This is a genomic window from Streptomyces sp. NPDC033165 (assembly GCF_055577965.1).
The window spans coordinates 55940-282368 of the sequence record NZ_JBVIPK010000006.1; the positions used below are offsets into that span (position 1 = coordinate 55940).

Genomic DNA, 226429 nt, shown 5'->3' on the forward strand with positions numbered 1-226429 from the left:
GGCTGTGTCCTTCGTCACGGAATGGCGGACCAACACCGGCTGGGAGAACGAGGACCCGCTCCCGTTCGACTACCGCAAGGAACTGGTCGGCGGCCGCACCCCCTGCCTGCTCGGCCAGGACAATCTGCTGCCGACCGCGGGCAAACTGGGCTGGCGCTACGACGCCAGCTCGCCCGGCGGCCGCCAGACCTGGCCCGTGAAGCGCGGCGGGATCTGGGACCTCCCGCTCCAGGCGATGCCGTTCCCCGGGCACTCCTTCGAGGTGCTCTCGATGGACTACAACATCCTCGCCAACCAGTCGAAGAATTCGACGAAGGGCATGCCCTCGCGTTATCCCGGCTGGCGCACCCAGGCGACCGGGGCCTATCTCGCCGGTTTCCAGCGCGCGTACGAGTCGAATCGCGCGCCGTTCTTCATCGGCAACCACTTCGAGGAGTGGAACGGCGGAATCTATATGGACGCCGTCGAAGAAGTGATCAAGAAAGTCGCGGGCAAGGAGGACGTGCGCCTCGTCTCGTTCCGGCAGTTCGTCGACTGGCTCGACGTCCAGGACCCCGCCGTGCTCGCCAAGCTCCGCACGCTGGACGTCGGACAGTCGCCCGCCGGTGGCTGGAACTCCTTCTTTAAACAGGCTTGACAAGGGGCTTTACGGGCACTGAGGGGGGCGCGGGAGATCGCCGGAACTGCCATGCGAAACTTTTCACATGAGCTTTGGCCGCGCGTCCCGACGCCGCTTCACCCTGCTCGCCGCCACCGCCGTGGCCGGTGCCCTGACGCTGTCCGCGTGCGGGGACGGCAACAAGGCCGGGGGCGGCGGCAACACCAACTTCGTCACCGGCAGCGGGGGTATCTCCACCGTCGCCAGGAGCGAGCGGGTCGCGGCTCCGAAGCTGGCGGGCAACGGGCTGGACGGCAAGCCGCTCGACCTCGCCGACTACCGGGGCAAGGTCGTCGTCCTCAACGTCTGGGGCTCCTGGTGCGGCCCCTGCCGACTGGAGGCGAAGTACTTCGCCAAGGTCTCCGAGGAGACGAAGGACCAGGGCGTCCAGTTCGTGGGGATAAACACCCGGGACGCCCAGCGGGACGCCGCGGTGAACTTCGAGAAGGACTACGGGATCACCTACCCGAGCTTCTTCGACCCGATCGGCAAGCTCATCCTCCGCTTCCCCAAGGGCACCCTGAACCCGCAGGCCATCCCGTCCACCGTGGTCATCGACCGGGACGGGAAGATCGCGGCCCGCACGCTCCAGGCGCTCGACGCGGACGAGCTGCACAAGATGATCGACCCGATCATCGCGGAGAAGTGATCCGGTGACCACGCTCGCCGCGTACAACGACACCGTCCTGTCCGGGGCGCTGCTGATCGCCCTTCCTCTCGCCCTGTTGGCCGGTCTCGTCTCCTTCTTCTCGCCGTGCGTTCTGCCGCTCGTCCCCGGCTACCTCAGTTACGTCACCGGGGTCAGCGGCACCGACCTGGCCGAGGCCCGGCGCGGCCGGGTGGTGGCGGGCGCCTCGCTCTTCGTGCTCGGCTTCACCGTCGTTTTCGCCTCCACCGGCGCTCTCTTCGGCTATTTCGGCCAGGAGCTCCAGATGTACTCCGAGACGCTCAACAAGGTCCTCGGCGTCCTGATGATCCTCATGGGGGTCTTCTTCATGGGGCTCCTGCCGGGCGTGACGCAGCGCGAGTTCCGTATCCACAAGCGGCCAGTGACCGGACTGGCCGGCGCCCCGCTGCTCGGCGCTCTCTTCGGGATCGGCTGGACGCCGTGCATCGGCCCGACACTCGCTTCGGTGCTGGCACTGTCGGCCGAGAGCGCCACCGCCGGACGCGGCGCGATACTGACCGTCGCGTACTGTCTCGGACTCGGCGTCCCGTTCGTTCTGGCCGCGGTCGCCTTCCGTAAGGCGCTCGGCGCGTTCGGCTGGGTCAAGCGCCACTACGCCTGGGTCATGCGGATCGGCGGCGGCATGATGATCGTGACCGGAATCCTGCTGCTGACCGGGGCGTGGGCCACGCTCATGCAGCAGATGCAGAGCTGGTCCAGCGGCTTCGTTGTGGGGATCTGAGTTCATGAGCAACGCGAACAGCACCGACGAGCGGGAGCGCGCGGACGAGGGGGAGCAGGGGTCCGCCCACGGCGCGGCCGGCGACCGGCTCTCCACCGCACCCCGCGAGGAGCGGCCGGAGACCGACACCGGGGCCGGTGTGCCCGCGATGGGGGTGATCGGCTGGGCCCGCTGGTTCTGGCGCCAGCTCACCTCGATGCGGGTCGCGCTGATCCTGCTCTTCCTGCTCTCCCTCGGCGCGATTCCGGGATCGCTGATCCCGCAGACCAGCGTCGACGAGGTGAAGGTGCAGGCCTTCAAGGACCAGCACGCCACGCTCACCCCGATCTACGAGAAGCTCCAGCTCTTCGACGTCTACAGCTCGGTGTGGTTCTCCGCGATCTACATCCTGCTGTTCGTCTCGCTCATCGGCTGCATCGTGCCGCGCACCGGCCAGTTCGTCGGCCAGCTGCGCAGCCGCCCGCCGGGCGCCCCGAAGCGGCTGACCCGGCTGCCCGCCTACACCACCTGGCGCACCGAGGCGGAGCCCGAGGAGGTCCGCGAGGCGGCCCTCCTGGTCCTGCGCGGGCGGCGGTTCCGCTCGCACGAGGTGGGCGACGCGGTCGCCGCCGAGAAGGGCTACCTCCGCGAGGTCGGCAACCTGGTCTTCCACCTCGCCCTGATCGTGATGCTGATCGCCTTCGCCGCGGGCCAGCTCTTCAAGTCCGAGGGCGGCAAGCTGATCGTCGAGGGCGACGGGTTCTCCAACACGCTCACCCAGTACGACGACTTCAAGTCCGGCTCGCTGTACGACTCCGACTCGCTGGCCCCGTTCAGCTTCGTGCTCGACGAGTTCGTCGGTACGTACGAGGAGAGCGGCCCCCAGCGCGGCACCCCGCGGACCTTCGAGGCCCGGGTGACGTACACCGAGGGAGCCGAAGGCCCCGAGCGCAAGGCCGTCATCAAGGTCAACGAGCCGCTCGTCGTGGACGGCACCAAGGTCTATCTGATCGCCCACGGCTACGCGCCGGTCGTCACCGTCCGGAACCCCAAGGGCGAGGTCGTCTCGCGCAGCGCCGTGCCGCTGCTGCCGATCGACAACAACATCACCTCGACCGGCGCGATCAAGGTGATGGACGGCTACCGGGACAAGACCGGCGAGAAGACCCAGCTGGGCTTCAAGGCGTTCTTCGTGCCGACCTTCGCGGGGCACGGCAAGGGCCAGATGTTCTCGCAGTTCCCCGGCCTCCAGTTCCCGGTGCTGGCGCTCAGCGCCTACCACGGCTCCCTGGGCGTCGACTCCGGTCTCGCGCAGAACGTCTACCAGCTCGACACGTCCAAGATGAAGCAGTTCAAGGACGAGGACGGCGAACTGCTCAAGAAGATGCTGATGCCCGGCGAGAAGCTGGAACTGTCCGACGGCGCCGGATCGATCACCTTCGAGGGCGTCGAGGAGTGGGCCAGCTTCCAGATCTCGCAGCAGCCGGGCAACGGCTGGGCGCTCACCGGATCCGTCGCCGCCATCGCCGGACTCGCCGGATCGCTGTTCATCCAGCGCCGCCGGGTGTGGGTGCGGGCGGTCCGGGGCGCGGACGGCGTCACCGTCGTGGAGATGGCGGGCCTGGGCCGCAGCGAGTCCGCGCGGCTCCCCGAGGAACTGGGCGACCTCGCGGCCGCCCTGATCACGACGGCGCCGGTCGCCCAGGAGAAACCTGCCGCGCCCGACGCCACCCACGAGGCCGGGAGCCGGCCCGTAGACCCTGCCGAAGCACCTGCCGAAGGGGCTGAGAAGTGAATCTCGCCGCCGCGACCAACCAGAGCCTGGCGGATATCAGCAATGTGCTGATCTATTCGTCGATGGCCGTCTACACCCTGGCCTTCTTCGCGCACATCGCGGAGTGGGTCCTCGGCAGCCGCAGCAAGGTCGGCCGTACCGCCGCCGCACTGTCCGGCTCCGGAGCCGGTGCTTCCGCCGACGCTTCCCCCGTGAGCGCGCAGGCCGGCGGTACGGCCGTGCTGGAGCGGCCCAAGGTCGTCACCCGCGCGGTCTCCGGTACGCGGGACGTGCCCGACGGTCCGGGGGCGGCGGGCGGCACGTTCAAGGGCGACCTGTGGGGGCGGATCGCGGTCTCGCTGACCGTGGTGGCGTTCCTCGTCGAGGCGGGCGGCGTCCTCACCCGCGCCCTCTCCGTACAGCGGGCGCCCTGGGCCAACATGTACGAGTTCTCGATCACCTTCTCCACCGTGGCGGTCGGCTCCTACCTGGTGCTGCTCGCGCTGGGGAAGAACGTCCGCTGGATCGGCCTCCCGCTGGTCACCACGGTCCTGCTGGACCTCGGCCTCGCGACGACGGTCCTCTACACCGACAGCGACCAGCTGGTACCCGCGCTGGACTCGTTCTGGCTGTGGATCCACGTCTCGACCGCCATCATCTGCGGCGCCGTCTTCTACCTCGGCGCGGTCGGTACGGTCCTCTACCTCTTCCGCGACAGCTACGAGAACAAGCTCGCATCCGGCGGCACGCCCGGGAAGTTCGCCACCTCCGTCCTGGAGCGGCTGCCGTCGGCGTCCTCGCTGGACAAGTTCGCGTACCGGATCAATGCGGCGGTCTTCCCGCTGTGGACGTTCACGATCATCGCGGGCGCGATCTGGGCGGGCGACGCCTGGGGCCGGTACTGGGGCTGGGACCCCAAGGAGGTCTGGTCCTTCATCACCTGGGTCGCCTACGCCGCCTACCTGCACGCCCGCGCCACGGCCGGATGGAAGGGCCGCAAGGCCGCCTACCTGGCCCTCGTCGCCTTCGCCTGCTGGCTGTTCAACTACTACGGCGTGAACATCTTCGTCTCCGGCCTGCACTCCTACGCGGGGGTCTGAGGCCCGTCCCACCGCCACGGAGAACGGCCCCCGGGAGGACCTGCGTCCTCCCGGGGGCCGTTCCGCGTCTCCGGTGCCGTACCCGCCAGGTCAGGGCGCGGCGGGCGGGGCCGTGTCGTCGGGGCCCGTGCTGCGTTCGCGGCGGATGCGGTCCTTCTCGGCGTCGCTCTCCGCGTCCGGCCGGGGCGCCTCCGGCTGCGGAGTCTTCGGCTCGGCGGCATCCTTCCCGCCCCGGCCGCCGTCGTCCTTGCCGCTGTCGTCCTTCGGGCCGTCACCCTTGAGCGACTTCAGGAAGTCGGGGTTGTCGTCCGGGGCCACCCACTGCGTCCGCCTGCCGCGCTGCCACGAGGAGGGCGCGCCGACCCCGGCCGCGCCGTGCCGCACCTTTCCGGCCGCGAGCCAGCCGATCGAGCCGACGACCCAGAAGAGCAGGATGATGAAGACCCAGGCGATCTTCGGCAGGTGCTTCGTCTCCTCCTCGGGGGTGTTCAGGCAGTCGATGAAGGCGTAGATCATCAGAGCCATCGGCACGAGGATCATCAGGGCTCTCATGGTGCGTCCCCCAGGAAGTGGCGGTGGGGCCAGATGCGTCCCCGGTGTCGCGGCCAGGGTACCGGCTCCGCGCCGAGGATCCGGGGCCCGTCGGCGGGGAGCCCGGGCGGGGCGGCGCGGGCGGGGATGACAAACTGGACCGCATGGCTTACGACGATCTTCGCTCCCTGCTCCGGGCCCTCGAACGCGACGGTGATCTCAAGCGCATCAAGGTCGAGGTCGACCCCCACCTGGAAGTCGGTGAGATCGTCGACCGGGTCAACAAGGCCGGCGGCCCCGCCCTCTTGTTCGAGAACGTCAAGGGGTCCTCGATGCCCCTGGCCATGAACGTCTTCGGCACCGACCGGCGCCTGCTCAAGGCGCTCGGGCTGAAGTCGTACAGCGAGATCAGCGACAAGATCGGCGGGCTGCTCAAGCCGGAGCTGCCGCATGGCTTCGTCGGGGTGCGGGAGGCCTTCGGGAAGCTCGGCTCGATGGTGCACGTGCCGCCGAAGAAGGTGAAGTCCGGCGACGCGCCCGTCCAGGAAGTGGTGCTGACCGGCGACGACGTCGACCTGGACCGGCTGCCCGCGCTGTTCACCTGGCCCGAGGACGGCGGATCGTTCTTCAACCTGGGCCTGACCCACACCAAGCACCCCGAGAACGGCGTACGGAACCTGGGCCTCTACCGGCTCCAGCGCCACGACAAGCGCACCATCGGGATGCACTGGCAGATCCACAAGGACAGCGCCAACCACTACCAGGTCGCCGCCCGGCGCGGCGAGCGGCTGCCGGTCGCCATCGCGTTCGGCTGCCCGCCCGCCGTGACGTACGCCTCCACCGCCCCGCTGCCCGGGGACATCGACGAATACCTCTTCGCCGGGTTCATCCAGGGCAAGCGGATCGAGATGGTCGACTGCAAGACCGTGCCGCTCCAGGTCCCCGCGCAGGCGGAGGTCGTCATCGAGGGCTGGCTGGAGCCGGGCGAGATGCTCCCCGAGGGCCCGTTCGGGGACCACACCGGCTTCTACACCCCGCAGGAACCGTTCCCCGCGCTGACCATCGACTGCGTCACGATGCGCAAGCGGCCGCTGCTCCAGTCCATCGTGGTGGGCCGCCCGCCGACCGAGGACGGGCCGCTGGGCCGGGCCACGGAGCGGTTCTTCCTGCCGCTGCTGAAGATCGTCGTGCCGGACATCGTGGACTACCACCTGCCGGAGTCGGCGAGCTTCCACAACTGCGCGATCGTCTCGATCGACAAGAAGTACCCGAAGCACGCCCAGAAGGTGATGAGCGCGATCTGGGGCGCGCACATGATGTCGCTGACCAAGCTGATCGTGGTGGTGGACGCCGACTGCGACGTCCACGATCTGAACGAGGTCGCCTGGCGGGCGCTCGGCAACACCGACTACGCCCGTGACCTCACCGTCGTCGAAGGCCCGGTCGACCACCTGGACCACGCCTCGTACCAGCAGTTCTGGGGCGGCAAGGCGGGCATCGACGCCACCCGGAAGCTGCCCACGGAGGGCTACACCCGGGACGGGGGCTGGCCGGAGATGGTCGTCTCCGACCCGGAGACGGCGGCGAAGGTCGACCGCCGCTGGAAGGAGTACGGGCTGTGAGCAGCGCGGCGGAGGCGGCGTCCGTACCCGGTTCGGCGCCCTCGGGCAGCAAGGTCAAGTCGTTCCTCCGGCTCGTGATGATCGAGCACTCGGTCTTCGCGCTGCCCTTCGCCTACATCGCCGCGCTGACCGCGATGTTCCGGCTGGACGGCACCATCGGCTGGGGTGTCCTGCTGCTCGTCACGCTGGCGATGGTGGGGCTGCGAACCTTCGCGATGGCCGCCAACCGGATCATCGACCGGGAGATCGACGCCCGTAACCCGCGCACCGCGGGCCGGGAGCTGGTGACCGGTGCGGTGTCGGTGAAGTCCGCGTGGACCGGGGCGCTCGTCGCGCTCGCCGTCTTCCTCGGCGCCGCCGCCCTGCTCAACCCGCTCTGCCTGGCGCTCGCGCCGCTGGCCGTCGTGCCGATGGTGGTCTACCCGTACGGCAAGCGGTTCACGAACTTCCCGCACGCGATCCTGGGTCTCGCGCAGGCCATCGGGCCGGTCGGCGCGTGGCTCGCGGTGACCGGCAGCTGGTCGTGGGACGCGGTGATCCTCGGGCTCGCCGTGGGGATCTGGATCGGCGGCTTCGACCTGATCTTCGCCTGCCAGGACGTCCAGGCCGACCGGGCCCACGGGGTGCTGTCCTTCCCGGCCCGCTTCGGCATCCCGGCCGCGCTCTGGGGTGCGCGGGTCTGTCATGTGATCACGACCGGGCTGCTGGTCTGGTTCGGGCTGGCCACGGACGCCGAGTTCTTCTACTGGACGGGCATGGTGATCGTCGCGGTGGCGTTCGTCTACGAGCACCGCGTCGTGCGGCCGCACGATCTGTCCCGGCTGAACCGTGCGTTCTTCTCGGTGAACGGCTTCATCGGCATCGCGCTCTTCGCCTGCGCGCTGCTGGACCTGCTGGTGCGCGGCCTCACCCCGTGAGCCCTCACCGCAGGGCGTCACCCCGTGAGGCTTCTCAGACCGTGACCAGGTTGTCCCGGGGCCCGGGCGGGCGGCGGAAGAAGAAGGCCGCCGCCACCCCGCCGGCCAGGCCGAACAGGTGCCCCTGCCAGCTCACGCCCGAGTCGGTGGGCAGGACGCCCCACAGCAGGGAGCCGTAGACCACGGCGACGCCGATGCCTATGAGGACGTCCCAGGGGCGGCGGTCCACGAAGCCCCGGACCAGCAGATAGCCCAGCAGCCCGAAGACGACGCCGGACGCGCCGAGCGTCACCGTGTACGCCGGGGCGGTCAGCCAGACGCCGACGCCGCTGATCACGATGATCGTCGCGACGACGGCGGCGAACCGGCGCAGCCCGCCCAGGGCGGCTATGAAGCCGAGGACCAGCAGCGGGACGCTGTTGGAAGCGACATGCTCCCAGCCGCTGTGCAGGAAGGCGGCGGGCACCACATCGCGCAGCTCCGCGATCTCGCGGGGGCTGATGCCGTAGGTGTCCAGGGCGTGCCCGGTCATCACGTCTATGCCTTCGAGCAGCCAGAGCAGGGCCACCCAGCTCACCATCAGGATGCCGGCGGTCAGCGCGCGTGCACCGCCGGTCGTGGTGGAACTCGTGTCGCGGCCGGTGGTCCAGTAATCGCCCATGGTCTGCCCCTGCCCCTGGGTTGCCCGTCATCCGTTGAACGTCCGGGGCCGCCGCCCGGTTCCGGGTGCGGGGCTCCGGGGTGCGCCGGATAGGCTCGCAGTTGTGGAATCCGGGACATCAGTGACTCATCAGCAGCGGCGGCCTTGGATTGTCGGGGTGTCCGGCGCTTCGGGGACCCCGTTCGCGGCGGCCGTGCTGCGCGGGCTTCTCGCGGCCGGCGAGAGCGTCGATCTGGTGGTGAGCCGGGCCTCGCGGCTCACCCTGCTGGACGAGACCGCCATCGCTTTCCGGGACGGGCACTGGCGCGAGGACCTCGCGGCCTGGCTGGCGCGGGGCGCGGACGGGAAGCCGGACGCGTTCGCGGTGGGCGGCGCGGAGCTGGAGCGCGTACGCCACTGGACCGCCGGGGATCTGGCGGCCGGGCCGTCCTCCGGGTCGTACCCCGCGAAGGGGATGCTCATCGTGCCGGCCTCGACGGCCTGTGTGGCCGGAGTGGCGCTCGGTCTGTCGAAGGATCTGCTCCAGCGGGCCGCGAGCGTGACGCTCAAGGAGCGCCGCCCGCTCGTCGTCGCGGTGCGCGAGACCCCGCTGAGCGGCCAGACGCTGAAGCAGATGGTGGCCCTGGACGAGGCGGGCGCGGTCGTGCTGCCCGCCTCTCCGGCGTTCTACGCGGGCGCGACGCACATCCAGGACCTGGTGGACTTCGTCGCGGGGCGGGTGCTGGACGCGGCAGGCGTGCCGCACCGGCTGTACCGCCGCTGGGAAGGAGAGCTCGGTGGCGGCTCCCGCGGCGCTCAGGACCTGTAGGTCCGGGTCGGCCGGGTCGGCCGGGTCAGCGCTTCTTGGACGGGCGCGGGGCGCGGGTCTTGTCGACGCGGTGGGCGGCGGCGGGCTGGTGGGCACGCGAGCGGTTGGCCAGGTCCTGCAGCTCGCGCATCCGGGCGTAGGCCATCTCGATCGTGTACACGGTGAAGTTCACTCCTGAAGATTCGAAAGCGTTTCTTGGATGTTCTAGAAGATTTACAGGGCCGAAGCCCTGCATGCCTTAGATTCTACACGTAAACTCGCGGTACTGCTGAACAATGGAAGGTTTCAGGCATATGGACGCGGTGGACAGGCAGCTCATCCAGGCCCTCAGGGAGAACGGCAGGGCCTCGTACGCCGAGCTGGGGCGGCTCGTGGGGCTCTCCGGCCCCAGCGTCACCGACCGCATCAATCGGCTGGAAACCGCCGGTGTCATCACCGGTTACCGCGCCACCGTCGACTCCGCCTCGCTGGGGCTCGGAGTCACCGCGCTCATCGGGATCTCGCTCTCGGACGCCGCCGACCACGAGGACGTGGCGCGCCGGCTGAAGGACCTCGCGGAGATCGAGGACTGCTGGTTCATCGCGGGCGACGACTCGTACATGCTCAAGGTGCGCATCGGCGACGTGGACGGACTGGAGAAGACGATCCGCCGCCTGAGCGGGACGAAGGGCGTCTCCCGGACCCGTACCACGATCGTGCTCTCCACCAAGTGGGAGAACCGGGTCGGGGAACTCCCCGAGGAGTCGTAGGCGTACCGTTGGGCGGAGTCTGTTGTACGGAGATATGGGAGGCGCCCTAGTGGACGCGGGACTCAAGCGCGAGCTGGAGGAGAAGGTCCGGGCCGGCGAGCGGCTGACCCGCGAGGACGGGATCGCCCTCTACGAGTCCGACGACCTGGCGTGGCTGGGCGGGCTGGCGCACGAGGTGCGCACGCGCAAGAACGGCGACGTGGTGCACTTCAACGTCAACCGTCACCTCAACATGACCAACGTGTGCACCGCCTCGTGCGCGTACTGCTCGTTCCAGCGCAAGCCGGGCGAGAAGGACGCGTACACGATGCGCATCGAGGAAGCCGTCCGCCTCGCCAAGGCGATGGAGGGCGAGAACCTCACCGAGCTGCACATCGTCAACGGACTCCACCCCTCCCTGCCGTGGCGCTACTACCCGCGCTCGCTGAGCGCGCTGAAGGAAGCCCTGCCGAACGTGGCGCTGAAGGCGTTCACGGCGACGGAGATCCACCACTTCGAGACGATCTCCGGCCTCACCGCCTCCGAGATCCTCGACGAGCTGATCGAGGCCGGTCTCGAATCGCTGACCGGCGGCGGCGCGGAGATCTTCGACTGGGAGGTCCGCCAGCACATCGTCGACCACCGCACCCACTGGGAGGACTGGTCGCGCATCCACCGCCTCGCGCACGAGAAGGGGCTCAAGACCCCCTCGACGATGCTGTACGGGCACATCGAGGAGCCCCGGCACCGCGTCGACCACGTGCTGCGGCTGCGCGAGATGCAGGACGAGACCGGCGGCTTCCAGGTCTTCATCCCGCTGCGCTACCAGCACGACTTCGTCGACATGAAGGACGGCAAGGTCCGCAACAAGCTCCAGGCGCGGACGACGATGGCGACCGGCGCCGAGGCACTGAAGACCTTCGCGGTCTCCCGGCTGCTGTTCGACAACGTGCCGCACGTCAAGGTGTTCTGGGTGATGCACGGTGTGCAGACCGCCCAGCTCGCCCTCCAGCACGGCGCGGACGACATGGACGGCTCGGTCGTCGAGTACAAGATCACGCACGACGCCGACGACTTCGGCACGCCGAACAAGCTCGGCCGTGAGGACCTGCTGGACCTGATCCGCGACGCCGGTTTCCGGCCGGTGGAGCGGAACACCCGGTACGAGATCCTGCGCGAGTACCCGGGCCCCGACGCGGACCGGCGCGAGTCCCCGCAGCCGATGCGGGTCTGAGACGCACGCCCCCTGCTCTTCCCCGCAAGCCCCGGCCGCTGTCCTCGGCCGGGGCTTGTCCGCGTTCCCGGGCGCGTCCCTGTTCGCAGGGCGGACCGGGTTGAGATGTCGGTCGCGTAATGGTTAATCTTGCCTAATGGCACTTACCTTCGAGCTGGATCCCGCGTTCACGCCCGCCCTGCGCGACGGCATCACCGCCCTGTGGGCCGATGTCACCAACGCGGGCGGCGCCGTCGGCTTCGTAGCGCCCGTCACCCCCGAGGAGATCCGGCCCGACCTGCTCAAGCACCTCGCCGCCATCGAGAAGGGCCGCGTCCGGCTGCTCGTCGGCCGGGACGAGGACGGTGCCGTCGCCGCCACCGCCTTCCTCACCCTGAACGACCACCGGCTGCACCAGCACTGGCTGATGCTCTACACCGTGATGGTCCATCCCCGCCTCCAGGGCAAGGGGTACGGCCGCGACCTGATGGCGGCCGCCGCCGATGCCGCGCGCTCCATCGAGGGCATCGAAGCCATCCGGCTCACCTGTCGGGGCGGCACCGGGAACGACAGCTTCTACGCCGCCTGCGGCTACAAGGAGGTCGGCCGGGTTCCGGACGCGATCCGGCTCGCCCCCGGCGACGATCGCGACGACATCATCATGCTGCTGCCACTCGGCCCGGCAGCCCCCTGAACCGAGAGAATTCGGGCCATGCTTCACTGGACGGGCAGGACTGTGTCGAGAGAGTTGACGGGAAGAGAGGGCCAGCCGTGTCCGCTGCCAAGCCGAGCGCGATGATCCGGTACACCGCGTTGCGCCTGCTGATCTTCGTAGGCTGCTTCCTCGTCGCCGGTGTCGCCGTCCACTTCGGGCTGATCCCCTCCGGGCTCGGCGGCTCCAACATGGTCTGGGTGATCCTGCTCGGCCTCATCCTCTCCGCCCCCCTGAGCTATGTGCTGCTGCGCAAGCAGCGCGACGAGCTGTCCGAGCAGATCGTCTCCACGGTCGACCGGACCAAGGCGCGCCTCGACGCCAACCGCACCCGCGAGGACGCCGTTCAGTAAGGTTCCTCACACGCGCGCGCCGCGCGTCCCGCCTCTTCGCAGGGCCCCTGGCCGGAGCAGACCGCTCCGGCCAGGGGCCCTCGGCGTTCTCCGGACACCGTGCGGCGGAAAGGCACCGCCTCGGAGCCAAAGAGAAGCTTTGAGGTTCTCAAAGTTCAAGTGTTAACGTATTCGGCATGAAGACAGCAGTGCGCCTCCGTCATGCCGCGAGCATCCCGCTCGTGGCGCGCCTGCATGTCGATCTCTGCCGCTGTATGTCCGCGGTCTGTTGCCGCGAAGTCTGATCCGGCATCATGCAGCGGCGCCGCCCCTGACGAGGGCGCCGCGACCCCGTCCCCGTTCCACCGCACGACCGTACGGGTGTCCCCGTACGTCCCGATGCGTCCCCACTGGAGTGTGTCCGTGTCCGCGAACCCCGCGTCCGCCGCGCCCGAGGCCGAGCAGCCCACCGGCTCCGGCTCCGGTTTCCGTATACCCAAGGTCCCGTTCTGGGCCCAGATCGTCGCCGGTCTGGTCCTCGGCGTGCTGCTCGGCTGGCTGGCCCGCAGCCAGGACCTCGGCTGGCTCGTCACCACCCTCGACGAGGTCGGCTCGCTCTTCGTCCAGCTGCTGAAGCTGGCCGTCGCACCGCTGGTCTTCTTCGCGATCCTCGTGTCGATCACCAATCTGCGCCAGGTCAACAACGCCGCCCGGCTCGCGACCCGCACCCTGCTCTGGTTCATGATCACCTCGCTGATCGCGGTCGCCATCGGCCTCACGATCGGCCTGCTCACCAACCCCGGCTCCGGCACCGGCCTCACGCCGAAGGACGGCAAGCTCTCCGAGACCAAGGGCAGCTGGATCGACTTCCTGACCGGCATCGTCCCGGACAACGTGATCACGCCGTTCACCGAGCTGAACGTGCTCCAGATCGTGTTCATGGCCGCCGTCGCCGGTATCGCCGCCCTCAAGCTCGGCGAGAAGGCCAAGCCGATCCTCACCCTCAGCCAGTCGATCCTGGAGCTCCTTCAGAAGGCCCTGTGGTGGGTCATCCGCCTCGCCCCGATCGGTACCGTCGGCCTCATCGGCTACGCCATCGCCGACTACGGCTGGGACCTCATCGGCAAGTACGCGACGTTCACCGCCGACGTCTACATCGGCTGCGCCCTGGTGATGTTCGGCGTCTACCCGCTGCTCCTGGCCACGGTCGCCAAGGTCAACCCGCTCCAGTTCTTCAAGGGCGCCTGGCCCGCGATCCAGCTCGCCTTCGTCTCCCGCTCCTCGGTCGGCACCATGCCGGTCACCCAGCGCGTCACCGAGCGCCTCGGCGTTCCGAAGGAGTACACCTCCTTCGCCGTCCCGTTCGGGGCGACCACGAAGATGGACGGCTGCGCCGCGATCTACCCGGCGCTGGCGGCGATCTTCATCGCGCAGATCTTCGACGTGCAGCTGGGCATCGGCGACTACGTGCTCATCGCCTTCGTCTCGGTGATCGGTTCGGCGGCCACCGCCGGTCTCACCGGCGCGACGGTCATGCTGACCCTCACCCTGTCCACGCTGGGCCTCCCGCTGGAGGGCGTCGGCCTGCTGATGGCCATCGACCCGATCCTGGACATGGTCCGCACGGCCACCAACGTGGCCGGCCAGGCGGTCGTCCCGGTCATCGTCGCGGCCCGCGAGAAGATCCTCGACCACGACAAGTACAACTCGGCCTCGGGCTCCCCGATCGACTCCTTCGGCCAGGAGGACGACGTCCGGGACGCGGAGCAGACCGACCGGAAGGTCGCGGTCCCGGCGACCGCGTAAGCCGGTACCCCTGTGGGGCAGCGCCCCCGGTCCACGTATGCACGCAGATACGTGGACCGGGGGCGCCGTCGTGTTCCGTGCGGTGTGTTCCGTACGGTCAGGGCTGCTGGAAGAGGACTTCGGGGTTGGCCGGGGCCGGGCCGTTCAGCAGCGGGGCCGCCCGCCCGCGCAGGGTGCGGTCGAAGAAGGCGGCCACATAGCTCCGGGTGATCGTGGTCGAGCGGGCGGCGGAGAGCGGGGCCTCCGGGTCCTCCAGGCCGAGCTGCTCACCGATCTCCGGGGTGTCCGTGAACGTGAAGTGCCCCGCGTCGCGTACCGTCAGCCACCGCTTCCAGCCGGCCAGCCGGTCCCAGCCCTCGTCCCAGGACGTGTCGTCGCCGGGCCCGTGCCCGGGGTGGGTCCCCAGCATCAGGAACGGCCGCCCGCCGAGCCCGGTGGCGGGCACGGGGTCGAAGAACGTGCCGTCCATGTTGACCCCCGCGTCCACCCGGCGGTCGGCGGCCATGGTGGACGCGGCCGCGTTGCCCCCGATGGAGTGGCCCGCCATCCCCACCCGGTGCCGGTCGATCGTCCGGGCGTACCGCCAGGACGCGTGCGGGCCGGTCAGCCGGTCCAGCAGGAACGAGAAGTCGGCGGCCCGACCGCTGGAGACGGCGGCCAGCACCTTCCGCCGGCCGGCGTCGTCGGGCTGCGCGCTCACCCGGTCGCACGCGGCACAGGTGAGGACCCGCCCGTCGGGCAGCCGCGTACCGGTCGACTCGTACGGATGGTCCGCCGTCGCCACGACGTAACCACGGCTCGCCAGATCCTCGGCGAGCCCGGTCAGGGTGGCCCGGGGCGTCCCGAACCCGGGGGAGAGCAGGACCAGCGGGAACCGCCCCGGGACGGGCCGGGCGGCGGTACGGGCATGGGTGCGGGTGGCGCTGACGAGGGCGGGCGGCACGACGTCCTCCAGCCCGCGCTGCGCGAGCATGAGCCGCGCCTCCTCCTGCGCCATGTACGGGGCCGGGGCGCCGCCGCTGCCGGGCCGGGCCGGGTAGTGCAGCGACACCAGCAGCTGCCGCGCCCCCGCCGAGGGCACCCAGGGGTCGGGCCGCGTGTGGTCGGTGAGGAACAGGGTGTCGCGGCCGGTGGCGTACGGGCCGGTGGGGCGGGGGAGCGCGAGGGCGGAGGGGGTGCGGTCCCCGGGGGCAGGGGCTGAGGCGGAGGCCGCAGGAGGGGCTGCCGCCGTGGCCGGTCCGGTCGCGGAGGCGGGTGCGGCCGCGCCTAGCAGCGCGGTCAGTGCCGTCAGGACAGCCGCTGCGGCCGTGGTGACCGCCGCGGCCGGTCGTCGGTTGCGGAGGAAGATCGTCATGTCCGCAACGCTAGGCGGGCGTCCGGGGCGTGCGCATCGGACGCCGGGTGGATCGGTGTCGGACCACGGGAGGACCCGGCAGGCTTCTCCCGGCTCCCGGCAGGCTTCTCCCGGCTCCCGGCTCCCGGCTCCCGGCTCCCGGCTCCCGGCCGAAGCCAACCGGCCATCCCTCCCGCACCCGATCGCTCCGTACGGCGTCGGGCCCGGCAGCGCCGTACTCTTGCCGGGGAGCAGGAGCGGGGAAGCAGGGCCATGGGGTGGGGAGGAAGTCGGACGTGGGTGCTGTGAAGAGCAAACGGATGCCGCGCGCGGTGCGCGAGCAGCAGATGATGGACGCCGCGGTGCAGACCTTCGGGCAGCGCGGCTACCGGGCCGCCTCGATGGACGAGATCGCGGAGCTGGCGGGCGTCTCCAAGCCGTTGGTCTACCTGTACCTGAACTCGAAGGAAGAGCTGTTCTCGGCGTGCATCAGGCGCGAGGCGAAGTCCCTGGTGGAGGCGGTGCGGGCGGGCGTGGAGCCGGGGCTGCCCGCCGACCGCCAACTGTGGGCGGGGCTGCGGGCGTTCTTCACCCACACCGCGGAGAACCCGGACGGCTGGGCGGTGCTGCACCGCCAGGCGCGGTCGCACGGTGAGCCGTTCGTCAGCGAGGTCGTCGTGATGCGGGACGAGATCGTTGCGTTCGTGACGGGCCTGATCGGCGCCGCCGCCCGCGAGGCGCACAGTGACCCCGCCCTCGCGGACCGGGATGTGGCGGGGCTGGCGCAGGCCCTGGTGGGGGCGGCGGAGTCGCTGGCGGGCTGGGCCAACGACACCCCGGACGTCTCGGCGAAGGAGGCCGCGGCGACGCTGATGAACTTCGCCTGGGCGGGCCTGGAGAACCTGATGCACGCCCGCCCCTGGCAGCCCCCGGCCGCCTAAGGGCTGTCCCGGCTCAGCGTCCCCGCCAGGTGGACGCGCCCACCGTCCGCAGCCCGCAGCGCGAAGGCGGCACCGGAGGGGGCGGCCGCGTACGTCACGGTGGCGGGCAGCAGGACGGGTGCCCTGAACTCGGCCCGTACGGAACGGATTCCGGCCGGGTTCTCGGCCTCGGCCAGGCAGCGGGCCACCGTCCACATGCCGTGCGCGATGGCCCGGGGAAAGCCGAACAGGCGGGCGGTCAGCGGGTACAGGTGGATCGGGTTGCGGTCGCCGGAGACCGCTCCGTAGCGCCGCCCGAGATCACCGGGCAGCCGCCATTCGGCGACGGCGGGCAGGTCGCCCGCGGCCGGGGCGGAGCGCTCCGGAGCCGTGGTGACCGTCGTCCCGTGCCGCGACAGATACCCGCTGCGGGACTCCCACACCAGCTCTCCGCCCACCCGCGCCTCGGTCACCATCGTGACCTCGGTGCCTCGCCGGTGAGGCGTCAACCCGTCGGCGTACACGGCTAGTTCGAGCGCCTCGGTGGGCTGCGCGGCCCGGTGTTGCGCGATCTCGATCCAGGTGTGGACGAGCCCGGCGACGGGCAGCGGGAAGGACCTGGCGGTCATCAGCCGCATGGCGAGCGGGAAGGCCGGCACATGCGGGTAGGTGAGCGGCACAGGACCGGACTCGGCGAAGCCGCAGATCCTGCTGTACGCGGCGAGGGGGCCGGGGGCGAGGGGCGCGGCCGGGCGGGTGAGGCGGTCGGCGGGCAGGGTGGCGCCCGGCTGCCCGGCGCGTTTGAACGGCGAGGTGACGGCCCCGCGCAGCAGTGAGGCGTTGAGCGAGGTCATCGGTCTCACGCCCCCAGCAGGCTCTGGCCGCAGACGCGCAGCACCTGGCCGTTGACCGCGCCGGAGCCGGGCTGGGCGAACCAGGCGACGGCTTCGGCGACGTCGACCGGAAGGCCGCCCTGGGAGAGGGAGTTCATCCGGCGGCCCGCCTCGCGGATGAGGAACGGGACGGCGGCGGTCATCCTCGTCTCGATGAAGCCGGGGGCCACCGCGTTGACCGTGACGCCGTGCTCGGCGGCGGCGCGCGGCCCGAGCGAGCGGACGAGGCCGATGATCCCGGCCTTGGCGGCCGCGTAGTTGGTCTGGCCGTGGTTGCCCGCGATGCCCGCGATGGAGGCGGTGGCGACGATGCGGCCGCCCCGGTTCAGGGCGCCCGAGGCCAGGAGCTCGTCGGTGGTGCGCAGGACGCTGCCGAGGTTGACCTCGATGACCTGGGCCCAGCGGCCGGCCGGCATGTTGGCGAGGCGGCGGTCGCGGGTGATGCCCGCGTTGTGGACGAGGACGTCGAGCCCGTCCGGCGCGGCGGCGGCGATACGGGCGGCGGCGTCGGGCGCGGTGATGTCCAGCGGCAGCGCGGTGGCCCCGAGGCGGTCGGCGGTGCGTACGAGGCCGTCCTGGGCCTGGGGGACGTCCAGCACGACGACGTGCGCCCCGTCGCGGGCCAGCACGGAGGCGATGGACGCGCCGATGCCCCGGGCGGCCCCGGTGACCAGGGCGGTCCGGCCGGCGAGGGGAGCGGCCGGGTCGGGGGTGGGGCCGGGGGTGGCGGCGGTCAGCTCGATCACCTGGCCGCTGACGTACGCGGACCGGGGGGAGAGGAGGAAGCGGAGGGTGGACTCGGCGGCGGACACGAGGGCTTCGGGGGCCCCGTCGGCCGGCATCCGCAGGAGCTGCGCGGTGGTGCCGCGTCCGGCCTCCTTGCCCAGCGACCGGACGAAACCCTCCAACGCCTGCTGGGCGGCGGCCTGATGGTGGTCCTCGGAGGACGGCCGGCTGCCGAGGACGACGATCCGGCCGCCGGGAGCCTGCGACCGTACGACGGGGTGGAGGGCGGCGTGCACCTGGGCCAGGTCCGCGACGGCGCCGACCCCGGTGGCGTCCAGGACGATCCCGGCGGGCCGGGCCGCCTGCGGGTCGACGGTCAGCCCGGTCGCGGCCAGCGCCTTCGCCAGTTCGTCCGTGATCGACGAGGACCCGGCGGTCAGATGCAGCAGCGGCCCGTCCAGCCGGGGCGTCTGCGGGCTCCAGCGGCGCAGCGGTGCGGGCTGCGGCAGGCCGAGCCGACGAGTGAGGAAGCGGCCGGGTGCTGTGCCGGTGAGGTGCAGATAGCGATCGGCCATTGTCCTGACTCCCAGTGGGTCGTAGATTTACTCCTGAGTAAGGTTACTGAAGAGTCAGGAGCTGGTCGAGATGAACAATCCTGGACTGTCCGGGACGAGGCCGACCGGGGCGAGATGGTCACGGTGATGACGCCTCTCCCACAGCCGCGCCGCGTGGCGGTGATCGGCGGCAGCCGCACCCCGTTCGCACGCTCGGACGGCCCGTACGCGACCGCCTCCAACCAGGACCTGCTGACGGCCGCGCTCGACGGCCTGGTGGAGCGGTACGGGCCGGCCGGGGACCGGATCGGGGCGTTCGTCGCGGGCGCGGTCCTCAAGCACAGCCGGGACGTCAACCTGGCACGGGAGACTGTCCTCGGCTCCGCGCTCGACCCCCGCACTCCCGCGTACGACATCCAACAGGCCTGCGGCACGGGCCTCCAGGCGGTGATCGCCGCCGCCGACACGATCGCGCTCGGGGCCGCCGACTCGGCGATCGCGGGCGGCTCCCTGGCGGAACGGGACGGCCCGGGGCGGGGCCTGGTCTCGGTCTGCGCGGCGGGCGGGCAGGGGGTGACGGCGATCCTGGAACGCCCCTGACGCCTTTCCTTCTTCCTTGCCCGGCCTGTCTGCGCCCGACCTGTCCGCCTCTTCTGCCGGACGGACGACCCGGCGAACCGACCCGCCCGACCCCCGATCCCCGAACCGAGGAGCCGCACGTGTCAACGCCACTTTCCGCCCCCGCACCTTCCGCGTCCCAGCCGGTCCTGGTGGAACCGACGAAGAAGCGAGGCCCTGACGGCAGGGTCCAGGAGGTCTCCGTACCGAAGTTCGCGCCGGTCGTCGAGCGCGGCTCGCTGGCCGAGATCCCGTTCGACAACGCCAGGGAGGCCCCCTCGGACCCGGTCCTCAGCCGCAAGGACGACGAGGGCGTCTGGCGGGACGTGACGGCGACCGAGTTCGCGGCCGAGGTGCTGGCGGTCGCGAAGGGCCTGATGGCGGAGGGGCTGCGGGCGGGCGACCGGGTGGCGATCATGGCCCGGACGGCGTACGAGTGGACGCTCCTCGACTTCGCGTCCTGGGCGGCGGGCCTGGTCACGGTCCCCATCTACCCCACCTCCTCCGCCTTCCAGACCCGCTGGATACTCCAGAACTCGGGCGCGGTGGCGTGCGCGGTGGAGACGACGGAGCAGGGCCGCCTGATCAGCCAGGAACGCAAGCAGCTGGGCGATCTGGCGCACCTGTGGCAGTTCGACACGGGGGCGATCGGCCACCTGAAGTCCCTGGGCAAGGGCATCCCGGACGAGGCGGTCACGGCCCGCAGGTCGGCCCTGGCACCGGAGACCCCCGCCACCCTCATCTACACCTCGGGCACGACGGGCCGCCCGAAGGGCTGTGTCATCACGCACGGCAACTTCTTCGCCGAGGTCGACAACGCGATCGAACTCCTGCACCCGGTCTTCAAGTCGGTATCGAAGGACCCCGCCTCCACGCTCCTCTTCCTCCCCCTCTCGCACGTGTTCGGCCGGATGGTGGCGATCGGCTGCATGAGGGCGAGGGTCCGCCTCGGCCACGCCCCCTCGATCCGGACGGAAGACCTCCTGGCGGACCTCGCGGGCTTCCGCCCGACGTTCCTCCTCGCCATCCCGTACGTACTGGAGAAGGTCTACAACACAGGGAGGGCGACGGCGGAGAAGATGGGCCGGGCGTCGTCGTTCGACCGTGCGGCCCGCATCGCCCAGCGCTACGGCGAGGCGGTCGAGGCCGCCGAACACGGCACGGGCCCGGGGCCGGGCTTCGGCCTGCGCGCCGCCCGTGCCCTGTACGACCCGCTGGTCTACCGCCGCATCCGGGCGGCACTCGGCGGCAGGGTCCGGTACGTGATCTGCGGCGGTTCCCCGCTGGGCCGGCGGCTGGCCGCGTTCTACGAGGGCGCGGGCATCGGCGTCTTCGAGGGGTACGGCCTCACGGAGACCACCGCCGCCCACACGGTCACCCCACCCCTCAAGCCCCGCCTGGGCACGGTGGGCTGGCCGCTGCCCGGCACCTCGGTACGCATCGCGGACGACGGCGAGGTGCTCCTGAAGGGCGGCCAGGTGTTCCGGGGCTACTGGGACGCGGAACGGTCGGAGGTGGCCCCGGCGCTCCTGGACGACGCCTGGTTGCCCACGGGCGACCTGGGCGCCCTGGACGAGGACGGCTACCTCACGATCACGGGCCGCAAGAAGGACATCATCATCACCTCGGGCGGCAAGAACGTCACCCCGGCCCCCCTGGAGGACTGGCTGCGCGCCCACCCTCTGGTGGGCCAGTGCATGGTGGTCGGTGACAACCGTTCGTTCATCACCGCCCTGATCACCCTGGAGCCGGACGGCCTCCACCACTGGCGCCAGATGGCGAAGAAGCAGGACGTCCCGATGCGCGACCTGATCCACGACGAGGACCTGCGCACGTCGCTGCAACGCGCGGTGGACGAGGCCAACCGCTTGGTCTCGCGGGCGGAGTCGATCCGCAAGTTCGCGGTGCTGCCCGTGGACTTCACGGAGGAGAGCGGCCACTTGACGCCGTCGCTGAAGCTGAAACGGGACGCTATCGCACGGGACTTCTCGGCGGAGATCGAGGAGCTGTACCGGAGGTGAGGGGGAGGGGAGGCCGCCCTGGTGGCGAGTGCCCCCGTCACCGGTCCTCGGGCAGCAGCCGGAACGCTTTGTGCCCGGTGAGGGGCCGGACCATACGGAAGTGGCGGTCCGAGGTGAAGACGGCCTCGGTCCGGTACGCGGCGGCCAGGGCAACGTTCATCGCGTCCGTCAGCCCGATGCCCTTGCCGCCGTCCGCGTCCACGTAGCCCTCCGCGACGGCGATCGCCGCACTCAGGTGCGCGCTGGCCCCGGGCCCGTGCTACGGCAACGAGCGGGTGAGCCAGAAGACTTCACCGTTCTCTTCCGTGGAGACGCGATCCCGCTCGAACCCGAGCTTCTCCAGGACGCGGAGCGAGGGGGCGTTCCAGGTGCCGACGGTCGACCAGAGCCGCTTCCGGCCGGTCGCGACGGCCGCATCGAGCACCGCTGCGGCCGCCTCGGTGGCGTAGCCGCGCCCGTGCGCGTGCCGGAACAGCTCGTAGGCGATCTCCGGCTCCTCCAGGGTGGAGCGGCCGATGATCAGCCCGCAGTAGCCGATGAAGTCGCCTTCGTCGCGGCGTTGGACGGGCAGCAGGGCGATCCCGGTGGACGCGGTCGCGGCGAGCAGCTTCGCGATGTCCGTCCGGGTCTCCTCGACCGTGGGTGTCCCCTTGCCGCGTTCGGAGAGGAGGGCGGCGAACTCGGCCGCGTCGGAATCGGTCCACGGCCGTAGTACCAGCCGCTCGGTTTCCAGGTGGAACGGCATCGTGCTGTACGTGGGTACGGGCATGGGTCCCACCCTGTCACCGGCTCACGCCAAGGGGCGGCGCGGGGCGCGGCGGAAGCGCCCGTGCCAGGGGTGTGCGGCAGTCCCGCGTGGATCAGCGGGCGGCCAGCCGCTCCATCAGGGCGGCGCTGCGGGCCAGCACCTCCCGCTCCTCGCCGGTGAGCTCGTCCTCGATGGCCTGGGCGAGCCAGCCGGCCCGGCGCCCGCGTTCCGCTTCGAGCGCGGTCCGTCCGGCGGGGGAGAGGTCGACCAGGGTCTTGCGGCCGTCCGTGGGGTGCGCCTGGCGGACCACCAGACCCTGGTCCACGAGCAGCCCGACCGAGCGGGCCATGGACTGGGGGCGTACGCGCTGGTCCGCCGCGAGGTCGCTGGTGGTCATGGCCCCGTCGCGGTCGAGGGTGCCGAGCACGGAGACCTGGCCGTGCGGGATCCGGTCCTCGTGCTTCACGCGCCGCGTGAGCTTGCCCATCGCGATGCGTAGTTCCGCGGCGACGGCGGCGGGTTCCGGGTTGGGCATAGGGCACTTTAACCGGTGATGCCCGACGAGGCCGCCCGCCGTCCATGCACAGCAAAGCTAAACAGCAAAGCTAAACAGCAAAACTGATCAGCAGAACTGAACAGCATTGCTGTAGAGTCGTTGATGTCGCGGCACGCGCCAGCGTTGTCGCAGCAGGGTCGCGGCGCGCCTCAACGTGAAGGGCCTCCCATGGTTTCCCGGGCAGTCGAGTCCACAGGTATTCAGTCCGTCACCGCCGTTCAGTCCGTCACCGCCCGCCGAGTCCTCGACAGCCGGGGCAATCCCACGGTCGAGGCCGACGTCCTCCTCGCCGACGGGTCCCTGGGCCGGGCCGCCGTCCCCTCCGGTGCCTCGACCGGCGCACGCGAAGCCGTGGAACTGCGTGACGAGGACCCCGCTCGCTGGCACGGCAAGGGCGTCGACCGCGCGGTGGCCCACGTCAACGGTGAGATCGCGGCAGCGGTCGTGGGGCGCGACGCCGACGATCAGGCGGGCCTGGATGCCGCGCTCGTCGCGCTCGACGGCACCGCGGACAAGTCCCGCCTCGGCGCCAACGCGCTCCTCGGCGTCTCCCTCGCCACCGCCAAAGCCGCCGCGGCCGCCCACCGCCAGCCCCTCTACCGCTACCTCGGCGGTGTCGACGCCCGCCTTCTCCCGCTGCCGATGATGAACATCGTCAACGGGGGCGCCCACGCCGACAACCCGCTGGACTTCCAGGAGTTCATGATTGCCCCGGTGGGCGCGGAGACCTTCGCGGAAGCCGTCCGCATGGGTTCCGAGGTCTTCCACACCCTCCGGCGCGACCTGCTGTCCGCCGGGCACTCCACGGGCGTCGGCGACGAGGGCGGCTTCGCGCCCGCGCTGCGCACGGCCGAGGAAGCGCTCGACTTCGTCATGGCGGCCATCGACCGCACCGGATACCGGCCCGGCACGGACATCGGCCTGGTGATGGACCCCGCCTCGTCGGAGTTCTTCCGGGACGGTACGTACGTCTACGCGGGCGAGGGCGTGCGCCGCACCCCCTCCGAGCACGCCGCGTACCTGACCAAGCTCGTCGACGCGTACCCGGTCGTCTCCATCGAGGACCCCATGGCCGAGGACGACCTCGACGGCTGGCGGGAGCTCACCGCCCTCGTCGGCGGTCGCTGCCAGCTCACCGGCGACGACGTCTTCTGCACGGATGAGGCTCTGCTGCGCGAGGGCATCCGCACCGGCGTCGGCAACTCCGTCCTGGTCAAGGTCAACCAGATCGGCACCCTGACGGAAGCCCTCGACACGGTCGCCACCGCGCACCGGGCGGGCTGGACCGCTGTCATGTCGCACCGCTCAGGCGAGACGGAGGACACGACCATCGCGGACCTGGCGGTCGCGACGGGCTGCGGCCAGATCAAGACCGGATCGCTGTCCCGCTCCGACCGTACGGCCAAGTACAACCAACTCATTCGGATCGAGGAGGAGTTGGGCAAGTCGGCGCGGTATGCGGGCGGAGCGGTGCTGCGTCGTTCCTGCTCCTGACGGCGCTCGGTGCTCCAGGGGGCGGGGTTGCAGGCCCTTCGGGCGTGATCGCGCCGCCCTGAGAGCCACCGGTCGACGGGATGCCGGCGTGTGCTCTGTCAGCGACCCTCGCGGCCCTGTGCGCGGTGGTGGCACGTTCCGGTGAACACACGGCCGAGTTGGTCGTCCAGGGCGGCGAGGACGGCCGATTCCGGTGTGCCGTCGGGGTCGATGTGCGTGTGCAGGGCGAGCCCTTCGGTGAACGCGACGATCCGCAGGGCCTGTTCGGCGGCATCGATGCCCTCGGCGACCTCGCCGCACACCGTGCCGTTGCCGATGGCCCGGGCGACGCGTGAGCGGACCCCCGCGAGGGTCTCCCGCTGCACGGCGGCGAGGCGGGCGCTGTGGGCGGCCTGGTCCGCGAAGGCGAGACGGACCAGGAACTCGGCGCGGCGGGCGTCGTCGAGCGGGACCAGCTCGGCCAGCGCCTGCCGCAGCATGTCGGCGATGGTGCGGCCCTCGGCCTCGCCCCGGTTCACCGACGCGTCCACGCGCGCGGTGAACCGCTCGTTGACGCGGGTGAACGTGGCAAGCAGCATCTCGTCCTTCGCCGTGAAGTAGTGCTGCACCAGGCCCACGGAGATGCCCGCTTCGGCGGCGGTCCGCGCGACGGTCACGGAGCTGAGGCCGTCCCGCGCGATCAGGCGCTGAACGGCGTCACTGATCTGCCCGTGGCGGGCGTCATGGTCGGCGACTCTCGGCATGCGAAGACGGTATCGCGTGCTATAACCATATGCGCATACTGTTATGGGAAGGGAGCCTCCGATGATCCGACGACGCTCAACCCGCCTGTTAGGCATGACACTTGTCCTGGCGCTGTCGCTGTCCCCCGGCGTGGCAGCCGCAGGCGCGCCCACGGACCGAGGCGCGGCCACGGGCCCAGGGGCGCCCAAGGGCCCAGCGGCGTCCGACGGTCGTCGCGACCGGGCCCTGCAAGCCCTGGTCGACCAGGTCGTGGCCGACCCGAACCCCAACCCCGGCGCCTTCCTCCTCGCCCGCGAGGGCTCGAAGGTCCGCTTCGGCGCGGCCGGTGTCGCCGACCGGTCCACGGGTGCGCCGATGAGGCCGGACCTGAAGTTCCGCGCCGGAAGCATCACCAAGACCTTCACCGCGACGGTCGTCCTGCAACTTGTCGCCGAGCACCGGCTGCGCCTCGACGACACCGTGAACAGCCTGCTGCCCGACCAGGTCCGCACCGGCAACGCCCTGTCCGGCGAGCCCATCACCGTCCGCCATCTGCTCAACCACACGAGCGGGCTGTACGACTACCTCGACGGGCTGCTTCCGCACTTCCGCAGCGTCGACCAGTACTGGCCCCGCGACCAGCTGATCGGTATCGGCCTGGCCCAACCCCGGTACTTCCCCGCTCCCGGCACCCGGTTCCGGTACTCCAACACCAACTACCTGCTGCTCGACCTGATCGTCGAACGGATCACCGACCGGGACCTGCGCACCAACCTCGAACGCCGCATCCTCGTACCGCTCGGGCTGCGTGACACCTCGTACCCGCTGGCGAAGAACACGATCGACGGACCTCACGCGCGCGGCTACACGGACATCTCGTTCCTGCTGCCGGACGCACCGGACGCCACCCGGTTCGACATCACCGCGCTCAGTCCGTCCGAGGCCGGGGCGTCGGGCGCCATCGTCACCACGGCGGCGGACATCGCCCGCTTCTACCGAGCGCTGCTGCGAGGGCGTCTGCTGCCGCCGGGCCTCCTGCGCTCCATGCTCACCGACACGGTCCCCACGACCGGCAGCGCCGCCCCGCCCGCCGTCGGCTACGGCCTGGGGGTGTACGTCTACGCCACTGACTGCGGTCCCGCGTACGGCCACGGTGGCACCTCGCCCGGCTATCTGACCTACGCCCTCAACAGCCGCGACGGGCGCGGGCAACTCGTCGCCCACACCAACTGGAGCGCGCTCGCCGACATGGGGATCGACAAGGACTTCTGGACTGCCTTCCAGCGGGGGTACTGCGCCCGACGCTGACGGCCGGGGACCGGCCACCGGGCAGGCCGCGACGACGGCGCAGCGAGGGCCGGCACGGCATGGTCCTCACGGTGCCGGGGTCCGGCCGTTCGGTGGCCGGGAGCACCGCGCCCGGCGGCCGGGCCCGGTCATGCTCCGCCGGCCGGAAAGTCATCGGTGCCCGCCAGGAATTCCCGCCTGAATCCCTCCGCGCTCAGCGCCGCCCGCACCGCCGCCCCCACCCGGTCCACGTCCCCCCGCTCGGCCTCGGGCAGCGGGGCCCCCGTTGCCGCGCGGGCCCGGTGCGCCGCACCCAGCAGGCGGGCCGCCCGCACCGGATCGCCCGCCAGGGCGTGGGCTCCCGCCAGGCCCTCCTGAGCGAGGGCTACCGCCCGGGGGTCGCCGCTCTCCCGGGCGGCGGCGAGGCCCTCGTGGTGCATCGACAGGGCCGCCTCCGCGTCACCCCGCTGCTCGGCGAGGAAGCCGAGCTCGACCAGGAGCAGCGCCGGGCCGGGGCCGAAGGAGACCTCGCGGTGCCAGGCCAGGGTCTTGCGGAGCAGCTTCTCGGCCAGTTCGGGGTCGCTTGCGCGCCGCGCTCCGAGGGCGAGCCCGATCTCTGCGTGCACCTCGCCCGCCGCGTAACCGTGCTCGGCGGACAGTGCGACCGCCCGCTCGTGCAGCGCGGCGGCCTCCGCGAAGTCCCCGGTCAGCAGGGCGACCCGGCCGAGCCCGGTCAGCCGGTCCGCGGCGTCCGGCCACAGGCCCAGGTGCTCGGCGCTCGCCAGGCCGTCGCGGTGCAGCTCCTCTGCCCGGGTGTAGTCGCCGGTGATCGCGGACAGGGCGGCCCGTACGTACCCGCTCTGCAACCGGCCCCATCCGTCGCCCAGTTCCCGGAACATCGCGTGGGACTCCGTCGCGTCCCGCCGCGCTCCGGCCAGGTCGCCCCGGAGCAGTGCCACCGTGGAGAGGGTCGCCAGCGCCGCCGCTGTGCCCCAGGCGTCGCCCGCCGCACTGGCCCCCGTCAGGGCCCGGTTCGCCAGGGCCTCGCTCCGGGGGAGGTCCTCTCCCGCCGTGACCGCCGCGTGCGCCAGAAACCATGTGGGGCGGGCCAGTTGGGGGGAAACTGAGGGCCAGGCTCCCCGAGTGGGGGCGGTGCCCGGGTGGGGGGCGCCGCCCTGGCCGGGGGTGCCGCCCTGGCCGGGGGTGCCGCCCTGGCCGGGGGTGCCCTCGGGGTCAGGGACGCCGTTCGGGCCAGGAGCGCCGCCTTCCCCCGCCAGCACCGCGAAGCCCTCCTGCCAGAGAGCTGCTCGGGCCCGGACCTCAGCCCTCGCGTCGCCCGGCACGGCCGGGCCGCCCAATGCCGCTCCGAGCGCCCTCCGCGCCTCGCTCCAGCGGCCCCGCAGGAACCAGTACCAGGTCGCCGCGAGCGCCAGCCGCAGCGCACCCTCGGCGTCCCCGCGCTCCACCGAACGGGCCAGTGCCACACGGAGGTTGGCGCTCTCCTGGTCAAGCCGTTCCAGCCACGCCCGCTGTCCGGGGCCGTGCAGCTCCTGCGCCGCCCTCTCCAGCAGGGCGGTGCAGTACGCGTGATGGAGCTTCTCGTGGCCGCTCACCTCGCCCGCCTCCGCCAGACGCTCCCGCGCATAGGCGGCCACCGACTCCGGCAGCCGGTAGCGGGGGTCGCCGGAGGGCCCGTCCGTCACCGTCAGCAGGGAGCGGTCCACCAGACGGATCAGCGGTTCCAATGCATCGAGGTCAGCACCGCACACCGCCTCGGCCGCCTCCAGCGAGCAGCCGTCGGCGAAGACGGCCAGCCTGCGCAGGACCGTACGCTCCTGCTCGTCCAGCAGCTCCCAGCTCCAGTCGATCACCGCCCGCAGCGTGCGGTGACGGCCCGGGACGTCCCGGCGGCCGCCCGCCAGGAGCCGGAACCGGTCGTCCAGCCGCGTGGCCAGCCCCCGTGCGCCCAGGGCGCGCACCCGGGTGGCGGCCAGTTCCAGGGCCAGCGGCAGCCGGTCGAGGCGGCGGCAGATCTCCGCGACCGCCGACGCGTTCTCCCCGGCTGCCGTGAACCCGGGCGCGGAGGCCGCCGCGCGCCGGGCGAACAGCGATTCCGCGTCGGCCTGCGACAGCGGCGGCACCACCCACACCGACTCGGCGGCCAGCCCCAGCGGCTCCCTGCTGGTCGCCAGGATCCGCAGCCCCGGGGCCGCCGCCAGTATGCGGCGCACGGTCTCGGCGGCGGCGTCCACCACGTGCTCGCAGTTGTCCAGCAGGAGCAGGGAACGGCGGGAACGCAGTGCCTCCTCCAGGTTCGCCCCCGCGTCCTCGCGCAGGCCGAGCGCCGTGGCGATCTGCTCCTCCACCCCTCCGGCCGCCGCCAGCGGAACCATCCGTACGCCGTCGGGGAAGGCCTCGGCCGTGCGGCGGCCCACCTCCTCGGCCAGCCGGGTCTTGCCGACTCCGCCCGGGCCGGTCAGCGTCACCAGTCGTTCGCGCCCCAGGAGTTCGGTCAGTGCGGTCACCGCATCCGCGCGGCCGATCAGTTCGGTGAGCGGCGCGGGCAGGGTCACCGGGCGGCGCGGAGCGGGCTGTGGCGGCTGAACCGGTGCCAGCGAGGCATCGTGCCGCAGCACCGAGCGGTGCAGGGCGACCAGTTCGGGCCCCGGGTCGACCCCCAGCTCCTCGGTCAGCAGGTCGCGCACCTCGGTGTAAGCGGCCAGCGCCTCGGACTGCCGACCTGCCCGGTAGAGCGCCTGGATATGCACGGCACGCAGCCGTTCGCGCAGCGGGTGGGCGGCGGTCAGCTCACCCAGCTCATCCGCAACGGCGTGGTGTTCGCCCAGGGACATGCGTGCCTCGGCCAGCGCCTCCACGGCGGTGAGACGTTGCTCCTCCAGCCGGTCCGCCGCCACGCGCACCGCCTCCCCGTCTCCCGCGTCCGCGAAGGCGACCCCTTGCCACAGCGCCAGCGCCTCCGTCAGCAGCTCCGCCTTCGCCCGGGGCTCCCCGGTGGCATACGCCCGCGCTGTCCGCTCGGTGAACCCCAGGGCGTCCACCTCGGCCGCCCCCGCCCGGAGCAGATAGCCCGGCGGCCGGGACTCCACCAGGGCCTCGGCACCCGGCTCGGCCTCGGCCAGCGCCCTGCGTAGCCGGGACACCTTCGTCTGGAGCGCCCCGGCCGGGTTGCGGGGCAGCCGGTCGCCCCACAGAGCCTCCACCAGCCGGTCCGCCGGTACCGCACGTCCGGCGTCGAGGAGCAGGGCGGACAGCAGCGCCCGCACCTTCGCCTCCGGGACGCTCACCGGGGCTCCGTCCGATGTCGTCACGGTGAGCGGGCCGAGCACGGAGAAGCGCATGGCTGAACGGTAGCCCGACGGCCCTGACGGCCCCGACGGCCCTGGCCGCCGGTGGACCGACAGCAGGCCGACAGCGGACCGACAGAGCCGGTCGGCACGGTGGTTCCACCCGGGGGCAGCCCCCGGGAGCGCACCAGAAGACCTGAGGACTTACCGAGAGCGGAGTGACGCATGTCCGTACAGCAGGAGCAGAAAGCAGTCATCGAGGGCTTCGGGAGCGCCGAGAGCCCGGACGCCCACGGCGTCGACACGACCACCGCCACCGCCACCGCCACCGTCTCCGTCATCGGCCTGGGGCAGCTGGGTACCCGCCTCGCCCAGGCCTTTCTCGCCGCCGGGCACCCGACGACCGTGTGGAACCGCACCCCCGCGAAGGCCGATGCGCTCGTCGCCCAGGGCGCGGCCCGCGCCGCTGGTCCGGAGGCCGCGGTGGCCGCGAGTCCGCTGGTCGTCGTGTGCCTGCCGGACTACGCGACCGTACGCGGCCTGGTCGAGCCGGTGGCCGGGGCGCTGCGCGGCCGGGTGCTGGTGAACCTCACCTCCGGTACGCCCCAGGACGCGACGGAGACCGCACGCTGGGCGGCCGGACACGGCATCGGCTACCTCGACGGGGCGGCCATGAGCGGCACCCGGCTCGTCGGGCGCCCGGACGCGCTGTTCGTCTTCGGTGGTCCGGGCGGGGTCTTCGCGGCGCACCGGGAGGTGCTGGCCGCCCTCGGCAACTCCGTCCACGTGGGCGACGATCCCGCGCAGGCCCCGGTCTACGACACGGCTCTCTTCGGCGCGGCCTGGGGCGCCTTGGCCGGGTTCTACCACTCGATCGCCCTCGCCGGGGCCGCAGGCGCCGACCTCCGCACGTACGCGGAGGTCGTGACCGGCCACATGGGCTTCGTGACCTCGTTGATGGCCGACCACGCCCGCCAGATCGAGGAGGGCCGCTACCCCTCGGACGACGGCACGGTGGAGGTGCACCGGGCCGCCATGGACCACCTCGTCCACACCAGCCGCGCGGGCGGGGTCGGCACCGAGGTGCCGGAACTGTTCGGGGCCCTGCTGGCGGGGGCGGAGGGCGCCGGGCACGGCGGGAGCGGCATCGCCAGCGTCGTCGAGGCGATGCGGGCCGCGCCCAGAACGGCGACGGCCACCCCGGCCCCGGCCCCGGCCGTGAAGGGCCGGCGCCATGTCTGACGGCACTGAGCGGCGCACCACTGCCCCGCACATCACCCTCGTCGGGCTCGGCCGCATGGGTGCGGCCATCGCCGCCGCCTTTCTCGACGCCGGGTATGCAGTGACTGTGTGGAACCGCTCTCCGGGAAAGGACGGCGCGCTCGTGGAGCGGGGCGCGGTCCGGTCCACCAGCCTGGCCCGGGCAGTGGCGGCCGGGCCGGTGGTCCTCGCCGCGCTCGTCGACAGCGCGTCCGTACGGGAGGTGTTCGGGCCGGTCGGCGAGGTGCTGCGCGGCCGGACCCTCGTCAACCTGGCCAACAGCAGCCCGGACCAGGCCCGGGAGCTGGCCGACTGGGCCGTCCGCCACGGTATCGACTACCTCGACGGCGCCATGATGGCGCTCCCCGAGACCGTCGGCACTGACGACGCGTTCTTCCTCTACAGCGGATCCGAGCGCGCATTCACCACCTACCGGGGGGAGTTGGAGGTGATGGCGTCGGCCCACTACTTCGGGGCCGACCCCGGAGCCGCCGAGGTCCACGATCTCGCCGTCCTCTCCACCGGATACGCGGCGCTCACCGGATTCCTCCACGCCCTCGCGCTGCTGGAACCGTCGGGCACGGACCCTGAGGCCTTCGCCCCGCTCGCCGCCCGCTGGCTGCGCGGCATGGCCGCGTTCCTGCCGGAGCTGGCCCGGGAGGCGGGGGCGCGTTCGTACGGGGACGGGGTCTCCACCGTCGACCTGAACCGGGCCGCGGTCCACAGCCTGCTCCGCCTCGGCGCCGACCACGGCGTGGCCGGTGACGTCCATGAGCCGCTGCGGGCGCTGCTGGACCGGCGGGCCGCCGAGGGGCACGGCGGCGACAGCTTCTCCAGTGTGCTGGAGCTGATGCGGCCCGCACCCCTTGTCTGATGCACCGTCAGGTATGACGATGGCGGCCGTCGCCCGGGGCGTGACCGTCCCGGGCCGGAGGGGAAGGAGGCTGCCGTGCCGATACCGCTGCCGTCGTCCGACGGGCCGCTGTCGTACGGAATGCAGCTGCCGGTCCAGTCGCAGAGCGCCATCTACGCGGAACCCTGGGAGGCGGCGGCGACCCCCGCCGACCTCGCCCGGATCGCCCGCGCCGCCGATCGCGGTGGCTTCGCCTACATTGCGAGCTGCGACCATGTCGCCATCCCGCGACGGCTCGCCGAGGGGATGGGCACCGTCTGGTACGACCCGGTCGCCACGCTCTCGTTCCTCGCCGGGGTCACGAGGCGCGTCCTGCTGATGAGCCATGTCGCCGTCGTCGGGCTGCGCCACCCGCTGGTCACCGCCAAGCAGTACGCCACCCTCGACCACCTCAGCGGCGGGAGGCTGATCCTCGGGGTCGGGGCCGGGCACGTGCGGGAGGAGTTCGAGGCGGTCGGGGCGGACTTCGACGGGCGCGGCGGTGTCCTCGACGAGACGATCGACGCGCTGCGGGCCGCGCTCGGGCCCGAGGAGTACCCGGAGTTCTCGGGCGAGCGGTTCTCGTTCGGCGGGCTCGGGCAGCTGCCCCGGCCCGCGCAGGAGCGGGTGCCCCTCTGGGTGGGCGGCTCCTCGCCCGCCGCCGTGCGCCGGGCCGCCGTACGGGGGGACGGGTGGCTCCCGCAGGGCGACCCCCGCGACCGGCTGCCCGCACAGATCGCCCGGGTGCACGCCCTGCGGGGGGAGGCGGGCGTCGACGCCCCGATCGTCATCGGCGCGATCACCGAACCGCTGTACGTCGGTGAGCCCGGGTGGCCGGTGGGGCGGCGGACGCTCGCCGGGAAGCCGGAGGAGCTGGCCGCGTCGCTGCGGGAGTACGCGGCGATCGGCGTGCACCAGATCCAGGTGCGTTTCCGCAGCCGGAGCGTGGACGAACTGACCGATCAGATGGCGGCGTTCGATACGGACGTGGCCCCGCATCTCAACACGTAGGGGAGAGCGTCATGGGCAAGCTGGACGGGCGGGTCGTCCTCGTCACCGGCGCGGCGCGCGGACAGGGCGAGCAGGAGGCGCGGCTCTTCGCGGCCGAGGGCGCGCGGGTCGTCGTCGCCGATGTGCTGGTCGACCAAGGGGAGTCGCTGGCAAAGGAGTTGGGGGAGGAGTTCGGTGAGGGGGCGGCCCGGTTCGTGACGCTGGACGTCGGGCGCGAGGAGGACTGGACCGCCGCCGTCGCCGTGGCCAAGGACGCCTTCGGGAAGATCGACGGGCTTGTCAACAACGCGGGCATCCTGCGCTTCAATGAGCTGGTCAACACCCCCCTGGCGGAGTTCGAGCAGGTGGTGCGGGTCAACCTCACGGGCGCGTTCCTCGGGATGCGTGCCGTCGCGCCGGAGATCGAGGCCGCGGGCGGCGGGACGATCGTCAACACGTCCTCGTACACCGGTCTGACCGGGATGCCCCTGGTCGGCGCGTACGCCGCGACCAAGCACGCGGTGCTGGGGCTCACCAGGGTCGCCGCCATGGAGCTGGCGGGAAAGGGGGTCCGGGTCAACGCCGTCTGCCCGGGGGCCGTCGACACGGCCATGAGCAACCCGGCCCTGCTGGACCCGGACGCCGACCTGACGACGTCGAGCGCCGCCCTGGACGCGTACTACCGCAAGCTCGTCCCGATGGGCCGGATCGGGCGGCCCGAGGAGGTCGCCGCGCTGGTGCTGTTCCTGACCTCCGAGGACTCCTCGTACATCACCGGACAGCCGTTCGTCGTCGACGGGGGGTGGCTGGCCGGCGTCAGCCCCTTCTGAAGCATCTTGCCTGACGCGGCGTCAGGTATTGACGGGTCGCGGTGGCGGTGGAACAGTCGGTCGCATCACAATCTGACGGTACGTCAGGAAACTGCCGGGGAGACCTGGGCAGGAAGACTTGAGGACGGTGAACCTCCGTGGAATTCGGGCTCTTTGTTCAGGGGTACGTGCCCGCCGCGCGTGCCAGGGTGGACCCCGAGGCAGAGCACAAGGCGCTGATCGAGGAGACCGAGTACGTCATCCAGGCGGACAAGTCCGGCTTCAAGTACGCCTGGGCCTCCGAACACCACTTCCTGGAGGAGTACTCGCACCTCTCCGCCAACGACGTGTACCTCGGCTACCTCGCGCACGCCACCGACCGCATCCACCTCGGATCGGGCATCTTCAACCCGCTCGCCCCCGTCAACCACCCGGTGAAGGTGGCCGAGAAGGTCGCCATGCTCGACCATCTCTCCGAGGGGCGCTTCGAGTTCGGCACCGGGCGCGGGGCTGGCAGCCACGAGATCCTCGGGTTCATGCCGGGCATCACCGACATGAACCACACGAAGGAGCTGTGGGAGGAGACGATCGCCGAGTTCCCCAAGATGTGGCTCCAGGACGAGTACGTCGGCTTCCAGGGCAAGCACTGGTCGCTCCCGCCGCGCAAGATCCTGCCGAAGCCGTACGGGGCCGCTCACCCGGCCATGTGGTACGCGGCCGGGTCGCCGTCCTCGTACGCCATGGCGGGGAAGAAGGGGCTCGGGGTACTGGGGTTCAGCGTGCAGAAGGTCTCCGACATGGAGTGGGTCGTCGAGTCCTACAAGAACGCGGTCAAGGACGCCGATCCGGTGGGGGCGTTCGTCAACGACAACGTGATGGTCACGTCCACCGCGATCTGCGCCGAGACGCACGCCAGGGCGGTGGAGATCGCGGTGGGCGGCGGACTCCACTATCTCCAGTCGCTGCTGTTCCGCTACCACGACACCTTCCCCCGGCCGGAGGGCATCCCGGAGTGGCCCGCGCTGCTGCCGGAGTACACGGAGGAGATCGTCGAGCTGCTCATCGCGGAGGAGCTGATGATCTGCGGCGACCCGGACGAGGTGCTGAAGCAGTGCCGTCGGTGGGACCGGGCGGGGGCGGACCAGCTGAGCTTCGGGCTGCCGATCGGGATCAGTCCCGAGGACACGATGAACACGATCAAGCTGATCGGGGAGCACGTGATCCCGAAGATCGATACGGATCCGGTGCATCGGACCTCGCGGTTCCGGGGCTCGGCGGGCTGAGGCTGCCCGCCTGCCCCGGGCCGACGTCGGGGCTCCGCCCCGAGCCCCGCGCCTCAAACGCCGGCGGGGCTGGACAAGCCGGGCGGCGTCTTCCCGGATCGTCGCCCTGATGAGCCGGGGTACGTACCGCGGCCGAAAGCGTGCGTACCCCGGCTGTCCCAACCGAACCGAAGAAGGGACACCGTCATGCTCGACCACCTCATTCGCCACGCGACCGTCGTGGACGGCACCGGCGGTCCCGCCTACACGGCCGACGTCGGAATCCGCGGGGGCAGGATCGCGGTCATCGCGGAGCCGGGGGCGGTCTCCGAGGAGGCCCTCACCAGCGAGGACGCCGACGGGCTCGTCCTCGCACCCGGGTTCGTCGACCCGCACACGCACTACGACGCCCAGCTCTTCTGGGACCCCTACGCCACCCCCTCCATGAACCACGGCGTCACCACCGTCGCCGGAGGGAACTGCGGGTTCACCCTCGCGCCGCTGAACCCCGACCGGCCCGAGGACGCCGACTACACCCGCCGGATGATGTCCCGGGTCGAAGGCATGGCGCTCGCGGCCCTGGAGGAAGGCGTCGACTGGACCTGGTCCACCTTCCGCGAATACCTCGACGCCCTCGAAGGGCGCATCGCCGTCAACGCCGGGTTCATGGTCGGCCACTGCGCCCTGCGCCGGCACGTCATGGGGCCGGACGCGGTCGGTGGCCGGCCGACCCCCGCGCAACTGGACGCCATGCTCGCCCTGTTCCACGACGCGATGGACGCCGGGGCCTGGGGTCTGTCCACCACCCAGTCCGCCACGCACTCCGACGGCGACGGCGAGCCCGTCGCCTCCCGGCACGCCCGGCCCGAGGAGCTGCTCGCCCTGTCCCGCGCGGTCGGGGAGCACGAGGGGACCCAGCTGGAGGCGATCGTCGCCGGGTGCCTGGACCAGTTCTCGGACGAGGAGGTCGACCTCCTCGTCGACATGACGGCCGCCGCCGGGCGCCCGCTCAACTGGAACGTCCTCACCATCGACGCCGCCGTCCCCGAACGCGTACCGCGCCAGCTGATCCCCAGCGAACGCGCCCGCCGCGCGGGCGGCCGGATCGTCGCGCTGACCATGCCGATCCTCACACCGATGAACATGTCGCTCGGCACGTTCTGCGCCCTCAACCTCATCCCCGGCTGGGGCGAGATCCTGGCCCTCCCCGTGCCCGAGCGGATCGAACGCCTCCGGGACCCCGCCATCCGCGCCGAGATGCTGCGCCGCGCCGACAGCAAGGAGGCCGGGGTCTTCCGGCGGCTCGCGAACTTCGGCCGGTACGTCATCGGGGACACCTACAGCACCGCCAACGAAGGCCTCGGCGGACGTGTCGTCAACGACATCGCGGCCGAACGCGGACAGGACCCCTTCCACTGCCTGGTCGAGATCTGCGCCGCCGACGACCTGCGTACGGTCCTGTGGCCGATGCCCAGCGACAACGATCCGGACTCCTGGGCGCTGCGGCAGCGCACCTGGGAGCACGAGGACGTCATGCTCGGCGGTTCCGACGCGGGCGCGCACCTGGACCGGATGTGCGGGGCCCCCTACACCACCCGCTTCCTCGGCGACTGCCTGCGCGGGCGCAGGCTGGTCCCGCTGACGGCCGCCGTCAAGATGCTCACCGACGACCCGGCCCGGCTCTTCGGGCTGCGCGAACGCGGCCGGATCGAGGAGGGCTTCCACGCCGACCTCGTCCTCTTCGACCCCGAGCGGATCGACGCCGGACCCGCAACGCTCGTCCACGACCTGCCCGGGGACAGCCCGCGCCTGGACTCCAAGGCCATCGGGATCGTCTCCGTACGCGTCAACGGCATCGAGACCCTGCGCGACGACAAGGTCACGGGGGCGGTGCCGGGGACGGTGCTGCGCTCGGGCCGCGACACCCGGACGGTGAGCACGGCGTGAGCCCCGAACCGCAGCGGCTGTTCATCGGCGGTGGGTGGGCCGAGCCCGCCGACGGCCACTACGAAGTGATCGACCCCGCCACCGAGGAGGTCGTCGGCCTCGCCCCCGAGGCGAGCCGCGCCCAGGTGTACGAGGCAGCCACGGCCGCCAAGGAAGCCTTCGGCCCCTGGTCGCGGACCCGCCCCGAGGAGCGCGCCGCGATCCTGGACCGGGCGGCGGACATCATCCAGCGCGACTTCCCCGCCCACGCCGACCTCGCCCGCGCGGAGAGCGGAGCGACCGCCTCCACCGCCCGGGGCATGCAGGTCGCGGTGGGCGCCGCCCGCTTCCGGCGGTACGCACGCGGCGCCCTGGAGCCCGTCGAGGAGGCCATCGCACCGCAGATCAACGAGGCCGGGCCGATGGGGCGGGCCGGGGTCTTCGGGGCGCTGGCGGTCCGCCAGCCGGTCGGTGTGGTCACCTGCATCACCTCGTACAACAACCCCTGGGCCAACCCGGCGGGCAAGGTCGCGCCCGCGCTCGCGATGGGCAACACGGTCGTCGTGAAGCCCGCCCCGCAGGACCCGCTCTCCGTCTACCGGATGGCGGCCGCCCTCGCGGAGGCAGGTGTTCCGCCGGGTGTGGTGAACGTCGTCACCGGGTCGGGCGCGGAGGCGGGGGAGGCCGCCGTCGACTCCCCGGACGTCGACATGGTCAGCTTCACCGGCTCCACGGCCGTCGGGCAGCGCATCGCGGAGGTGTGCGGGCGGGGGATGAAGCGGCAGCTGATGGAGCTGGGCGGCAAGGGGGCGGCGATCGTCCTCGAAGACGCTGATCTCAGCTCCGCGGTCGCGGGGATCGGGACGACGTTCTCGTTCTACAGCGGACAGATCTGTACGGCTCCGACCCGCGTCCTGGTCCACCGGTCCCGCCAGGACGAGCTGATCGCCGGGCTGGCCGCGTACGCGAACCGCCTCGCCGTCGGGCACCCCGCCGACCGGGCCACCGTGGTCGGCCCGGTCATCTCCGCGGCCCACCGCGAACGCGTCGAGGCGTACGTGGAGCTGGGCCGCAAGGAGGGGGCGCGGGTCGTCACGGGCGGCGCCCGGCCCGCCCACCTGGACCGGGGCTTCTACGTGGCCCCCACCCTGCTGGCCGACTGCACCAACGACATGCGGGTCGTCCGCGAGGAGATCTTCGGCCCGGTCGTCGTGGTCGTCCCGTTCGACGAGGACGAGGAGGCTGTGGTGCTCGCCAACGACAGCGACTACGGCCTCATCGACTACGTCTGGTCCGGCGATGTGGCCCGTGCCTTCCGTCTCGCCCGGCGGCTGCGCGCGGGCGGCGTGGGCGTCAACACGGTCGGGCGGAACATGGAGGCCCCGTTCGGCGGGTTCAAGAAGAGCGGGGTGGGACGGGACGTGGGCTCGTACGCGCTGCACGCCTACAGCGAGACGCAGGCGATCGTCTGGCCGGGCTGAGGCGGCTTCCCGGAACCCGACGCAGAGGCCGCGGGAAAATTTTGAATCGGCACAAAATGGACAGTGCTGCGATTACCGTACGTCGTCACGTCCGGCCGACCGTCATGCATTGCAAGGTTTCATGTGAATGTGACCTTGAATTGATGAGGCATTCACGGGTGGTTGGCCGGTGTACCTAAGGGTGAGACGTTGGAGTCTCACGCTCCGGATGTGGATATCGCAGCGCATAGCGTCCCTCTCATGACTCAGCTGGACGCGCGGCCACGGGCCGGAGACACGGTACGGGGAAGCGCCCCGGCCGAGGGCGGTGTACGCGACAAGGGCCTCGGCGGGAACTCCGTCGGCCTGATGGGCAGCGCCGTCATCGGTGTCTCCACCGTCGCCCCCGTCTACTGCCTGACCTCCACTCTCGGCGCCACCGCCGGTGAGGTCGGCGTGCAGATGCCCGCCGTCTTCCTGGCCGGGTTCCTGCCGATGCTGCTGGTGGCCTTCGCCTACCGCGAGCTGAACCGGGCGATGCCGGACTGCGGCACCTCCTTCACCTGGACGGTGAAGGCGTTCGGCCCGCGCGTCGGCTGGATGTGCGGCTGGGGCCTGGTCATCGCGACGATCATCGTCCTGTCCAACCTGGCGGGTGTCGCCACCTCGTTCTTCTGGCTGCTGGCGGGTGAGGTCACGGGCAGCCCCTCGGTCGCCGCCCTGGACGACAACAGGCTTGTCCACATCGGCACCTGCCTCGCCCTCATCGCCGTCGCCACCGCCATCAGCTACCGGGGGATGACCGCCACCAAGGGCATCCAGTACACCCTGGTCGGGCTGCAACTGGCAGTGCTCGCCCTGTTCGTGGCGATGGCCCTGAACAAGGCGGGCAGTGGCGGCGCGGACTTCGCCACCTCGCTCGACTTCTCCTGGTCCTGGCTGAACCCGTTCGCCGTCCAGTCCTTCGCGGCCTTCACGGCCGGTCTCTCCCTCTCCATCTTCATGTTCTGGGGCTGGGACGCCTGCCTGACCACCAATGAGGAGACGACCGGCAGCGAGAAGACCCCGGGGCGCGCCGCCCTCATCGCGATGGTCGTTCTGGTCGGCGCCTACCTGGCCACCGCCGTCGCCGCCCAGATGGCCGTCGGCTCCGGCACCTCCGGGCTCGGCCTCGCCAACCCGGAGACCGGCGAGAACGTCTTCGCCGCCCTCGCCGGCCCGGTCATGGGTCCCGGGCTCGGCGTGCTGCTCTTCGTCGCCGTCCTCGCCTCGGCCGCCGCCAGCCTCCAGACCACGTTCATCCCGGTGGCCCGCACGGTCCTCGCGATGTCGACGTACGAGGCGATGCCGGCCTCGTACGCCAAGGTCCACCCCCGCTTCAGGACGCCCGGCCGGGCGACGGTCACGGCGGGCATCGGCACCGGCGTCTTCTACACCGTGATGACCCTGGTCAGCGAGCACGTCCTGCTCGACACCATCTACGCGCTCGGGCTCATGATCTGCTTCTACTACGCGCTGACCGCCTTCGCTTGCGCCTGGTACTTCCGCGCCGAACTGACCCGCTCCGGCCGCGACCTGGTCTTCAAGGGCCTCTTCCCGGTCGTCGGCGGCATCCTGCTCGCCGCCGTCTTCGCCAAGACCCTCCACGACATGTGGGACCCGGCGTACGGCTCCGGCTCCTCGGTGTTCGGCGTCGGCTCGGTGTTCGTCATCGGGGTGGGGCTGCTGCTGCTCGGCCTGGTGCTGATGGCCGCGATGGAGCGCCGCAGTCCGGCGTTCTTCCGGGGCCGGGTACTGACGAAGGAGACCCCGGCCCTGGTGGTCGAGGACTGAGGTCTCCGGTGCGGTGTTCCCTCCGGCTGCCCTGACCGGACCGGCCGGGGAGCGCCGAAACGGCCCGCCGAGGAAACGACGGGCCGTCACGAGGCGGCGGGGCTAGCCTTCTCCATCGTGCATCTCGCGGGTCTCTGTCCGCCCCGGTACCTCAACCTGCCTCCACGGGCGTTGGGTGCCCGTTACGAAGGGGGCGGCCCGGTACACGTCCCGCCGCCAGATCGTGGCCCCTTCTCCGTAGCCGGGGAGCGCATCGACGGCTTCTTCCAGGCTGTCGAAAATGTACTCCTTGCCTTTGGCCGTTCGGATCTTCCACTCAGGCATCGGCATACCTGCGAGGCCGATTCCGGACATAGTCTCTCTCCCATCATTCGGATCATTCTTCCGGCCGTTGCTGCGAACGTTTCTCAGGTTGCGGTGAGTGCCGCGAGGGCCCTATCCATCGAGTCTCGCACCGAATCTCCGCACCCGAATGACCGGGCCTGGTCGTAGTAGGCCACACCCGCCGCGTAATCGCCTGACGAGAGCGACACCAGGGCTTGGAGCTCTCGAATCTTCCCCAGCGCCATAGCTGCATCGGGGGTCGCCGAATCTGCTACCTCCTCCAGCCTGGAAGGGATGCGGTTCAGCACAGTCATGGCGCTCCCGAAATCCACCACCGCGGTGTAGTAGGCAGCCTCCACCGGGCGTCCCAGGCTGGACAGGGACGAGGCGTGGAGAGCTATTTCCTCACGCCCTCCGAAGCGGAGCGCCAGGTCACAGAGGAGGATAGTGGCGTCGATCAGCTGATCTGCTTCGTAGTCGCGGATCCCAGGCCGTCCGTACCACGGCAGAGACGAGCGAAGGTGGTCATACGCTGCCTTTGCGTCTTCCGGGGAGCGTGCGGCCGGCAGCAGAACGTCCCGGGTTTCGTAGTGGACCCATTTGGGGTTCTGCGGTTCCGCCGTGCGGCATGACCCGATCATCGTCTTCGACCGTACGGCCTTCTCTTTGGCCGTCACCACCTCAGGCAGATACCCGGTGTGCTCCATCCCGAAGTCCAGCTCGATCCAGGGAGGGCTAGTCCCGTCCCGGAAGTAGGGACGCTCATGGATGTCTCCCATGAAGCGGAACGGAGAGCTCTTGCGGAATATCTTGCGTGTGTTCGTTGCCACATCACCGCTACCGCGGTCGGCCAGCCAAGGGGACACGAGGAAGTCCTGCCCGGGGAGCAGGAAGTCCAGCACCCGTAGGGCTGGGCGAAGTGCTCCCCGGTCCGCCGTACGGATGTACTCATCGGCGTCGATGAAGAATAGCCAGCCATCGTCGACCAGGGTGAGGGCGTGGTTCCGTTGCTCGGAAAAGCTGTCGGTCCATGAGCGGGACGCGATCGTCACCGGTTCGGGGAACGAGCGCGCGATCTCCAGAGTGCCGTCCGTGGACCCCGAGTCCAGGACCACGATGCCGGTGCAGTCCCGTACCGCGGAACTGACGCACCGCCCGATGGAAACCTCCTCGTTCATGGTGAGAACGAGCCCGGTGACCAGAGGGTTTGACTCAGCGCACTCGTAAGCGGCGACCAGCGACATGTAGTCACCGTTCCAGACGTCGAGCCCGCTCAGTGCGTTGTCGACCGCGACGACTCGGCCCAGATCCATCGAGAGGCGGGACGGTGAGGGGCCGCACTCGGAGGCCGCGGCTGTCAGCACGTCGTGCAGTTTCATACTCGGCTCCCGACTGTGTGGGCCGCGCCCGTCGCGACGGTCCCTCGCCCGGCCGGGTCGAGACACAGTGCCGAGTCGGTGTCGAACGCATGGTTGTGGGAAACGGAGACCAGCGTCTTTCCCAGCATCGAGAGGTTCTCCCATATCTTCTGCGCTGTGTTCGGGTCTATGCCGCTCATTGACTCGTCAAGAAGCAGCACGGGGGCGCCGTTGAGGACGGACCGGGCGATCGCCATGCGCTGGTGCTCGCCATGTGACATGGCCGATCTGTCTTCTCGGAGCAGGGTGTCGAGGCCAGAGGGCAACCGCTGGACGACAGTGTCGAAGCAAGCTGTCCGGCAGGCCTCCCACACCTCGTCCTCCGAGAAATCACGATCCAGTCGTAGATTTTCCAGCAAGGTCCCTGATATCACCATGGGTGTATCGGGAACATAGAGGACCGTATTCCTGACCTTGCGTTCCGGTATCTCCGTCAGCTCGGTTCCGCCGAGCATGATTGTTCCGGAGTAGTCCGAGTAAAATCCGGCGATGATTTTGAGCAGCGTACTCTTTCCCGTTCCGTTCGCCCCGTGCACCGAGACCCGGGATCCTGATTCCATCGTAAAGGCCAGGGAGTTGATGCAGGGCAGGGATCGCTGAGGGTGCGTGTAGGTCAGGGCGCGTGCCACTATGTCGTCGTGGCTTTTCGGTGGGGCATCGGACGGAGGTTCTTCGAGAGAAAATCTGGCGTCTTCCTCCTGCAAGATTACGTCCCGGTACCGTCCGAGGGCGGCGGATGTGCTCTGGACCAGCACTTGTAGTTCGGCGATGCTCTGGATCGATGCCAGAAAATAGCCTGCCATCGTGTAGAAGGCGAATACCTCTCCAAGAGAAACGGCTCCTGACCTCAACTGAATCAGTCCCACCCACGCGGCTGCGATCGAGAACGCACCGACCAAGGCGTTCCGTGCGACCGAGCTGCCGTTGTGCAGGTTCCCGAGCCGGCACTGGGAAGAGATCCGACGGTCCAGAGCAGCGGCCAGTCTCTCCGAGACCATGGGCCTCAAGGAGTACGAAACCACACTGTCGAAACTGGACAGAAGGTTCACGGCGGCGGCCTTGAGGGTGGAGTCGTGTTGGAGCGATTCCTCCGCCGCCTCACGGATCGACTTGAAGGAAATGAAGGCGATGAGTGCACTGGCCCCGGCTGCCACGACGAGCATGGAGAACATGAGCACGTTCATCGTCGCCAGATAGGCTCCCACTACGAAGATGACGCCGAGGTCCACACAGACGCCGATGGTGGCCCCGGTCGCCAGCGCCTGAATCTGCTGAATATCGTCCAGCCTGCTCACGAGATCGCCGATTCGGCGGGTGTTGAAGAACCGGACGGGTAGACCGACGAGCTTGCTGATGTATGAGGATGACAGTTCTTTCTGTATGCGCTGTCCGAGCGCGACGACCAGGCGTCCCTGCACGAATTGGAGCAGGCTGCCGAAGAGGGTGACGCATATGAAGCCCAGAGCGAACAGCGTCAGCGGTCGTCCTGATTCCTCGCCCAGGTATCTGTCCACTGCGAACTGCAGGAAGAGGGATGTCGAGATAGCTATCACCGCGACGAGCACAGAAAGGCCAGAAACGGCAACTATCCGGGATCGGTAGGCAGAGATCAGCCCGAAGAGGGAGCTCGCCCTCGGTGAATTATTACGCCGTCGGTTCGCTGGCGCGGAAGGGACCTCAGTGAGGAGCACCTTGCCGGTGAATTCTGTGCCAAAGTCTGAGACTGAGACGGTGTACATGTTGGAGAACGAAGGGTCGCTCACCAGGAGCTTCCCGGTCCGGTCCATTCCGTGGATCACCACGAAGTGGTCAGTGAATTCACGTTCCAGATGTGCTACGGCGGGGCCCGTGACCTCCAGTGCATCCGCCAATTTCGTGGGGGGAATCTCATAGGATGCGGCAGGGACTCCATACGATGCGAGGCCTTCACGCAGCCTCAGCAGGCTGCAGCCTGCCTGCCCGAGACCCACCGAATCGCGCAAGGTCGGTATGTCTATGGATATGCCGTGCCTCTTGAGCACCATCCATGCGGCGGCAGGACCACAATCGGTCTCCCCTTCTTGCTGCATGTGGTACTTCCGGGTCTTTTTCGTCAGCATTGCTACCTCCTGTGGGGCGAGGCCGCGGGTTGCGGTGCCTCCCCTGCCACCCGTGCAACCCGCGCCTCGCCCAGGGGAGGAATGTGTGGCCTCCGGAGCGTTTCAGCCTGGGTGGGCTACTTCTTCTTGCAGTACTTGTTGTAGAGGTTGACGTAGTTCTGATGGCCGGCGGACAGCCAGGCCCCACCAGTTGCGATCATGAAGGCCCACTGGGTGCACTGCGCCTTGGTAGCGCCACCCATAACGTTCTCCTCCTGCTCGGGCGACAGGTCGACGAAGCCCATTTCTCGGATGTCGGTAAGGCTCATCTTCATCTCCTTGCTCTCGTGCGATGGCCCGCTGGTGAGCGGGTCGGAAAATGAAGTTACAAGATCTGCGACCTCCCGCAAAAAGGCCCGCCGGTTCCGCTTTGCCCCTAATTTACTTTCCTTTTAAACAATTTCTGTGCAGTGATTTTGAAGGTTGAGGCTGCGTCAAGTCGACTTCCTGTGGGTCGATCGGCAGCCGGTTCTCTGGCCGAGTGTCGCCAAGGTCGTTGATTGTGGGCGGACTTCATGCGCCCGGAAGTTTCCTGATTCAGCTAGTCCCGGAATTCGAGGTGAGGTTGATGCGCCGTCATTGTTCGGCGTCCGGATCACTTCGGAATTCAGTGCCGATCCGGTCCGGGTTCAAGTGGAGGTGAATTGGCTGATGGGGGGAATGTCACGGAACCCGTGGGGGTGATTGTGTATCCGGCCGAACGTTCTGAGTCGACGTGATCGCACGGGGTTCGGTTGCCTCTCCGCGCGGCGTGAACGGAAGAGACCTCAGTCCTGGTGGTCGAGGACTGAGGTCTCCGGTGCGGTGTTCTTCGGCGAGGGGCTACGGCCGCCAGTAGCCCAGCGCGTTCACCCGGTCCTTGGGCAGGCCCAGCTCCTTGCGGAGGTATGCCGACAGGGTCCGGGTGGTCGACGTGTCGCAGGCGACCCAGACGTACGCGTCCGAGTGGTCCTCGCCCAGCAGTCCCGGCAGGGCGGCCTTCACCTCGGAGACCAGATGCGCGCCCGCCTCGCGGCGCTCCACGTGGTGCAGGGTGTGGTGGGCCTCGTCGAGGCGGAACGGCAGTTTCCGGTCGTCCTCGTCCGAGGTCTCGAACCAGATGGTCGCCGGGGTGCCCGGGATCGCGTCCAGCAGTGAGTTGATCGCGGGCAGCGCGGCCGGGTCGCCGATCACGAAGAGCCGGGAGGGCGCCGGGTCGGGCAGGGTGAAGCCGGTGCCCTGGAGCGTCGCGTCGATCGTGTCGCCGGGCCGGGCGGCCCGCGCCCAGTCGCAGGCGGGGCCCTCGTGGAGGGCGAATTCGAGGCTGAAAGTCCCGGCCTCGGGGTCCGGGTCGACCAGGGTGTAGGCGCGCTGGTGCGGCTTGCCGGCCTGCTCGAACCAGAGCCGCACCCACATCGTCGGATGCGCGCCGCCGGTCGCCGCGAGCAGCCCGCCGTCGCTCAAGTGCACCCGGCGGAAGCGGTCGGTGACCTGCTCCGCGCCGGTCACCGTGAACGTGAAGTCACGCCCCCGGAGCAGTTTGAGAACGACGCCTTCCCAGCCATGTCCCACGGTGTCTCCTGCCTCGCCCTGGCGCCCCGGCCCACTGCCAAAGAGTCGCTTTAGGTTAGGCTAACCTAAATCTTGAGGGCTGGGGAGTGGCTGAAAACCACCGGAGCAGGGGATGGGCAGAGCGATGACCGCTGGCACCGGCAGCGAGAGACCCGACGCCGGACCGGACCGGGGTGCCGGTGGCCGCTTCGAGGTGTTCCGGGATGACTGGGGGATACCCCACCTGCGGGCCGCCGACGCCCTCGGCCTGGCCCGCGCCCAGGGTCACAACGCCGCCCTGGACCGGGCCTGGCAGCTGGAGACCGAGCGCCACCGGGTACTCGGCACGACCGCCGCGTACCTCGGCGCGGAGGCCCTCGACTGGGACCGGTTCGTCCGGCGGGCCCGGCTCGCCGACACCGCCCGCCGCTGCTACGAGGGGCTCGCGCCCGAGACCGCCGCCTGGGTGGGCGCGTACGTCGACGGAGTCAACGAGGGTCTCGCCGAAGGGGCCGCCCTGGCCCCCGAGTTCGCCGCGGCCCCGCTCGCCCCCGGCCGCTGGGAGCCCTGGACCCCGCTCGGCGTCTGGCTTTCCACGCACATCCTGTTCGCGGGGTTCCCCACCAAACTCTGGCGCGAAGAGGTCGCCCGCCGGCTCGGCGAGGACCACATGACCCTCTTCGCCACCGACGGCCCCGGCACCGCGGGCAGCAACGGCTGGCTCCTCACCGGCGACCGCACCACCACCGGCGCCCCCCTCGTCGCGGGCGACCCGCACCGCTTCATCGAGGCCCCGGGCGTCTACCAGCAGATCCGGCTCGCCTGCCCCGAGTTCGACGTCGTCGGCCTCGCGGTCCCGGGTATCCCCGGTATCGCCCACTTCGGACACACGGGGGGCGTCGCCTGGGCGATCACCAACGCCATGGCGGACTACCAGGACCTGTACCGTGAGCGGTTGCGCCGCACTCCGGACGGCGGGGTGGAGGCGCTGGGCCCGGACGGCTGGTACCGGGCCCACGCCCACACGGAGACCATCGAGGTGGCCGGGGGAGAGCCGGAGACGGTCGAGGTGGTGGAGACGGACCGGGGGCCGGTGATCATCGGGGACGTGCACGACGCTCCGAGCCCCGACGCGCCCTTCATCAGCCTCCGCCACCCGCCCCGCGTCACCGGGGAGCTCGGCTTCGACGTGCTGCCCGCGCTGCTCCGCGCCCGTACGGTCGCCGACCTCGACGCCGCCCTCGACCGCTGGGTCGAGCCGGTCAACGTGGTCCTGGCCGCCGACACCGCCGGGGCCACCCTGCACCGGACCGCCGGACACGTCCCGGCGCGCCCGTACGCCAACCGGCTGCGCGTTGTTCCGGCCGAGGACCCCGCGTACGCCTGGCGCGGGGGCGAGACCGTCCCTCTGCCCCGCACCGAGGTCGACCCCGCCACCGGGATCGCCGTGATGGCCAACGAACGTGGCCTCGCCGCCCCGCTGGGCGTGGAGTTCGCGCCCCCGCACCGGGCCCGCCGGATACGGGAGCTGCTCGACGCGGACGCAGACCACTCGCCCGTCGGCATGGCCGCCGTCCACACCGACACCCACCTCGCCTCGGCCCGCCCGCTGCTGTCCCTGCTCGCCGGGGCCCCGGCCCTGGGCCCCGCCGCCGAACGCCTCCGGGACCGGCTGCTGCGCTGGGACCGCCACATGGACGCGGACAGCACCGACGCGACCCTCTACGCGCGGCTGCGCACGGACGTCGTCCACCGCCTGGCCGCCCACCCGGCCCTGAAGGCCCTCACGGCCGCGGACGATCCGTGGCGCTCGCCCGCGTACCCGCCGCTCTTCCGCCCCTGGCTCGCCGCAGTCCCCCGGATCGGCTACGCCCTGGAGACCCTGCTGACCGTGGGGTTCCTGCCGTACGAGGACCGGCTGGCGGTGGTCGCGGCCTCGGCCGAGGCGGTCGCGGCGGCGGCCGAGGAGGCCCCGCCCGGCCCGTGGGGCGAGCTGCACCGGCTGTCCCCCTGGCAGGCGCTCCCGGACGCGGTCCCCGACGAGGCCGCCCGGCCGGGGCTCGCGGGCGACCACGACTGCGTGCTGTCCACCTCCAGCGTGCCCGGCGTCACCGACCTGTTCGCCCGGGGCCCGGCCGCCCGTTACGTCTGGGACCTGGCCCGCCGCGAGGACAGCAGGTGGGTGGTGCCCTTCGGCGCGTCCGGCGTCCCCGGGTCCGCGCACCACCGCGACCAGACACCCCTGTGGGCACGGGGCGACCTCGCCCCGGTCGTCACCGACTGGAACCTGCTGCACCGCACGACACACTCCGAGACGCCCTGTCCCGAGGGCGCCGAGAACGACGAGGACAAGGCCCCCATGACCGTCACCGAACCCACCGCGCCCGCCCTCCGCCCGGCCGTGCACGAGCAGAAGGTCGAGGGCTTCGGCACCGTCCGCCTGGTTCCGGTCGACCCGGCGGCCGACGCCGACCTGCTGCACGGCTGGGTCACCCAGGAACGCGCCCGCTTCTGGGGCATGGCCGGTCACACCGCCGAACAGGTCCGGGAGATCTACGAGTACGTCGACTCGCTTTCCACCCACCACGCCTACCTGGCGCTGCGCGACGGCGTCCCGGCCGCGCTGTTCCAGACGTACGAACCGGACGCCGACCCGGTCGGCGAGTGCTACGACGTCCAGCCCGGGGACTTCGGTATCCACCTGCTGATCGCGCCCGCCGAGGGCGAGGGCGCGGTGAAGGGGTACACCGACGCCCTGCTCACCGCGTTCATCGGTTACGTCTTCAGTGACCCGGCCCACCTGCGGGTCGTCGTCGAGCCGGACGCCCGCAACGAGAAGGCGCTCGCCCGGATGGTCCGGGTCGGCTTCGAGCTGGGCCCGGAGATCCAGAAGCCGGAGAAGACGGCCCGGCTGGCGTTTCTGAGCCGGGCGGCGCTGGGCCTGCCCGAGGGGTGACCAGGGCCCGAGGGGTGACCAGGGGGAGATCCTGACGGACCGGGCCCGGCTACAGCGGGCTCGTCCCGTCCGGGTTCAGCTCGCCGCCCGCCCGGAAGAGCCGCCTGGCGACGGCGTGACCGCGCCCGGCGGCCATCCGGAACCACGGCTCCGCCGCCGCGAGGCCCTCGCGCGCCTCGACCAGCCGGCCCAGCTCCCACATCGACTCCACGTCACCGGCCTTCACGGCCTGCCGCAGCAGCCGCTCGGCCGTGTCGGGGCGTCCTTCGGCCCGTGCGGTCAGGGCGAGCGTCCGCAGCCCCCGTACCGCCCTCGCATCCCCGGCGGCGGCCGCCGCCGCGAGCTTCTGCGTGTCGACCGGGCGGCGGGAACGGTTCCGGAACAGCAGCAGGATCCCGAGCACCCACATGATCCAGCTCAGGCTGATCAGCGTGCCGTTGCCGGTGATCACTCCGGTCAGACTCAGCGCGCCGCCCGCGGGCAGCAGGAAGTACCCCAGCCCCAGCCCCGGCCCAGTCCCCATCGCAGCAGCTCCTCTCCACCGGCTTCCGGCCCGTACCCCGAACCGTTCCGCTGCCCATCGTCCCTTCCCCCTCCCTTCTCCTTCTCCCCCTTGGCCTTCCTGCTTCTCACCCCTGCGTACCGGCCTCCGCATCGAGGAAGACCGGGTTGGTGAGCGCCGCGAACGCGCCCGGCAGCCCCGGTACGGCCGGGGCGTGGCGGACCTCGGCCCGGACGTAGGCGGCGTGGGAGGGAGTCGTGCGCCACTCCACCACGCCCGCGCCCGACGCGGGCAGCGGGGTGGTCAGCAGGGTGCCCTGATCGGTGACCAGGTGCGCGGTGCAGCCGGGAGCCCCCGCCACCTCAAGTCGTACGGTGACGGGGGCGTCCGCCGCGGCCCGCAGCCGCTCGCCGATCCCCGCGTGCCCGCCCCGCCCGTCCGTCGCGCCGAAGGAGAGGGACAGGGCGGAGGACTCGGCGAGGTAGGAGCGCCCGGCCCGGATGCCCGCGAGGACCGCCCGCCGCGAGAGCGTCTCGGCCAGGACGACGGTCTGCGGGTGACCGACGAGGTCGGGCTCGCGGTGCGCGTCGCTGCCGCCCATCGCGGGAACCCACGGCCCGGGCCGGTGGCCGGTCCCGCGGTCCGTGCCCCGTACGGACGCCCCCAGCGCGTTGTCCCACTCCGCGAGGGCGATCTCGTCGTCCGGGGTCCAGGGCCCGTTCCACACCTCGACCGCGTCCGCGTCCGCGAGGCCGAACTTCCAGCGGCAGCCGATGCAGGGGGCGTGCGGGTGGGCGGGCACGACGAGCCCGCCGGCCCGGCGCACCTGCTCCGCACAGCGGCCGAAGCGCTGGTCGCGGGCCCGGTAGCGCCAGTCGACGAAGACGCCCGGGTCGGTGCCGACCGCCAGCACGTGCCCGTTGCGGGTGGTGATCTCCTCGCCGGTCAGGATCAGCAGGTCCTCACCCCACAGCCCCTCCCACGCGGCGTGTGCGGACACGGTGTTGTGCTCGCTGCTGTTGATGAAGTCGAGCCCGGCGGCCCGGGCGGCCGCGGCGACCTCGGCCGGGGTGCGGCGCCCGTCGGAGTGCACGGAGTGGAGATGGCAGTCGCCCCGGTACCAGGCGAGGCCGCGCCCCTCGGCCCGCTCGGGCGGGTACACCGGCACGGGGGTCGGGGCAGGCTCCCCGGACCGCAGGGTGACGGTGACCTCGTACGGAAGTCCCTCGGGCGCCACGGTGTAGGGGGCCAGCACGATGTGCCAGGTCCCCGCGCGTACCGGGCCGGGGAGGTAGCCGGGGGTCGCCGTGTCGCCCCGGACGAAGAACGAGGCGCGCGCCCCGCCGGACCAGCCGCGGAAGCCGCGCCCGCCGGGCCCGGTGCCGCGCTCGTCGAAGAGGCCGATGTCGAGCGCGTTTCCCTGGACGCCGGGCGGGACGGGCGGTCTGCCGTACGTGTACGAGACGGCGAACTCGGTGACCCCGCGCTCCACTTCGACGGGCAGATAGACGTAATCGGGTGATCCGGCGGGCAGCGTCCCGCGCAGGGTCCGGGTGCGTACGGATTCCGACATACGGGCCTTCCTGGGACTCGGATTTCGTTCTCGTACGGCATACCTTGGCCCTTCGCGCGCACGACGTGCTGAAGGCTGGACGACGGCTGACGGACAACCGACGGAAACCGGCGGAAACCCACGGACGACGGAGGTGTTCTCGATGACGGAGGTGTTCCCGATGCGGATCTCCACAACGATCTTCCTCACCGACGAGACGGTGACACCGGTCAGGCTCGCCCGCGAGCTGGAGCAGCGGGGGTTCGCCGGGCTGTACCTGCCCGAGCACACCCACATCCCGGTGAGCCGGAGCACGCCGTATCCGGCGGGCGGTGATCTCCCCCGCGAGTACGGCCGCACCCTGGACCCCTTCGTCGCCCTCGGCCAGGCCGCCGCGGTCACCGAACGCCTCGCGCTCGGCACCAGCATCACGCTGATCGCCCAGCACGACCCGATCGGCCTGGCCAAGCAGGTGGCTACCCTGGACCACCTCTCCGGCGGCCGGTTCACGCTCGGCATCGGCTACGGCTGGAACGTGGAGGAGGCCGCCGACCACGGGGTGCGGTGGTCGACCCGCCGGGACCTGGGCCGGGACCGGATGGCGCTGATGCGGGCCCTGTGGGCGGACGAACCGACGGCGTACGAGGGCGAGTTCGGGTCCGTACGGGCGAGCGAGGCGCACCCCAAGCCGGTCCAGCGGCCGCGCGGCCCGGTCAACGGCCCGCGCACCCTGATCGGCGGCGGAGCGGGACCGAAGCTGTTCGCGCACATCGCGGAGTACGCGGACGGCTGGCTGCCCATCGGCGGCCGGGGCCTCACCGAGTCCCTCCCGAAGCTGCGAGCGGTCTGGGAGGCGGCCGGGCGCGACCCGAAGGGCCTCCAGGTGGTGCCGCACGCGGTCCTGCCGAGCCCGGGGAAGCTCGCCCACTACGCGGATCTGGGGATCGAGGAGGTCGTGCTCCAGCTGCCCCCGGCCGACGAGCCGGAGGTGCTGCGGGCGCTGGACTCCTACGCCGCGTACCTGTAGGCCCGCGGGGGGCCCGTGCAACCGGGTACGGCCGCAGGGCATCCTTACTCTCCGGGGATCGCGAACGCGGGCCCGGTCCGCGGACGCGTACGAGCGCGTCCGTGCGCGTCCCGCGCCGGACCGGGTGCCCGCCCGAGTGGGGAGTGGAATGAACAGGCCGTTGCGGCACATAGCCATCTTCTGCGGGCTGCTGGTGCTGGCCCTGCTGCTGCGGGCGAACTGGCTCCAGCACGTGGACCGCGAGGAGCTGGCCCAGCACGAGAGGAACGCCCGGGTGCGGTTCGAGCGGTTCGCCTCCCCGCGCGGCGACATCATCGTCGGCGGCAAGGCGATCACCGGCTCGAAGGAGACCGGGAGCACGGACTACCAGTTCCGGCGGACCTTCAAGGACGGGCCGATGTACGCGCCCGTCACCGGTTACGCCTCCCAGGCCCAGGGCACCTCGCTGCTGGAGCGGACGTACGACAGCATCCTCAGCGGCCAGGACGACCGCTTCGCCTTCCGGCACGCCAAGGACGTCCTGATGGGGGAGCCCCGGCGCGGCGGCGACGTGATCACCACGATCGACGCGAAGGCGCAGAAGGCCGCCTACAAGGGGCTGACGGACCTGGGAGCCCGGGGCGCGGTCGTCGCCCTCGACCCGCGTACCGGCAAGGTCCTGTCCCTGGTGTCCACGCCCTCCTACGACCCCGGGGTCTTCGCCGGGATCTCGTTCAAGGAGAGCGACCGCTTCAAGGCGCTCCTCGACGACAAGAGCAAGCCGCTGGCCAACCGCCCGCTGCGCGAGACCTTCCCGCCCGGCTCCACCTTCAAGATCCTCACGGCGGCGGCCGCGCTGGAGCACGGCGTGGTCACGGACGTGGACGCCCGGACGGACGCGGTGTCGCCGTATCCGCTGCCGCTCTCCACGAACAAGATCGGCAGCGAGGCGGGGGACGCGGTCTGCGACAAGGCGTCCATGAAGACCGCCATGCAGCACTCCTGCAACAACGTCTTCCTCGACGCGGCCGCCGAGCTGGGCGAGGACCGGATGCGCGAGACCGCGGAGAAGTTCGGGTTCAACGAGGACGTCTACTCGGACGAGTTCGGCGACATGCTCGCCACGAAGAGCCTCTACCCCGAGAAGCTCGACAAGCCCGGCACGGCGCTCACCGGCATGGGCCAGGGCAGCCTGACGAGCACCCCGATGCAGATGGCGATGGTGACGGCGGCCCTCGCCAACGACGGCAAGCTGATGCAGCCCTACATCGTGGAGGAGCTGCGCGGCCCGGACCTCTCCACGCTGGAGAAGAACGAGCCGAAGGAGATGAGCCAGGCCGTCTCGGCGGAGACGGCGAAGAAGGTCCAGGAAATGATGGAGCACACGGCGAAGGAGGGCAGCGCCCAGCGCGCCCTGATCGACGGTGTGACGGTCGGCGGCAAGACGGGCACCGCCCAGCGCGGTGTGGACGTCCGCGACGAGGTCCCGTACGGCTGGTTCGTCAGCTACGGCAAGAAGGACGACGGCCGCTCGGTCGCGGTCGCCGTGTTCATCGACCCGACGGACATGGACATCTCCCGCTCCGACATCTCCGGCGGCCGCCTCGGCGCCCCGATCGCGAAGAGCGTGATGCAGGCGGTGCTGGGGGACTGAGCGCTGTCCCCGTCATCCCTGGCGGGCGCACGACGACAGCTACGCCAGGGCCTTTCGTTCGGATCGCGCCGGGCTCGGGGGCAGGCCCGTCCCTACCGGACCGACCGCAGCGCCCCCCGCCGCACCACCTTCGGCTTCTCGTCCGGCACCGCGTCGGGCGGCGCCGTCGGCCCGACCGAGTCCGTCAGCCCCACCAGCTCCGTCAGCGCGCCGATGCGGAAGTCCGCCGTCTCCACCACGTCCGGGTGGTCCGCCCACCAGTGCCCGTACGGCCCGCGCCGCAGATGGGCCGTCTGCAGGCCCGCCGCGGCTGCGGGAAACAGGTCCTCGGCCGGGTGGTCGCCCACGTACAGCGTCGCCTCCGGGGCCGCACCCGCCGCCTCCGTCACCCGCGCGAAGAACTCCGGGTCCGGCTTCCGCACACCCCACTCGGCCGAGGTGACCACCAGGTCGGCGGGCAGGTCCAGCGCCCGCAGCAGCTCTCCGGCGCGGGCCGTGCCGTTCCCCGCCACCACCACGCGGACGCCCGCGGCCCGCAGTTCGCCCAGCGCGGGCCGCACGTCCTGATAGAGGTCCGACTCGTCGAGGTGCTCGCCGCGTCCGGCGGCCACGCGGGCGGAGTAGGCCTCCTCGACGTCCATGCCGGGCCGCAGGACGAGCAGCGCGTCCGTGGCGTCGCGGCCCTGGGCGACGGCCGCGCCCACCAGCGCACTGAGCGTGTGCGGCGGTACGCCGAGCCAGTTGGCCCAGGACGCCCAGTGCCGGTCGTCGCGTACGAGGGTTTCGCCGATGTCGAGGACGATCGTTTCCATCACCGTTCCGACAGTAGGCGTGAGGACACCGTCGGCGGGCTCTCATCCGAACGAGTCGGCCCGCACGAGTGACCACGGTCATGTCGCGGGCGGCGAATCCCGGGCCGAGGCCCTGGTCCGGTGCGTGTACCTCGCTCGTATGCTCGGTTCATGACCGATGCTCAGAGCGGACGCCCGACCTCCAACGCCATGCGGCGCGCGCTCAAACGCGCCCGCGACGGTGTCGCCCTCGATGTGACCGAGGCCGCCGTGCTGCTCCAGGCGCGCGGCGACGATCTGACGGACCTCGCGGCGTCCGCCGCCCGGGTACGGAACGCGGGCCTGGAAGCCGCGGGCCGGCCGGGCGTGATCACGTACTCGCGCAAGGTCTTCATCCCGCTCACCCGTCTCTGCCGTGACCGGTGCCACTACTGCACCTTCGTCACCGTCCCGGGCAAGCTCCGCCGGGCGGGCCACGGGATGTTCCTCTCGCCCGACGAGGTGCTGAAGATCGCCCGCGAGGGCGCGGCGATGGGCTGCAAGGAAGCGCTGTTCACGCTCGGGGACCGCCCGGAGGACCGCTGGCCGGAGGCGCGGGAGTGGCTGGAGGCGGAGGGGTACGACGACACCCTCGCGTACGTACGCGCCATGGCGATCCGCGTCCTGGAGGAGACGGGCCTGCTGCCCCACCTCAACCCGGGCGTGATGACCTGGACCGACCTCCAGCGCCTCAAGCCGGTCGCCCCCTCTATGGGGATGATGCTGGAGACCACGGCGACCCGCCTGTGGTCCGAGCCGGGCGGCCCGCACCACGGTTCCCCGGACAAGGAACCGGCCGTACGGCTGCGTGTGCTGGAGGACGCGGGCCGCTCCAACGTCCCCTTCACGACCGGCATCCTGATCGGGATCGGCGAGTCGTACGAGGAACGCGCCGACTCCCTCTTCGAGCTGCGCAAGACGGCCCGCGCCTACCACGGCATCCAGGAAGTCATCGTGCAGAACTTCCGCGCCAAGCCGGACACGGCGATGCGCAAGATGCCCGACGCGGAGCTGGAGGAGCTGGCCGCGGCCATCGCCGTCGCCCGGCACATCCTCGGCCCGTCCGCGCGCATCCAGGCCCCGCCGAACCTGGTGGACGCGGAGTACGCGCTGCTCATCGGCGCGGGCATCGACGACTGGGGCGGGGTCTCACCCCTCACGCCCGACCACGTGAACCCCGAGCGCCCCTGGCCGCACATCGACGAACTGGCGGAGCGAACAGCCGAGTCGGGCTTCACGCTCCGCGAACGTCTCACCATCTACCCCGAGTTCATCCAGCGCGGCGAGCCGTGGCTGGACCCCCGCCTCCTCCCGCACGTCCGCGCCCTGGCCGACCCGGAGACGGGCCTCGCCCGCGAGGACGCGGTCCCCGTCGGCCTGCCCTGGCAGGAGCCGGACGAGGGCTTCACCTCCACCGGCCGCACCGACCTGCACGCCACCATCGACACCGAGGGCCGCACCGGCGACCGCCGCGACGACTTCGACGAGGTCTACGGGGACTGGGAGGCGCTCCGCGAGGCGGCGGCCCCCGGCATGGTCCCGTCCCGCATCGACGCCGACGTACGCCAGGCGCTCAGCCAGGCCGCCGACGACCCGACGAAGCTCACCGACGACGAGGCCCTCGCCCTGCTCCACGCGGACGGCCCGGCACTGGACGAGCTGTGCCGGATCGCGGACGCGCTGCGCCGGGACGTGGTCGGCGAGGACGTCACGTACATCGTCACGCGGAACATCAACTTCACCAACGTCTGCTACACCGGCTGCCGCTTCTGCGCCTTCGCCCAGCGCCGTACGGACGCCGACGCGTACACGCTCTCGCTCGACCAGGTCGCGGACCGGGCTGCGCAGGCGTGGGACGTGGGCGCGGTCGAGGTCTGCATGCAGGGCGGCATCCACCCGGACCTGCCCGGGACGGCGTACTTCGACATCGCGCGAGCGGTGAAGGAGCGGACCCCCGGCATGCACGTGCACGCGTTCTCCCCCATGGAGGTCGTCAACGGTGCGACCCGCACCGGCCTGTCGATCCGCGACTGGCTGACGGCCGCCAAGGAGGCCGGGCTCGACTCGATCCCCGGAACGGCGGCGGAGATCCTGGACGACGAGGTCCGCTGGGTCCTCACCAAGGGCAAACTGCCCACGGCCACCTGGCTGGAGGTCATCAGGACGGCCCACGAGGTGGGTCTGCGCTCGTCCTCGACGATGATGTACGGCCATGTCGACCAGCCCCGCCACTGGCTGGGCCACTTCCGTACGCTGTCCCGACTCCAGCAGGAGACAGGCGGGTTGACGGAGTTCGTCACCCTCCCCTTCATCCACACCAACGCCCCTGTCTACCTGGCGGGCATCGCCCGCCCCGGCCCGACCGACCGCGACAACCGCGCGGTCACCGCGATGGCCCGGCTCCTCCTCCACCCCCACATCACCAACATCCAGACGAGCTGGGTGAAGCTCGGCGCGGAGGGCGCGGCGGAAATGCTCCGCTCGGGCGCGAACGACCTGGGCGGCACGCTGATGGAGGAGACGATCTCCCGTATGGCCGGGTCGAGTTACGGCTCGTACCGCTCCATCGAGGACCTCACCGCCATCGCCGAACTGGCGGGCCGCCCGGCCCGCCCGCGCACGACGCTGTACGGGGAGGTCCCGGCGGAACGGATCGCGGCGGCAGCGGCCTCGGACGGTCACCTGCCGGAACTGCTGCCGGTGCTGCCGAGCTGAGGGCGGGGGGGAGAGGCGGGGCGGGGATCGGCCACCGGGCCGCCCCGCACCGCTCCTGCGTCCCCGCCCCGTGTCCGCCGGCCCGTGTCCGATCACCTGTTCTTGGCGGGGGCGCGCAGAGCGCGGGCCGCGATGCGGTCTCGCTCGCCTCCCAGAGGACCCGCTTGACCCGACGTTCCGCGACGGAGAGTTCCTCGTTGCTGGGGTTGTGGATGTCCCTGGTGCCACCTGCGGCACCCCGCGCGGCACCCCGCGAGGCCCGCTAGGCGGACTCCCGCTACCGGAGCGGGATGTCGGCCCCGTGCTCGGCGGCGGGCCGAGGGCCGTGGATGCGTCGGTCGGCCTCGGCGATGGCGACATCGTTGATGCTCGCCTCGCGTCGCCGCATCAGGCCGCGCTCGTCGAACTCCCACAGCTCGTTGCCGTAGCTGCGCCAGCACCGGTCGTCCGCGTCGCGCCATTCGTACTGGAAGCGGACGGCGATGCGGTCCCCGTCGAATCCCCAAAGGCTCTTGCGCAGCGCGTAGTCCAGCTCGCGCTCCCACTTGCGGGTCAGAAAGGCGACGATCTCCTCGCGGCCGTTGACGAACACGTCCCGGTTCCGCCAGGCCGAGTCCGGCGTGTAGGCGAGGGCCACCCGCCGGGGATCGCGAGTGTTCCACGCGTCCTCGGCCGCCTGGACCTTCTGCCGGGCGGTCTCCCGGGTGAACGGCGGGTAGGGCGGGCGGTCTTCCTGCACAGCGGCCTCCTGGTGTCGAGAACGAACGTTCTCCATCTGGCGGGGTCTAAGGTAGGGAACGATCGTTCTCAACGTCAAGGAGCCCCCGATGCCGGCCCCGATCACCGAGGAACAGAACCGCCTGGACCGCGAGGCGCTGCTCGACGCGGCGGAGCGGCTCTTCTACGAGCGGGGCATCCGGGCGGTCGGGATGGACGCGGTCCGCGAGGCGTCCGGTCTGCCGCTGAAGCGGATCTACCGGTTCTTCGCGGCGAAGGAGGACCTCGTGGTGGCGGTGCTCCGGCGGCGCGACCAGCGGTGGAGGGGGGGCCTGGCCGTCTGCGTGGAGCGGGTCGAGGACCCCCGCGAACGCGTGCTCACGGTCTTCGACTGGCTCGCCGGGTGGTTCGCGGAGCCGGGCTTCCGCGGCTGTGCCTGGATCAACGCCCACGGTGAGCTCGGCGCGTCGTCCGGGCCGGTCCTGGCCGAAGTCCGGTCGCACAAGAAGGCGTTCCACGACCAGCTCGCGACGTGGGTCCGTGCGGCCGGGGCGCCGACGTCCGTCGAGCCGGTCTTCCTGCTCGCCGAAGGGGCCATCGTGGCGGCCGGTGTCAGCGGTGACGCGGCCCCGGCCCGCCATGCGCGCGAAGCCGTGGCGAGGCTGCTCGACGGGCGGTGACGGCCTGGGTGCGTGCGGCCCCAAGCGGTGACCGGCCGGGTGTGTACGGCCCGGGTCGCCACCGCCCGGTGGCGCGCGGCCCGGGTCGCCGCCGCCCGCTGGTGCGCGGCCAGAGTGGTGACCGCCCGGGGCGCGCGGCCGTCGGGTGCGATGTCGTCGTGGCGTCAGGAAAAGTAGTGACCGTGTACGGACAATCGCAGGGTTCTTCCTCCAGACTGCGACAGGCGCCCCGCGCCGAGGCGACCAGCCGCCTCGGCCGCCAGTCCCGCGAGGAGAACCAGCCAGCATGCGCAATCCGCCTTCTCCGGCCACCCCCGCCGGGGCCCCGGCCGCCCGGGGCCTGGCCTTCCGCGCCGCCGCCGTCCTGGCCGCCGCGGCCCTGTTCGTCCTGATGCCCGCCTCCACCGCCCACGCGGACCCGCCGCAGAACCTCCCGCAGAACGCCGGAGGTTACGAGCAGTCCTTCTCGCCCGCCTTCGACTACGACGGGGACGGCTGCTACGCCACGCCCGCCATCGGTCCCGACGGCACCCTCGCGACGGGGCTGAAGACGACCGGTGCGGTCAACGGCAGCTGCCGGGACAGGTGGGACCTGGACAACTCCCAGACCTACGCCCGGTCGAAGTGCAACAACGGCTGGTGCGCCATCGTCTACGCGAGCTACTTCGAGAAGGACCAGGCCGTCCACGGCAGCGGGCTCGGCGGGCACCGGCACGACTTCGAGCATGTGATCTCCTGGGTCAACCAGGGCTCCAACCAGGTGGACTACGTCTCGACGACGCAACACAGCACCGTCAGGACCTACCCGCGCTCGCAGGTGCGTTTCGACGGCTCACACCCCAAGGTCGTCTACCACAAGGACGGTTGGAGCACGCACTTCTTCCGCCTCGCCAACGGCAACGACGAGCCGCCGGAGAACCACTACGGCAACTGGCGCTATCCCCCGGTCGTCGACTGGAACGGCTTCCCCAGCACCGAGTTGCGCGAGCGGCTCATGAACGCCGACTTCGGGGCCGCGACCATCAAGGTCACCGACAAGGACGACCGCTTCCGTAACCTGCTCGACAACTCCCGGCCCGCCGGAATCCCCTTCGACCCCTGGGCCTGACCGGCTACGCGGGCCTGCTCATCGCCCGCCCCGCCGACCACTGCATCACCCTCTCGCCTCCCTGGACCGCCCCGCTTTCCGGGCTGCCCCGGAACACTGACTGGCAGTGGGACGGCACCGTACGCTGACGTCCATCGACTCCGGCCGGCCGCACCGGCCGCTGTGGTCAGCCCAGAGCGAGCCGAAAGTCAGGGGGGGGGGGCGGCTGAGTAGTCGCGGGGTGCTCAGCAGGCGAGGGGGTGGGGCCGGCCGGATTCGAACCGGCGTCCTCCCACATGCGGTGAAGGCGCGACAACCGCTGCGCTACGAGCCCCATCCCTCTGGGGAGCATACGGCGGCGATGCCCGCGCCGGAACGCGATTTCCCGGGCCGTCCCGTGGAGGCCCGAGGGCCCGCGCTCCGCAGGGAGAGGGCGAAGGGCGGGCCCTGCGGTGTACGGCAGCGGGTTCAGTGACCGGCCGCGAAGTCCACGAAGGCCGACCAGGCTGGCGCGGCGATCATGAGCGCGGGGCCGGTGGGGGTCTTGCTGTCGCGTACGGGGACGAGGCCGGGGTAGCCGTCGGCGACCTCGATGCAGTTGTTCGCGCCGCCGTCGCTGTAGCTCGACTTGCGCCAGGTCGCGGTGGAGAGGTCGGGCGTGCGCTTCATGATCCTCTGAACTCCTTCAGGACGCCCCTGATGAACGCGATGGAGTCGGGCGGGGGCAACGCTCGATCCCGTGCCCGATCGTAGGACAGCCGGGCGCGCGTGACGTCTGCGGGATCTTCCAGCAACTCGGAGCACTGGTTGCCTTCCATGTAGGCAACGGCACTCCCGTCCTCCTGCCACATCAGCGTAAGGGAGCCGTCCATCAGGTGGTGGGCCCCGGCTGTGAACGGCAACACCTGAAGAGTGACCATCGGCAGCTCCGCGATCCTGATCAGATGCTCCAACTGGGCTTCCCACACCTCCGCGTCGCCCACCGGACGACGCAACCCGTACTCGTCCATGATGATCCGGACGGTGGGGGCCGGATTGCGGAAGAGCAACTGCTGGCGGCCCAGGCGCGCAATGACCTGTTCCTCGACCGACTCCGCCTCGCTCTCCGTTTCCTGGTCGCCGGACAACAGTGCACGCGCCACATCCTCGGTCTGGAGCAGCCCCGGAATACCGAGCGTGAACAGGTGCATGATGCGGGCCCCGAACTCCAGCCGCATGAACTCCTTGTACTTGTCCTTGAAGACCTCCCGCCGCGCCACCTTCCACAGCTCGACCAGCAGCCCGCCCGTGTCGTAGAACCGGTCCAGGTCCTCCATCACCGCCTGCTTGGACAGCCGTTTCCCCGCCTCAAGGCGTGACAGGTAGCTCTTGTCGTAGCGCGTCTTCTCGGCGAGCTGGCCGAGCGACAGCCCCGCCTTCTGCCGTAAGTACCGCAGGGCGCTCCCCAGTGCCGCGCGCCCCGACTCCGCTTCGGCTTCCGCTTCCGCGACTTCGGTCATCCCCGACTCTCCGACCCCTCGCCGTTGTCCTGTTCGCAGGCAATCGCGTGCCTCTGTCGAGCGTAGGGCGGCGGCCGTGACGATGGAGGCACGAACGGTAATCAGCACCCGTCAGGGTCACGCACCCCCACGCGCTAAGGAACGGAACGACATGAACGACACCTCGCGGCTCCGCCTCCTCCCCTGGAGGTCCGCTGAAGGCAAGCCCTGCCACCTGAGCACCGACAATCCGAACAGCAGGCTTTCCCGGCTCGCCGACGAGATGGAGGAGGAGCAGATCGAGTGCGGGAAGGTCGTTGTGGAGGGCGCGCACGAAGTGCTCGCGGACGAGGCGGCCGGTGAGGTCGCCGTACGGTTCGCGCTGACGCAGGCCGTCCTGTCCCTGCGGGAGGTGCTGGTCGTCGCGCACAGCCGGGGGCAGCGGCTCCCGGACGTCCCGGTCCGCTGACAGACTGGCCCCATGTCGCCGCCCAGTCCCCGCCGTCTCTCTCTCCAGCAGATCGTCGAAGGGCAACGCCGTGCCGCCTTCGTCGGGCGCGAGGCCGAACTTGACCTGTTCCGCGCCAACTTGGCGCTGCCGCCCGAGGACCCGCGGCACCGGTTCGTCTTCCATGTGCGGGGCAACGCCGGGGTGGGTAAGACCTCGCTCGTACGGGAATGGCGCGAGGTGGCAGGGGAGTTCGGGGCGCTGACCGCTTCGGTCGACGAGAGCGCCGATTCCGTGCCGGACGTACTCGCCGCCATCGCCGCGCAGTTCGCCGAGCAGGGGCATCCGCTCAAGGCGCTGGACCGGCTGCTCGCCGTATACCGGCGTGCGCTGCACGACGCGGCCGGGCGGCTCGTGGCCGACAACGAGAGCTCGGCCGGGGGCCCGTCGCCCGGAGCGCTCGCCGCCGCGCAGGCCGGGCTGATCGCGGCCGGGGCGATACCGGTCGTCGGGGCGCTGGCCGGGGGCATCGACCCGGCGGTCGTGGCGCGGGGCGCGGGCGGGCTGCGGGCGGTTTTCGGGGGGCGGGCCCGGCAGCAGGAGGAGGCCCGGCTGCTGGCGGAACCGGTACGGGTCCTCACGCCGGCGTTCGTCGCCGAGATCGAACGGGTCGCGGACGCCGTGCCCTGGGTCGCCCTGTTCCTGGACACCTACGAGCGCACCGCGCCCCTGCTGGACCGGTGGCTGGCGGACATGCTGACGGCGGGGCGGTACGGGGAGCTGCCCGCGAACCTCGTGCTGACCCTGGCCGGACAGCGCCGCCTGGACCCCACGCGCTGGGGCGACCGGGGACGCCTGGTCGCCGACGTACCGCTGGGGCCTTTCACGGAGGAGGAGTCGCGCCAACTCCTGTACGGACGCGGTGTGGTGGCGGAGCCCGCCGTACGGGAGGTGCTGCGGCTCTCCGGCGGGCTGCCGGTCCTGGTGTCGACGCTCGCCGCCAACCCCGGGGCGGCCGGTGAGGCGAACGCCACCGCCGTCGAACGCTTCCTGGCCGGGGAGAGCGACCCCGTCCGCCGGGCGGCCGCGCTCGCCTGCGCGCTGCCCCGCCGGTTCGACGAGGACCTGGTGGCCGTGGCCGTACCGCACGGGTCGCATGCCGTGCCCGGGCTCTACGACTGGCTGCACGAGCTGCCGTTCGTCGCAGAGCCGTACACCGGACGATCCCGCTATCACGCCGTCGTCCGGGCCCCGATGCTCCGCCTCCAGCGCACCGGTTCGCCGCAGCGGTGGCAGGCGGCGCACGACCGGCTGGCCGACGCCTTCGCCGCCCGCCGGGACGCCGCCGCCGAGGGCCTCGACCCGGAACGCCTCTGGGCCTCCCAGCCGTGGCGCCGGGCGGCCCTGGACGTGCTCTACCACCGGCTCTGCGCCCGCCCCCGCACCGCGCTCCCCGAGGCCCTGCGCGCCGGGATCGCACTGTGCGACCAGCGGCCGTCCCGCGCCCGCCACTGGGCCCAGACCCTCGCGGAGGCGGGCGAGGACGCCGACGACGCCGTACTGCGGGAGTGGGGCCGGGATCTGCTCGCCGCCGTAACCGACCACGGCCCCCGCCCCACCGCCGCCCTCGGCCTCCTCCTCACCCGCGCCGAGCTGACCGACAAGGACCGGGCCGCCGCCCTCGTGGCGCGGGCCTGGGACCGCCTCCGGGCCGGGGACCCGGCCGCCGCCCTGTCCGACCACGGGCGGGCCGTCGCGGTGGACCCGCGCTGCGAACGGGCCTACCAGGGGAGGGCGGTGGTGCTGCGGACGCTCGGCCGGTACGAGGACGCGCTCGCCGACCTGGACCGGGCCGAGGAGATCGCGCCAGCCTGGGCCTGGGCGGTGCGCGAGCGGGGTGAGACCTACCGGCGGATGGGGCGCCTGGAGGAGGCCCTGGCAGTCCTGGACCGGGCCCACGCCCTGGACCCGTCGGACGCCGTGCCGCTCGGCAGCCGGGGCCTGGTCCGCCACCGCCTCGGCCGCCACGAGGAGGCGCTGGGCGACTTCGACCGGGCGATCGCCCTGTGGCCGGAGTACGCGTGGGCGCTGGTGCGGCGGGCCCGGGTGCGGATGGCGCTCGGCGACCCGGTGGGCGCCCTCGCCGACCTGGACCGCGCCGAGGAGCTGACCCCCGGCCTCGCCGGGACCGAGGGGGAGCGGGGCGAGGTGTACCGGGCGACGGGGCGGTACGAGGAGGCCGTCGGCTGCTACGGGCGGGCGCTGGCCTTGGACCCGGAGTACGCCTGGGCGCACGGCAGCAGGGCCCTGGCGCTGGAGGCCCTGGGGCGGCTCCCGGAGGCGCTGGCGGACCTGGACCGGGCGCTGGAGCTGGACCCGGACTACGCGTGGGCGCGGGCGCAGCGGGAACGGCTGGGGGCGGTGTGACGGAGAGACTGCGCGCCTGGTACATGTTCTGTACCAGCGCCGTATGGCGCTGAAACGGACGAATGTGTACGCGGACGACGCGGACCTCGCCCTGATCAAGGAAGCGGCCGGACGCCTGGGAGTGCCCGAGGCGGAGCTGATCCGGGAGGGCATCCACCGGATCGCGCTCGCCCGGCGCGTGTGGGACGAGCTTTTCGTCACCGATGAGGAGACCTTCGACCTGGGCGGGCCCATCACGCGCGACGACGTGGGTGAGGCGGTGAACGAGGCGTACGGCAGCGGAGAGCCCCGGGGCCGGGGGCATGCTGCGTGATCGTCATCGCTGACACGTCAGGGTTGCTCGCGCTCTACAACAGCTCCGACCCGGCCCACCTCGCCGCACGCAAGACCGTCGACCGGTGTGGTCTGTTGGTCGCGAGCCCTTTCGCGCTCACCGAGATTCATCACGTGGCGACGGTTCGGGCAGGCCGCAGGGTGGCTGATCACATCCTGCGCTCGATCACGGAGCGGGTCAGGGAGATGCGGCTCGTCCTCGCGCCTCCGACCGCGGAACTCCTGGACGCCGCACTCGCCGTGCGGGCCCGGTACGCGAGGCTCAACCTCGATCTGGTGGACGCGGTCAGTGTCGCGCTGGCGGCCGAATACGACACGGATGCCGTGCTGACCCGGGATATCCGGGACTTCCGAGCCCTGCGGCCGCTCGCGGGCCGGTACGCGCACTTCCGGATCGTGCCCGATGATCTCTGACCGGCTGCCGTGCCCACGGGCAAGAGACGATCTGCGGGACACCGGCCAAAAACGACCTGCGGGACGTGCGTCGACATACCCGTACGTACCCCGGCCGCCCCCTCTGCCGCCCGTTCCCGTTCGATTACAGTGCTTGCGCGGTCGCCCGCAGGGGCCCGCGCGGGCTTGTACGCGGTGTCCGGGGATACGCGGCGTCGGGAGGGGGCGGGGTGAGCACAGGGACCACGGCTGTCTGGGGCCGGGCCGAGCAGCAGGACTTCCGCAGCCGGGTCCGCGGGGCCCTGCTCGGCGGGGCCGTCGGGGACGCGCTCGGGGCCGGGGTCAGCGGGCTCGGACTGGAGGAGATCCGGGCGGCCCACGGGGCCGAAGGGGTCACCGACTACGTCGTCGCGCACGGCAGACGCGGGGCCGTCACCGCGCTCACCCAGCTCACCCTGTTCACCGTCGACGGGCTCATCCGCGCCCAGGTCCGCCGCGACACCGGCGCCTGGCACCCGCCCACCGATGTGCACCGGGCCCACCTGCGCTGGGCCGCCACCCAGCACGACTGGGGGCCCGACGAGCGCCGCGAGGACAACGGCTGGCTGGCCGCCGAGGAGTGGCTCTACGCCCGCCGCGGCCCCGCCCGGGAAGCCCTGACCGGCTTCGGCGACACCGTCATGGGGACCCTCGACCAGCCCAAGAACCCCACCGCCCGGGACGCGGGCGCGCTCACCCGGTCCGCGCCTTTCGGGCTGCTCGTCGGCTGGGAGCCGGGCCTCGTGCTCCAGCTGGCCGTCGAGTGCGCCGCCCAGTCCCACGGCCACCCCGCGGCCCAACTGGCCGCCGGAGCCTTCGCCGTACTCGTGCACGGGCTGGCCCGGGGGGAGACCCTGGAAGGTTCCGCGCAGAACGCCCTGGCCCTGCTCGTCGAACGCCCCGGTCACCAACCGGTCGCCGAGGCGTTGCAGAAGGCCCTCGGCTCGGTGCGGCAGGGCGTCCCGGGCCCGGCCCTGATCGAGGCGCTGGGCGCGAGCGACGCCGCCGAGGAGGTCCTCGCCGTCGCCGTGTACTGCGCGCTGGTCAGCGAGGACATCCGGCACGGGCTGCGGCTCGCCGTGAACCACAGCGGCCCCTCCAGCGCCACCGCCTCCGCCTGCGGCGCGCTGCTCGGCGCGCTGCACGGGGAGACCGCCCTGCCACCCGCCTGGCTCGTGGAGCTGGAGGGGCGCTCCACCGTCCTCGAACTGGCCGACGACTTCGCGATGGAGATGACCCAGGGGCCGGCCCTGCACAGCCCGTCCGCCGCCGCCCCGGGCTGGCTGGCCCGCTACCCGCGCGGGTAGCGGGCTCCTGGACCGGGTGCCTCGGATCGGACCGTCATCGCATCAGTTCGCCCGCGTTGACCAGCAGCGACTGGCCCGTGATCGCCCGCGCCCGGTCGGAGGCCAGGAAGGCGACGGCCTCCGCCACATCCCCGTCCGTGGCCAGCTCCGGCAGCGCCATCCGCTCGGTGAGCCGGGCCAGCACCTCCGCCTCCGGTACGCCCTCGGTGTGCGCGGTGAACTGGACGTACGCCTGCACCGGCGGTCCCCACATCCAGCCCGGAAGCACCGTGTTGACCCGGATGCGGTCCGGGCCCAGCTCCCGCGCCAGGGAGTACATCGCCGAGGTGAGCGCCCCCTTGGACGCCGCGTACGCCGCCTGCCGCACCTGGGAGGGGGCGGCCACCGCGGACTGCGTCCCGATCACCACCACCGAGCCGCCCCGCTCCTTGAGGGCGGGCAGACAGGCCCGGGTCATCCGCAGCGTACCGAGCAGGTTCACGTCGATGACCGACTGCCAGGTGGCGAAGTCCGCGTCCTGGAGTCCCCCGAAGTAGCTGTCCCAGGCGGCGACATGCACCACCGCGTCGATCCCGCCGAACCGCTCGACCGCCAGCGCCGCCAACGCCTCGCACTGAGCCTCGTCCGTGATGTCGGTGGCGAGGTGGGCGGTGTGCAGGCCCCCGGGGTCGATCTCCGCCGCGCTCTTCGCCAGGTTCGCCGCCGTACGCGCCCCGAGCACCGTGCGCCCTCCGTCCCGTACGACGGTCTCCGCGACCCGGTGCCCGAGCCCCGGCCCGACACCCGAGACGATGACCGTCTTCCCCGTGAGCAACATCGGCGCCTCCCGGCCCTGGCAGTACATCTGACGAACCGTCAGAGTAGGGGGATGCGGGATCTGGCGGAAGGGGAAGGGAGACATGGTGGGCGACGACGCGACACGCAGCGAGAGGTATGCCGAGCTGGCCGCGGTGGGGCCGTACGGGGTGCGCCCCGGGCACGCCCTGATCACCATGGTCGAACCGCACCCGGGCCATGAGTACGCGTACAACCGCTGGTACGAGGACGACCACTACTACGCGGGCGCGACGGCGATGCCGTGGATGTTCGCCGGGCGCCGCTGGGTGGCCACCAAGGACCTCCAGGAGCTGCGCTATCCGGAGAAGTCGGCCGTCGCCGAGCCCGTCGGCGCGGGGTGCTATCTGTCGACGTACTGGGTGACCGAGGGGCGCTACGGCGACCACATGAAGTGGACCGTCGCCATCAACAAGCGGCTCAACCGGGACGGCCGGGTCTACCAGGACCGGACCCATGTCTTCACGGCCTTCCAGGATCACGAGGCCACCGTCTACCGCGACGGTGCCGCAGGGCCCCGGGACTTCCACGCGCTGGATCACCCGTACGCGGGGCTCGTGCTCCAGGTCGTCGATGCCGAAGGGCCGGAGCGGCGGGCGGAGTTGCTGGAGTGGCTGCGTTCGCGCCATCTTCCGAAGCGGCTGAGGGGCTCACCCGCGGCCATGGTCACGGTCTTCCGGCCGACCCCGCTGCCCGGCGACCGGATGACGTACGTGAAGCAGGTCGAGGGCGTCGACACCCGGCTGACGCTGCTGTGGTTCCTCCAGGAGGATCCGCGAAGCTGCTGGGAGGAGCACTTCACCGGTCTGGACGCGGCGGTCGCGGAGACGGGGCTGGGGCGGGTGGAGCTGGTCGCGCCGTTCATTCCCACCGTGCCGGGGACCGACCGGTACGTCGACCGGCTGAGGTGAGGGGCGGGAAGCGAGGGGTGGGAAGTGAGGGGTGGGAAGTGAGGGGTGGGGGCGAGGCGAGAGGCCCCTCGCTCTGAGCCGGCTCTGAGCCGGCACTGAACTCGCTCTGATCTCGCTCCGTGGCGAGCCCCTGGGCTCGGAGTGAGCCCCCTCGGCCAGGACGGCGACCGGTCGAGAGGGCCCTGTCAGGTGGTGCGTGGTGACCGGCCAACCGCCGGTCGTGCCTGGCCGGTCGGGGTCAGACGTCGGCCCGGCCCGCCGCGACGTCACGCACGAACGCGTTCCACGCACCGGGGACGAAGGTGAGCGAGGGCCCCTCGGGAGCCTTCGAGTCGCGGACGGCGATGGACAGAGCGACCGGGGACTTGACCTCGACGCACGCGCCGTTGCCCCCGGAGTACGACGACTTCGTCCACGCGTCCGTAGCACCCTGAAGAATTGCCATGTTCACTCCGGTTCAGAGAGTTGGGTGAGTCGCACCAACCTGATTCCGATTGGCGTGATCGACGCTACTCGCCAAGCCTGTTCCATGAGATGGCCGTTCACTCGACCGGGTGATCTTCCTTGGTCAGATCTTCCGTAGTGAGCTGGCGGCGGTGTACTGTGCCGCCGCCACTCACTCGATGGGTCGGTGGCAGGTGCCGAGCCCCGAAAACGGTCAGTTTGTGATCGGTCAGCTGGTGTACGACTTGGCGATCTTGCTGATGAACTCCCGCGTCTGCTCCACGTTCAGAGCCTGGGCCCGCAGGTGTTCGTACATCACGCTGTAGCGCTGCACGTCGTGCGCCTTCTCCAGGTAGAGATCGCTCGTGACGCCCTCGATGTACACCACGCTGGAGTCGGCCGCGTCCGGGAACTCCAGAATCGCGTACTGCCCGTTGATCCCCGGGTGCGCTCCCATGTCGAACGGCAGCACCTGCACGGTCACATGCGGCAGATGCGACTGCTCGACGAGGTGTTCCAGCTGGTCGATCATCACCTGGTTGTCACCGACCCGACGGCGCAGGGCCGACTCGTCGATCACCGCCCACAGCCGCAGCGGATTCTCCGGCGCGTTCACCCGGTCCTGGCGCCGGGAGCGTACGTTGACCCGCTTCTCGATGTCCGTCGGCGGGGCCTCGGGCAGCGCGCCGCTGATCAGTGCCTCGGCGTACGCCCGGGTCTGGAGCAGGCCCGGCACCATCTGGGGCTCGTACACCCGCAGCGACTCCGCGTCCGTCTCCAGACCGATGTAGACGCTGTACGGGATATCGCCGAAGGCGTGCCACCAGCCCTGCTGGCGCGAGTCCTTGGCCATCTGCATGAGCGAGTCGACGATGCGGTGGTCCTCGACCTCGTACACCCCGCAGAGGTCGCGCACATCGCGCTGGCTGATCGAGCGGCGGCCGTTCTCCAGTCGGCTGATCTTCGACTGCGAGACCAGCAGTCGTTCCGCCACTTCCTCGGCCGTCATGCCTTTGAGTTCGCGCAGGCGGCGCAGTTCCTGGCCCAGCCTGCGTCGCCTGACTGTGGGATTGACGTTGGACGGCACGGAAAGTGCACCTCCGGCTATGTAGCTGTGCGTATCTACTGCTCAGCAGATTGCCACCCCTTGCCCCGGCCGCGCTGGGAAACGGCCACACGCGGACTGCGGGGGGCGTACGCACCGGTGCGCGGGAGGGCGCGCAAGCGCACGGGGCAGCCGGTGATGGTGAATACCGGCTGCCCCGTGCGTGGTGCGGCTCCCGGACCGGGTCCTGTGACGACGGTACGGCGGTGTGCTGTTGTCGCGTACTGCTGTTCTGTGCTCGGGTCCGGACGGTCAGCTTGCGGCGGTGTGCGCCATGCTGCCGCGACGGGCCTGTGCTTGCGGCTGCAACGGAAGGCCCGCTGACTGCTGCGTACGGCGTGGCTGGACGGCCACCCCGTTCTGGACGTCCATCACGGCGTGCGCCACGAGTCCGCCCATCGGGTCGTGCCTGATCAGGTCCCGGAGCCGGGAGCGCGATGAACGCCCCTCGTTCCCGGGGTACAGGTGCTTGCCGAGTCCGACCGCGTGGGCCAGTGCGGCGAGCGCGGCGGTCCGCGGGTCCGGCGGTACGCCGGTGCGGATCGCGCTGTCCAGCCGGGCCCTGATGTCCCGGCTGATTGCCGTGTCCGTCGCCTGGTAGCGAGTCGTCGGCAGTACACCGCACATCTGGCCCGCCACGGCATGGACCATGCCGCACCGCTCCAGATGCGCGAGATAGATCTGGCGCAGCCCCAGCCGGGGTCCGCCGATCCAGTGGACGGCCCGAACCGGGCTGCCGCGACGGCGCAGCAGTTCCAGTGCGGAGTCCAGAGTCGGATCTCCTGTCGGCCGTGGCATCACCACGGCGATACGATCCCCGTCAGGGGCTATCCGTCCTGCCAGAGCCAGCTCCACTAGCTGTGCCCCGGCCAGGCCGAGGTCGAGCGACTGCGGCTGCGCTGTGGTACCCGTGGTCGGGTCCAGAGCGAGCAGCAGAAGCTCCTCCGGAATTGTTCTGCGGCTCCTGCCCATCCATGCCTCCCCGCGTGGATGTCTGACAGGGTGACCCCTCTCACATTCATCTGTCGAGAGCGCCTGACTGCTTTGTACGGGAACCAGTAGCTATGTCGTTCTCGTCTAGCAGCTCGGCCAGGGGTTCACACAGGACACTGGTAGATGGTTCGGACTGCGCGGGGTGGCCCCGCAGGGTATGAGGAGGCATCGGTGGCGGGCGAGTCCCCCGACAAAACGGAGCAGCAGAAGTCGTCGGGGACGGCTGCGGAGGAACGCGACCCGCGCTTCGCCGTGTTCCGTGACCCCGGAGCGGACGTGGATGCGGAAGCGGAAGCAGACGCGGATGCCGGCGCGGGTGGGGCTTCCGGTGTGACGTCCGATACGGCGACCGCGGTCTTCCGCCCCCGGCTTCCTGAGGACGCCGCCGTGAGCGAGCCCGCGGCGAAGCCCGAGCCGCAGGCGGCCGTCACGGCCTCTGGGGAGGCTTCCGAACCTCCGGAGGGCCAGGAAGGCCCGAAGGGCCCGAAGGGCCGGGAGGCCGCCGGGGGTGAGCCTGGGAGCGGTGCCAAGAGCGAGTCCGAGGCGGAGGGCGAGTCCGAGGCCGAGTCCGGGGGCGAGTCCGGGGGCGGTTCCGGGGGCGGTTCCGAGGCCGGGGATGTGCGGCTGCGCGCCGCAGTGGCCGCGTGGGTCGATGCCGCTGCGGAGGACAAGCCTGCGGAGGACGCGGATGCGGATGCGGGTGCTGAGGGGGAAAAGGAGCCCGAGGCCAAGCCGACCGCCGAGGCGGAGCCCAAGAACGAGCCGAAGCGGAAGGCTGAGGACGAATCCACAGGTGACGCAGCCCCCGACACCGGCTCCGACCTGCGAGGAATCGATCAGCCCACTGCCGTCTTCAAGGCGGTCAAGGCGGCTGACCGGGTCGACCAGGCGACGACCGCGCTGAAGCTTCCCCCGAGCGAAAGCACGGCGGACGGCAAGCCTGCGGACGGCAAGCCCGAGAGCGCCGCCGAGCGCACGAGCACCTTCGTGCCGCTGCGCTCCGACGATGTACGTTCCGCTCCCGCGCCTCGCAAGCCGGAGCCCGAGGCATCCGGGACGTCCGGGGCATCCGTGACCTCAGGCGCGTCCGCCAGTGCCCCCGAGGCGGGCCCGTCGGCCGCCGGCGCGCCCGCCGCGCCGTCCTGGGCCACGGCCGAGCGGACCCGGCAGCAGCCGCTGCCGCCGAAGCCGCCGCTCGACCTGCTCGCCGAGCTGACGAACACCCCGCCGCCCCCGGAGACCCCGGCGCGCAACGCGGTCCGCCGGGTCAAGATCTGGACCCCGCTGGCCCTCCTCCTGCTGATCGTCTTTGCGATCGCGCAGGTGATGCGCCCGATGCCGGAGCCCGAGCTGAAGCTGACGGCGAAGCCGACGTACACCTTCGAGGGCGGCGCGACGGAGCTGTCCTGGCCGGGCCAGGGGCAGTCGGCCGTGATGGTGGACGGCGTGGGATCGCTCGGTTCCGAGGGGGCGCAGAAGTCGGCCCCGATCGCCAGTGTCGCGAAGGTCATGACCGCCTACGTGATCCTCAAGGAGCACCCGCTCAAGGGTGACGAGGAGGGCGAGACGATCACCGTCGACCAGCAGGCGGAGGACGAGTCCAAGCGCTCCGACGAGTCGACGGCCCCGCTGACCAAGGGGCAGCAACTCACCCAGCGGCAGATGCTCCAGCTGCTGATGATCCCCTCGGGGAACAACGCGGCACGGTTGCTCGCCCGCTGGGACGCCGGTTCCGAGGACGCGTTCATCGACAAGATGAACGACGCGGCCAAGGAGCTCGGGATGACCGGGTCGACGTACACGGACCCGAGCGGGCTGGAGGAGACCACCGTCTCCACCCCCGGCGACCAGCTGAAGCTGGCGCAGGCGGTCATGCGCAACGACGTCTTCCGTGAGGTCGTGGACATGCCGCAGGTCGAGATCGAGGGCATAGACGGCAAGATCTACAACAACAACACGCTCCTGCTGGAGCCGGGCGTGAGCGGCATCAAGACCGGGTCCTCCACTCCGGCGGGCGGCAACCTCCTCTGGTCGGCGAACACCGTGGTCGACGGCAAGACGCTGTGGATCTACGGTGCGGTCATGGGCCAGCAGGCCGGTACCGGACGGCTCTACGACAGCCTGACGCTGTCCCTGACCAACAGCCTGAAGCTGATCCAGAGCGCGCAGGAGGCGCCCACCTCCGCCACGGTGGTGAAGAAGGGCGACGTCGTCGGGTACGTGGACAACGGCTACGGCGGGCAGACCCCGGTGGTCGCCACCAAGAACCTGAAGGCGGTCGGCTGGTCCGGGCTGAAGGTCGAGCTGAAGGTCAACGGCAACGGCAAGGGCATCGACCACGGGGCGAAGGCCGGGAGCGAGGTCGGCATGGTGACCGTCGGTACGGGCACCGGAAAGGTCACGGCGCCGGTGGCGCTCAGCAGCGACCTGCCCGAGCCGGCCTTCGGCGACAAGCTGACCAGGATCGGCTGAAACCCCCGGGTGGGAAACACCCGGGTGGGGAGGGGTGGGCGGCGCCCGGTTCGGCGGTGTCCGCCCCTCCGCTCCTATGACAGGGATACGTGCCTATGACAGGGATACGTGTCGGAGGTACGTGTTAGCGTCCCCGGACAACTCAAGGACGCCGGGACGCGTCTTTGGTGAGGTACGGGGCCGGCGGAGACGGGGAGAGCCGTAGTGACCACCGCGGAGCCGAGACCCGGCCGTGAGGCGGGCGACACCACTGGGTACGGCACCACCGGTGCCGGGGCCGGTGACAGTGCCGGGTCCGGTACCAGTGCCGGGGACGAGGCTGCCCGGCACGTCCGCGTGCCGTCCCCCCGTGCCCCGGAGACCTCGGGCCCCCGGGAGTCCTCACCTGGCGGGCATGCCGGGCCTGCCGAATCCCCGGCGGAACCCGACGCCCCCGCCGTACCCGTGGCCCCCGACCGGTTGCCGTCCGACCGGGCGCGGCGGCTGCTGCGGCACCCTGTCACCGTCGCGACGGCGGTGGCCGCGGTCGCGCACCTCCTCTGGTTCTTCTTCTTCGCCAACACCGGCGGCGACATCGCGGCGCAGGACGCCTGGGCCGAGTTCGTCGGACGGCACCCCGGGACCGCGTACAACCTCGCCTGGTACGGGGGCATGCACCCCGTCTCGTACAGCGTGGTCTCGCCCTACGTGATGTCCCTTCTCGGCGTCCGTACGACGATGATGATCGTCGGTACGGTCTCCTGCGCGCTGACCGCGCTGATCCTGGTCCGGGTCCCTGCGGTCCGCAATCCGCTGGTCTGCTCGCTCGCCGGGGTCTTCGCCTTCCTGTGCAACGCGCTGTCGGGCCGCGTGACGTTCGGGCTCGGCATGATGTTCGCGGTCGGCGCGGTGGCGGCGGTGTTCTGCTGGCCGTACCGGTGGCGCTACAAGCGGTGGGCCAAGGCCGCCGTCGCCGCCCCGCTCGCCGGACTCGCGACCGCGTCCAGCCCCGTCGCCGGACTGTTCCTCGGGGTCGTGGCGGCGGCGCTGTTCCTGCACAGACGGCGCCCGGGGGCGTACGCGATCGGGCTCGCCCCGGTCGCCGTGGTCGGCCTGTCGGCCTTGCTGTTCCCGTTCTCCGGTACGCAGCCGATGTCGCTCGGGACGGTTTCGCTGCCGTTGGTCTTCGCGGTCCTCGTCTTCGTCCTCGTCCCGCGCGACTGGAGCACGGTCCGCACCGCCGCCGCCGTCTACGGGCTGGGCACGGTGCTCACGTACTTCATCGACTCGCAGATCGGGTCGAACATCACCCGCATGGCGATGCTGTTCGCCGGGGTGGCGCTGCTCGCCGCCCTGCCGTACACGGTGCCGCGCAGCCGCCGCTGGTACGCCCTGGTCCTGGCGTTCGCCGGGCTCAACTTCTGGATCGGCTTCAAGAGCGTCGACGACATCGTCCGTACCGCCCCCGCCGCGTCCTGGAACCGCGAACTGGCCCCGCTGATCAACCAGCTCCAGCAGGTGAAGGCCGAGCGCGGCCGGGTCGAGGTCGTGCCCGCGAGCAGCCACCGCGAGGCCTCGGCGCTCGCCCCGTACGTCAACCTGGCGCGCGGCTGGAACCGCCAGGCGGACATGAAGCGCAACCCGCTCTTCTACGACGACACCCTGGACCCGGTGAACTACCGGGAGTGGCTGGACCGCTGGGCCGTGCACTACGTGGTGCTGCCCGAGGACCGGCCGGACGGCACGGGGGCCGTTCAGGAGGCGGAGCTGATCGAGCAGGGGCAGCCCTACCTGCGCCAGATCTGGGGCGACGCGAACTGGAAGCTCTTCCGGGTCCTGGACCCGGTGCCGCTCGCCGACCCGCCCGCGACGGTGGAGCGGGCGGGCGCGGGCGAGCTGACGATCACCGTGAAGTCGGCGGGCCGGGTGCTGATCCGTATCCCGTACACGCGCTGGCTCGCCCTCGTCGACGAGGACGGCAAGAGTGTGGAGCGCCCGCAGGAGACCGAGGAGTCGAAGGAACGGTCGCAGGCGGACGAGACCGCGCCGAAGACCTATCTCAACACCCACGGCTGCCTGAACAAGGTCGAGGAAGGCCCCTACGGCGACGAGTGGACGGAGCTGCTCGCGCCGCGGCCGGGCGTGTACCGGCTGGCGGCCCCGTACCAGCTCCAGCCGGGCACACCCTGCCCGGAAGAGCTGAGCTGACCGAACGCCGGCCTGCGCGTGTAGGGGGCATCGTGCGCGAGCCCTCCCTCTGCGGGCGGCGGCCTGGCAAGGTGTCCTGCCATGAAGGCGACAAGGTGCCCGTACTGCGGTGGTGGACAACGGGGCGCGTTGCCCGGAATGGCCTGTCCCGACTGCGGAGCGGGAGCGCCCCGGTCGACGGCCGAGGAGGGCTCCTGGATCGCCAGGGAGACCCTGGCCGGCCGCCTCTCCACCCTGCCGCGGCGGCGTAAGGCCCTGCTGGCGGCGGGGATCGTGGTGGCCGCCGGGGGGCTGGTCGCCGGCGTTTCCCTGCTGGCGCCCTGGGCCGCGCGGGGCGGCGGCGACGACAGCGACAGCCGTACGGACGCGGCGGGCCGGGCGGGCGCGCTGCCCGGCCGGGTCGGCGGCGCGGCCCCGACCCGGATCGGCGCGGGAGCGGATGACACGGGAGCGGTCCCCGCACCCGACCCGGCGGACGGCCACCGCTTCTCGCAGTGGGCGGGGCCCGGCTGTACGACCGGTACGTACCGGGAGCACGGCCGCTTCGAGAAGGGGGACGCGGGCTGGTACACGGTCGAGGCGGGCGGTTTCACCGGTGACGGGTGCGACGGCCGGTTCAGCGCCGTCCCCATGTCGGGCACCCCGACCGAGGACGCGGGCTCCACGGCGACCTGGTCCTGGCGGCCGGGCGAGGGGTTCCGGACCTGCGCGCTGACCGTCTTCGTCCCCGACAGCGGCCGCGCCCGGGACGCCGCCGGGGCCCCGACCGTCTACCGCGTGCTCTCCGACCCGGACGACCCGGACTCCGCGTACACCGGTTTCACGGTGCTCCAGACCGAGCACCGGGGAATCGCGGTCCCGGTGGGCGACTACCCGGTCAAGGGGGACGTCTTCGCCGTACAGCTCATCGACCGGGGCCGGGACTGGGGCGACGCGGACCGGGTCGGGGCGCACCACGGGTCGGCGCAGATGAGGGCCGCCTGCCGCTGAGCCGGGCTGGGCTGTGCTGGGCTGGGCTGCTGAGCGTGCCCTATCGCGTTTCGGCTCGTACGAAGGCGAGGTCGTGCGGCGAGAGGGCTGAGGCGGGTCCGGCCGCCCGCAGTACGGTGTCCAGGGCGCGGTCGCGGTCGGCGTCGTAACATCCGCTGGCCCAGGCCGCGTTGGCCTCGACCACGGCCCACCTGCCCTCGTCGTCCCGGCCGACGTCGACGACGACGGCTGAGGGCAGGGAACCCCCGGCGGCCGCGAGGACGTCCCGCCCGAAGGCGAGCGCGTCGGCGTCGGCAGGCCCGAGCCGCAGCCTGCCGCCCTCGGCGTACTGACCGGCCGTGTGGACGGCCCCGTCGAGCAGGTGGAGCCGGTACTCGGCGGCGAACGCCAGCACGTCGCTCACCAGCACCACGGTCGCCGGGTCCACGGCATCGGGTCCGGGCAGCCGGCTCCCGTCCGCGTAAACGAGCGCCGAAATGCTTTTGTCGTTGGGTGACTTGACGAACGCGGGGCGCCGCAACCGGTACGCCTCGCGGATGGGTACCGCCCGGATCTCGCGCAGGGTCAGCGCACGGGGGAGCCGGGCGAGCCAGTCGGCGGGGGCTTCGAGGAGGGCGATCCCGAGCGCGGGGGCCATGGCGTCGGCGAAGGAGGGCCCGGCGTGCAGATGGACGGCACGCTCTGTCCCCTGTCCCGTCCCCTGCCCGGTTTCCTGTCCCGTCCCCTGTCCCGTCCCCTGTCCCGTTTCCGGTTGCCCCGCCAGCTCCTCGGGGGCCGCGAACCGGGGGCACTCCAGGACCCGCAGCCCGCGCCGGAGCGCCGTGTCTCGCAATGCCCGTGCGGAGGCGGTGAGTCGGGGCGGAAGGACGAGGGTACGCGGTAGGTCGGTCACGGTCGCCGATCCTCCCGTACGGATAGGGGAGTGGCCCACCGGGTTTCCGGCGGACCGGGTTCTCGGGTTCCCCGGGCGCGGACCGAAACGTGTTGTGCGCGCCCGGAGCGCTTGGTTTCATCAACCGATGAGCCACACCACCACCGCGCCGTCGCTCGTGCGAGGCCTGATCGCCGCCCAGTTCCCGCAGTGGGCGGACCTGCCCGTGGAGGCAGTCGACGCGAGCGGCACCGCGAACGCGATCTACCGACTGGGCGCCGACAAGTCCGTACGGCTGCCCCGTACCGAAGGCAGCGCGGCCGACGTGGCGACGGAGCACCGCTGGCTGCCCCGGCTGGCCCCGCACCTGCCCTTCCCCGTTCCGGTCCCGCTCGCCCAGGGGGCCCCGGGCGAGGGATTCCCCCGGGCGTGGTCGGTGTGCAGCTGGCTGGAGGGCGCCACCGCGCGCCCAGGGGACGGCTCTTCGGCCTCGGAGCTGCTCGCGGCGGACCTGGCGGAGTTCGTGCGCGCCCTGCGCCGGATCGACACCGCGGACGCCCCGCCCGCTCACCGCAGCGAAGCCCTGGCCTCCCGTGACGCTGAGACCCGCGAGGCGCTCGCGGCCCTGGACGGTGTCCTGGACGCGAAGGCCGTCGCCGCGGCCTGGGAAGAGGCGCTGGCCGCCCCCGCTTTCACGGACCGGCCCGTCTGGGTGCACGGGGACCTCCAGCCCGGCAACGTCCTGATCGCGGACGGCCGCCTCACCGCGGTCATCGACTTCGGTTGCCTGGGCCTGGCCGACCCGGCCGTCGACCTGATCGCGGCCTGGTACCTGCTGACCGCGGGCGCCAGGGAGACGTTCCGTACGGCGGTGGGCGCCGACGAGGCGACCTGGGCGCGGGGGCGCGGCTGGGCCCTGTCCATCGCGCTGGTGGAGCTCGCGCATTACCGGACGACGAACCCGGTGATGGCGGGGATCGCGGCGCACGTGATCGATGAGGTGCTTGCCGCGGGGCGCGGGGACCGCCGGGGGTGAGTCACAGTGACCGGAGGTACTGCTCACCGGTCAGCACCGCGCGGCATGACCGGCCATCCGGCTCAAGACGGCTCCTGCTACGCCGTCCGCTCACGCGCCACGCACGCATGTCGCCCGCGCCGCCGGTGGGATCGGGGCGACTCCGCTACAGCGGTCGCTGGGAATCCTCGCGGACAAGCGGGTGATCGCGGCGGAGCTTCCCGTGTCCACGCGGCCTTCGAAGGATCGTCGCTACCGGGTCGCGGATCCCTGCCTCCGCTTCTGGCTGAAGCTCCTGGGTCCGGCGGTGGAGAAGATCGAGCGGGGCCGGGGTGACCTGACGCTGCGGCGCATCCGCGAGAGCCGGACCAGCTGGCGTAGCAGGGCCGTTGAGCCTTTGGCGCGTGAGGCGCTGGCACGTCTGCTGCCCGACGCGAACCTCCACGCCGCCCCGCCATCGGCGGTTACTGGACCCGTACCAACGATGTGGAGATCGACGTCGTGGGAGCGGACCGCGCGCCAGTCGCCGAGGAGTTGTTGTTCGTCGGCTCGGTGAAGTGGCTGGAGAACTCCCCATTCGACCGGCACGATCGCGCCGCGCCGCGCCGCACCGGCACCGCGCCGCGCTCACGCCTGCTCCCGTGCCTGTGATCGCTGTCTCGCGCAGCGGGACCGACTGCGCGGGGCTCGACGCCGCGTACAGCCCGGCGGAACTCCTCGCGGCGTGGTCCTCCTGAGCGCGCCGGGATGCACGCTGGTGTCGGGGCGTACGGACTGTCGGCCGAACTCGGGTCGGCCGAGCCTCTCGCCCCGATACGCGATCCTGCCTTGCTAAGTCCGCCTGGACGCAACAGGGGACTGGACGCAACGGAGAAGCCGAGGTGCACCAGGATGTCGGTCGCCCTGCGCGGGCCGAGCCGCCTCGACCAGGTCCACCGCGACCTCGGCACCGTGCCGACAACCTCGATGAGGGCGTCCTTCCGCTTACGCAAACGGCCCCGGACGACGAGTCCGAGGCCGAGTAGGGCCCCTCCCTGGGGAAGAAACCCCAGGTCAGAGCGGCAACATGTTGTGCCCCCGGCAGGATTCGAACCTGCGACACCCGCTTTAGGAGTGGGATCGAATCCTTGCTGGGGGGTGACTGGCCGTTCTGCGTGGTGCTGTTCTGCCTGTTCAGGCACTTGTTGCCTTCTCTGACGTGATAGCGGGATCTAGCCTATGCTGACCCGTCCGCTCACGCATCGCTCACGCACCACCAGCCCGAGTGTCAGCGCTTCCGCAGGTTCTCGGGAGGCACGAGAAGGGCGCTGTCTGTCGCCCACTTCGTTCTACACACGTGGCAGATCCATGCCAGTCGTCGCCCGGTGCGCTCTTGTCCATGTACCCATGCTGACCAGGGCGGTTCGGCGGCGGTTATCCAGCCTGGGAAGGGCTCAGGAGACGGTTTGGGCAAGAGCGCCGGTCAAGGCGGCCGCAAGCGTGAGTGTGGCAGCGAACGTGGTGGCGGCCCGCGTGAAAGCAGCGGGATAAGTGGCTCCATCCAGCCGAGCGAGCAAGCCTGCAGCGGCGGCAGCCAGCAGGGCGAACATGACGACCAGCGTAGTGACGAGGAGGACAATGACGAGGCGGCTCACGGCAGGCTCCCTGTAGAGGCGAGGCGTTGACGTGACGAAGGTCGCGGAAACGATGTTCGCCGGGGCTCGGCTGGACAATGATGAACACCGGCGAACACATCGAGCCGGGATGGGACGAATGCACGACGAACGCAGCGAGCTGGCGGCGCTTATCGAGCTGCGCAAGAGGCTCGCCGACGGCCTGGCGCGTGCCGGGCTGAACAAGACTCAGCTTGCCGCGCGAGCGGAACTGGGCCGCACCACCGTGCAGGAGGCGTTCCAGGCGGGCAAACCTGCCCCATCGGCCGAGACGGTTGTCGCGCTGGCTCGCGTGCTACGTCTGCCAGACCAGCAACTGCTAGATCTGCGTCGCGTTGCCGCCCGAGAGGTCGACCTTGCCCTTGGAAAGGAACACGGCTTGGGCAAGCCGATCGCGGAGTGGGACCCTCACGACTTGGAGGTCCACCCCGCCGGGGTCGGTTCTGGGGCCGTGCCACAGCGGGTGCTGCCCGGCTACGTCCCGCGTGGCCATGACCGGATCCTCACCGACGCGGCGCTGGAGGCCGAACAGGGCAACAGCCAGATGCTGGTCTTGGTCGGCACGTCATCAACCGGCAAGACAAGAGCCTGCTGGGAGGCCATTCAACCGCTCGCCCCCCGAGGGTGGCGGCTGTGGCACCCGTTCGACCCGACGCGAGCCGATGCTGCCCTTGACGACCTCGAACGGGTCGGGCCTCGCACAGTGGTGTGGCTCAACGAAGCCCAGCACTACCTAGGCAACCCTCAGCTTGGCGAGCGCATCGCAGCCGCAGTCCATACCCTCCTCACCCATCCCGGGCGCCGACCGGTACTTGTTTTGGGCAGCCTCTGGCCCGAGTACGCCGACCAGTACACAGCCCTGCCCCCCGCTGGCTCCCGGGATCCGCACAGCCGGGTCCGAGAATTGCTCGCTGGACGCACCCTCACCATCCCCGACACCTTCGGCCAGGACGCACTGCGGACCGCAGCTGTCCTAGCGCAAGATGGCGACCAGCTGCTCGCTGACGCTCTCACCCGAGCGCATGCCCACGGACACATCACCCAGGACCTCGCTGGCGCCCCCGAACTTTTGCGCCGCTACGAGCACAGCACGCCGACCGTCAAGGCCGTACTGCAGGCGGCTATGGATGCACGCCGACTTGGCGTGGGCCTCCACCTTCCGCAAGCCTTCCTCACCGATGCCGCGATCGACTACCTCAGTGACCGGGACTACGACGAACTCACAGATGACTGGGCAGAGGCGGCCTTCGCCGACCTCGCCCGCCCCGTGCACGGCAAGCAGGCACCCCTGCGCCGCACAGGAGCCCGGCCAAGGCGCCGTCCGCCCGGCGGCCCGGTATCGGCACCCACGCCTTCCACAGTGACGGGGCCAGCGTTTCGGCTTGCCGACTACCTCGAACAGCACGGCCGCACCACTCGGTTGAGGCTGTGCCCACCCGCATCGTTCTGGGCCGCCGCTCACGCCCACATCAGCCGCCCCGACGACCTCGGCAACCTTGCGATCGCCGCTGAACAGAAGCACCGCCTGCAATGGGCACACCACCTCCGGCTTCGCGCCGCCGACGCAGGCCACCCCTACTCCCTCAACTACCTGGCCCGGATGTGGGAGGCGGCTGGGGACACGGAAGGCGCTGAAACCCTCTACCAGCGAGCCGCAGACGCTGGCGGCCCCAGCGGTCTGACTGACCTGGCGGAGCGAAGGAGAGAGGCGGGGGATCCGGAGGGCGCTGAAGCGCTCTATCTGCGGGCCGCCGAAGCTGGCGACGAAGACGCCTTGTTCATCGTGGCGAGCCGCCGGAAGGCAGCGGGAGACCGTGAGGGCGCCGAAGCCTTTTACCAGCGTGCCGTTGACGCTGGCCGGCCTGACGCCCTTGTCGACCTAGTGGAGCTGAAGGAGGAGGCCGGGGATTGGGAGGGTGTCAGGGCGCTCTACGAACGGGCCGCCGACTCTGGCGACACCTACGCCATTGCCCGCTTGGCAGACATGAGGGCGGAGGCCGGGGACCAGGAAGGTGCCGAAGCCTTCTACCAGCAGGTCGCCGATGCCGACGACACCGATGCCCTGATCTTCCTGGCCGAGTTGAAAGAGGATGCTGGAGACTTCGACGGCGCCGAAGCCCTTTATCAACGGGCCGCCGAAGCTGGCGACGCCAGTGCCTTGGTTTACCTAGCCCAGATGAAGGAGGAGGCCGGGGACTGGGAGAGTGTCAACGCCCTCTACCAACGGGCCGCCGATGCCGGCGACACCGGTGCTCTGACATACCTGGCCCAGCTGAGGGAGGAACATGGAGATTTCGACGGCGCCCAAGCTCTCTACCAGCAGGTTGCTGACACCGGCGATACCTACGCCGTGGTCCACTTGGCCCAGCTGAAGGAGAAAGCCGGAGACGTCGAGGGTGCCGAGACTCTCTACCAACAGACCGCTACCAACCCAGGCGCACTGACAGTCCTGGCGCGGACGTGGGAGCAGGCCGGGGACTGGGAGGGCGCCAAAGCCGTCTACCAGCGAGCTGCAGACGCGGGCCACGCTGGCGCCTTGGTCCGCCTGGCGGAGCTGCGAGAGTGGGCCGGGGACCAGAAGGGCGCCGAGACCTTCTACCAGCAGGCCGCCGCTACCGGAGACCCCGATACCCTGATCGGCCTAGCACGAATGCGAGACGAGGCAGGGGACCGGGAGGGTGCTGAGACCTTCTACCGGCAAGCCGCCGATACCGGTGAACTCTCCGATGACGAGGCCAAGATGAGGTGGCCGTTCGGACTAGACCCGGACGGCTCGCCTTCGCCCCCCTGGTCGTGACCTACAACCACCGACAACCCAGCCACGGCAGTTGACAGCTACTTCTCGTATGCCCAGGCACTGCCCGTCTGCCGGTACTCCTCCACAGGGATCGGCTCGACCCCGGTGTGCATGCGGGCGGTGTAGAGCAGGCCGTCGAGGTGGTCGATCTCGTGGTGGATGAGGCGGGCGAGGCCGCGTTCGTACACGGTGGTGACGGTCTCGCCGGTCAGGGCCGTGGTCTCGACGGTGATCTTCAGGGGGCGGGGGACGAGGCCGCGGACGTCGAAGAAGCTGAGGCAGCCCTCGTACTGCTCGTCCAGCTCGTCGGAGCGGTCGGTGATCTTCGGGTTGAGCAGGATGATGGCGGGTGCGTCGCCGGGCGGCTGGACGACGGCTGCGGAGCGGCCGATGCCGATCTGCGGGGCGGCGATGCCCATGCCCTTGGCGAAGGGGTGGACCTGGCCGATCCGTTCCATCGCGGCGAACAGCTCGTCGGTGATGCGCTCGGCTTCGTCGCGTTCGGCGGGCAGGGTGAAGGTGCGGGCCGGTTCGGCCAGGATGCCGGCGCCGTGCTGGACGACTCCGAGGTCGCGCATCTGCTGGCTTGGCCGCACGTCAATCACCTGAAGTCTCCTTGTTCCGTGTTGTGTTCGGGCCGTGCCCGGAACCTCCACTCAAGACGGTACCGAGCGTGGAGTGCGGGCGTGGTCGTGATCCAGGTGAATTGCCTCAGTTCACCGTCGTCGCTGCGGACGGGTGGGGTCCGCAGGGGTGAGGCTTCGGCGGTCATGGAGGTCTCGGTGCCCCACACGACGGGGTCGAGGGCGGCGGGGAAGGCGAGCTGGACTTCGAGTTGTTCGGTGGGTAGACGGACGGCCCGCTGGAACCAGTTGCCCCATTTGTCGTCGCCGACGGTGTAGGCGTACTCGATCCATACGGATTCGCCGGGGTAGAGCGGGAAGCGGCCGTGTTCGTTGTCGAACAGCAGCCAGACTTCCTTGAAGGCGTCGCGGTCGTGCTTGGCCTGCCAGCGCATCGTCTCGCCGCGGCAGGTGGCGGTGAGGTCGAGTTCGTCCCAGGTCAGCGGGTGGACTCGGTAGTGGGCGTTGGACTGCTCGGGGTCCCCTGGGTAGCGGTCGACGGAGATGCGGATCAGGTAGCGGGTCACCGGTTCGTCGCCGGTGTTCCGCAGCAAACGCCCCATGGTGAGTCGGTATGAGTGGCCGTCGTACTGGAGGCGGGCGGCGTCGTGCTCGACGACGAGGGCGGACCCGGTGGCGTACGGCTGCTCGGGCCTGCGCTGGACCGGTGGGGCTGTCGTCTGGCGCCGTGATCTCGTCCGGGCCTGCTCGTAGTCGCACCAGCGCCGCCAAATCGCCTTCCCGGCGTTCAGGTGCTCGTCGGCGAGCCGGGCGAACTCCTCGGTGGGCTTGTGGCGGCCGGACTCGACGTGGCTGACGTAGGACGGGTCGAAGCCCATGGCCAGCGCTAATGCCCGCTTGGACATGCCTCGTACTTCCCGCCATCTGGCTACCTCGGCCGCGAAGTCCTCGGCCGCCTGCTCGACGGTGATCTCTTCGCTGTGCGCGTCCATCGAAAGACCTGCCCCGCGTCATGGTCAGTGAGCATGAATGAACCGTGAGTGATCCAAGTTCATCATCCCGTCACGGTGTGCGTCGCCGTTTTCCTTCCCTCAGTGGCCCGGATCGACCCCCGGGCGCATGAGGGAGGCGAAGCAACCATGCGCGTGCTGTACCTGCTCAACATCTCCAACCCCGACCGGTTGTCGGCGGACTCGGGGTGGATCTTCGCGGATCTGCTGGCCCCGTCCCTGACCGACGCCGGGGCGGAAGTGACCGTCGCGGCCCCGGCTGCGGCCGGGGATGCCCGCTGCGGTTTCCGCCGGACGAAGGTGCCGGGGACGAAGTACCGGGCCCGGTTCTCGGCGGACATCGACGAGTTGGTGGCCCTTATCGGTTCGGAGAAGCCGGATGTGGTGGTGGCCAACCAGATCGAGGAGGCCCCGGCCATCCGCACGGCTCTGCTGGAGGCCCGGTCGGATGCGCTGCTGGCCGGGTACTGCCACTACCTGCCGTTCTCGTTCGCGGGCGGCGGGCAGATGCTGCTCGACCCGTCGCTGGACGACGCGGGGCTCGGGCGGCCGGTGCTGCTGGCGTTCGCCGCGGGCCTGGCCGCGTGCGACCGGGTGATGGTCCACTCCGCCACGGCCGCCTCGTGGGTGTCGGCTGCCGCTGCCCGGATGACGGTGGACCTGGGCGACCGGCTGCGGGTGGTGCCCGCACCGCGTGACGAGCGCCTGGTCCGCGACCCTGCCACGGTCCGGGCTGCCTCCGGCACGGGCGGCGCGATCGGTGTCTACAACCACCGGCTGTACGCGCACTATGGCACCGAGCAGTTCGTCGACCTGGCCCGCCGGCTCAGCGACTTCAGTGCCGTGCGGCTGCGGGTCATGGACCTGTTCGGGCAGCGCCGGGCCGAGCGCAAGGGCCTGGACGACAGCCCCGAGAAGATGCACGAGCAGCTCGCCGCGCTGCCGCACGTACAGGTCGTCTCCGACCGAGGCGACCGCGTCCGCTACAAGAACCTCCTGGCCGGCGCCCGCTTCGGCATCGCCCCGTTCCGGCCCGGCTGCCCCTGGTCGATGAGCGTCATCGACTGCCAGGGCATGGGCCTGCCGGTCATCTCGCCCCGCCTCGGCTGGCTCGCCGAACACATCGACCCCGAGCTGTGTTTCACCACCCCGGACGAAGCCGTCGCCCTGGCCGAACGCCTCGCCACGGACGACGAATTCCACGCAGTCCACGCCAAGCGGGCACACGCCTCCACCGCCGACTTCACCCCCGCCCTGGTTGCCGCCCGCTACCTGGAGGCCATCTCGTGACCGGCTTCGACGCCGTCTTCCTCTCCTACGACGAGCCGATGGCCAACTCCCTGTACTCCCGGCTCCAGCGGACGCTCGGCGGCACGGTCAAGCGCCTGCACGGGGTCCACGGGATGCGCCGGGCCTACCGGCTGTGCGCCGAGGTCGTCGAGCGCGAGCAGTTCTTCCTCGCCGACGGAGACTTCGCCATCGACACCGACTTCGATCCGGCCACCGTCGCACCGCTGGACGAAGGCGTCTCAATGCGGGTGTGGCGGGCGGTCAACCCGGTCAACGGCCTGACCTACGGCTACGGCGGCCTGAAGCTCATCCGCCGCAGTGCTCTGCGGGAGATGGGCGACGCCGTGGACGTACTCGCCGCCCTGCCCGGCCGGATCGAATTCGCCGAGCACACTGCCGGGATCACGCGGTTCAACCAAAGCCCCTTCCACGCCTGGAAGGCCGGTTTCCGCGAGTGCGCGATGCTCGCGCGCGGCAGCGAGTACGGCATGGCCGACGACGACGTTCACCAGCGCGTCGATGCCTGGATGCTCAGCCGCAGCGGCGAGTTCGCCGCCTACGCCGCCGCCGGGGCTGCCGAGGGCGTCTCCTTCGCCCGCAAGGCCGCACGTGCTCCGCAGCAGTTCGACCACCTCAACGACCCAACCTGGCTGCGGGAGAGGTTCACCGCCGCCCACGGGGACCAGGCGGTGTCCGGATGACCGGCCCGCTCGTGCTCATCGAGCCGTACGCGAACCGCCTGGGCGGGCACCACCAGCGCACGCTGGTGGCCCTCGCCCAGGCCCGGCCCGGCAGCCTCGTCATCGCCCCGCACGGGATCGCCACCGAGGCAGTACGTGCCTTGCGCGAGGCGGATGCCCGGCTGGTGACCGCACCGGCCGGGCTGGCGGCAACCGTGCTGGGGGCCGTCTCCCGGCTGGCGGCCGGGCTCTCCTCGGCCGGACAGCGTGTGTTCCGCTCGCGCCGCTGGCCCCGCTGTCTGCGGAGGGTGCCGCACCAGATCACCCTCATCGCCCGCTGCCTGGCCGAGGCGTCCGCGCTGCGGTCCGCTCGCCGGTTGGAGTCCGGCGCCGACGCGGTGGTGATCCTGACCGCGAGCGAGGCCCTGCACGGGGCCGTCGCCCTCCTCGGCGGCCAGCCGCACCTGCGGTTCGTCCACGAGGCGGTCACGGCCGAGGACGCCGTCGTGCGGCTGCTGGGCCGGCTCGCCCGCCGGGGCGAGAAACAGGTTGTCGCCGTGTACCCGACGCAGGTTGTCGGCGATCAGTTCGCCACGGTCTTCGCCGACCTGCCCGCGGTGGTGGGTGCCTTCGCGGTCGACGACGGCCGCCGCCTGAGCGACGCCGAGCGTGACGGAGGCCGGGCCGCGTTCGACACCCCCGCCTCTGAGGCCGTGGTGTGCCTGGTCGGCGGCTGGTGGCCCTACAAGGACATCGCCGTCGTCGACGCTGCCCTGGACCGGCTCAAGGAGCCCCTGCACCTGGTGGTCACCGGTTCCCCGCTCGACGAGGCCGTCCTTGAGCGGTGGCGGTCCCTGCCTGATCTGCGGGTGCACACCGTGCCCGGGTCGGTCAGCGAGTCGGTGCTGCGGCTCGTGTACGCCGCCGCCGACGCCGCTCTCGTCGCCCGCCGCCCCGGGACCGGCAAGGAATCCGGACTCGTCATGGACGCCGCCCGCCTCGGCGTCCCCCTCGTCGTCTCCGAACACGACGACGCCCTCACCGCCCGCCTGCACGGCCAGCCCTGGGCCCTGACGTTCCCCGCCGGCGACCCGGACGCCCTCACGGACGTCCTGCACACCGTCATCCGCCAGCCACCCGACTACCCCGGACCCGAGGCTCCGGGACTGCTCGGGATGCGGTCGGCCGCCGAGCAGGCCGACTTCCTCACCCGCACCTTCGCCCCCTTGCGCACGAAGGAGTCCTGAATGCCGAGCACGCCTCCCGCGCTGATCGCCGTCGTCGGACCCGTCGGGCCGCCGCTGCTGGCCGCCTGGGCCCGCCACTACCGGTGGCTGGGCGTCGAGCGGTTCCTGATCGCCTTCCACTTCCCCGACCACGTACCCGACCGGCAACGACACGAACTCCAGGCCGCGTGCCGGGAGCTAGGCATCATCCCCACCGGCACCAGCACCGGCCCCTGGCACGAACACACCAACACCCAGCTCCGCGACGCCCTGCGGCACCGGGCCGGTGCCGGCTGGCACCTGCTCGCCGACGCCGACGAGTTCCAGCAGTACCCCGCCCCGCTGAACGAGGTGATCGCCCAGGCCGAGAAGTCCGGAAACCGGGTGGTGGGCGGTCTGATGCTCGACCGCGTCGCCGCGAGCGGACGCCTGACCCGCTGGCGGCCCGAAGGCGGCCTCGATCTCGCCTATCCCCTCGGCGGCCACCTCACCCACCGGCTTCTGCACGGTGACCCGAGGAAGATCGTGCTCGCCCGCCACGACGTCACCGTCTCCTCCGGCAATCACCGAGCTCCGGGCCACCGGCCGGACGCGGACCGCATCTGCGCGGTTCATCATTTCAAGTGGCGCTCGGGCGTCCTGGACGACCTGCGCCGCCGGGTCCAGCACTTCGCCTCCGGCACCTGGCAGGAACACACCCCGGCCGTCCGCGACGAGGCCGGACGCCTGCTGGCCCACGTCGGCCAGCACGGCGGCGTGATCAACACCAGCGATCCGCGGTTCGCCTTCCGCCGGGTGAGCCTGGACCGGATGCCCTTCAGCTGGCCCTCGGAGGCCCACAGCATCTTCACTACCTGGCGTCCGCACCCCCACAGCGGCCAGGATTGACACACGACGCTCTCACGAGCGGACAGCATGTCGCGGAAGGATGACCCCGTGCCCCTCGCCGTACTCCTGGCCGGCCTCACCGGCTCCGGGAAGACCACCGTCGCCCAGGCCCTGGCCGACCACGGATACCTCCGGCTGTCCGTGGACGAGGAGGTCCACCGCCTGCATGGCCGGTACGGGGTGGACTACCCCGAGTACACCTACTTCGAGCGTGAACGGCCCGTGGTCGAAGCGACCCGGGACCGGTTCATCAAGGAGATCGAGGCCGGCAACGACGTCGTCCTGGACCACGGCCTGTGGCGCCGCTCCGAGCGCAACGCCTGGCGGCAAGCCGCCCACGATGCAGGCGGCCTGCCCGTGGTCGTCTACCTCCCCGCCGACCGCGACGAACTGCTGCGACGCCTGGCCGAGCGCAACGAACGCGAGGACGCCAACGCGCTGACCGTCACCCCCGAGGCCCTGGACGACTTCTTCGCCCGCTTCGACCCCCCGGCCGATGACGAAGACGTGATCGTCTACAACGGTGACCTGGACGTACTGGTGGGGGCACTCACCGAGGCCCGGGGGCGGTAACGCCGCCCCCAGGGTCTTGGTCCGAGAGGCCGTCAGCGGCACGACCCGTACGAGGCCGTGCCGCTGCAAGCGCCGGGCAGGCGGCGGACGTACTCAGCGCCGCACGTGGAGTCGAAGCCGCATGGCACCGACTCCACGCGCGGCTCGCGGTGGGTGCGTCAGCGTCGCCGCGCCTGGGGCGACTGTGGTTGAGCGGCCGGAGCAGCCATTGGTGATGGCACCGGCGTGGTCGAACGCCGTGCCGGACTCTGCGCCTGTGCCGCACGTGCGCGGGCGCTGGGCGCCGACCTCGTACTGAGGCGTTCGACGCGCCACGTCAGCACTCGCGCGGGCCGGCGGGCATCATCGAGCGCACGCTGGTCGGCGGCCTGCTGGAGGAGCTGCTTCGGGTCGTGCCCGGCCTTCTCTGCGTCCGTGAGCACGGCAGCGAGTGCGTCGAAGGCCGGATCCTGCAACACCTGTTCCGCGTGATCGGGCACTGTCTGCCGGATGAGGAGGATCTGCCGCCCCACTACCTGCGTAGGTGGCCTGCGCTGGGCGAGCACGGTCAGTGGCGCGACGGCAGTTTGTTCGTAGGCGGCCTGGAGGTGGACCAGGGTCTGGTGGGCCGCGGCCACCTGTTGGTCGTGGTGGCGGAGCTGGTGCCAGCGGGCGGCGGCGATGACGACGAGGATCGCAGCGTCGAGGAACATGGCCAGCAGGGTGCCGTCCTTGGGGGAGGGTTCGCGGACTATGGCTCGCACGGCGCCGCGCAGGGCGCGGGCGTGCTGGTGCTCGGCCTGGATGCGGGAGCGGGTGGCGCGCTCGAACGCCACAGCCGCTTGACGGAGTTGGGGCTGAATTGCCTGAGGTGCGCGAAGGGGCAGAGCGTCGAGCGCTTCACCGAAGGCGGCAAGGTGGGCTTGGGCCGCTGTGTCTTCACCGTGTTCGAGGCGGTGGGGGATGCGTTCTGCGGCGGCGGTGGCCTGATGCCAAGGGTTGGTCCTGCGGGGACCTTGTTGCGGTTCGGTGGCGTCGAGGCGCTTACGGATTTTGGGGAACGACAGGTCGGGGGAGAGTTCGGAGCCCGAGTACCAGACCGGTTCCTGCGCGGCGTTGACGTCGCCTTCGAGGGCGACGGTGTAGCCGCGTACGTCTCCGGATGGGAAGTGCTTGACGTCGGCGAGGATGCCGTCGGCGTGCTCCGGCAGGTAGACGAACTCCTCGGTGCTGGTGGCGGCGGCCACGGCGGTGCGCACCGTGGTGCGCAGCCGTTCGCGGGCGGTGCGGGCCTGGCCGACGCGCTTGGCCTTTTCCTGTTCGGCGCGGGTGGGTCGTTTGGCTGCGGTGCGGTCCCCGCGCACGACCTGGAAGAGGCCGTACTCCTTCTCGATGGCGACCAGTTCGCGGTCGGCAGTCAGGTAGTCGTTCCAGTGGCGGGCGGTGCGCAGGTCGGCGCGGACGGTGGTGGCGGCGATGTGGATGTGGTCGGGTGCGTGGCGTACGGCGACCCAGCGGCAGCCATCCGGATCACCGGTGGGGGCGATGCCGGTGGCGGCGACGACGCGGCGGGCGATGTCGGCCCATTCGTCGTCGTTCAGGATGCGGTCGGTCTTGGCAGCGCGGATCGAGCAGTGCCACACGTGTTTGTCGGGGGCGCGGCCGAGGCGCTCGGCCTGTTTGACGTGCAGGTCGAGGTCGGCGACGAGGCGCTTCTTGGTGGCGTCGAAGTCGGCTGTGCGGCCGGGGTCGGGGGCGAAGCCGTCCCAGGAGGCGACCAGGTGGGGGTCGGTGTGGTCCTTGGCCTTCTTGGTGTCGTACAGGTAGCGGATCAGGCCAGTGGTGCTTTTGCCGCTGCTGATTTTCGCGATCATCGGGTGGCCTTGTGGCTGACGGCCTGGTTCGCGGCGGTGGCGATGTGGCGTACGGCTGTACCGACCGTGTCCAGGGTGCGGTCGGTCTGGGCGAGGAGGGTGCTGTCCCGGGGGTGTGGGTGGCCGCCGGAGTTGAGTTTCTTGGCGATCTGGTTGACGTTGCGGCCGATCGCGGCGATCTCCTGGCGCAGGGCGTTGAGCTCGTCGATGTAGTCGTCGAGTGGGGTGCGCTGGCCGGGCACGGTGAGATCGCCGTGGACGTGGGCGAGGGTGACGGCGGCGACGTAGTGGGCGCCGCTGAGGTTCAGCGACGCGGCCTTGGCGTGGATGACGGCCTGCTCCTCGACGCTGTAGCGGGCATCGACCCGCTTCTTGCGCCGGCCGCCCGGATCAGGCTTGCGACGTTGGGCGACGCGGTGCAGAGCGGCGACGTCGGCAGCACGGGGCAATGGCACAGCAGCGGCAGCGCCATCATCGGCGGTGTCGGCGCCGGCGGGCTGTTCCTCCTCGGGCGCCCCCTGGTGCCCGTCTGCCTTCGCCACCCCCGGGGCGGAGGCTTCCCCGTGGGGCCGGCCTGTGGACGGTCCAGTGGGATACCTTGCTGACGCGGTCGTGGGTGGAGTGTTCATAGTCATCTCCGGGTGTGTGGTGGGCAGTTCGTGCTGTGGTGCGGGCATGGGTGTCCTACTCGGTGGTGCGCAGTGGGGTGTGCGGTGGAGTCGGATCGACTCGGTGCCGAAGGGAGACTCGTCCCCGCGCCGTTCTGCGCGGGGACGAGGCATGCCTGACGCGGCCGGCAGGGGAAGGCGGTCAGGAAGCGATCGCCGCTGAGTCGGCCTCGCCCGCTTCGGCTGCGGCGGCTTCGTCGAGCTCGGCCTGGAGCATGTCCTTCACGCGCTCGGCCTCGTCCTTGCCGATCGGGCGGCCGGTGCTGCGAACCGTGTCCTCGATGTGGCGGCGCGAGGCTTTGCCTCCTCGCCCGCGTGGCGCACGGCGGGCAAGGGCGAGCAGCTCGGGATCGATAGCGTCCACGTCCACGTCGGGATCTGCTGTGGAGGTGGCGCTGGACTCCGCCATATCGCCTGCGGCTTCCGCCACGTCTTCCGGGCTGCCCGCCACCTTGAGCTGCGCGGGCAGGTGGATGCCGGGCGTGGCGGCGACCGTCTTGGCGGGCTGGGCCGGCTTCGGGTGGTGGTGCAGGGCCTTGGCCACGAGGTCCGATCCGAAGTAGATCGATCCGACCGGGAGCGAGGTCGCCAGCAGCACCAGCACGTAGTTCACCGGGTCCCAGTCGGCCAGCCGGCCCCATCGGGCCGCCTCGGTGTGCAGGGCCGGTATGAGGCCGTGGATGTAGTTCAGCAGCAGGCTGGCGAGCGTGTAGGCCGCCAGGACCCGCAGAGCGAACGTCCTGTCCGGTCCGGTCAGTACGAGCGTGGAGATGAGCGCGAGGGCCATCAGCCCGTCGATCACGATCGGGTAGAGCAGGGCGGCGGTGGAATCGGCGCCGATGGCCCGGGCCACGTCGGACAGGGCGTTCCACGAGACCCGGAAGGCCATGAGCACGATGGCCGCCAGGCCGAGGACAAGGGCGGTGCGCGTGTGTGTCCGCAGGGCAGCTCCGGGAGCGGCAGCAGGTTGACGCCGACGTGACGTGATCCGGCGGAACCTCGTGGTGAGGGCGGTGATGCGGGCGAACAAGCGGGGTACTCCAGGTGGGCTTGGCGGCGGCCTTGGCGCAGGGCAGGGGCTGGGGCTGGGCGTGGCCGCCGTGGGGTGCTGGGACTCGTACCACTCGTCGCGTGCCTGGTCAGCACAGGTACGGGTGGCGTGGTGATGCCGGGACGACTCGTCGCGGGCTGTTCACTCGTCCCCGCGCTGACCTGCGTGGGGACGAGTGATGCGAGTGGATACGGGTCAGGCCGCGGTGCCCGGCAGCGGGCCTTCGCCTGACGAGGCGTGCGCGTCGGCTGCCTTCGGGTCGGGGCAGTAGCGCGCCCACGTGTCGAGGAACTGGTTGCGCGCGAAGCCCTTGGCCTGGGTTCCGTCGGGGAAACGGCGGTTGGCCGAGCTGACGCCGTAGGGCTTGAGCAACAGTTGTAGGCCGCGCGGGGTCAGGCCGCTGGTCCCGTACTCCGCCCAGGGTGCTTCCTTGTCCGCGTTGAGTGCCTCCAGCAGGTGCCTCGTGCTCAGCACGGCGGGCTCGCCCATGGCGGTGAAGGCGCGGCGGATGCCGACCAGGAGGCGGGTGCGCAGGCCGCCCTCCTCGTCCTGGCCGGCCTCGTAGTCGGCCATGGCGCGGCACGCGGTGCGGGCCAGCATCGGCCAGTCGCCTCCGGCGAGGTCGGCGATGATGACCAGCGGTTCCCAGGTGTCGGCCGCGCGGTCCTCGACCGGCATCGGCGGCTCCAGTTCCATGGCCGACTCGTACAGCGGCTGCAGCCAGGAGTGGAGGCGGTCGCGGATCGCGTTCAGGGCGGGGGTGTCCCGGCCGGTGCGGAAGTGCGCGACCCTCTCCCCGGCCGCGCGGCGCCGCATGCGGATGACCACAGCCCGGTCCATGATCGTGTCGGGCAGGTCGCCGATCCCGGCGAGCGCGGCCATGGCGAAGGTGGGAAACTCCTGCACCTGGTGCTCCGGCCCCGACACCCGCAGCGTCGGCCGGCCACGCTGATGCCCCGCGTTGATGAGGCCGCGGACCTCCTCGTTCTTCTCCGCGGTCCTCGGGCTGTTGAACATGGTGTCGGCCTCGTCGACCAGGAGGGTCGGCGGGTCATCCCCGTCGATCGACCGGAAGATCGCTGCCGCACTGGCGTTGACCGTGATCAGCCGGTGGTGCACCGTCTCGATCACCACATCCAGCAGCCTGGACTTCCCGCACCGCTTCTCCGGAGCCACGATCGCCAGACGCGGCGCGTGCTGCCACGCACGCTGCAGATGCGTCGCCGCAATCCACAACGCCACCGCCGTGACTGCCTCCTCGCTCGGCATCGCCACAAACCGCTTGATCTGCGCCCGCAGATCGGACAGGATCCCGGCGCCCTCGGCCGGCTCGTTGGTGCCTTCCTCGGTGCGCTCACCGGGGTCGAGGGCGTCGGGTTGGCCGGGTATGGCCCCTGCGGGCGAGGTCGCCTGCGCAGGACGGGAATAGGGCTCGGGGTTGTCGGGTTGCACTCGGCGACTCCTCGTCTGGCGGTTGCGGGCTCGTACGCCCTGGCCGCCGGGTCGGTTCTCATGGGATTGCTGGGGAGTCATCGGGCCTTCGGCGTTGCACCGCCGGAGGCTCTCCCCCTTCTCGCGGGTATTTCGGTACCGCGAGGGACCACGGACCGTACGTCCACGCCGGGCAACAGTCCAGCGTTTCTGTGTCAGCTCAGCGCAGAAGCGTCTGCTGCGAACCCGGCCTCTCATGCGGCCAGCCCCAGCAGGGCCAGCAGGTCGGCGGTCACCACCCGGTAGGCGTTGCCCAGCCGCAGCACCTTGCACGGGTACAGGCCACGCTTCGCCAGCTCGTACCCCTTGCTCCTGCCGAGCCCCAGTGCCCGGTTGCCCGTCTCCAGGTCAACAGCGGCGGGAAGCTCCAACAGCTCCTCGCGGCTCATCCCCTTCGCCCGGCCGGCCAGCTCCTCGTTCTCCCGCATACGCGCTCCATCCATGACAGCCCTCGGCGAACACGACGATCGCGCTCGTCTCCCGGCCACGGAATCAACGCTAAGCAAGCTACTGTGTCGTCATGACACAACGCCGTTCCGATCATGGATACGAGAAGGACGACGAGGACGACGTCCTCGAGTGGGCCGACCAGGTCATGGCCACCGTGGCCGGCGAGGTCCGCAGACGACGGAAGGAACTGGGTTGGAGCGCACAGGACTTGGCCGACAAGTGCGAGGAGATCGGACACCCGATCCCCCGCAACGTGATCGCCAACATGGAGTCCGGGCGCCGGGCCAACCTCCCGCTGGTGGACGTCATGGTCCTGGCCGCCGCGCTGGAGACATACCCGGTCTGCCTGATCTTCCCGGTCGGCTACGTCGAGCAGACCCAGGAACTCCCCTTCCAGGACCTCATCCCCACCTGGGATGCCCTACGGCGCTTCACCGGCGAACAGGAGGTGGACATCTACGACGCGGGCCTCGTCCCCGACTTCGAGCACCACGCCAGCCTCGTACGCACGGCCTTGGCCGCGCTCGACGAGGAAGAACAGGCGCGGTTCACAGCCAAGACGGCGACCACCCGCGCCCGGCAGGAAGAGGCCGAGCGCAGGGGAGCCAAGTACGCCGACCAGGCCATCTCCGCCAAGTACACGCTCCGCCAGCTCCGTCGTGAACTTCGCGAGGAGGGTGCCACCCCACCTGGCCTGCCACCTGCCCTGGGCGACGTGGACCCGCCCGAATTCGAAGCCGACACCACCCAGGAGGAACGCCTTTGAAGGGCTCCACCCACCGCCGCTGCTACTGCCGCGACCCCAAGACCGGCAAGCCGCTCGGCAAGAAGTGCCCCAAGCTCTCCAGTCGCAAGCACGGCTCGTACTCCATACGCCAGGAGCTCCCGCCCCGCGAAGACGGCACCCGACGCTCCTTCAGCCGCGCCGGGTACGACTTCCTCAAGGCCGCCCAGACGGACCTCGACCACGTACGCACGCTCGTCGGCCTCGCGGACGCCGACGACGCGGAGGGCCTGGCCCAGATAGCCGAGCTGCTGGAGAAGGTGGCCGAGGAGAAGGCCCCGCTGCCGAACATCGAGGCGACCCGTAGGCGCCTCAGCCACGGCCTGGACCTGACGAGCCGACTCACTGTCGGCGAGTGGCTGGACATGTGGCTGGCGGGCAAGAAGGGGCGGCAGAGCGCCATCAGCCGCGACGAGAGCAACATCCGGGTGCACCTCAAACCACGGATCGGGCACTACCGGCTCGACCGTCTCCGGGTCGCTCACCTATCAGAGATGTTCGAGGCCATAGCCGAGGCCAACGTCGAGATCGCCGAAGGCAACGCGGCCCGCCGCAAGGCGTTCGACGATCTCGCACAGATCCCCTGGAAGGGCCGCCAACCCCGCGCCCGCCGCAAGGCGATGAAGGCAGCAATCGCCGAGATGGACCCCTACCGCCGCGTTGTCGGCCCGGCCACACTCCAGCGCGTCCGCTCCACGCTGCGGGCCGCGTTGAACGCGGCGATCGCCCAGCAGCTCATCACCTTCAACCCGGCGGCCCACGTCGAGCTGGAGGCGGGCAAGCGGCCCAAGGCCCTCGTATGGACCGAGGAGCGCATCCTCCACTGGAAGCGCACCGGCGAGAAGCCGTCGTCGGTGATGGTCTGGACACCCGAGCACACCGGGCTCTTCCTCGACCACGTTGCGGAGGACCGTCTGTACGCGCTGTTTCACCTGATCGCGTTCCGTGGGCTGCGGCGGGGCGAGGCGTGCGGGCAGAAGTGGACTGACACCAACCTGGACGCCGGTCTCATCACGGTCGCCAAACAACTCGTCGTGGACGGCTGGGAGGTGTACGAGGACGACCCCAAGACCGACGCCGGCGCACGGACCATCGCGCTCGACTCCGACACCGTCCAGGCCCTCAAGCGGCACCGCGCCCAGCAGGACAAGGATCGTAAGGAGTGGGAGAACGCCTGGGTGGAGACTGGACGCGTCTTCACCCGCGAGAACGGCGAGTTGCTCCACCCCGCCAACGTCACGCGACGGTTCATCGAGCTGTACGAGGAGATCGGCCTCCCGCCGGTCCGGCTCCACGACCTACGCCACGGCGCCGCGACCCTCGCCCACGCGGCCGGGGCCGACCTGAAGGACATTCAGGAGATGCTCGGCCACTCCTCGATCACCATCACGGCCGACACGTATACGAGCCTGCTCCCCGAAGCGGATCTGGCGATCGCCGAGGCCGCAGCCCGGCTCGTCCCGCGCGCCCGCGCCACCTCCGAGAACACCGCCCCCGAAGCGGAGGCCGAGCCCGACGGCACGGAGCGTCCCGGCCCGGAGTCCGTGCCGAACGGTGCTGATCCGTTGGGAGGAATTTCGGAGATCAACTCTCCGTCCGCTCACGCACCGCTCACGCAAACGGCCCCGGACGAGGAGTCCGAGGCCGAATAGAGCCCCTCCCTGGGGGAGAAACCCCAGGTCAGAGCGGTAACGCATGGTGCCCCCGGCAGGATTCGAACCTGCGACACCCGCTTTAGGAGAGCGGTGCTCTATCCCCTGAGCTACGAAGGCGGGGGCTTGCCGAAAACTTCGCCGGAAACCCCAGGGGGGAATGCCGGGCGGAGTGAGGCAAACGCCCTGGTCATGCGACCCCGTGGCGGTGCTGCGGTAGGGGTCCGGAAGGACACTTTCCCGAGCAGGTGCACTGGAGGTGGACTGACCGCTGACAGCCTAGCGGATAGGGATTGCGGAGGTCGCCCCCGTTGCCGCTGTGCGCCGCAACACCTTCGTGCCGCGGCACGACACGGTCCCCGGGATTCGGGCCCGGCCTCCGAACGCCCGAGGGCGGCACCCCTCCCGGGATGCCGCCCTTCGATGCGTACGGTCGCGCGGGGCGCGTCCGCGTCAGAGCGAGCCGACCGGCGTCCGCTCCTGCAGTGTGGCGTCCTGGTCCGACGTGCCCCAGCACTCCACATCGCCGCGCAGGCCCGGGACCTGGTCCTTGCGGAAGACCGGGTCGAGGCCTTGGCGGCGCTGGGTCAGGTAGTCGTCGAGGAGGCGGAAGGCGACCGCACTGAGGGGGATGATCACGATCAGGTTGACCAGGGCCATCGCGCCCATCGTGACGTCCGCGAGGCTCCAGACCAGCGGGACGGAGCCGATCGCGCCGAGGACGGCGCAGGCGATGACCAGCGCACGGTACGAGCTCATCACGCCCTTGCTGCGGGTGATGAACTGGATGTTGGACTCGCCGTAGTAGTAGTTACCGATCATGGAGCTGAAGGCGACCATGAAGACCACCAGGGTCAGCAGGTGACCGGCCCAGTCGCCGAGCTCGCTGGTGAAGGCGGCCTGCGTGACGTCCGCGCCGCCGCGCTCACCGAGGGTCGGGTTGGCGGAGAGGATCACGAGGGCGGTCATGGTGCAGATGACCAGGGTGTCGAAGTAGACGCCGAGGGTCTGGACCAGGCCCTGCTTGACCGGGTGCGTGGTCTCCGCGGCCGCGGCGGCGTTCGGGGCGGAACCCATGCCCGCCTCGTTGGAGAACATGCCGCGCCGCACGCCCTGGAGGATCGCCGTACCCACGGCGCCGCCCGCGACCTCGCGGAAGCCGAAGGCGCCGCCGATGATGTCGCCGAGTATGCCCGGCACGTTGCCGAGGTTGAGGAGCACGATGACCAGTCCGGCCAGCAGGTAGATCCCGGCCATCACCGGGATGATGACCTTGGTGACGGCCGTCAGGCGCTTCACGCCGAAGAACACCGCGAGCGCGAGCAGCCCGGCGAGCACGACGCCGAGGACGGGATTGAACCAGGAGGCGTCCGAGCCGAAGGAGCCCTTCGTGGCCACCGTGATCGTGTTGGACTGCACCGCGGTCAGCACGAACCCGAACGTCAGCGTGATCAGAACGGCGAAGACCACTCCGAGCCAGCGCATTCCGAGCGCCTTCTGTATGTAGTAGGCCGGGCCGCCTCGGTACGTACCGGGCTCGGTGTCGCGCACCTTGTACAGCTGGGCCAGGACCGACTCGACGAACGCCGAGGCACCGCCCACCAGGGCCATCATCCACATCCAGAAGACGGCTCCGGGGCCGCCCATGGTGATCGCGGTGGCCACACCGGCGATGTTGCCGGTGCCGATCCGCGCGGCGGCGGAGATGGTGAAGGCGCCGAAGGGGCTGACGCCGGACTGCGGCTTGTCCCCGAAGACCCGGAACATCTCCGGGATCAGGCGGATCTGCACGCCCTTGGAGCGCAGCGTGAACCAGACGCCGGCGACGGCGACCAGCGGAATCAGCAGGTATGTCCAGAAGACGTCGTTGAACTCGACGACCCAGTTTTCCAACGTGCCCATGCGGATGTTCCCGGTTCCTTGTGAGTCGGGGAATCGGCCCGGTCTCCGCGTGCGCGTACAGGTCGTGTACGGAGCGGAGGGTTGAGCCGGACGGCGCGGAGCCGAATACTCCGCAAACGACAGGACTCTAGGCCGGTGTGACCGCCCCTGCCTATGGCCCCCGGAAGTGGCCTATCTCATATAAGCCCGATATGTGCGGGAAACCCCTGACCGCGGGCGTCGTCAGAGCTGGTCGCCGACACCCGTTCCGCGGGTACGGGCATGGTGTGGCGGGTGAGTCAGGCACTCCATGTCTTCCGCGCACTTCCGTGTGCCTCCGCGCACTTCGGGGCGGCTGAGGCGAGGACGCCCACGCGCCGGGACATTGTCGCGGTCGCGTCACTGGCTTCCCCCTACGCGCTGACTTCCCCTACGCGCTCGCCGCGGACCCGGCAGGCTCCCCCGTGAGGGGCACCGCGGTCCGTGGACGGGCGCCGTCGAGTCCGGCGCGAAGGGCGGCAGCGGCCGTTGCGGCTCCACCTCGGCCTTGGCGCTCCGGCGCCGTACGCATAGCGTCACGGGTACCAGCCAGCAAGCGCCAGTGCGAGAGAGGCCGCCCGTGCCGCACACCCGCCCGTCCCCGGAACCAGGCCCCGAAGACGCCGCAGCCGGCGCGGAACGCGCCGAGCGCGCCGCCCGAGCCGCGCGCGTCGCTGCCGCCCTCACCGCGCCCGGCGCGCCCTTCGCCGTGGTGCGGAGTGAGCGGGGGGTGCTGGAGTACGCCGACGGGCCCCGCACGCTCCGGGAGTTCGTGGAGGCGGCCTGGGCCTTCGGGGACACGCCGTTCCTGATCGCGGGGGAGCGGACGTACACGTACGGGGAGTTCTTCGCCGCCGCCTCGGCCCTGGCCGTCCGGCTGCACGAGCGGTACGGGCTGCGACCCGGTGACCGCGCCGTCGTCGCGATGCGGAACCACCCCGAGTGGCAGATCGCCTTCTGGGCCGCCCAGCTGGCCGGTCTCGTCGCCGTACCGCTCAACGCCTGGTGGACCGAGGGCGAGTTCACCCACGCCCTCGACGACTGCGGGCCCGGGGTGCTCCTCGTGGACGGGGAGCGGCTCGGCCGGGTGGCGGGCTGGGCGCGGCGGACCGGGACGCGTGTCGTTCTCTTCCACGGCTCCCACGAGGAGGGGAGTGCGGAGGGGAGGGAGGCCGATGGGCTGCGCGTCGAGCGGTACGAGGACTTCCCCGCCCCCGATCCGCTGGCCGCACCGCCCGACGTGGTGCCCCGGCCCGAGGACGACGCCACGGTCCTCTACACCTCCGGCACCACCGGCCGCCCCAAGGGCGCTGTGGCCACCCATCTCGCCCAGGCAGGGGCCGCGCTCAACTCCCGCTACCAGGCGGCGGCCTCCGCACTGGCGAGGGGCGTCATCCCCGGGCAGGGGGCGGCCCCGGTCTCCCTGATGACGTTCCCCTTCTTCCACGTCGCCGCGTTCACCGGGTTCTACGGGGTGATGGCCGCGGGCGGCACCCTCGTCCTGATGCACCGGTGGGACGCGGACGAGGCGCTGCGCCTGATCCGTAAGCACCGCGTCACGCACTTCTCCGGTGTCCCCACCACCGGGCTCCAACTGCTGGAGGCCGCGGAGCGGACGGGGGCGGGCGACGAGTTGGAGAGCCTCACCCTGTTCAGCACCGGAGGCGCCGCCGCCCCGCCCGCCCTGGTCGCCCGGCTCACCGCCCGGTACGGCGAGCGCGTCGAGCCCCGTACCGGTTACGGCCTGACCGAGACCAGCGGCGGGGTCCTCGCGCACAACGGGGCCGACTACCGCGCCGAGCCCGGTGGCGCGGGCCGCCCGACCCCGGTCACCGAGACGCGGGTCGCCGGTCCTTCGGGCGAGGAGCTGCCCGACGGGGCGCCGGGCGAGCTGTGGCTGCGCGGCCAGTCGCTGTTCCGCGGCTACTGGCGCGACGCGGAGGCGACCGAGGAGGCCTTCGCCGACGGCGGCTGGTTCCGTACGGGGGATCTCGCCGTACGGGACGAGGGGCGCGTCAGCGTCGTCGACCGGATCAAGGACGTGGTGATCCGGGGCGGCGAGAACGTGTACGGCGCCGAGGTCGAGGGCGTCCTGCACGACCATCCCGACGTCTGCGAAGCGGCCGTCCTCGGCATCCCGCACCCGGTGCTGGGGGAGGAGGTGGCCGCCGTCGTCCGCCCGCGCACCGGGTCCCGGGTCACCGGCGAGGCCCTGCGGGCGCACGTCGGGCGCTCGCTCGCCGCGTTCAAGGTGCCTACGCGGGTGCTGCTCACCGACGAGCCGCTCCCGCGCAACGCCACCGGCAAACTCCTCAAGCACGAGCTCCGGGGCCGATTCGCGGCACCTGGCTCCGGGGAGCGGCTCACGGGGCCTGGCTCCGGGGGAGGGCTCGCGGGGCCTGGCTCCGGGGGAGGGCTCGCGGGGCCTGGCTCCGGGGAAGCGTTCGCGGGGCCGGGTGCCGGTTCCGCCCCTGGCACCGACCCCGCCCGCCGCGCCGACTCCGGCCCTGGCCGCGGTCTCGCCCCCGACCAGGTGGTCCCCGACCCCGCCCCCGAACAGGTCCCCGCGCCGCTCACGGACGTGTGACCCGCACCCGGTAGTTCCCGTGGTCGTCCTCGCTGAGCACGGATATCCGTACGCCGTTGGCCCGGTCGGTGAACGTCTGGCCGGGGCGGAACGGTGCGTCCGACAGTTCGGCGTGGACGTTCGGCCGCCGGGTGCAGCCGCCGCTGTCCTCGGTGGCGTCGGCGACGGAGACCGGCCCCTGGCCTGTGTCCACATCGGAGCTCACCTTGTAGATCAGCACCCCGGGACGGCAGACCGCGTCGTCGTTGCCGCCTGCCGTGCGTACCTCCACCGCGTATCCGGACTGGGCGCTCAGCGGGACGAAGGCGAGCTTGGTGCCGCCCTCGGTGGCCAGCGGGCCGAGCGTGTGCTCGCTGACGCCGGGCTGCGAGGCACAGCTGATCTGTTCGTTGTCGAGCCAGCCCAGCTTCCACTTGTGCCAGGCCAGGAAGTCGTTGTTGGCGCCCCAGTCCTCGGACATGATGTCCCAGTGTCCGACCGAGCCCCCGCCCTCCATCGTGTAGAGGTCGGGCAGCCCGAGGACATGGCCGTTCTCGTGCGGCAGGACGCGGTAGCCGGTCTCGGCGTACGAGCCCGATCCGTCGTCCTGGCGGCTGTAGACGAAGGACGTGTTGGAGAGCGGGACACCGTCGGCGGTCGGGGCGTCGTCGTTGCCGGAGAAGGTCACCGAGAGCACGGTGTCCAGCGCGGAGGGCCCGGCGTTCGGGGTGACCAGGATGTTCACCAGGTCGTACGCGGAGAAGTCGACCTCCGGGTCGGCGGCCGCGACGATGTCCTTGACCAGCTGGCGGTAGCCCGGCTCGAACGGTGAGCCGCGCTCTATCCCGTACTCCGTGAACGGCAGCGGCATCCGCAGCCAGTCCTTGAGGGGGGCCTCGGGGTGGTAGACGAGGCGGCCGTAGGAGCTGGTCGCGAACCAGTCGGAGGTCTGCGGGAAGAACTCCGCGAACCGGTCCATCGCCGGTTCGGCGGCCTCCGCGTCCGGGAAGTCGATCATCAGGTTGAGCGCCCGGACGTCGCCGGTCGACCGGGCGTATCCGGGCGGGGTCGGCATGCCCTCGGACATCTGCACCCCCATGACCGCGGAGATCCGGCAGGGCGCGAGAGCGGAGTCCGGGGACGTGGCCGCCGGACCCGCCGAGGCGCGACCGCCCGTCGGGAGGGTGGTGCTCGCCGATGCCATGGCCGCTATGACCAGGGCGGTCGCCCCGGCCAGGGCGACCGGGCGGCGGTGTCTGCGTATCCGGTGGCGGGGCTGCTGCATAGAGGCGCCTTCGGGGTCCGCGGCAGTCGGCCGAACCTGACTGCGCTCTGGCGATCAGCCTGTGCCGGGCGGTCCGGGGGCGCTCGCTGGGTGCGCCGATCGGAGGTTTTTCCTCGTCAGGTCATGTGACTCAGGTCACATGCAATGAGGGAAATAAGTGGGGAGCCTCTCCCCGTTTGCCTATGTGTCCCCGCTAACCGGGGAATCGGTCCCCGGTTGCGTGAGGGGGTCGACCGGCTGCACAGGCAGTGGAGCCGCTGGTAACGGGAAGTAAAGGGAGGGCTGTCGTCGTGAACTGCGTCGCCGAGAACGTCGCCGAGGGCGCCGCCGAGGGCGCCGCTGAGAACACCGCACCGGCGGCACAGTGCCGTTCGTCCCGCCCGCGGGCCGACGCGCTGCGCAACCGCGAGCGGATCGTGAGCGCCGCGCGCGAGCTCTTCGTCGAGTTCGGGCCCGAGGTGCCGCTCGACGACGTCGCCCGGCGGGCCGGCGTCGGCAACGCCACGCTCTACCGCAACTTCCCCGACCGGTCCGCCCTCGTCCACGAGGTCGTCCTCGCGGTCACCTCCCGTACCACCCGCCGGGCCGAAGAGGCCGTCGCCGCCGAGGCCGACCCGTTCGCCGCGCTCAGCCGTTTCGTGCACGCGGCCGCCGACGAACGGATCGGCGCCCTGTGCCCGATGCTCTCCGGCGTCTTCGACCAGGACCACCCCGACCTGCTCGCCGAGCGCCGACGCCTCGAAGAGGCCGTCGGGGGGCTCGTGAGGCGCGCCATGTCCGCGGGGCGGCTGCGTGCCGACATCGGCGTCGGTGACGTGTTCGTCGTCCTCTCCCAGCTCACCCGGCCGCTCCCCGGCATCGCCTGCCAGGGCATCGACCGGTTCACCCATCGTCATCTGCAGCTTTTCCTGGACGGACTGGAAGCCCCGGCCCGCTCCGAACTGCCCGGATCGGCCGCCACTTTGGAGGATCTGCGGCGCCGCCCCTGACGCCCGCCCCGAACTCGACCTTCCGGACTGAACCTTCCGGTCCCGCTTCTCCTCGCCTGAACACAGCCTCGTACGTCCACGTCCACGTCACCATCCACGTCCACGTCACGTACCGGCAGCCCACGTAACCGTCGCGTGTACGGCACAGCCCGTACCGACGACGCTCGCCTCACGACGCCCTCGGCGCCTCTACACGTCCTTAGGTGGCTACACCCATGTCGAAAACGGCCGACACCGAACTTCCCGATCCCAGCCGCTGGAAGGCGCTGGCCTTCATCGCGCTCGCCCAGCTGATGGTCGTCCTCGACGCCACCATCGTGAACATAGCGCTGCCCTCCGCCCAGGCCGACCTGGGCATCTCCGACGGCAACAAGCAGTGGGTCATCACGGCCTACGCCCTCGCCTTCGGCGGGCTCCTCCTCTTCGGCGGCCGGATCGCCGACCTCTGGGGCCGCAGGCGCACCTTCGTCGTCGGACTGATCGGCTTCGCGCTGGCCTCCGCGCTCGGCGGGGCGGCCCAGAACGAGGCGATGATGTTCGGCTCCCGGGCCCTCCAGGGTGTCTTCGGCGCCCTGCTCGCCCCGGCCGCCCTCTCCCTGCTCGCCGTGATGTTCACCGACGCCAAGGAGCGAGCCAAGGCCTTCGGTATCTACGGGGCCATCGCTGGTGGCGGTGGCGCGGTCGGGCTGATCCTCGGCGGCTTCCTCACCGAGTACCTGAACTGGCGCTGGACGTTCTTCGTCAACATCCCGTTCGCCGTCGTCGCCGCCGCGGGCGCGTACTTCGTCATCCGCGAGCCGTCCGGCACCCGCAACCGCGCGTCGCTCGACATCCCCGGCGTCGTCCTCTCCACGCTCGGCCTGGTCGCCCTGGTCTACGGCTTCACCCGCGCCGAGTCGGCCGGCTGGTCGGACGGGCTGACCGTCACCATGTTCATCGCCTCCGCCGTCCTGCTGATCGCCTTCGTCGTGACGGAGGCGTTGGTGAAGTCCCCGCTGCTGCCGCTGCGCGTGCTCACCGAGCGCAACCGGGGCGGGGTCTACCTCTCGCTGGGTCTCGCGATCATCGCGATGTTCGGGCTGTTCCTCTTCCTGACCTACTACCTCCAGGTCGTGAAGGGCTACTCCCCGGTCACGACCGGCTTCGCGTTCCTCCCGATGATCGCGGGCATGATCATCGGTTCCACCCAGATCGGTACCCGGCTGATGACCCGGGTTCCGCCGCGCCTGCTGATGGGCCCCGGCTTCCTGGTCGCCGCGACCGGCATGCTGCTGCTGACCCAGCTGGACCTGAACACCAGCTACGCGGCGGTCATCCTGCCCGGCCAGCTGCTGCTCGGCCTCGGTATGGGTACGGCGTTCATGCCCGCCATGTCCCTGGCCACGCACGGCATCGAGCCGCGTGACGCTGGGGTGGCCTCCGCGATGGTCAACACCTCGCAGCAGGTCGGCGGCGCCATCGGCACCGCTCTGCTGAACACCATCGCCGCCAGCGCCACCACCGCGTACGTCGCCGACCACGCGGCCCGCGCCACGGACCCGGAGCTCCTGGAGCTCCAGGCCATGGTCAGCGGCTTCTCCGCCGCGATCTGGTGGGCGGTCGGCATCCTGGTCGCCGCCTCCGCCATCGCGGCCGCCCTGATCAACACCGGCCGCCCGGGAGCGGGTCCTGGCGGTGCGTCCGGCGGCAACGCCGAGGGTGCCGACGGTGTCGAGGACGAGTTCAAGATCCCGGTCGTCGCCCACTGACGCCGTACGGCACCGGGAGCGTCACCGGTCTGCCCTGGTTCCGCCGCTCAGCGGAGCCAGGGCAGATCCGCGTCCGGACCCTCCGGTTCCAGGCCGGTGGCGAGCACCCGCATGATCTCCCCGAGGCTGCGCACCTGCTCGGGCGTGAGCCGGTCGAACATCGCCTGCCGTACGGCGTCGACATGGCCCGGCGCCGAGCGTCGGAGCATCGCGTACCCGTCGTCCGTGAGGACCGCGTTCTGGCCCCGCTTGTCGGAGGGGCAGTCCTCGCGGCGCACCCAGCCGTTCTTCTCCAGCCGGGCGATGGCGTGCGAGAGCCGGGAGCGGGTGATCTTGGCGTTCCGGGCGAGCTCCGTCATCCGCATGCGGCGCCGGGGCGCCTGGGAGAGCTGGACGAGCAGTCCGTAGTAGATGTGCGGCATGCCGGCGTCGCGCTGGAGCTGGCGATCGAGGTGATCCTCCAGCAGCGTGGTGGCATGCAGATAGGCGCGCCAGACGCGCTGCTCCTCGTCGGTGAGCCAGCGCGTCGCGCTGGTGGATGCCGTGGTCATGGACTCCACTGTACGACCTTTTCTTGAAAGTTTAACTAGATAGGGCTAAGGTCTCCGGAGGTGGGAACTTGAAGTTTCAAGATCCTGGGGATGTCTGAGGGATTCCTGTCGGAGAAGGAATCCCGCGGGACTCCGGCGGAGTTCCGCAGGGCCCCTGGACAACGATCCCCCGGATGACCTAGGGAAACCACGCTCGGACGAACCCGTCCCGAGTTCTGTGGATGGGAGTGAGTGCCATGACAGCCACCGCGGAGCGCATGCCCGCCCTCTATCTCTCGCACGGCGCCCCGCCGCTGGCCGACGACCCCGTCTGGCCCGGCCAGCTCGCCGCCTGGTCCGCCGCCCTGCCCCGCCCGCGCGCGATCCTCATCGTCTCCGCGCACTGGGAGGAGGCGCCGCTCGCGCTCGGGGCCACCGAGACCGTGCCGCTCGTGTACGACTTCTGGGGCTTCCCCGAGCACTACTACCGGGTGCGGTACGGAGCCCCCGGCGCCCCGCAGCTCGCCGACAGCGTCCGGGGGCTCCTGTGCGGCGCCGGTACGCCGGTCCAGGACATTCCGGACCGCGGACTCGACCACGGGGCCTACGTGCCGCTGGTGGAGATGTTCCCGGACGCCGACATCCCCGTACTCCAGATCTCCCTGCCGACGCTCGACCCGCAGAAGCTGATGGACGTCGGGCGCAAGCTCGCCCCGCTGCGCGACGAGGGCGTGCTCATCGTGGGCAGCGGCTTCTTCACCCACAACCTGGCCGCGCTGCGGCACACGGGCGGCGGCGTTCCCGGCTGGTCGGCGGAGTTCGACGACTGGGGCGACCGCGCACTGCGGGCGCAGGACATCGACGCGCTGCTCGACTTCGAGCACACGTCACCCGCCGGGAAGCTGGCCCACCCCCGCACCGAGCACTTCGCCCCGCTGTTCGTGACGCTCGGCGCGGCCGAGGACGAGCTGGACCGGGGGCAGAGCGTCATCGACGGCTTCTGGATGGGACTGGCGAAGCGCTCGGTGCAGTTCGGCTGATCCGGTGCGGGTCCGGCTGCCCCGTGCGGTGAGGGGCGTTCCGGCGCGGTGCGGTGCGGCTGAGGGGTCGGGGGAGCTGCGGGTCCTAGAACGCCGGTGTGTTCAGCTCGATCGAGCGCAGGGCGGCGGCGAACGCGGCCCTGTCGCCGACATCCAGCGCCGTGTCGACGAACTTGATGGTGTGGTCGTCCCCGTGCGCCGCCGCCCGGGCGAACAGCTCCTCCGCGTCCGTAGCGCCCTCGGCCCCGGGAGTGCGAGCGGGGGCATCGGGGGAAGCTTCGCGGAGAGGGGGCGCGTAGGCGGCGGTAACCGCCGCGCTCGCCGCCCAGGCCGCCCCCAGACTCGGCCCCCACAGGGCCCGGGGGAGCGCGGGCAGGGTCCGGAGCACCGCGTTGGGCGCGGTCGCCGCGTGGACCAGCATCACCGGCTCACCGTGCCCGTGGGTGGCGTACCGGTGGGTGGCGGCCCGCACCAGCTCGCGGAGTGCGGAGCGGGCCTCCTCCGGCCCGGCGGGCTCCTGCCCCGGCCACTGGGGGAACCCGGTCAGCTGCGCGAACCGGGCCCGGATGCCGCCGCTCGGATCGGGCACCAGCGGAACCCGGTCCAGGGCAGCCGCCGCGCTCGGGGCCGGGCCGAGGAGTCCCGGGGCGGGCAGCGGCTGGTGCCGGGCGGCCCAGTAGCCGAGCCCGTGGGCCAGCTCCCGCACGCGCGGCGCGGTCTCCTCGCCCGCCAGCAGGGTCCGTACGGAGTGGCCCACCCGGATCACCGGATGCGTGGCGCCCGCCGCGATGCCGGGCAGCAGCCGGGGCCACCACTCCGCCAGGACATCACGCCAGGGGCGGTCGGCCGTCTCCCGTTCGAAGTGCACCGTCCAGTCGGCGACGCGACGGGGGTCGCCCAGCGCCTCGCGCCAGTTCCGCGCGGTCACCGGGGCGGCGCTGCCCGGCATCTCCTCCAGCTTGGGGCCGTAGCGGTCCAGCCATCGCTGCACCACCGGTGCCTGACCGTGCCGCACCAGGGCCTCCACGGCCATCGGCGCGTGATTGCTCAGCCAGCCGTCGCGCTCCGGCCCCGAGGTGTGGAGGCGCTCCAGAGCTTCGTCGAGGGTGCCCGTGGTGTCGTCGTCCATGCCGATCACGCTCCCGTGGTGTCGTCCGTGCGGGCCACTGTGTGCGGGCCGCACGGTGCGGGTCACTCCACGCGGACCACTTCCTGCCCGTCACTCCACGCGGACCACTTCCTGCCCGTCACTCCACGCGGACCACTTCCTGCCCGTCACTCCGTGCGGGGCACTCCCTGCCCGTCACTCCGTGCGGGGCACTCCCTGCCCGTCACGTCTCGCCCGTCACGCCGTGCCTGTTGCTTCGTGTTACTTCGTGGCGGTCACGCTAGGGCGGCGCGGGGCCCGACGGAACGGTCCGGGGCCCTAGGACTTCGGGCCGATCTGCTGCCCGCACCAGGGTGTCGACGCTCGCCTCGATGGAGGCGCCGTAGGCCGCCCTGGGGCGGAAGGGGCTGCTCGTGGCGTACCCCGGCACGCGGCGGCCGTGGGCATCGCGGGCAACCAGAAGGCGGCGCGGTCCGTCTTCCGGGTGGGAGCGCAGCCACGGGAGCCGCTGCTCCGGAGTGAAGGGGGCCGTGTCGAATGTGAGCGCGGTCTCATGGACGGAGCGGTTGCAGATCTCGGTCCAGGGCGCCGGATCTGTTTCAGAACCGGTTCTGACCTGCACGTCCATGCGTATCTCCGGCGTGCCGCCTCCTGGCGGGGCCGAACAGGGTACTGCATGATCGCGAAAATGAATGCGTGGCATGGGAATTCTGTCCGGATTCCAGTCGTTGTTTCCATCGGATGCAGGGCACCCGAGAGGGTGTCGCGACCTACTCAGCAAGGGAGCACGCATGGCAACCCGTGCCGTCGCCCGTCGTACGTCCGCCACTTCTGGTGGGACCGACCGGGCAAGCAGTGTTCGCGCCGTGGGCGGGGAAATCGCCGATCGCGACCTGGTCGGCATGTACCTGGACGAGATCGCCCGCACACCGCTGCTCGACGCAGCCAAGGAAGTCGACCTCTCCCAGACCATCGAGGCGGGCGTCTACGCCCAGCAGATCCTCGACGGCGAGGTGGAGAGCGACGCCGGCGGGGCGAAGCGCGAAGAGCTGGAGGCGCTGGTCGCCGAGGGCGAGCGCGCCAAGGACATATTCATCCGTTCCAACCTCCGACTCGTCGTCGCCGTGGCCCGCCGCTACCCGCGCGCGGGGCTCCCCCTGCTCGACCTGATCCAGGAGGGCAACGCCGGCCTGGTCCGCGCGGTCGAGAAGTTCGACTACGCCAAGGGTTTCAAGTTCTCGACGTATGCCACCTGGTGGATCCGGCAGGCCATCACCCGGTCCATCGCCGACCAGTCCCGCACGATCCGGCTCCCCGTCCACCTGGTGGAGGAGCTCGGCCGGATCCGCCGGGTCCAGCGCGAGTTCAACCGCGAGCACGGGCGCGACCCGGAGCACGCGGAGATAGCCGCCGAGCTCGACTCCAACGCCGAGCGCGTCGGCAACGTCCTGGACTGGGCCCGCGACCCGGTCAGCCTCAACATGTCCGTGGACGACGACGGGGACACCCAGTTCGGCGACCTGCTGGAGGACACCTCCGCCGTCTCGCCCGAGCAGTCCGTGATGACCCTGCTCCGCAGCGAGGAGCTGGAGGACCTGATCGGCAAGCTCGACAACAGGACGGCCTCGATCATCAAGATGAGGTACGGCATCGAGGACGGCCGCGAGCGGACCCTGACCGAAGTGGGCAAGCAGCACGGCCTCACACGGGAGCGGATCCGCCAGATCGAGAAGCACGCACTCCTCGAATTGAAGCGAATGGCTCACGACACGGGCTTTGACGCTGCGGCGTGAGCCAATAACCCGTAATCTCCCCATCAAGCCGGTTCGCACCGGCCGACCGACCGGGTCTTTCCGGTCACCCGACCGGTTTTCCCCGGTCCCCGAGCTGAGCCCCGGCGCCCACCCCCCCCCGGCGCCGGGGCTCATCCCTGTTCCGGGGCGTCGCTCTGTTCCGGGGCGTCGCTCCGTTCCGGGGTGTCGCTCCGCATCGGGTGCGCGGGCGGGTGCCTGGCGGCGCGGGTCAGCCGGGCGCCCAGGTTCTCCAGGTACGCCGCCAGCTGCGGCGGCCCCGCCACGGAGAACTCGCAGTCCACCAGCGCCAGCCGCAGCGCCACCCACTCCAGCGAATCGGTGCACGAGGCCCGCAGCCGGCACCCGCCCTCCCCGTCCGGCTCCGGCGCGCCGAGCGTCGCGGGCAGCCGCGCCGCCACGAACTCCGCCGGAGCGCCGAACCGCACGTCCAGGCGCAGCTCCGGCTGCATCCGCCGCATCGACCGGGCCAGGAACCTCGCCGCGTCCCCCTCGCCGTTCGGCTCCTTGCCCTGGCTGCCGTCCGCCCGGCCACCACCACCGCCGCCACCGTCCGTGCCGCCCTCCACCGGCAGCGGCCGCGGGGCGAACCTGGCACCCGTCGCGAACGGCTCGCCGACCCGGTCCACCCGGAACGTCCGCCAGTCCTCCCGGCCCAGGTCGTACGCCACCAGATACCAGCGCTGACCGGTGCTCACCAGCCGGTACGGCTCGACCTGCCGCTTCGTCCGGGTGCCGTCCCCGCTGCGGTACGCGAACCTCAGCCGTTCCCGCCCGGTCGCCGCCGAGGCCAGCGTCGTCAGGGTCCGCGGGTCGATGGTGGAACCGTCGCCCCTGGTCAGCGGCACCGTGGCGGTCTGGAGTGCGGAGACCCGGTGCCGCAGCCGCGAGGGCAGCACCTGCTCCAGCTTCGCCAGCGCCCGTACGGAGGCCTCGTCGACGCCCTCGATGGCGTGCCCCGCCCCAGCCCGCAGGCCCACCGCGATGGCCACCGCCTCCTCGTCGTCCAGCAGCAGAGGCGGCATGGCGGCGCCCGCGACCAGGCGATAGCCGCCCACCGAACCGCGCGAGGCCTCGACCGGGTAGCCCAGATCCCGCAGCCGGTCGATATCGCGGCGGATCGTGCGCGGACTGACGTCGAGGCGGTCGGCCAGCTCCCCGCCCGGCCACTCGCGCGGGGTCTGGAGGAGCGACAGCAACTTCAGCAGGCGTGCCGGGGTGTCGGACATGACCCCAGGGTGCCGGACCATCAGGTCATGACCTGACCTAATGGGTACTTATGTTCTTCCCATGCCTTCTTCCGCACCCCCGCCGTCCGCGGCGTCGCCCCTCGCGCCATCCACCGCACCCGCACCGCCCGCACCTCCCGCACCGGTGGAAACAGCGGTCGCACCCGCGCCCGCCCCCGCCGACCGGCGGCGCTGGTTCGCGCTCGCCATCGTGATGACCGCGGCCTTCATGGACCTGGTCGACGTCACGATCGTCAACATCGCGATCCCCAGCATCACGCGCGACACCGGGGCCTCCGTCTCCGCGATCCAGTGGATCACCGCCGGATACGCCCTCGCGTTCGCGGCCGGGCTGATCACGGGCGGCCGACTCGGCGACATCTACGGGCGCAAGCGGCTCTTCCTCATCGGTATCGGCGGATTCACCGTGGCCTCGGCCCTGTGCGGTTTCGCGGGCAGCCCGGAGATACTCGTCGCCGCCCGCATCCTTCAGGGCGGCACGGCCGCGCTGATGGTGCCGCAGGTGCTGTCGATCGTGCACGCCACCTTCCCGGCGCATGAACGCGGCAAGGTCTTCGGCCTCTTCGGCGCGGTCGTCGGGCTCGGGGCGGTCTCCGGGCCGCTGCTGGGCGCACTGCTCACCGAGTGGGACCTGTTCGGGCTCGGCTGGCGGCCGATCTTCCTGATCAACCTGCCCGTCGGCATCGCCGGACTGGTCCTCGGCGCGAAGTTCATCACCGAGTCCAAGGCCCCCAAGGCGGTCCGCCTGGACCTGGTGGGCGTCGTCCTGGTCACGCTGGCCATGCTGATGCTCATCTACCCGCTCACCCGGGGCCACGAGCTGGACTGGCCGGTGTGGGGCCATGTGTCGATGGTGGGCAGCCTGCTCGTCTTCGGGGCCCTCGTCGTGCACCAGCGGCAGAAGACGCTGACCGACGGCTCGCCGCTGATCGAGCTGTCCCTGTTCCGGGTCAAGAGCTTCGCCGCGGGGATCGCCGTGCAGCTCACCTTCGGCATCGGCCTCGGCATCTTCTTCCTGGTCTGGACCCTCTACATGCAGATGGGCCTCGGCTGGAGCGTGCTGCGCGCGGGCACGACGGGCATCCCGTTCTCCATCGCCGTCTCGGTGGCCGCCGGGATCTCCGTACAGAAGCTCGTACCCCGCTTCGGCCGCAAGGTCCTCCAGGCCGGCGCGCTCCTCATGATCGCCGGGCTGCTGATCTACCTTTGGGAGGCCGAGCACTACGGCATGGCCATCACCTCCTGGCAGATGGCGGTGCCGCTGGTCGTCATGGGCGTCGGGATGGGCCTGATCGTGGCGCCGCTGACCGACGCGATCCTCTCCGAAGTGCCCAAGGAACACGCCGGTTCGGCATCCGGGCTGATCAACACCGTGCAGCAGATGGGGACGGCGCTCGGCCTCGGCCTCGTGTCCGTCGTGTTCTTCGGCGCGATCGGAGACCGCCTGGCCCCCGAGGCGATCGGCCCGGCCTTCGTCGACGCTTTCCAGCAGTCGCTGTGGTGGGTCGCCGGAGTACTCGCGGTGATCTTCCTGGTGATGTTCGCGCTGCCCGCCCGGCCGCGCGCCCATGTGGAGGCGGACGCGAACTGAGGGTAGGGGCGAACTGACGGCGGGGGCCGACGCGGACTGCCCGGTGAAGGCCGACGCGAACCGCCCCGCGCGGACGGCGGTCCCGGCCCCGGTCCCGGCGACGACTCGCCGGGACCGGGACAGGCACAGGGACCGTAGCCGGGGCCGGATCTGCTGACCGGGGCCGACGAATCGTCGCCGGGATCAGCAGATCCGCGTGCGGCTCTCCATCGCCGAACGGGCGGTGTCCTCGTCCTCGTACACCTCGCACATATGGCGGCCGTCGGGCGTCGCCGTGTGCTCGACCTCCCACAGACTCGTCTCACTGCCGTCGAGCAGCAGGAACGCGTGCTCGTAGAGCGTGAATCCGGCTTCCTGGCCGTCGACCCGGCACTGGCGCCCGAAGATCTGGGTGATGTGGTGGGCGAACGCGGCCCGCAGCAGCGAGGCCTTCCGCTCGCCCGGCCGGTCGGCGTTCTCCGCGCGGCGCAGCACCCGGCGGGCGTGGTCCGCGGAATTGTCGGGGGCGTACGTCCGGGGGAGCGGGGCCGGTGGGGCGGACATCAGGACCGACAGCATCTCCATCTCCCCCTGCCCGCCCTCCTCGCCGAAAACCGGGGTGTCGGAACAGCTCCCGGCCAGGCGGGACGCGGCGATGCGGGCGTCGCCCTCCACGTCGTACAACTCGTGCCGACGCGGGGCCCGGACGTCCCGGCCGCCGCTGTGCACCAGCTCCCACAGAGTCAGGGCGGAGCCGTCGGCGAGGAGATACGTGTGGCGGTAGGTCTCGCGGTGCAGTACGGAGCTGTGGTGCGACGAATGCAGCGAACTGCTGTGCGCCAGCGCCGAACCGAGGCGGTCGACCGTGCTGTCGGGAAGGTCGAAAGAGTTGAGGGCGCGTCGCAGGAGTCGGTCGAGGTGTTGCTCGGTTGTCTCGTACGGATCGCTCAAGGTGCTGTCTCCAGGCCGTCGCCGCGTGTTACTTGATGCGTGCTCAACGTAGTCCCTGAGTCTGACATCGTGACCGGGGTTCGTAAAAACGTAGGGCGCACGCAGAAAGTTCCCCCGGTGTTCCCGGCGCATTTCGGGCGGTTGGGATGAACTCCCTTGCACAGGTGCCAAGTCGGCAGCCCGCGGGCCCCTCGCCCGCGCCGCACGCCCCCTCCCGCCCGGCGGGGGTGGGCTAGCCGTCGTACAGCTCCGTGTACGAGAGGAACGTCCCGCCCGGCCCCGTGACCGTGCGGGCCGCTCGCACCGCCTTCACGATGGCGCGGGCCAGCACATCCGCGCCCGCCGCCAGGATCTCGTTGACCGCGACCGGGTCCTGCGAGGGCACCGGCACCCGCCCCGTGGCGAGCGTGAACACCGTGTCCCCGTCGGTCAGCATATGGACCGGGCGCACCGCTCGGGCCAGCCCGTCGTGGGCGGTGCCCGCCAGCTTCTGGGCCTGAGCCCGGACCAGATCCGCGTCCGTGGCGACCACCGCGATCGTCGTGTTGAACGGCGGCGCCCCGCCCCCGGCCGCCTCCGCCGCCTCCCGCTCCCGCGCCAGCCGCCGCAGCGCCTCCGCGTGGACCTCGGCCGGGGGGTACGCGGGCGGCTCCCCCGGCCGGGGATGCGTGGGCGACTCCGACCCGGCCCCGTACTCCCCGAACAGCACCCCGGTCCGGGGATCGACCACCGAACCCGCCGCGTTCACCGCGACCAGGGCCGCCACCGTCACGCCCGACGCCAGGCGTACGCTCGCCGTGCCGATCCCGCCCTTGAGCTGCCCGGCCACCGCCCCCGTACCCGCCCCCACACCGCCCTCGGCGACCGGCTCCCCGGGGCCCGTGGCGGCGGCCGCCTCCACCGCCGCGCGCCCGGTCGACGCGTCGGGCCGGGCCCGCCAGTCACCGCCCCGGCCGAGGTCGAAGAGAGCGGCGGCCGGAACGACCGGCACCACCTGGGCGCGGTCCGCGCCGACCTGGACGCCCCGGCCCCGCTCCTCCAGCCACGCCATCACGCCGGACGCGGCGTCGAGACCGTACGCACTGCCGCCCGTGAGGACGACCGCGTCGACCCGCTGCACCAGATTGCGCGGGTCCAGCGCGTCCGTCTCCCGCGTCCCCGGCCCGCCGCCCCGCACGTCCACCGCTGCCACCGCACCCCCTTCGGGCGCCAGGACGACGGTCGTACCGCTCAACGCGCCCGCACCGGCGACCTCGGCATGCCCGACGCGGATACCGGCCACGTCCGTCAACGCGTCGAGCAGCGGCGGGTTGCCGGGAGCCCGGTTCTCGGAAGCCCGGTTCTCAGGGGTCTGGTCCTCGCGGGGCATCGGGCGGCTCCTCACGTCGGTGCGGGGGTGTGCGTCGAACGTACCGGCGGGCGGGGCGCTATGAGGACGGTCCCGCGTGTCCAGGATTTCGTGAAGGCATTCACAACCGCACAAGGATTCAGGGTTCGGGGGCCCGTACGAAACCACAGTTCAGCGGTGCTGGGAGGAGTACGGTCTGGTTCCTGCCCGCCACGAACTCAAGGCGATGGCACAGTCTCCCGGTGACGACATCTCCGGCCCCGCCCGCACCGGCGCGAAGCCGTGCAGTGGTTGTGCTTCGGCTGCCTCGCCGCCGTGATCGACGAGTGGATGGAGGGCAACACCGGTACGGCCTGGTGGGGGGCCGGATTTCTCGGTCTTTCCCTTCTCGCCGTGCTCGCCCTGCTTAGCGTGCTCGCCTTGTGGCTGCTCGCCCGAAGGACCGCTGACGGCCGCCGCCCGGTCCCACGGCGGCTCACGTCTCCCCGTGAGCCGCCGTACCCTGGAAGCATGAGCGCCGCCCCCGCCCCCCGCCCGCGCGATGCGAAGCAGCAGCAGCCATCGGGGCAGCTGCCTGAGGAACCGAAGCCCAAGCCGGTTCTGGTCTTCGACGATCCGCTGGACCGGCAGTCCGCGGACGATACGGACCAGGGGTGGGGTGAGCGGCCTCTTGCCGGTGGCAGCGCCGCCGACCTCGCCCGTTTTCTGGACGAGAAGCCGCCCCACCACATCTGAGCCGGTGCGCGGCGGGCTACCGGTCCCCGCCCGGGAAGCCGCCCGTCCCCGCCCCACCGGAGCCGTCCGGCGCACCGCCGGTGCGCTGCGCGAGCAGGGCGTCGCGGATCTCCTTCAACACCTCCAGCTCGCTGACCTCCAGCGTCTCCTGCACACCCTCCTTGGCAGCCTGCATCGCCGCCCGCCTGGCCAGATACTTGGCCATCGGCAGCACCACCAGGAAGTACACGACGGCGGCGGTGATCAGGAAGCTGAGGGTGGCGCTGAGCACCGAGCCCCACAGCATTCTGATCCCTTCCATCTCCCCGGTCTGCGGGTTCGTGGTGCAGGGGCCCCGGAGGCAGGAGCTGTAGCTGTCCAGGTCCTGCGTGCCGAACGCGCCGACCAGCGGATTGATGATGCCCTTGACGAACGCGTTCACGATGTTGGTGAACGCCGCGCCGATGACGACAGCCACCGCGAGGTCGACCACATTGCCGCGCGTCAGGAAGGCCTTGAAGCCCTCCAGCAGACTGACCTTCTTCTCGCTCACAGGTGAGCCTTCCTTCGCATGTGCGGTGACGGGAGCAAACTGCTCCGTCACCTAAGGCGGCAGAAGGCGACACTGTCCAATCCGCTAATTCGCACGGGTGACTTGATGGCGTGTCAGTTCGCATCGGAAACCGCCACGGCCAGTCGGCCCGACGCGCCCGCGCCCAGCAGCGCCGTGGCCGTCGACCGCTCCACGGACAGCACCACCAGGGCCCCTGGGCCCCCCGCCGCCGGCCCGTGAGCACTGTCGTCCGGCACCTTCGCCACGCGCGCACCCCGTGCCACGACGTGTGCGTCGTCGCCCGTGTCACCGACCGCGATCACATCGACCCGGTCTCCCGGCCGCAGCAGGCGTACCGTCTCCGCGTCCGCGATGCGCACCGGCGCGGAGACCAGCCGCACCGACGGCCGCCCGGCGCCCGCCGGGGCATCCGACGCCGCTGCCTCCCCGTCGGCCGCGCCGCCCAGGCCGCCGGTGGCCAGCGCGGCACCCGCCAGGGCGAGCCCCGCGGCCGCCGCCCGCCGCTGCCTGCGCAGCATGCGCCGCAGCCGGTCCGCACCGCCGCCCCGCACACGCAGCGGAGTGAACGGCCCCACCCGGCAGGGCGCGGGCACTGGTGCCGGGGGCCCGGGCGGCGGTTTCACCCGGCCCGCAGAGGTTCCCGCAGAGGTTTGGGCGTGGGGGCAGGTGTGGGTGTGGTGTCCGGAGCGCGTGGGCGCGGACGTGGACGTGGACGTGGGCATGGGAACGGACGTAGACGCGGGCATGGACGTGACGGACGCCGACGCGGGCAGGGGCGCGGACGTGGACGCGGGCAGGGACGCGGACGTGGATGTGAATGTGGACATGGCACCACCTGGAATCGGGTGAACGAACGCAAAGGAGAGGGGGAGTCCGGCCCGGGTGATCCGGCCGGACTCCCCTCACTTTCCCCCGTCCGCGCAGATCCCGCTGACCCCTGTGGACAGCGCCCGCACTGTGGACAACTCCGTCACCTGTCAGGGAAGCGCGATGCCTGTGTCGATCCCGTCCAGCGCGTGGGCGCAGGTGCAGTTGCGGATCTCCGTCTTCGGCAGCCCGGCCACCGCGTCGAACAGCACCGTGCGCAGCCGGTCCACATTGGCCGCGAATACCCGGAGGACCTCCTCGTGCGAGACGCCCTCACCGGCTTCGGCCCCCGCGTCCAGGTCGGTGACCAGGGTCATCGTCGTGTAGCAGAGGCCCAGTTCGCGGGCGAGCACCGCTTCGGGGTGCCCGGTCATGCCCACGACCGACCAGCCCATCGCCGCGTGCCAGCGCGATTCCGCGCGGGTCGAGAAGCGGGGGCCTTCGACGACCACCAGGGTGCCGCCGTCCACCGGGTCCCAGCCGTGTCCGCGCGCCGCGGCGAGCGCGGCCTTGCGGCCCTCGGGGCAGTAGGGGTCGGCGAAGCCCAGGTGGACGACGTTCGGCACGGTCCCGTCGGCCCGGGTCTCACCGTCGTAATACGTCTGCACTCGGGTCTTGGTGCGGTCCACCAGCTGGTCCGGGACGAGAAGGGTGCCCGGCCCGAACTCCGGCCGCAGTCCGCCGACCGCGCACGGTCCCAGTACCTGGCGGACCCCGACGGAACGCAGGGCCCAGAGGTTGGCCCGGTAGTTGATGCGGTGCGGGGGCAGGTGGTGGCCGCGTCCGTGGCGGGGCAGGAAGGCCACCCTGCGGCCGCCGATCTCGCCGAGGAACACCGAGTCGCTGGGCTTCCCGTAAGGGGTGTCCACGGCGACCTCGGTGACGTCGTCCATGAAGGAGTAGAAGCCCGAGCCGCCGATGACACCGATCTCCGCGGCCGCCTCGGAACCGGATGCGCCCGCCGTACCCGCGGTGCCTGCCGTGCCCGTGTCCGTGCCGGAGCTCGTACTCGTATCCGTATGTGCGTTCACCATGCGGTCACCGTATCCGGGGGCCGTGTGCGGGGAAGTGCCGCCCGGGGAAAGCGCTCGGACCCCGCCGAGTGGATCGGCGGGGTCCGGTGAAGCGTGTGTGGGGCGTACGCGGGCTCAGGCGGCCGACGTACCGCTCGACGAGGCCGACGCGGGGGCCGACGACGAGGAGGAGGGCGACGACGAAGCGCTCGCCTTGGTCTCCGAACCCGACTTCGCGGACGAAGCGGAGTCGGCCGGCTTCGAGGACGACGACGCCGGTGTGCTGCTCGACGACGAGCCGCGGCTGTCGTTCCGGTAGAAACCGGAACCCTTGAAGACGATGCCGACCGCAGAGAACACCTTCTTCAGGCGTCCGTCGCAGCTCGGGCATACGGTCAGGGCGTCATCGGTGAACTTCTGCACCGCCTCAAGGCCCTCGCCGCACTCGGTGCACTGGTACTGATAGGTCGGCACTTGCTCCTCCTGGCACTCTCACTCAATGAGTGCTAACGACGCTCCATACTGACGTATTCCTTTGAATCAGTCCACTGTGACGGGCTCGCGGTGACCGATCCCACGTGCCACGGTGCGTCCCGGGGACCTCGGTGTCAGCCGCGAGCGCAGGGCCAGCAGCGTCATCAGGGCGAGTGCGGTACCGGCCAGCGGCACCAGGAATCCGGTGCTCGCGCCGTGGCCGTCGGCGAGCTGTCCGGCCACGGTCACGGCTGCCGCCTGGCCGAGCGCCACAGCGCCCGTCAGCCAGGTGAAGGCCTCCGTGCGGGCGGTGGCGGGAACCAGCGCCTCGACGAGGGTGTAGCCGCTGATCAGCGCCGGAGCGATGCACAGGCCCACCAGCAGGCCGAGCCCGGCCAGCAGCGGCACCGAGTGCACGGCCCACAGGCCGGACGCGGTCAGGGTCAGCGCCACGTACCCGATGATCAGCCGACGCCGCGGGCTGCTCTTCCAGGCGATCGCGCCGCAGGCGAGGCCGGCCAGCATGTTGCCCGCCGCGAAGATCCCGTAGAGCAGGCCGTTCACCCCGGGGTGGCCGATCTCCTCGGAGAACGCGGTCAGGGAGACCTGCATCCCGCCGAAGACCGCGCCGATGCCCAGGAAGGAGATCGCCAGGACGCGCACGCCCGGTACGGAGAGTGCCGAGGCGTGCGGTTCGGCCGCGGTCGCGGCGGCGCGGGGTGCGGGCTGGGTGGCCCGCTGAGCGGCGAAGAACAGGCCGCCGATCAGGGTGAGGGCCGCCTCGGCGACCAGGCCCGCGGCGGGGTGTACGCCGGTGCACAGCGCGGTGGCGATGACCGGGCCCAGGACGAACGTGAACTCGTCCGTCACCGACTCGAACGCGGCCGCGGTGGACATCAGGGGAGAGGCGGGGCGGTCGGGGGTCGCGCCCAGCATCGCCGCCCAGCGGGCCCGCACCATCGGGCCGATCTGCGGGATCGAGGCGCCCGTCGGCACGGCGGCGGCGAACAGCGCCCACAGGGGGGCGTCCGCCAGCGCCAGCACGGTCAGGGTGCTCACGGAGACGGCGTGGAGGAGGACCCCGGGCAGCAGCACGGAGCGCTGGCCGAAACGGTCGGCGAGCTTGCCGCTCTGCGGGGCGAACAGCGCCATGGAGACGCCGGAGACGGCCGCCACGGCGCCCGCGCTGCCGTAGGAGCCGGTGGTGTGCTGCACGAGGAGCACGATGCTGATGGTGAGCATCGCGAAGGGCTGCCGTGCGGCGAAGCCCGGGAGGAGGAAGGTCCACGCACCGGGGGTGCGCAGCAGCTGCCCGTATCCGGGGCGGTCGGAGACCGTGGGTGCCACGGTCCTTGCCTTTCTGCCGCCTGGTAGCCCTGCTTCCCGGCGCCCTTGTGGGGCGGGCCGGACGGAAGCGGCCGAGAGCTGTCCTCTTCGCGCGGAACTGCGGTAGATGCCGGGCGGCTCGCTGCCATCGGCGGAGAAGCGCCGGGCCAAGAGACACCACGACCGCCATACGGTCGCGCCAGCTCTGCTTCAGACAGAGTTGGTCGATCAGGGTTGGTCGATCATGCTTGCCTTTATGGTACAGGCAGGAAGCCTTGTGCGCCTGTGATTGCGTACAGGGCTACGGGTATCGGCCTGTGATCTGCGACGCGTCCGCAGTGAATCACCTGCGGTGTCACCTTATGGATCGCGCCGCCCGTGACTCAGGGGCGTGTCTTCGTGTCGCTGCCGCCGCCGAGCCTCTTGGTCAGCTTCATCGCCTGGGGGATGCCGGATTCGCCCTGGGGGCCCGGAGCGGCGGACGCCCGCGACGTACCGGAGCTGCCCGCTCCGCCCGTGCCCAGCCAGCCCGCCAGCTTGCCGCCCTCGCCGACCGCGCGCAGTCGGGCCTCCGCCGTGTCGCGCACCGGGTCGGTGGCCACCACCAGCAGTTCGTCCCCGCGTCGCAGGACGGTCGTCGGTGAGGGGACGAAGCTCTTGCCGTCCCGGACCACCAGGGTGACGGCCGCGCCCGCCGGGAGCCGCAGCTCGCCGACCTCGACGCCGTGCATCTTCGAGTGCGGAGGGACGGCGACCGACAGCAGATGCCCGCGCAGTCGCTCCAGCGGGGCGGACTCGACGCCCAGGTCGTCGGGCTCGGCCTGGTCATCGGCGATCTTCAGCTTGGCCGCGACCCAGGGCAGCGTCGGGCCCTGTACCAGGGTGTAGACGATGACCAGGACGAAGACGATGTTGAAGATCCGGGTGCTGCCCTCCACCCCGGACACCATCGGAATGGTCGCCAGGACGATGGGCACCGCCCCGCGCAGCCCCGCCCAGGACATGAGCGCCTTCTCGCGGGCCGGCAGCCGGAACGGCGCGAGGCTCAGGAAGACCGACAGCGGCCGCGCCACCATGGTCAGCACGAGGCCCACGACGACGGCGGGCCAGAAGTCGTCGACCAGGTCGTGCGGGGTGACCAGCAGGCCGAGCAGCACGAACATGCCGATCTGGGCCAGCCAGCCGAGCCCGTCGGCGAAACCGCGGGTGGCGGGCCAGTGCGGCAGCTTGGAGTTGCCGAGGATCATCGCGGCCAGGTAGACGGCGAGGAAGCCGCTGCCGTGGGCCATGGCGCCCGCGGCGTACGCGGAGACGGCGATGGCCATCACGGCGATCGGGTAGAGGCCGGAGGCGGGCAGCGCCACGTGCCGCAGTCCGAGCGACCCCAGCCAGCCCACGGTGACGCCGATGGCGGCGCCGATGGCCAGCTCCAGGGCGATCTCGCCGACCAGGACGTACCAGTGCTCGACCGGTCCGACCGCGGAGAACGCGACGACCAGGATGACGACGGGGGCGTCGTTGAAGCCGGACTCGGCCTCCAGGACACCGGTGACCCGGGGCGGCAGCGGCACTCTGCGCAGGACGGAGAAGACGGCCGCCGCGTCGGTCGAGGAGACGACCGCGCCGATGATCAGGGCCTGACGCCAGTCGAGACCCACGAGGTAGTGCGCGGCGGAGGCGGTGACAGCCACGCTGATGGCGACGCCGAGGGTGGAGACCACCGCGGCCGCGGGCAGGACGGGACGGACCTCTTTCCACTTCGCACCGAGTCCGCCCTCGGCCAGGATGACGACCAGCGCGGCATAGCCGATCACCTGTGTCAGCTCGGCGTTGTCGAACTTGACGTCGAAGATGCCGTCCTGCCCCAGGGCGATCCCGATGCCGAGATACAGCAGCAGACTGGGCAGCCCGCTGCGCGAGGAGATCCGTACCGCCACCACGGCGACGAGCAGGACGAGCGAGCAGACGAGCAGGAGTTCGTTGAGCGCGTGGACAGTCAGGGTCCGTTCCTTCCCTGCGTGCGCCTGCCGGATCGTCCTCCGGCAGCCCGGTACTTCGTTACCTTACCTAATCTTTAACGCTTCCTTGACGGCTTCGAGCGTTCGTACGAGGAAGACGCAAATGGATGCATCCCTATACCGCGTCCGAGTGGCTTCTCCGCTGCGCCTATGGTTGCTCCTGCACTCCCAGGACCACCCTGCCCCTCGAAGGACAGCGATGCCCGCCAATACAACCGCCTCTTCCGGCCCTTCCGACGAGAAGAAGCCCGGCAGGAAGAAGGGGCGACGCGCCCGCCTGATCGTGCTCGTCCTGGTGCTGGCGCTCGTCGCGGGTGTCGGTTTCGGGGCGTACTGGTCCGTGTCCACCGTGCGGGCCTCGTACCCGCAGACCACCGGGTCGATCACGCTCGACGGCCTTGGCGGTGACGTCGAAGTCAAACGTGACGCGTACGGAATTCCGCAGATCTACGCGGACACCGATGCCGACCTCTTCCGCGCCCAGGGCTTCGTACAGGCTCAGGACCGTTTCTGGGAAATGGACGTCCGGCGGCACATGACGTCCGGCCGGCTCTCCGAGATGTTCGGTTCCGGACAGGTGGAGACCGATTCCTTCCTGCGCACGCTCGGCTGGCGGCAGGTGGCGCAGAAGGAGTACGACGAGGTCCTGGACGAGAGCACCAAGAAGAACCTCCAGTCCTACGCGGAGGGCGTCAACGCGTATCTGAAGGGCAAGGAAGGCCGGGACATCTCGGTCGAGTACGCGGCTCTGGGGCTGACCAACGACTACAAGCCCGGCAAGTGGACCCCGGTGGACTCGGTCGCCTGGCTCAAGGCGATGGCCTGGGACCTGCGCGGCAACATGCAGGACGAGATCGACCGTTCGCTGCTGACCAGCCGTCTCGACAAGGACCAGATCGAGGACCTGTACCCCGGCTACCCGTACAGGAAGCACAAGCCGATCGTGAGGCAGGGTGCGGTCTCCCCGGTCACCGGGAAGTTCGACCCCGAGGCGACTCCGTCGGACAACATCGGGTCGGCGACCGCCCAGGGCGCGACCGAAGGCCTGAGCACCCAGCTCGCCGCCCTCTCCGACACCCTCGACGAGATCCCGGCGCTGCTCGGCCCGAACGGCAACGGCATCGGGTCCAACTCCTGGGTGGTCTCCGGTGAGTACACGACGACCGGCAAGCCGCTGCTGGCCAACGACCCGCACCTGGCGCCGATGCTGCCCTCCCTCTGGTACCAGATGGGCCTGCACTGCCGGGAGCTGTCCAAGACCTGCCAGTACGACACCGCGGGCTACACGTTCTCCGGGATGCCCGGTGTGATCATCGGTCACAACCAGGACATCGCCTGGGGCCTCACCAACCTGGGCGCCGACGTCACCGACCTCTTCCTGGAGAAGGTCTCCGGCGACGGCTACCTGTACGACGGCGAGGTCAAGCCGTTCAAGATCCGCGAGGAGACCATCAAGGTCGCCGGCGGCCGGGACCGGAAGATCACCGTCCGTGAGACGGACAACGGTCCGCTCGTCTCCGACCGCAGCAAGGAGCTGGAGAAGGTCGGCCAGAAAGCGCCCGTCACCAACGTCGCCCCGGACCGCGCCGACGGCTACGCGGTCGCGCTGAAGTGGACGGCGCTCCAGCCCGGCAGGTCCATGGACGCGGTCTTCGCGCTCAACCGGGCCAAGGACTTCACCACGTTCCGGGCGGCCGCCGAGCACTTCGAGGTCCCCTCGCAGAACCTCATCTACGCCGACACCGAGGGCAACATCGGCTATCAGGCCCCGGGCACCATCCCGGTCCGCCTCAAGGGCGACGGCACGCTGCCGAGCCCCGGCTGGAGCTCGGAGTACGGCTGGGAGAAGGAGCCCGTCCCCTTCGACGAGCTCCCCTACGAGTACAACCCGAAGCGCGGCTACATCGTCACCGCCAACCAGGCCGTCATCGACGAGGGCAAGTACCCCCACCTCCTGACCAAGGACTGGGGCTACGGCGCCCGCAGCCAGCGGATCGACGACCTCATCGCCCAGAAGGTCAAGGGCGGTGAGAAGATCTCGACCGACGACATGCAGAAGATGCAGATGGACAACTTCAGCGAGATCGCCGCGCTGCTGGTGCCCGAACTGCAGAAGATCAACATCTCCGACCCGAGCGTGCGCGAGGCGCAGAAGCTGCTGGACGGCTGGGACTACACCCAGGAACCCGACTCGGCGGCCGCCGCGTACTTCAACGGCGTCTGGCGCAACATCCTCAAGCTCGCCTTCGGCAACAAGCTCCCCAAGGAGCTGCGGGTCAAGGGCGACTGCATCAACGTGCCCCCGGCCAAGAACAGCGGTCCCCTCGACGAGCAGAAGAAGCTCGTCCGCGAATGCGGCCAGCGCGACGGCGACTCGGCGCAGCCGGACGGCGGCGACCGCTGGTTCCAGGTGGTCCGCGACATCGTGGACGACCAGGACAACGAGTGGTGGAAGGCGCCCGCCCGGGGCCGCGAGGGCGCGCTGGAGAGCCGCGACGACCTCTTCGCCCAGGCGATGGAGGACGCGCGCTGGGAGCTGACCGCCAAGCTCGGCAAGGACATCTCCACCTGGAGCTGGGGCCGGCTGCACCGCCTGATGCTGAAGAACCAGACCCTCGGCACCGAGGGGCCCGGCCTGCTCCAGCGGGCGCTCAACCGGGGCCCCTGGAACCTCGGCGGCGGCGAGGCGGCGGTCAACGCCACCGGCTGGAACGCGGCAAGCGGCTACGAGGTCATCTGGGTGCCGTCGATGCGGATGGTCGTCAACGTGGGGGACTGGGACAAGTCTCGCTGGATCAACCTCACCGGCGCCTCCGGGCACGCGTTCAACACGCACTACACCGACCAGACCGACAAGTGGGTCGACGGTGAACTGCTCGACTGGTCCTTCGGGCCGAACGCGGTGAGCGAGGCCGCCGTGGACACGCTGACGCTGAAACCGTAGGGAATCAGCAGCATCCTCTGGGGCCAGCAGCCCCTTTATGGCTCACGCGTGAGCCATAAAGGGGCGCGCTCGAACGACAGGACGGGCGCGCTTGAGCGACAAGAGGGGCGTTTGAACGACAAGAGGGCGCGGCCGAAGCGGCTCAGCGGCCGAAGCGCCGCGCTCCGGCCGGAGTGACCACGGCGTCCACGGGGTGGTCATGCGGTTCCGAGGGGACCCGCGCGACCACCTCGTCGTCGTACAGGAGAACGACGAGCGCCGGGTGCGCCCCGGCGGCCGTCAGCCGGGCCAGCACCCGGTCGTAGCTGCCGCCGCCCCGCCCCAGCCGCATCCCGGCCCCGTCCACGGCCAGGCCGGGCAGCAGCACCGCGTCGGCGTCCAGCACGGCGTCCGGTCCCAGGCGGCGGCCGTCCGGCTCCAGGAGCCCCCGTCCGGCGGGCAGCAGGTGCTCCGCGCCCTCGTAGGCCGCCCAGTCCAGGTCGTTGTCGGCCAGGAGCACGGGCAGCAGCACCCGTACGCCGCGCTCGCGCAGCGCGTCCAGCAGGGCGCGGGTGCCCGGTTCGCGTCCCACGGAGACGTACGCGGCGACCGTCCGGGCGTCGGCCAGTTGGGGCAGGTCCAGGGCACAGGCGGCGAGAACCGCGGCGGCCCGGGCGACGTCCTCCTTCGTCAGGAGGGCCCGCGCGGCGAGCAGTTCGCGCCGCAGGGTGGCCTTCGCCGACGTCTTTCCGGGTTTGTCGGTGTTCAATGGAGACTCGCACGATTCTCGTATGGGCATATTTAAGGGCAAAGTTAACCGGAAGATCAGCTTCTGGCCGGGTGCAGCCGTTAAGGTCTGCACATGAATCAGTCGCCCTCCAGGATCAGCAAGGCCGTCATCCCGGCAGCAGGTCTCGGTACCCGGTTCCTGCCCGCCACGAAGGCCACTCCCAAAGAGATGCTGCCTGTCGTCGACAAGCCGGCCATCCAGTATGTCGTCGAGGAGGCCGTCGCGGCGGGTCTCTCCGACGTCCTGATGATCACCGGCCGTAACAAGCGCCCTCTTGAGGACCACTTCGACCGCAACTACGAGCTGGAGTCCGCGCTCACCCGCAAGGGAGACGCCGAACGCCTCGCCAAGGTCCAGGAGTCCAGCGACCTGGCCACCATGCACTACGTGCGTCAGGGCGACCCGCGCGGCCTGGGCCACGCCGTGCTCTGCGCGGCCCCGCACGTGGGCGACCAGCCCTTCGCGGTGCTCCTCGGCGACGACCTGATCGACCCGCGCGACGCACTCCTCGCCCGGATGGTGGAGGTCCAGGAGCGTGAGGGCGGCAGTGTCGTGGCGCTGATGGAGGTCGATCCCGCGCAGATCCATCTGTACGGCTGCGCGGCCGCGGACGCCACCGTCGACGGCGACGTCGTCCGCGTCACCGGCCTGGTCGAGAAGCCCGACCCGGCCGACGCCCCCAGCAACCTCGCCATCATCGGCCGGTACGTCCTGGACCCCGCGGTCTTCGACATACTGCGACACACCGAGCCGGGCCGCGGCGGCGAGATCCAGCTCACCGACGCCCTCCAGCTGCTCGCCGCGGACGAGGAGATCGGCGGCCCCGTGCACGGCGTCGTCTTCAAGGGCCGCCGCTATGACACCGGCGACCGCAGTGACTACTTGCGCGCCATTGTCAGACTGGCGTGCGAACGTGAAGACCTGGGGCCGGACTTCCGGACCTGGCTGCGCAAGTACGTCACCGAGGAGATGTAACCCCGTGAGCAGCACGATCTGGTCGGTCGACGAGCATCTGGACGACATCCTCGCCTCGGTGAGGCCGCTCGAACCCATCGAGCTCCAGCTGCCCGACGCCCAGGGCTGCGTCCTGGTGAAGGACGTCGTGGTGGAGGTGGCCCTGCCGCCCTTCGACAACAGCTCCATGGACGGCTACGCGGTCCGGATCGCCGATGTCGAGGGCGCCAGCGAGGAGTTCCCCGCGGTGCTCACCGTCATCGGTGACGTGGCCGCGGGCAGCGCCGGGCTCGCCGACGACCAGGTCGTGGGACCGGGACAGGCCGCCCGCATCATGACGGGCGCCCCGCTGCCCGCCGGTGCGGAGGCCGTGGTCCCGGTCGAGTGGACGGACGGGGGTACGGGCGAGGGCCCTGCCGCCGCCATGCGCGCCCACTCCGACGCCCCGGAGGGCGCCACCGGCGAGGTCCGCGTCCACCGCCCCGTCACGGCGGGCGCCCATGTCCGCGAGCGCGGCAGCGACGTCCGTCCGGGCGATCTGGCCCTGCGCGCCGGGTCGGTCGTCGGCCCGCCGCAGATCGGGCTGCTCGCGGCGATCGGCTGCTCCACCGTGGTCGTACGGCCCCGCCCGCGCGTGGTCGTGCTCTCCACCGGCAGCGAACTGGTCCAGCCCGGCGAGGAGCTGACGAGCGGCCAGATCTACGACTCCAACAGCTTCGCGCTGACCGCCGCCGCCCGGGACGCCGGGGCCATCGCCTACCGGGTCGGCGCGGTGGCCGACGACGCCGAGACGCTGCGCGCCACCATCGAGGACCAGCTGATCCGTGCGGACATCGTCGTCACCACGGGCGGTGTCAGCGTCGGTGCGTACGACGTGGTCAAGGAGGCGCTGTCCTCCGTCGGGGACGAGGACGAGGCGGGCGGCGGGGTCGAGTTCCGCAAGCTGGCCATGCAGCCGGGCAAGCCCCAGGGCTTCGGCTCGATCGGCCCGGACCACACCCCGCTGCTGGCCCTGCCGGGCAACCCGGTCTCCAGCTACGTCTCCTTCGAGCTGTTCGTCCGCCCCGCCATCCGGGCCCTGATGGGTCTGCCCGACGTGCACCGCCCCACGGCCCGCGCGGTGCTGAGCGCCGAGAAGGCACTCACCTCCCCGGACGGCCGCCGCCAGTTCCTGCGCGGTACGTACGACGCGGAGGCGGGCACGGTCACCCCCGTGGGCGGTTCCGGATCGCATCTGATCGCCGCGCTCGCCCAGGCGGACGCGCTGATCGTGGTGCCCGAGAGCATCACCTCGGTGGAGCCCGGCACGGAGACGGACGTGATCCTGCTCCGCTGACCGCCGCGCGGTGGCGGTACGGTATCTGCCGCTGTGCCTTCCGGGGGACCCCCTCCGGTTCCCCGAGGCCCACCGGCGCCCCTACCGCAAGGCGGAGTGAGTTGAGTACGCAGAACAGGCTGACGCACATCGACGAGGCGGGCGCGGCCCGCATGGTCGACGTGTCGGAGAAGGACGTCACCACCCGCGTCGCCCGGGCCGGCGGCCGGGTGCTCGTGTCCCCGCGCGTGATCGAGCTGCTGCGCGGCGAGGGAGTCCCCAAGGGCGACGCCCTCGCCACCGCGCGGATCGCCGGGATCATGGGCGCCAAGCGCACCCCGGATCTGATCCCGCTCTGCCATCCCCTGGCCGTCTCCGGCGTGAAGGTCGACCTGAGCGTGGCCGACGACGCGGTGGAGATCACGGCCACCGTGAAGACGACGGACCGCACGGGCGTCGAGATGGAGGCCCTGACCGCGGTGTCGGTGGCGGCCCTGACGGTGGTCGACATGATCAAGGCCGTCGACAAGAGCGCGGTCATCACCGACGTACGGGTCGAGGAGAAGTCGGGCGGAAAGTCCGGCGACTACCGGCGCACCGAACCGGAGGGAACGGCCCCGTGACGCCACCGGAGCCCACCGCTGCCGCTCCGGCCGCAGCCGCAGCCGCTTACCGCGCGCTCGTCGTCACCGCCTCCAACCGGGCCTCGGCCGGGGTGTACGCGGACAAGGGCGGCCCGCTCATCGCCGAAGCGCTCACCGGGCTCGGCTTCACGGTCGACGGGCCGCAGGTCGTCCCCGACGGCGATCCGGTCGAGGCGGCCCTGCGTGCCGGGGTGGCCGCCGGGTACGACGTGATCGTCACCACCGGCGGTACGGGCATCTCGCCCACCGACGCGACGCCCGAGGCCACCCGCCGCGTCCTCGACCACGAGATTCCCGGCATCCCCGAGGCGATCCGGGCCGAGGGGCTGGCCAAGGTCCCGACCGCCGCCCTCTCCCGGGGCCTCGCTGGCGTCGCGGGACGCACCCTGGTCGTCAACCTGCCCGGCTCCACCGGCGGGGTGAAGGACGGGCTCGCGGTCCTCGGCAGGCTCCTGGTGCACGCCGTCGACCAGCTGCGCGGCGGCGACCACCCCCGACCGGGGAGCCCGAGCTGAACATCGCGACCTGGCCGGTGACGCTGACCGACGGCGAGATCGTCCTGCGCCCGATAAAGATGCGTGACCAGCGGGTGTGGCGTGAGGTCAACCGGCGCAACCGCGACTGGCTGCGCCCCTGGGAGGCGACCGTTCCGCCGCCCGCCCCCGGCGGCCCGGTCGCGCAGCGCCCCACATACCGGCAGATGGTCCGCCATCTGCGGGCCGAGGCGAACGCGGGGCGGATGCTGCCGTTCGCCATCGAATACGAGGGCCGGCTGGTCGGCCAGCTCACCATCGCCGGGATCACCTGGGGCTCGATGTGCTCGGGTCACATCGGCTACTGGGTCGACCAGAGCGTCGCGGGCCGCGGGGTCATGCCGACGGCCGTGGCTCTCGCGGTGGACCACTGCTTCCGCACGGTCGGCCTGCACCGCATCGAGGTCTGCATTCGCCCGGAGAACGCGCCCAGCCGCAGGGTCGTGGAGAAACTCGGATTCCGTTCGGAGGGCGTGCGCCCGCGCTATCTGCACATCGACGGGGCCTGGCGGGATCATCTGATCTTCGCCCTCACCGCCGAGGAAGTGCCCGAGGGCATGCTCCGGCGCTGGCGCCGGTCGCGGCCGGTGACGCGTCGGGCCCCGGATCCTCCGACGAAATGAAATAGGTGTTCGAATTTGATCGCGGGATGACGGCAATGGGCCACACTTTCGACATCTGCTGATCCGATCAATCACAAAAAAAGTCCGTGATATCAGCCGGATCGTGCGACACACCGGGCCAATTGGCGGATCCTCCCGTGCAAACCCCTCTACGGTGTGAGCGTGAGCAGCAGCGGCCTCATCTACGCAGTCATCGTCGGGGCCTGGGCCGCCTACCTGGTGCCGATGTGGCTCCGCAGGCAGGACGAGCTCAACGAGGCTCGTCCGACGGAACGCTTCAGTACGGCCATCCGGTTGCTGTCCGGACGGGCGGCGATGGAGCGCCGGTACGCCAAGGAGCTGCGGGAGCGCACCGCCGAGGAGGCGGGGCCCGACGTCGACCCGGACCGGGAAACGGACCGTATGGAATCCGTGGACGTCCGGGCCTTTGCCGCGCCTCCGGCGCATACGGAAGCCAGGTTGCACGACCCGGTGCACGCGCCCGAGCGCGCCCCGGGCCGCCAGGCTCCCGGCCGCCCGGCGCACGACCACAGGGACCGGGCGGCGGACCACCAGCCGCCGGACCGTCAGGCGCCCGAGCGCCGACCGGGCGAGCGGTCCGGGGCCCAGGAGCCCGGCTCCCCGCCCCGTCCTCGCTCCGGCGCGGCCGACGCCGAGCGCGCCCGGCGCGCCCAGCGTTCCCAGGTCCTGGCACGGCGCAGGCGGACCACCGTCGTCCTCTTCCTCGCCTTCACCCTCGGCGCGATCGTCGCGGCGGTCGGCGGGCTCGGCTTCCTGTGGGCACCCGCGGTCCCCGCCGTGCTGCTGAGCACGTACATCGTGCATCTGCGCGCCCAGGAGCGACGGCGGTTCGCCTTCACCATGGACCGGCGCCGGGCCGAGGTCGCGGCGCAGCGGCTGCGCGAGAACCGTCCCCGAAGGCACCAGCCCGCGGTCCCCGCCCCCGCCGAGCCCGACGACGACGCCGAGGCCCACCACGCGGAGCCGGACCCCACCCCCACGGTCTCCCCCCAGGAGGCGGGCCGCCGCGCCCTCGTCGAGCAGACGGACCACGCGGAGTGGGTGGACCAGCAGCGCGAGCGCGGCCGCGTCCAGGGCGACAGCTGGGAGCCCGTCCCCGTACCGCTGCCCACCTACGTCACCGCACCCGTCGCCCCCCGGGCCACCGGCGGCGTGGAGGTCGGCGACCCGGAGACCTGGAGCGCGGCCCGCTCCAGCACCGCCGAGCCCACCCACCAGACCGGCACGTCGCACCCGGCCACCCCCATGGTCGACCCCGCACCGCGCCAGCGCACCAACCAGTCCCGCCGCTCCCGCGACCGCGGCAGGACCCCGCTCTTCGACCAGTACGACGACGGGGACCGGCCGCGTGCGGCCAATGAGTGAGCCCGGGGCCCCGGAGATCGGCGACTCGCTGACCAGCGGAGGAACGGATTTCCAAGCACCCCCATGAGGGTGCTAGAGTTTCACACGTCGCAAGGGCCTGTGGCGCAGTCTGGTAGCGCACCTCGTTCGCATCGAGGGGGTCTGGGGTTCAAATCCCCACAGGTCCACAGACGACTGTTCCTGAGTCAGATCAGGAACGGTGACGAGATCCCGTCCGGTCGGAAGATCGGGCGGGATCTTCGTCGTTTCAGGGGGCGTTCGATGCCTGCCCGGGGTGGTGGACGGCGGTGGGCGGCCCTGCCCGGTCGGCCCCTGCCTCTACTGTCATCGCATGATGACGGACACGAACAACCTGCTCCGGCTCGCGACCGACCCGAGCGGCCGGGCTCTGGGCCTTGACCTTCCTGCGGGGAGGCTGCTGAGCGAGACGTATCAGGGGACCTGGATGGAGCCGCTGATGTGGCTGGCCGACGCGCGCGCGGTGCCCGGGCAGTGGTCCGCGCAGGGGGCCGCGCGCCGGGCGGCGGGCCTCGTGCCGGTGCTGGTGGACGTCGGCGGCCCGTCGGGCGACCCGGAGAGCTGGGATCTGTTGTGCGGAAACCTGTCCTATCCAGAGGACTTGGGCGCCGACGAGATGCTGGCCCTCCTCTGGGAGGAGGTCCGGGAGAGGCGGGCCGACGGGGCGGCGGCCCCCTTCGACGCGCCGTGGCCGGGGCTCGCCGGGGCGGTGCCGCCCGACGCCGATCCCGACGCACAGGCGGCCGGGATCGCCGACGCCCTGACGGACAGCGGCTCCTGGCTGAAAGAGCCCCGCCTCGCCCTGGTGCCCGCGGACCGCAACGCCGACATACCCGCGGCCATTGGCTGGTCCGGCTCGCTGAACCACTCGGACGACCCCGGTGTCCTCAGCGCCATTCTGCGCAGTTGGGAGGAGCGATTCGGTACCCGGGTCGTGGCGCTCACCGCGGACCGGCTCGTCCTCTCGGTCGCCGCGCCGCCCACCACCGCGGACCAGGCGCTGGCCGTGGCCGCCGAGCACGCCGCTTTCTGTCCGGACGGCCTCGCCCGGAGCCGGCACCGTGCGCTGGAGGACTATGCCGCCCATGAAGTCCTCGGGCGGCGAACCTGGGTCCACCACTGGGACTGACGGCCGGGCGCGGCGGAAGCAGGGAGCCGCCGCGAAGCCGGTACGTGGAGGTCCGCGGCTGTGACGGACGCTCCCCGCTCAGCGGTGGAACCCGGGGCCGCGAACCGGAACGCTCGCATGCGGACCCTGGCGTCCGGCCGTCGCCGAGGCTTGCGAACCGGCCCCGGTCGCCCGGAGTCGCCGGTCACGCCCCTCGCCGCCGTCACCGTCCCGGAGCCCGATGACGTCCCGCTGCCCCTCGGCCACCGTTGGATTTCCCGCACTGGCCAGGCGGCCGAACGTCATCTAACGTGCTGACGGCCCCCTTCGTGCGGGGCGGGGGAACGGGGCACGGGGGGCGACTCGGAGACGAGGCTCCTACCCGGTGCGCCGAGGGAATGGGGTAGTGGTGATCAGCTACGGCGCGACCGTCGACGATATGGCGAGAGTCCGTTTCTCGGTCTCGCCGCTCGGAGAGACCGTCTACAGCTTCCGGATGCTGGCCACGCCCGAGCGCAGAAGACAGCACCAGCCGTGGGTCGATGCCGTTCGCCTCAGGCTCAGGAGCGTCGACCTCCGGCCCTTGCGGGCCGTGATCCCTCCCACCGGATACGTTCCGGACTTCCTCACCCCAGCGCCCACCGCCACACCCTCCGGCATCGACAGCGAGCTGGAGGCGGTGCGCGCCACCTCACCCGAGCACTTCGTCGACGAGGTGGCCTGGATGGCCGGGGACCAGGGCACCCCGGCCGCGTGGCGCCAGGAGGCGGCGCACCTGCACCGCCACATGCTGGACCACCCGGAGAAGGCCATCGCGCAGCTCACAGAACTGCTGCGCACCTACTGGAAGTTGGCTGTGGAGCCGCACTGGCGCAGGATGCACGGCGGTCTCCAGTCCGACATACGGGCCAGGATGCGGGTGGTGGAGTCCGCCGGGTCGGCGTCCGTCTTCTCCTCCCTGCACGAACGCATCGGATGGCAGGACGACCAGCTCACCGTCCGCAGCGCCTACACCTTCCACGAGCCACTCGGCGGGCAGGGCATCGTCCTGGTGCCCAGCATCTTCTGCGGCCCGGAAGTGCTGACCATGCTGCCGCCGCTCCAGCCGATGATCGTGTACCCGAGGCCCGGCGTCGCCGACGTGTGGCGGAACCACGGTCAGAGCCTCACCAGCCCCCTCGCCGCTCTCCTCGGCAGCGTCCGCGCGGCGGTCCTCATGGCGCTCGCCGTGCCCGCCTCCACCAGTGAACTCGCCGCCGAGATCGATGTGACGCCGGGAGCCATCAGCCAGCACATCGCCGTGCTGCGCGGTTGCGGCCTCGTCACGAGCCAGCGGGTCGGCCGCCGGGTCATCCACTCGCTCACCGGGACGGGCGAAGAGCTCGTCCGCGGAGCCGAGTACTCCCTCGGCCGGGCCGCCTGACCCTTCCGCAACGGCGCTGTTTTAGACCCAGCTAAAAGCTTTGGGGCGGCCTCCACCTGTGTGTTTGGCTGAACAGGCCACGGTGACAGAGCGCGGGCCCGGCGCCCGCCGTCCGCACCGAGCGGTCCTTATGACTTCACCTCCCCGGAAGGGAAATTTCTGGTGCCCGCAACCACATCCGAGGACCACCGAGCCCACGACGTCGTCGTAGTCGGAAACGGCTCCCTCGGCCTGTCACTCGGCCTCACGCTGGCCCGGCGCGGAATACGCGTGGCAGTGCTCGGCCGACCCCACCGCCCCTGGGCCGCGTCCTCTGCGGCCGGCGCGATGATCGGCACGTTCGGCGAGGTCACGACCACCCTCCTCAAGAGCGAGTACGGCCGCACGAAGCTCGACTGGGCCTACCAGGCGAGCAAGCTGTGGCCGGAGTGGCTTGCCCAGCTGTCGCCCGACTCCGACGGCACCGACCTGCTGACCGCGGACGGCACGGTTGTCATGCTGAACGCCGTCGGCCTGCCCGAGATCGATACCCACAACTACAAGGCGATCCGCAGCACCCTCATCGAGTACGGCGAGAAGTTCGAGGACGTCGACGCCGAGGACATCGAGTGGATCGACGCCGAGCCCACCGGCCGGCCGCTGCAGGCGATGTTCCTGCCCAACGAGCACGCGGTGAACGCCCACGAGCTCCTGGCCCGCCTGGAGAAGGCGTTCGTCGCCGCCGGAGGCACGCTCGTTTCCGAGCAGGCCACGCGCGTCGAGCACAGCGGGGGCAGGGTCACCGGCGTCGCGCTGGAGTCCGGCACGGTGCTCGCCACAGAGCAGCTCGTACTGGCCGCCGGCTCCGCCTCCCAGACCGTCCTCGACACGGTCCCCGACCAGGCTGCCCGTATCCCGCGCCTGATCAGCGGCTACGGCGTCTCCGCCCTCGTCGACACCCAGGACGGCACCGGTCCCTCCAGCGTCATCCGGACGCCCAACCGGGCCTTCGCCTGTGGCCTGCACGTCGTCCCACGGGGCAACGGTCAGGTCTACGTCGGCGCGACCAACATCATCTCGCCCGAGCCGCGCGAGACACCGCTCATCTCCGACGTGCTGTTCCTGCTCAACTGCGCCAACCGGCAGGTCCGCCGCGACCTCGGCGAGAGCGGGCTGCGCACTCTCCAGGTCGGCAACCGGCCCGTCGCCCTCGACGGCATGCCGCTGCTCGGGGAGACGGAGCTCGGCGGCCTGTGGATGATGACCGGCACCTACCGGGACGGTCTCACCCTCTCTCCGCTGCTCGCCCGGGAGATGACCGCGCTGCTGCTCGGCGAGGAGCCCACGATCGACCTCGGGATGTTCCGCCCGGTACGGGCCCCGATCCAGCCGGTCAGCCGCGAGGAGGTCGTGGAGACCACGGTCACCCACATGCTCGCCACCGGTTACGAGTCGAACTGGAACGTCCCCGTCGAGTGGCCGTTCACCATCGAGCACTACCTGCGCACGGCCTACACCCGGATCGCGGACGAGTTCGACCCGACCTTCACGCCGCCGCCGGAGCTGCTCGCCTCCTCCCGTATCCACCCGTCCATCGCCAAGGCACTGCGGGGCTACTACGCGGCGAGCCACGCCGCCGCCCAGGGCTGACCCGAAAGGACGACGAAGGTGGTCGACCAGCCACTCGAAGAACTGCTCAGGGACGCCGAGCGCGTCCTCGCCGACTCGGGGGTATGGAGCCCGCGAGAGGATGCCGAGACCCTGGCGGCCCACGTCCTGGGCCTGGGGGAGAGCACCCTGGAGCCCGGCCTCCCGGTACCGGCGGCGGCGGCGGGCGAACTGCGCGCGCTTGTCGCCCGGCGGGCCGGCCGGATCCCGCTCGGTCATCTGACCGGGCGGGCCCGCCTCGGCGGCATCGACGTCACGGTGAACGAGCACGTCTTCGTCCCGCGCTTCCCGACCGAACTTCTGTTGGCCTGGGGGCTCTCCGCGGTGGAGAAGACCGAGGCTCCCCTGGTCGTCGACCTGTGCACGGGTTCGGGTGCGGTCGCCCTCGCGGTCGGCCACGCCCGGCCCGACGCCGCCGTCCACGCGGTCGACCTGGACGAGGCCGCCCTCGCCTGTGCCCGCGGCAACGCGGCGGCACGGGAGAGGGCCGGAGACACGCCGGTCACCGTGCACCGGGGGGATGTCACGGACCCGGCGCTGCTCGCCGGCCTGGACGGCCGTGTGGACCTGGTGCTCGCCAACCCGCCGTACGTGCCCCTGGGTACGAGGCTCCTGCCCGAATGGGGCGAGCACCACCCGCGGACGGCCGTCTTCGGCGGGGCCGACGGGCTCGATGTGATCCGTGCCGTCGTGGACTGCGCGGCGCGGCTGCTGCGGCCTGGCGGCGCTCTGGCGATCGAGCACGGAGACGCACAGATCGACGTGGTACCCGGGCTGCTCCACGCCACCGGAGAGTTCTCCGGCACCGAGGGGCACCACGACCAGGAGAACCGCCCCCGTTACACCACGACATTCAGAAAGGCACAGGCATGACGACGACCTCGAACGCCGAGGCCGGTCTGGCAGGGATGCGCGCCGAACTCGACCTCACCGACGCGCAACTGCTCGACATCCTGAAGACCCGGATCGACATCTGCGTGCGTATCGCGGAGTTCAAGCGGGAGCACGACGTCCCGATGATGCAGCCGCACCGGATCGGCATCGTGCAGGAACGCGCGGCCCGCTTCGGGGCCGAACACGGAGTCGACGGCTCGTTCCTGCGCCGCTTGTACGACCTGATCATCGAGGAGACCTGCCGGGTCGAAGACCTGGTCATCGACGGACCGGCGAGGGACGACGCCTCATGAACGGCCACGTCCGCACCCTCCTTGTCGACAACTACGACTCCTTCACCTACAACCTCTACCAGTTCCTGGGAGAGGTGAACGGGCAGCCGCCCGTCGTCGTCCGCAACGACGTCGACTGGGCCGCTCTGCACCTGGGGGACTACGACAACATCGTCATCTCCCCCGGCCCCGGACGCCCTGACCGCGATCGTGACTTCGGCGTGAGCAGCCAGGCGATCCTCGGCTCCGGGCTGCCCGTCCTCGGCGTCTGCCTCGGCCATCAGGGCATCGCCGCCCTGTTCGGCGGCACCGTCGAGCACGCCGCCGAGCCGATGCACGGCCGGCTCTCCCGGATCCGGCACAACGGCGAGGACCTCTTCGCCGGTCTGCCGGCGCGGTTCGACGTGGTGCGCTACCACTCGCTCGCCGTCACCGCGCTCTCCGACGACCTTGAGGCCGTCGCCTGGACCGAGGACGGCGTCGTCATGGGGCTGCGCCACCGGAGCCGGCCCCTGTGGGGCGTCCAGTTCCACCCCGAGTCGATCTCCAGCGAGTACGGCCGTGAGCTGCTCGCCAACTTCCGCGACCTGACCCTGGCGCGTCGGGAGCCGACCACGGCGCCCCCGTCGGCGTACCACCTGAACGTCCGCGCTCTCGACCTGGCGCCCGACACGGAGGCGGTGTACGCCGAGCTGTTCGGCGACCGTCCGCACGGCTTCTGGCTCGACAGCGGCTCCCACGCCGACGGCGACTCCCGCTTCTCCATTCTCGGTGACGGAAGCGGCCCGCTCGCCGAGTACGTCACCTACCGGGTGGCCACCCGCACGGTGCGCGTCGAGCGCGCGGGCCGTCCCGACGAACTCGTGGCCCGGGGGTTCTTCGACTACCTCGACGCCGAACTGCGGCGGCGCGCGCTGCCCGTCGACGCCCGGCTGCCGTTCTCCTTCAACCTCGGCTACGTCGGCTATCTCGGTTACGAGCTGAAGGCCGAGTCCGGGGCCACGGCCGCGCACACCGCCGCCACCCCGGACGCGGCGCTGCTCTTCGCCGACCGGGCCGTCGTCGTCGACCACGCCGAGCGCCGCACGTACCTGCTCTGCCTCAGCACCGAGGCGGCCGACCCCGAAGCCACCAAGTGGCTCGACGCCACGGCGGTCCGGCTCGCGCTGCTGCCCTCCGAGACGGTCCGGGAACGCCGGCCGCTCACCGGGGCGACTCCGCTCGCCGCGGCCTCGCTGGTGCAGCGGCACAGCGAGGAGGAGTACCTGGCGCGGATCGGCGAGTGCCTGGAGGAGATCCACAACGGCGAGTCCTACGAGATCTGTCTGACCAACATGGTCTCCACGACCGCCACCCTCGACCCGCTGGGCACCTACCGGTCGATGCGGGCGATCAGCCCCGTCCCGTACGGCGCGCTGCTCTCCTTCCCCGACGTCGCCGTTCTCAGCGCTTCCCCGGAGCGGTTCCTGACCATCGGCACGGACCGGGTCGCTGAATCGAAGCCGATCAAGGGCACCCGGCCGCGCGCCGCCGACCCCGAGGAGGACCGGGCGCTGCGCGAGGGACTGCTGGCCAGCGAGAAGGACCGCGCCGAGAACCTGATGATCGTGGACCTGCTCCGCAACGACCTCAATACCGTGTGCGAGGTCGGCTCGGTCCACGTGCCCAAGCTCTTCGACGTGGAGACGTACGCCCCCGTGCACCAGCTCGTCAGCACCGTACGGGGCACGCTGCGCGACGGCGTCTCGGCGGTGGACTGCGTGCGGGCCTCCTTCCCCGGGGGCTCGATGACCGGCGCGCCCAAACTGCGCACCATGGAGATCATCGACCGTCTCGAAGAAGGGCCGCGCGGGGTGTACTCGGGCGCTCTCGGCTGGTTCTCGCTCGGCGGCGCCGCCGACCTCAGCATCGTCATACGGACGATCGTGGCCACCGGCGACGGCGCGTCGTTCGGCGTCGGCGGAGCGGTCATCGCGCTGTCCGACCCTGCCGACGAGTTCGAGGAGACCCTGGTCAAGTCGCGGATCATGACCGCGGCCATCGTCGCCGGCCGAGTGCCGGTCCGGGCCGGGGCGGTGAACGCGTGAGCGCCGCCGAGCGATCCGACGCGGCGGTCCGGCGGTGCGTCGTGGCGGGCGGCTCGGGGGCCGTGGGAAGGCTGTTCACGGCCCTGCTCGCCGACGGCGGCCGCGACGTCTGCGTGGTCGACCCCGAACCGTTCACCGCGGGCATACCCGGCGTCCGCCGCATCAAGGGCGACATCACCGCTCCCGACCGAGCCCTGAGCGACGAACTGGCAGCCGCCGACCTGCTGTTGCTCGCGGTGCCCGAGCCGGTGGCACTCGCCGCGATGCCGGTGCTCGCCGACGTCCTGCCGTCGCACGCGCTGCTCGCGGACACGCTCTCGGTGAAGTCCCGGATCGCCGCCGCCGTCGCCGAACACGCCCCCGGCCTCCAGTCGGTCGGGCTCAACCCGATGTTCGCGCCGTCGCTGGGCGTCCCCGGCCGGCCCGTGGCCTGCGTCGTGTTGCACGGCGGCCCCCTCGTCGAAGAACTCCTCGGCCTGGTCGCCGCGGCGGGTGGCCGGATCGTCAGGATGGACGCCGAGCGGCACGACCGGCTGGCCGCCGCCTCCCAGGCCCTCACCCACGCCACCGTGCTCGCCTTCGGCCAGGCCCTGTCCGAACTCGACGTCGGCATCGAGGAACTGGCCGCCGTCGCACCGCCACCGCACGCGACCCTGCTCGCGCTGCTCGCCCGGATCGCCTCCGGCACCCCCGAGGTGTACTGGGACGTCCAGTTCGCCAACCCGCTCGCCGACCGCGCCCGCGACGCGCTCGCCCGGGGCGTCGACCGGATGCGCGACCTCGCCCGGGAAGGCGACGAGGGGGAGTTCGCCCACCACCTGGACGCCCTGTCAGGCGTCCTCGGCGACCGGCTCCCGCACTTCCGGGACGCCTGCGCCGACCTCTTCACCCATCTGCCCGGCGCCCTGACCGCCACTCCCGAGGAGACCGTATGACCAGCCGAGGACAGCGCGCCGACCAGCACGCCAACTGGGTCTCAGCCCGTATGGACAAGACCACCGACTCCCTGGACCGGGCTTTCGACGAGGGCCTGACCGGCCATGTCATCACCGGCCGCGAGGGCAAGACGGTGGAACTGGCGGACGGCGGTGGGGCCGTCGAGTTCGTCTCCTGTTCGTACCTGGGCCTGGAGCAGCACCCGGCGCTCGTCGCGGCGGCACAGGACGCCCTCCTCCGCTTCGGCGTCCACTTCTCGTCCTCGCGCAACCGGATGCGTCCGATGTACCTCGGCCGGCTTGAGGAACTTCTCGGCGAGATATACGGCGGCCGGCTCGTCGTCCCCTTCACCTCCGTCAGCAATGTCCACCTCGGCGTGCTGCCTCTGCTCGGCAACGGCGCCCTGCCCGGATATCCCGTCGCCGAGCGGGGTCCGCTGTTCCTCGTCGAGAAGACCGCCCACGCCTCGATGCAGGTGCTGCGCGGGGTCATGGAGCAGATCGGCCCCGTCCGCCGGTTCGACCTGACGGACCCGGACAGTCTCGCCGGGCGCCTGGCCGAGGCGGTCGCCGACGGCCGCACGCCCATCGCGCTCGTCGACGGCGTCGGCTCCATGGGCGGGCTCGTCGACGTGGCCGGGCTCGCCGACGCGCTGCGCAGCGCGGGCGGGCTGCTGTACGTGGACGACGCGCACGGTGTCTCCATCGACGGGGCGCAGGGCGCGGGATACGCGTACGAGGCGTTCGAGGGCGGACTGCCCGACAACGTGATGCTGGTCGGTTCGCTGTCCAAGGCGTTCGGTGGCGCGGGCGGCTTCGTCGTCCTGCCCACGCAGGACGACGTACGCGTCCTGCGCAAGTTCGCCAACCCGCTGGTCTTCGGGCACTCGATCATGCTGCCGCTGCTCGCCGCCGACGTCGCCGCCGCCGAACTGCACCTGAACGGTGAGGTGGCGCGGCTCCAGGAGCGGCTGTGGTCCAACGCCGAGCACTTCGACAAGCTGACGGGGGGCCGGCTCGTCAGCGCCGGTCAGCGCTCGCCGATCCGCGGCGCCCACTTCAGCACCGAGGCCGCCGCGTTCGAGGCCGCGCGCCGGCTGCGTACCGCCGGAATCCTCGTTCTGCCCGCCTTCTTCCCGACCGTCGCCAGGGGCACCGGACTCATCCGTTTCGCGCTCTCCGCGACGCACGAGGTCGCGCACCTGGAGACCGCGGTGGAAGCGCTCGGCCCGATCGAGTACACCGCCTAGGGGCGTCACGACCCACTCGCACCTGCCCGACCGCCCGGCCGCTGCCCGGCGGGCCACCGGAGGAACCACATGCAGAAGAGCTTCGTCCCCCCGCCGGGACCACCCCGCACCCTGGCCGTCGCCCAGCTGATCAGCAGGACCGGCGACGGCGCGTACTACGTCACCGCCGCCCTGTTCTTCACCACGGTCGCCGGGCTCTCCCCGGCCCAGCTCGGCCTGGGGCTGACCATCGCCTGGACGGTGGCGCTGGTGGTCGGCGTGCCGCTCGGACATCTCGCGGACCGGACGGGAGTACGCCGGAGCGCTGTCATCCTCTTCGCCTGTGCGGCCCTCGCCGTCGGCTCGTACCTGTTCGTCCGGTCCTTCCCGCTGTTCGTGCTGTCGGCGAGTCTGTACGCGGTCGCCCAGCGCAGCGGCTCCGCCGCCCAGCAGGCCCTGCTCGCGGGAGTGGTGCCGAAGGAGCAGTTCACCAAGGTCCGTGCAGTCCTTCAGGCCAGCTACAACGCGGGCCTGTCGGTGGGCGCCGCACTCGGCGGCATCGTGCTGCTGTTCGACTCACGGGAGGCCTATCTCGCGGCCTTCGCACTGAACTCGGGGGCCTTCGCGGTGGCGGCCTTCGTCCTGTCGCGCGTGCCGTCGGTTCCGCCGTCGCCCGCGCCCGCCAAGGGCGAGAAGCCGCAGCCGGTCCACAAGGACCGTCCGTACGTCGCCATCAGCCTGCTCAACCTCGTTCTGGTGCTGCACGTGCCGCTCATCGACGTGGCGCTGCCGCTGTGGATCGTCGGACACACCGAGGCCCCGCCGTGGGTCCTGTCAGTGATGTTCATCATCAACACCGTCGCCGTGGTGTTCTTCCAGGTACGGGTGGCACGCGGCGTCACCGACCTGACGAGCGCCGCCCGGTACGTGGTGCGCGGCGCCCTGCTGCTCGGCGCGAGCTGTGTCGTCTTCGCCTTCTCCGGCAGTGGCGGCTCCGCCTGGTCGGCGGTGCTGATCCTGGTCGCCGCCGCGGCGGTGCAGACGATGGGCGAGATGGTGCAGATGGCCGGCTCCTGGGAGATCAGTTTCGGCCTCGCGCCGGACGGCAAGCACGGCCAGTACCAGGCCTTCTTCGGGTCCGGTCTCACCGTCGCCGAGATCGTCGGACCGCTCATGCTGACCGGGCTGCTCGTCTACTGGGGCGCACCCGGCTGGATCCTGCTCGGCGCTCTGTTCGTCGCCGCGGGCCTCGCGACCGTGCCGGTCGTGCGCTGGGGCGAGCGCGCCCTCGCCGCGCGGAACGACGCGGCCGGGACCGGGCCGCTCGGCATGTCCGACGACGCGCTGGTGAAGGACTGAGGAGGAACGGATGACCGAGGACAGCCGCACCCTGCTGGTGATCGGCGGCCGGGTGGAGACCGTGCGCAAGGCCCGTGACCTGGGCCTGCGCGTGGTCAACGTGCAGCGCCCCGAGGAGTACCGGCCCGAGCACGCCGCCCTGGTCGAGGCCGCCCTGCTGGTCGACTACACCGACTGGTCCGTGCTGCGCCCGCTGGTGACGGCTGCCCACGAGGTGTACGGATTCGACGGTGTCGCCACCATCACCGAACCCGGCGTCGAACCGGTCGGACTGATCGCCGAGACGCTCGGACTGCGGGGTGTCAGCCACCACTGCGCCCGGCTGATGCGGGACAAGGAGTCGATGCGCGCGCAGCTCGCCGGACGGCCGGGCGCGGTGGCGGCCGCGCCGGTCGAAGGGCTCGACAGCCTGGGTGAGTTCGGGCAGCGGCACGGGTACCCGTTCGTCGTGAAGCCGGTCGACGCGGCGGCCAGCTTCGGCGTGCGGCTCGTGCGCGGGCCGGACGAGATCGACGACGCCTGGCGGGACGTCCTGCGGCTGCGCGCCAGTACGGACCATAAGTTCGCGAACTACTTCCCCATGGGGCGGTTCCTCATGGAGGAGTACCTGGACGGCCGGGAGTTCAGTGTGGAGTCGCTGAGCTTCGACGGCCGGCATGTTCCGCTCGCGGTGACCGAGAAGGCCACCCACGGCAACTTCGTCGAGTCCGGGCACGCGTTGCCCGCCCGGCTCGCCGAGCCGGAGAGGGCGGCCCTCCTCGCCTGCGTGACGGATTTCCTGGACGCGGTGGACCTGCGGCACGGTCCCGCGCACACCGAGGTGAAGCTGACCGCTCGCGGGCCGCGGGTGATCGAGTCCCACGCCCGGCCCGGCGGGGACCGGATCATGGAGCTCGTCGAGGCCGCGTACGGCGTCGACATCGAGGCGTACACGGTCGGCTGGGCCACGGGCGTGCTGCCCGCCCTGGAAGCACCGCCGGAGCCGCGCGCCGCCGCCGCGACTCGCTTCCTCACCGCCGAGCCCGGGCGGGTCACGGGCGTCCAGGGCGTCGAGGAGGTCCGGGCGCACGAGGGGGTCCTCGGGGTGGACGTGGCGGTGTCCGTCGGCGACACCACAGGTCCGCTGGAGGCCAGTTGGGACCGGACCGGCCAGATCCTGGTCACCGCCGCCGACACCGGGGCCGCCGTCGCCCTCGCGGAACAGCTGGCCGGAAAGATCACCGTGACCACGGATCCGACGTGACCGCGGGTCCGCCCATCCCACCGACAGAGAGCATCACCATGTCAGAACACGTCCTGGTCTTCGGCAACGGATACGACATCCCCGGCCGGATGCGCGCCCACGGCGACGCGCTCGGCCGTACCGTCACCACCAGCGTCCTGTGCCGGCCGGAACACCTGGCCAAGCTGGAGGAGCCCCTCGGGCACGCCCGTATCCTCGCGGTCGGCGCGAACGCGCCCGTAGCGGAGTGGATCGAACTCGCCCGCACCGTGCATGCCCTTGAACCGGTCACGCGGATCGGAACCTTCGGCGACCAGTGCCAGGAGGCCGCCGCCGAGGTGGGCCGGGCACTGGGCGTGCCCACGCACGATCCGGAGACCGTCCGGGTGGTCTTCGACAAGTACGCCATGCGCGGGCGGCTGGCCTCGGCCGGCGTGGAGACCGTGCCGTCCGCCGAGGTGCGGACTCCGGAGGAGCTGCGCGCCTTCGCCGCCGCCCACGGCTACCCGTGTGTCGTCAAACCCCGCCGGGGCACGTCCAGCACGGGCGTCTCGGTGATCGGCACCGCCCAGGAGGCGGCGGCGGCCTTCGACCGGGCGCGCGGCACGGACGAGCCCGTCGAGGTCGTGGCGGAGCAGTTCCTCACCGGCGACCAGTACAGCGTGGAGGCGTTCTCCGAGCTGGGCGAGCACGTGGTGGTCGTGGTCACCCGCAAGTACTCCGACCCCGTGAGCCTGGTGGAGGTCGGCCACGTCATGCCCGCCCCGCTGGAGCCGGAGCAGCGGATGGAGATCCAGGCCTACGTCACCGCGGCGCTGGACGCACTCGGCGTGCAGTCCGGGCCGACGCACACCGAGATCGTGCTCACCGAGTCCGGGCCTCGGATCATCGAGACCCACCTGCGGGTCGGCGGCGACGAGATCTGGAACATGGTCACCGACACGACGGGCGTGGACCTGGTCGAGTACCAACTGCGCCAGTGCGTCGGCGAGAAGGTGCTGCCGGACGTACGGGCGGCGCTCTCCGACCCGGCGCGCGCCCCGCGCGCCGAGGCGATCTGGTTCGCGGGCGCGCCCGCGACCGGCACGCTCGTCGAGATCACCGGCGCCGAGGGACCGCAGGCCGAGGGCGTTCAGCTGGAGCTGTCGGGGACGGCAGGGAGCACGCTGGGCGGCCTGCAGAGCTCCGACTCCCGACTGGCGCATGCCCGGGCCCACGCCGACACCGCGGAGCGGGCGCTGGCCCTGGCCCGGGAGGCGATCGGCCGGCTCGCGTTCGTCACCAAGGTCCGCGCCGACCCCCTGGACCTGCTGTGACCGCACTTGTGGCACGACGGGGGGCAGCCGCCCCGGCGCACACCGGCGGACGGGAGCTCCGGGCGCGGCTCGACGACCTCGACGGCCAGATCATCTCCATGGTGCTGCGCCGGGCGGAGCTCGCCCGGTACGAGCAGTCGGCGCGGCGGAGGTCTGGGCTGCCGGCCTCAGAACTGGCCCGGGAGAACGGGGTCCTGGGCCGATACGCCGAGGAGCTCGGCCGGCAGGGGGTCGACATCGGCCGGGCCGTGCTGGTGCTCTCGCAGCTGACGCACGGGTCGGAAGTCCCAGTCCGGTGAGACGGAAGTGACGCCGTGAGTTTCGCGGTGCGGGTTCGTGGCGTGTGACCGGCCGTGGTTGTGCGGGCATGGCGAAGCGGCCGCAGGACTCGGGTGGCCCTGCGGCGCGCTGGTGGCTGTGCGGTTGTGGCCCCTGTCTCGCCGATGCGGCTTCTACGGTCCGGGCGGCGGGGCGGAGCTACCCCCCTGTCTCGTCGTCCTCATGCCTGCCGCACGGCCACCAGGCCGGCCCGCACGCGATCACGTAAACAGGGGCATGTCCAGGTGTCGCACGGGCACCGGGTGCCCAGGGCCGGGCGTCCCGTACCGTTGCTGAGCTTGAGCGGACTCCCAGGGCGGTCGGCGCACCATGCCTTCCGCCGGGGATCGCCACTAGGATGTGCGAAACGCGCCGTCACGGGCGCTGGTGTGCCGGGAAGTCTGGTCGGCGGCGGGGGCAGCCGTCCCTCCGTCCGCCGCGACCCCGGAAGGCTGCCCGCCGTGTACGAACGACCGCCCCACCGCACGGGATCCCCGGATCTGTTCTCCGGGAGGAGGCTCCGGTGTGCCGGTCGCCGATGACGCCGTCCCCGGGCCGTCGGCAGGTGCTGGGCACCGCGGCGGCCCGACCTCGACAGCGGAGCCGCTCCCGGGGCTTGTGAGGCCCTTCGCCGGGCCGGAGCCGACAGAGTCCGTCACCCACGCCGACGACCGCCCCGCCTGAGCCGGAGCGTCGAGCCCGAAGGCATCGGCGGCCCCGCGGCCGTACAGGCGGAACCCTGAGACAGGACTACGGGATGCAGACGTGCACCGGATACGAAACCCTGCTGGCCTCGGCTGCGGTGGCGGGGCGGGAACCCGACGAGGCCGAGTTGGAGGGCCTGCGGGTCTTCGGGGAACAGGCGGCCGCCGACGGCATCACGCTGCGCGCCCTGGTCGTGCACCACCTCGCACGGGCCCGTGCCGCCTGGCCCACCGGGACCGCTGGCGCGGACCGTGTGCTCGCCACGGTGCAGATCGCCGTCGAGGCACTCTGCGAGGGCTACGAGAGGGCCCAGCAACTCGCCTTCCGCCAGGAGGAGTTGCGGCGCCGCGAGTTCATCGACGACCTGCTGTACGGGCGTGGCGACCTGGGGCGCCTGGTGGAGCGTGCGGAGCAGTTCGGGCTGCGGCTCTCCCACGCCCATGCCGTCGCCGTCGCCGAAGGCCCCGACCCCTACCTCGAAGGCGAGGCCGTGCCTCGCCTCGTGGAGCGGGCCGTGACCGGACGCTTCGGCGACCGCAGCGTCCTGCTCACCACCAAGGACGGCCGGATGATCTGTATCGCCCCCGGCGACCAGCGAGACGTCCTCGTCCACTTCGCCAAGCAGGCCCACGCCGCGACCGACGGCGGGAGGGCCGCCGTCGGACGCCCGCACCCGGGTGCGGGCGGCGTGGTCCACTCCTACGAGGAGGCCCTTCAGGCCCTGGACCTGGCGGTCCGGCTGGAACTCGATGATCCGGTGCTGCACGCGGCGGAACTTCTCGTGTATCCGGTGCTGACCCGCGACCGGCAGGCCATGGCCGACCTCGTCCGAACCACGCTCGGCCCGCTGCTCGCCACCCGTAGCGGCCCGCAGCCCCATCTGGACACCCTCACCGCCTATTTCGACGCGGGGTGCGTCACCACCCACGCGGCCCGGAACCTCTCCCTGAGCGTCCGCGCACTCACCTACCGGCTGGAGCGCATCCACCAGCTCACCGGATCCGACCCGACCAACCCCCGGCACCGATACGCCCTTCAGACCGCGGTCATCGGAGCCCGCATCCTCAACTGGCCCGATCAGAAGCTCTGACCCTGCCGCCGCTCATCCGCCGACGCCGATCACGAAGGACGGGTACGTGCCCTCTGTCTACAGAAGTACCGCGGCTCAGCGGGAGGTCCGGCACTGGTGCCTGAGCCGGCTGGACGCGTGGCACGTGGCGCATGTCCGCCGCGAGGTGGCGACATCGGCCGGGCCCGCCAGCGTCGTGACCCTGGGCCCCGAACCGCGCGGCGGAGCCCCGGCCGTCGTTCTGCTGCCGGGTACGAACATGAACGCCGCCCTGTGCCCGGCCGTCGCCGAAGCGCTGGCCCGCGAACACCGTGTGGTGATCCTGGACCTGCCCGGCCAGCCGGGGCTCAGCTCGGGTCGGCGGCCCCGCGCCGGGCGCACGGCTTGGTACGGGAGGTGGCTGAGCGAGGTCCTGCCTCTGGTGGTACGGGAGCCGGCCGTGGTGGTGGGGCATTCCCTGGGCGGCGCGGTGGCGCTCGCCGGCGACTCCCCTCTCATCGCCGGTCGGGTGCTGCTCTCCAGTGCCGGCGTCACGCGCCTGCGGGTCCCCGTTCCGCTGGTGGCCGCCACCGTCCCCTGGCTCCTGCGCCCTTCGGCGCCACGAGCGGAGGAGTTGCTGCGCCGCATGTCCGCGCCGGGGCGCGCGGTACCCGGACACCTGAGCGCATGGATGGATCTGGTCGCGCGCTGCTGCCGCACCAGCCTCGCCCCGGCGCCGCTGCCGCCCGCCCTGCTGGAACGGTCCCGGGCCGCCCCGGTGCTGGTCGCTACGGGGCGGTTCGACCTCTTCCTGCCGCCGGGAGCCCTGGGCCGGCCGCGCGGCGTCGTTTGGGGGTGGAGCTCAGGGTGGTCGAAGGCGCGGGGCACCTGCTCCTGGACGAGGCGCCCGAGGAGGTCCGCGGGGTGGTGGAGGAGTTCCTCAGGGCTCATGGGGTGCGGTGACACCTGGGCGGTGTGCCGGACAGCTGGTGCGTGCCGCCGGAGGAGCAGGGCCCGCGCCCCTGTCGCGTCCCGTCCCGAGGGCAGGCCCGCTCACCCGCCCGCTATTTCGTCTCCAGGTCCCGGCGGCGGAAGCCCGCCAGCCCCAGCAGGATCAGACCGGCTGCGAGGGCGGTGAGGACGAGGACAGGGGTCCAGTCCATCCGGGCGGCGGGCAGCCGGGGAGCGTGGCCGAAGGGCGAGAGGTTGTTCATCCAGTCGGGGAACCGGAGAATCGCGCCGAGGTACCCGACGAGGAACGCGTACACGGGCACGATCCAGGCCGCCGACGCGGCGCGCGGGTACCAGCCGAAGAGTACGACCGCCACGCCCCCGGTCACCCACAGCGCGGGCGCGTACACGGCCGCGGCCCCGAGCAACTCCCCTACGAGGGCGGCGTCCCCGGTGGACGCGGCGCCCGCGACGCCGAATCCCAGCCCGGCCGCGAGCAGCAGCGCCGTGCCGCCGGCCAGCGCGACGGCGACATGGCTGCCGAGCCAGCGGTGGCGTGAGAGGCCGGTGGCCAACAGCGGTTCGGCGCGGCCCGCGCTCTCCTCGGCCCGCGGTCGCAGGCCGGCCATCACCACGTACACAGCGGCGACGACCGCGATGACGACCATCACCATCGACGCGAACGACTCGGCGACGGAGCTGCCGCCGATCTCCGCCAGTGCCTCCCGGACCTGTTCGATGTCCTTCACCATGTCGGCGGCGTCGCCGAGGATGGAGCCGTACATGACGCCCATCAGGAACAGTCCGGCGCCGAAGCCCAGCAGGGTCGCCCGGTGCAGCCGCAGGGCGAAGCCGAAGGGCCGGGTGAGGGCTTCGGACGCGGTACGGCGGCCGGGCCGGGCCGGTCGGAGACCGGCGCCGACGTCGCGTCGGGTGCTCAGCAGGAAGCCGGTGGCGGCGGTGAGCGCGGCCGACGCCAGGCAGAGCAGCAGGGGCCACCAGCGGTTGTCGACGAAGACGTAGGTGCGCTGGATCCAGCCGATCGGGGTGAGCCAGGACAGAGCGTCGTTGCCGACGTCGCCGGAGGCGCGGAGCACGTAGGCGACACCGATCAGCGCGAGTGCCATGCCGGCAGCACCTCGGGCATGGGCGGTCACCTGCGCGGTGACGGCGGCGATGCCGGCGAAGACGAGGCCGATCACGGTGTGCGTGAGCCCGTACAGCAGTGCCTCGCCGGTGCCGATGCCGTCGATGCGCGACGAGACAAGGGCCAGGGCCACGAGGACGGCGAGGGCCACGTTGGCGGCGGCGGCGACCGCCAGCGCGGAGGCCAGTTGGGCGTGGTGTCCGACGACGGTGGAGCGCACCAGCTCGGCCCGGCCGGTCTCCTCCTCGTTCCGCGTGTGCCGGATGACGGTCAGGACGCTCATCAGGCCGACCAGGACCGCCATGAACCCGAGCAGTTGGTGACCGAGCATCGCACCGATGCCGTAGTCGGAGAGGTAGTGGCGCGGGCCGGTCATGGCGAGCGCGGCAGGGCTGTCCATGGTGGCGGCGACCCCGGCTCGTTCCTCCGCGGTGGCGTACAGGGTCGCGTATTCGCTCGCTGTGGAGAGCGTGCCCAGGGCGAGCGCGAGCAGCCAGACCGATAGGCGGACCCGGTCCCTGCGCAGGGCGAACCGGATGAGGGTCGCGGTACCGGCGAAGGCACCTGCGCCGGGTCCGGCGGAGCTGTGGGTCTCGGGCGCTGCCGCGGTGGCGGTCATCGGGCCGTCCCCTCGCCACCGTGGACCGGAGTGACCGCGCCGGGGTCCGTACCCCCTGGGCCTGCGGAGTCGTCGGTACGCCCGGGGCCGCCGTTGGCGGCGAGCTCGTCGCCGTAGTGACGCAGCATCAACTCCTCCAGTGTGGGCGGATGGCTGATCAGACTGCGGATACCGAACTCGCCGAGCCTGCGGATGACGGCGTCGAGGTGTGCGCCGTCGACGGCGAAACTCACCCGGTGGTTCTCCGCTCGAACCCCGTGGACGCCGGGCAGGGTGTCGAGTCCGGTGGCCGGGTGCTCGGTCTCGGCCTCCACCGTCGTGCGTGTCAGGTGGCGCATCTCGCTCAGGGTGCCCGACTGCACGTTGCGGCCCTGCCGGATGATGCTCACGCGGTCACAGAGCTTCTCGACCTGGGCCAGGATGTGGCTGGAGAGCAGCACGGTCCTGCCCGCGGCCTTCGCCTGAAGGATGACGTCCTGGAAGACGACCTCCATCAAGGGGTCGAGGCCCGCCGTGGGCTCGTCCAGGAGTAGCAGTTCGGCGTCGGAGGCGAGGGCGGCGACGATGGCGACCTTCTGCCGGTTGCCCTTGGAGTAGGCGCGGCCCTTCTTGGTCGGGTCGAGGTCGAACCGCTCGACGAGCTCGTCGAGCCGCTGCCGGTCGAGGCCGCCGCGCAGCTTGGAGAGCAGGTCGATGGCTTCCCCGCCGGTGAGATTGGGCCACAGCTCGACGTCGCCGGGTACGTAGGCGAGTCGCCGGTGCAGCTCGACGGCGTCCTTCCACGGGTCCTTGCCCAGGAGCTGCGCGGAGCCGGAGTCGCCGCGCAACAGCCCGAGCAGGACCCGGATGGTGGTGGACTTGCCTGCTCCGTTGGGGCCGAGGAAGCCGTGCACCTCGCCGGTGTCGACGGAGAGGTCCATGCCGTCGAGGGCGTGCGTCCGGCCGAACGATTTGTGCAGTCCGGCCACATTGATTGCCTTCGTCATGGTGCCGAACGTACGCTTTCTTCAGAAGTATGTGAAGTTAAGGAACCGTATGAATCACTCGGTAGACTTCCGCCGGGCGTCGGGGGCGTCGGGGGCGTCGGGGCGCTGGGGGCATCAGGGCGCCGAATCGCAAGGACTGGGGTCAGGGCATGAGTGAGCGGCGGCGAGAAGACGGCCGTGTGGACGGCGGCCGTTCGAACGACAGTCGTTGTAGCGATGGCCGGGAGGCCGCCGCCGACGACGAGGCCGCCGCCTCACGGTTCGTCGAGCGCTTCGCCGCCCAGCTCGTCGAAGCCGGGATGGCCCGTATGCCGGCCAGGGTCTTCGCCGCGTTGCTCTCCTCCGAGCGGGGGGACCTGACCTCCGCCGAACTGGGGGAGCGGCTCAAGATCAGTCCGGCAGCCGTATCAGGAGCCGTTCGCTATCTCGCCCAGGTCAACATGGTCAGCCGTGAGAGGGAGCCGGGTTCGCGGCGTGAGCGTTACCGGGTGCAGGGCGATCAGTGGTACAGCGCTCTGATGGAGCGCGACGCCATGCTGAGGAACTGGCAGGCGACATTGCGGGAGGGCGTGAGCCACTTCGGGCTCGAAACCCCCCAGGGGCGCAGGATCAACGACACGCTGGAGTTCTTCCAGTTCCTGGATAAGGAGTTGGGGTCGCTGATGGAGCGCTGGGCCGCGCACAAAGCCCAGCATCTCGGCCGCTGACCACGGGATTTGCCCCGGGGGGCGAGGCCGTCGCGGACGATGACGGCGTCGGCCGTTTCCAGGGCGAGGTCGGAACAGGGCGAGCTCGGAACGCCGGGCCGGGAGCGGGTCAGGGCGCAGGGGACGGGTGAGCGGGTCACGGCACCCAGGGCGAGGGACGGGCCGGGGCGCGGCTGCGGGCGCGTGCCCCATCAGCGGATGAGCGCGGCGAAAGCGGGCTACTGGAAGGCGGCGGCCGGGGTGGTGGGGGCGGCGCAGCAGCCGTCGCTCTCGGTCTGGTCCGCCTCGGGCTCGTCGAAAAGGCCGGCTCCGCCGCAGACGCCCGTCTCGGGCAGGGTGAGTTCGACCCGCTCGGCGGCTTCCTGGTCGCCGGCGATGGCGGCGGCCACGGAGCGGACCTGCTCGTAGCCGGTCATGGCGAGGAAGGTGGGTGCCCGGCCGTAGGACTTCAAGCCGACGAGGTGGACGTCCTTCTCGGGGTGGGAGAGCTCCCTGACTCCGTGCGGGTAGACGGTGCCGCAGGAGTGCTGGTTCGGGTCGATGAGCGGGGCGAGCCCGACCGGGGCCTGGAGGCGCTCGTCGAGGCCGAGGCGGAGTTCGGAGAGGAAGGACAGGTCCGGGCGCAGGCCGGTGAGGACGATGACCTCGTCCACGGGGTCGAGACGGCGGCCGTCCTCGGCAACGAGGATCACCTGGTCGCCCGCCCTTTCGAACGCCCCCGTACGGAAGCCTGTGACCGCGTCGGCGTGGCCCTCGTCGACGGCGGCCTTCGCGGCGAGGCCGAGTGCGCCGCGGGCGGGCAGCTGGTCGGCGGTGCCGCCGCCGAAGGTGGAGCCCGAGATGCCGCGGCGCAGGACCCAGGTGGCGTGCGTGCCGGAGCCGGTGCCCGCGCCTGCCCCCGTTCCCGCGCCGGTTCCAGTGCCCGTCCTCGTTCCCGTGCCCGCGCTGGTGCCTGTCCCTGTGCCTGCACCCGCGCCTGCACCCGCGCCGGTGCCTGTCCCCGCACCCGTTCCCGCGCCCGTCCCCGTGTCGGCCTCGGACCTCGCGAGGTCGGCCAGGGAGGCGAGCGCCGTGAAGGCGGAGGCGCCGGAGCCGATGACGGCCGTGCGCCTGCCTGCGTAACGGGCCCGTACGGCGGGGTCCTTGAGGTCGGGGACGCGGTAGGAGATCCGGTCGGCCGCCGCGCGCTCGCCCGGGGCCGACAGCCCGTCCCCGCCGGCCGGACCGGGGGTGGCCCAGGTGCCGGAAGCGTCGATCACCGAGCGGGCGAGGATCTTCTCCTCGCGGCCGTCGGTGTAGGTGACATGGACGGAGAAGGGCTGGGTCTCGCGGTCGGCGTCGACGATCCGGTCACGGCCGACGCGGGAGACGCCGGTGACCCGGGCGCCGAGGCGTACCCGCTCGCCGAGGGCGTCGGAGAGCGGCTGAAGGTACCGTTCCGCCCAGTCGCCGCCGGTCGGGTAGGTCCCGGTGTCGGGCTTGGCCCAGCCGGTGGGGGCGAGGAGCTTCTCGGCGGCCGGGTCGGTGAGCTCGCCCCAGGTGGAGAAGAGCCGTACGTGCGACCACTCGCGCACCGCCGCACCCGCCCGGGAGCCCGCTTCCAGGACCAGCGGCTGAAGGCCCCGGTCGACGAGATGGGCGGCGGCGGCCAGACCTACGGGACCGGCCCCGACGACCACGACGGGCAGCTGTTCGGCGGCGGTGGCGCTCATGGCGATTCCCCTTTGTTTCGACATCTGTCGATCTCTTGAGATCCCAGCATGGCACTTGCATCGATGGATATCAACATAGACGTTTATCGAACTTGCGACTGGTCCCGGGGTGCGTCGATGTGGCCGTCAATGGCGCCGGGCGGTCCGGTCCGGTCGCACTTGGTTCGACGTGTGTCAACATAGATGTATGTCGAATGCGAAGGTGCTGCCTCTGCTGGAGCCCACCGTCGAGCCCTGCTGTCCGCCGCTGGACGAACGGCCGCTGACGGCGGAGGAGGCCGAGCGGAGCGCCAGGATGTTCAAGGCGCTGGGAGATCCGGTCCGGCTGCGGTTGTTCTCCGCCGTCGCCTCGCACGAGGGCGGCGAGGCATGCGTCTGCGACATCTCTGACGTCGGCGTCTCCCAGCCCACGGTGTCCCACCACCTCAAGAAGCTCAAGGAGGCCGGGCTGCTCTCCTCCGAGCGGCGCGGCACCTGGGTCTACTACCGCGTCGAACCGGCCGTCCTCGCGGCCATGGGGCAGCTGCTCACGAAGGCCTCCGGCGCGTGACCGCCTCCGTCCTCGTCGTTCCGCAGAGTGCCGAGCACGCCGACGAGGTCGTCGCCATCTGCCAGGCCGTCATCGACGAGGGCAACGCCGCGTTCGAGACCACCGCACCGACCTGGGAGGAGTTCGACACCGGCAAGCTGCCCGAGCACCGCTTCGCCGCGCTCGACGAGAGCGGGCGGGTCCTGGGCTGGGTCGCCGCCACCCGGGTCTCCGACCGCTGCGCGTACGCGGGCGTCGTCGAGCACTCCGTCTGCGTGCGTCCCGGCTCCCGGGGCCAAGGAGTCGCCTCGGCGCCGCTGAAGGCGCTGGTCGACTCCACCGAGGCGGCCGGGATCTGGACCGTCCAAGCGGGCATCCTCCCGGAGAACGCGGCCGGCCTCGCCGTCCATGAGCGGGCCGGATTCCGGGTCATCGGCACCCGCGAGCGCATCGGCCGCCACCAAGGCCGCCGGCGCGACACCGTCCTCGTCGAACGCCGCAGCGCCCAGGTGTGAGCGCGGCCGCTTCAGGGTGGTGTCCACCGCGACGCCGGGCTGTGCCGAGGCGGTCGCGTGCTGCCCGCCGCCGCACGGCCCCTCTTCGGCACGGCTGCCCCACCGCGTAGGGCGGGGCAGCCGAACGATGCTTCGCGGCGGCCTACTTCACCGGCGCCGCGGTGAACTTCTTGCGCCAGGCGAGCGAGACGTACACCAGCGCCACCAGCACCGGAACCTCGATCAGCGGACCGACGACCCCGGAGAGGGCCTGGCCGGAAGTGACGCCGAAGGTGGCGATGGCGACCGCGATGGCGAGCTCGAAGTTGTTCCCGGCGGCCGTGAAGGCGAGCGTGGCGGTGCGGTCGTAGTTCAGGCCGATGGCCTTGCCGAGCAGGAACGTGCCGAACCACATCACCGCGAAGTAGACCAGGAGCGGCAGCGCGATGCGGACGACGTCCAGCGGCTGCGAGGTGATGGTCTTCCCCTGGAGGGCGAAGAGGACGACGATCGTGAAGAGCAGGCCGTAGAGGGCCCACGGGCCGATCTTCGGCAGGAACTTCCGCTCGTAGGACTCGCGGCCCATCTTCTTCTCGCCGATGCGGCGGGTCAGGAAGCCCGCGACCAGGGGGACCCCGAGGAAGATGACGACGTTCAACGCGATCTTCCACATGGAGATGTCGAGGTGCTCACCGTCGCCGAGGCCGAGCCATCCGGGCAGCAGGTCGAGGTAGAACCAGCCCAGGACGCCGAAGGCGATGACCTGGAAGACGGAGTTCAGGGCGACGAGGACGGCGGCGGCCTCGCGGTCGCCGCAGGCGAGGTCGTTCCAGATGATGACCATGGCGATGCAGCGGGCCAGGCCGACGATGATCAGGCCGGTGCGGTACTCGGGCAGGTCCGGCAGGAAGATCCAGGCCAGCGCGAACATGAGCGCCGGGCCGAGGACCCAGTTGACGACCAGCGAGGAGGCCATCAGCTTGCGGTCGCCGGTGACGGCGTCGAGCTTGTCGTAACGGACCTTGGCGAGAACCGGGTACATCATGATCAGCAGGCCGGCGGCGATCGGGAGCGAGATGCCGCCGATCTCGACCTTGGCCAGCGCGTCGTTCAGCCCGGGGATGAGCCGGCCCAGACCCAGCCCCAGGCCCATGGCCAGGAGGATCCAGACGGCGAGGAAGCGATCGAGGGTGGAAAGCTTCGCGACCACCGAGGGCTCGTCGGTGGTCGCGGGCGCTTGGGTGGGGGTCACGGGCAGGCCCTCTTGTTGTCGGCGGCGGTACGCGCGGACTCGGCCAGGTCGGCGAACTGGCCGGCGAGCTGGGCGATGACGTCCGGCCGGAGCTTGTAGTAGGTGAAGCGGCCGCAGGGCTCGGTCTCCACGATTCCGGCCTCGCGCAGCACTCTCAGATGGTTGGAGAGATTGGTCTGCCGGGCACCGGTCTCCTCGACGAGGTGAGTGGTGCACAGGGTCTCGCGGGCGAGCAGGGTCACGATCCGCAGGCGCAGGGGATCACCCAGGACCCGGATTAGTTCAGTGTCGACTGACGTCATCATGGGCTGATACTCTCACATCAGTGGTCGCTGACACCACCGGGTGCTGATGTCCTTCGTGCCTGACTTCGCCGTGAGACAAGTGAGACCAGTCGTGTCCGAGAAGCCTTCCGTCCTGTTCGTCTGCGTCCACAACGCCGGCCGTTCCCAGATGGCCGCCGCGTGGCTGTCGCATCTGGCCGGGGACCGCGTCGAGGTCCGCTCCGCCGGTTCCGCCCCCGCCGACCAGGTCAACCCCGCCGCCGTCGAGGCCATGCGCGAGGTCGGTATCGACATCGCCGCCGAGACCCCCAAGATCCTCACCGTCGACGCGGTCAAGGCCTCCGACGTCTGCATCACCATGGGCTGCGGCGACACCTGCCCCGTCTTCCCCGGCAAGCGCTATCTCGACTGGACGCTTGAGGACCCGGCGGGCCAGGGCGTCGAGGCCGTCCGCCCGATCCGCGACGAGATCAAGAAGCTCGTCGAGAACCTGATCGAGGAGATCGCCCCGGTGGACCCGGAGCGGACCGCATGAGCGAGATCCGCGAGGTCGTCGTCATCGGATCCGGCCCCGCCGGGTACGCCGCCGCCCTCTACGCCGCCCGCGCCCAGCTGAAGCCCCTGCTGTTCGGCAGCTCGATCTTCGTGGGCGGCTCGCTGACCACGACGACCGAGGTCGAGAACTTCCCCGGCTTCCCGGACGGTGTCCACGGGCCGGTCCTCATGGAGAACATGCGGGCCCAGGCCGAGAAGTTCGGCGCCGAGATGATCGACGACGACATCGTCTCCGTCGACCTCGCCCGCGAGACCAAGGAACTCACGGACTCCGAGGGCACGGTCCACCGCGCCAGGGCGGTGATCATCGCCACCGGATCCGGCTGCCGCAAGCTCGGCCTCCCGAACGAGGAGAAGCTGTCCGGCCGCGGGGTCTCCTGGTGCGCCACCTGTGACGGATTCTTCTTCCGCGACCGCGACATCGTCGTGGTCGGCGGCGGCGACACCGCCATGGAAGAGGCCACCTTCCTCACCCGCTTCGCCCGCTCCGTCACCGTCGTCCACCGCCGCTCCACCCTGCGCGCCTCCCAGGTCATGCGGAACCGTGCCTTCGCCGACGACAACATCTCCTTCGCATTCGACAGCGAGATCGTCGAGATCAAGGAGGAGAACGGCATGCTCGGCGGAGTGGCCCTGCGCGACACGCTTACGGGCCGTACCCGCGAACTGGCGGCCACGGGCCTCTTCATCGCCATCGGCCACGACCCCCGCACCGAACTCTTCACCGACCAGGTCGACCTCGACGACGAGGGCTATATCAGGGTGGAGTCCCCTTCCACCCGCACGAGCCTCCCCGGCGTCTTCGCCGCCGGTGACGTCGTCGACCACACCTACCGCCAGGCCATCACCGCCGCCGGAACCGGCGCCGCGGCAGGGCTCGACGCAGAGCGCTACCTCGCCGCCCTGGCGGACAAGCCCCCGGCCATGGCCACGGCCACGGTCTGACCCGGACCGGACGGCGCCCGGCCCGTACGCATCAGGGAGGTGCGCGGTGGACGAGCCGGCTCATCTCGGGCGGCCGATACCGCCCTTGCGGGACACGAGCACCCTGCTCGGCCGCATCACCCGCCGCTTGGCGGCGCGCCACCGGACGTCGTTCTCGTACGAGACGGTCGAGCGGTACGTGACCGAGTGCGCCGGTCTGCTGGGCGGCCGGGCCCGGGTGGGCACGCACCTCCCGGTGCTCGTCGAGCGCTTCGCGGATCAGCGGCTCGGCGCCCTGGCGCGCGGGTCGGGCATCCGTCCCAAGTGCGTTCCCGAGGTCCTTTTCGTGTGCACGGAGAACGCCGGGCGCTCCCAGCTGGCCGCCGCCCTGATGAGGCGGCGCGCGGCGGGCGCGGTCCTCGTCATGACGGCGGGCTCCGCCCCCGCCTCCGATATCGCCCCGGTGGTGCGCCGGCTCCTCGCGGAGCAGGGAATGGAGGCGGCCGATGATTTCCCCAAACCGCTGACGGCGGAGGTGGTGGCGGCAGCGGACGTGGTCGTCACGCTCGGCTGCGGCGACGCGTGCCCCGTACGGCCGGGGCGCCGCTACATCGACTGGGGCCTGCCGGACCTGAGCGGCCTGGACATCGAGAGCGCTCGGGCCGTACGGGACACCCTGGAGGTCCGGGTGGGCAAGCTCGTCGGCGAACTCCTGGGGGCGCCGGCGTCACCGGCTTGATCCGGCGCGCCCCCGGGGTGCCGGGCTTTGATGAGTGTTTGAGTGCCTTGGGCCGTATCAGCCCGCATCAGCCCGTATCAGCCCGCATCGGCACACGCCCCTTGGTGTGCGCCGACCGGCGCGGGTTTCCGGTCGGGCGCGGGCTTGATGGTTCCTCAGGCGGGTCGGTGAATCCCTGGTGACGTCCTCGGCTGATTCGCGGAGGAACTGCTCCCGCCTTCATCGGATTTGGAGGAACTGTTCCACTGCCCGCCGTCCCCGCGCCGCCCCCTTGCATTCATCTTGTGCGGTGCCTTCGTTGACGTCCGCGTTCGCGTAATCGCTTGAGGCCGCGGGGTCGCGAGGGCGATGGGCGTGGAGCGGCGGGCTGCGCCCCGTGCCGGTCTGACCACGTGTTTCGGGCGGTCTCTCTACAGTTCTCGGCCAGTTCTGTAGAAAAGAGCCCCATCTCCGCTCCTTGTCCCGGCAGTTGCGGCTGCGCCAGAGTTCGGGGCGCGGCGACAGGAACATGTCATCGCCGCCGGGCAGTGTCCATGGAACACATCGCGCGTCCCCAAGCGCGGTGTGGCCACCCCCCCATTGTCTGGACGCTCGCCCGTGTAGCGGAAGGATTCCCGTGAAGCACGGAAAGAAGAACGCGCGCAGGTACATCGTGGCCGCCTCCATCGGAGCCCTCCTGTCGGCCGGAGTCGCCACAGGGGCCTACGCCGGTACGGCGGCGGAACCCTCGGCGCCGGCGTATCAGCCGGAGATGGTGCAGGCCCTCGCCGAGACGCTGGGTGTCAGTGAGAAGGCCGCCGTCGAGCGGCTGGACCGGGAGGCCCGGGAGCGGGACCGGTTCGCGGAGCTGAGGAAGGACCGGGTCGACACGCTCGGGGCCTTCTTCACCGCCGACGGTTCCCTGGTCGTCAACGCCGCCGACGCAGGGGCGGCCAAGGAGGTCAGGGCGGCGGGTCTCAAGGCCCGGGTCCCCGAACGCGGGGAGGATGAGCTCGACCGCATCAAGGCCCAGCTGGACGCCAAGGCCCTCAAGAGCGCCCCGGCAGGGGTGTCGGCGTGGTCCGTCGACCTCGCGTCCGACACCGTGACCGTCGAGGTCAACGGGGCATCGGACGCCGCCACCCGCAGCTTCCTCAAGGCGGCGAAGAGCAACGGCGACGCCGTACGTGTCATCAAGGGGCAGGAGAAGCTGGAGACCCAGGCCGTCGTTCCGCCCGGCAGCCGGATGACCTTCAACGGCTACCTCTGCTCCGTCGGTTACGGCGCCAAGGACCGCAGCGGCAGGCAGGTGCTCGTGACCGCCGGGCACTGCATCGAGGACCTGCCCGCACTGGCCTACAACGGCACCCGGTTCGCCAAGGGCACCCACACCCGGTTCGCGCTGGGCACCCGCAGCGTCGACATGGGCATCGCGACCGTCGACGCCGGCCACTCGATCGGCCTCGACATCACCACCTACGGCAGGGCGGGCACCGTCCCGGTCAAGGGCAGCAAGCGGGCCCCCTCCGGAGCGGCGCTGTGCAAGTCCGGCCAGACCACCGGCTGGACCTGCGGCAAGGTCGGCTCGTACAACGTCAGCGTCACCTACACCGACCAGAACGGCGGCCCGGACACCGTGGTGACCGGACTGGCCAGCTCCAGCGTCTGCACGCAGGGCGGGGACAGCGGTGGCGCGTACGTCTCCGGGGACCAGGCCCAGGGCCTCACCTCCGGCGGACCGATGAACCAGCGCTGCACCGGCCAGGTCAACTCGCCCGGCTCCTCCTACTTCCAGCCGCTCAACGACGCCCTCGCGTACTACGGGCTGACCCTCAACACCAAGTAGTCCCGACCGGCCAAGGCCACCCCCCGAACGCGGGAGACCGTCCACTCATCCTGGGCGGTCTCCCGTTCCAGTCGTTCCCGTTCCTGTTCCCGTTCCCGTTGTTCCCGCTCCGGGGCCGCAGTCCCACGCCACCCCGTGGACGCCGGGCTTGCACCGCGAGGTCAGTACATGGACGTTGTGCGTGTCGTTCAGCGGGATGCGCCGCTTGGCCCGGGGCGGGTCCCCGACCTTCTCCCGGACGTAGCGGTGGCAGTCCGCCGGCAGGGCGCCGGGGTGGAAGAAGACCTGTTGGAGGTATTCGTGGAGGTTCGTCCGCGTCCAGCGCTCGTAGTGCGTGGCCGGTGTCTCGGACGGACTCACCTCGACCGCGTAACTCACGACCGTCGTGTCCAGTTTGGCCAGTTCGCGGCCGAAGTGGATCTCCAGGACCAGGGACTTGAGCCCCTTCAGGTACGTGGCTTCCACCAGGCGTCCGCAGGTGACCCGGATGTCGACGGGCTCGGCGGCCTCGTCATCGAAGCTGTGTACGAACACCGCGCGGTCGGCCCCGGCCCGGCTCGCCCGCAGCACGTTGGTGGTGGCGATTCCGCTCAGCGTGCCGCTCTCGCCGACCGTCACGACGTCGTGGACCATCAGCGCCCCCGTCTCCTGGTTGAAGTGGCGGAACCGCGCGCCGAGCGCCTTCTCCACGACCGAGTCCTCGCCGAGGATCTGGAGCGTGGTGCCCTCACTGCCGGCCGGTGTGATCCGGCCACGGGGGCGGCGCGGGCCGAGCAGCGAGCGCAGGGCCCCGGAGGGCAGCTCCAGGATCTCCTCCAGCACGTCCACCGCCCGCAGCGAACGCGCCCGTTCGGGCTGGCTACGGCCGCGCTGCCAGCTGCTGAGGGTGGCCTGGCTGATGGTGATGCCGCGCACCCTGAGCCGTTCGCTCACCCGCTCCAGCGAAAGGCCGCGGCGGTTCAGCGCCTCCCGCAGGGCCCCGGGGAAGGTGTCGGCGCCCATGGCCGCCGCGTGCAGGTCCGAGGCGGTGATGACCTCGCCCGTGCGGGCCGCGGTGGTGTGGGCCTCGGCGGCATCCAGGGCCTGGGAGGACTGCGGGACCTCAGCGCCCCGCGGGATCTGAGGGATCTGCGGGGCTCGGGCGACTTGCGCGGCCTGTGGGGCCTTGGCGGCCTGCGGGGCCTCGGTCGCCTGCGGGGCCCCGGCCGCACGGGATGCGGCGTCGGGGGCGGTCCCGGACGTGCCGCCGCCCGCCGCCTCCGGCAGTCCGAAGTCGGTGTCCGTTCCGCTCGACATGGCCCTCCCCGTTCCGGTGCTCTCCCTGCGGGTCCGCTTGCGTGTCCCCGCATACTGGTTGACCACCGGACGGGGGACGGATAACAAATCCCCCAGGGGTGACCTGTCCCACACTCCGGTGGCGAATTGAACGAAGGGCGTGAACGGCGTGGACAGCACCGCTCTGGTCGTCGCGGCGAGGAACGGCGACCGGGCCGCCGGGGAACGCCTGGCCGCCCAGTACCTGCCGCTCGTCTACAACGTCGTCGGTCGCGCGCTGAACGGCCATCCGGACGTGGACGACGTCGTGCAGGAGACCATGCTCCGGGCGCTGTCCGGCCTTTCCTCCCTGCGCGATCCGGCCCGCTTCCGCTCCTGGCTCGTCGCCATCGCCATGAACCAGGTCCGCACCCGCTGGTCCGGTCTGGGCCACCGGCCCGCCCCGCTGGAGGCGACCGAGGACCCCGCCGACCCGGCCGCCGACTTCGTCGACCTGACCATCTGGCGCCTCGAACTCTCCGGCCAGCGACGCGAGACGGCCGAGGCGACCCGCTGGCTGGACGACTCCGAGCGCGATGTGCTGTCCCTGTGGTGGCTGGAAACGACCGGCGAGCTGACCCGGGCCGAGCTGGCCGAGGCGCTCGGCCTCACCCCGCAGCACGCCGCCGTACGCGTCCAGCGGGTGAAGAACCAGCTCGACGTCGGCCGCGCCGTCGTCCGGGCCCTGGCGGCCGACCCCCGCTGCCCGGCCCTGGCGGAGCTGCTGGGCGACTGGGACGGTACGCCGACGCCCCTGTGGCGCAAGCGGATCGCCCGCCATGTACGGGGCTGCGCCTCCTGCTCCGACGGCAGCGCGGGCCTGGTCCCGCCGGAGGGCCTGCTCTCCGGTCTCGCGCTGGTGCTGCCGATCTACGACACCGGACAGCAGGCGGCGGTGGCCGTCACCCAGGCGGTCCCGGCGGCGGCCGTGTCCTCCGCCGCGCCTGCCGCTCCCGCCGCCTCGGCCGGGGCTTCCGCCTCCTCCGGCGTGTTCGCGGCCGGGAAAGCGGCGGGGCTCATAGCCGCCGCGGCAGCCGTGACCTCCCTCGCCGTCTTCTTCTGGCCCTCCGCGCCCGCTCCGCCCGTGCCCCGGGCCGAGGGAGCCACGCACAGCCCCGCGCCCCTGCCGCCCCCGGCCGCCGCCCCCGCCGAGCCGGTCCCCACGCCGACCACCGCCTCACCCACCCCGAGTCCCACCGCCTCTGCCTCCGTCTCCCGGACACCGCCCCCCGCCGCCCCGAAGCAGGCCGCCTCGCCCACGCCACCGGAGCCGCGCCCCGCCCCGGAGGCGCGGGTGGTCACCCAGGTCAACACCCTGCGCGCCGAGAACGGCTGTCCGGACCTGCGTACCGATCCCCGGCTCACCGAGGTCGCCCAGCGGCACTCCGAGGACATGGCCGCACAGAACTACTTCGGCCACACCGACTCCTCGGGCCGGGGCGCGGGCGACCGGGTGACGACCGTGGGCTACGAGTGGTCGGCCGTCGGCGAGACCATAGCCACCGGCATGAGCGACCCGGCGGCGGCGGTCGAGCAGTGGCGCAACAGCCCGGGCCGCGACAACGACATCTTCAACTGCGACTTCGTCCACGTGGGCGTGGGTATCGCCGACTCCCCGCGCGGCCCCTACTGGACCCAGGTGCTGGCCACCCCGCGGTGAGCATCGGTGGGCATCCGGGCCGGTTGTCAGTGCCGGGTGCCAGACTCGGCCGGTATGGAGACCACCGTGCGGCTCAGGGATGTCGAGCAGGCCGATCTGGAAGCGTTCCTCGCGTACGAGCATGATCCGGAGGCGGTCCGGAGATCGCGGTTCCCTCCCCGGGAGAGGGAGGCCTTCATGGCGCACTGGGCGACGAAGGTCCTGGGGGACCCCACGGTCTTCGTGCAGACGGTCGTCGTGGACGGCGAGCCCGCCGGGAACGTCGTGGCCTGGTGGGAGGGGGACCGCCGCTTCATCGGTTACTGGTTCGGCCGCTCGTACTGGGGGCGGGGCATCGGCACCGAGGCCCTGGCCGCGTTCCTGGAGCGGGAGAAGGCCCGACCCTTGTACGCGGACCCCGCCGCCGGGAACACCGGCTCGGTCCGGCTGCTGGAGAAGTGCGGATTCCAGGCGACCGGCACGGTCCGACACGGCGGGAACGAGCACGTGGTCCTGGTGCTCGACGCGGACGGAGGGCCCCCGGCGGACACCGGGCCGGCGGGCGCGTGAACAGCGGGCGCGTGAGCAGCCGTCGGCCGCCCTGTCGTGCTCAGGGCCGCTGGAGCGGCTTGGCCATGCAGATGCTGCTGTCGTACGTCCGGTAGTGGCCGAACTTCACCTCGCAGACGGTGTAGCCGCACGAGGTGTACAGCGCGACGGCCTCGGGCTGCTGGTCGCCGGTCTCCAGGACCATCCTGGTCCGGCCCGCGGCCCGGGCGTCCTCCTCCAGGGCGGCCAGCATCCGTCGGGCCAGGCCCCGGCCGCGGCCCTCGGGGATCACGAACATCCGCTTTATCTCGGCGTCCCCGTCCTCGTAACCCTCGGAGTTGCGGTTCTGGGTCCGCCAGCCGCCGGTCGCCACCGGGCGGTCCCGCTCGTCGTAGGCGAGCAGATACAGACCGTGCGGCGGCAGGAACATCGAGGGGTCGAGCGGTGTGACGTCGCCCTCGTCGCCGTAGCGCTCGGCGTATTCGAGCTGCACCTGGTCGTTGAGTTTGACGGCGTCGGGGTGGTCGAACGGCCGAGGGTGTATAAGCATGCTAAGCATCGTACATCTATGCGTAGGGGTGGAGTGGGTACTGTTTCGGGATGCTCACAGTGACCTCCGTGAATGTTAATGGGCTCCGCGCCGCCGCCAAGAAGGGTTTCGTCGAGTGGCTGGCGGGGACCGATGCCGACGTGGTCTGCCTCCAGGAAGTGCGGGCCGAGCTCGCCCAGCTGCCCGAAGGGGTGGGCACCCCCGAGGGCTGGCACACCGTGCACGCGCCCGCCGCCGCCAAGGGGCGCGCCGGGGTCTCCCTCTACTCCCGGCAGGCGCCGGAGCGGGTCCAGATCGGCTTCGGCGGATTCGGGGCCCCGGGGGCCGAGGAGTTCGACGCGAGCGGCCGGTACGCGGAGATCGACCTTCCCGGCGTGACCGTCGCGAGCCTGTACCTGCCCTCCGGCGAGGTCGGCACCGAGCGGCAGGACGAGAAGGAGCGCTTCATGGCCGCCTTCCTGCCCTACCTTCAGGGGCTGAAGGAGCGGGCGGCGGCGGACGGTCGCGAGGTCGTGGTCTGCGGTGACTGGAACATCGCCCACCAGGAGGCCGACCTGAAGAACTGGAAGGCCAACCGCAAGAGCTCCGGCTTCCTGCCCGAGGAGCGCGCCTGGCTCACCCGGGTCCTGGAGGAGGCCGCGTACGTGGACGTCGTACGGCAGCTGCACCCGGACGTCGCCGGGCCGTACAGCTGGTGGTCCTACCGGGGGCGCGCCTTCGACAACGACTCCGGCTGGCGCATCGACTATCAGATGGCGACCCCGGGGCTCGCCGAGCGCGCGGTCAAGGCGTGGGTCGAGCGGGCCGCCACACACGACGAGCGGTGGAGCGACCATGCGCCGGTGACCGTCGTCTACGAGCGGTAGCGCCTGCGGCTCGGCTCAGTCCGACTTCGGCGGTCGGGTGCCGTCCTCGCGGCGCAGCCTGCGGTCCAGGGCCATGGACAGCTCCGCGTCCACCACCGCCCGGGCCAGCGGGCGCAGCTGGGCGGGTTCGGTCTCCGCGGTGTGGGCATGCAGTACGCGTACGAAGATCTCGGCGAGCGCCTCCGCGTGCTCGCGGACGCGCCGGCCCGAGGAGAGCACCGTGGCGAGCGGCACCCCTTCCCGTACGAGCTCCGCCGAGACCTCCAGGAGGCGGCGGCTGATGTGGACGATCTCGTCGCCGTCGGTGGCGAGATAGCCCAGGTCCAGCGCGGCGGCCAGGTTCTCCGGGGTGACCTCGCCCTCGAAGTAGTCGGCGAGCTGTTCGGGGGTGAGGCGGACCGGGGTCTCCTCGGTCGGCTCGCCCAGGCCCAGTACCTCGGCGACGTTCCGGCCGCTCTCGAAGGTGGCGGCCAGGTCCGCGATGCCGTTGAGGGTGTGGCCGCGCTCCAGCAGGCCCGCGATGGTCCGCAGCCGGGCCAGATGGTGGTCGTCGTACCAGGCGATCCGGCCCTCGCGGCGGGGTGGCGGGATCAGGCCGCGCTCCCGGTAGAAGCGCAGGGTCCGCACGGTGATACCGGCCGCCTCGGCCAGCTCCTCCATGCGGTATTCGCGGTGCTCGCGTCCTTCAGCCACAGGGGCACCCTATGTTGTACCGCCAGTAACTTTCCTCGGTCCGACCTCTACCCATCAGTACGACCCTGCTCTACTCTCCGAACAATGCCAGTGATTGCTGGCAGAGTCGTGTGACGTACCGCGGGAGGCGGCAGCATGGCCCAGCAGGAACACGTACGTGTGGCGGTGATCGGTACCGGATTCGGGGGCCTGGGGGCCGCCGTCCGGCTGCGCCGCGAAGGCATCACCGATTTCGTCGTCCTGGAGCGGGCCGACTCGGTGGGCGGCACCTGGCGCGACAACAGCTATCCAGGCTGCGCCTGCGACGTACCGTCCCACCTCTACTCCTTCTCCTTCGCGCCCAACCCCGACTGGCCGCGTACCTTCTCCGGCCAGGAGCACATCCGGGCCTATCTGGAGCGGGTCGCCGACACCTTCGGGCTGCGCCCGCACATCCGGCTGAACCACGAGGTGAAGCTGATGAGCTGGGACAAGGAGAACCTGTACTGGGTGATCGAGTCGGCCAACGGCACCACCCTGCGCGCGGATGTCGTCGTCTCCGCCACCGGGCCGCTCTCCGACCCCAAGATGCCGGACATACCCGGGCTCGACTCCTTCCCCGGCAAGGTCTTCCACTCCGCGCGCTGGGACCACGACTACGACCTGACCGGCAAGCGCGTCGCGATGGTCGGAACGGGCGCCTCCGCCATCCAGATCGTCCCGGCGATCCAGCCGAAGACCGCGAGGCTCACGCTCTTCCAGCGCACCCCGCCCTGGGTCATGCCCCGCATGGACCGCACCATCAGCAAGGCCGAGCGCGCCCTGCACCGGGCCGTCCCCGCCACCGGCACAGCGCGCCGTGGACTGCTGTGGGGCATAAGGGAGTTGCAGGTCAGCGCCTTCACCAAGCACCCCGACCAGCTCGGCCTGGTGGAGAAGATAGCCAAGTCCAACATGGCGCGGGCCATCAAGGACCCGGCCCTGCGGGCCAAGCTGACCCCCGACTACCGCATCGGCTGCAAGCGGATCCTGCTCTCCAGCACCTACTACCCGGCGCTCGCCCAGCCCAATGTGGACGTCGTGGCCTCCGGGCTCAGCGAGATACGCGGCTCCACCGTCGTCGCCGCCGACGGCAGCGAGGCCGAGGCCGACGCGATCATCTTCGGCACCGGCTTCCATGTGACGGACATGCCGATCGCGGAGCGGGTCGTCGGCGAGGAGGGCATCACGCTCGCCGAGTCCTGGAAGGACGGGATGAACTCGCTGCGCGGCGCGACCGCCGCCGGGTTCCCCAACTGGATGACGATCATCGGCCCCAATACGGGTCTCGGGAACTCCTCGATGATCCTGATGATCGAGTCCCAGCTGAACTACATGGCCGACTACCTGCGCCAGTTGAACGTTCTGGGCGGCCGCGCCGCGCTCGGCGCCCGCTCCGCCGCCGTCACCGCGTGGAACCACAAGGTCCAGGAGCGGATGAAGCGCACCGTGTGGAACACCGGCGGCTGCACCAGCTGGTACCTGGACGCCGAGGGCCGCAACACGACGGTATGGCCGGGCACGACGGGGGAGTTCCGGCGGCAGACGCGGACGGTGGACCTCGCGGAGTACGACGTCGTCCGGGCCGGGACGACGGCAGGGACGACGGGCGGGGCCCAGCGGGCAGCCGGGGCCGGGCGCGTACCCGAACAGCCCGGCCGCGCCGAGCGCGAGACCGTGACGGCAGGGGGGAGCGCGGCCGCTTCGGAGACCGTCGCCGGGGAGGCCGCGCGATGAGCCGCCTCCTGGGCCGCGACTCCGTACCGCCGGTGCCCGCCGCCGAGCTGACCGCGCGGTCCGCCGACGGCTCGCGCATCCACGTCGAACTGCACGGTCCCGAGGACGCCCCGGCCGTCGTCCTGGCCCACGGCTGGACCTGCAACACCCGCTTCTGGGACGCCCAGATCCGGGACCTGGCCGCCGACCACCGGGTCATCGCCTACGACCAGCGCGGCCACGGACTCACCCCCGCGCCTGGCCCCGGCGGCTACAGCACGAAGGTGCTGGCCGACGACCTCGAAGCGGTCCTCGCCGCGACGCTCGCCCCGGGGCGCAAGGCGGTCCTCGCCGGGCACTCCATGGGCGGGATGACGCTGATGGCCGCGGCCGCCCGGCCCGGACTGCGCGCGCACGCCGCCGCCGTCCTGCTGTGTTCCACCGGCAGTACGCGGCTGACCGCCGAGGCCCGCGTCCTGCCGATCCGCCCGGGGGCGCTGCGGACCCGGCTCACCAGCGCCGTACTGGGGGCGCGGGCGCCGCTCGGGCCGGTCACCCCGGTCTCGAAGAAGATCCTCAAGTACGCAACGATGGGCGCCGGTTCGGCTCCGGAGCGGGTCGAGGCCTGTGCCCGCATCGTGCACGCCTGCCCGCGCCGCGCGAGGGTGGAGTGGGGGCACGTGCTCGACCGGCTGGACCTCGCGGAGGGCGTGCGCGAGCTGCGGGTGCCGACCGCGGTGATCGCCGGTACGGACGACCGGCTGACCCCGCCGGTCCACGCGCGGGCCATCGCGGCCGCCCTGCCCCTCGGCCTCGGGCTGACCGAGCTGACGGGCGTGGGACACATGACGCCGGTCGAGGCCCCGGAGGCCGTCACGGCGAGAATCAGGGAGCTGGTCACCCGGTACGTCACCGAACGGTCGGCCGCCACGGCCGAGAAGGAGGATGTCGCATGAGCAGCAGGCGGAGTCTGGAGGGCCAGGTCGTCGTCGTCACCGGCGCGGCCCGGGGCGTGGGCGAGCTGCTGGCCCGCAAGCTGTCCGCGCGCGGTGCGACCCTCGCGCTGGTCGGTCTGGAGCCCGACGCGCTGAAGCAGGTCTCCGAGCGGCTGCACGGCGAGAGCGGCCACTGGTTCGCCGACGTCACCGACCACGAGGCGATGGCGCAGGTGGCCCGTGAGGTCAAGGAGCGCTTCGGGAAGGTCGACGTCGTCGTCGCCAACGCGGGCGTCGCCGCGGGCGGCCCGTTCGCCGACTCCGACCCGGACGCCTGGCGGCGGGTCATCGAGGTGAACCTCATCGGCGGCGCGGTCACCGGGCGGGCCTTCCTGCCGGTGCTGATGGAGAGCCGCGGCTACTTCCTCCAGATCGCGTCGCTGGCCGCGATCACCCCGGCCCCGATGATGACCGCGTACTGCGCGTCCAAGTCGGGCGTCGAGGCCTTCGCGCACAGTCTGCGGGCGGAGGTCGCCCACAAGGGCGTCCGGGTGGGCGTCGGTTACCTCTCCTGGACCGACACCGACATGGTGCGCGGCGCGGACCAGGACGACGTGATGCGCGAGCTGCGCCAGCGGCTGCCGTGGCCCATGAACCGTACGTATCCGCTCGGCCCGGCCGTCGAACGGATCGTGGACGGGATCGCGCGGCGCTCCGCGCATGTGTACGCCCAGGGGTGGCTGCGCGGGATGCAGTCGGTGCGCGGCTATCTGCCCTCCGTCATCGCGCTGGGCGGGCCGCGCGAGATGCGGCGCTTCGAGCCCCGGCTCCACGGCGTTTCGAAAGGGCTGGTCGGGGCTGGCGGCGCGGCGGACCAGGACGCGCGTGCGGAGCGTGCTGACCGTACGTAACGGAAGGTAGCTGTCCGAAATGCGCGAGATGTCGGGTCGTGCAACGCTGAGCGAGGCCCCGCAGGGGGCCATCCCCCCACGTACGCACGCATCCCACAGGAGTGAACAGCATGGGTATCGCAGACCAGTTCAAGGACAAGGCGCAGGAGCTCGCCGACCAGGCCAAGCAGAAGGCCGGTCAGGCCAAGGACCAGGCCCAGGAGCGCGGCCGGCAGGGCCAGGAGCGGGCTCGGCAGGGCCGGGACGACGTCCAGGACCGTGCTCAGGACGCGTCGGACCAGGCGCGCGAGCGCTTTGACCGTTGACGGTCGCTGAGGTGTGACGCGTGCGCGCTGCGCTGTGCGCGTGCGTACGCGTTACGTCGGGAGGCGCATCCGGGTGACCGGGTGCGCCTCCTCCGTGTTGTGTTCGGGCCGTACCGGGCCCGCGCTGTCGACCGCGCGCCGTACGGCGGTGCGTAGGATGCATGTTCGGTGAGGGGCTTTCGCGCCTCTGATGACCGCCCTGCACGACAGCCGCTCGGGGGAGCCTTTCTTCGTGTCCACAGCGCACATAGCGCGTTCGGCGCCCTGTTCCCCGGGGAGCGGAACCGCGTCCCCGGCATCCCCCGCCGCCCCGAGGCGTATCCGCTTTCTCGTCCGGTCGGTTCCGGCGCTCTGGACGCTCGCGCTCGGTCTGTGGGGCCTGTCGCGGCAGGACAGTGTGTGGCGGGACGAGGCTGCGACCTGGCAGGTGGCCCGGCGCTCCACGGCGGACATATGGGGCATGCTCGGGAACGTCGATGTCGTGCACGGGCTCTACTACCTGCTGATGCACGGACTGTTCGAGCTGTTCGGGCCGAGCACCGCCGTCCTGCGGCTTCCCTCGGTGCTGGCCATGGCGGTGGCGGCCGCCTGTGTGGCGGCCCTCGGCCACCGGCTGGCCGGACCGTGGGCGGGGCTGGGGGGCGGGCTGGCCCTCGGGCTGCTCCCGGCCGTGCAGTTCTACCTCCAGGAGGGGCGGCCCTACGCGCTGGTGGCGGCCGGGGCCGGGATCTCCACCCTGCTGCTGGTCACCCTGCTGGAGGGGCGGGGGAGGGCGGTGCACTGGATCGCGTACAGCGGTACGGTCGCGCTGTGCGGCCTGCTGAACTGGCTCTCGCTCATGATCCTTCCGGCCCATCTGCTGACGCTGCTGCTCAGCCGGAGGGTCCGTGACCTCGATGGACCCGGCGGGCTCGGGAGGCGCCATGACCTCGGCGGGCTCGGGCGACGTTGGACGGCCGCCGCCGTGGCCGCCGTGGCCTGTGTGCTCCCCCTGGTCCTGTTCAGCCGGAGCCAGTCCGCGCAGGTGTCGTGGATACCGCCGCTGACCTGGCACATGCTGATCGGCCCGGCGGTCCTGCTGGCCGTCGGCGGGGCGGGCGCACTGCTGGAGAGGCGGTCCCCGTACCGGCCGGACGGGCTGTCGGCGGCGGCCGTCGGAGTGCCGCTGCTCGCGGTGCCGCAGCTCGGTCTCGTCGGGCTCTCCCTGATCCAGCCGCTGTTCCTGGACCGGTATGTCCTCTTCAGCCTGCTGGGCCTGGCGCTGCTGATCGGTGCGGCGATCGGCGCGGCGGTCCGGACGGTGTCCCGCAGGCTCCCGCGAGCGGGCTGGTGGCTCCTTCCGGCGGTCGTCGCCGTGGCGGCGGTGGCCCTGTTCCCGCAGTCGCTCGCCAAGCGGTCCCCGGCGAGCCGGGTGGACGACGTCCTCGCGGTGGCCGACGACGTACGGCGGCTGAAGAAACCCGGGGACGCGGTGCTCTTCTTCCCGTCGGCCCGGCGGGACACCCGGCTGGTCTCCCCGGACGCCTTCTCCGGCCTGGAGGACACAGCGCTGGCCCGGAGCCCGGAGCGGTCCGGCACCTTGAAGGGCGTGGAGGCCGAACCGGCCCGCATACGGTCGGCGATGCTCACCCACCGCCGCATCCTCCTGGTGACGGACGCCCCCGGCGTCTCCCGCCCGCCCGCCACCGCGCGCGACAGGATGAAGCGCTCCGTGCTGCGCGACCACTTCCGCATCACCGCCGACGGCCAGGTCCGAGGCCGCCGGGTGACGGTCTACGAGCGGCGTGCGACGGCGCGTTGAGTCAGCGCCGCCGCCTTCTCCCAAAGCTTGTCCTGGATCACAGTGCGGAGATCAGGGGTGCGCGGACACCACTTCTGAGGAACAATCAGAGGGTGCGGGAAGTCAGGGGGAGGGGGATCGCTCCATGGTCCAAGTCAAGGTAAACGGGGGGATGTTGTGGGTCGGCGGTGAGGCGTATCCGCTGCGGAACATCTCCCATGTGGCGCAGCGGGTGCTCACGGTCGACCTGGGAAAGGCGTGGAAGGGATTCTTCACCCTCTCCTTCGCCTGGCTGATCGTAGGCGGCATCATCGCCCTCATCTTCGACACGGTCGGCCCGATCATCCTGGTGGTGGTGGAGGGGCTCATCGTCTGGGGGCTCGTCGGCGATCTGCGGAAGCCGCCGTTGTACGGACTGATCCTCAACACCTCGGGCACACAGTTCGACGCGGTCTGGTCGACGCGGGAAGGCGAGATCAGCCATCTTCTGACCGAGGTCACCACTGCTCTCGGCCAGCCCGACACGGCTCAGGTCGTCTTCAACGTGGAGCATGCGGTTCAGGGTGACGTGATCAACCAGTACGGGAACCACAACACAGGCAAGATCCAGCACGGTGGGTCGGGAAGCGTTGGTGGGCGATGAGCGGGGACGTCTTTCATCAGTACGGGAACCACAACATCGGCAAGGCCGAGCACCATGGGTCCGGCGACATCGTCGCGGGCGGTGGGGCGGGGCCCTCTGCATCGACCGAGCGCAAGCTGGCGGAACTTCTGGCCCGGATCGAAGAGCTGAAGCCGCGACTGAGCGACGAGGACCGGTCGGGACTGGACGAGGCGGTCGGGGAGATCGGCGCGCTCGGCCCGAATCCGGAGCCGGGCCGCTTCCGGAGGCTTCTCCAGCAGATCAACGGGATCGCGAGCCTGGTGGAGTCCGGGGCGCCCGTGGTCGCCGCGGTCAGGAGCCTGCTGACGGCCTGACGCCTGCTGCCCGACGCCCTTTCAACGCGGCGGCAACGGTGGCCTCCGCAGATCCGGGGCGGTGTCGTACGAGGGCGGGGTCGAGGCCGGGTGGGCGGCCAGGAGGTCGAGGGCGAGGCGGACCGCGTCGTCGAGGACGGCGTACCGGCCCTCCGCCCAGTCCAGAGGGGTGCGCAGCGCCTTCACGTCCGGTTCCACGCCGTGGTTCTCCACCGACCAGCCGTAGGTGTCGAACCAGGCGGCGTTCATCGGGACCGTGATCACCGTGCCGTCGCCCAGCCGGTGGCGGCCGGTCATGCCGACCACCCCGCCCCACGTCCGCTGGCCCACCACCGGGCCCAGCTTCAGCAGCCGGAACGCGGCGGTGATCATGTCGCCGTCGGAGGAGGTCGCCTCGTCGGCCAGGGCGACGACCGGGCCGCGCGGGGCGTTGGAGGCGTAGCTGACCGCCTGGGCGTTGCGGGTCAGGTCCCAGCCGAGGATCTTGCGGGTGAGGTTCTCCACGACCAGCTCGCTGATGTGGCCGCCCGCGTTGCCCCGGACGTCCACGATCAGGGCGGGGCGGGACACCTCCAGGCGCAGGTCCCGGTTGAACTGGGCCCAGCCCGAGCCGCCCATGTCCGGGATGTGCAGGTAGCCGCACTTGCCGCCGCTCAACTCCCTGACGACATCGCGGCGTTTGGCCACCCAGTCCTGGTAGCGCAGCGGCCGCTCGTCCACCAGGGGCATGATCGCCACCCGGCGGGAGGGGCCTCCGCCCGCCGGGGCGAACGTCAGCTCCACCGTGGTGCCGCCTGCCGCGGTCAGCAGCGGGTACGGGCCCGCCACCGGGTCCACCGGGCGGCCGTCCACATGGGTGAGGACCGCGCCCTCCCTGATCCCCGTACCCGCCAGTGGTGACCGCGCCTTGGAGTCGGAGGAGTCGCCGGGCAGGATGCGCTGGACGGTCCAGGAGCCGTCCCGGCAGACCAGGTTGGCGCCGAGCAGGCCGATCGCCCGCTGGTAGTGCGGCGGGCCCTCGTTGCGGCGGGCGGGGGAGACGTAGGCGTGCGAGGTGCCCAGCTCGCCCAGCACCTCGCGCAGCAGGTCCGCGAACTCGTCGGGGGACGCGACCCGTTCGACCAGCGGGCGGTACTGGTCCAGCACCCCGTCCCAGTCGATGCCGCACATGTCCGGCTCCCAGAAGAAGGAGCGGATGATCCGGCCCGCCTCCCCGTACGCCTGCCGCCACTCCGCCCCCGGGTCGACCTCGTGCAGGATGCGGCGCAGGTCCAGGTAGACCGTGGAGTCGGTGTCGCCCGGCTCGGTCGCCGGTACGGCACGCAGCTCGCCGTCGTCCATCACCACGAGCCGGGACGAGTCGCCGCTGACCGCGAACCAGTCGAGGTGGTCGACCAGTTCCGTCTTGCGGGCCTTCGCGATGTTGAAGTGCTCCAGGGTCGGCCGCCCGGACATGTCGGCCGGGTTCGCGAACGTCTCGCCCAGCGCACCGGAGATCGGCCAGCGCAGCCAGACCAGACCGCCGCCGGTCACCGGGGCCAGCGCCGAGTACTTCGAGGCGGAGACCGGGAACGGTGTCACCCGGTTCTCCAGGCCCTCGAACTCCACCATCACCGGCGACCCCTCCGACGTACCTCCGTCCGGCACGTCCACCGGGTCCAGGCCGCCGGCCGCGGGGCGCCCGTCCGGGGAGAGGGCGAAGGGGGAGGGCGTGGCCGAGGAGAGCGGGACCAGGTACGGGCGGCAGCCGAGCGGGAAGGACAGATCGCCGGTGTGCACGTCGTAGACCGGGTCGAAGCCGCGCCAGGACAGGAACGCCAGATAGCGGCCGTCCTCCGTGAAGACCGGGTTCTCGTCCTCGAAGCGGCCGTTGGTGACGTCCACGATCACCGGGGCGCCGGGGCCGGAGATCCGGGCGAGTTTGATCTGCCGCAGCGAGCGGCCGACTCCCGGGTGCGACCAGGTCAGCCAGGCCCCGTCGGGGGAGAAGGCCAGATCGCGGACCGGGCCGTTCACCGAGCGGATCACCTCGGTGAGCCCCGGGTGCTCGTCGACCGGCACGCTCGCCGGGGCCGCCGCGCCCGTGGCCGCGTAGAGGTCGGCGCGGGTGGAGCCGCCGGGGGGCTTCGCGGCTGCCTCTTCGGGCGTCCCCTCGGCCGCGTCCTCTGCCGCCAGGGGCTCGGGCGCCGGTTCCGCCTCCGGTTCCGCGGTGTCCAGGAGCAGCAGGCGGCCGTCGTTCGAGGCGATCGCGAGGCGCTCGCCGTCCGGGGCGGAGACCATCTCCTGCACCCGGCCCAGCTGCCCGGAGGCCAGCAGGCGCGGGGGGCGGTCGCCGCTGGCGCGCGGCAGGTGGGCGATCTCGACCGCGTCCGCGCCCTCCGCGTCGGTCACATAGGCGACCCGGCCGCCGCTGCCGAGCATCTCCGGCTGCCGCACCCGGACGCCGGGGGTGTCGGCGATGGTGCGGGCGGGTCCGTCGCGGTGGGTGAGCCAGTAGAGGCTGCCGCGTACGGTGACGGCGCTGGCCCGGCCCGTCTCGTCGACGGACAGCGAGTCGACGTTGCTGGCGGCGGAGACCTGGTAGACGCGGCGGCCGGTGCGCGGCCCGCCCAGGCGTACCTCCAGCTTGCGCGGGGTGGCGTCCGGCGACTCAAGGTCCTCGACCAGCCAGAGGTCCCCGGCGCACTGGTAGATCACCCGGTGGCCGTCGCTGGAGGCGTTGCGGGCGTAGTAGGCGTCGTGGTCGGTGTGGCGGCGCAGACCGGTGCCGTCCATCCGGCAGGAGTACAGGTTGCCGACGCCCTCGTGGTCGGAGAGGAACGCGATGCGGCGGCCGACGAACATCGGGGTGGCGAGGTGGCCGTCGATGTCCGGGAGCAGCCGTTCGCCGTGCAGCCACAGGCGGCCCATGGCCCCGCCCCGGTAGCGCTTCCAGGCGGCCGGTTCGTGCGGGGGCGTGCCGGTGAGCAGCAGGGTGCGGCGCTCGCCGTCGACGTCGGCGACCGCGATGTCGGAGACCGGGCCCCAGGGGAGTCTGCCGCCCGGACTGCCGTCGGTGGGGACGCTGTAGGCCCAGGAGAAGTACGAGAACGGCTGCTGGTGCGAGGACACGGCGAGGATCTGCGAGGTGGCGCCGGGGTCGGGGCTCCAGCCGCAGACCCGGGCGTCGGTCGAGCCCCAGTAGGTCAGGCGGCGGGCCGGGCCGCCGTCGACCGGGGCGAGGTGGATCTCGGGGTCCAGCGTGCGCCAGGTCGTGTAGGCGATGGAGGTGCCGTCGGGCGAGAAGCGCGGATGGCTGACCCGGGTCCGGTCGACGGTCACCCGCCAGGCCCGGCCCGGCCGGTGCCCCGCGGCGGCGAGGGGCGCGACCCAGAGGTCGTCCTCGGCCGCGAAGCACAGCAAGTCCTGGTGGAGGTGCGGGAAACGGAGATACGCGACGTCGTCACTCACCCCCCAATGCTTTCCGCGCGAAGGGCCCGGGGCAACTTGTGGTGCAGCACACAAGCGAAACGATTTCGTTTCGCTGGGTGGTGGGGGTACGGTTCAGGTGTACGAAACAGTTTCGTTCGATTCCCGGGCGAGGCTGAGCGAGGCTGCGGGACCGCGAAGAGCGATACGGCGAAGGAGGTCGGCACATGGCACGCACCAGGCTGACTCCCGAGCGTGAGGGCGAGCTGTACGAGGCCGTTCTCGACCTGCTCCGCGAGGTCGGCTACGACGCCCTGACCATGGACGCCGTCGCCGCCCGCACCCGGTCGAGCAAGGCCACGCTCTACCGCCAGTGGGGCTCCAAGCCCGAGCTGGTCGTGAAGGCGCTGCGGCACAACAAGCCGGTGAACCTCGCCGAGATCGACACCGGTTCGCTGCGCGGCGACTTCCACGCCGCGCTGAGCCGGACCGACGACTGCCAGATGGAGAAGGACGCCGCGCTGATGCGGGGTCTGAGCCATGCCGTCCACGAGTACTCCGAGCTGCACCAGGCCCTGCGCGAGCTGCTGATCGAACCGGAGATGACCGGCCTCGACCAGCTGCTGCAACGGGCCGTGGACCGGGGTGAACTGCGCTCGGACAATCCGGCGCTGAAGTACGTCCCGCACATGCTGGTCGGCGCGCTGGCCGCCCGGCAGCTGATCGAGGACCAGCCTGTCGACCAGGCGTTCCTCATCGATTACGTGGACTCCGTGGTTCTCCCCGCCCTCGGCGTCTGACGTCCCCGTCCCCTTCGTACGGCCCTCTCCCCGACCCGCCCCACCTGACACGCCGCTCTCGTCGTCGGGCTGGTTTCCTCTGCCCGTTTTCCAGACACACGACCTGACCGGGAGTACGCCCCCGTGGCCACTTTCCTCTACAAGCTCGGACGGCTCGCCTTCCGCCGCCGCCGCTTCGTCGCCCTGATATGGGTGGCGCTGCTGGCGCTCGCCGGATTCGGTGCGGCCTCCGCGTCCACCGCCACCTCCAGCTCCTTCTCCATTCCGGGTACGGAGGCGCAGCGCGCCTTCGACCTGCTGGAACAGCGCAACCCCGGCTCCAGCGCCGACGGCGCCACCGCCCGGGTCGTCTTCAAGGCCCCCTCGGGCGAGAAGGTGACCGACGCCGGCAACAAGCGCGAGATCACCGGCTTCGTCAAGGATCTCCAGTCCGGCTCGGACCAGATCGCCTCGGTCGCCGACCCGTTCCAGGCGAAGGCCGTGAGCCGGGACGGTTCGACGGCGTACATCTCGGTCGCCTACAAGGTCAACTCCATGGAGCTGACCGACGCGACCCGGGACGCCCTGGAAGGCGTGGGCAAGGACGCGCAGAAGAGTGACATGAAGGTGGAGATCGGCGGTGACGCGCTCCAGGTCATGCCGCACAGCGGGGCCGCCGAGATCATCGGTGTCGGTATCGCCGCCGTGGTCCTGGTCATCACCTTCGGCTCGCTGATCGCCGCCGGGCTGCCGCTGGTGACCGCCCTCATCGGGGTCGGCATCGGGGTCTCGCTCATCACCGCCCTGGCCAACGTCCTGGACCTGGGCTCCACCACCTCGACGCTCGCCATGATGATCGGCCTCGCGGTCGGCATCGACTACGCGCTGTTCATCGTCTCCCGCTACCGCGCCGAACTGGCCGAGGGCAAGGAGCGCGAGGAAGCCGCCGGGCGGGCCGTCGGAACGGCCGGGTCTGCGGTCGTCTTCGCGGGCCTGACCGTGGTCATCGCCCTGGTCGGCCTCGCCGTCGTCAACATCCCGATGCTGACGAAGATGGGCTTCGCCGCCGCCGGAACGGTCGCCATCGCCGTCGTCATCGCCCTCACCCTCGTCCCGGCCCTGCTGGGCTTCGCGGGCAAGCGGGTCATGGGCCGCAAGGCACGCAGGGCCGCCGAGTCGGCGGGCAACGCCGACCTCGGCAAGGCCAAGCCGAACATGGGCACCCGCTGGGCGCGGTTCGTGCTGCGCAAGCCGGTCTGGGTCATGCTGGTCGGCGTCCTCGGCCTCGGCGTCATCGCCGTACCGGCCGCCTCGCTGGAGATGGGCCTGCCCGACGACGGCGCCCAGCCGAAGTCGACCACGCAGCGCCAGGCGTACGACATGCTCTCGGACGGCTTCGGCCCCGGGTTCAACGGGCCGCTGGTCACGGTCGTCGACACCAAGAACAGCGCGGACGGCGAGGCCGCGGTGGCGCGGGTCTCCGAGGAGATCAAGTCCATCGGCGTGGTCGCCGTCGCCCCGGCCGAGTTCAACAAGGCCGGTGACACCGCGACGATCGTGGTCATCCCGAAGGACCGGCCGTCCTCCGTCGAGACGGAGAACGTCGTCCACGCCATCCGCGACGCGGGTGAGGACGTCAAGGCCGACACCAGGGCCGAGGTCCTGGTCACCGGCGCCACCGCGATGAACATCGACTTCTCGCAGAAGATGAACGACGCGCTGCTGCCCTACCTGGCGCTCGTCGTGGGCCTCGCCTTCCTGCTGCTCATGCTGGTCTTCCGCTCGGTCCTGGTACCGCTGAAGGCGGCCCTCGGCTTCCTGCTCTCGGTGGTCGCCGCCCTCGGCGCGGTCGTCGCGGTCTTCCAGTGGGGCTGGCTCGGCTCGCTCTTCGGGGTCGAGCAGACCGGTCCGATCATGAGCATGATGCCGATCTTCATGGTCGGTGTGGTCTTCGGTCTGGCGATGGACTACGAGGTCTTCCTCGTCACCCGGATGCGCGAGGCGTTCGTCCACGGCGAGAGCCCGGGGCAGGCCATCGTGACGGGCTTCAAGCACGGCGCCCGGGTGGTCACGGCGGCGGCCGTGATCATGATGGCCGTCTTCGCGGGCTTCATCGGCTCCTCCGAGCAGATGGTCAAGATGATCGGCTTCTCGCTGGCCGTCGCCGTCCTCTTCGACGCCTTCGTGGTGCGGATGGCGATCGTGCCCGCCGTGCTGGCCCTGCTCGGCAAGCGGGCCTGGTGGCTGCCGCGCTGGCTGGACCGGGTCCTGCCCAACGTGGACGTGGAGGGCGAGAAGCTCCAGAAGCAGCTCACCGACGAGTCCGGTTCCCCGCAGGGGCCGGGAGAGGGCGGCAGCGACCGCGAGCTCGCCCGCGTCTGACCCCGCCCGGATTCATCGAGCCCCGGGGCCGCGTCCGAGCGGAGCGCGGCCCCGGAAGCGCCCGCCGCCTGTGGGGACGGGGGGCCGGGCGCAGAGAGAAAGCCCCCGTGCGACACGCGCACGGGGGCTTTTCTCGTGGTGGCCCGGGGCTTTCCCCGGGGCTTTCCCGCGGTGGCCGCCTCAGCCGCGGGCCGGCTGGGTGCCCCGCTCCGGGCGGGTGGTGCGGGCCGGCGGGCGCGCCTCCCCGGTGCCGTCCGGCGGCGTGGCCGGTGCCTGTGCGCGAGTCCGGGCGAGAAAGCGGGTCAGCGTCCGGATCTCGAACTGGAACACCTCGACGCCGTCCGTCGAGTGCAGCTCCACGATCAGCTGCGTACGGCCGCAGGGCCAGACCCGGACGGCCCCGCGCTCGATCGGGGTGCGCAGGCCGCGCTCCAGGAGGTCGCGGCCGAACGCCCAGTCGGTGCCGCCGGGCAGGGTGATGTGGACGGTGCGCGGGTCGTCGGCCGCGTCGTAGCGCAGTTCGACGGGGACCGGGCGGGTGAGGGGGCCGTCCGTGATGAGCCGGGCGCGTGCATGTTCTTCGATCACAGGGGACATGGGCCGGCTCCTCCTATATGTATCTCTCTGCCCTCTAATGTCCCATATTTCGCGGGAGTGGCGCGGCGGGTATCCCGAGAAGGCGGCCCGGTGGGCGCCGTTCGCGATACTGCCGGGGTCCCGCTCTTGCGCATGGTTCGCAGGAGAGCACTATTATTGATGGGTTCATGACCCCGCCCGCAGGACCGCGTCCGCACGGGCGCGGAGGCCGCGCGGACCCGCAGGAAGCGGAGCCTCCCATGCATGTACCCGATGGATTCATCGATGCACCTGTCTCCGTGGCCGCCGGGGTGTTCGCCGCCGGGGCGGTCGCCGTCAGCCTCCGCGGCGCGCGCCGGGAACTGGACGAGCGCACGGCGCCGCTCGCCGGGCTGGTGGCCGCGTTCATCTTCGCCGTACAGATGCTGAACTTCCCGGTGGCCGCCGGTACCAGCGGCCACCTGATGGGAGGGGCGCTGGCCGCGATCCTGGTCGGGCCCTGTACGGCGGTCCTGTGCCTGGCCGTGGTGCTGCTGATGCAGGGCATCTTCTTCGCAGACGGCGGTCTCACCGCGCTCGGCGTGAACATCACCGTCATGGGCGTGGTCACCGTCGTCGTCGCGTATGCGCTGTTCCGGCTGCTGACCGGCCTCCTGCCGCGCACCCGCCGGTCCGCGACCGCCTCGGCGTTCGTCGCCGCCCTGGTCTCCGTGCCCGCCTCGGCCGCCGCGTTCACGCTGCTCTACTGGATCGGCGGCACCACCGACATCCCGATCGGCACGGTCTTCACGGCCATGATCGGGGTGCACGTCCTGATCGGCATAGGCGAAGCGGTCATCACCGCGCTGACCGTCGGCGCCGTCCTCGCCGTACGCCCCGACCTCGTCCACGGCGTCCAGGGCCCCGCCGCGCCCCTCAAGCTCCGGGTCGACGGCGAACTGGTCGACGCCCCGGCCGCCACCCGGGAGCCGGAGCCCGCCCCCGCCCGGTCCACCCGGGGGTTCTGGACCACCGGCCTGGTCTCCGCCTTCCTCCTCGCCGGGGTCGTCTCCTTCTACGCCTCCGCCGACCCGGACGGCCTGGAGCGGGTCGCCGCCGACAAGGGCATCGACGAGAAGGCCGAGGAGCACGGCGCCGCCGACTCCCCGCTCGCCGAATACGGGGTCGGCGACATCGCGAACGCCCGGCTCTCCGGCGGCCTCGCCGGGGTGATCGGCGTCAGCGCCACCGTCGTCGTCGGCACGGGCGTCTTCTGGGCGGTCCGCCGCCGCAAGGACGACGAGCAAAGCGGACCCCGTACCGCCCCGCGCGACCACGAGAACGCCTGACATGGGAGCGGGCCACGCCCACAAGCTCTACCGTCACGGACACTCGCCGGTCCACCGGCTGCCCCCGCACTGCAAGCTGGCCGCCGTCTTCGGCTTCGTGCTCGTCGTCGTCTCCACCCCGCGCGAGGCGATGTGGGCCTTCGGCCTGTACGCGGCGCTGCTGGCCGCCGTCGCCGCCCTGGCTCGCGTCCCCGCCGCCTTCCTGCTGAAACGGCTCGTCATCGAGGTGCCGTTCGTCGCGTTCGCGCTGCTCATGCCGTTCGTGGTGCCCGGCGAGCAGACCGAGGTCCTCGGCGTCCAGGTCAGCGTCCCCGGCCTCTGGGGCGCCTGGAACGTGCTCGCCAAGGCCACCCTCGGCGTCGCCGCCTCGGTGATCCTGGCCGCCACCACCGAACTGCGTTCCATACTCCTCGGCCTCCAGCGCCTGAAGCTGCCCCCGCTGCTCGTCCAGATCGCCTCGTTCATGATCCGGTACGGGGACGTCATCACCGACGAGATGCGGCGCATGTCGATCGCCCGCCGCTCCCGGGGCTTCGAGGCACACGGGGTACGCCAGTGGCGGGTGCTGGCCGCCTCGGCGGGAGCCCTGTTCATCCGCTCGTACGAGCGCGGCGAGCGCGTCCACCTCGCGATGGTCAGCCGGGGCTACCGGGGCACGATGCCGGTCATCGACCAGGCGACGGCCACCCGCACCCAGTGGGCCTACGCGGCGGCCCTTCCCGTACTCGCCCTCGCGGTCTGTCTGCTGGGATGGACCCTGTGACGTCATCCTCCGCAGCCCAGGAGCCGCCGCTCTCGCTCGACGTCAGCGGCCTCGCCTACGCCTACCCCGACGGCCACCAGGCCCTCTTCGGGGTGAACCTCACCGTCGCGCGCGGCGAACGCGTCGCGGTCCTCGGCCCCAACGGCGCCGGCAAGACCACCCTCGTCCTGCACCTCAACGGCATCCTGGAGGCGGGCTCCGGCACGGTCCGGGTCGCCGGGCTCCCCGTCGGCAAACGGCATCTGGCCGAGATCCGCCGCCGGGTCGGCATCGTCTTCCAGGACCCGGACGACCAGCTGTTCATGCCCACCGTCCGCGAGGACGTCGCCTTCGGTCCCGCCTCCGCCGGACTGGGCGGCCCCGAGCTGGAGGAGCGGGTCGTGCGGGCCCTGAAGCAGGTAGGCATGGACGAGTACGCGGGCCGCCCGCCGCACCACCTCTCCTTCGGGCAGCGCCGCCGCGTCGCGGTGGCCACCGTCCTCGCGATGGAGCCGGAGATCCTGGTCCTGGACGAGCCCTCGTCCAACCTGGACCCGGCCTCCCGCCGCGAACTGGCCGACATCCTGCGCTCCTTGGACGTCACCGTGCTCATGGTCACCCACGACCTGCCGTACGCCCTGGAGCTCTGCCCGCGCGCGGTCGTCCTCAGCGAGGGCGTCATCGCCGCCGACGACCGTACACAGGACCTCCTCTGCGACGCGGAGTTGATGCGTGCGCACCGGCTGGAGCTCCCGTTCGGCTTCGACCCGCGTTCCGTGACCGTTCCGTCTCCGTGAACGGACCGTGACGGATCGAAGGGGCCGACGACCCGGGCCCCGCTGTGCCCGCCGGGCCGTGCACCATGGGGGGATGAACGAGGGCGCGGGCACATCGGCGGGTACGGGAGCAGGCGTGGACGTGGGCGTGGACGTACGGGGCACGGTGGCGCCCGGGTTCGAAGCGGTCGCGGACGCGTTCGTCCGCAACTTCGAGCAGCGGGGGGAGCGCGGCGCGGCCGTCGCCGTCTACCGGGACGGGCGCAAGGTCGTGGACCTGTGGGCCGGTACGAGAGACGTGGACGGCACCGAGCCCTGGGCGGTCGACACGGTCCAGGTCGTGCGTTCGGCGGGCAAGGGCATCGCCGCTGCCGTCCCCCTCCTGCTCCACCAGCGCGGGCAGGTCGACCTGGACGCCCCGGTCTCCACGTACTGGCCGGAGTTCAAGGCGAACGGCAAGGAACGCGTCCTGGTCCGCGACCTCCTCGCCCACCGGGCCGGGGTGCCCGCCCTGGACCGCACCCTCACCCCCGCCGAGGCCGCCGACGGGCTCTCCGGCCCGGCGGCCGTCGCGGCCCAGAGCCCGTACTGGGAGCCGGGCACCGACCACGGCTACCACGCCCAGACCTACAGCTGGCTGATCGGCGAACTGGTCCGCCGCGCCACCGGCCGCACCATCGGCCGCTGGATCGCGGAGGAGATCGCGCGCCCGCTCGGCCTGGACTTCTGGTTCGGACTCCCCGCCGACGAGGCCCACCGGATCGGCCGCATCGGCCCCGTGGAGCCCCCGGCCCCCACCGCGGCCTCCGGCGTCCTGCGCGTACGCCCCAAACGCTCGGTGGCCGAGGCCTACCGCGACCCGGAATCGCTCACCCGGCGGGCGTTCGGCGCGATCGCCCCGTTCCCCGACGAGAACGACGCCGCCTACCGTACGGCCGAACTCCCCGCCTCGGGCGGCATCGCGACCGCCCGGGGCCTGGCCCGCTGCTACGCCGCGATGATCGGCCCGGTCGACGGCCACCGCCGTCTCTTCGCCCCCGCGACCCTGACGCTGGCCCGCACGGAGGAGTCGGCGGGCCCCGACCGGGTCCTGGTGGTCAACACCCGCTTCGGCCTGGGCTACATGCTGCACGGTCCGGCAGCACCCCTGCTGGGCCCCGGCTCCTTCGGCCACCCGGGCCGGGGCGGTTCGCTGGGCTTCGCCGACCCCGAATCCGGCATCGCACTCGGCTATGTGACCAACGGACTCCAGAAGGGAGTCACCGCCGACCCCCGTGCCCAGGCGCTGGTCAGGGCAGTACGGTCGGCGCTATGACACCTGCAACGCGCGGGGCACCGGCCCGCTTCGACGGATACAGCGTCCTGATCACCGCCGCCGGCCAGGGCATCGGCGCGGCAACAGCCCACCGCCTGGCGGCGGAAGGCGCCTCGGTCCTCGTCACCGACCTGGACGCCGAGCGCGCCTCGGACACGGCGGCGGCGATACGCGAGGCGGGCGGCACGGCCGACTCCCTGGCCTGCGACGTGGCGGACCGGACGGCGGTGGAAGCGGCGGTCGCCCACGCGGTCGCGGCCTTCGGCCGCCTCGACGTCCTCGTCAACAACGCGTACGCGGCGAGCGAGGACGCGAGCCTCTTCGAGGACGAGACGGACGAGGAGTGGGACCGCGACCTGGACATCACCCTCTCCGGCCCCTTCCGGTGCGCCCGCGCCGCCCTGCCGCACCTGGTCGCCTCCGGCCGGGGCGCGATCGTCACCATCGGCTCGGTCAACGGCGAACAGGACTTCGGCGGCCACGCGTACAGCGCGGCCAAGGCGGGCCTGGCCAGCCTGACCCGTACGCTGGCGGGCCACGCGGGCCCGCGCGGCGTACGGGTCAACCTGGTGGCCCCCGGCACGATCCGCACGGCCGCCTGGTCGGGCCGCGACGCCGAACTGGAGCGCGCCGCCGCCCTCTACCCCCTCGGCCGGGTCGGGACCCCCGAGGACATCGCGTCCGCCGTCGCCTTCCTCGCCTCGTCCGACGCGTCGTGGATCACGGGGACGACACTGCGGGTGGACGGCGGAATCCTGGCGGTGAACACGGGGTTCCGCCAGGCGGTGTCGGGACGGGAGTAAAACCCCTGGCCGGGCGCCACCCGCAGCTCCTACCCTCCCCGCATGATGACGTACGAACACACCGACAGGGCGGGACGTCCCGTCACCCTCCACGAGGTCGACGCGGACAACTGGCGGGCGGTCGCCGACTGCGCACCCCGCGACGACCAGCGCGACTGGGTCCCGGCCCTGGCCGCCCGCTACCTCGTCCTGACGGCCCGCGAGGACACCTGGCACTCCCTGGCGGTGCTGGCCGGTGACGAGGTGACCGGGCACATCATGTGGGCGCGGGACGAGGACGGTTCGTACTGGATCGGCGGCGTGCTGATCGACGCCTCCCACCAGGGCCGGGGCATCGGCGCGGCCGCCGTACGCACCCTGGCGACCTGGCTGTCCGCCCGCCCCGACGGCACGGCGGTCCGCCTCTCCTACGCCCCGGCCAACGAGGCCGCCGCCCGCCTGTACGCTGCGCTCGGCTTCCGCCCGACGGGGGTGGAGGAGGACGGCGAGGTGGTCGCGGAGTGGATGAACCATCCCTCGGGGGATGTGCAGGGATAGGTGGCATGAGTGATGCCACCGGCAAGTACTCGATCACGATGCCGCGCGGTATCGCGGAAGCCGCTCGGCAGCGCAGCGGCCCTTCCGGCCTTTCCGCCTACGTCGCGGCGGCTGTCGCCCGCCAGATCGAGCGGGACAACCTGAACGAGCTCATCGCCGTGGCCGAGGCCGATCACGGCCCGATCGGTGAGGAAGAGATCCAGGCCAGGCGCGATCAGCTGCAACGGGCCCGTGAGCAGCAGGCCGACGCCGCGAGCGCCGCGTGACACGGTCGGCGCCGATGCCGGGCTGCATGGGTACACGTACGCCATTGACGCCATGCTCTGCGCCACAGCTCTCGTAGCACCTGGCCCTGTCACCGTACTCACCTCCGGACCCGGGGACCTCACCGCGCTGTGCGGCGGGCGGGTCACCGTGATCAAGGTCTGACACCACCGGCCTCCGTACCGGCGCCTCCCGGAGAAGCCGCCCGCCCGCCGGGAGGCCCGGCCGTTAGGTTTGGGCCCATGATTGTCTGGATCAACGGCACCCACGGCGCGGGAAAGACGACGACCGCCGCACTCGTCCAGCAAATGATCCCGGATTCACGGGTGTTCGACGACGAGAAGGTCGGCGAGACGCTCATGGACATCACGCCGGTCCTGTCCCGTACGGACAACTTCCAGCACTGGCCGCCCTGGCGGCAGCTGGTGGTCGAGACCGCCCGCCGCGTACTCGACTACACGGGCGGCACCCTGGTGATGCCCATGACGGTGCTGGTCGAGCCGTACTGGCGCGAGGTCAGCGCGGGCCTCGCCGAACACCGCATCCCGGTCCGCCACTTCGTCCTCCACGCCGACCAGGACACCCTGCGCGCCCGCATCGAGGGCGACACGGCCCTCGGCCCCTCCCCGTTCCGCTTCGCCCATCTGGAGCCGTACGCCGAGGCCGCCCGCACCTGGCTGCACGACGAGGCCGAGGTCATCGACACCACGCACCTCACGCCCGCCCGGGCCGCGGAGCGGATCGTGGAGGCGGTCAAGGGGTGAGGCGGGGAGGGGGCGACGGGTGGCTGCCGACTGATTCGGGAGGAGCGGTCGTGCGCTGGACGCGCTCCTTGATCTGACCCCGCACGCCCTATTTTGCCGACGCGCTGTCGGTATCTACTGAGCGCATGACCACACTCACCGGACGGCCTCTACCCGCCGTCGGTCCGGACGGCGTCAACCCGTCGCGGGCCCGCTCTGCCGTGCGTGCCCTCTACACCCGTCCCGCGCTCACCGCCGGAGACCTCAGCGCTCCGCTCCTTGCCCTCCCCGACGGGCATCCCGGGGCCGGAAGCCTCCCCGGCGCGGTACCCCTTGCAGAGGTTCAGCGGACCGTGGCTCGGTGGGGCGATCTCGGCATTCGCGGCGTCAAGGTATTCGTCCTGGGCCACGACCGCGACAGCGCCGGGTCAGCCGCCGTGTCTGCGGGCAACCGTTTTTGCGGAGGGACAGGCCGCTCGATGGGGTGGGGGTAGTTGCATTCCCGGCCAACCCGGCTCGCGGCCCCTTCAAGGAGTTGATGGCCACTGACCCGGCCGCCAGCCACCGGCGTGGCCTTCAGCTCGAACCGGGCCGTGCCCAGCGCGACACCGTGGTCCAAGCCAGGCGCTGGATCGCCGAGGGGGCGGACTCGCTCACCCTCCAGCCGGTCATGACCGCAGTCGATGTCCTCGTTCGGCTCCGGGCCGATCAGGAGGCGCCGCTCGTCGCGTACTCCACTTCCGGTGAATGGCCTGCCCTGCGGGGGATGGGCGCCGAGGGAATGGCCGAATACATCGCCATGCTCCGGCGTGCGGGCGCGGACCACGTGCTGACGTTCGCCGCCGGGCAGGTGGCTGCATACCTGGAGCAGAGCCGTGGATGATCGCCCGTACTTCCGCCCAGCTGCTCTCGACGCTATCCTCGCGGACGCGATCCGTCTCGGGTTCGCCATGTCCTGCGAGGACCGGACCGGGTCCCTGCTCGCGACGCTTGCCGCGTCCAAACCTGCCGGGAATATCGTCGAACTGGGCACGGGGGTTGGCGCCGGGGCGTCCTGGCTGCTCCACGGCATGCGCCCCGACGCCCACCTGACCAGTATGGAGACGGACCCCGAGCGCCAGGCCGTCGCCGCCGCGCATCTGGGTCATGACACCCGCGTGTCCTTCGTGACGGCAGATGCCGACGCCTGGCTCGACGGTATACCGGTCCTCCCCTCTCACTCGCCTATGTGGACTGCCGCCCCGGAAAGTTTCTCCGGCTGGACGATCTGCTCGAACTGCTGGAGCCGGGCGGCCTCTACGTCGTAGACGATCTGTTGTCGCAGCCCACGTGGCCCAGCGATCACCAGGGCCGCGTCGACGACTTTCTCGCACGTCTGAGCGAACGCTCCAACTTGCTTGGGACGCGCGCGACATGGGCGTCGGGGCTTCTGGTCGGAACCCGTATCTGACGGACTATCGTGAACGTCATGTCCGCTGATCTGATCCGCATTGTGTCCCGCGACTCGCCCATGGCACTCGCCCAGGTGGAGCGCGTCCGTGCCGAGCTGGCCGCACTCCACCCCGGCACCCGTACGGAGGTCGTCCCGGTCAAGACGACGGGCGACAAGTGGATGGGCGACCTCAGCGCGGTGGAGGGCAAGGGCGCGTTCACCAAAGAGGTGGACGCCGCTCTCCTGGCCGGGGAAGCCGACTTGGCGGTGCACTGCGTCAAGGACATCCCGGCGGACAGGCCCCTGCCTGCGGGTACGGTCTTCGCTGCTTTTCTCCGGCGCGACGACATCCGTGACGCACTGATCCACCCCGGCGGCCTGCGTCTCGACGAGCTTCCCGCCGGGACGCGTATGGGGACGTCGTCCGTCCGCCGTGCCGCCCAGCTCGCCGCATCCCACCCCCACCTCTTCTGCGTACCGATGCGCGGCAACGCCAACCGGCGCCTTGAGAAGCTCGCCGCAGGCGAGGCCGACGCGCTGCTGCTGGCAGCGTCCGGGCTGGAGCGTATCGGCCGGTCCGACGTGATCACCGAGATCCTGCCGCCCGAGGTCATGTGCCCGCCGATCGGTGCCGGGGTGCTGGCCCTCCAGTGCCGGGAGGGTGACACCGACCTCATTGACGCCGTGAGCGGGCTCGGCGACCCGGCGGCCCACCGCGAGACGACCGCCGAGCGGATGTTCCTGCACGTGCTTCAGGGGCACTGCAACAGCCCCATCGCCGGTTACGCCCAGGTGGAACGGAACGGCGATCTGTCGCTGCGGGCCAAGGTCTTCACCCCGGACGGCAAGACCGTCCTCAACGCCCACGAATGGGCCGGAGCGCTCGATCCGGCCACCCTGGGCACGTCCGTCGCGGTCAGCCTGCTGCGGCAGGGGGCCAGGGAGCTGATCGACGGCATCGCCCACTGACGGACCGCCTGCCGCCCGCGATGTGCCGGGTGCCACGCAGTGCCCGCGGCCGAGCGGCGGGTTCAGGCGGCGGTCTGTTCGTGGTTGGTTCTGCATGCGCGGCAGAGGCCGGGGGTGCGGGCGCGGAAGCCGCGTTCGCAGCCGTCGCAGTTCTGCATGGGGATGACGAGGGCGGCACGTACGGGGGTGGTCTCCTGGGTGCCGGGGAGGGGTGGTGGCAGGAGCGCGGTGAGGCGGTGTCTGACGAACTGCGCCGGGTGGTTGACGGGTTGCGGGAGGTCGGTCGTCAGGGCGTGGCGGATGGCGTCGGGGTGCGCTTCGCGTTCCAGCCAGGCGGCCATGGCGGGGGTGAGGCGTTCGACTGCGTCCTCGGTGAGCGTCAGTTCGTGCGTGTGTCGTCGTAGGTCGGTGAGGAGCGCGGCGGCAGTCCGGCGGAGTTCGGGGGTGAGTTCGCGGGGCCGGGGGAGGGGGCGGGGCGGGGCTTTGGGTGCGGTCGGTGGCGGTACGAGGCGTGCGGGGGGTGTGTTGGGTGCGGTGGGTTCGGTGGCGGGCTGGGCGGGGGGCTCCGGCACCGGCAGAGGATCTGGCAGAGGGCCCGGCACCGGCAGAGGAGCCGGCGCAGGGTCTGGTAGTGCGGTCGGCGCGGGATCAGGCACAGGTGCCTGTGCCTGTGCCTGCTGCGCCTGTGTCCGGGGCTGCCGGGAGGCGGGCGGCAGTTGTGGCGTGGGCGCCGCTCGGGGGTGCAGCAGTGCTTCGGGGTGGTTGCAGTAAACCGTGCGGGTGGCGATTCGGCCGTTCGGGAGGCGGACGACGGTGCGTTGGAGGTAGCCGTGGGCTTCCAGTTCGCGCAGGGCGGTGGCGATGAGTTTTTCGCCTTCGGGGAAGCGGGAGGCGAGGGCCTTGACGCCGACCTCGGTGCCTCGGGGCAGCGACTGGATGCGTACGGCGACGCCCAGGGCGGTGGCGCTGAGGGCGGTGTGCTGGGCGAGGTGGTTGCCTACGACCGTGAAGCGCTCGGTGTGCGGGATGACGACGTGGATCACGCCGGAGGTGGGGAGAGGTCCGGGAACCTCTGCCAGGGCGCGCATGAGCGCAGTATTCTGCTGGGTATCCATCGGGAAGCGGCTTTCTTCCTTGGTGGTCAGGCCCTCGTTCGGGATTGCAGTCCCGGTCGGGGGCCGACGTATGTCCGGTGTCTGGTGTTGGTGCTGGCGTGAGCATATGCCCGCCAACCGGCACGAAATCCAGCTGAGTTGGCAAACCTCACCCGTGTGGGTGACGAGCCCCTGGGTCCCGTCGGGTAGAGGCCGGGGCGGGTGGGGTGGGGTTGTTTCTCCTGGTTCTTTAAGTAGTTGATGTCGCGCTTCGCCGCGTCGCGGTCGAGCGCGATCCGGTCGCGCCGTACCGGGTCGCGGTGGAGCGCGATCCGGTGCAGGCCGTCACCGTACGAGGCCGATTTCGGCCCATACCGTCTTGCGCGGTACGAGCCCGGGGGTGACGCCCCAGTGGTCGGCCAGCGCCTCGACGATGAGCAGCCCGCGCCCGTTCTCCGCGTCGCCCTCGGGTGCCTTCACGGCTCCCGGGCCGGGCGGGAGGCGGTCACCCCGGGTGTCGGTGACTTCGATCCTTAGGGTCTTCGCGTCGACGGCGAGGGTGAGTTGGAAGTCCCGTCCCTTGACGCGGCCGTGCACCGTGGCGTTCGCGGCCAGCTCGGCCACGATGTGGGCCGCCGCCTCCGACGGGAGCCTCCAGGCGCTGAGATGGGCGACGGTGAGCAGCCGCGCGAGCCGGGCGCCCCGGCGGGTGGGTGAGAGCAGGACGGTGAACGACCGGGTGGGTGCGGGGTGTTGTGCGAGCGGCACGACTTCTTGGTTCATGTCACTCAGCGTGGCCGTCTCTGCGTACCGTGCCCAGTGACGGAGCCCTTGCGTACGGTGAGTGTCCGGGGCTGTCCGGTGTTGTCCGGGCTGTCGGGCGTGACGCGTGGGGAACGGGCGGGGTTGAGGGGAGAACGGCACGCACGTCGGAAGTGGGGCTGGCATGAGCGTGGTTGGCGACGGTACGGAGCGTGGTGACGGCGGGGCGGGCGAGCCCGGCTGGGACGTCGACCCGGACGACGAGTCGGGTGCGGCGGTGGTTGCCGCCGTGGGGCGCCAGATCAGGGCGTGGCGCGAGGCGGCGGGGATGCGGGCGGGGGAGCTCGGGTCGGTGATGGGGTACGGGGAGGACCTCATCTACAAGGTGGAGGGCGGCCGGCGCATCCCCCGCCCGGAGTTCATGGACGGGGTGGACCTGGCGCTGGGGGCGGGCGGGAAGCTCGCGGCGATGAAGTCGGACATCGCGGAGGTGCGGTACCCGAAGAAGATCCGGGACTTGGCGAAGTTGGAGGCCAGGGCTGTCGAGCTGGCGGCGTACGGCAGCCACAACCTGCACGGTCTGTTGCAGACGGAGGAGTACGCCAGGGCTCTCCTCGGTACGCGGCGCCCTGTTCTGTCACCGGACGAGCTGGAGCGCGCTGTGGCCGCTCGCGTGGCACGGCACTCCATCTTCCACCGAGCTCCCGCTCCCGAACTCAGCTTCGTCCAGGAGGAAGCCTCGCTGCGCCGCCCGATCGGCGGCTTGACGGTGTGGCGACGGCAGCTCGAAAACCTGCTCCGCCTGGGGGAGTTGCCCTTCGTGGACATTCAGGTGATGCCGACCTCCCGGTGGGACCACCCAGGAACGGGCGGGCGGATCCAAGTGCTGAAATTCGCGGACGGCTCGGCGGTCGGACGCGCCGATGACGAGTTCAACGGAAGGCCCATCGCTCACCCGAAGCAGCTCCGTATCCTTGAGCTAGGGTTTGGAATCATCCGGGCTCGGGCTCTCACGCCGGAGGAGTCCCAGGCCTTCATCGAGCAAGTGCTGGGAGAGTCATGACCTACAGGCCCTCTGCCGGGGAAGCGTCTGAGCTGCGATGGTTCAAGAGCAGCTACAGCGACAGCAGCAACCCCAACGACTGCGTCGAGGTCGCGACCGCCCCCGACGCCGTCCACGTCCGCGACTCCAAGAACGTCCAGGGCCCCCGTCTCGCCGTCACCCCCGCCGCCTGGGCGGGTTTCGTCGCGTACGCCGCCACGGGGCGCTGATCCGCCCTCAACTCGTGTGCAGCATCAGGCCGATGCCCACCACCATCAGGCCCGCCGCCGCGATCCTCGGCGCCCCGAAGCGTTCCTTGAAGAGCAGCGTGCCGATCGCCGCGCCCACGATGATCGAGGACTCCCGCAGCGCCGCGATCGGGGCGAGCGGGGCCCGGGTCTGGGCCCACAGCACCAGGCCGTACGCGACGACCGACAGGGTCGCGCCGAGCAGGCCCCGTACGGCGAACGGCTTGAGCTGGGCGGCCAGTTGGGAACGGCGGCGGTAGTAGGCGTACGCCGGGATCGCCAGGCCCTCCAGGATCATCAGCCACGCGACGTAACCGAGCGGTGTGCCTGAGGCCCGGACGCCGACGCCGTCCACCGTCGTGTACCCGGCGATGGCCAGGCCCGTGCCCAGGGCCGCCACGATCGCGGGCCAGTGCGGGCGGGTGCCGGAGCCGCGGATGCCCCAGAGGGCCAGGCCGACCAGTCCGGCCGAGGCGACCGCGACGCCCGCCGTCGCCCACGCGTCCGGGCGCTCGCCGACGAAGACCGCCGCCAGGACGGTCACCACCAGCGGGGCCGTCCCCCGGGCGATCGGGTACATCTGGCCGAAGTCGCCGAGCGTGAACGACCGCATCAGCAGCAGCATGTACGCCACGTGCAGTGCGGCCGAGACCAGAAGGTACGGCCACGCCCCGGCCGCCGGGAACGGCGCGAAGAGGGCGAGGGCCGCGCCGATCAGCAGGCCGCCGCCGGAGATCAGCGCGAAGGAGACCAGCTGGTCCTTGATCGCGTGGGCGATGGCATTCCAACTGGCGTGCGTGACGGCGGCTATGAGGACCGCGAGCGCGACCAGAGGGGTCACTTCGCGGACTCGCGCACGTCCGCCACCGTCGCGCCCGCGTGGGCGATCAGCGTCTTCGGGTCGAGCGGGAACACCGTGTGCGGGGTGCCCGCCGCCGCCCACACCACCGGGTGGTCCAGCAGTCGCCGGTCCGCCAGTACCCGGGTCCGGGTCGCGTGGCCGAAGGGCGGTACGCCCCCGATGGCGTACCCGGTCGTCTCCCGGACCAGGCCCGCGTCGGCCCGCTTGACCTCCTGCGCGCCCAGCTCACGCCGTACCAGCTCGACGTCCACCCGCGAGGAGCCGTCCATCAGGACCAGGACCGGGACGCCGTCCGCCGCGAAGACCAGGGACTTGACGATCTCGCTCAGCTCGCAGCCGACCGCGGCGGCGGCCCCCGCTGCCGTGCGGGTCGCGTCCGGGAAGCGTCGTACCTCGACCTGGAGGCCCAGCTCGGCCAGTGCCTCGGCGAACCGGGGGTGGGCGGGGGAGGTGACGGGGGCGGGGGCGGTTGCCGGGGGCTCGGGTGTGCTCATGGCTGCACGCTAGCGGTCGTTGTAGGGGGCACGCGAGGGGGTTCCGGCTGCTGGTCCCGCGACCCCTTCCGTGCGCCCTCGCGCCCTTTCGCCAGGTCATCCGGCCAATCCTCGGTCCTTCCCTGGCCGGAAGTGGCGGGCGCTGATCACGGCTCCCCTTCCCACGCCACAGTGATAGGGCGACATATGCAGGAAAGTATGACAAGGGGGAAATGGTGCTGCGCATCCACTTCACCGCCCAGGACCTGGAGTACGTCCGCCTCGCCCGGCGCCCGGACCCGCTCTGGGAGATCGTGTGCAGCATCTGCCGGCTCCGGACCGGCGAAGGTCCGGTCGCGTTCGGCCCCTGGCGGCGGGCCGTCGTCCCCCGCCTGCGCGCGGCCGGCGGCGGAGCGGACCGCGCCGTCGCGCTGGCGCTGCGCAGCCTGGTGCCGTTCGGCCCCTACTTCCCCGACTTCCTGACCCCCGCCGTGGACGGCGGCAACGCCGATCTGCGCCAGGGCGTGGACCGGGTGCTGTCGACGCCCCGGACCAGGCTGCGCGGTGAGCTCACGCTGCTCGCGGAGTCGGCGCCGGGGGTGCGGCCGTTCCTGGGGGAGGAGCTGGCCCGGGGCGATGCGGCGGCGCTGCGGGCGCTGGGCGGGCTGCTCACCGCGTACGACGCGGCGTTCGTCGCCCCGTACCGGCCGTGGATCGACGCGGCGGTGGCCTCCGACCTCGCCTGGCGGAGCCGCGAACTGGCGGCCGGAGGCACCCGGGCCCTGCTGGAGACGTTCCGCCCGATGGCCCGGTGGAGCCCGCCCGTGCTGGAGGTGACGTACCCGGCCGACCGGGACATGCACCTGGGCGGGCGCGGGCTGCTCCTGATGCCGTCGTACTTCTGCTGGCGCAAACCGCTCACGCTGGTCGACGGCGCGCTGCTGCCGACGCTGGTCTACCCGGTCGAGAAGCCGGTCCTGGCCGCCGCCCCAGGCTCCCCCGGCACCTCGCTCGCCCGGCTGCTGGGGCCGACACGCGCCGCGCTCCTCCACGAGGTGACGGCCCGCGGCTGCGCCACGACGTCGGAGCTGGCCCGTGCGGTGGGCTGCTCGCTGCCCAACACCAGCCAGCAGCTGGCGATCCTGCGCGAGGCGGGCCTCGCCGCCTGCCGCAAGGAGGGCCGGTGCACGCTCCACCACCCTTCGCCGCTGGGGCGGCAGCTGCTGGAGGGGGCGGCCTGATCCCAGGGAACGGGGACGGTCTCATCCCGGTGAAGGTGACCCTTTCATCCCGATGAAAGGGTGCGGCGCGCGTACCCGTTCCGCTGCCACGCTTCTTCCGTCACACCACTCGCCCACTCGTCCCACAGGGGAGCACCGGGTCCAGGGGCCCGGCGCAGGGAGGAACACCATGCGCACGTTCGTACGAGCGGCAGCACTGCTCATGTTCACGGCAGGCGCCGTACTGACGACCGGGGCCGGGGCCCAGGCCGGTTCGGCCGACGCCCAGGACGCCCAGGACACCTACGCGGGCTGCCGGTCCGGGTACGTCTGCATCTACCCGGGCGCGTCCTGGAACGGCAACCGGCCGGAGGCGACGTACTACCGGTACGGCGTCTACAACCTCAACAACCAGATCGGCACCCACCGGGTGTTCAACAACCAGACAGGCGGCGCGACCGTCCAGCTGTGCACGGGGTACAACGGGGTCGGCTGCGGCGCGAAGATGCCCACGTGGACCTTCTGGGACGTGGACCTGACCCCGATCAACTCGATCCGGCTCGCGCCCTAGCCGCGCAGGGCCCTGTCCGCAGGGGTTTACCCGGATGACCTGGGGCGGGGGTGCTTCTCCCCTCGCCCCAGGGACGTGAGTACGCAGGGCGCGCACCTGCGGGACCGGCCTCAGCCGCCCGCGCGCAGCACCTCCGCCACCACCGGGCCCGCCGCGTCGCTGCCGTGGCCGCCGCTCTGGACGACCGCCGCGGCGGCGAGGTCGTTGCTGAAGCCGGTGAACCAGCTGTTCGAGGTCTCCTGCCCGTCGACCTCGGCCGAACCGGTCTTGGCGCCCTTGTCGCCGCCCACCGACCCCATGGCCTTCGCACCCGTGCCCCAAGCCGCCGTGGCCCGCATCATCGTGGTCAGCTGCTGGGTGACGGAGGGCGACAGCGAGCGCGAGGCGGTGGCCAACTGCCGGTTGTCCAGGGACTGGGGGACGATGACCGGCTGGCGGAAGGTGCCGGTGCGGGCGGTGGCGGTGATGGACGCCATGTTGAGGACGTTCATCTGGACGGTGCCCTGGCCGATGTACTGGGCGGCCGCTTCACGGCCGGTCTCCGCCGGGATGCTGCCGTCGGTCGTGACGACGCCGGTCTTCCAGTCCAGGCCGATACCGAAGACGTCCCGCGCCATCTTGCCGAGCGCGGCGTCGTCCTTCGTGTCGTCGATGAGCTTGATGAAGGCGGTGTTGCAGGACTTGGCGAAGCTCTGGGTGAAGGTGGAGCCGTCCGGCAGCGCGAAGTGGTCGAGGTTGTGGAACGAACGCCCGTAGTACATCGCGTTCTTGGGGCACTCCGCCGCCCCGTTCGCGGTGACGAGCCCCTTCTCCAGCAGCAGCGCCGCCGTCACGATCTTCAGCGTCGAGCCGGGCGCCTGCTTGCCCTGGAGTGCCACGTTGAACTCGGTCGCCGGGTTGTTGGCCACCGCGCGGATCGCCCCCGTGGACGGCTTCACCGCGACCACCGACGCCTGCGTGTACTTCTTCACCGCCCGCTCGGCCGCCGCCTGGGCGCCCGCGTCGAGCGTCGTCTGCACCTTGCCGGGCTTGCCCTTGGACAAGGTCAGCAGGTTGATCTCCGGCTGGGACTCGTCGGCGGGCTCGATCCAGGTCTCGATGCCGGCCGAACCGCCGGCGCTCTCCCCGTACTTCTGGCGCAGCGTGTTCAGGATCGGCCCGAGCGAGGGGTACTTCTCCTTGGTCAGCACGGTGCCGTTGCGGTCGACGGCATCGATCGCCGGGGTCGAGGACTCGCCCGTCTTCAGCGTCGCGCCCTCCGTCAGCTGCGGGTGCACGACCGTGGGCGCCCAGTCGACCAGGGCCTTCCCGGTCGTCAGGCCGCGTACGACGGTCAGCTCCGAGGCGTACGACAGGGGCTTGGACTTCCCGTCGTACGACACGGTGGCCTTGACCTTGTAGGGCACCTTCGTGCCGACCGCCGGGCCCGGGGTGATCTTCACCTCGCCGATGTGGGCGTCCTCGCCGTACGAGGCGAGCACCGGCTCCGCGCCCGCCTCGTTGTTGGTGAGCAGGGCCGCGGCAGCCGCGTCCCCGGCCGCCCAGGCGTCGAAGAAGCCCTTCGACGTCTCGGCTATCTCCTCCGCGCTCGGCGGCCCCGTCTTCACCTTCGACGACTCGGACGCGCTCCGCGTACCGCCGCCCCCGCCGCCCGTATCTCCGAGCACGCTGTACGCGCCGTAGCCGATACCGCCCGCCACCAGGACGAACGCACCGCCGACGACGCCGACCTTCGCTCCACTGCGCATCCCGCAGTCCCCCTCCCCAGGAGAGCCCCGAAAAAGGTTCAAGGGGCATCTGTGAGGAAGCCTAGGCGGCTGCGGCGGATGGTGAGGGTGTTGTTACCGGACCGGAATGCTTGGCTGGAAAGCGCTCTCAGCTCCGCAGCCCGTGTGAGCTGGGGCCACCCTGGGAAGAACTGGACGGGAGTGCGCGGGGGAGTGCACACGAGCGTCGGGGGGCGTGGAGCATGGGGGCACGGGCGTGCGCGGGGGTGGTCCGGTGACGGCCTACCCGATCAAACAACTGCCGTACGCGGCGCTGCCCGAGGGCGGGGCCGCGACCTGGTCGGCGGCCGACGCCGAGCGGTGGCGGAAAGCGCGGGTCCCGGCGGCCCTCGCCCCGGTGCTGGGCGGTTGGCTGCTGGCCGCCCTGGTGGCGGTGTCGTACGTCCTGCTGTTCGCGATCTCGTCGGCGGGCGCGGGCTGGCACGGCGGGTCGGGAGAAGGGGGCGGCACGGACTGGCTCAGGTACCCGGGAGCGGTCCTGCTGACGGCCCTGCCGCTGTGGTACCGGTACGTTCCGGTCGCAGCCCTGGCCGCCGCCCTGGCCGTCGCCGTGGAGGCGGGCCTGTCCCTGGCCCCGTCCGGCGGCCTCGACACCCCGGCCGTGGCCGGGTACACGGTCGTGCTCGCCGCCTGCGCCCTGGCGTTCACCGGGGGCTGCCTGCGACTGCGGGCCCGCCGCCGTCAGCGCGCCCTGACCCGCGCCGCGGCGGGCGCACGACGCTTCCCGCTGCCCAAGGGCGTTCCGGAGTCCGACGGCTACCGGGGTCACCAGGCATTCCTGGGCGGGCTGGCCGTCTGCCTGCTCGCCGCCGTGTTCCTCACCGAGGGGCTGGTCAGCGACCTGAGCGCGTCCGGCGGATACGACGCGGTCGGGCAGCAGCGCATCGGGCTGGTGCTTCTGGTGGCCGGCACGACCCTCTATGGCCGGGGCCACCTCGCCTACCGTGCGGCCCGGCGGCTGCACGAGGAGCCGCAGCCCGCCCTGATCGTGGGCGTGCGCGCCGGAGAGCCCCAACGCCTCGGGGCGTCCCGGCGCCCCTGGGAGGGCGTGCGGTACTGGGTGTACGCGGACGCCCGCACCACCTCGGCGCCGCCCCTGATCGCGTACGAATCCCTCCCGCGCGACACCCGGGCGATGACACGGCTGCTGGGCAGCGGTTCGGTGTACGCGACGGGGAACGGGCACCACGACGTCGACCCGCACCACGAGCCCTTCGAGGCGGTCCTCTACGGCACGCTCGCGGAGGGCGACGAGGTCGCTCTGGAGTACGCCTGCGCCGAGTACCACCGCCACCAGCAGATGGGGCGGATGTACGCGACCACCCTGGCGGCACCGCTCCGCCCCGACCGCCGCCACGGCCTGGGCCCGTGGGAGCCGGTGGACGGCCCCGCCCGTCAGCAACAGCGGCTCCAGGAGGCCGCGGAGGCCGAGGAGCGCCGCCGGAATCCGCGCCGCCCGCCGCCGTCCCGAGGGGGCACCCGTGACGGCCGCAGCGGCCGGGCCGACGGCGGCGGCTGCGGGGGGTCCGGCCCCAGCTGCGGGTCGGGCTGCGGAGGCGGGGGCGGTGGCTGCGGGGGTGACTGAACCCGCCCGCCACCTGGACTGACCCACCGCCCCCCCGGCGGCCTCCACCCCTGTGCGCATACGCTGCTCATCTCGGGTGCGGGACACGGGGGACGCGGGGCACAGCCCGCGCAGGGCGTGGTGCACCGCCGACGAATCGGAAGGCAGCGGATGTCGAGGGGCCCGAACGGTACGACGAACGCGGGAACCGCCGACGCGTACAAGCAGACGCCGGGCGAAGGCACCTTGGGACCGCGTGGGTCCCTCGTGATGTCGCTGGTGCTCGGTCTGCTGCTGGGCGCGCTGTCGGGACTGGTCATGGTTCCGGCGGCCCAGCACCTGCGTTCCCTCCAGGACGGCGAGCGGGCTCAGGCGACGCTGCACACCGCCGGTTCGTGCATGGTGGGTCAGTGCAGGGTCGAGTTCGAGGCCGACGGGCGGACGGTCATCGCCGACCTGCCGGTGGGCAGCGGCGGCGGCAGGGAGTCGGCCGGGGCCCGACTGGTCATCCGGTACCAGGCGGACGATCCTCGGACAGTCGCCCGTGAAGCGGACGTCGGGGGCGGCGGGGCGGTGGTGGTGGCGGCGCTGTCGGGCGGAGCCGCCCTGCTCTTCCTGGTCATTTCGGCCGTGGCGGCGGTCTCCCTGGTACGGCAGCGACGTACGGCGGGGCGTGGCAGCTCGGAGTGACCCGGACGAAGGGCCCCGGGCGATGGCCGACCCGGCGACGCACCGGTGGGCGACCTGGGCGTCGGCCGGCACGCAGGTGAACCGGCGGGCCCGGCACGATCAGGGACGCGTCCCATCAGGCGCCGGGCCCGCCGGTTCCGGCTACACCCACGTGTCCAGCCACATCCGGTCCCGCCACAGGTCCTCCGGGATCGAGGTCCCCGTGTACAGCGGCCAGAAGTAGATGAAGTTCCAGATGATCAGCAGCACCAGCACGCCCGCCGCGATCGCCCCCACCGTGCGGCGGCGTTCACCGGTCGGGTCGTGGGCGGTCAGGCCCAGTTCGGCCCTGGCCCCCGTGCCCGCCGCCGGCCCCAGCATCGCGCCGATCATCATCGTCACGGCCAGACAGAGGAACGGCACGAAGACCACCGCGTAGAAGAGGAAGATCGTCCGCTCCTGGTAGAAGAACCAGGGCAGCCAGCCCGCCGCCACCCCGCAGGCGATCGCGCCCGCCCGCCAGTCGCGGCGGAAGAACCAGCGCCACACCACGTACGCCAGGGCGAAGCACGCCGCCCACCACAGCAGCGGGGTGCCGATGGCGAGGACCTCGGCGGCGCACTTGCCGGTCGCCGACTCCTTGCAGCCCGCCTGCTCCTCGTAGAAGTACGAGACGGGGCGGCCGAGGACCAGCCAGCTCCAGGGGTTCGACTCGTACGTGTGGCCCGAGGTCAGGCCGACGTGGAAGTCGTACACCTGGGTCTCGTAGTGCCACAGGCTGCGCAGCCAGTCCGGCAGCCAGCTCCAGGCGGAGTCCTTGCCCTCGGTGGCCGCCCAGTTGCGGTAGTAGCCCTTGTCCGTGACGATCCAGCCGGTCCACGAGACGACGTACGTCACGATCGCCACCGGCACCGTGGAGACGAAGGCGGGCACCAGATCCCGGCGCAGCACCGCCTGGTACGGGCGTACCGCGCCCGCCGTGCGCCGTGCGCCGACGTCCCACAGAACCGTCATCAGGCCGAACGCGGCCAGGACGTAGAGGCCGTTCCACTTCGTGGCGAAGGCCAGGCCCAGCATCACGCCCGCCGCGAGACGCCACGGCCGCCACCCCAGGCGCAGGGTCTCCGCGACCCTGGCGTCCGGGCGCAGCACCCCCTCCTCGTCCACCGGCAGCCCGCCGGCCAGTCGGCGGCGGGCGTGGTCCCGGTCGACCACCAGGCAGCCGAACGCGGCCAGTACGAAGAACATGACGATCAGGTCGAGCAGCGCGGTCCGGCTCATCACGAAGTGCAGCCCGTCCACCGCGAGCAGCAGCCCCGCCAGACAGCCCAGGAACGTCGAGCGGAACAGCCGGCGGCCGATCCGGCAGAGGAGGAGGACGGAGACCGTGCCCAGCACCGCCACCATGAACCGCCAGCCGAACGGCGTGAAGCCGAACAGCTGCTCACCGAACCCGATGATCCACTTCCCGACCGGCGGGTGCACCACATAGCCCGGGTCGGTCGGGACCGGGACGGAGGAGGGGTCCTTCAGGATCAGCTTGTCGACGTCCTTGGGCCAGGAACCCTCGTACCCCTGGTTGACCAGCGCCCACGCGTCCTTCGCGTAATACGTCTCGTCGAATATCACCGCGTGCGGCTGGTCCAGCCTCCAGAACCGCAGCAGCCCCGCGACCAGCGTCACCAGCAGCGGGCCGCCCCAGGCGGACCAACGCACCAGCCGGTCGGCGATATGCGGCGGGATCGCGAGTACCGACCACACCTGCCGTCCCGGCCGGGTGTACGGCGGGTCCAGGCGGTCGCGGAGGGAGGTCTCCGCCCGGGGAACATGGCCGAAACGGCGTAGCCGCCGTTGCCAGGAGGTCGGCTGCTCGCCGAGCGGGTCCCCGGCGTCCTGGCCCCGCTGGGTCTCGGGTGCGGTACTCGTCACCGCGCCATCGTAGGGAACGCATCTGTGCGAAGGGCGCTGCCCGTGCTGCGAGGATGGCTGATGTGACTGGAACGACTGGAACGCTCGTGCTCGCAGGGACCCCCATCGGTGATGTGGCGGATGCCCCGCCCCGCCTGGCCGCCGAACTGGAGCGGGCCGACATCGTCGCCGCCGAGGACACCCGGCGGCTGCGCCGGCTCACCCAGGCGCTCGGCATCCACACCTCGGGGCGTGTCGTCTCCTACTTCGAGGGAAACGAGTCCGCCCGTACGCCGGAGCTGGTGGAAGCCCTGACGGGGGGCGCGCGCGTGCTCCTCGTCACGGACGCGGGCATGCCGTCCGTCTCCGACCCCGGCTACCGGCTCGTCGCCGCCGCCGTGGAGAAGGACATCCGCGTCACCGCAGTCCCGGGGCCGTCCGCCGTGCTCACCGCGCTCGCGCTCTCCGGGCTGCCCGTGGACCGGTTCTGCTTCGAGGGGTTTCTGCCGCGCAAGGCCGGTGAACGGCTCTCCAAGCTCCGCGAGAACGCCGACGAGCGGCGCACGATGGTCTTCTTCGAGGCCCCGCACCGGCTGGACGACACCCTCGCCGCGATGGCCGAGGTCTTCGGGGCCGAGCGGCGCGCCGCCGTGTGCCGGGAGCTGACCAAGACGTACGAGGAGGTCAAGCGCGGTCCGCTGGGAGAGCTGGCCGTGTGGGCCGCCGACGGGGTGCGCGGGGAGATCACCGTCGTCGTCGAAGGCGCCTCCGACTCCGGCGACGAGGGGCTGGACGCGGAGGAGCTCGTGCGGCGCGTGCGCGTGCGCGAGGAGGCGGGGGAGCGGCGCAAGGAGGCCATCGCCGCCGTCGCCGCCGCAGCGGGGCTGCCCAAGCGGGAGGTGTTCGACGCGGTGGTGGCCGCCAAGAACGCGGAGAAGGCCCCGCGGAAGCCCTAGGTACGTACGGCGGTGCTTACGGCGTTTCCGTCAGCAGCCCGTACGCCGTCGCCACGAACGTGTCCCCCCGGTGCACCCGCCGCGTTGCCGTCGCCGCCACCGTGAGCCCCGAGTCCGGGCGGAAGCCCAGGAACGCCTGCTGACCCAGCGTCGCCCCGGCGTGGAAGAGCACCCGACCGTACGGGGACGGGTGCTGGAACCACGTGAGGGTGTGGGTGTGCGCGTGCCGCAGGCCGCGCCGCAGCAGCGGGCGGGTCACCTCGGTGAGCGCGGCGCTCAGTGCCGGGTCCCGGGGCTCGGGCCCGCCCACGTGCGCCTCCAGGAACGTCAGCAGGTCCAGCGGGGTCGCCCGCACCGCGCCCGCCGCCGTGAAGCCCCCGGTGTCCAGCGCGGGCACCGGTGTCCCGTCGCGGCGGCGGCCGACCGCGTCCGTGCCGTCCGGCCCCGGGCGCACCCGGGTCGCGTCCAGCCCCAGCGGGGCCAGCACCTGCTGGTGCAGCAGGACCTCCCACGGGGTCCCCGTGGCCGCCGCCAGGGTGTGGCCGAGCACTGAGACGGCGAAGTTGGAGTAGCGCCAGCGGGTGCCGGGGCGGCGGCGCGGACGGGCCCGCAGGAAGGCCCGGACCACCCGGTCGGCCGGATAGCCGCCGTACGGGCCGGTCGACCAGCGGGGCACCGCCTGCGGGTAGAAGTCGGCGGGCAGGCCCGGCAGCCCCGAGGTGTGGGTGAGCAGATGGCGCAGCGTGATCCGGCGCACCGCCGGGTGTACCGGGAGGCCCGGGGCCAGCAGGTCCGCCGCCCGGTCCTCGTACCGCACCCGGCCCTGGGCGACCAGCCGGGCCAGCAGCAGCCCCGCGTACGGCTTCGACGCCGAGCCCAGCTCGTAGGTCAGCAGCTCCCGGGGGACCGGGCCCGGCGCCGCGCTGCCGCCGGTGTGCACCGTGCGGACTCCGCCCCGGCTGACCGCGAGCACCAGGTCCGGTGCGTCGACGGCGCGGGCCGCCTCGGCGAGGAGGCGGGCGGTGGCCGAGGCGCCGGGGGCGTCCACGCGGACCGCGGTCACGTCCGTCATGCCGGGGCCGGTTCGGCGCTGAGGCCGGACAGGGCGCGGGACATCGCGAGCGCCGAGGCGAACGCGGCGACCAGCGTCGGGTGGTAGACGAGGTCGAACACCGCCTCCTCGTCGCCCTCCGGCATCCCGCCCACCACCGGCATCGCCCCGTCCGGCTGCTGGGCCTGCGCGAACCCCTGCCAGGCCGCCGGGGCCGGCGTCGGGGACGGCAGGCAGGCGTCGACCACCAGCAGCTCGCCCAGCAGGTCCCAGCGTTTCAGGTCCAGCCAGTCGTCCAGCCAGGTGGGCAGCCACAGCGTCAGGTAGTCGGCGATGTCGGCGGGGAGGCCCGCGGGCTTCTCGCCCCAGTCCGTGAGGTGGAAGACCGTGTGCGTGATGTCGTAGCCGATGTGCCCCTCGACCGTCCACGGCTCGGGCCGCCGCGCCAGCCAGGTGCGGGCCAGCGCCGCCGTCTCCGGAACGCTCGGCTCCACCCCGAACCGCCGCTCGATCGCGCTCAGGCCGAGCCGCCGCACCGGCAGCACCTCCAGCGCCGCCCAGCTGGCCAGCCGGTGGTTGAGCCGGATCGCGGACTCCAGGTCGGGCTGCCGGTAGCCGAGCTCCCGGAACGGTACGTAGACCTCCAGCGGCACCGGCGAGAGCGGTTCGCGCCGCTGGCCCTCCAGCAGCCGCGCCCCGGAGCCCAGCAGCTCGTGCCAGGCGTGATCCAGCAGCTTGTGGGCGAGCGCGGACTGCTGGGAGCCCGCCACGCCCTCGCGGAAGATGACCTTGCCGATCAGCGCGAGCTCGCCCAGCGGCTTGAACCGGTCCAGCATTCCCGCCTCCGGGGCCGGGTCGGCCTCCAGCCGGAACCCTTCCCGGTGCTCGTACAGCCAGCCCAGGGCCTTCGCCCCGACGTCGTGGATCTGCTGGATGCCGCTGCTGCTCATGGGGCTCATGGGGTGTGCCTTTCCCGGCCGGGCCCGGCCCCGGCCGTCCGCCGCGTCGGCCCCGGCGACCGCAGCGACCTCAGGGACAGGGCCGCCGCGAAGGCCGTGACGAGCGTGGAGTGGTAGCAGTCGATGAAGGGGTACGGGTCCGGTGGCGCGTCCTCGTGCACCGGTACGCCCGTCTCCGGCACGCAGCCGCTCGTGTGCTGTACGTCGGCGAGCACCGGCCAGACCGTGTCCAGCAGGGCCGTCGGGGGTGGCCCCGGCAGCGAGGCCGCCACCGCCAGCAGCTCGCCGGTCAGATCCCACTGCCCGCTCTCCAGACAGCCGTCGGCCCACGCGGGCAGCCAGGTCCGCAGATAGCCGTCGATCCTCTCCGGCACGCGGTCCGGCATCCGGCCCCAGTCGGTGAGGTGGAAGACGGTGTGGGTCAGCGCGTAGCCGGACGGGCCCTCGAACATCCACGGCTCCGAGAGGCCGCCCAGCCAGGTCCGGGACAGGACCCCGCCGGCGTCCGTATGGGTCACCACCCCCACCCGCCGCTCGGAGTTGACCAGGCCCAGCTGCCGGTTGGCGTGCTGCTCGGTGTGGGCCCAGGCGCGGGTCGCGGTGAGCGGGCGGGCGAGCGCCTCGAAGCCCTCGTGGCGCAGCCCGTACCCGGCGAAGGCGGCGTAGATCTCGTACGGGTACGCGGCGAACGGCTCGGCGCGCAGCAGCTCCAGGAGGAGGTCGCCTCGCGCGACCTGCTGCCAGGCGTACGCGACGAGGTCCCCGGCCAGCTCGTGTTCCGGGGTGCCCGGGGCGGTGGCGCGGCGGATCGTGGAGCCGAGCTGGGCCAGTTCGCCGAGGGGTTTGAGGGTGGCGTTGACCTGGGTGTGGGGTTCCAGGACGTCGTCGGGGAGCGTGAAGTGGCTCCGGTGGGCGTCGGTCCAGGCCAGGGCCCGGCTCAGGACGCGGGGCAGGGCGGCGAGCGCGGCGCCGGGGGAGGGGGGCATGCCGGGGGACGCGCCGGGCGAGGCGTGGTCCCGGGGAGGCCGGCCCGAGCGGCTGCGGGGGTCCGGACGCCCCCGGGGGCCCTGCGTCGCGGTCGCCGTCATCGCGCTCTCGCCTCGGCCATCAGCCGGGCGGCCCGCACCTGGAGGGTGACGCGGGGGTCGTGGCCTCCCATCAGCTCGACGAAGTCCAGGCCGCGCTCCAGGCCCAGCGTCGCCGGTTCGCCGCCGACCGCCGCGAGCCAGCGGCCCGCGCCCGCCGCCTGGAGCCAGTCGCGCCGCCGGACCGCGCGGACGAAGCCGCGCGACAGGTCGACGGCACGGTTCGCCGCGGCCCGCTGGACGGCCGAGGGGGAGGCCGGGACGGCGAGCGGGGCCAGGACGGACAGCTGGTGGGTGAGCGCCTGCCAGGGGGCGTCCTCCAGCCAGGCGGCGTCGGGCTCCTCGTACGCACCGGGGGCGCCCGGGGACGGGGGCGCGATCCGCTGGAGCGTGGAGATCATGTGCCAGTGGCTCCAGGCCGTGGCGGCCGGGGCGTCGGGCTTGGGCGGGAACTCCCGTACCGCCCGGTCGAGCACGGCGACGTCGCCCGGATGCGGATGACGTCCGTGGAGAACACTGGGCAGCAGCAGGTCGGCCCCGATGACCCGCACGGCGGCGATTCCGGTCCGGTTCTCCTCGTCGATTCCCGCCGCGCCGCACACCGTGGCGAGGTGGTCCCCGCTCCGAAGAGCGAGGACCACCTCCGTTGCCAGGTCATGCACGGCGCCCGCCAGCGGGGACGAGGCATGTGTCTGGTCCATGTGGCGACGACTAGCCCTTCTTCGGGCGCGGGGTCGGGGGCGAGAGCAGCAGAGCGCCGCCGCCCGCGAGGAGCGCGAGGTACGCGCATTCGCGCGAGTCCCGGTACAGCCCCTCGGCCTCGCCCGGGTTGAGGGCCGCGTCGAGATCGAGCTCGATGTCGGTGGCAGTGGTGTCCGTCGTGTACATGGGTTGTTCCCCGTCCTGTGGGAAATGGGGTGGACGTAATGAGTGAAAAGGAGGAATGGGGGTGCCGCAAATCGGGCTGCGACAACCGTGGAAATTACGCATTCAATTGAATGGTGAATTCCTGGGGCGAGGGCGGCATGAAAGGCCGGAAATTCGGGGAGGGGAAGGAGTGGGTACGGGGGTCGTGCGCGGGCGCGTTCACGCTCGCCTCCCGGCGCGACAGGGGCGCTCGGTGACCCGGCGGTCACGGCCTGTCCTGCTGCGCGTCTCTGTCCCGCCATGCAGGGGCAAAGGGCGGCAAAAGGAGGCCAAGAACGCACCAATATCGGCCCTGAGCTGGTGCGTCCATCCGCGTCCAGGTGTCCACTGGAAGGGACGGGCCACCTGTTCGAACCCCTCGGGCGGGTCGGCCGTCCCCGGAGCGCTGACCGGCGGACAAGAGGAGCGGGCATGAGCGAGATCGCAGCGACCACCGTCCATGAGGCGTACGCCTTCGCCTGCATGAGGTGCGGATACGGCTGGGAGCAGTCCTACGAGATTCAGCACCACACGGACGTCCACGGCCACGACTTCGTCGTCTACACGGCCGACGGCGAGCGTGTGCCGTCCCCGCTCTCCACGCCCACCTGCACCAACTGCGGCGGACACGTGGTGCGCATCATGCGGGCGGGGCGGGTCGCCGGTGTCCAGGAGCTCCTGCGCAAGCAGTCCGCGCCGCGCGAGGCGGAGGACCGGGCGGTGTCCGTCGCCGCCGCCCCCGAGCGCCACTGGCGGCTGTCGGACCTCCTCCATCCGTTCCACCGCAGGTGACGTCCCCCTTGGTGCGCCGGACGCCGATGACGTACGGGGGCCGGGCCCTCGTACGATCGTCGGCATGAGCCGTACCGAAGCCCCGCCGCTGCCCGAGCCCCTGCGGGTTCCGGTCGCCGACTCCCACACCCATCTGGACATGCAGGACGCCACCGTCGAGGAGGCCCTCGCCCGGGCCGCCGCGGTGAACGTCACGGCGGTGGTCCAGGTGGGCTGTGACGTGGCGGGCTCCCGTTGGGCCGCCGAGACCGCGGCCGCCCACGCCGCCGTCCACGCCTCGGTCGCCCTGCACCCCAACGAGGCCCCGCGCATCGTCCACGGGGACGTCGAGGGCACCGCGCGGCAGGGCGCCCGGGAGCCCGGCGGCAAGGCGGCGCTGGACGAGGCGCTCGCGGAGATCGACGCGCTGGCCGCCCTCGACCACGTGCGCGGGGTCGGCGAGACCGGTCTGGACTTCTTCCGCACGGGCCCCGAGGGCGTCGCCGCCCAGGAGGAGTCGTTCCGCGCCCACATCGAGATCGCCAAGCGGCACGGCAAGGCGCTGGTCATCCACGACCGCGACGCGCACGCGGACGTCCTGCGGGTGCTGGCGGACGCGGGCGCGCCCGAGCGGACCGTGTTCCACTGCTACTCCGGCGACGCCGACATGGCCCGGATCTGCGCGAGCGCCGGATACTTCATGTCCTTCGCGGGCAACGTGACCTTCAAGAACGCCCAGCCGCTGCGCGACGCGCTCGCCGTCGCTCCGACCGAGCTGGTCCTCGTCGAGACGGACGCGCCCTTCCTCACCCCCGCCCCGTACCGCGGACGGCCCAACGCGCCGTACCTCATTCCGGTCACGCTGCGCGCCATGGCCGAGGTGAAGGGCCTCGACGAGGACGCGCTGGCCGCCGCGATCTACGACAACACGGCACGCGCGTTTGACTTCTGAAGGCCCCGGAGGTCTTCCCGGCACCCGACACGGCAACCCTGAGTAGCCGTACCGCTTTGGATAGTCACCGCGGCTCCGCTATCGTCCCGGGCGCACCAGGGCCGCGCGGCCCTGTGGCCCTGGGGGGTCGGCGGGCGGAACTTCGGGAGCGGCGTGAGCACTTCACAGGGCAGTCACCGGGCAGCGCGCGGCGGACGCAGGGGACGCACGGCCCTCGCGCCGCCGCTCGCCCCGGCCCCGTACGCCCCGCCCGCGCCGGACGGGTTCCACGAGCAGCTGACCGTCGTCGACGGGGCCTGGGCCGCCGGGGCGGTGCACGACCCGACCATGGTGGACGCCCCGCTCACCGGCTTCCCGTTCCCCGGCACCCGGCTCACCGGCACCCCCCTTCCCACCCCGCCCCCCTCCGTACCGCGCCAGTCGCCCTCGCGCGGCGGGGCCGGGTCCCGGCGGGCGGCCAAGCGGCGGCGGACGCTCGTCGCGACCCCCGAGAGTCTGCGGCGCCTTCTCCCCCGGGCCCTCGTCGTCGCGTTCCTGGCGGGCGGCACCACCGCGTTCGTCGCCAACGACAAGGCCGTCCGCCTCAGCGTCGACGGCACGCCCCGGACCCTGCACACCTTCGCCGACGACGTCACCGAGCTCCTGGCGGACGAGGGCGTCACCGTCGGCGCGCACGACGCCGTCTCCCCGGCCCCCGGCACGGCCCTCGACCACGGCGACGAGGTCGTCGTCCGCTACGGGCGGCCGATCACCCTCACCCTCGACGGCGTCCGCCACCAGGTGTGGACGACCGCCGGAACCGTGGCCGGGGCCCTGCGCGAATTCGGGGTCCGCGTGGAGGGGGCGTACCTCTCCGCCGCCCGCTCCGCACCGATCAGCCGCACCGGCCTGACCCTCACCGTCCGCACCGAACGCACCGTGACCTTCATGGCCGACGGCCAGGAACGCACGCTGCGCACCAACGCGGCCAGTGTCCGCGAGGCCGTCGCCGAGGCCGGGATCACGCTGCACGGCCAGGACACCACCTCCGTGGACCCCGCGAGCTTCCCGCGCGACGGCCAGACGATCTCCGTCCTGCGGATCACCGACACCCGCGAGGTGCGCGAGGAGACCGTCCCGTACGCCGTCGAACGCAGCGAGGACCCCGAGCTGTTCCGGGGCGTCGAGGTCGTGGAGCGGGCGGGCCGCAACGGGGTGCGCCGGGTCACGTACACCGTCCGCACCGTCAACGGGGTCCGCCAGAAGCCCCGCAGGACCGCGGAGGAACTGGTCCGCCGGCCGGTCAGCCGCGTCGTCCGCACCGGCACCCGGCAGCGGCCCGACTCGGTCGCCGGGGCGGACGGGCTGAACTGGGGCGCGCTGGCCGCCTGCGAGTCGGGCGGGCGGCCGGGGGCGGTCGACCCGAGCGGCACCTACGGGGGGCTGTACCAGTTCGACACGCGGACCTGGCAGTCCCTCGGCGGCGTCGGACGCCCCCAGGACGCGCCCGCCGCCGAGCAGACGTACCGGGCGAAGAAGCTGTACGTACAGCGGGGGGCGAGTCCGTGGCCGCACTGCGGCCGTAGGCTTACCGGGTGAGCAGCACAGAGCCCGACGCCCTCCTGGGCCCCGCAGACATCCGCGACCTGGCCGCGAAGCTGGGCGTACGCCCCACCAAGCAGCGCGGTCAGAACTTCGTCATCGACGCCAACACCGTCCGCCGCATCGTGCGCACGGCCGAGGTCCGCCCGGACGACGTCGTCGTCGAGGTCGGCCCCGGGCTCGGCTCGCTGACCCTGGCGCTGCTGGAGGCGGCGGACCGGGTGATCGCGGTCGAGATCGACGACGTCCTCGCGGCCGCCCTGCCCGCCACGGTGAACGCCCGGATGCCGGAGCGCGCCGACCGCTTCGCCCTGGTCCACTCGGACGCGATGCTGGTCACCGAGCTGCCGGGCCCGGCCCCCACCGCGCTGGTGGCGAACCTCCCGTACAACGTGGCCGTGCCGGTCCTGCTCACCATGCTGGAGCGCTTCCCCAGCATCGAACGCACCCTCGTCATGGTCCAGTCCGAGGTCGCCGACCGGCTCGCCGCCCGCCCCGGCAACAAGGTCTACGGCGTGCCGTCGGTGAAGGCCAACTGGTACGCGGACGTCAAGCGCGCCGGGGCCATCGGCCGCAACGTGTTCTGGCCCGCCCCGAACGTCGACTCCGGCCTCGTCTCGCTCGTCCGGCGCACCGAGCCCATCGCCACCACCGCCTCCCGCGCCGAGGTCTTCGCGGTCGTGGACGCCGCCTTCGCCCAGCGCCGCAAGACGCTGCGCGCGGCCCTGTCCGGCTGGGCGGGCTCCGCGCCCGCCGCCGAGGCCGCGCTCGTCGCCGCCGGGGTCTCCCCGCAGGCGCGCGGGGAGGCGCTGACGGTCGAGGAGTTCGCGGCGATCGCGGAGAACAAGCCGGCGGCGTCCGGGCTTTCCGGAGGCGACAAGTGAGCGTCACCGTCCGCGTCCCCGCCAAGGTCAACGCCCAGCTCGCCGTGGGCGCCGCCCGCCCCGACGGCTTCCACGACCTGGCCAACGTCTTCCTCGCCGTGGGCCTGTACGACGAGGTCACCGCCACCCCCGCCGACGAGCTGCGCATCACCTGCTCCGGCCCGGACGCCGCCCAGGTCCCGCTGGACACCACCAACCTCGCGGCCCGGGCCGCCCTCGCGCTGGCCGAGCGGTACGGCATCGAACCCGCCGTCCACCTCCACATCGCCAAGGACATCCCGGTCGCGGGCGGCATGGCGGGCGGCAGCGCCGACGGGGCGGCCGCCCTGGTCGCGTGCGACGCCCTGTGGGGGACCGGCGCGAGCCGCGACGAACTCCTCGCGATCTGCGCGGACCTGGGCAGCGACGTGCCGTTCAGCCTGGTCGGCGGGGCCGCGCTCGGCACCGGACGCGGCGAGAAGCTGACCCCGATCGAGGTGGGCGGCACCTTCCACTGGGTCTTCGCGGTGGCGGACGGCGGCCTCTCCACGCCCGCGGTGTACGGCGAGTTCGACCGCCTCACGGCGGACACCGAGGTCCCCGAGCCGACCGCGTCCCCCGCCCTGCTCGCCGCCCTGCGCTCGGGCGGCTCCGGCGCACTCGCGGCCGCCCTGGGCAACGACCTCCAGCCCGCCGCGCTCTCCCTGCGCCCTTCCCTCGCTGACACCCTGGCGGCGGGCACGGCGGCGGGGGCCCTGGCCGCCCTGGTCTCCGGCTCGGGCCCGACGACGGCGTTCCTGGTCGAGGACGAGTCGGTGGCCCTCAAGGTGGCCGACGCGCTGCTGACGTCCGGGACCTGCCGCAGCGCGCGGGTGGCGGTGTCGCCCGCGCCGGGCGCGCACGTGATCTGACACCTCTCGCACCCTCCTGCCCCTCGTACTCACCGGGCAAGTGAGTACGAGGACGCTGCCGCACCCCGGCCGGCGCACGCGACCGTACCCTCATGGGATCAAGTGTTCGTGAACTGGCCGGGGCGACGCCCGCCACCCGGGACCGCTACGTCGACCTGCTGAGGGTCGCCTCGCTCGCCGCGGTCGTCCTCGGCCACTGGCTGATGGCAGCCGTCACCCCGGACGGGGTGGGCAACCTGCTGGCGGTCGTTCCGGCGCTCCAGCCGCTGACCTGGCTGCTCCAGGTCATGCCGGTGTTCTTCTTCGTCGGCGGCTTCTCGCACGCGCTGTCCTACCGCTCCCTGCTCCGCAAGCGCCCCGGCGGCTCGACGGACTCCGTCTACTCGGCGTTCCTGCGGGCCCGGCTCCAGCGGCTGCTGCGCCCCACCATGGTCTTCGTCCTGGTGTGGGGCGCGGCGGCGCTGCTGGTCCAGCTCCTCGGCGGGGGCGGCGGGCTGAGCGGCGTCACCCTGCGGATGGTGACCCAGCCGCTGTGGTTCATCGGGATCTACCTGGCGATGGTCGCGTTCACCCCGCCGCTGCTGAGGCTGCACGAGCGGTACGGCTGGGGGGCGTTCGCCGCACTGGCGGGGGCGGCCGCCGCTGTGGACGCCCTCCGCTTCGCGGCGGGAGTCCCGTACGTGGAGTTCCTCAACTTCGCCTTCGTCTGGCTGGCGGTGCACCAGCTCGGGTTCCTGCGCGCCGACGGCCACCTCCGCCTCCGCCGCCCCGCCCTGCTCGCCGGTGGCGGTCTGGTCACCGCCGCCGCGCTGGTGGCGTTCGGCCCGTACCCGCTGTCCATGGTCGGGATGCCCGGCGAGAAGGTCAGCAACATGGCCCCGCCCACCCTCGCCCTGCTCTGCCACGGCCTCTGGCTCGTCGGCGCGGTCGAACTGCTCCGCGCCCCGGCCGCCCGCCTGCTGGAGCGCCCCCGGGCCTGGCGCACGGTGGTGGCCGCCAACGGAGTGGCGATGACCGCGTTCCTCTGGCACCTCACGGCGATGTTCGGGGTGTACGGGGCGATGCTCGCCCTCGACGCCCCGCTGCCCGAGCCCGCGTCGGCCGCCTGGTGGGCCCAGGTCCCCCTGCGGATCGTGCTCGCCGCGGCCCTGACCGCCGGCCTCGTCGCCGCCTTCCGCACCTTCGAGCGCCCGGCCCCCACCGCCCCCGCCGCAGGCCACGGCCCCCTCGCGGCCCTGGGCGCGACGCTCTGCCTGCTCGGCGTGCTGGGCCTGTCCATGGTCGGCTTCGGCGGCCTGCTGGAGGGCCGCACGGCCCTGCTGATCGCGATCCCGGTCAGCGCCCCGGGGGCCGTCGCGATGACCCTGTGCGGCTGGCTGCTGGTGGAGCGGGCGGGGCGGGGGCCGGGCAGGGGTCAGCGGCCGTAGTGGTAGCGGCCGTAGTGACGGGGTTGGGCGGCGAGGCCCCCGGGGTGACTCGCCGTCCGCCCCCGGCTGACCTCGCCCCTCTGCCTCCCCCTCACCAGCCCGTCATCACGCCGCCCAGGAGCAGCGGCGCGGCCAGCAGGGCGAGCAGTTTCACGACGAACGCCCTGCCGTCCCGGCCCGCGCCCTCGTTGCCGCCTTCGACCCCGCCCGTGCGGCGGACGACGAACGCGGCGACGATGCCCAGCGGGAACAGGATCGGTACGGACTCCAGGAGGGGCGGACGGGCCCCGCCCGCCCAGCCCGCGGCCCAGGCCCCGGCGAGACCCGCCAGTACGGCGAAGAACACCTGGCCCGGGGCGAACCACCGGTTCTCCAGTGCGTCGACCAGCTCACCGAAGCGGGTGCCGGCGATACGGGCCCGGAAGGCGCTGACGAGGAAGGCGGCCAGAACGGCCGCTCCGGCCACGAGGAAGGCCCAGCGCAGCACGGTCGCGACGACGGTCATCGGCAGAAACCTCTCTCCTGACTACCCGGCTACCAGCAGTTCTTGACGACGCCGTCGATGCCGAGGATCTCGGCGGCGATGGCGCCGATGCCGCCGCCCGCCTCCTCGAAGACCTCCATGATCCCCTTCTTGAAGGTCTTGCCCTTCTTCGCGGGCAGCTCGGCCGGGGCTGCCTGCGCCGAGGTCGCCGTGAGGAGAACGCTCGTCGCGGTCATGCCCGCGACGGCGACGGCCGTACGGCGGAGGGAGGTGCGGCTGAGTATCGAGACAGGCACGTGAGGTGTTTCCTTCTGGTGGTGCTCGGGAAGTGATGACGCCCGGTCGGGTGAACGCCGTTCGGCGCGGGTCGAGTTGTAACGAACCGCGCCGAACGCCCGCAAGCACCGTTGGCAGGATGTGGCGCGCCTGCCCCTTTTCATGTGATTTTTTCGTCCTGCTGTCGGGGGAGTGCCCCCGACAGTTGTCGGGGGGCCGCAGCGGTCCCCTCAGCCGCTGTGGACCGTTGCGGTCCGGGGCAGCCGTGCCCTGACCAGGAAGCCGTCGTCGGCCGGGCCCGCCTCCAGCGAACCGCCCAGCAGCGCCGCGCGCTCCCGCAGCCCCACCAGCCCGAGCCCCGGCCCCTCACCGGGGCCGAGCGCACCGGTCACGGGTGCGCCGCCGGCCGGCGGGCCGTTGGTGACCTCGACCAGCAGGACGTCGTCCCTCGATGCCGTCCGCGCCGGGCATGTGCATGTCCACCAGCGCCACGTCCGGCCGGTGCCGACGGGCCAGCTCCAACGCCTCCCCGGGGCCGCAGACCGCCGACACCCGGATGTCGTCGGCCGACTCCAGGATGCGCCTCAGGCCGTCGCGTACCAGCGCGTCGTCGTCCACCACCAGAACGGTCACCGGGACCGAACCCATAGATTTCCCCCCGCCCATCGGCAAAAGCACCCACACGAGGCTATCCCGGCATCCGGGCGGTCCCGGACCGGCCCGAGGCCGCACGACCGGCCCCCCTCCGCCGCGCCGTACCCTGGGAAGGTCGATCGATCCCCCGGACAGGAGTGAAATGGCCGTCAATCTGGTCAATGTCGAGCAGGTCAGCAAGGTGTACGGCACCCGTGCCCTGCTCGACGGTGTATCCCTCGGGGTGTCCGAGGGCGACCGGATCGGTGTCGTGGGCCGCAACGGCGACGGCAAGACGACTCTCATCCGGATGCTCGCCAAGCTGGAGGAGGCGGACACCGGCCGCGTCACCCACAACGGCGGACTGCGCCTCGGCGTCCTCACCCAGCACGACTCCCTGGACCCGGAGAAGACCATCCGCCAGGAGGTCATCGGCGATCTCGCCGACCACGAGTGGGCGGGCAGCGCCAAGATCCGCGACGTGCTCACCGGGCTCTTCGGCGGGCTCGCCCTGCCCGGCTTCGAGCACGGGCTCGACACCGTGATCGCCCCGCTCTCCGGTGGCGAGCGCCGCCGTATCGCCCTGGCCAAGCTCCTCATCGACGAGCAGGACCTGATCGTCCTCGACGAGCCCACCAACCACCTCGACGTCGAGGGCATCTCCTGGCTGGCCGGACATCTGCGCGCCCGCCGCTCCGCCCTCGTCTGCGTCACCCACGACCGGTGGTTCCTGGACCAGGTCTGCACCCGCATGTGGGACGTCCAGCGCGGCACCGTCCACGAGTACGAGGGCGGCTACAGCGACTACGTCTTCGCCCGCGCCGAGCGCGAACGCATCGCGGCCACCGAGGAGTCCAAGCGGCAGAACCTCATGCGCAAGGAGCTGGCCTGGCTGCGCCGCGGCGCCCCCGCCCGTACCTCCAAGCCGCGCTACCGCATCGAGGCAGCCAACGAGCTCATCGCCGACGTGCCGCCCCCGCGCGACACCAGCGAGCTCATGAAGTTCGCCAACGCCCGCCTCGGCAAGACCGTGTTCGACCTGGAGGACGTGACCGTCCAGGCCGGGCCCAAGACCCTGCTCACCCACCTCACCTGGCAGCTCGGCCCCGGCGACCGCGTCGGCCTGGTCGGCGTCAACGGCGCGGGCAAGACCTCCCTGCTGCGCGCCCTGGCCGAGGCCGCCCGCACCCAGGGCGACGAGCAGCCCGCCGCCGGGAAGATCGTCGTCGGCAAGACCGTCAGGCTCGCCTACCTCTCCCAGGAGGTGCACGAGCTGAACCCGAACCTCCGCGTCCTGGAGGCCGTCCAGCAGGTGCGCGACCGGGTCGACCTCGGCAAGGGCCGCGAGATGACCGCGGGGCAGCTCTGCGAGCAGTTCGGCTTCACCAAGGAGAAGCAGTGGACGCCCGTCGGCGACCTCTCCGGCGGTGAGCGCCGCCGCCTCCAGATCCTGCGGCTGCTGATGGACGAGCCCAACGTCCTCTTCCTCGACGAGCCCACCAACGACCTCGACATCGAGACCCTCACCCAGCTGGAGGACCTCCTCGACGGCTGGCCCGGGTCGATGGTCGTCATCTCCCACGACCGGTTCTTCATCGAGCGCACCACCGACCGGGTCATGGCCCTCCTCGGGGACCGTGCCCTGCGGATGCTGCCGCGCGGAATCGACGAGTACCTGGAGCGCAGGCAGAAGATGGAGGAGGAGTCCACCCCCTCCGCCGCTGCCGCACCCCGTACGTCCGCCGCCCCCGCGGCCGCCCCGGCCGTCTCCGCGCAGGAGGCCCGCGCCGCGAAGAAGGAGCTGCAGAAGGTCGAGCGGCAGCTCGACAAGCTCTCCACCCGCGAGACCGCGCTGCACAAGCAGATCGCGGACAACGCCACCGACTTCGAGAAGGTCGCGGGGCTCGACGCCGAACTGCGCGAACTTGTCACCGAGCGCGACGAGCTGGAGATGCGCTGGCTGGAGCTGGCCGAGAACGCCTGACCGGCACCGCCGGGGCCAGTGGGGCCGGCGGGGCCGGAAGGGCTGGTGGGGTGTCAGGTGCTCGTGGGCCGGGTGGTAGAAACGGGACAGCAGAGACTGGACCGTATGTTCGAGGGGAACCACACCGATGTCGCAGCCGCCGCAGGGCAGCCCGGGTGAGCAGGGCGGCTTCGGCGCCCCGTACGAACCACAGCCGGGTGTGTACGGAGACCCGGCGCAGTACGGGCCGCCTCCCGGCCCGTACGGCTATCCGCAGCCGCCGACACAGCCGGCCCCCCTGCCGTCCGGCGGACCCGGCGGACCCGGCCGCCCGTCCCGGGGCCGGGCCGCCGCGCTCGTCGCCGCTGTGCTCGCCGGGGTGCTGGTCGTCGGGGCCGGTGCCTGGTTCGTCGTGGGCGGCGGTGACGACGAACCGGACAGGAAGCCCGTTGCCAAGGGCACGGAGAGCGCCGCCCCGAAGGAGCCGGACACCCCGCCGAGCCGGAAGGCGACGCCCGACCCCGGAGCCCCGGAGCTCAACAAGGGCCGCAAAGAGGGCGAGGCCCCCGTCCGCTGGATCCAGAAGAACGGCGTGGACCTGCCCGAGGGCGGCGACTCCGCCCTCGGTCCCTGGATCGTCGGCGACACCGTGGCCAAGGCCATGTACCGCACCGCGTCCGCCTATTCACTGGCCGACGGGGCGCAGGAGTGGAGCCTGCGCCTGCCCTCCGACGTCTGCGCGGCACCCACACGGCCGACCGCCGACGGGAAGATCGTCATCGGACTCATGTCGGACACCACGGACCAGTCGTTCTGCAACAGACTCCAGATGATCGATCTGGCCACCGGCAAGGCAGGCTGGACCGCTTCGTACGACCGCTCGGAAACCCAGGACGCGCTCTCCGACATCGTCATGGCCATCAACGGAGACGTCGTGACGGTGGGGCGGACCACCCTCACCGACGCCTACCGGATCAGCGACGGCAAGCACCTGTGGGGCAAGCTTCCCGGCGGCAGCTGCCAGCCGTACGGCCTCACCAGCGGTGCCGTCCCGCTCGCCGCCGTCGACTGCCGCAAGCAGCCGATCGACCCGGCCGAGGAAGAGGTACGGCGCATCGACCCGGCCACCGGCCGGACCGTGTGGGCGTACAAGGTCAAGAAGGGCTGGAAGGTCGACCAGTTCTACTCCGTGGACCCGCCGGTCGTCTCGGTGCGCAGGGGCGATGCGGAGGAGGAGTGGGCGATCGTCATGCTCGACAGCGACGGCACCTACCGCGCCCAGCCCCAGGCGGGCAACGAGGACTACGACGTCCGGTGCGCCGGCGACGTGCGCAACGATGGCGGGAACCTGGACCACTGCATCGGGGCGGCGGCAGACGCGAGCACGTTCTACCTCGCCACGAAGGCCCCGGAGGACAGCGACGACAAGACCAACGCCGTCGTCGCCTTCGACAGGACCACCGGCAAGCGGAAGTGGAAGGTCGACGCGCCTGCCGCGCAGACCCTGCTGCCGTTGCGCGTCGAGGGCGGCAAGGTGCTGATGTACCTGAGCCCGCCCGCGGCCGGGGTGAAGGGCAAGGGCGGCGGCATCATGGCGCTCGGGCCGCAGGGCGGACCCCTCCAGCCGGTGCTGCGGCACCCGGCGTCCGCCGCGGCGACCGAGCGCACCTTCTACGACCCCCTGGTCCACTACGCCGACGGGCGCTCCCTCCTCATGCACGGCTACGTCACCGGGCCCTCCGACAAGGAGGAGTTGGAGCTGAAGACCATGATCGCCTTCGGCGACTGACCGTCGCCTCCAGCCGCAGAACGACCGCACGTGAGAACGAGGGGACCGCAACCGATGTCGCAGCCGCCGCAGGGCAGCCCTGGAGGGCGAGGCGGGTTCGGCGCCCCGTACGAGCCGCAGCCGGGGGTCTACGGAGACCCCGCGATGCCGATGCCCCGGGCGCCCGGGCCCGGCGGACGCTCCCGGGGGCGGGCCGCCGCGCTCGTCGCCGCTGTGCTCGCCGGGGTGCTGGCCGTCGGGGCCGGTGTCTGGTTCGCCGTGGGCGACGGTGGCCCCACCGGCGACAAGAAGCCTGTCGCAAAGGAGAGCGCCGCGAAGGAGACCGCCGCGAAGGAGAGCGCCGCTCCCGGGGAATCGGGCCCCCCGGGCGAACGGTCGGTGACCCGGGCCCCCACGGCGGACGACCTCAACGCGCAGCGCAAGCCGGGCGACAGCCGGGTTCTCTTCGTCCAGAAGAACGAAGTGGACCTGCCCGGCGGGGGGACCGAGGTGTACGGCCCGTGGTTCGCCGGGGACCTCGTGACCAGGGCCGCGTACCGCACGCTGTCGGGCCATGCGGTGGCCGACGGGACGGAGAAGTGGAGCCTGCCCCTGGCGACCAGCGTCTGCGCCGCGCCCACCCTGCCGACCACGGACGGGAAGATCGTCCTCGCGCTCGAAAGCGACACCTCGGAGGGCGCGACCTGCGACAGGCTCCAGATGGTCGACCTGGCGACGGGCAAGGCGGGCTGGAGCGCCCGGTTCGAGCGGATCGGCGTCTGGGACGGCCTCTCGGAGGTCAACATGGCCGTCAACGGCGATGTCCTGACCGTCGGGCGCGTCGGCCGTACCGACGCCTTCCGGATCAGCGACGGCAAGCACCTGTGGGACGAACTGCCCGGGAACTGCCAGCCGTTCGGCTTCACCAGCGGCCCCGTGCCGCTCGCCGCCACCAGCTGCCAGGAGGAGGGGCCCGACGACCACGCCGTGCAGCACGTACGGCGCATCGACCCGGCCACCGGCCGCATCCAGTGGTCGCACAAGGTCAAGAAGGGCTGGAAGGTCGACCAGTTCTACTCCGTGGACCCGCCGGTGGTCTCCCTGCGGCAGGGGAGGGAGAAGTGGGGCATCCTGATCCTCGGCGACGACGGCACCCGCCGCAGCGCGCTGAACGGCCCCGCAGCCGACAACTACGCCCCGACCTGCGGGTTCCAAGAGGCGGACCGCGGTCGGAATCTCGACGCCTGCCAGGGCGTCGCCGCCGATGACGACACGTTCTACATCGCCACCGAAGCCGTCGCGGACGACGGCGGCATCTCCAACGCCGTCGCCGCCTTCGCCCTGGCGACCGGCAAGCAGAAGTGGAAGGTCAAGGCCCCCGCCCGCCAGATCCTGATGCCCCTGAGGGTCGAGGACGGCCGACTGCTGATGTACGTGAGCCCGGCCCTGGCCAAGGAGGAGGGCACGGGCAAGGGCGGCGGCATCCTCGCGCTCCCGTCGGGCGGCGGGGACCTGGAGCCGGTGCTGCGGCACCCGGTCGCCGCGACCACGGTCGAGCGCACCTTCTCCCCGCCGCTGGTCGCCTACTCCGGCGGGCGGGCCGTGCTCGTGCAGCCGCTCCTCAGCCGGACCGACGACGAGCAGGAGCAGGAGCAGGTGGTGATGCTCGGCTTCGGTGACTGACCGTCACCCCGGCCGGGGCGTAACGAGGGCATCACGACGCGGTTCTCCCTTGGGAACAGGGGGTGGACCGATCCGGTGTTCGATGGCGGGCGGGTGGTAGAAAGAAGCCCCGCTCGACTGTCGTAACACTGCGGAATCCATGACCGATTCGCTCCTTTCCGAGGGGAATTGACCCTCTCGGAATCGCGGGGGAGACCGAATCGACCACCGGACCGCACGAAGGGGGACGCGCTGATGAGCCAGCCGCCCAGCCAGCAACCGCCGCAGGGAGGCTTCGGGGCTCCGCAGGAGCAGCCGCAGGGGACTCCTCAGCCGCCACCGCCCCAGGACCTGCCGCCCGCCCAGCCGCCGCAGCCCCCGGCCGGAGCCCCGCAGCCCCCGGCCGGACCGCCGCAGACCCCGCCCCCTGGCGCACCCCCGGCGTACGGCTATCCGCAGACGCCCCCGGGCGGCCAGCCCGGCTACGGCTACCCGCAGCAGCCCGGCCAGGCGCCCGGACCGTACGGCCAGCAGGCCCCGGGCCCGTACGGCCAGCAGCCCGGCCCCTACGGCCAGGAAGCCCCCGGACCGTATGGCCAGCAGGCCCCCGGTCCGTACGGCCAGCCGACGCAGCCCGGCTACGGCTACCCGCAGCAGCAGTACCCCGGCGCCCCCGCTCCCGGCGGTCCGGGCTCCGGCGGCGGGTTCCTCAAGGGGAAGACCGGCATCGTGGTCGCGGCGGCGCTCGCCGTGGTCCTGGCCGCCGGGGCGGGCGTCTGGTTCGTGGTGAGCGGCAGCGGCGACGACGACAAGAAGTCCGCGGCGGGCCAGAGCACCGGGCCCGTCGACCCCAAGGCCCCCAGCGGGTCCCCGACGGTCGACGAGGGCGACGGCAGCGGCGACGGCCGGGAGGCGAGCGACGACCTCAACGCCGGGCGTAAGCCGGGCGAGGCCAAGGTCGCCTGGCTCCAGAAGAACGACATCGACCTGCCGCGCAACGGCTCCTCCGTCCACGGTCCCTGGTTCACCGGCGACCTGGTCGTCAAGGCCATGTACCGGGGGGTCTCGGCCTACTCCGTCGCCGACGGCAAGCAGAAGTGGACCCTCCCGCTCCCCGCCGACGTGTGCGCGACGCCGAACGCGCCCACCACCGACGGTAAGATCGTCATCGGGGTGAAGGACGGCACCACGGACAAGGCCAAGTGCTCGCTCCTCCAGATGATCGACCTCAACACCGGCAAGGCCGGCTGGAAGAAGGAGATCAAGAAGAACGGCACCTGGGACTTCCTCTCGGACATCGGTCTGGCGATCAGCGGGGACACCGTCGCCGTCGGGCGCACCGGCAACTCCAACGCCTACCGCGTCAGCGACGGCAAGGAGCTCTTCGGCACCCCCGAAGGCAACTGCAAGCCCTACGCGTTCGCCGGCGGGCCGAAGCTCATCGCCGCGGTCAACTGCCGCACCGACGACATCAAGAACCCGCAGCAGCAGGTCCAGGAGCTGGCCCCGGACAGCGGCAAGCCCAAGTGGACGTACCAGCCGCCGCGCGGCTGGGAGATCAGCAAGGTCTACTCGGTCGACCCCATCGTCGTCAGGCTCGACCACGACAAGAAGAAGCAGTGGGCCATCGCCGCGCTCACCGACAGCGGCAAGCTCCGCTCCCAGCTCTCGCCCGCCAAGGGCGACACCCTCACCGCCGACTGCGGGAGCGGCTTCGCGGTCTTCGGCAAGAAGCTCGAAGGGTGCAGCGGCATCGCCGCCGACGCCAACACCCTCTACATGGCGACGAAGGACGAAGGCAGCGGGTCCGCCCGGACGAACAAGGTCATCGCCTTCGACCTGAACACCGGCAAGCCCAAGTGGGAGGCTCCGGCCCCGGCCGGGCGCGTCCTGAAGCCGCTCCGCATGGAGGGCGGCGAGCTGGTGCTCTACATGCGGCCGAAGTACGACGCGAGCGGGGCGGTCGTGACGCTCGCGGCGACCGGCGGCAAGCCCAAGACGCTGCTTCAGCACCCGACGTCGACCGGTCGGATCGAGAACGGTTTCTTCTCGGCCAAGGTCGCCTACGAGGGCGGCCGCTCCTTCATCTTCAGCGAGCGCGTGAGCGCCGGCAACGACAAGGAAGAGCTGGAGCAGACGACGCTGCTGGTGTTCAGCAAGTGACGGCCCGCAACGGCATCTGAACGCGTCCGGCCCCCTCCGGGCCGGACGCGCCCCCCACACCATTCGCCTTCCGCTTCTCCTGTTCTCCCGAGGTACGCACGCCATGACGCAGCCGCCCCAGCCGCCCCAGCCACCCAACGAGCCTTCGAACACACCGAACCAGCCGCCGCAGCCGAACACGCCCCCGGCGCCGCCCGCAGGTCCGCCCGCCGGTGGTTTCGGTGCGCCGCAGGACCCGCCGCCCGGCGGGTTCGGCGAGCCGACCCCGCCGCCCGCGGACCCGTACGCCAAGCAGCCGCAGCAGCCGCCGGCCCCGCCCGCCGGGGGCTACGGCACCCCGCAGCCGCCTCCGCAGGGCGGCTACCCCACCCCGCCCGCACCGCAGCCCGGCTACGGCTACCCGCAGGAGCCCCAGCCCCCGCAGCCCGGCTACGGCTACCCGCAGGGCCTCGGCGGTCAGCCCGGTCAGCCCGGTCAGCCCGGTCAGCTCGGTCAGCCCGGTCACCCCGGGATGCCGCAGCAGGGCTACGGCTACCCGACCCAGCCCATGTACGGTGCCCCGCAGCCCGGCGCGGGCGACGGCAGTGGCGGTGGCGGCAAGAAGTTCAGCACCCAGATGCAGATCATCCTCGCCGCGGCCGTCGCCGTGGTGCTGATCATCGGCGGGGGCCTCATCTACGCCAACACCGGCGGCGGTGACAAGGACGGCGGCGACAACCAGGCCTCCTCGTCCGGCAGTGAGGGCAAGGGCGGCGAAGGCAAGGGCGGCGAAGGCAAGGGCGGCGAGGGCGGCGGCCTGGCGGGCGGTGACGAGAAGGCGCCCGCCAACACCAAGGCCAAGGTCGCCTTCCAGGTCCCCGAGCCGAAGGTCACCGAGGTCACCTCGGTCAAGGGCTCCTGGCTCACCGACAAGGCGTACGTCAAGAGCGGCGTCAGCGAGGTCACCGCCTACGACCCGGACAAGGGGACCAAGCTCTGGACCCTGCCGCTGGCGGGCGAGGTCTGCGCCGCGTCCCGGCACATGAGCAAGGACTACAAGACGGCCATCGTCTTCGAGGAGTCCAAGGCCACCAAGGAGAACAAGTACCCCTCCTGCAACCAGGTCGGTGTCATCGATCTGAACACCGGCAAGATGCTGTGGAGCAAGGGCATCACGGCCGCCACCGGCGGTGACAAGGAGATCCGCTTCGATGAGGTGACCATCAGCGGGACCACCGTCGCCGCAGGCGGCACCCGCGGCGGCGCGGCCTTCAAGCTGGACAACGGCGCCGAGCTCTGGAAGCCGAAGGTCGGCGCGGACGGCTGCTACGACACCGGCTACGCGGGCGGCGAGGCCCTCGCGGTGGTCCGCAAGTGCGGCTCGTACGACAGCCCGCAGCTCACCATCCAGGCGCTGAACCCGACGACCGGTGCGCCGCTGTCCTCGTACCAGATGCCCGAGGGCGTCGACTACGCGTCCATCGTCTCCACCAAGCCGCTGGTGGTCGCGGCCGACGTCGGCGACACCGCCGGTGACGGCAGCAGCATCTCCGACTTCTTCTCCATCGACGCGGCGACCGGCAAGCTGATCGTGCGCATCTCCGCCGACGCGGACCTGTACGCGGCGCGCTGCGGCGCCACCGACGTCGAGAGCTGCCAGCACATGGCCGTCGGCAACAACAGGCTCTACCTGCCGACCGAGGAGCACGACGGCACCGGGGAGTACGGCAAGACCAACGAGATCGTCGCCTTCGACCTGAAGACCGGCAAGCTGCTGGGCGGCCGCGCGGACGCCGGTGACAACTACACCCTGATCCCGCTCCGGATGGACGGCACCGACATCATCGCGTACAAGGAGCCCCCGTACGACAAGGGCGGCCAGATCGTCTCCATCGACGGCGAGACCTTCAAGCAGACGCTGCTGATGGAGAACCCGAGCGACGAGGCGGTCCGGTCCGCGGAGAGCCGGTTCACCACCGACCACTCCGAGGTCCTCTACTCCCAGGGCCGGCTCTTCAAGTCCAGGATGCTCATCAGCGAGCGCAGCGGCAGCGACCTCGACCGGAAGCTCTACCTCGTGCTCGCCTTCCGCGCGGAGTGATCTCCCGTCCCTCCCGCGGCCGTTCCTGAGGGCGCGGCGCACCGATCAAGGCCCCGCCGGTCGATCACCGACCGGCGGGGCCGATCGTTTTCCGCCCCGCGGTGATCGCCGGAAGTCGGTCAACGAGCCCCGAATAGCGCAGAATTCGGCATTCTGGGGGGCTTCTCCCCGGTAAGGGCCGCGCAACGCCGAACAAGCGTGTAGCTTGCCGGGTCAGGAGGCCGGGGGGCCGCCGACCGGGGCGTAAAAGGGCACTTGGGGGCTTGATCGATGGGCGTGCGGCTCATGGTGGTCGACGATCACCGACTGCTCGCCGAGGCACTCGCCTCGGCGCTGAAACTGCGCGGGCACCGGGTGATCGCCGCCGCCGCTCCCACGTCCGGGGCAGCGGAGCTGGTGGTCAGCCGGGCCCCGGAGGTCTGCCTCTTCGGTACGGCCTCGCCCGCCGCCCCGGGCGTCTTCGACCCGATCGCGCGGATCGGCCAGGAGCGCCCGCAGGTGGCGGTGGTGGTCCTCGGGCCGGTGCCCAGCCCGCGCGGGATCGCCGCCGCGTTCGCCGCCGGGGCCGCCGGGTACGTCCGGCACGACGAGCGCATCGAGGGTGTCGAGCGGGCCATGCTCAAGGCGCGGGCGGGGGAGAGCGCCATCGCCCCCCAGCTGCTGCGGGGTGCCTTCGCCGAGCTGCTCAACCCCGCGGAGCAGCCCGACGACGAGGGGCGGCGGCTGCTGCGGATGCTCACCCCGCGCGAGGCGGAGGTCCTGGTGCGGGTCGCCGATGGCGAGGACACCCGGCTGATCGCGGCCGGGATGGACATCGCCCCGAGCACCGCCCGCACCCATGTCCAGCGGGTCCTGATGAAGCTGGGGGTCGGCTCCCGGCTGGAGGCGGCCGCCCTCGCGGCCCGTACGGGCCTGCTGGAGCGGGCGGCGGGCAACGGCTACGCGCCGCAGGGGCCGTGCGCCCCCGGACGGGACGGGTGACGTAGGGGCCCTTGATCCGAGACCGCCGCGCCCCGCCGAGCGCGACCTCGGTGGACCTCCGGACCATTGACCGAGGGTGTTTGTTCGTGGTTTGTTGTGTGCGCTTATGTTGGCTGGGGGGACGGGCGGAGGGCCCTGGTGAAGAAGACGGTTACGACGCTCGCCGACGGCCGTGAGCTGATCTACTACGACTCCGCCGACGGCATCGTCCGCGACGCCGTCGACCACCGTCCCCTCGACGCCGTCTCGACCTCGTCCGAGATCCGCCGCGACCCGCTCCTCGGGGACTCCGTCGCCATCGCCTCGCACCGGCAGGCCCGCACCTACCACCCGCCCGCCGACGCCTGCCCGCTCTGCCCCACCCGGGACGGCCGGCTCAGCGAGATCCCCGACAGCCACTACGACGTCGCCGTCTTCGAGAACCGCTTCCCCTCCCTCGCCGGGGACTCCGGCCGCTGCGAGGTCGTCTGCTTCACCTCCGACCACGACGCGTCCTTCGCCGACCTCACCGAGGAACAGGCCGCCCTCGTCCTCACCGCCTGGACCGACCGCACCGCCGAGCTGGGCGCCCTCGACCAGGTCACCCAGGTCTTCTGCTTCGAGAACCGGGGCGCCGAGATCGGCGTCACCCTCGGCCACCCGCACGGCCAGATCTACGGCTACCCCTTCGTCACCCCGCGCACCGAGCTGATGCTCCGCTCGGCCGCCCGCCACCGCGAGGCAACCGGCCGCAACCTCTTCGACGACGTGGTCGCCCGCGAGGAGAAGGACGGCAGCCGCGTCGTCCTCGCCACCGACTACTGGATCGCCCACGTCCCGTACGCGGCGCACTGGCCCTACGAGGTCCACCTCCACCCCCGCCGCCGCGTCCCCGACCTGCCCGCACTCGACGAGGCGGCGCGGACGGAGTTCCCACAGGTCTATCTGGAACTCCTGAGGCGCTTCGACCGGATCTTCGGCCCCGGCGAGCCGCCGACCCCGTACATCTCCGCCTGGCACCAGGCGCCGTTCGGGGTCCCCGGACGGGAGGACTTCGCCCTGCATCTGGAGCTTTTCACCATTCGCCGTACCTCCGGCAAGCTGAAGTTCCTCGCGGGTTCCGAATCCGGCATGAGTGTGTTCATCAACGACGTGCCGCCGGAAGCCGCGGCCCAGCGACTGCGAGAGGTAGCGAGCAAGTGAGCAACCCCCAGACCGTGAGCGACCCGAAGAAGTACCTGGTCACCGGCGGCGCCGGATACGTCGGCAGCGTGGTCGCCCAGCACCTGCTGGAGGCCGGGCACGCAGTGACCGTCCTGGACGACCTCTCCACCGGCTTCCGCGCGGGCGTCCCGGCCGGGGCCGCGTTCATCGAGGGCCGCATCCAGGACGCCGCCCGCCACCTGGACCCCTCCTACGACGGCGTCCTCCACTTCGCCGCGTACTCCCAGGTCGGCGAGTCCGTCGTCGATCCGGAGAAGTACTGGGTCAACAACGTCGGCGGCACCACCGCGCTCCTCGCCGCGATGCGCGAACACGGCGTGCGCACCCTCGTCTTCTCCTCCACCGCCGCCACCTACGGCGAACCGGTCTCCAGCCCCATCACCGAGACCGACCCCACCGCCCCCACCAGCCCCTACGGCGCCTCCAAGCTCGCCGTCGACCACATGATCAGCGGCGAGGCCACCGCCCACGGACTGGCCGCCGTCTCCCTGCGCTACTTCAACGTCGCAGGGGCGTACGGCAGTTGCGGCGAACGCCACACCCCCGAGACCCACCTCATCCCGCTCGTCCTCCAAGTGGCCCTGGGACGGCGCGAGTCGATCTCCGTCTACGGCGACGACTACCCCACCCCCGACGGCACCTGCGTCCGTGACTACATCCATGTCGCCGACCTCGCCGAGGCACATCTCCTCGCCCTGGACGCGGCTGCCCCCGGCGAGCACCTCATCTGCAACCTCGGCAACGGCAACGGCTTCTCGGTCCGCGAGGTCATCGAGACCGTCCGCAAGGTCACCGGCCACCCGATCCCCGAGACCCCGGCCCCCCGCCGCGGCGGCGACCCGGCCGTCCTCGTCGCCTCCGCCGCCACCGCCGTCGAGCGGCTCGGCTGGCAGCCCTCCCGCGCCGACCTGGCCGGAATCGTCGCCGACGCCTGGGAGTTCGCCCGCCGCGAGGAGCCCGCCACCCCATGAGCGCGACCGTCGAGCAGACCGGCCCCGACCCCGCCGCCATCTTCACCGAGCTGTACGGGGACGAACCCCACGGCGTTTGGTCGGCACCCGGACGGGTGAACCTCATCGGCGAGTACACCGACTTCAACGACGGCTTCGTCCTGCCGCTCGCCCTCCCGCACGCCGCCCGCGCCGCCGTCTCCGCCCGCACCGACGGCGTCCTGCGGCTGCACTCCGGCGACGTGCCCGGCGGCGTCGTCTCCCTGCGCGTCGAGGAGCTGGCCCCGCACTCCGGCCACGGCTGGGCCGCCTACCCCGCCGGCGTCGTCTGGGCGCTGCGCGAGGCGGGCCACCCGGTCACCGGCGCGGACATCGCCCTGACCTCCACCGTCCCCACCGGTGCCGGGCTCTCCTCCTCCGCCGCCCTGGAGACCGTCACCGCGCTCGCCCTGAACGACCTGTTCGAGCTCGGCCTCAGCGGACCCGAACTCGCCGTCGCCGGCCGCCGCGCCGAGAACGACTTCGTGGGCGTGCCCTGCGGGATCATGGACCAGATGGCGTCCGCCTGCTGCACCGAGGGCCACGCCCTCCACCTGGACACCCGGGACCTCTCGCTGCGCCAGGTCCCCTTCGACCTTGCCGCCCAGGGCCTGACGCTCCTGGTCGTCGACACCCGGGTCAAGCACGCCCTCGGTGACGGGGCGTACGCCGAGCGCCGGGCCGGGTGCGAGGAGGGCGCCCGGCTCCTCGGGATACCCGCGCTGCGGGACCTCCCGTACGCATCGCTCGACGCGGCGCTCACCACCCTCGCCGGTGCCGGGGCGGACGAGTCCGTCATCCGGTACGTGCGCCATGTCGTCGGCGACAACCGCCGCGTCGAGCGGGTCATCGACCTGCTCGACGCGGGCGACGTCCGCGCCGCGGGCCCGGTCCTGAACGAGGGCCACCGCTCGCTCCGTGACGATCTGCGGGTCTCCTGCCCGGAGTTGGACCTCGTGGTCACGGCGGCGAACGAGGCGGGGGCGCTCGGGGCGCGGATGACCGGTGGCGGTTTCGGCGGCTCGGCGGTCGTCCTGGTGGAGGCGGCGGAGGCCGGCACGGTCGCCGAGGGCGTCACGAAGGCGTTCGCGGCGGCCGGACACGCGGCCCCCGGCATCTTCGCCGCCGTCCCCTCGGCGGGCGCGCGCCGCCTGCGGTGAACCGGGGCGCTCCCGTGCTCACAGGCGCTTGGTGAGGATGAACTCCGTGACGCCGGGCGGGTAGTCCTCGACCCGGCCGATCTCCTCGTACCCCTGCTTCCGGTAGAAGTCCGGGGCCTGGAAGTCCCAGGTCTCCAGCCGGGAACGGGTGCAGGCGCGCTCGGTGCGGGCCGTCCGCTCGGCCTCGGCGAGCAACCGCGCACCGAGGCCCGAACCCCGGTGCGGGGCGTCGACCCAGAGCAGGTCGACATGGAGCCAGTACGCCCAGGTTCGCCCGGTCAGCCCGCCCGCGAGACCCCCGTGCTCGTCCAGCGCCCAGACCTCCAGCGGAACTTCGTGCTCGACCGAGGTGCTGAGCAGAGCGCGCAGACCGGCCGAGGCCGTGACGTTGTCCTCGTGCAGACGCCCGCTCAGCAGAATGCGACGTTCTTTGTCTACTTCTGTCTCAAGACGGAACATGCAGCACACCCTAAGACCCACCGGGGACGGCCAGTTCCGCGAATCGCCCTCCCCCTGGGGCCCCCGCCCGTACGCTGATCCCAGCACCGGTGGGGGCCGGTGCTGAGATCAGGGGGCGAGAGAGTCGGGTACGGCGCCCGGGGCGGGGCAGGCAGGCGGTGTGACGGCGGCGGCCGTCGGCAGCGCGGGCCGACCCGG

At 71.7% G+C, this 226429-nt stretch carries 203 protein-coding genes, 3 tRNA genes and 5 pseudogenes (1 of these 211 only partly in view); 135 read left to right on the plus strand and 76 right to left on the minus strand.

All coding sequences use genetic code 11. The annotated features are described in order from the left end of the window. The 5 genes from ACZ5WC_RS16215 to ccsB form a co-directional block, all read left to right on the plus strand. Nucleotides 1-637, plus strand: the 3' portion of a protein-coding gene (locus ACZ5WC_RS16215) for a polysaccharide deacetylase family protein (protein ID WP_468541395.1). It extends 623 nt beyond the left edge of the window; 637 of the gene's 1260 nt are visible here — the last part of the coding sequence; the start codon falls outside the window, past its left edge; its stop codon occupies nt 635-637. 67 nt (nt 638-704) lie between these two features. Then, entirely contained in the window at nt 705-1307 is a 603-nt protein-coding gene (locus ACZ5WC_RS16220; RefSeq protein ID WP_311120031.1) for a TlpA family protein disulfide reductase, read from the plus strand. A 4-nt stretch (nt 1308-1311) separates the two neighbouring features. Beyond that, on the plus strand, nt 1312-2067 hold the full coding sequence (locus tag ACZ5WC_RS16225; protein WP_468541396.1) for a cytochrome c biogenesis CcdA family protein: 756 nt from the start codon (nt 1312-1314) through the stop codon (nt 2065-2067). A 4-nt stretch (nt 2068-2071) separates the two neighbouring features. Further along, on the plus strand, nt 2072-3841 hold the full coding sequence (gene resB / locus ACZ5WC_RS16230; protein ID WP_468541397.1) for a cytochrome c biogenesis protein ResB: 1770 nt from the start codon (nt 2072-2074) through the stop codon (nt 3839-3841). Beyond that, nucleotides 3838-4920 carry a c-type cytochrome biogenesis protein CcsB gene (gene ccsB / locus ACZ5WC_RS16235; RefSeq protein ID WP_468541398.1) on the plus strand — a complete coding sequence of 361 codons (1083 nt, stop codon included), beginning with the start codon at nt 3838-3840 and terminating at the stop codon, nt 4918-4920. Before resB ends, ccsB begins: the two co-directional genes overlap by 4 nt. A gap of 90 nt (nt 4921-5010) precedes the next feature. Here ccsB and ACZ5WC_RS16240 read toward each other — a convergent pair whose 3' ends face one another. After that, a complete protein-coding gene (locus ACZ5WC_RS16240; protein WP_468541399.1) occupies nt 5011-5472 on the minus strand; it encodes a PLD nuclease N-terminal domain-containing protein in 462 nt (153 codons plus the stop codon). A gap of 143 nt (nt 5473-5615) precedes the next feature. Here ACZ5WC_RS16240 and ACZ5WC_RS16245 point away from each other — a divergent pair, with 143 nt between their 5' ends. Both ACZ5WC_RS16245 and mqnP read left to right on the plus strand, forming a co-directional pair. Beyond that, nucleotides 5616-7073 carry a menaquinone biosynthesis decarboxylase gene (locus ACZ5WC_RS16245; protein ID WP_468541400.1) on the plus strand — a complete coding sequence of 486 codons (1458 nt, stop codon included), beginning with the start codon at nt 5616-5618 and terminating at the stop codon, nt 7071-7073. Further along, nucleotides 7070-7990, plus strand: coding sequence for a menaquinone biosynthesis prenyltransferase MqnP (mqnP, locus tag ACZ5WC_RS16250; protein WP_468541401.1), 921 nt, complete (start codon nt 7070-7072; stop codon nt 7988-7990). The genes ACZ5WC_RS16245 and mqnP overlap by 4 nt, the downstream gene beginning before the upstream one ends. A 34-nt stretch (nt 7991-8024) precedes the next feature. Here the strand turns inward: mqnP and ACZ5WC_RS16255 are convergent, their stop codons facing one another. Next, a complete protein-coding gene (locus ACZ5WC_RS16255; protein WP_311120027.1) occupies nt 8025-8651 on the minus strand; it encodes a rhomboid family intramembrane serine protease in 627 nt (208 codons plus the stop codon). Nucleotides 8652-8772: 121 nt separating this feature from the next. Between ACZ5WC_RS16255 and ACZ5WC_RS16260 the strand changes: the two genes are divergently transcribed. Further along, complete coding sequence (locus tag ACZ5WC_RS16260) at nt 8773-9459, plus strand: UbiX family flavin prenyltransferase (RefSeq protein ID WP_468541402.1); 687 nt, start codon at nt 8773-8775, stop codon at nt 9457-9459. A 25-nt stretch (nt 9460-9484) separates the two neighbouring features. Here the strand turns inward: ACZ5WC_RS16260 and ACZ5WC_RS16265 are convergent, their stop codons facing one another. Next, entirely contained in the window at nt 9485-9631 is a 147-nt protein-coding gene (locus ACZ5WC_RS16265) for a hypothetical protein (RefSeq protein WP_179500185.1), read from the minus strand. A gap of 121 nt (nt 9632-9752) precedes the next feature. Here ACZ5WC_RS16265 and ACZ5WC_RS16270 point away from each other — a divergent pair, with 121 nt between their 5' ends. The 5 genes from ACZ5WC_RS16270 to ACZ5WC_RS16290 all read left to right on the plus strand — a co-directional run bounded on the left by ACZ5WC_RS16270 (nt 9753) and on the right by ACZ5WC_RS16290 (nt 14250). After that, entirely contained in the window at nt 9753-10208 is a 456-nt protein-coding gene (locus tag ACZ5WC_RS16270; protein ID WP_096628904.1) for an Lrp/AsnC family transcriptional regulator, read from the plus strand. Nucleotides 10209-10257: 49 nt separating this feature from the next. Continuing rightward, the gene (gene mqnE / locus ACZ5WC_RS16275; RefSeq protein WP_096628905.1) at nt 10258-11421 is read left to right on the plus strand and encodes an aminofutalosine synthase MqnE; all 1164 of its coding nucleotides are present in this window, start codon (nt 10258-10260) and stop codon (nt 11419-11421) included. A 136-nt stretch (nt 11422-11557) separates the two neighbouring features. Continuing rightward, entirely contained in the window at nt 11558-12094 is a 537-nt protein-coding gene (locus ACZ5WC_RS16280; protein ID WP_468541403.1) for a GNAT family N-acetyltransferase, read from the plus strand. Between the two features lie 77 nt (nt 12095-12171). After that, nucleotides 12172-12465: a DUF4229 domain-containing protein gene (locus tag ACZ5WC_RS16285; protein ID WP_468541404.1), complete on the plus strand. Its 294-nt coding sequence runs from the start codon at nt 12172-12174 to the stop codon at nt 12463-12465. A gap of 402 nt (nt 12466-12867) precedes the next feature. Beyond that, nucleotides 12868-14250 carry a dicarboxylate/amino acid:cation symporter gene (locus tag ACZ5WC_RS16290; RefSeq protein ID WP_468541405.1) on the plus strand — a complete coding sequence of 461 codons (1383 nt, stop codon included), beginning with the start codon at nt 12868-12870 and terminating at the stop codon, nt 14248-14250. Nucleotides 14251-14347: 97 nt separating this feature from the next. Here ACZ5WC_RS16290 and ACZ5WC_RS16295 read toward each other — a convergent pair whose 3' ends face one another. Further along, entirely contained in the window at nt 14348-15604 is a 1257-nt protein-coding gene (locus ACZ5WC_RS16295; RefSeq protein ID WP_468541406.1) for an alpha/beta hydrolase family protein, read from the minus strand. A 275-nt stretch (nt 15605-15879) separates the two neighbouring features. Between ACZ5WC_RS16295 and ACZ5WC_RS16300 the strand changes: the two genes are divergently transcribed. Beyond that, entirely contained in the window at nt 15880-16524 is a 645-nt protein-coding gene (locus tag ACZ5WC_RS16300) for a TetR/AcrR family transcriptional regulator (RefSeq protein ID WP_468541407.1), read from the plus strand. Here the strand turns inward: ACZ5WC_RS16300 and ACZ5WC_RS16305 are convergent. Next, nucleotides 16521-17357 (minus strand): MaoC family dehydratase, encoded by an 837-nt coding sequence (locus ACZ5WC_RS16305; protein ID WP_468541679.1) that lies wholly within the window; start codon nt 17355-17357, stop codon nt 16521-16523. The genes ACZ5WC_RS16300 and ACZ5WC_RS16305 overlap by 4 nt on opposite strands. 5 nt (nt 17358-17362) lie before the next feature. Next, nucleotides 17363-18697, minus strand: coding sequence for a 3-oxoacyl-ACP reductase (locus tag ACZ5WC_RS16310; protein WP_468541408.1), 1335 nt, complete (start codon nt 18695-18697; stop codon nt 17363-17365). A gap of 126 nt (nt 18698-18823) precedes the next feature. On the opposite strand from ACZ5WC_RS16310, the pseudogene ACZ5WC_RS16315 reads away from it, so the two are divergent. Continuing rightward, nucleotides 18824-19207, plus strand: a pseudogene (locus tag ACZ5WC_RS16315) (thiolase family protein); the annotation flags it as partial. A 188-nt stretch (nt 19208-19395) separates the two neighbouring features. After that, nucleotides 19396-21315: an AMP-dependent synthetase/ligase gene (locus ACZ5WC_RS16320; RefSeq protein WP_468541409.1), complete on the plus strand. Its 1920-nt coding sequence runs from the start codon at nt 19396-19398 to the stop codon at nt 21313-21315. A 37-nt stretch (nt 21316-21352) separates the two neighbouring features. Here the strand turns inward: ACZ5WC_RS16320 and ACZ5WC_RS16325 are convergent. The 3 genes and pseudogenes from ACZ5WC_RS16325 to ACZ5WC_RS16335 form a co-directional block, all read right to left on the minus strand. Next, a pseudogene (locus ACZ5WC_RS16325) lies at nt 21353-21568 on the minus strand (PIN domain-containing protein); the annotation flags it as partial. Between the two features lie 6 nt (nt 21569-21574). After that, the gene (locus ACZ5WC_RS16330; protein WP_468541410.1) at nt 21575-22084 is read right to left on the minus strand and encodes a GNAT family N-acetyltransferase; all 510 of its coding nucleotides are present in this window, start codon (nt 22082-22084) and stop codon (nt 21575-21577) included. A gap of 91 nt (nt 22085-22175) precedes the next feature. Beyond that, nucleotides 22176-22598 (minus strand): MarR family winged helix-turn-helix transcriptional regulator, encoded by a 423-nt coding sequence (locus tag ACZ5WC_RS16335; RefSeq protein WP_468541411.1) that lies wholly within the window; start codon nt 22596-22598, stop codon nt 22176-22178. Nucleotides 22599-22787: 189 nt separating this feature from the next. On the opposite strand from ACZ5WC_RS16335, the gene eno reads away from it, so the two are divergent. Beyond that, nucleotides 22788-24113, plus strand: coding sequence for a phosphopyruvate hydratase (eno, locus tag ACZ5WC_RS16340; protein WP_468541412.1), 1326 nt, complete (start codon nt 22788-22790; stop codon nt 24111-24113). A gap of 98 nt (nt 24114-24211) precedes the next feature. On the opposite strand, the gene ACZ5WC_RS16345 is transcribed toward eno, so the two are convergent. Beyond that, a complete protein-coding gene (locus tag ACZ5WC_RS16345) occupies nt 24212-24856 on the minus strand; it encodes a TetR/AcrR family transcriptional regulator (protein ID WP_468541413.1) in 645 nt (214 codons plus the stop codon). Nucleotides 24857-24950: 94 nt separating this feature from the next. On the opposite strand from ACZ5WC_RS16345, the gene ACZ5WC_RS16350 reads away from it, so the two are divergent. Continuing rightward, complete coding sequence (locus ACZ5WC_RS16350) at nt 24951-26144, plus strand: serine hydrolase domain-containing protein (protein WP_468541414.1); 1194 nt, start codon at nt 24951-24953, stop codon at nt 26142-26144. A 128-nt stretch (nt 26145-26272) separates the two neighbouring features. On the opposite strand, the gene ACZ5WC_RS16355 is transcribed toward ACZ5WC_RS16350, so the two are convergent. Then, complete coding sequence (locus ACZ5WC_RS16355; protein WP_468541415.1) at nt 26273-29482, minus strand: BTAD domain-containing putative transcriptional regulator; 3210 nt, start codon at nt 29480-29482, stop codon at nt 26273-26275. A gap of 171 nt (nt 29483-29653) precedes the next feature. Between ACZ5WC_RS16355 and ACZ5WC_RS16360 the strand changes: the two genes are divergently transcribed. The 8 genes from ACZ5WC_RS16360 to ACZ5WC_RS16395 all read left to right on the plus strand — a co-directional run bounded on the left by ACZ5WC_RS16360 (nt 29654) and on the right by ACZ5WC_RS16395 (nt 39860). Further along, nucleotides 29654-30670 carry an NAD(P)-dependent oxidoreductase gene (locus ACZ5WC_RS16360; protein ID WP_468541416.1) on the plus strand — a complete coding sequence of 339 codons (1017 nt, stop codon included), beginning with the start codon at nt 29654-29656 and terminating at the stop codon, nt 30668-30670. After that, a complete protein-coding gene (locus ACZ5WC_RS16365) occupies nt 30663-31562 on the plus strand; it encodes an NAD(P)-dependent oxidoreductase (protein ID WP_468541417.1) in 900 nt (299 codons plus the stop codon). Before ACZ5WC_RS16360 ends, ACZ5WC_RS16365 begins: the two co-directional genes overlap by 8 nt. Nucleotides 31563-31682: 120 nt before the next feature. Then, nucleotides 31683-32591, plus strand: a complete 909-nt coding sequence (locus ACZ5WC_RS16370) for an LLM class F420-dependent oxidoreductase (protein ID WP_468541680.1) — start codon at nt 31683-31685, stop codon at nt 32589-32591. An 11-nt stretch (nt 32592-32602) separates the two neighbouring features. After that, complete coding sequence (locus ACZ5WC_RS16375) at nt 32603-33400, plus strand: SDR family NAD(P)-dependent oxidoreductase (protein WP_468541418.1); 798 nt, start codon at nt 32603-32605, stop codon at nt 33398-33400. A 137-nt stretch (nt 33401-33537) separates the two neighbouring features. After that, entirely contained in the window at nt 33538-34662 is a 1125-nt protein-coding gene (locus tag ACZ5WC_RS16380) for an LLM class flavin-dependent oxidoreductase (protein WP_468541419.1), read from the plus strand. A gap of 186 nt (nt 34663-34848) precedes the next feature. Continuing rightward, entirely contained in the window at nt 34849-36588 is a 1740-nt protein-coding gene (locus tag ACZ5WC_RS16385) for an N-acyl-D-amino-acid deacylase family protein (RefSeq protein WP_468541420.1), read from the plus strand. Then, a complete protein-coding gene (locus tag ACZ5WC_RS16390) occupies nt 36585-38048 on the plus strand; it encodes an aldehyde dehydrogenase family protein (protein WP_468541421.1) in 1464 nt (487 codons plus the stop codon). Before ACZ5WC_RS16385 ends, ACZ5WC_RS16390 begins: the two co-directional genes overlap by 4 nt. 240 nt (nt 38049-38288) lie before the next feature. After that, entirely contained in the window at nt 38289-39860 is a 1572-nt protein-coding gene (locus tag ACZ5WC_RS16395) for an APC family permease (protein WP_468541422.1), read from the plus strand. A gap of 407 nt (nt 39861-40267) precedes the next feature. Here ACZ5WC_RS16395 and ACZ5WC_RS16400 read toward each other — a convergent pair whose 3' ends face one another. The 4 genes from ACZ5WC_RS16400 to ACZ5WC_RS16415 all read right to left on the minus strand — a co-directional run bounded on the left by ACZ5WC_RS16400 (nt 40268) and on the right by ACZ5WC_RS16415 (nt 45291). Then, nucleotides 40268-41563 (minus strand): glycosyltransferase, encoded by a 1296-nt coding sequence (locus ACZ5WC_RS16400; RefSeq protein WP_468541423.1) that lies wholly within the window; start codon nt 41561-41563, stop codon nt 40268-40270. After that, nucleotides 41560-43701, minus strand: a complete 2142-nt coding sequence (locus ACZ5WC_RS16405) for a peptidase domain-containing ABC transporter (RefSeq protein ID WP_468541424.1) — start codon at nt 43699-43701, stop codon at nt 41560-41562. The genes ACZ5WC_RS16400 and ACZ5WC_RS16405 overlap by 4 nt, the downstream gene beginning before the upstream one ends. Nucleotides 43702-43817: 116 nt before the next feature. After that, nucleotides 43818-44009 (minus strand): hypothetical protein, encoded by a 192-nt coding sequence (locus tag ACZ5WC_RS16410; protein ID WP_468541425.1) that lies wholly within the window; start codon nt 44007-44009, stop codon nt 43818-43820. Between the two features lie 553 nt (nt 44010-44562). Next, nucleotides 44563-45291, minus strand: a complete 729-nt coding sequence (locus tag ACZ5WC_RS16415; protein ID WP_468541426.1) for a siderophore-interacting protein — start codon at nt 45289-45291, stop codon at nt 44563-44565. Between the two features lie 124 nt (nt 45292-45415). Between ACZ5WC_RS16415 and ACZ5WC_RS16420 the strand changes: the two genes are divergently transcribed. After that, on the plus strand, nt 45416-48226 hold the full coding sequence (locus ACZ5WC_RS16420; protein WP_468541427.1) for a GNAT family N-acetyltransferase: 2811 nt from the start codon (nt 45416-45418) through the stop codon (nt 48224-48226). A gap of 49 nt (nt 48227-48275) precedes the next feature. Here ACZ5WC_RS16420 and ACZ5WC_RS16425 read toward each other — a convergent pair whose 3' ends face one another. Both ACZ5WC_RS16425 and ACZ5WC_RS16430 read right to left on the minus strand, forming a co-directional pair. Beyond that, a complete protein-coding gene (locus tag ACZ5WC_RS16425; RefSeq protein ID WP_468541428.1) occupies nt 48276-48749 on the minus strand; it encodes a sel1 repeat family protein in 474 nt (157 codons plus the stop codon). Nucleotides 48750-48855: 106 nt separating this feature from the next. After that, nucleotides 48856-50301, minus strand: a complete 1446-nt coding sequence (locus ACZ5WC_RS16430) for a CehA/McbA family metallohydrolase (protein ID WP_468541429.1) — start codon at nt 50299-50301, stop codon at nt 48856-48858. 160 nt (nt 50302-50461) lie between these two features. Between ACZ5WC_RS16430 and ACZ5WC_RS16435 the strand changes: the two genes are divergently transcribed. Next, nucleotides 50462-51307: an LLM class F420-dependent oxidoreductase gene (locus tag ACZ5WC_RS16435; protein ID WP_468541681.1), complete on the plus strand. Its 846-nt coding sequence runs from the start codon at nt 50462-50464 to the stop codon at nt 51305-51307. Between the two features lie 148 nt (nt 51308-51455). Further along, entirely contained in the window at nt 51456-52940 is a 1485-nt protein-coding gene (locus tag ACZ5WC_RS16440) for a peptidoglycan D,D-transpeptidase FtsI family protein (protein ID WP_468541430.1), read from the plus strand. A 92-nt stretch (nt 52941-53032) separates the two neighbouring features. Here ACZ5WC_RS16440 and ACZ5WC_RS16445 read toward each other — a convergent pair whose 3' ends face one another. Then, nucleotides 53033-53752 (minus strand): HAD family hydrolase, encoded by a 720-nt coding sequence (locus ACZ5WC_RS16445; RefSeq protein ID WP_468541682.1) that lies wholly within the window; start codon nt 53750-53752, stop codon nt 53033-53035. Between the two features lie 150 nt (nt 53753-53902). Here ACZ5WC_RS16445 and ACZ5WC_RS16450 point away from each other — a divergent pair, with 150 nt between their 5' ends. Continuing rightward, nucleotides 53903-56485: a bifunctional FO biosynthesis protein CofGH gene (locus ACZ5WC_RS16450; protein WP_468541431.1), complete on the plus strand. Its 2583-nt coding sequence runs from the start codon at nt 53903-53905 to the stop codon at nt 56483-56485. A 277-nt stretch (nt 56486-56762) separates the two neighbouring features. Here ACZ5WC_RS16450 and ACZ5WC_RS16455 read toward each other — a convergent pair whose 3' ends face one another. Further along, on the minus strand, nt 56763-57224 hold the full coding sequence (locus ACZ5WC_RS16455) for a nuclear transport factor 2 family protein (protein WP_468541432.1): 462 nt from the start codon (nt 57222-57224) through the stop codon (nt 56763-56765). A gap of 88 nt (nt 57225-57312) precedes the next feature. Here ACZ5WC_RS16455 and ACZ5WC_RS16460 point away from each other — a divergent pair, with 88 nt between their 5' ends. Together ACZ5WC_RS16460 and ACZ5WC_RS16465 are read left to right on the plus strand one after the other, a co-directional pair. Beyond that, nucleotides 57313-57882 (plus strand): TetR/AcrR family transcriptional regulator, encoded by a 570-nt coding sequence (locus tag ACZ5WC_RS16460; RefSeq protein ID WP_468541433.1) that lies wholly within the window; start codon nt 57313-57315, stop codon nt 57880-57882. 286 nt (nt 57883-58168) lie between these two features. Continuing rightward, on the plus strand, nt 58169-58990 hold the full coding sequence (locus ACZ5WC_RS16465; RefSeq protein ID WP_468541434.1) for an NPP1 family protein: 822 nt from the start codon (nt 58169-58171) through the stop codon (nt 58988-58990). A gap of 240 nt (nt 58991-59230) precedes the next feature. Here the strand turns inward: ACZ5WC_RS16465 and ACZ5WC_RS16470 are convergent. The 3 genes from ACZ5WC_RS16470 to ACZ5WC_RS16480 all read right to left on the minus strand — a co-directional run bounded on the left by ACZ5WC_RS16470 (nt 59231) and on the right by ACZ5WC_RS16480 (nt 60468). After that, nucleotides 59231-59304 (minus strand) — tRNA-Ala (locus tag ACZ5WC_RS16470). A gap of 133 nt (nt 59305-59437) precedes the next feature. Continuing rightward, complete coding sequence (locus tag ACZ5WC_RS16475) at nt 59438-59638, minus strand: DUF397 domain-containing protein (RefSeq protein ID WP_468541435.1); 201 nt, start codon at nt 59636-59638, stop codon at nt 59438-59440. Then, a complete protein-coding gene (locus tag ACZ5WC_RS16480; RefSeq protein ID WP_468541436.1) occupies nt 59635-60468 on the minus strand; it encodes a helix-turn-helix domain-containing protein in 834 nt (277 codons plus the stop codon). Before ACZ5WC_RS16480 ends, ACZ5WC_RS16475 begins: the two co-directional genes overlap by 4 nt. A gap of 151 nt (nt 60469-60619) precedes the next feature. Between ACZ5WC_RS16480 and ACZ5WC_RS16485 the strand changes: the two genes are divergently transcribed. From ACZ5WC_RS16485 to ACZ5WC_RS16505, 5 genes are all read left to right on the plus strand, one after another. Then, complete coding sequence (locus tag ACZ5WC_RS16485) at nt 60620-60916, plus strand: sulfatase (RefSeq protein ID WP_468541437.1); 297 nt, start codon at nt 60620-60622, stop codon at nt 60914-60916. Nucleotides 60917-60928: 12 nt separating this feature from the next. Continuing rightward, on the plus strand, nt 60929-63322 hold the full coding sequence (locus tag ACZ5WC_RS16490; RefSeq protein WP_468541438.1) for a tetratricopeptide repeat protein: 2394 nt from the start codon (nt 60929-60931) through the stop codon (nt 63320-63322). A 43-nt stretch (nt 63323-63365) separates the two neighbouring features. Continuing rightward, nucleotides 63366-63635, plus strand: a complete 270-nt coding sequence (locus ACZ5WC_RS16495; RefSeq protein ID WP_468541439.1) for a ribbon-helix-helix domain-containing protein — start codon at nt 63366-63368, stop codon at nt 63633-63635. Beyond that, nucleotides 63632-64069, plus strand: coding sequence for a type II toxin-antitoxin system VapC family toxin (locus ACZ5WC_RS16500; RefSeq protein ID WP_468541440.1), 438 nt, complete (start codon nt 63632-63634; stop codon nt 64067-64069). The genes ACZ5WC_RS16495 and ACZ5WC_RS16500 overlap by 4 nt, the downstream gene beginning before the upstream one ends. Nucleotides 64070-64278: 209 nt before the next feature. Then, nucleotides 64279-65394, plus strand: a complete 1116-nt coding sequence (locus tag ACZ5WC_RS16505; RefSeq protein WP_468541441.1) for an ADP-ribosylglycohydrolase family protein — start codon at nt 64279-64281, stop codon at nt 65392-65394. Nucleotides 65395-65428: 34 nt separating this feature from the next. On the opposite strand, the gene ACZ5WC_RS16510 is transcribed toward ACZ5WC_RS16505, so the two are convergent. Continuing rightward, complete coding sequence (locus ACZ5WC_RS16510) at nt 65429-66211, minus strand: SDR family oxidoreductase (protein ID WP_468541442.1); 783 nt, start codon at nt 66209-66211, stop codon at nt 65429-65431. Nucleotides 66212-66293: 82 nt separating this feature from the next. Here ACZ5WC_RS16510 and ACZ5WC_RS16515 point away from each other — a divergent pair, with 82 nt between their 5' ends. Continuing rightward, nucleotides 66294-67139: a hypothetical protein gene (locus tag ACZ5WC_RS16515; protein ID WP_468541443.1), complete on the plus strand. Its 846-nt coding sequence runs from the start codon at nt 66294-66296 to the stop codon at nt 67137-67139. 238 nt (nt 67140-67377) lie between these two features. On the opposite strand, the gene ACZ5WC_RS16520 is transcribed toward ACZ5WC_RS16515, so the two are convergent. The 3 genes from ACZ5WC_RS16520 to ACZ5WC_RS16530 form a co-directional block, all read right to left on the minus strand. Next, nucleotides 67378-67584, minus strand: a complete 207-nt coding sequence (locus ACZ5WC_RS16520) for a DUF397 domain-containing protein (protein ID WP_468541444.1) — start codon at nt 67582-67584, stop codon at nt 67378-67380. A gap of 228 nt (nt 67585-67812) precedes the next feature. Further along, nucleotides 67813-68670, minus strand: coding sequence for a helix-turn-helix domain-containing protein (locus ACZ5WC_RS16525; protein WP_096628968.1), 858 nt, complete (start codon nt 68668-68670; stop codon nt 67813-67815). A gap of 270 nt (nt 68671-68940) precedes the next feature. Further along, entirely contained in the window at nt 68941-69660 is a 720-nt protein-coding gene (locus tag ACZ5WC_RS16530; protein WP_096628970.1) for a GOLPH3/VPS74 family protein, read from the minus strand. Nucleotides 69661-69804: 144 nt separating this feature from the next. Between ACZ5WC_RS16530 and ACZ5WC_RS16535 the strand changes: the two genes are divergently transcribed. From ACZ5WC_RS16535 to ACZ5WC_RS16545, 3 genes are all read left to right on the plus strand, one after another. Continuing rightward, entirely contained in the window at nt 69805-72153 is a 2349-nt protein-coding gene (locus ACZ5WC_RS16535) for a serine hydrolase (RefSeq protein WP_468541445.1), read from the plus strand. Nucleotides 72154-72357: 204 nt separating this feature from the next. After that, complete coding sequence (locus ACZ5WC_RS16540; RefSeq protein ID WP_468541446.1) at nt 72358-74340, plus strand: MFS transporter; 1983 nt, start codon at nt 72358-72360, stop codon at nt 74338-74340. 138 nt (nt 74341-74478) lie between these two features. Beyond that, nucleotides 74479-75330: an adhesin gene (locus tag ACZ5WC_RS16545; protein WP_468541683.1), complete on the plus strand. Its 852-nt coding sequence runs from the start codon at nt 74479-74481 to the stop codon at nt 75328-75330. 40 nt (nt 75331-75370) lie between these two features. On the opposite strand, the gene ACZ5WC_RS16550 is transcribed toward ACZ5WC_RS16545, so the two are convergent. Continuing rightward, a complete protein-coding gene (locus ACZ5WC_RS16550) occupies nt 75371-76222 on the minus strand; it encodes an ATP-grasp domain-containing protein (protein ID WP_468541447.1) in 852 nt (283 codons plus the stop codon). Nucleotides 76223-76349: 127 nt separating this feature from the next. On the opposite strand from ACZ5WC_RS16550, the gene ACZ5WC_RS16555 reads away from it, so the two are divergent. Then, nucleotides 76350-77237: an aminoglycoside phosphotransferase family protein gene (locus ACZ5WC_RS16555; protein WP_468541448.1), complete on the plus strand. Its 888-nt coding sequence runs from the start codon at nt 76350-76352 to the stop codon at nt 77235-77237. Nucleotides 77238-77340: 103 nt separating this feature from the next. Beyond that, a pseudogene (locus ACZ5WC_RS16560) lies at nt 77341-77953 on the plus strand (DUF234 domain-containing protein); the annotation flags it as partial. Between the two features lie 696 nt (nt 77954-78649). On the opposite strand, the gene ACZ5WC_RS16565 reads toward ACZ5WC_RS16560, so the two are convergent. Continuing rightward, the gene (locus ACZ5WC_RS16565) at nt 78650-78850 is read right to left on the minus strand and encodes a hypothetical protein (protein WP_468541449.1); all 201 of its coding nucleotides are present in this window, start codon (nt 78848-78850) and stop codon (nt 78650-78652) included. A 118-nt stretch (nt 78851-78968) separates the two neighbouring features. Between ACZ5WC_RS16565 and ACZ5WC_RS16570 the strand changes: the two genes are divergently transcribed. Beyond that, nucleotides 78969-81665 (plus strand): hypothetical protein, encoded by a 2697-nt coding sequence (locus tag ACZ5WC_RS16570; RefSeq protein WP_468541450.1) that lies wholly within the window; start codon nt 78969-78971, stop codon nt 81663-81665. Between the two features lie 38 nt (nt 81666-81703). Here ACZ5WC_RS16570 and ACZ5WC_RS16575 read toward each other — a convergent pair whose 3' ends face one another. Together ACZ5WC_RS16575 and ACZ5WC_RS16580 are read right to left on the minus strand one after the other, a co-directional pair. Continuing rightward, on the minus strand, nt 81704-82270 hold the full coding sequence (locus ACZ5WC_RS16575; protein ID WP_468541451.1) for a peptide deformylase: 567 nt from the start codon (nt 82268-82270) through the stop codon (nt 81704-81706). Beyond that, the gene (locus tag ACZ5WC_RS16580; protein WP_468541452.1) at nt 82267-83241 is read right to left on the minus strand and encodes a helix-turn-helix domain-containing protein; all 975 of its coding nucleotides are present in this window, start codon (nt 83239-83241) and stop codon (nt 82267-82269) included. Before ACZ5WC_RS16580 ends, ACZ5WC_RS16575 begins: the two co-directional genes overlap by 4 nt. Before the next feature lie 147 nt (nt 83242-83388). Between ACZ5WC_RS16580 and ACZ5WC_RS16585 the strand changes: the two genes are divergently transcribed. The 5 genes from ACZ5WC_RS16585 to ACZ5WC_RS16605 are packed head-to-tail and all read left to right on the plus strand — an operon-like array spanning nt 83389 to nt 87916. After that, a complete protein-coding gene (locus tag ACZ5WC_RS16585) occupies nt 83389-84549 on the plus strand; it encodes a glycosyltransferase family protein (RefSeq protein ID WP_468541453.1) in 1161 nt (386 codons plus the stop codon). Then, nucleotides 84546-85250, plus strand: a complete 705-nt coding sequence (locus tag ACZ5WC_RS16590; RefSeq protein WP_468541454.1) for a hypothetical protein — start codon at nt 84546-84548, stop codon at nt 85248-85250. Before ACZ5WC_RS16585 ends, ACZ5WC_RS16590 begins: the two co-directional genes overlap by 4 nt. After that, the gene (locus ACZ5WC_RS16595) at nt 85247-86476 is read left to right on the plus strand and encodes a hypothetical protein (RefSeq protein ID WP_468541455.1); all 1230 of its coding nucleotides are present in this window, start codon (nt 85247-85249) and stop codon (nt 86474-86476) included. Before ACZ5WC_RS16590 ends, ACZ5WC_RS16595 begins: the two co-directional genes overlap by 4 nt. Next, nucleotides 86477-87343 carry a glycosyltransferase family 2 protein gene (locus ACZ5WC_RS16600; protein WP_468541456.1) on the plus strand — a complete coding sequence of 289 codons (867 nt, stop codon included), beginning with the start codon at nt 86477-86479 and terminating at the stop codon, nt 87341-87343. It abuts the gene before it with no gap. A gap of 48 nt (nt 87344-87391) precedes the next feature. After that, on the plus strand, nt 87392-87916 hold the full coding sequence (locus tag ACZ5WC_RS16605) for a P-loop nucleotide/nucleoside kinase family protein (RefSeq protein WP_468541457.1): 525 nt from the start codon (nt 87392-87394) through the stop codon (nt 87914-87916). Between the two features lie 158 nt (nt 87917-88074). On the opposite strand, the gene ACZ5WC_RS16610 is transcribed toward ACZ5WC_RS16605, so the two are convergent. From ACZ5WC_RS16610 to ACZ5WC_RS16630, 5 genes are all read right to left on the minus strand, one after another. Further along, entirely contained in the window at nt 88075-89769 is a 1695-nt protein-coding gene (locus tag ACZ5WC_RS16610) for a relaxase/mobilization nuclease domain-containing protein (protein ID WP_468541458.1), read from the minus strand. Next, on the minus strand, nt 89766-90311 hold the full coding sequence (locus tag ACZ5WC_RS16615; RefSeq protein ID WP_468541459.1) for a plasmid mobilization relaxosome protein MobC: 546 nt from the start codon (nt 90309-90311) through the stop codon (nt 89766-89768). The genes ACZ5WC_RS16610 and ACZ5WC_RS16615 overlap by 4 nt, the downstream gene beginning before the upstream one ends. Nucleotides 90312-90579: 268 nt before the next feature. Further along, nucleotides 90580-91326: a DUF2637 domain-containing protein gene (locus ACZ5WC_RS16620; RefSeq protein WP_468541684.1), complete on the minus strand. Its 747-nt coding sequence runs from the start codon at nt 91324-91326 to the stop codon at nt 90580-90582. Nucleotides 91327-91683: 357 nt separating this feature from the next. After that, nucleotides 91684-92940, minus strand: a complete 1257-nt coding sequence (locus ACZ5WC_RS16625) for a DUF3631 domain-containing protein (protein ID WP_468541460.1) — start codon at nt 92938-92940, stop codon at nt 91684-91686. A gap of 233 nt (nt 92941-93173) precedes the next feature. Next, nucleotides 93174-93407: a hypothetical protein gene (locus ACZ5WC_RS16630; protein WP_468541461.1), complete on the minus strand. Its 234-nt coding sequence runs from the start codon at nt 93405-93407 to the stop codon at nt 93174-93176. 92 nt (nt 93408-93499) lie between these two features. Here ACZ5WC_RS16630 and ACZ5WC_RS16635 point away from each other — a divergent pair, with 92 nt between their 5' ends. Together ACZ5WC_RS16635 and ACZ5WC_RS16640 are read left to right on the plus strand one after the other, a co-directional pair. Next, on the plus strand, nt 93500-94195 hold the full coding sequence (locus ACZ5WC_RS16635; protein WP_468541462.1) for a transcriptional regulator: 696 nt from the start codon (nt 93500-93502) through the stop codon (nt 94193-94195). Beyond that, nucleotides 94192-95865, plus strand: coding sequence for a site-specific integrase (locus ACZ5WC_RS16640; RefSeq protein WP_468541463.1), 1674 nt, complete (start codon nt 94192-94194; stop codon nt 95863-95865). Before ACZ5WC_RS16635 ends, ACZ5WC_RS16640 begins: the two co-directional genes overlap by 4 nt. A gap of 44 nt (nt 95866-95909) precedes the next feature. Here ACZ5WC_RS16640 and ACZ5WC_RS16645 read toward each other — a convergent pair. Both ACZ5WC_RS16645 and ACZ5WC_RS16650 read right to left on the minus strand, forming a co-directional pair. Next, a tRNA-Arg gene (locus ACZ5WC_RS16645) sits at nt 95910-95985 on the minus strand. 333 nt (nt 95986-96318) lie between these two features. Next, entirely contained in the window at nt 96319-97767 is a 1449-nt protein-coding gene (locus ACZ5WC_RS16650) for an alanine/glycine:cation symporter family protein (RefSeq protein WP_468541464.1), read from the minus strand. A gap of 598 nt (nt 97768-98365) precedes the next feature. On the opposite strand from ACZ5WC_RS16650, the gene ACZ5WC_RS16655 reads away from it, so the two are divergent. Next, entirely contained in the window at nt 98366-100372 is a 2007-nt protein-coding gene (locus tag ACZ5WC_RS16655) for a class I adenylate-forming enzyme family protein (RefSeq protein ID WP_468541465.1), read from the plus strand. On the opposite strand, the gene ACZ5WC_RS16660 is transcribed toward ACZ5WC_RS16655, so the two are convergent. Continuing rightward, the gene (locus tag ACZ5WC_RS16660; RefSeq protein WP_468541466.1) at nt 100359-101636 is read right to left on the minus strand and encodes a M6 family metalloprotease domain-containing protein; all 1278 of its coding nucleotides are present in this window, start codon (nt 101634-101636) and stop codon (nt 100359-100361) included. The genes ACZ5WC_RS16655 and ACZ5WC_RS16660 overlap by 14 nt on opposite strands. 290 nt (nt 101637-101926) lie before the next feature. On the opposite strand from ACZ5WC_RS16660, the gene ACZ5WC_RS16665 reads away from it, so the two are divergent. Then, entirely contained in the window at nt 101927-102625 is a 699-nt protein-coding gene (locus ACZ5WC_RS16665; protein ID WP_468541467.1) for a TetR/AcrR family transcriptional regulator, read from the plus strand. Nucleotides 102626-102840: 215 nt separating this feature from the next. Then, nucleotides 102841-104373 (plus strand): MFS transporter, encoded by a 1533-nt coding sequence (locus tag ACZ5WC_RS16670; protein WP_468541468.1) that lies wholly within the window; start codon nt 102841-102843, stop codon nt 104371-104373. Between the two features lie 47 nt (nt 104374-104420). On the opposite strand, the gene ACZ5WC_RS16675 is transcribed toward ACZ5WC_RS16670, so the two are convergent. Continuing rightward, the gene (locus ACZ5WC_RS16675) at nt 104421-104933 is read right to left on the minus strand and encodes a MarR family winged helix-turn-helix transcriptional regulator (protein ID WP_179500093.1); all 513 of its coding nucleotides are present in this window, start codon (nt 104931-104933) and stop codon (nt 104421-104423) included. Between the two features lie 227 nt (nt 104934-105160). On the opposite strand from ACZ5WC_RS16675, the gene ACZ5WC_RS16680 reads away from it, so the two are divergent. Continuing rightward, nucleotides 105161-105943 carry a dioxygenase family protein gene (locus ACZ5WC_RS16680; protein ID WP_468541469.1) on the plus strand — a complete coding sequence of 261 codons (783 nt, stop codon included), beginning with the start codon at nt 105161-105163 and terminating at the stop codon, nt 105941-105943. An 85-nt stretch (nt 105944-106028) separates the two neighbouring features. Here the strand turns inward: ACZ5WC_RS16680 and ACZ5WC_RS16685 are convergent, their stop codons facing one another. Next, nucleotides 106029-107072, minus strand: coding sequence for a questin oxidase family protein (locus ACZ5WC_RS16685; protein WP_468541470.1), 1044 nt, complete (start codon nt 107070-107072; stop codon nt 106029-106031). Between the two features lie 770 nt (nt 107073-107842). Between ACZ5WC_RS16685 and ACZ5WC_RS16690 the strand changes: the two genes are divergently transcribed. Next, complete coding sequence (locus tag ACZ5WC_RS16690) at nt 107843-108844, plus strand: sigma-70 family RNA polymerase sigma factor (protein ID WP_468541471.1); 1002 nt, start codon at nt 107843-107845, stop codon at nt 108842-108844. A 131-nt stretch (nt 108845-108975) separates the two neighbouring features. Here ACZ5WC_RS16690 and ACZ5WC_RS16695 read toward each other — a convergent pair whose 3' ends face one another. After that, a complete protein-coding gene (locus tag ACZ5WC_RS16695) occupies nt 108976-110091 on the minus strand; it encodes a helix-turn-helix transcriptional regulator (protein ID WP_468541472.1) in 1116 nt (371 codons plus the stop codon). Between the two features lie 61 nt (nt 110092-110152). Here ACZ5WC_RS16695 and ACZ5WC_RS16700 point away from each other — a divergent pair, with 61 nt between their 5' ends. Next, entirely contained in the window at nt 110153-111703 is a 1551-nt protein-coding gene (locus ACZ5WC_RS16700) for an MFS transporter (RefSeq protein ID WP_468541473.1), read from the plus strand. A gap of 183 nt (nt 111704-111886) precedes the next feature. Here ACZ5WC_RS16700 and ACZ5WC_RS16705 read toward each other — a convergent pair whose 3' ends face one another. Next, complete coding sequence (locus ACZ5WC_RS16705) at nt 111887-112633, minus strand: DUF6227 family protein (protein ID WP_468541474.1); 747 nt, start codon at nt 112631-112633, stop codon at nt 111887-111889. Nucleotides 112634-112865: 232 nt separating this feature from the next. Continuing rightward, entirely contained in the window at nt 112866-114002 is a 1137-nt protein-coding gene (locus ACZ5WC_RS16710) for a P1 family peptidase (RefSeq protein WP_468541475.1), read from the minus strand. Nucleotides 114003-114491: 489 nt separating this feature from the next. On the opposite strand from ACZ5WC_RS16710, the gene ACZ5WC_RS16715 reads away from it, so the two are divergent. Beyond that, complete coding sequence (locus ACZ5WC_RS16715) at nt 114492-114716, plus strand: hypothetical protein (RefSeq protein WP_096627084.1); 225 nt, start codon at nt 114492-114494, stop codon at nt 114714-114716. Nucleotides 114717-114732: 16 nt separating this feature from the next. Here ACZ5WC_RS16715 and ACZ5WC_RS16720 read toward each other — a convergent pair whose 3' ends face one another. Both ACZ5WC_RS16720 and ACZ5WC_RS16725 read right to left on the minus strand, forming a co-directional pair. Further along, nucleotides 114733-115248, minus strand: a complete 516-nt coding sequence (locus tag ACZ5WC_RS16720) for an MscL family protein (protein ID WP_468541476.1) — start codon at nt 115246-115248, stop codon at nt 114733-114735. Between the two features lie 113 nt (nt 115249-115361). Next, the gene (locus ACZ5WC_RS16725; protein ID WP_468541685.1) at nt 115362-115820 is read right to left on the minus strand and encodes a hypothetical protein; all 459 of its coding nucleotides are present in this window, start codon (nt 115818-115820) and stop codon (nt 115362-115364) included. 169 nt (nt 115821-115989) lie between these two features. Here ACZ5WC_RS16725 and ACZ5WC_RS16730 point away from each other — a divergent pair, with 169 nt between their 5' ends. Next, nucleotides 115990-116118 carry a hypothetical protein gene (locus ACZ5WC_RS16730; RefSeq protein ID WP_468541477.1) on the plus strand — a complete coding sequence of 43 codons (129 nt, stop codon included), beginning with the start codon at nt 115990-115992 and terminating at the stop codon, nt 116116-116118. A gap of 128 nt (nt 116119-116246) precedes the next feature. Here the strand turns inward: ACZ5WC_RS16730 and ACZ5WC_RS16735 are convergent, their stop codons facing one another. The 4 genes from ACZ5WC_RS16735 to ACZ5WC_RS16750 all read right to left on the minus strand — a co-directional run bounded on the left by ACZ5WC_RS16735 (nt 116247) and on the right by ACZ5WC_RS16750 (nt 120889). Continuing rightward, a complete protein-coding gene (locus ACZ5WC_RS16735) occupies nt 116247-117170 on the minus strand; it encodes an S-methyl-5'-thioadenosine phosphorylase (RefSeq protein WP_468541478.1) in 924 nt (307 codons plus the stop codon). 114 nt (nt 117171-117284) lie between these two features. After that, entirely contained in the window at nt 117285-117623 is a 339-nt protein-coding gene (locus tag ACZ5WC_RS16740) for an FmdB family zinc ribbon protein (RefSeq protein WP_468541479.1), read from the minus strand. Between the two features lie 66 nt (nt 117624-117689). Next, entirely contained in the window at nt 117690-118970 is a 1281-nt protein-coding gene (locus ACZ5WC_RS16745) for an MFS transporter (protein ID WP_468541480.1), read from the minus strand. A gap of 362 nt (nt 118971-119332) precedes the next feature. Beyond that, nucleotides 119333-120889 (minus strand): potassium/proton antiporter, encoded by a 1557-nt coding sequence (locus tag ACZ5WC_RS16750; protein WP_468541481.1) that lies wholly within the window; start codon nt 120887-120889, stop codon nt 119333-119335. 277 nt (nt 120890-121166) lie between these two features. Between ACZ5WC_RS16750 and ACZ5WC_RS16755 the strand changes: the two genes are divergently transcribed. Further along, entirely contained in the window at nt 121167-123911 is a 2745-nt protein-coding gene (locus ACZ5WC_RS16755; protein ID WP_468541482.1) for a penicillin acylase family protein, read from the plus strand. Nucleotides 123912-124053: 142 nt separating this feature from the next. Here ACZ5WC_RS16755 and ACZ5WC_RS16760 read toward each other — a convergent pair whose 3' ends face one another. Further along, nucleotides 124054-124659: a 5-formyltetrahydrofolate cyclo-ligase gene (locus ACZ5WC_RS16760; RefSeq protein ID WP_468541483.1), complete on the minus strand. Its 606-nt coding sequence runs from the start codon at nt 124657-124659 to the stop codon at nt 124054-124056. Nucleotides 124660-124752: 93 nt separating this feature from the next. Here ACZ5WC_RS16760 and galU point away from each other — a divergent pair, with 93 nt between their 5' ends. The 22 genes and pseudogenes from galU to ACZ5WC_RS16870 all read left to right on the plus strand — a co-directional run bounded on the left by galU (nt 124753) and on the right by ACZ5WC_RS16870 (nt 146679). Then, entirely contained in the window at nt 124753-125655 is a 903-nt protein-coding gene (gene galU, locus ACZ5WC_RS16765) for a UTP--glucose-1-phosphate uridylyltransferase GalU (protein WP_311119978.1), read from the plus strand. Nucleotides 125656-125659: 4 nt separating this feature from the next. Continuing rightward, on the plus strand, nt 125660-126970 hold the full coding sequence (gene glp, locus ACZ5WC_RS16770) for a molybdotransferase-like divisome protein Glp (protein ID WP_468541484.1): 1311 nt from the start codon (nt 125660-125662) through the stop codon (nt 126968-126970). Between the two features lie 101 nt (nt 126971-127071). After that, nucleotides 127072-127572: a cyclic pyranopterin monophosphate synthase MoaC gene (gene moaC / locus ACZ5WC_RS16775; protein WP_096627999.1), complete on the plus strand. Its 501-nt coding sequence runs from the start codon at nt 127072-127074 to the stop codon at nt 127570-127572. Continuing rightward, nucleotides 127569-128108, plus strand: a complete 540-nt coding sequence (locus ACZ5WC_RS16780) for a MogA/MoaB family molybdenum cofactor biosynthesis protein (RefSeq protein ID WP_468541485.1) — start codon at nt 127569-127571, stop codon at nt 128106-128108. Before moaC ends, ACZ5WC_RS16780 begins: the two co-directional genes overlap by 4 nt. Nucleotides 128109-128125: 17 nt before the next feature. Further along, complete coding sequence (locus ACZ5WC_RS16785; RefSeq protein WP_468541486.1) at nt 128126-128749, plus strand: GNAT family N-acetyltransferase; 624 nt, start codon at nt 128126-128128, stop codon at nt 128747-128749. Between the two features lie 162 nt (nt 128750-128911). Beyond that, nucleotides 128912-130135 (plus strand): DNA polymerase III subunit gamma/tau domain-containing protein, encoded by a 1224-nt coding sequence (locus ACZ5WC_RS16790; RefSeq protein WP_468541487.1) that lies wholly within the window; start codon nt 128912-128914, stop codon nt 130133-130135. A 93-nt stretch (nt 130136-130228) separates the two neighbouring features. Beyond that, nucleotides 130229-130302, plus strand: a tRNA-Ala gene (locus ACZ5WC_RS16795). Nucleotides 130303-130466: 164 nt separating this feature from the next. Then, nucleotides 130467-131282: a DUF4253 domain-containing protein gene (locus tag ACZ5WC_RS16800; protein WP_468541488.1), complete on the plus strand. Its 816-nt coding sequence runs from the start codon at nt 130467-130469 to the stop codon at nt 131280-131282. A 418-nt stretch (nt 131283-131700) separates the two neighbouring features. Next, nucleotides 131701-132684: an ArsR/SmtB family transcription factor gene (locus ACZ5WC_RS16805; protein ID WP_468541489.1), complete on the plus strand. Its 984-nt coding sequence runs from the start codon at nt 131701-131703 to the stop codon at nt 132682-132684. A gap of 162 nt (nt 132685-132846) precedes the next feature. Further along, a complete protein-coding gene (locus ACZ5WC_RS16810) occupies nt 132847-134313 on the plus strand; it encodes an NAD(P)/FAD-dependent oxidoreductase (RefSeq protein ID WP_468541490.1) in 1467 nt (488 codons plus the stop codon). An 18-nt stretch (nt 134314-134331) separates the two neighbouring features. Beyond that, entirely contained in the window at nt 134332-135204 is an 873-nt protein-coding gene (locus ACZ5WC_RS16815; RefSeq protein WP_468541491.1) for a N5-glutamine methyltransferase family protein, read from the plus strand. Beyond that, nucleotides 135201-135518, plus strand: a complete 318-nt coding sequence (locus tag ACZ5WC_RS16820; RefSeq protein ID WP_468541492.1) for a chorismate mutase family protein — start codon at nt 135201-135203, stop codon at nt 135516-135518. The genes ACZ5WC_RS16815 and ACZ5WC_RS16820 overlap by 4 nt, the downstream gene beginning before the upstream one ends. After that, the gene (gene pabB, locus ACZ5WC_RS16825; protein ID WP_468541493.1) at nt 135515-137584 is read left to right on the plus strand and encodes an aminodeoxychorismate synthase component I; all 2070 of its coding nucleotides are present in this window, start codon (nt 135515-135517) and stop codon (nt 137582-137584) included. Before ACZ5WC_RS16820 ends, pabB begins: the two co-directional genes overlap by 4 nt. Beyond that, entirely contained in the window at nt 137581-138519 is a 939-nt protein-coding gene (locus ACZ5WC_RS16830) for a prephenate dehydrogenase dimerization domain-containing protein (RefSeq protein ID WP_468541494.1), read from the plus strand. Before pabB ends, ACZ5WC_RS16830 begins: the two co-directional genes overlap by 4 nt. Beyond that, the gene (locus ACZ5WC_RS16835; protein WP_468541495.1) at nt 138516-139769 is read left to right on the plus strand and encodes an aminotransferase class I/II-fold pyridoxal phosphate-dependent enzyme; all 1254 of its coding nucleotides are present in this window, start codon (nt 138516-138518) and stop codon (nt 139767-139769) included. The genes ACZ5WC_RS16830 and ACZ5WC_RS16835 overlap by 4 nt, the downstream gene beginning before the upstream one ends. Nucleotides 139770-139838: 69 nt before the next feature. Further along, nucleotides 139839-141107, plus strand: a complete 1269-nt coding sequence (locus tag ACZ5WC_RS16840; protein WP_468541496.1) for an MFS transporter — start codon at nt 139839-139841, stop codon at nt 141105-141107. Nucleotides 141108-141117: 10 nt separating this feature from the next. Further along, a complete protein-coding gene (locus ACZ5WC_RS16845) occupies nt 141118-142350 on the plus strand; it encodes an ATP-grasp domain-containing protein (protein ID WP_468541497.1) in 1233 nt (410 codons plus the stop codon). Between the two features lie 38 nt (nt 142351-142388). Beyond that, entirely contained in the window at nt 142389-143645 is a 1257-nt protein-coding gene (locus ACZ5WC_RS16850; RefSeq protein ID WP_468541498.1) for an ATP-grasp domain-containing protein, read from the plus strand. Then, a complete protein-coding gene (locus ACZ5WC_RS16855; protein WP_468541499.1) occupies nt 143642-143944 on the plus strand; it encodes a chorismate mutase family protein in 303 nt (100 codons plus the stop codon). Before ACZ5WC_RS16850 ends, ACZ5WC_RS16855 begins: the two co-directional genes overlap by 4 nt. A 776-nt stretch (nt 143945-144720) precedes the next feature. Further along, nucleotides 144721-145758 carry a PucR family transcriptional regulator gene (locus ACZ5WC_RS16860; protein WP_468541500.1) on the plus strand — a complete coding sequence of 346 codons (1038 nt, stop codon included), beginning with the start codon at nt 144721-144723 and terminating at the stop codon, nt 145756-145758. Nucleotides 145759-145996: 238 nt separating this feature from the next. After that, nucleotides 145997-146473: pseudogene (locus ACZ5WC_RS16865) on the plus strand (alpha/beta fold hydrolase); the annotation flags it as partial. 98 nt (nt 146474-146571) lie between these two features. Next, entirely contained in the window at nt 146572-146679 is a 108-nt protein-coding gene (locus ACZ5WC_RS16870) for an alpha/beta fold hydrolase (RefSeq protein ID WP_468541699.1), read from the plus strand. A gap of 101 nt (nt 146680-146780) precedes the next feature. Here ACZ5WC_RS16870 and ACZ5WC_RS16875 read toward each other — a convergent pair whose 3' ends face one another. After that, the gene (locus ACZ5WC_RS16875) at nt 146781-148433 is read right to left on the minus strand and encodes an ABC transporter permease (protein WP_468541501.1); all 1653 of its coding nucleotides are present in this window, start codon (nt 148431-148433) and stop codon (nt 146781-146783) included. Continuing rightward, nucleotides 148430-149419, minus strand: coding sequence for an ABC transporter ATP-binding protein (locus ACZ5WC_RS16880; RefSeq protein ID WP_468541502.1), 990 nt, complete (start codon nt 149417-149419; stop codon nt 148430-148432). The genes ACZ5WC_RS16875 and ACZ5WC_RS16880 overlap by 4 nt, the downstream gene beginning before the upstream one ends. A 149-nt stretch (nt 149420-149568) precedes the next feature. Between ACZ5WC_RS16880 and ACZ5WC_RS16885 the strand changes: the two genes are divergently transcribed. After that, complete coding sequence (locus ACZ5WC_RS16885; RefSeq protein WP_468541503.1) at nt 149569-150126, plus strand: GbsR/MarR family transcriptional regulator; 558 nt, start codon at nt 149569-149571, stop codon at nt 150124-150126. A 218-nt stretch (nt 150127-150344) separates the two neighbouring features. On the opposite strand, the gene ACZ5WC_RS16890 is transcribed toward ACZ5WC_RS16885, so the two are convergent. Further along, nucleotides 150345-151838, minus strand: coding sequence for an NAD(P)-binding domain-containing protein (locus tag ACZ5WC_RS16890; protein ID WP_468541504.1), 1494 nt, complete (start codon nt 151836-151838; stop codon nt 150345-150347). Nucleotides 151839-152025: 187 nt separating this feature from the next. Between ACZ5WC_RS16890 and ACZ5WC_RS16895 the strand changes: the two genes are divergently transcribed. Both ACZ5WC_RS16895 and ACZ5WC_RS16900 read left to right on the plus strand, forming a co-directional pair. Continuing rightward, a complete protein-coding gene (locus ACZ5WC_RS16895; RefSeq protein WP_468541505.1) occupies nt 152026-152388 on the plus strand; it encodes an ArsR/SmtB family transcription factor in 363 nt (120 codons plus the stop codon). After that, a complete protein-coding gene (locus tag ACZ5WC_RS16900) occupies nt 152385-152882 on the plus strand; it encodes a GNAT family N-acetyltransferase (protein WP_468541506.1) in 498 nt (165 codons plus the stop codon). The genes ACZ5WC_RS16895 and ACZ5WC_RS16900 overlap by 4 nt, the downstream gene beginning before the upstream one ends. A gap of 142 nt (nt 152883-153024) precedes the next feature. Here the strand turns inward: ACZ5WC_RS16900 and arsB are convergent, their stop codons facing one another. Together arsB and ACZ5WC_RS16910 are read right to left on the minus strand one after the other, a co-directional pair. Next, complete coding sequence (arsB, locus tag ACZ5WC_RS16905) at nt 153025-154113, minus strand: ACR3 family arsenite efflux transporter (protein WP_468541507.1); 1089 nt, start codon at nt 154111-154113, stop codon at nt 153025-153027. Continuing rightward, on the minus strand, nt 154110-154418 hold the full coding sequence (locus ACZ5WC_RS16910) for an ArsR/SmtB family transcription factor (protein ID WP_468541508.1): 309 nt from the start codon (nt 154416-154418) through the stop codon (nt 154110-154112). Before ACZ5WC_RS16910 ends, arsB begins: the two co-directional genes overlap by 4 nt. Nucleotides 154419-154509: 91 nt before the next feature. On the opposite strand from ACZ5WC_RS16910, the gene ACZ5WC_RS16915 reads away from it, so the two are divergent. The 4 genes from ACZ5WC_RS16915 (at nt 154510) to ACZ5WC_RS16930 (ending at nt 158440) form a co-directional block, all read left to right on the plus strand. Next, the gene (locus ACZ5WC_RS16915) at nt 154510-154932 is read left to right on the plus strand and encodes an arsenate reductase ArsC (RefSeq protein ID WP_468541509.1); all 423 of its coding nucleotides are present in this window, start codon (nt 154510-154512) and stop codon (nt 154930-154932) included. Next, nucleotides 154929-155897 (plus strand): thioredoxin-disulfide reductase, encoded by a 969-nt coding sequence (gene trxB / locus ACZ5WC_RS16920; protein WP_468541510.1) that lies wholly within the window; start codon nt 154929-154931, stop codon nt 155895-155897. Before ACZ5WC_RS16915 ends, trxB begins: the two co-directional genes overlap by 4 nt. Nucleotides 155898-155943: 46 nt before the next feature. Continuing rightward, nucleotides 155944-156615, plus strand: a complete 672-nt coding sequence (locus ACZ5WC_RS16925; protein ID WP_468541511.1) for an arsenate reductase/protein-tyrosine-phosphatase family protein — start codon at nt 155944-155946, stop codon at nt 156613-156615. A gap of 616 nt (nt 156616-157231) precedes the next feature. Next, nucleotides 157232-158440, plus strand: coding sequence for a S1 family peptidase (locus ACZ5WC_RS16930; protein ID WP_468541512.1), 1209 nt, complete (start codon nt 157232-157234; stop codon nt 158438-158440). Nucleotides 158441-158485: 45 nt separating this feature from the next. On the opposite strand, the gene ACZ5WC_RS16935 is transcribed toward ACZ5WC_RS16930, so the two are convergent. Beyond that, a complete protein-coding gene (locus ACZ5WC_RS16935; protein ID WP_468541513.1) occupies nt 158486-159736 on the minus strand; it encodes a helix-turn-helix domain-containing protein in 1251 nt (416 codons plus the stop codon). A 139-nt stretch (nt 159737-159875) separates the two neighbouring features. Between ACZ5WC_RS16935 and ACZ5WC_RS16940 the strand changes: the two genes are divergently transcribed. Next, complete coding sequence (locus tag ACZ5WC_RS16940; protein WP_468541514.1) at nt 159876-161414, plus strand: sigma-70 family RNA polymerase sigma factor; 1539 nt, start codon at nt 159876-159878, stop codon at nt 161412-161414. A 54-nt stretch (nt 161415-161468) separates the two neighbouring features. Next, the gene (locus ACZ5WC_RS16945; protein WP_468541515.1) at nt 161469-161963 is read left to right on the plus strand and encodes a GNAT family N-acetyltransferase; all 495 of its coding nucleotides are present in this window, start codon (nt 161469-161471) and stop codon (nt 161961-161963) included. A gap of 40 nt (nt 161964-162003) precedes the next feature. Here the strand turns inward: ACZ5WC_RS16945 and ACZ5WC_RS16950 are convergent, their stop codons facing one another. Beyond that, entirely contained in the window at nt 162004-162492 is a 489-nt protein-coding gene (locus ACZ5WC_RS16950) for a GNAT family N-acetyltransferase (protein ID WP_468541516.1), read from the minus strand. 50 nt (nt 162493-162542) lie between these two features. Between ACZ5WC_RS16950 and ACZ5WC_RS16955 the strand changes: the two genes are divergently transcribed. Next, nucleotides 162543-163358 carry an exodeoxyribonuclease III gene (locus ACZ5WC_RS16955; RefSeq protein ID WP_468541517.1) on the plus strand — a complete coding sequence of 272 codons (816 nt, stop codon included), beginning with the start codon at nt 162543-162545 and terminating at the stop codon, nt 163356-163358. 15 nt (nt 163359-163373) lie between these two features. On the opposite strand, the gene ACZ5WC_RS16960 is transcribed toward ACZ5WC_RS16955, so the two are convergent. Beyond that, nucleotides 163374-164018 (minus strand): MerR family transcriptional regulator, encoded by a 645-nt coding sequence (locus tag ACZ5WC_RS16960; RefSeq protein WP_468541686.1) that lies wholly within the window; start codon nt 164016-164018, stop codon nt 163374-163376. A gap of 168 nt (nt 164019-164186) precedes the next feature. Between ACZ5WC_RS16960 and ACZ5WC_RS16965 the strand changes: the two genes are divergently transcribed. The 7 genes from ACZ5WC_RS16965 (at nt 164187) to ACZ5WC_RS16995 (ending at nt 170694) form a co-directional block, all read left to right on the plus strand. Then, entirely contained in the window at nt 164187-165806 is a 1620-nt protein-coding gene (locus ACZ5WC_RS16965) for a flavin-containing monooxygenase (protein WP_468541518.1), read from the plus strand. Continuing rightward, nucleotides 165803-166741 carry an alpha/beta fold hydrolase gene (locus ACZ5WC_RS16970; RefSeq protein WP_468541519.1) on the plus strand — a complete coding sequence of 313 codons (939 nt, stop codon included), beginning with the start codon at nt 165803-165805 and terminating at the stop codon, nt 166739-166741. Before ACZ5WC_RS16965 ends, ACZ5WC_RS16970 begins: the two co-directional genes overlap by 4 nt. Continuing rightward, entirely contained in the window at nt 166738-167631 is an 894-nt protein-coding gene (locus ACZ5WC_RS16975; protein WP_468541520.1) for an SDR family oxidoreductase, read from the plus strand. The genes ACZ5WC_RS16970 and ACZ5WC_RS16975 overlap by 4 nt, the downstream gene beginning before the upstream one ends. A gap of 110 nt (nt 167632-167741) precedes the next feature. Continuing rightward, the gene (locus ACZ5WC_RS16980; RefSeq protein ID WP_468541521.1) at nt 167742-167936 is read left to right on the plus strand and encodes a hypothetical protein; all 195 of its coding nucleotides are present in this window, start codon (nt 167742-167744) and stop codon (nt 167934-167936) included. Nucleotides 167937-168255: 319 nt separating this feature from the next. Further along, nucleotides 168256-169737: a glycosyltransferase family 39 protein gene (locus tag ACZ5WC_RS16985; protein WP_468541687.1), complete on the plus strand. Its 1482-nt coding sequence runs from the start codon at nt 168256-168258 to the stop codon at nt 169735-169737. 124 nt (nt 169738-169861) lie between these two features. Beyond that, on the plus strand, nt 169862-170359 hold the full coding sequence (locus tag ACZ5WC_RS16990) for a DUF6232 family protein (protein ID WP_468541522.1): 498 nt from the start codon (nt 169862-169864) through the stop codon (nt 170357-170359). After that, a complete protein-coding gene (locus ACZ5WC_RS16995; protein ID WP_053560862.1) occupies nt 170356-170694 on the plus strand; it encodes a hypothetical protein in 339 nt (112 codons plus the stop codon). The genes ACZ5WC_RS16990 and ACZ5WC_RS16995 overlap by 4 nt, the downstream gene beginning before the upstream one ends. Nucleotides 170695-170715: 21 nt before the next feature. On the opposite strand, the gene ACZ5WC_RS17000 is transcribed toward ACZ5WC_RS16995, so the two are convergent. Then, a complete protein-coding gene (locus tag ACZ5WC_RS17000; RefSeq protein WP_468541523.1) occupies nt 170716-174144 on the minus strand; it encodes a S41 family peptidase in 3429 nt (1142 codons plus the stop codon). Nucleotides 174145-174329: 185 nt separating this feature from the next. Between ACZ5WC_RS17000 and ACZ5WC_RS17005 the strand changes: the two genes are divergently transcribed. Beyond that, nucleotides 174330-174902, plus strand: coding sequence for a TetR/AcrR family transcriptional regulator (locus ACZ5WC_RS17005; RefSeq protein ID WP_468541524.1), 573 nt, complete (start codon nt 174330-174332; stop codon nt 174900-174902). Nucleotides 174903-175025: 123 nt separating this feature from the next. Next, nucleotides 175026-177263: an MMPL family transporter gene (locus ACZ5WC_RS17010; RefSeq protein WP_468541525.1), complete on the plus strand. Its 2238-nt coding sequence runs from the start codon at nt 175026-175028 to the stop codon at nt 177261-177263. A 180-nt stretch (nt 177264-177443) separates the two neighbouring features. Here the strand turns inward: ACZ5WC_RS17010 and ACZ5WC_RS17015 are convergent, their stop codons facing one another. After that, nucleotides 177444-177860, minus strand: a complete 417-nt coding sequence (locus ACZ5WC_RS17015; protein WP_468541526.1) for an SsgA family sporulation/cell division regulator — start codon at nt 177858-177860, stop codon at nt 177444-177446. A gap of 239 nt (nt 177861-178099) precedes the next feature. Here ACZ5WC_RS17015 and ACZ5WC_RS17020 point away from each other — a divergent pair, with 239 nt between their 5' ends. The 12 genes and pseudogenes from ACZ5WC_RS17020 to hemC all read left to right on the plus strand — a co-directional run bounded on the left by ACZ5WC_RS17020 (nt 178100) and on the right by hemC (nt 186748). Next, entirely contained in the window at nt 178100-179167 is a 1068-nt protein-coding gene (locus tag ACZ5WC_RS17020; RefSeq protein ID WP_468541527.1) for an energy-coupling factor ABC transporter permease, read from the plus strand. A gap of 1 nt (nt 179168) precedes the next feature. Next, the gene (cbiQ, locus tag ACZ5WC_RS17025) at nt 179169-179930 is read left to right on the plus strand and encodes a cobalt ECF transporter T component CbiQ (protein WP_468541528.1); all 762 of its coding nucleotides are present in this window, start codon (nt 179169-179171) and stop codon (nt 179928-179930) included. Next, nucleotides 179918-180706, plus strand: coding sequence for an energy-coupling factor ABC transporter ATP-binding protein (locus tag ACZ5WC_RS17030; RefSeq protein ID WP_468541529.1), 789 nt, complete (start codon nt 179918-179920; stop codon nt 180704-180706). The genes cbiQ and ACZ5WC_RS17030 overlap by 13 nt, the downstream gene beginning before the upstream one ends. A 127-nt stretch (nt 180707-180833) precedes the next feature. After that, nucleotides 180834-182000 carry a serine hydrolase domain-containing protein gene (locus tag ACZ5WC_RS17035; protein ID WP_468541688.1) on the plus strand — a complete coding sequence of 389 codons (1167 nt, stop codon included), beginning with the start codon at nt 180834-180836 and terminating at the stop codon, nt 181998-182000. Further along, the gene (locus ACZ5WC_RS17040; protein ID WP_468541530.1) at nt 181997-182803 is read left to right on the plus strand and encodes an SDR family NAD(P)-dependent oxidoreductase; all 807 of its coding nucleotides are present in this window, start codon (nt 181997-181999) and stop codon (nt 182801-182803) included. Before ACZ5WC_RS17035 ends, ACZ5WC_RS17040 begins: the two co-directional genes overlap by 4 nt. A gap of 42 nt (nt 182804-182845) precedes the next feature. Then, a complete protein-coding gene (locus tag ACZ5WC_RS17045) occupies nt 182846-183340 on the plus strand; it encodes a GNAT family N-acetyltransferase (RefSeq protein WP_468541531.1) in 495 nt (164 codons plus the stop codon). A gap of 5 nt (nt 183341-183345) precedes the next feature. Then, nucleotides 183346-183606: a CopG family transcriptional regulator gene (locus ACZ5WC_RS17050; RefSeq protein ID WP_468541532.1), complete on the plus strand. Its 261-nt coding sequence runs from the start codon at nt 183346-183348 to the stop codon at nt 183604-183606. A gap of 10 nt (nt 183607-183616) precedes the next feature. Continuing rightward, nucleotides 183617-183769: pseudogene (locus tag ACZ5WC_RS17055) on the plus strand (DNA-binding protein); the annotation flags it as partial. 77 nt (nt 183770-183846) lie between these two features. Next, nucleotides 183847-184368, plus strand: a complete 522-nt coding sequence (locus tag ACZ5WC_RS17060; RefSeq protein WP_468541533.1) for an AAA family ATPase — start codon at nt 183847-183849, stop codon at nt 184366-184368. A 463-nt stretch (nt 184369-184831) separates the two neighbouring features. Beyond that, nucleotides 184832-185230 (plus strand): hypothetical protein, encoded by a 399-nt coding sequence (locus ACZ5WC_RS17065; protein ID WP_468541534.1) that lies wholly within the window; start codon nt 184832-184834, stop codon nt 185228-185230. Beyond that, a complete protein-coding gene (locus ACZ5WC_RS17070; RefSeq protein ID WP_468541535.1) occupies nt 185223-185654 on the plus strand; it encodes an O-methyltransferase in 432 nt (143 codons plus the stop codon). Before ACZ5WC_RS17065 ends, ACZ5WC_RS17070 begins: the two co-directional genes overlap by 8 nt. A 161-nt stretch (nt 185655-185815) precedes the next feature. Beyond that, nucleotides 185816-186748 (plus strand): hydroxymethylbilane synthase, encoded by a 933-nt coding sequence (gene hemC, locus ACZ5WC_RS17075; RefSeq protein ID WP_468541536.1) that lies wholly within the window; start codon nt 185816-185818, stop codon nt 186746-186748. A 62-nt stretch (nt 186749-186810) separates the two neighbouring features. On the opposite strand, the gene ACZ5WC_RS17080 is transcribed toward hemC, so the two are convergent. Together ACZ5WC_RS17080 and ACZ5WC_RS17085 are read right to left on the minus strand one after the other, a co-directional pair. Beyond that, entirely contained in the window at nt 186811-187863 is a 1053-nt protein-coding gene (locus tag ACZ5WC_RS17080; RefSeq protein ID WP_468541537.1) for a hypothetical protein, read from the minus strand. A 324-nt stretch (nt 187864-188187) separates the two neighbouring features. Beyond that, the gene (locus ACZ5WC_RS17085) at nt 188188-188625 is read right to left on the minus strand and encodes an ATP-binding protein (RefSeq protein WP_468541538.1); all 438 of its coding nucleotides are present in this window, start codon (nt 188623-188625) and stop codon (nt 188188-188190) included. Nucleotides 188626-188788: 163 nt separating this feature from the next. Here ACZ5WC_RS17085 and ACZ5WC_RS17090 point away from each other — a divergent pair, with 163 nt between their 5' ends. Next, on the plus strand, nt 188789-189667 hold the full coding sequence (locus ACZ5WC_RS17090) for a helix-turn-helix domain-containing protein (protein WP_468541539.1): 879 nt from the start codon (nt 188789-188791) through the stop codon (nt 189665-189667). Continuing rightward, nucleotides 189664-189876, plus strand: coding sequence for a DUF397 domain-containing protein (locus ACZ5WC_RS17095; RefSeq protein WP_468541540.1), 213 nt, complete (start codon nt 189664-189666; stop codon nt 189874-189876). Before ACZ5WC_RS17090 ends, ACZ5WC_RS17095 begins: the two co-directional genes overlap by 4 nt. Before the next feature lie 7 nt (nt 189877-189883). On the opposite strand, the gene ACZ5WC_RS17100 is transcribed toward ACZ5WC_RS17095, so the two are convergent. Both ACZ5WC_RS17100 and ACZ5WC_RS17105 read right to left on the minus strand, forming a co-directional pair. Then, nucleotides 189884-190735, minus strand: coding sequence for an EamA family transporter (locus tag ACZ5WC_RS17100; RefSeq protein WP_468541541.1), 852 nt, complete (start codon nt 190733-190735; stop codon nt 189884-189886). Beyond that, nucleotides 190732-191250 (minus strand): YbaK/EbsC family protein, encoded by a 519-nt coding sequence (locus ACZ5WC_RS17105; protein ID WP_468541542.1) that lies wholly within the window; start codon nt 191248-191250, stop codon nt 190732-190734. The genes ACZ5WC_RS17100 and ACZ5WC_RS17105 overlap by 4 nt, the downstream gene beginning before the upstream one ends. A gap of 212 nt (nt 191251-191462) precedes the next feature. On the opposite strand from ACZ5WC_RS17105, the gene ACZ5WC_RS17110 reads away from it, so the two are divergent. Further along, the gene (locus ACZ5WC_RS17110; RefSeq protein ID WP_468541543.1) at nt 191463-192470 is read left to right on the plus strand and encodes an ArsR/SmtB family transcription factor; all 1008 of its coding nucleotides are present in this window, start codon (nt 191463-191465) and stop codon (nt 192468-192470) included. 169 nt (nt 192471-192639) lie between these two features. After that, nucleotides 192640-193020, plus strand: a complete 381-nt coding sequence (locus tag ACZ5WC_RS17115; RefSeq protein ID WP_096627929.1) for a hypothetical protein — start codon at nt 192640-192642, stop codon at nt 193018-193020. A gap of 110 nt (nt 193021-193130) precedes the next feature. On the opposite strand, the gene ACZ5WC_RS17120 is transcribed toward ACZ5WC_RS17115, so the two are convergent. Beyond that, nucleotides 193131-194768, minus strand: coding sequence for a penicillin-binding transpeptidase domain-containing protein (locus ACZ5WC_RS17120; protein WP_468541544.1), 1638 nt, complete (start codon nt 194766-194768; stop codon nt 193131-193133). 253 nt (nt 194769-195021) lie between these two features. Here ACZ5WC_RS17120 and ACZ5WC_RS17125 point away from each other — a divergent pair, with 253 nt between their 5' ends. Together ACZ5WC_RS17125 and ACZ5WC_RS17130 are read left to right on the plus strand one after the other, a co-directional pair. After that, nucleotides 195022-196392 (plus strand): hypothetical protein, encoded by a 1371-nt coding sequence (locus ACZ5WC_RS17125; protein ID WP_468541545.1) that lies wholly within the window; start codon nt 195022-195024, stop codon nt 196390-196392. A 150-nt stretch (nt 196393-196542) separates the two neighbouring features. Next, nucleotides 196543-197061 (plus strand): hypothetical protein, encoded by a 519-nt coding sequence (locus ACZ5WC_RS17130; RefSeq protein WP_468541546.1) that lies wholly within the window; start codon nt 196543-196545, stop codon nt 197059-197061. A 141-nt stretch (nt 197062-197202) separates the two neighbouring features. On the opposite strand, the gene ACZ5WC_RS17135 is transcribed toward ACZ5WC_RS17130, so the two are convergent. Further along, nucleotides 197203-198969 carry a dolichyl-phosphate-mannose--protein mannosyltransferase gene (locus tag ACZ5WC_RS17135; protein ID WP_468541547.1) on the minus strand — a complete coding sequence of 589 codons (1767 nt, stop codon included), beginning with the start codon at nt 198967-198969 and terminating at the stop codon, nt 197203-197205. A gap of 53 nt (nt 198970-199022) precedes the next feature. Between ACZ5WC_RS17135 and rsmI the strand changes: the two genes are divergently transcribed. Next, nucleotides 199023-199904 carry a 16S rRNA (cytidine(1402)-2'-O)-methyltransferase gene (rsmI, locus tag ACZ5WC_RS17140; RefSeq protein ID WP_468541548.1) on the plus strand — a complete coding sequence of 294 codons (882 nt, stop codon included), beginning with the start codon at nt 199023-199025 and terminating at the stop codon, nt 199902-199904. A gap of 16 nt (nt 199905-199920) precedes the next feature. Here the strand turns inward: rsmI and ACZ5WC_RS17145 are convergent, their stop codons facing one another. From ACZ5WC_RS17145 to ACZ5WC_RS17165, 5 genes are read right to left on the minus strand one after another with little or no spacing between them, the layout of a single operon-like run. Then, complete coding sequence (locus ACZ5WC_RS17145) at nt 199921-200976, minus strand: serine hydrolase domain-containing protein (RefSeq protein WP_468541549.1); 1056 nt, start codon at nt 200974-200976, stop codon at nt 199921-199923. Continuing rightward, complete coding sequence (locus tag ACZ5WC_RS17150; RefSeq protein WP_468541550.1) at nt 200973-201914, minus strand: DUF6895 family protein; 942 nt, start codon at nt 201912-201914, stop codon at nt 200973-200975. The genes ACZ5WC_RS17145 and ACZ5WC_RS17150 overlap by 4 nt, the downstream gene beginning before the upstream one ends. Next, a complete protein-coding gene (locus ACZ5WC_RS17155; protein WP_468541551.1) occupies nt 201911-203002 on the minus strand; it encodes a DUF6895 family protein in 1092 nt (363 codons plus the stop codon). Before ACZ5WC_RS17155 ends, ACZ5WC_RS17150 begins: the two co-directional genes overlap by 4 nt. Beyond that, a complete protein-coding gene (locus tag ACZ5WC_RS17160) occupies nt 202999-203700 on the minus strand; it encodes a hypothetical protein (protein ID WP_468541552.1) in 702 nt (233 codons plus the stop codon). The genes ACZ5WC_RS17155 and ACZ5WC_RS17160 overlap by 4 nt, the downstream gene beginning before the upstream one ends. A 10-nt stretch (nt 203701-203710) precedes the next feature. Beyond that, complete coding sequence (locus ACZ5WC_RS17165; protein ID WP_096627915.1) at nt 203711-203887, minus strand: hypothetical protein; 177 nt, start codon at nt 203885-203887, stop codon at nt 203711-203713. Nucleotides 203888-204337: 450 nt separating this feature from the next. Between ACZ5WC_RS17165 and ACZ5WC_RS17170 the strand changes: the two genes are divergently transcribed. From ACZ5WC_RS17170 to ACZ5WC_RS17195, 6 genes are all read left to right on the plus strand, one after another. Beyond that, nucleotides 204338-204697 (plus strand): hypothetical protein, encoded by a 360-nt coding sequence (locus ACZ5WC_RS17170; protein WP_096627913.1) that lies wholly within the window; start codon nt 204338-204340, stop codon nt 204695-204697. Nucleotides 204698-204761: 64 nt separating this feature from the next. Next, the gene (locus ACZ5WC_RS17175) at nt 204762-205628 is read left to right on the plus strand and encodes a TatD family hydrolase (RefSeq protein ID WP_468541553.1); all 867 of its coding nucleotides are present in this window, start codon (nt 204762-204764) and stop codon (nt 205626-205628) included. Nucleotides 205629-205781: 153 nt separating this feature from the next. After that, nucleotides 205782-207206, plus strand: a complete 1425-nt coding sequence (locus ACZ5WC_RS17180; protein WP_468541554.1) for a ubiquitin-like domain-containing protein — start codon at nt 205782-205784, stop codon at nt 207204-207206. Further along, nucleotides 207203-208093, plus strand: coding sequence for a 16S rRNA (adenine(1518)-N(6)/adenine(1519)-N(6))-dimethyltransferase RsmA (rsmA, locus tag ACZ5WC_RS17185; protein ID WP_468541555.1), 891 nt, complete (start codon nt 207203-207205; stop codon nt 208091-208093). Before ACZ5WC_RS17180 ends, rsmA begins: the two co-directional genes overlap by 4 nt. Beyond that, on the plus strand, nt 208090-208983 hold the full coding sequence (locus ACZ5WC_RS17190) for a 4-(cytidine 5'-diphospho)-2-C-methyl-D-erythritol kinase (RefSeq protein WP_468541556.1): 894 nt from the start codon (nt 208090-208092) through the stop codon (nt 208981-208983). Before rsmA ends, ACZ5WC_RS17190 begins: the two co-directional genes overlap by 4 nt. 92 nt (nt 208984-209075) lie before the next feature. Beyond that, nucleotides 209076-210410 (plus strand): acyltransferase family protein, encoded by a 1335-nt coding sequence (locus tag ACZ5WC_RS17195; RefSeq protein ID WP_468541557.1) that lies wholly within the window; start codon nt 209076-209078, stop codon nt 210408-210410. Nucleotides 210411-210501: 91 nt separating this feature from the next. Here the strand turns inward: ACZ5WC_RS17195 and ACZ5WC_RS17200 are convergent, their stop codons facing one another. The 4 genes from ACZ5WC_RS17200 to ACZ5WC_RS17215 all read right to left on the minus strand — a co-directional run bounded on the left by ACZ5WC_RS17200 (nt 210502) and on the right by ACZ5WC_RS17215 (nt 211848). Then, nucleotides 210502-210915, minus strand: coding sequence for a hypothetical protein (locus ACZ5WC_RS17200; RefSeq protein WP_468541558.1), 414 nt, complete (start codon nt 210913-210915; stop codon nt 210502-210504). Nucleotides 210916-210944: 29 nt separating this feature from the next. Beyond that, nucleotides 210945-211190 carry a hypothetical protein gene (locus ACZ5WC_RS17205; protein ID WP_468541559.1) on the minus strand — a complete coding sequence of 82 codons (246 nt, stop codon included), beginning with the start codon at nt 211188-211190 and terminating at the stop codon, nt 210945-210947. Nucleotides 211191-211400: 210 nt separating this feature from the next. Next, entirely contained in the window at nt 211401-211562 is a 162-nt protein-coding gene (locus ACZ5WC_RS17210) for a hypothetical protein (RefSeq protein WP_468541560.1), read from the minus strand. Further along, on the minus strand, nt 211537-211848 hold the full coding sequence (locus ACZ5WC_RS17215; RefSeq protein ID WP_468541561.1) for a response regulator: 312 nt from the start codon (nt 211846-211848) through the stop codon (nt 211537-211539). The genes ACZ5WC_RS17210 and ACZ5WC_RS17215 overlap by 26 nt, the downstream gene beginning before the upstream one ends. A 118-nt stretch (nt 211849-211966) precedes the next feature. On the opposite strand from ACZ5WC_RS17215, the gene ACZ5WC_RS17220 reads away from it, so the two are divergent. The 9 genes from ACZ5WC_RS17220 (at nt 211967) to galK (ending at nt 225772) form a co-directional block, all read left to right on the plus strand. Continuing rightward, the gene (locus tag ACZ5WC_RS17220) at nt 211967-213787 is read left to right on the plus strand and encodes an ABC-F family ATP-binding cassette domain-containing protein (protein ID WP_468541562.1); all 1821 of its coding nucleotides are present in this window, start codon (nt 211967-211969) and stop codon (nt 213785-213787) included. Between the two features lie 127 nt (nt 213788-213914). Further along, nucleotides 213915-215555, plus strand: coding sequence for an outer membrane protein assembly factor BamB family protein (locus ACZ5WC_RS17225; RefSeq protein ID WP_468541563.1), 1641 nt, complete (start codon nt 213915-213917; stop codon nt 215553-215555). 54 nt (nt 215556-215609) lie between these two features. After that, nucleotides 215610-217217 carry an outer membrane protein assembly factor BamB family protein gene (locus ACZ5WC_RS17230; RefSeq protein WP_468541564.1) on the plus strand — a complete coding sequence of 536 codons (1608 nt, stop codon included), beginning with the start codon at nt 215610-215612 and terminating at the stop codon, nt 217215-217217. Nucleotides 217218-217451: 234 nt separating this feature from the next. Further along, on the plus strand, nt 217452-219359 hold the full coding sequence (locus tag ACZ5WC_RS17235; protein WP_468541565.1) for an outer membrane protein assembly factor BamB family protein: 1908 nt from the start codon (nt 217452-217454) through the stop codon (nt 219357-219359). A gap of 103 nt (nt 219360-219462) precedes the next feature. Next, nucleotides 219463-221439, plus strand: coding sequence for an outer membrane protein assembly factor BamB family protein (locus tag ACZ5WC_RS17240; protein ID WP_468541566.1), 1977 nt, complete (start codon nt 219463-219465; stop codon nt 221437-221439). 270 nt (nt 221440-221709) lie between these two features. Continuing rightward, nucleotides 221710-222420, plus strand: a complete 711-nt coding sequence (locus tag ACZ5WC_RS17245) for a helix-turn-helix transcriptional regulator (protein ID WP_468541567.1) — start codon at nt 221710-221712, stop codon at nt 222418-222420. A gap of 138 nt (nt 222421-222558) precedes the next feature. Beyond that, entirely contained in the window at nt 222559-223602 is a 1044-nt protein-coding gene (gene galT, locus ACZ5WC_RS17250; RefSeq protein ID WP_468541568.1) for a galactose-1-phosphate uridylyltransferase, read from the plus strand. A gap of 14 nt (nt 223603-223616) precedes the next feature. Further along, nucleotides 223617-224594 carry a UDP-glucose 4-epimerase GalE gene (gene galE / locus ACZ5WC_RS17255; RefSeq protein WP_468541689.1) on the plus strand — a complete coding sequence of 326 codons (978 nt, stop codon included), beginning with the start codon at nt 223617-223619 and terminating at the stop codon, nt 224592-224594. Next, nucleotides 224591-225772: a galactokinase gene (galK, locus tag ACZ5WC_RS17260; RefSeq protein WP_468541569.1), complete on the plus strand. Its 1182-nt coding sequence runs from the start codon at nt 224591-224593 to the stop codon at nt 225770-225772. Before galE ends, galK begins: the two co-directional genes overlap by 4 nt. 18 nt (nt 225773-225790) lie before the next feature. Here the strand turns inward: galK and ACZ5WC_RS17265 are convergent, their stop codons facing one another. Further along, a complete protein-coding gene (locus tag ACZ5WC_RS17265; RefSeq protein WP_468541570.1) occupies nt 225791-226231 on the minus strand; it encodes a GNAT family N-acetyltransferase in 441 nt (146 codons plus the stop codon). Between the last annotated feature and the right edge of the window lie 198 nt (nt 226232-226429).

Bases quoted from the DNA above. Each gene is read 5' to 3' on its own strand.
- ACZ5WC_RS16220 (WP_311120031.1), top strand. From the start codon at position 705: ATGAGCTTTGGCCGCGCGTCCCGACGCCGCTTCACCCTGCTCGCCGCC.
- resB (WP_468541397.1), top strand. From the start codon at position 2,072: ATGAGCAACGCGAACAGCACCGACGAGCGGGAGCGCGCGGACGAGGGG.
- ACZ5WC_RS16240 (WP_468541399.1), bottom strand. From the start codon at position 5,472: ATGAGAGCCCTGATGATCCTCGTGCCGATGGCTCTGATGATCTACGCC.
- ACZ5WC_RS16245 (WP_468541400.1), top strand. From the start codon at position 5,616: ATGGCTTACGACGATCTTCGCTCCCTGCTCCGGGCCCTCGAACGCGAC.
- ACZ5WC_RS16255 (WP_311120027.1), bottom strand. From the start codon at position 8,651: ATGGGCGATTACTGGACCACCGGCCGCGACACGAGTTCCACCACGACC.
- ACZ5WC_RS16270 (WP_096628904.1), top strand. From the start codon at position 9,753: ATGGACGCGGTGGACAGGCAGCTCATCCAGGCCCTCAGGGAGAACGGC.
- ACZ5WC_RS16280 (WP_468541403.1), top strand. From the start codon at position 11,558: ATGGCACTTACCTTCGAGCTGGATCCCGCGTTCACGCCCGCCCTGCGC.
- ACZ5WC_RS16295 (WP_468541406.1), bottom strand. From the start codon at position 15,604: ATGACGATCTTCCTCCGCAACCGACGACCGGCCGCGGCGGTCACCACG.
- ACZ5WC_RS16305 (WP_468541679.1), bottom strand. From the start codon at position 17,357: ATGACCTCGCTCAACGCCTCACTGCTGCGCGGGGCCGTCACCTCGCCG.
- ACZ5WC_RS16310 (WP_468541408.1), bottom strand. From the start codon at position 18,697: ATGGCCGATCGCTATCTGCACCTCACCGGCACAGCACCCGGCCGCTTC.
- ACZ5WC_RS16330 (WP_468541410.1), bottom strand. From the start codon at position 22,084: ATGCCCGTACCCACGTACAGCACGATGCCGTTCCACCTGGAAACCGAG.
- ACZ5WC_RS16335 (WP_468541411.1), bottom strand. From the start codon at position 22,598: ATGCCCAACCCGGAACCCGCCGCCGTCGCCGCGGAACTACGCATCGCG.
- eno (WP_468541412.1), top strand. From the start codon at position 22,788: ATGGTTTCCCGGGCAGTCGAGTCCACAGGTATTCAGTCCGTCACCGCC.
- ACZ5WC_RS16345 (WP_468541413.1), bottom strand. From the start codon at position 24,856: ATGCCGAGAGTCGCCGACCATGACGCCCGCCACGGGCAGATCAGTGAC.
- ACZ5WC_RS16350 (WP_468541414.1), top strand. From the start codon at position 24,951: ATGACACTTGTCCTGGCGCTGTCGCTGTCCCCCGGCGTGGCAGCCGCA.
- ACZ5WC_RS16355 (WP_468541415.1), bottom strand. From the start codon at position 29,482: ATGCGCTTCTCCGTGCTCGGCCCGCTCACCGTGACGACATCGGACGGA.
- ACZ5WC_RS16360 (WP_468541416.1), top strand. From the start codon at position 29,654: ATGTCCGTACAGCAGGAGCAGAAAGCAGTCATCGAGGGCTTCGGGAGC.
- ACZ5WC_RS16365 (WP_468541417.1), top strand. From the start codon at position 30,663: ATGTCTGACGGCACTGAGCGGCGCACCACTGCCCCGCACATCACCCTC.
- ACZ5WC_RS16370 (WP_468541680.1), top strand. From the start codon at position 31,683: ATGCAGCTGCCGGTCCAGTCGCAGAGCGCCATCTACGCGGAACCCTGG.
- ACZ5WC_RS16375 (WP_468541418.1), top strand. From the start codon at position 32,603: ATGGGCAAGCTGGACGGGCGGGTCGTCCTCGTCACCGGCGCGGCGCGC.
- ACZ5WC_RS16385 (WP_468541420.1), top strand. From the start codon at position 34,849: ATGCTCGACCACCTCATTCGCCACGCGACCGTCGTGGACGGCACCGGC.
- ACZ5WC_RS16395 (WP_468541422.1), top strand. From the start codon at position 38,289: ATGACTCAGCTGGACGCGCGGCCACGGGCCGGAGACACGGTACGGGGA.
- ACZ5WC_RS16400 (WP_468541423.1), bottom strand. From the start codon at position 41,563: ATGAAACTGCACGACGTGCTGACAGCCGCGGCCTCCGAGTGCGGCCCC.
- ACZ5WC_RS16405 (WP_468541424.1), bottom strand. From the start codon at position 43,701: ATGCTGACGAAAAAGACCCGGAAGTACCACATGCAGCAAGAAGGGGAG.
- ACZ5WC_RS16410 (WP_468541425.1), bottom strand. From the start codon at position 44,009: ATGAGCCTTACCGACATCCGAGAAATGGGCTTCGTCGACCTGTCGCCC.
- ACZ5WC_RS16420 (WP_468541427.1), top strand. From the start codon at position 45,416: ATGACCGCTGGCACCGGCAGCGAGAGACCCGACGCCGGACCGGACCGG.
- ACZ5WC_RS16425 (WP_468541428.1), bottom strand. From the start codon at position 48,749: ATGGGGACTGGGCCGGGGCTGGGGCTGGGGTACTTCCTGCTGCCCGCG.
- ACZ5WC_RS16430 (WP_468541429.1), bottom strand. From the start codon at position 50,301: ATGTCGGAATCCGTACGCACCCGGACCCTGCGCGGGACGCTGCCCGCC.
- ACZ5WC_RS16435 (WP_468541681.1), top strand. From the start codon at position 50,462: ATGCGGATCTCCACAACGATCTTCCTCACCGACGAGACGGTGACACCG.
- ACZ5WC_RS16440 (WP_468541430.1), top strand. From the start codon at position 51,456: ATGAACAGGCCGTTGCGGCACATAGCCATCTTCTGCGGGCTGCTGGTG.
- ACZ5WC_RS16445 (WP_468541682.1), bottom strand. From the start codon at position 53,752: ATGGAAACGATCGTCCTCGACATCGGCGAAACCCTCGTACGCGACGAC.
- ACZ5WC_RS16450 (WP_468541431.1), top strand. From the start codon at position 53,903: ATGACCGATGCTCAGAGCGGACGCCCGACCTCCAACGCCATGCGGCGC.
- ACZ5WC_RS16460 (WP_468541433.1), top strand. From the start codon at position 57,313: ATGCCGGCCCCGATCACCGAGGAACAGAACCGCCTGGACCGCGAGGCG.
- ACZ5WC_RS16465 (WP_468541434.1), top strand. From the start codon at position 58,169: ATGCGCAATCCGCCTTCTCCGGCCACCCCCGCCGGGGCCCCGGCCGCC.
- ACZ5WC_RS16475 (WP_468541435.1), bottom strand. From the start codon at position 59,638: ATGAAGCGCACGCCCGACCTCTCCACCGCGACCTGGCGCAAGTCGAGC.
- ACZ5WC_RS16480 (WP_468541436.1), bottom strand. From the start codon at position 60,468: ATGACCGAAGTCGCGGAAGCGGAAGCCGAAGCGGAGTCGGGGCGCGCG.
- ACZ5WC_RS16485 (WP_468541437.1), top strand. From the start codon at position 60,620: ATGAACGACACCTCGCGGCTCCGCCTCCTCCCCTGGAGGTCCGCTGAA.
- ACZ5WC_RS16490 (WP_468541438.1), top strand. From the start codon at position 60,929: ATGTCGCCGCCCAGTCCCCGCCGTCTCTCTCTCCAGCAGATCGTCGAA.
- ACZ5WC_RS16495 (WP_468541439.1), top strand. From the start codon at position 63,366: ATGGCGCTGAAACGGACGAATGTGTACGCGGACGACGCGGACCTCGCC.
- ACZ5WC_RS16510 (WP_468541442.1), bottom strand. From the start codon at position 66,211: ATGTTGCTCACGGGGAAGACGGTCATCGTCTCGGGTGTCGGGCCGGGG.
- ACZ5WC_RS16515 (WP_468541443.1), top strand. From the start codon at position 66,294: ATGGTGGGCGACGACGCGACACGCAGCGAGAGGTATGCCGAGCTGGCC.
- ACZ5WC_RS16520 (WP_468541444.1), bottom strand. From the start codon at position 67,584: ATGGCAATTCTTCAGGGTGCTACGGACGCGTGGACGAAGTCGTCGTAC.
- ACZ5WC_RS16530 (WP_096628970.1), bottom strand. From the start codon at position 69,660: ATGGGCAGGAGCCGCAGAACAATTCCGGAGGAGCTTCTGCTGCTCGCT.
- ACZ5WC_RS16535 (WP_468541445.1), top strand. From the start codon at position 69,805: ATGGTTCGGACTGCGCGGGGTGGCCCCGCAGGGTATGAGGAGGCATCG.
- ACZ5WC_RS16545 (WP_468541683.1), top strand. From the start codon at position 74,479: ATGGCCTGTCCCGACTGCGGAGCGGGAGCGCCCCGGTCGACGGCCGAG.
- ACZ5WC_RS16555 (WP_468541448.1), top strand. From the start codon at position 76,350: ATGAGCCACACCACCACCGCGCCGTCGCTCGTGCGAGGCCTGATCGCC.
- ACZ5WC_RS16570 (WP_468541450.1), top strand. From the start codon at position 78,969: ATGCACGACGAACGCAGCGAGCTGGCGGCGCTTATCGAGCTGCGCAAG.
- ACZ5WC_RS16580 (WP_468541452.1), bottom strand. From the start codon at position 83,241: ATGGACGCGCACAGCGAAGAGATCACCGTCGAGCAGGCGGCCGAGGAC.
- ACZ5WC_RS16585 (WP_468541453.1), top strand. From the start codon at position 83,389: ATGCGCGTGCTGTACCTGCTCAACATCTCCAACCCCGACCGGTTGTCG.
- ACZ5WC_RS16595 (WP_468541455.1), top strand. From the start codon at position 85,247: ATGACCGGCCCGCTCGTGCTCATCGAGCCGTACGCGAACCGCCTGGGC.
- ACZ5WC_RS16600 (WP_468541456.1), top strand. From the start codon at position 86,477: ATGCCGAGCACGCCTCCCGCGCTGATCGCCGTCGTCGGACCCGTCGGG.
- ACZ5WC_RS16610 (WP_468541458.1), bottom strand. From the start codon at position 89,769: ATGATCGCGAAAATCAGCAGCGGCAAAAGCACCACTGGCCTGATCCGC.
- ACZ5WC_RS16620 (WP_468541684.1), bottom strand. From the start codon at position 91,326: ATGGCCTTCCGGGTCTCGTGGAACGCCCTGTCCGACGTGGCCCGGGCC.
- ACZ5WC_RS16630 (WP_468541461.1), bottom strand. From the start codon at position 93,407: ATGCGGGAGAACGAGGAGCTGGCCGGCCGGGCGAAGGGGATGAGCCGC.
- ACZ5WC_RS16635 (WP_468541462.1), top strand. From the start codon at position 93,500: ATGACACAACGCCGTTCCGATCATGGATACGAGAAGGACGACGAGGAC.
- ACZ5WC_RS16650 (WP_468541464.1), bottom strand. From the start codon at position 97,767: ATGGGCACGTTGGAAAACTGGGTCGTCGAGTTCAACGACGTCTTCTGG.
- ACZ5WC_RS16660 (WP_468541466.1), bottom strand. From the start codon at position 101,636: ATGCAGCAGCCCCGCCACCGGATACGCAGACACCGCCGCCCGGTCGCC.
- ACZ5WC_RS16670 (WP_468541468.1), top strand. From the start codon at position 102,841: ATGTCGAAAACGGCCGACACCGAACTTCCCGATCCCAGCCGCTGGAAG.
- ACZ5WC_RS16680 (WP_468541469.1), top strand. From the start codon at position 105,161: ATGACAGCCACCGCGGAGCGCATGCCCGCCCTCTATCTCTCGCACGGC.
- ACZ5WC_RS16685 (WP_468541470.1), bottom strand. From the start codon at position 107,072: ATGGACGACGACACCACGGGCACCCTCGACGAAGCTCTGGAGCGCCTC.
- ACZ5WC_RS16690 (WP_468541471.1), top strand. From the start codon at position 107,843: ATGGCAACCCGTGCCGTCGCCCGTCGTACGTCCGCCACTTCTGGTGGG.
- ACZ5WC_RS16695 (WP_468541472.1), bottom strand. From the start codon at position 110,091: ATGTCCGACACCCCGGCACGCCTGCTGAAGTTGCTGTCGCTCCTCCAG.
- ACZ5WC_RS16700 (WP_468541473.1), top strand. From the start codon at position 110,153: ATGCCTTCTTCCGCACCCCCGCCGTCCGCGGCGTCGCCCCTCGCGCCA.
- ACZ5WC_RS16710 (WP_468541475.1), bottom strand. From the start codon at position 114,002: ATGCCCCGCGAGGACCAGACCCCTGAGAACCGGGCTTCCGAGAACCGG.
- ACZ5WC_RS16715 (WP_096627084.1), top strand. From the start codon at position 114,492: ATGAGCGCCGCCCCCGCCCCCCGCCCGCGCGATGCGAAGCAGCAGCAG.
- ACZ5WC_RS16730 (WP_468541477.1), top strand. From the start codon at position 115,990: ATGGGAACGGACGTAGACGCGGGCATGGACGTGACGGACGCCGACGCG.
- ACZ5WC_RS16735 (WP_468541478.1), bottom strand. From the start codon at position 117,170: ATGGTGAACGCACATACGGATACGAGTACGAGCTCCGGCACGGACACG.
- ACZ5WC_RS16755 (WP_468541482.1), top strand. From the start codon at position 121,167: ATGCCCGCCAATACAACCGCCTCTTCCGGCCCTTCCGACGAGAAGAAG.
- galU (WP_311119978.1), top strand. From the start codon at position 124,753: ATGAATCAGTCGCCCTCCAGGATCAGCAAGGCCGTCATCCCGGCAGCA.
- ACZ5WC_RS16800 (WP_468541488.1), top strand. From the start codon at position 130,467: ATGATGACGGACACGAACAACCTGCTCCGGCTCGCGACCGACCCGAGC.
- ACZ5WC_RS16805 (WP_468541489.1), top strand. From the start codon at position 131,701: ATGGCGAGAGTCCGTTTCTCGGTCTCGCCGCTCGGAGAGACCGTCTAC.
- ACZ5WC_RS16820 (WP_468541492.1), top strand. From the start codon at position 135,201: ATGACGACGACCTCGAACGCCGAGGCCGGTCTGGCAGGGATGCGCGCC.
- pabB (WP_468541493.1), top strand. From the start codon at position 135,515: ATGAACGGCCACGTCCGCACCCTCCTTGTCGACAACTACGACTCCTTC.
- ACZ5WC_RS16835 (WP_468541495.1), top strand. From the start codon at position 138,516: ATGACCAGCCGAGGACAGCGCGCCGACCAGCACGCCAACTGGGTCTCA.
- ACZ5WC_RS16840 (WP_468541496.1), top strand. From the start codon at position 139,839: ATGCAGAAGAGCTTCGTCCCCCCGCCGGGACCACCCCGCACCCTGGCC.
- ACZ5WC_RS16845 (WP_468541497.1), top strand. From the start codon at position 141,118: ATGACCGAGGACAGCCGCACCCTGCTGGTGATCGGCGGCCGGGTGGAG.
- ACZ5WC_RS16850 (WP_468541498.1), top strand. From the start codon at position 142,389: ATGTCAGAACACGTCCTGGTCTTCGGCAACGGATACGACATCCCCGGC.
- ACZ5WC_RS16860 (WP_468541500.1), top strand. From the start codon at position 144,721: ATGCAGACGTGCACCGGATACGAAACCCTGCTGGCCTCGGCTGCGGTG.
- ACZ5WC_RS16875 (WP_468541501.1), bottom strand. From the start codon at position 148,433: ATGACCGCCACCGCGGCAGCGCCCGAGACCCACAGCTCCGCCGGACCC.
- ACZ5WC_RS16880 (WP_468541502.1), bottom strand. From the start codon at position 149,419: ATGACGAAGGCAATCAATGTGGCCGGACTGCACAAATCGTTCGGCCGG.
- ACZ5WC_RS16885 (WP_468541503.1), top strand. From the start codon at position 149,569: ATGAGTGAGCGGCGGCGAGAAGACGGCCGTGTGGACGGCGGCCGTTCG.
- ACZ5WC_RS16890 (WP_468541504.1), bottom strand. From the start codon at position 151,838: ATGAGCGCCACCGCCGCCGAACAGCTGCCCGTCGTGGTCGTCGGGGCC.
- ACZ5WC_RS16895 (WP_468541505.1), top strand. From the start codon at position 152,026: ATGTCGAATGCGAAGGTGCTGCCTCTGCTGGAGCCCACCGTCGAGCCC.
- ACZ5WC_RS16910 (WP_468541508.1), bottom strand. From the start codon at position 154,418: ATGATGACGTCAGTCGACACTGAACTAATCCGGGTCCTGGGTGATCCC.
- trxB (WP_468541510.1), top strand. From the start codon at position 154,929: ATGAGCGAGATCCGCGAGGTCGTCGTCATCGGATCCGGCCCCGCCGGG.
- ACZ5WC_RS16935 (WP_468541513.1), bottom strand. From the start codon at position 159,736: ATGTCGAGCGGAACGGACACCGACTTCGGACTGCCGGAGGCGGCGGGC.
- ACZ5WC_RS16945 (WP_468541515.1), top strand. From the start codon at position 161,469: ATGGAGACCACCGTGCGGCTCAGGGATGTCGAGCAGGCCGATCTGGAA.
- ACZ5WC_RS16950 (WP_468541516.1), bottom strand. From the start codon at position 162,492: ATGCTTATACACCCTCGGCCGTTCGACCACCCCGACGCCGTCAAACTC.
- ACZ5WC_RS16955 (WP_468541517.1), top strand. From the start codon at position 162,543: ATGCTCACAGTGACCTCCGTGAATGTTAATGGGCTCCGCGCCGCCGCC.
- ACZ5WC_RS16960 (WP_468541686.1), bottom strand. From the start codon at position 164,018: ATGGAGGAGCTGGCCGAGGCGGCCGGTATCACCGTGCGGACCCTGCGC.
- ACZ5WC_RS16965 (WP_468541518.1), top strand. From the start codon at position 164,187: ATGGCCCAGCAGGAACACGTACGTGTGGCGGTGATCGGTACCGGATTC.
- ACZ5WC_RS16970 (WP_468541519.1), top strand. From the start codon at position 165,803: ATGAGCCGCCTCCTGGGCCGCGACTCCGTACCGCCGGTGCCCGCCGCC.
- ACZ5WC_RS16975 (WP_468541520.1), top strand. From the start codon at position 166,738: ATGAGCAGCAGGCGGAGTCTGGAGGGCCAGGTCGTCGTCGTCACCGGC.
- ACZ5WC_RS16980 (WP_468541521.1), top strand. From the start codon at position 167,742: ATGGGTATCGCAGACCAGTTCAAGGACAAGGCGCAGGAGCTCGCCGAC.
- ACZ5WC_RS16990 (WP_468541522.1), top strand. From the start codon at position 169,862: ATGGTCCAAGTCAAGGTAAACGGGGGGATGTTGTGGGTCGGCGGTGAG.
- ACZ5WC_RS16995 (WP_053560862.1), top strand. From the start codon at position 170,356: ATGAGCGGGGACGTCTTTCATCAGTACGGGAACCACAACATCGGCAAG.
- ACZ5WC_RS17005 (WP_468541524.1), top strand. From the start codon at position 174,330: ATGGCACGCACCAGGCTGACTCCCGAGCGTGAGGGCGAGCTGTACGAG.
- ACZ5WC_RS17015 (WP_468541526.1), bottom strand. From the start codon at position 177,860: ATGTCCCCTGTGATCGAAGAACATGCACGCGCCCGGCTCATCACGGAC.
- ACZ5WC_RS17020 (WP_468541527.1), top strand. From the start codon at position 178,100: ATGCATGTACCCGATGGATTCATCGATGCACCTGTCTCCGTGGCCGCC.
- cbiQ (WP_468541528.1), top strand. From the start codon at position 179,169: ATGGGAGCGGGCCACGCCCACAAGCTCTACCGTCACGGACACTCGCCG.
- ACZ5WC_RS17030 (WP_468541529.1), top strand. From the start codon at position 179,918: ATGGACCCTGTGACGTCATCCTCCGCAGCCCAGGAGCCGCCGCTCTCG.
- ACZ5WC_RS17040 (WP_468541530.1), top strand. From the start codon at position 181,997: ATGACACCTGCAACGCGCGGGGCACCGGCCCGCTTCGACGGATACAGC.
- ACZ5WC_RS17045 (WP_468541531.1), top strand. From the start codon at position 182,846: ATGATGACGTACGAACACACCGACAGGGCGGGACGTCCCGTCACCCTC.
- ACZ5WC_RS17050 (WP_468541532.1), top strand. From the start codon at position 183,346: ATGAGTGATGCCACCGGCAAGTACTCGATCACGATGCCGCGCGGTATC.
- ACZ5WC_RS17060 (WP_468541533.1), top strand. From the start codon at position 183,847: ATGATTGTCTGGATCAACGGCACCCACGGCGCGGGAAAGACGACGACC.
- hemC (WP_468541536.1), top strand. From the start codon at position 185,816: ATGTCCGCTGATCTGATCCGCATTGTGTCCCGCGACTCGCCCATGGCA.
- ACZ5WC_RS17080 (WP_468541537.1), bottom strand. From the start codon at position 187,863: ATGGATACCCAGCAGAATACTGCGCTCATGCGCGCCCTGGCAGAGGTT.
- ACZ5WC_RS17085 (WP_468541538.1), bottom strand. From the start codon at position 188,625: ATGAACCAAGAAGTCGTGCCGCTCGCACAACACCCCGCACCCACCCGG.
- ACZ5WC_RS17090 (WP_468541539.1), top strand. From the start codon at position 188,789: ATGAGCGTGGTTGGCGACGGTACGGAGCGTGGTGACGGCGGGGCGGGC.
- ACZ5WC_RS17095 (WP_468541540.1), top strand. From the start codon at position 189,664: ATGACCTACAGGCCCTCTGCCGGGGAAGCGTCTGAGCTGCGATGGTTC.
- ACZ5WC_RS17105 (WP_468541542.1), bottom strand. From the start codon at position 191,250: ATGAGCACACCCGAGCCCCCGGCAACCGCCCCCGCCCCCGTCACCTCC.
- ACZ5WC_RS17110 (WP_468541543.1), top strand. From the start codon at position 191,463: ATGGTGCTGCGCATCCACTTCACCGCCCAGGACCTGGAGTACGTCCGC.
- ACZ5WC_RS17115 (WP_096627929.1), top strand. From the start codon at position 192,640: ATGCGCACGTTCGTACGAGCGGCAGCACTGCTCATGTTCACGGCAGGC.
- ACZ5WC_RS17120 (WP_468541544.1), bottom strand. From the start codon at position 194,768: ATGCGCAGTGGAGCGAAGGTCGGCGTCGTCGGCGGTGCGTTCGTCCTG.
- ACZ5WC_RS17130 (WP_468541546.1), top strand. From the start codon at position 196,543: ATGTCGAGGGGCCCGAACGGTACGACGAACGCGGGAACCGCCGACGCG.
- rsmI (WP_468541548.1), top strand. From the start codon at position 199,023: ATGGCTGATGTGACTGGAACGACTGGAACGCTCGTGCTCGCAGGGACC.
- ACZ5WC_RS17145 (WP_468541549.1), bottom strand. From the start codon at position 200,976: ATGACGGACGTGACCGCGGTCCGCGTGGACGCCCCCGGCGCCTCGGCC.
- ACZ5WC_RS17150 (WP_468541550.1), bottom strand. From the start codon at position 201,914: ATGAGCCCCATGAGCAGCAGCGGCATCCAGCAGATCCACGACGTCGGG.
- ACZ5WC_RS17155 (WP_468541551.1), bottom strand. From the start codon at position 203,002: ATGACGGCGACCGCGACGCAGGGCCCCCGGGGGCGTCCGGACCCCCGC.
- ACZ5WC_RS17160 (WP_468541552.1), bottom strand. From the start codon at position 203,700: ATGGACCAGACACATGCCTCGTCCCCGCTGGCGGGCGCCGTGCATGAC.
- ACZ5WC_RS17165 (WP_096627915.1), bottom strand. From the start codon at position 203,887: ATGTACACGACGGACACCACTGCCACCGACATCGAGCTCGATCTCGAC.
- ACZ5WC_RS17170 (WP_096627913.1), top strand. From the start codon at position 204,338: ATGAGCGAGATCGCAGCGACCACCGTCCATGAGGCGTACGCCTTCGCC.
- ACZ5WC_RS17175 (WP_468541553.1), top strand. From the start codon at position 204,762: ATGAGCCGTACCGAAGCCCCGCCGCTGCCCGAGCCCCTGCGGGTTCCG.
- ACZ5WC_RS17195 (WP_468541557.1), top strand. From the start codon at position 209,076: ATGGGATCAAGTGTTCGTGAACTGGCCGGGGCGACGCCCGCCACCCGG.
- ACZ5WC_RS17200 (WP_468541558.1), bottom strand. From the start codon at position 210,915: ATGACCGTCGTCGCGACCGTGCTGCGCTGGGCCTTCCTCGTGGCCGGA.
- ACZ5WC_RS17220 (WP_468541562.1), top strand. From the start codon at position 211,967: ATGGCCGTCAATCTGGTCAATGTCGAGCAGGTCAGCAAGGTGTACGGC.
- ACZ5WC_RS17225 (WP_468541563.1), top strand. From the start codon at position 213,915: ATGTCGCAGCCGCCGCAGGGCAGCCCGGGTGAGCAGGGCGGCTTCGGC.
- ACZ5WC_RS17230 (WP_468541564.1), top strand. From the start codon at position 215,610: ATGTCGCAGCCGCCGCAGGGCAGCCCTGGAGGGCGAGGCGGGTTCGGC.
- ACZ5WC_RS17235 (WP_468541565.1), top strand. From the start codon at position 217,452: ATGAGCCAGCCGCCCAGCCAGCAACCGCCGCAGGGAGGCTTCGGGGCT.
- ACZ5WC_RS17240 (WP_468541566.1), top strand. From the start codon at position 219,463: ATGACGCAGCCGCCCCAGCCGCCCCAGCCACCCAACGAGCCTTCGAAC.
- ACZ5WC_RS17245 (WP_468541567.1), top strand. From the start codon at position 221,710: ATGGGCGTGCGGCTCATGGTGGTCGACGATCACCGACTGCTCGCCGAG.
- galK (WP_468541569.1), top strand. From the start codon at position 224,591: ATGAGCGCGACCGTCGAGCAGACCGGCCCCGACCCCGCCGCCATCTTC.
- ACZ5WC_RS17265 (WP_468541570.1), bottom strand. From the start codon at position 226,231: ATGTTCCGTCTTGAGACAGAAGTAGACAAAGAACGTCGCATTCTGCTG.